The sequence below is a fragment of the Pantoea sp. DY-5 genome (genome assembly GCF_019795955.1).
Classification (GTDB): Bacteria; Pseudomonadota; Gammaproteobacteria; order Enterobacterales; family Enterobacteriaceae; genus Pantoea; species Pantoea leporis.
On record NZ_JAIMIE010000001.1, the window covers coordinates 631958 to 862643 of the forward strand.

Annotated in this window: 220 protein-coding genes, 3 tRNA genes, 1 other RNA gene and 1 other annotated feature (2 of these 225 cut by a window edge); of the genes, 97 read left to right on the plus strand and 127 right to left on the minus strand. The window is 55.6% G+C overall.

Annotated features, from left to right (window positions below; genetic code table 11):
* From K5Y30_RS02930 to K5Y30_RS02940, 3 genes are all read right to left on the minus strand, one after another.
* On the minus strand, positions 1-1167 hold the 5' portion of the coding sequence (locus K5Y30_RS02930) for a sorbosone dehydrogenase family protein (protein ID WP_222210460.1). 126 nt of this gene lie to the left of the window's left edge; 1167 of the gene's 1293 nt are visible here — the first part of the coding sequence; the start codon lies at positions 1165-1167; its stop codon lies off the left edge, out of view.
* Positions 1164-1586 carry a DUF2231 domain-containing protein gene (locus tag K5Y30_RS02935; RefSeq protein WP_101764462.1) on the minus strand — a complete coding sequence of 141 codons (423 nt, stop codon included), beginning with the start codon at positions 1584-1586 and terminating at the stop codon, positions 1164-1166. The genes K5Y30_RS02930 and K5Y30_RS02935 overlap by 4 nt, the downstream gene beginning before the upstream one ends.
* 130 nt (positions 1587-1716) lie before the next feature.
* Positions 1717-2832: an ABC transporter substrate-binding protein gene (locus tag K5Y30_RS02940; RefSeq protein ID WP_222210461.1), complete on the minus strand. Its 1116-nt coding sequence runs from the start codon at positions 2830-2832 to the stop codon at positions 1717-1719.
* Positions 2833-3155: 323 nt separating this feature from the next.
* Between K5Y30_RS02940 and K5Y30_RS02945 the strand changes: the two genes are divergently transcribed.
* Genes K5Y30_RS02945 through K5Y30_RS02970 form a run of 6 tightly spaced genes read left to right on the plus strand, consistent with a single transcriptional unit; the run spans position 3156 to position 9538 of the window.
* Entirely contained in the window at positions 3156-4310 is a 1155-nt protein-coding gene (locus tag K5Y30_RS02945; protein ID WP_222210462.1) for a mandelate racemase family protein, read from the plus strand.
* A 60-nt stretch (positions 4311-4370) separates the two neighbouring features.
* Positions 4371-6002, plus strand: coding sequence for an ABC transporter substrate-binding protein (locus K5Y30_RS02950; RefSeq protein ID WP_222210463.1), 1632 nt, complete (start codon positions 4371-4373; stop codon positions 6000-6002).
* Positions 5999-7024 (plus strand): ABC transporter permease, encoded by a 1026-nt coding sequence (locus tag K5Y30_RS02955; RefSeq protein WP_222210464.1) that lies wholly within the window; start codon positions 5999-6001, stop codon positions 7022-7024. Before K5Y30_RS02950 ends, K5Y30_RS02955 begins: the two co-directional genes overlap by 4 nt.
* The gene (locus K5Y30_RS02960; protein ID WP_176972282.1) at positions 7021-7926 is read left to right on the plus strand and encodes an ABC transporter permease; all 906 of its coding nucleotides are present in this window, start codon (positions 7021-7023) and stop codon (positions 7924-7926) included. The genes K5Y30_RS02955 and K5Y30_RS02960 overlap by 4 nt, the downstream gene beginning before the upstream one ends.
* Positions 7898-8764, plus strand: coding sequence for an ABC transporter ATP-binding protein (locus K5Y30_RS02965; protein WP_222210465.1), 867 nt, complete (start codon positions 7898-7900; stop codon positions 8762-8764). The genes K5Y30_RS02960 and K5Y30_RS02965 overlap by 29 nt, the downstream gene beginning before the upstream one ends.
* A gap of 18 nt (positions 8765-8782) precedes the next feature.
* Positions 8783-9538 (plus strand): ABC transporter ATP-binding protein, encoded by a 756-nt coding sequence (locus K5Y30_RS02970; RefSeq protein ID WP_222210904.1) that lies wholly within the window; start codon positions 8783-8785, stop codon positions 9536-9538.
* A gap of 596 nt (positions 9539-10134) precedes the next feature.
* On the opposite strand, the gene K5Y30_RS02975 is transcribed toward K5Y30_RS02970, so the two are convergent.
* Positions 10135-10773, minus strand: a complete 639-nt coding sequence (locus tag K5Y30_RS02975; protein WP_222181961.1) for an RpiB/LacA/LacB family sugar-phosphate isomerase — start codon at positions 10771-10773, stop codon at positions 10135-10137.
* 128 nt (positions 10774-10901) lie between these two features.
* Between K5Y30_RS02975 and K5Y30_RS02980 the strand changes: the two genes are divergently transcribed.
* Positions 10902-11231 carry a cupin domain-containing protein gene (locus K5Y30_RS02980; RefSeq protein WP_222181960.1) on the plus strand — a complete coding sequence of 110 codons (330 nt, stop codon included), beginning with the start codon at positions 10902-10904 and terminating at the stop codon, positions 11229-11231.
* 16 nt (positions 11232-11247) lie between these two features.
* Here the strand turns inward: K5Y30_RS02980 and K5Y30_RS02985 are convergent, their stop codons facing one another.
* The 12 genes from K5Y30_RS02985 to K5Y30_RS03040 form a co-directional block, all read right to left on the minus strand.
* Positions 11248-11745, minus strand: coding sequence for a protein disulfide oxidoreductase (locus K5Y30_RS02985; RefSeq protein ID WP_222210466.1), 498 nt, complete (start codon positions 11743-11745; stop codon positions 11248-11250).
* The gene (locus K5Y30_RS02990; RefSeq protein ID WP_222210467.1) at positions 11742-12464 is read right to left on the minus strand and encodes a DsbA family protein; all 723 of its coding nucleotides are present in this window, start codon (positions 12462-12464) and stop codon (positions 11742-11744) included. The genes K5Y30_RS02985 and K5Y30_RS02990 overlap by 4 nt, the downstream gene beginning before the upstream one ends.
* Positions 12464-14464: a protein-disulfide reductase DsbD gene (locus tag K5Y30_RS02995; protein WP_222181957.1), complete on the minus strand. Its 2001-nt coding sequence runs from the start codon at positions 14462-14464 to the stop codon at positions 12464-12466. Before K5Y30_RS02995 ends, K5Y30_RS02990 begins: the two co-directional genes overlap by 1 nt.
* Positions 14465-14513: 49 nt before the next feature.
* Positions 14514-14870, minus strand: coding sequence for a hypothetical protein (locus tag K5Y30_RS03000; RefSeq protein ID WP_222181956.1), 357 nt, complete (start codon positions 14868-14870; stop codon positions 14514-14516).
* Positions 14871-15010: 140 nt separating this feature from the next.
* Positions 15011-15805: an SDR family NAD(P)-dependent oxidoreductase gene (locus K5Y30_RS03005; RefSeq protein ID WP_222181955.1), complete on the minus strand. Its 795-nt coding sequence runs from the start codon at positions 15803-15805 to the stop codon at positions 15011-15013.
* Positions 15806-15929: 124 nt separating this feature from the next.
* Entirely contained in the window at positions 15930-16514 is a 585-nt protein-coding gene (locus K5Y30_RS03010) for a glucokinase (RefSeq protein WP_110866091.1), read from the minus strand.
* Complete coding sequence (locus K5Y30_RS03015; RefSeq protein ID WP_101764476.1) at positions 16511-16948, minus strand: PTS sugar transporter subunit IIA; 438 nt, start codon at positions 16946-16948, stop codon at positions 16511-16513. Before K5Y30_RS03015 ends, K5Y30_RS03010 begins: the two co-directional genes overlap by 4 nt.
* A gap of 9 nt (positions 16949-16957) precedes the next feature.
* Entirely contained in the window at positions 16958-17227 is a 270-nt protein-coding gene (locus K5Y30_RS03020) for a hypothetical protein (protein WP_222210468.1), read from the minus strand.
* Between the two features lie 62 nt (positions 17228-17289).
* Complete coding sequence (locus K5Y30_RS03025; protein WP_101764478.1) at positions 17290-18132, minus strand: class II fructose-bisphosphate aldolase; 843 nt, start codon at positions 18130-18132, stop codon at positions 17290-17292.
* Positions 18119-19492 (minus strand): PTS sugar transporter subunit IIC, encoded by a 1374-nt coding sequence (locus K5Y30_RS03030; protein WP_008110085.1) that lies wholly within the window; start codon positions 19490-19492, stop codon positions 18119-18121. Before K5Y30_RS03030 ends, K5Y30_RS03025 begins: the two co-directional genes overlap by 14 nt.
* Entirely contained in the window at positions 19485-19799 is a 315-nt protein-coding gene (locus tag K5Y30_RS03035) for a PTS sugar transporter subunit IIB (protein ID WP_008110086.1), read from the minus strand. Before K5Y30_RS03035 ends, K5Y30_RS03030 begins: the two co-directional genes overlap by 8 nt.
* A 10-nt stretch (positions 19800-19809) precedes the next feature.
* Positions 19810-20790 (minus strand): 6-phosphofructokinase, encoded by a 981-nt coding sequence (locus tag K5Y30_RS03040; RefSeq protein ID WP_101764479.1) that lies wholly within the window; start codon positions 20788-20790, stop codon positions 19810-19812.
* Between the two features lie 434 nt (positions 20791-21224).
* Here K5Y30_RS03040 and dld point away from each other — a divergent pair, with 434 nt between their 5' ends.
* The 3 genes from dld to K5Y30_RS03055 all read left to right on the plus strand — a co-directional run bounded on the left by dld (position 21225) and on the right by K5Y30_RS03055 (position 23759).
* Positions 21225-22925 (plus strand): D-lactate dehydrogenase, encoded by a 1701-nt coding sequence (gene dld / locus K5Y30_RS03045; protein WP_222210469.1) that lies wholly within the window; start codon positions 21225-21227, stop codon positions 22923-22925.
* Between the two features lie 182 nt (positions 22926-23107).
* Entirely contained in the window at positions 23108-23458 is a 351-nt protein-coding gene (locus tag K5Y30_RS03050; protein WP_222210470.1) for a type II toxin-antitoxin system RelE/ParE family toxin, read from the plus strand.
* Between the two features lies 1 nt (position 23459).
* The gene (locus tag K5Y30_RS03055) at positions 23460-23759 is read left to right on the plus strand and encodes a helix-turn-helix domain-containing protein (protein WP_222210471.1); all 300 of its coding nucleotides are present in this window, start codon (positions 23460-23462) and stop codon (positions 23757-23759) included.
* On the opposite strand, the gene pqqF is transcribed toward K5Y30_RS03055, so the two are convergent.
* The 8 genes from pqqF to K5Y30_RS03095 all read right to left on the minus strand — a co-directional run bounded on the left by pqqF (position 23750) and on the right by K5Y30_RS03095 (position 31467).
* Positions 23750-26068 (minus strand): pyrroloquinoline quinone biosynthesis protein PqqF, encoded by a 2319-nt coding sequence (gene pqqF / locus K5Y30_RS03060; RefSeq protein ID WP_222210472.1) that lies wholly within the window; start codon positions 26066-26068, stop codon positions 23750-23752. The genes K5Y30_RS03055 and pqqF overlap by 10 nt on opposite strands.
* On the minus strand, positions 26068-27207 hold the full coding sequence (gene pqqE / locus K5Y30_RS03065) for a pyrroloquinoline quinone biosynthesis protein PqqE (protein ID WP_222210473.1): 1140 nt from the start codon (positions 27205-27207) through the stop codon (positions 26068-26070). The genes pqqF and pqqE overlap by 1 nt, the downstream gene beginning before the upstream one ends.
* Entirely contained in the window at positions 27194-27472 is a 279-nt protein-coding gene (gene pqqD, locus K5Y30_RS03070; protein WP_061720121.1) for a pyrroloquinoline quinone biosynthesis peptide chaperone PqqD, read from the minus strand. The genes pqqE and pqqD overlap by 14 nt, the downstream gene beginning before the upstream one ends.
* A gap of 4 nt (positions 27473-27476) precedes the next feature.
* The gene (gene pqqC, locus K5Y30_RS03075; protein ID WP_222210474.1) at positions 27477-28232 is read right to left on the minus strand and encodes a pyrroloquinoline-quinone synthase PqqC; all 756 of its coding nucleotides are present in this window, start codon (positions 28230-28232) and stop codon (positions 27477-27479) included.
* The gene (gene pqqB / locus K5Y30_RS03080; protein ID WP_222210475.1) at positions 28229-29155 is read right to left on the minus strand and encodes a pyrroloquinoline quinone biosynthesis protein PqqB; all 927 of its coding nucleotides are present in this window, start codon (positions 29153-29155) and stop codon (positions 28229-28231) included. Before pqqB ends, pqqC begins: the two co-directional genes overlap by 4 nt.
* A gap of 55 nt (positions 29156-29210) precedes the next feature.
* Positions 29211-29282: a pyrroloquinoline quinone precursor peptide PqqA gene (gene pqqA / locus K5Y30_RS03085; protein ID WP_002905689.1), complete on the minus strand. Its 72-nt coding sequence runs from the start codon at positions 29280-29282 to the stop codon at positions 29211-29213.
* 148 nt (positions 29283-29430) lie between these two features.
* Complete coding sequence (locus tag K5Y30_RS03090) at positions 29431-30456, minus strand: dipeptidase (RefSeq protein WP_222210476.1); 1026 nt, start codon at positions 30454-30456, stop codon at positions 29431-29433.
* A gap of 78 nt (positions 30457-30534) precedes the next feature.
* Positions 30535-31467 (minus strand): ABC transporter substrate-binding protein, encoded by a 933-nt coding sequence (locus tag K5Y30_RS03095; protein ID WP_222210477.1) that lies wholly within the window; start codon positions 31465-31467, stop codon positions 30535-30537.
* Positions 31468-31751: 284 nt separating this feature from the next.
* Between K5Y30_RS03095 and leuA the strand changes: the two genes are divergently transcribed.
* Positions 31752-33437 (plus strand): 2-isopropylmalate synthase, encoded by a 1686-nt coding sequence (gene leuA / locus K5Y30_RS03100; protein ID WP_222210478.1) that lies wholly within the window; start codon positions 31752-31754, stop codon positions 33435-33437.
* Here leuA and K5Y30_RS03105 read toward each other — a convergent pair.
* Both K5Y30_RS03105 and K5Y30_RS03110 read right to left on the minus strand, forming a co-directional pair.
* Positions 33388-34170, minus strand: coding sequence for a helix-turn-helix transcriptional regulator (locus tag K5Y30_RS03105; RefSeq protein WP_101764486.1), 783 nt, complete (start codon positions 34168-34170; stop codon positions 33388-33390). The genes leuA and K5Y30_RS03105 overlap by 50 nt on opposite strands.
* 1 nt (position 34171) lies before the next feature.
* Positions 34172-35149: an NAD(P)-dependent oxidoreductase gene (locus K5Y30_RS03110; RefSeq protein ID WP_370634186.1), complete on the minus strand. Its 978-nt coding sequence runs from the start codon at positions 35147-35149 to the stop codon at positions 34172-34174.
* Positions 35150-35253: 104 nt separating this feature from the next.
* Between K5Y30_RS03110 and pqqU the strand changes: the two genes are divergently transcribed.
* From pqqU to K5Y30_RS03125, 3 genes are all read left to right on the plus strand, one after another.
* Positions 35254-37365 carry a TonB-dependent receptor PqqU gene (gene pqqU, locus K5Y30_RS03115; RefSeq protein ID WP_222210479.1) on the plus strand — a complete coding sequence of 704 codons (2112 nt, stop codon included), beginning with the start codon at positions 35254-35256 and terminating at the stop codon, positions 37363-37365.
* 133 nt (positions 37366-37498) lie between these two features.
* Complete coding sequence (locus K5Y30_RS03120) at positions 37499-37750, plus strand: type II toxin-antitoxin system prevent-host-death family antitoxin (RefSeq protein WP_101764487.1); 252 nt, start codon at positions 37499-37501, stop codon at positions 37748-37750.
* Entirely contained in the window at positions 37750-38175 is a 426-nt protein-coding gene (locus K5Y30_RS03125) for a type II toxin-antitoxin system VapC family toxin (RefSeq protein WP_192233729.1), read from the plus strand. The genes K5Y30_RS03120 and K5Y30_RS03125 overlap by 1 nt, the downstream gene beginning before the upstream one ends.
* A 61-nt stretch (positions 38176-38236) precedes the next feature.
* On the opposite strand, the gene K5Y30_RS03130 is transcribed toward K5Y30_RS03125, so the two are convergent.
* The 3 genes from K5Y30_RS03130 to K5Y30_RS03140 all read right to left on the minus strand — a co-directional run bounded on the left by K5Y30_RS03130 (position 38237) and on the right by K5Y30_RS03140 (position 39900).
* Positions 38237-38791: an isochorismatase family protein gene (locus tag K5Y30_RS03130; protein WP_192411905.1), complete on the minus strand. Its 555-nt coding sequence runs from the start codon at positions 38789-38791 to the stop codon at positions 38237-38239.
* A 17-nt stretch (positions 38792-38808) separates the two neighbouring features.
* Positions 38809-39234: a MarR family winged helix-turn-helix transcriptional regulator gene (locus K5Y30_RS03135; RefSeq protein ID WP_222210480.1), complete on the minus strand. Its 426-nt coding sequence runs from the start codon at positions 39232-39234 to the stop codon at positions 38809-38811.
* Between the two features lie 120 nt (positions 39235-39354).
* A complete protein-coding gene (locus K5Y30_RS03140) occupies positions 39355-39900 on the minus strand; it encodes a helix-turn-helix domain-containing protein (protein WP_222210481.1) in 546 nt (181 codons plus the stop codon).
* 96 nt (positions 39901-39996) lie between these two features.
* Here K5Y30_RS03140 and K5Y30_RS03145 point away from each other — a divergent pair, with 96 nt between their 5' ends.
* From K5Y30_RS03145 to K5Y30_RS03160, 4 genes are all read left to right on the plus strand, one after another.
* A complete protein-coding gene (locus K5Y30_RS03145; protein WP_222210482.1) occupies positions 39997-41175 on the plus strand; it encodes a benzoate/H(+) symporter BenE family transporter in 1179 nt (392 codons plus the stop codon).
* 152 nt (positions 41176-41327) lie between these two features.
* On the plus strand, positions 41328-42671 hold the full coding sequence (locus tag K5Y30_RS03150; protein ID WP_222181941.1) for an SrfA family protein: 1344 nt from the start codon (positions 41328-41330) through the stop codon (positions 42669-42671).
* A gap of 2 nt (positions 42672-42673) precedes the next feature.
* Positions 42674-45646, plus strand: a complete 2973-nt coding sequence (locus tag K5Y30_RS03155) for a virulence factor SrfB (RefSeq protein WP_222210483.1) — start codon at positions 42674-42676, stop codon at positions 45644-45646.
* A complete protein-coding gene (locus K5Y30_RS03160; protein WP_222210484.1) occupies positions 45643-48015 on the plus strand; it encodes a virulence factor SrfC family protein in 2373 nt (790 codons plus the stop codon). The genes K5Y30_RS03155 and K5Y30_RS03160 overlap by 4 nt, the downstream gene beginning before the upstream one ends.
* 1 nt (position 48016) lies before the next feature.
* Here the strand turns inward: K5Y30_RS03160 and K5Y30_RS03165 are convergent, their stop codons facing one another.
* The 3 genes from K5Y30_RS03165 to K5Y30_RS03175 all read right to left on the minus strand — a co-directional run bounded on the left by K5Y30_RS03165 (position 48017) and on the right by K5Y30_RS03175 (position 49159).
* Entirely contained in the window at positions 48017-48289 is a 273-nt protein-coding gene (locus K5Y30_RS03165; protein WP_222181938.1) for a barstar family protein, read from the minus strand.
* A 2-nt stretch (positions 48290-48291) separates the two neighbouring features.
* Positions 48292-48726, minus strand: a complete 435-nt coding sequence (locus tag K5Y30_RS03170) for a ribonuclease domain-containing protein (RefSeq protein WP_222210485.1) — start codon at positions 48724-48726, stop codon at positions 48292-48294.
* Positions 48727-48811: 85 nt separating this feature from the next.
* Positions 48812-49159 (minus strand): helix-turn-helix domain-containing protein, encoded by a 348-nt coding sequence (locus K5Y30_RS03175; RefSeq protein WP_008110158.1) that lies wholly within the window; start codon positions 49157-49159, stop codon positions 48812-48814.
* Between the two features lie 293 nt (positions 49160-49452).
* On the opposite strand from K5Y30_RS03175, the gene K5Y30_RS03180 reads away from it, so the two are divergent.
* Together K5Y30_RS03180 and oqxB are read left to right on the plus strand one after the other, a co-directional pair.
* Positions 49453-50607: an efflux RND transporter periplasmic adaptor subunit gene (locus K5Y30_RS03180; RefSeq protein WP_222210486.1), complete on the plus strand. Its 1155-nt coding sequence runs from the start codon at positions 49453-49455 to the stop codon at positions 50605-50607.
* A gap of 18 nt (positions 50608-50625) precedes the next feature.
* Positions 50626-53778, plus strand: a complete 3153-nt coding sequence (gene oqxB, locus K5Y30_RS03185; RefSeq protein ID WP_110866070.1) for a multidrug efflux RND transporter permease subunit OqxB — start codon at positions 50626-50628, stop codon at positions 53776-53778.
* A 111-nt stretch (positions 53779-53889) separates the two neighbouring features.
* Here the strand turns inward: oqxB and K5Y30_RS03190 are convergent, their stop codons facing one another.
* Positions 53890-54375 carry an Rrf2 family transcriptional regulator gene (locus tag K5Y30_RS03190; protein ID WP_008110154.1) on the minus strand — a complete coding sequence of 162 codons (486 nt, stop codon included), beginning with the start codon at positions 54373-54375 and terminating at the stop codon, positions 53890-53892.
* 158 nt (positions 54376-54533) lie between these two features.
* Positions 54534-55730 carry an MFS transporter gene (locus K5Y30_RS03195; protein ID WP_222210487.1) on the minus strand — a complete coding sequence of 399 codons (1197 nt, stop codon included), beginning with the start codon at positions 55728-55730 and terminating at the stop codon, positions 54534-54536.
* A gap of 157 nt (positions 55731-55887) precedes the next feature.
* Between K5Y30_RS03195 and tus the strand changes: the two genes are divergently transcribed.
* The 4 genes from tus (at position 55888) to K5Y30_RS03215 (ending at position 58716) form a co-directional block, all read left to right on the plus strand.
* The gene (gene tus / locus K5Y30_RS03200; RefSeq protein ID WP_222210488.1) at positions 55888-56817 is read left to right on the plus strand and encodes a DNA replication terminus site-binding protein; all 930 of its coding nucleotides are present in this window, start codon (positions 55888-55890) and stop codon (positions 56815-56817) included.
* Positions 56818-56910: 93 nt separating this feature from the next.
* The gene (locus K5Y30_RS03205; RefSeq protein WP_222210489.1) at positions 56911-57474 is read left to right on the plus strand and encodes a fasciclin domain-containing protein; all 564 of its coding nucleotides are present in this window, start codon (positions 56911-56913) and stop codon (positions 57472-57474) included.
* Between the two features lie 43 nt (positions 57475-57517).
* On the plus strand, positions 57518-58072 hold the full coding sequence (locus K5Y30_RS03210; protein ID WP_222210490.1) for a sigma-70 family RNA polymerase sigma factor: 555 nt from the start codon (positions 57518-57520) through the stop codon (positions 58070-58072).
* A complete protein-coding gene (locus tag K5Y30_RS03215; RefSeq protein ID WP_222181931.1) occupies positions 58069-58716 on the plus strand; it encodes an anti-sigma factor domain-containing protein in 648 nt (215 codons plus the stop codon). Before K5Y30_RS03210 ends, K5Y30_RS03215 begins: the two co-directional genes overlap by 4 nt.
* A 44-nt stretch (positions 58717-58760) precedes the next feature.
* On the opposite strand, the gene fumC is transcribed toward K5Y30_RS03215, so the two are convergent.
* Positions 58761-60158, minus strand: coding sequence for a class II fumarate hydratase (fumC, locus tag K5Y30_RS03220; protein WP_101764505.1), 1398 nt, complete (start codon positions 60156-60158; stop codon positions 58761-58763).
* A gap of 197 nt (positions 60159-60355) precedes the next feature.
* Here fumC and manA point away from each other — a divergent pair, with 197 nt between their 5' ends.
* Both manA and K5Y30_RS03230 read left to right on the plus strand, forming a co-directional pair.
* Entirely contained in the window at positions 60356-61531 is a 1176-nt protein-coding gene (manA, locus tag K5Y30_RS03225) for a mannose-6-phosphate isomerase (protein ID WP_222210491.1), read from the plus strand.
* A gap of 132 nt (positions 61532-61663) precedes the next feature.
* Positions 61664-63163 carry a YdgA family protein gene (locus K5Y30_RS03230; RefSeq protein WP_222210492.1) on the plus strand — a complete coding sequence of 500 codons (1500 nt, stop codon included), beginning with the start codon at positions 61664-61666 and terminating at the stop codon, positions 63161-63163.
* A 26-nt stretch (positions 63164-63189) separates the two neighbouring features.
* Here the strand turns inward: K5Y30_RS03230 and malI are convergent, their stop codons facing one another.
* Complete coding sequence (gene malI, locus K5Y30_RS03235) at positions 63190-64218, minus strand: Mal regulon transcriptional regulator MalI (protein ID WP_222210493.1); 1029 nt, start codon at positions 64216-64218, stop codon at positions 63190-63192.
* Positions 64219-64392: 174 nt separating this feature from the next.
* Here malI and malX point away from each other — a divergent pair, with 174 nt between their 5' ends.
* The 3 genes from malX to add all read left to right on the plus strand — a co-directional run bounded on the left by malX (position 64393) and on the right by add (position 68274).
* Positions 64393-65979 carry a maltose/glucose-specific PTS transporter subunit IIBC gene (malX, locus tag K5Y30_RS03240; protein ID WP_222210494.1) on the plus strand — a complete coding sequence of 529 codons (1587 nt, stop codon included), beginning with the start codon at positions 64393-64395 and terminating at the stop codon, positions 65977-65979.
* Positions 65979-67157: a MalY/PatB family protein gene (locus K5Y30_RS03245; protein ID WP_222210495.1), complete on the plus strand. Its 1179-nt coding sequence runs from the start codon at positions 65979-65981 to the stop codon at positions 67155-67157. Before malX ends, K5Y30_RS03245 begins: the two co-directional genes overlap by 1 nt.
* Positions 67158-67275: 118 nt before the next feature.
* Positions 67276-68274, plus strand: a complete 999-nt coding sequence (gene add, locus K5Y30_RS03250) for an adenosine deaminase (RefSeq protein ID WP_222210496.1) — start codon at positions 67276-67278, stop codon at positions 68272-68274.
* Between the two features lie 65 nt (positions 68275-68339).
* Here the strand turns inward: add and K5Y30_RS03255 are convergent, their stop codons facing one another.
* The 5 genes from K5Y30_RS03255 to K5Y30_RS03275 all read right to left on the minus strand — a co-directional run bounded on the left by K5Y30_RS03255 (position 68340) and on the right by K5Y30_RS03275 (position 74125).
* The gene (locus tag K5Y30_RS03255; protein WP_061720150.1) at positions 68340-69380 is read right to left on the minus strand and encodes an oxidoreductase; all 1041 of its coding nucleotides are present in this window, start codon (positions 69378-69380) and stop codon (positions 68340-68342) included.
* A 77-nt stretch (positions 69381-69457) separates the two neighbouring features.
* Positions 69458-70375, minus strand: a complete 918-nt coding sequence (araC, locus tag K5Y30_RS03260; RefSeq protein WP_008110234.1) for an arabinose operon transcriptional regulator AraC — start codon at positions 70373-70375, stop codon at positions 69458-69460.
* 67 nt (positions 70376-70442) lie between these two features.
* The gene (gene araH, locus K5Y30_RS03265) at positions 70443-71429 is read right to left on the minus strand and encodes an L-arabinose ABC transporter permease AraH (RefSeq protein ID WP_008110235.1); all 987 of its coding nucleotides are present in this window, start codon (positions 71427-71429) and stop codon (positions 70443-70445) included.
* A gap of 17 nt (positions 71430-71446) precedes the next feature.
* Positions 71447-72967, minus strand: coding sequence for an L-arabinose ABC transporter ATP-binding protein AraG (gene araG / locus K5Y30_RS03270; protein ID WP_192411919.1), 1521 nt, complete (start codon positions 72965-72967; stop codon positions 71447-71449).
* Positions 72968-73141: 174 nt separating this feature from the next.
* Complete coding sequence (locus tag K5Y30_RS03275; protein WP_101764515.1) at positions 73142-74125, minus strand: arabinose ABC transporter substrate-binding protein; 984 nt, start codon at positions 74123-74125, stop codon at positions 73142-73144.
* A gap of 365 nt (positions 74126-74490) precedes the next feature.
* On the opposite strand from K5Y30_RS03275, the gene K5Y30_RS03280 reads away from it, so the two are divergent.
* Positions 74491-76176: a ribulokinase gene (locus K5Y30_RS03280; RefSeq protein WP_222210497.1), complete on the plus strand. Its 1686-nt coding sequence runs from the start codon at positions 74491-74493 to the stop codon at positions 76174-76176.
* Between the two features lie 12 nt (positions 76177-76188).
* Positions 76189-77691 carry an L-arabinose isomerase gene (gene araA, locus K5Y30_RS03285; protein WP_176971861.1) on the plus strand — a complete coding sequence of 501 codons (1503 nt, stop codon included), beginning with the start codon at positions 76189-76191 and terminating at the stop codon, positions 77689-77691.
* 194 nt (positions 77692-77885) lie between these two features.
* On the opposite strand, the gene yjfF is transcribed toward araA, so the two are convergent.
* The 4 genes from yjfF to ytfQ are packed head-to-tail and all read right to left on the minus strand — an operon-like array spanning position 77886 to position 82411.
* Positions 77886-78872 carry a galactofuranose ABC transporter, permease protein YjfF gene (yjfF, locus tag K5Y30_RS03290; RefSeq protein WP_101764518.1) on the minus strand — a complete coding sequence of 329 codons (987 nt, stop codon included), beginning with the start codon at positions 78870-78872 and terminating at the stop codon, positions 77886-77888.
* A complete protein-coding gene (gene ytfT, locus K5Y30_RS03295; RefSeq protein ID WP_222210498.1) occupies positions 78869-79885 on the minus strand; it encodes a galactofuranose ABC transporter, ATP-binding protein YtfT in 1017 nt (338 codons plus the stop codon). The genes yjfF and ytfT overlap by 4 nt, the downstream gene beginning before the upstream one ends.
* Positions 79878-81398, minus strand: a complete 1521-nt coding sequence (locus K5Y30_RS03300) for a sugar ABC transporter ATP-binding protein (RefSeq protein WP_154194182.1) — start codon at positions 81396-81398, stop codon at positions 79878-79880. The genes ytfT and K5Y30_RS03300 overlap by 8 nt, the downstream gene beginning before the upstream one ends.
* A 56-nt stretch (positions 81399-81454) precedes the next feature.
* Entirely contained in the window at positions 81455-82411 is a 957-nt protein-coding gene (gene ytfQ, locus K5Y30_RS03305) for a galactofuranose ABC transporter, galactofuranose-binding protein YtfQ (RefSeq protein ID WP_008110249.1), read from the minus strand.
* Positions 82412-83085: 674 nt separating this feature from the next.
* On the opposite strand from ytfQ, the gene ydgT reads away from it, so the two are divergent.
* From ydgT to nth, 9 genes are all read left to right on the plus strand, one after another.
* Positions 83086-83301: a transcription modulator YdgT gene (ydgT, locus tag K5Y30_RS03310; RefSeq protein WP_167391211.1), complete on the plus strand. Its 216-nt coding sequence runs from the start codon at positions 83086-83088 to the stop codon at positions 83299-83301.
* 110 nt (positions 83302-83411) lie between these two features.
* Positions 83412-83855: a DUF2569 domain-containing protein gene (locus K5Y30_RS03315; RefSeq protein ID WP_222210499.1), complete on the plus strand. Its 444-nt coding sequence runs from the start codon at positions 83412-83414 to the stop codon at positions 83853-83855.
* A 123-nt stretch (positions 83856-83978) separates the two neighbouring features.
* Positions 83979-84560, plus strand: coding sequence for an electron transport complex subunit RsxA (gene rsxA / locus K5Y30_RS03320; protein ID WP_101764524.1), 582 nt, complete (start codon positions 83979-83981; stop codon positions 84558-84560).
* Complete coding sequence (rsxB, locus tag K5Y30_RS03325; protein WP_110866053.1) at positions 84560-85138, plus strand: electron transport complex subunit RsxB; 579 nt, start codon at positions 84560-84562, stop codon at positions 85136-85138. The genes rsxA and rsxB overlap by 1 nt, the downstream gene beginning before the upstream one ends.
* On the plus strand, positions 85131-87350 hold the full coding sequence (gene rsxC / locus K5Y30_RS03330; protein WP_222210500.1) for an electron transport complex subunit RsxC: 2220 nt from the start codon (positions 85131-85133) through the stop codon (positions 87348-87350). The genes rsxB and rsxC overlap by 8 nt, the downstream gene beginning before the upstream one ends.
* The gene (rsxD, locus tag K5Y30_RS03335; RefSeq protein WP_222210501.1) at positions 87351-88409 is read left to right on the plus strand and encodes an electron transport complex subunit RsxD; all 1059 of its coding nucleotides are present in this window, start codon (positions 87351-87353) and stop codon (positions 88407-88409) included.
* 2 nt (positions 88410-88411) lie between these two features.
* Complete coding sequence (rsxG, locus tag K5Y30_RS03340) at positions 88412-89047, plus strand: electron transport complex subunit RsxG (RefSeq protein WP_222210502.1); 636 nt, start codon at positions 88412-88414, stop codon at positions 89045-89047.
* A complete protein-coding gene (locus tag K5Y30_RS03345; RefSeq protein WP_222210503.1) occupies positions 89040-89741 on the plus strand; it encodes an electron transport complex subunit E in 702 nt (233 codons plus the stop codon). Before rsxG ends, K5Y30_RS03345 begins: the two co-directional genes overlap by 8 nt.
* The gene (nth, locus tag K5Y30_RS03350) at positions 89738-90373 is read left to right on the plus strand and encodes an endonuclease III (protein WP_008110262.1); all 636 of its coding nucleotides are present in this window, start codon (positions 89738-89740) and stop codon (positions 90371-90373) included. Before K5Y30_RS03345 ends, nth begins: the two co-directional genes overlap by 4 nt.
* 142 nt (positions 90374-90515) lie before the next feature.
* Here the strand turns inward: nth and K5Y30_RS03355 are convergent, their stop codons facing one another.
* On the minus strand, positions 90516-91205 hold the full coding sequence (locus K5Y30_RS03355) for a CTP synthase (protein ID WP_222210504.1): 690 nt from the start codon (positions 91203-91205) through the stop codon (positions 90516-90518).
* Between the two features lie 653 nt (positions 91206-91858).
* On the opposite strand from K5Y30_RS03355, the gene dtpA reads away from it, so the two are divergent.
* From dtpA to gstA, 3 genes are all read left to right on the plus strand, one after another.
* Entirely contained in the window at positions 91859-93364 is a 1506-nt protein-coding gene (gene dtpA / locus K5Y30_RS03360) for a dipeptide/tripeptide permease DtpA (RefSeq protein WP_101764531.1), read from the plus strand.
* Between the two features lie 147 nt (positions 93365-93511).
* The gene (locus tag K5Y30_RS03365; RefSeq protein ID WP_222210505.1) at positions 93512-94393 is read left to right on the plus strand and encodes a LysR family transcriptional regulator; all 882 of its coding nucleotides are present in this window, start codon (positions 93512-93514) and stop codon (positions 94391-94393) included.
* A gap of 99 nt (positions 94394-94492) precedes the next feature.
* Positions 94493-95098, plus strand: a complete 606-nt coding sequence (gene gstA, locus K5Y30_RS03370; protein ID WP_222210906.1) for a glutathione transferase GstA — start codon at positions 94493-94495, stop codon at positions 95096-95098.
* Between the two features lie 70 nt (positions 95099-95168).
* Here the strand turns inward: gstA and pdxY are convergent, their stop codons facing one another.
* The 5 genes from pdxY to anmK form a co-directional block, all read right to left on the minus strand.
* The gene (pdxY, locus tag K5Y30_RS03375; RefSeq protein ID WP_101764534.1) at positions 95169-96029 is read right to left on the minus strand and encodes a pyridoxal kinase PdxY; all 861 of its coding nucleotides are present in this window, start codon (positions 96027-96029) and stop codon (positions 95169-95171) included.
* 56 nt (positions 96030-96085) lie between these two features.
* A complete protein-coding gene (gene tyrS / locus K5Y30_RS03380) occupies positions 96086-97360 on the minus strand; it encodes a tyrosine--tRNA ligase (RefSeq protein ID WP_222210506.1) in 1275 nt (424 codons plus the stop codon).
* A gap of 138 nt (positions 97361-97498) precedes the next feature.
* Positions 97499-98155: a pyridoxamine 5'-phosphate oxidase gene (gene pdxH / locus K5Y30_RS03385; RefSeq protein ID WP_222181914.1), complete on the minus strand. Its 657-nt coding sequence runs from the start codon at positions 98153-98155 to the stop codon at positions 97499-97501.
* Between the two features lie 20 nt (positions 98156-98175).
* Positions 98176-98505, minus strand: coding sequence for an MliC family protein (locus tag K5Y30_RS03390; RefSeq protein ID WP_222210507.1), 330 nt, complete (start codon positions 98503-98505; stop codon positions 98176-98178).
* A 9-nt stretch (positions 98506-98514) separates the two neighbouring features.
* Positions 98515-99636, minus strand: a complete 1122-nt coding sequence (gene anmK / locus K5Y30_RS03395) for an anhydro-N-acetylmuramic acid kinase (RefSeq protein WP_222181912.1) — start codon at positions 99634-99636, stop codon at positions 98515-98517.
* Positions 99637-99911: 275 nt separating this feature from the next.
* Here anmK and slyB point away from each other — a divergent pair, with 275 nt between their 5' ends.
* Positions 99912-100379: an outer membrane lipoprotein SlyB gene (slyB, locus tag K5Y30_RS03400; protein ID WP_008110282.1), complete on the plus strand. Its 468-nt coding sequence runs from the start codon at positions 99912-99914 to the stop codon at positions 100377-100379.
* 39 nt (positions 100380-100418) lie between these two features.
* Here slyB and slyA read toward each other — a convergent pair whose 3' ends face one another.
* Positions 100419-100856 carry a transcriptional regulator SlyA gene (slyA, locus tag K5Y30_RS03405; protein ID WP_007892783.1) on the minus strand — a complete coding sequence of 146 codons (438 nt, stop codon included), beginning with the start codon at positions 100854-100856 and terminating at the stop codon, positions 100419-100421.
* Between the two features lie 151 nt (positions 100857-101007).
* On the opposite strand from slyA, the gene K5Y30_RS03410 reads away from it, so the two are divergent.
* The 3 genes from K5Y30_RS03410 to K5Y30_RS03420 are packed head-to-tail and all read left to right on the plus strand — an operon-like array spanning position 101008 to position 104116.
* Entirely contained in the window at positions 101008-101244 is a 237-nt protein-coding gene (locus tag K5Y30_RS03410) for a DUF1656 domain-containing protein (protein WP_008110284.1), read from the plus strand.
* Positions 101245-101250: 6 nt separating this feature from the next.
* Complete coding sequence (locus K5Y30_RS03415; protein ID WP_222210508.1) at positions 101251-102108, plus strand: HlyD family secretion protein; 858 nt, start codon at positions 101251-101253, stop codon at positions 102106-102108.
* A gap of 7 nt (positions 102109-102115) precedes the next feature.
* Positions 102116-104116, plus strand: a complete 2001-nt coding sequence (locus K5Y30_RS03420; protein WP_222210509.1) for an FUSC family protein — start codon at positions 102116-102118, stop codon at positions 104114-104116.
* On the opposite strand, the gene K5Y30_RS03425 is transcribed toward K5Y30_RS03420, so the two are convergent.
* From K5Y30_RS03425 to K5Y30_RS03440, 4 genes are all read right to left on the minus strand, one after another.
* Positions 104117-104584, minus strand: coding sequence for a hypothetical protein (locus K5Y30_RS03425; RefSeq protein ID WP_222181910.1), 468 nt, complete (start codon positions 104582-104584; stop codon positions 104117-104119).
* Between the two features lie 130 nt (positions 104585-104714).
* On the minus strand, positions 104715-105233 hold the full coding sequence (gene sodC / locus K5Y30_RS03430) for a superoxide dismutase family protein (RefSeq protein WP_101764542.1): 519 nt from the start codon (positions 105231-105233) through the stop codon (positions 104715-104717).
* 80 nt (positions 105234-105313) lie between these two features.
* Positions 105314-106210, minus strand: a complete 897-nt coding sequence (locus K5Y30_RS03435; protein WP_137385685.1) for an aldo/keto reductase family oxidoreductase — start codon at positions 106208-106210, stop codon at positions 105314-105316.
* A gap of 71 nt (positions 106211-106281) precedes the next feature.
* Positions 106282-106521 (minus strand): DUF1289 domain-containing protein, encoded by a 240-nt coding sequence (locus K5Y30_RS03440; RefSeq protein WP_008110296.1) that lies wholly within the window; start codon positions 106519-106521, stop codon positions 106282-106284.
* A 228-nt stretch (positions 106522-106749) separates the two neighbouring features.
* Here K5Y30_RS03440 and eptA point away from each other — a divergent pair, with 228 nt between their 5' ends.
* The 5 genes from eptA (at position 106750) to rnt (ending at position 111455) form a co-directional block, all read left to right on the plus strand.
* A complete protein-coding gene (eptA, locus tag K5Y30_RS03445) occupies positions 106750-108387 on the plus strand; it encodes a phosphoethanolamine transferase EptA (RefSeq protein ID WP_222210510.1) in 1638 nt (545 codons plus the stop codon).
* Between the two features lie 39 nt (positions 108388-108426).
* Entirely contained in the window at positions 108427-109023 is a 597-nt protein-coding gene (locus K5Y30_RS03450; RefSeq protein WP_222210511.1) for a TetR/AcrR family transcriptional regulator, read from the plus strand.
* Between the two features lie 50 nt (positions 109024-109073).
* Entirely contained in the window at positions 109074-110171 is a 1098-nt protein-coding gene (locus K5Y30_RS03455) for an alkene reductase (RefSeq protein ID WP_222181906.1), read from the plus strand.
* A gap of 100 nt (positions 110172-110271) precedes the next feature.
* Positions 110272-110679, plus strand: coding sequence for a lactoylglutathione lyase (gene gloA, locus K5Y30_RS03460; protein ID WP_007892766.1), 408 nt, complete (start codon positions 110272-110274; stop codon positions 110677-110679).
* A gap of 107 nt (positions 110680-110786) precedes the next feature.
* Entirely contained in the window at positions 110787-111455 is a 669-nt protein-coding gene (rnt, locus tag K5Y30_RS03465; RefSeq protein ID WP_210081606.1) for a ribonuclease T, read from the plus strand.
* 35 nt (positions 111456-111490) lie between these two features.
* Here the strand turns inward: rnt and K5Y30_RS03470 are convergent, their stop codons facing one another.
* Positions 111491-111826, minus strand: a complete 336-nt coding sequence (locus tag K5Y30_RS03470) for a Grx4 family monothiol glutaredoxin (protein ID WP_175501675.1) — start codon at positions 111824-111826, stop codon at positions 111491-111493.
* A gap of 364 nt (positions 111827-112190) precedes the next feature.
* On the opposite strand from K5Y30_RS03470, the gene K5Y30_RS03475 reads away from it, so the two are divergent.
* Positions 112191-112982, plus strand: a complete 792-nt coding sequence (locus K5Y30_RS03475) for a C40 family peptidase (protein ID WP_222210512.1) — start codon at positions 112191-112193, stop codon at positions 112980-112982.
* Between the two features lie 55 nt (positions 112983-113037).
* Here K5Y30_RS03475 and K5Y30_RS03480 read toward each other — a convergent pair whose 3' ends face one another.
* Positions 113038-113127 carry a YnhF family membrane protein gene (locus K5Y30_RS03480; protein WP_007892756.1) on the minus strand — a complete coding sequence of 30 codons (90 nt, stop codon included), beginning with the start codon at positions 113125-113127 and terminating at the stop codon, positions 113038-113040.
* Between the two features lie 274 nt (positions 113128-113401).
* Between K5Y30_RS03480 and purR the strand changes: the two genes are divergently transcribed.
* Positions 113402-114427, plus strand: a complete 1026-nt coding sequence (purR, locus tag K5Y30_RS03485) for an HTH-type transcriptional repressor PurR (protein ID WP_008110309.1) — start codon at positions 113402-113404, stop codon at positions 114425-114427.
* On the opposite strand, the gene punR is transcribed toward purR, so the two are convergent.
* Positions 114424-115335 carry a DNA-binding transcriptional activator PunR gene (gene punR, locus K5Y30_RS03490; RefSeq protein WP_222181904.1) on the minus strand — a complete coding sequence of 304 codons (912 nt, stop codon included), beginning with the start codon at positions 115333-115335 and terminating at the stop codon, positions 114424-114426. The two genes, purR and punR, sit on opposite strands and share 4 nt — an antisense overlap.
* 110 nt (positions 115336-115445) lie before the next feature.
* On the opposite strand from punR, the gene punC reads away from it, so the two are divergent.
* Together punC and cfa are read left to right on the plus strand one after the other, a co-directional pair.
* Positions 115446-116648 carry a purine nucleoside transporter PunC gene (gene punC, locus K5Y30_RS03495; RefSeq protein ID WP_222181903.1) on the plus strand — a complete coding sequence of 401 codons (1203 nt, stop codon included), beginning with the start codon at positions 115446-115448 and terminating at the stop codon, positions 116646-116648.
* Positions 116649-116950: 302 nt separating this feature from the next.
* Entirely contained in the window at positions 116951-118099 is a 1149-nt protein-coding gene (gene cfa, locus K5Y30_RS03500) for a cyclopropane fatty acyl phospholipid synthase (protein WP_222181902.1), read from the plus strand.
* A 51-nt stretch (positions 118100-118150) separates the two neighbouring features.
* On the opposite strand, the gene K5Y30_RS03505 is transcribed toward cfa, so the two are convergent.
* Complete coding sequence (locus K5Y30_RS03505; RefSeq protein WP_176971547.1) at positions 118151-118795, minus strand: riboflavin synthase subunit alpha; 645 nt, start codon at positions 118793-118795, stop codon at positions 118151-118153.
* Positions 118796-118992: 197 nt separating this feature from the next.
* Between K5Y30_RS03505 and K5Y30_RS03510 the strand changes: the two genes are divergently transcribed.
* The 6 genes from K5Y30_RS03510 to K5Y30_RS03535 all read left to right on the plus strand — a co-directional run bounded on the left by K5Y30_RS03510 (position 118993) and on the right by K5Y30_RS03535 (position 123049).
* Entirely contained in the window at positions 118993-120366 is a 1374-nt protein-coding gene (locus tag K5Y30_RS03510; RefSeq protein ID WP_222181901.1) for an MATE family efflux transporter, read from the plus strand.
* 134 nt (positions 120367-120500) lie between these two features.
* Positions 120501-120577, plus strand: a tRNA-Val gene (locus K5Y30_RS03515).
* 3 nt (positions 120578-120580) lie between these two features.
* Positions 120581-120657 (plus strand) — tRNA-Val (locus tag K5Y30_RS03520).
* A gap of 19 nt (positions 120658-120676) precedes the next feature.
* Positions 120677-120753: transfer RNA gene (locus K5Y30_RS03525), tRNA-Val, on the plus strand.
* A gap of 342 nt (positions 120754-121095) precedes the next feature.
* On the plus strand, positions 121096-122508 hold the full coding sequence (gene pykF, locus K5Y30_RS03530; RefSeq protein WP_110866028.1) for a pyruvate kinase PykF: 1413 nt from the start codon (positions 121096-121098) through the stop codon (positions 122506-122508).
* 304 nt (positions 122509-122812) lie between these two features.
* The gene (locus tag K5Y30_RS03535; RefSeq protein WP_007892735.1) at positions 122813-123049 is read left to right on the plus strand and encodes a major outer membrane lipoprotein; all 237 of its coding nucleotides are present in this window, start codon (positions 122813-122815) and stop codon (positions 123047-123049) included.
* A gap of 74 nt (positions 123050-123123) precedes the next feature.
* Here the strand turns inward: K5Y30_RS03535 and K5Y30_RS03540 are convergent, their stop codons facing one another.
* The 7 genes from K5Y30_RS03540 to sufA all read right to left on the minus strand — a co-directional run bounded on the left by K5Y30_RS03540 (position 123124) and on the right by sufA (position 129737).
* Positions 123124-124110, minus strand: coding sequence for a L,D-transpeptidase family protein (locus tag K5Y30_RS03540; RefSeq protein ID WP_176971549.1), 987 nt, complete (start codon positions 124108-124110; stop codon positions 123124-123126).
* Between the two features lie 61 nt (positions 124111-124171).
* Positions 124172-124588, minus strand: a complete 417-nt coding sequence (gene sufE, locus K5Y30_RS03545; RefSeq protein ID WP_101764556.1) for a cysteine desulfuration protein SufE — start codon at positions 124586-124588, stop codon at positions 124172-124174.
* Between the two features lie 20 nt (positions 124589-124608).
* A complete protein-coding gene (gene sufS / locus K5Y30_RS03550) occupies positions 124609-125832 on the minus strand; it encodes a cysteine desulfurase SufS (protein ID WP_222181899.1) in 1224 nt (407 codons plus the stop codon).
* The gene (gene sufD, locus K5Y30_RS03555; RefSeq protein WP_222210513.1) at positions 125829-127106 is read right to left on the minus strand and encodes a Fe-S cluster assembly protein SufD; all 1278 of its coding nucleotides are present in this window, start codon (positions 127104-127106) and stop codon (positions 125829-125831) included. The genes sufS and sufD overlap by 4 nt, the downstream gene beginning before the upstream one ends.
* Positions 127081-127827 carry a Fe-S cluster assembly ATPase SufC gene (gene sufC, locus K5Y30_RS03560; protein WP_008102973.1) on the minus strand — a complete coding sequence of 249 codons (747 nt, stop codon included), beginning with the start codon at positions 127825-127827 and terminating at the stop codon, positions 127081-127083. Before sufC ends, sufD begins: the two co-directional genes overlap by 26 nt.
* Before the next feature lie 34 nt (positions 127828-127861).
* The gene (gene sufB, locus K5Y30_RS03565) at positions 127862-129355 is read right to left on the minus strand and encodes a Fe-S cluster assembly protein SufB (protein ID WP_008102971.1); all 1494 of its coding nucleotides are present in this window, start codon (positions 129353-129355) and stop codon (positions 127862-127864) included.
* Between the two features lie 7 nt (positions 129356-129362).
* Positions 129363-129737, minus strand: a complete 375-nt coding sequence (sufA, locus tag K5Y30_RS03570; RefSeq protein ID WP_007892717.1) for a Fe-S cluster assembly scaffold SufA — start codon at positions 129735-129737, stop codon at positions 129363-129365.
* Positions 129738-130126: 389 nt separating this feature from the next.
* On the opposite strand from sufA, the gene K5Y30_RS03575 reads away from it, so the two are divergent.
* Positions 130127-130531, plus strand: coding sequence for a hypothetical protein (locus tag K5Y30_RS03575; RefSeq protein WP_222210514.1), 405 nt, complete (start codon positions 130127-130129; stop codon positions 130529-130531).
* 30 nt (positions 130532-130561) lie between these two features.
* On the opposite strand, the gene K5Y30_RS03580 is transcribed toward K5Y30_RS03575, so the two are convergent.
* Positions 130562-133615: an FAD-binding and (Fe-S)-binding domain-containing protein gene (locus tag K5Y30_RS03580; RefSeq protein WP_222181897.1), complete on the minus strand. Its 3054-nt coding sequence runs from the start codon at positions 133613-133615 to the stop codon at positions 130562-130564.
* 205 nt (positions 133616-133820) lie between these two features.
* Between K5Y30_RS03580 and ydiK the strand changes: the two genes are divergently transcribed.
* Positions 133821-134933 carry an AI-2E family transporter YdiK gene (gene ydiK / locus K5Y30_RS03585; RefSeq protein ID WP_222181896.1) on the plus strand — a complete coding sequence of 371 codons (1113 nt, stop codon included), beginning with the start codon at positions 133821-133823 and terminating at the stop codon, positions 134931-134933.
* A gap of 343 nt (positions 134934-135276) precedes the next feature.
* An RNA gene (gene rprA, locus K5Y30_RS03590) (antisense sRNA RprA) lies at positions 135277-135384 on the plus strand.
* 104 nt (positions 135385-135488) lie between these two features.
* Here the strand turns inward: rprA and ppsA are convergent.
* The gene (gene ppsA, locus K5Y30_RS03595; protein WP_222181895.1) at positions 135489-137870 is read right to left on the minus strand and encodes a phosphoenolpyruvate synthase; all 2382 of its coding nucleotides are present in this window, start codon (positions 137868-137870) and stop codon (positions 135489-135491) included.
* A 449-nt stretch (positions 137871-138319) separates the two neighbouring features.
* Between ppsA and K5Y30_RS03600 the strand changes: the two genes are divergently transcribed.
* Both K5Y30_RS03600 and K5Y30_RS03605 read left to right on the plus strand, forming a co-directional pair.
* Entirely contained in the window at positions 138320-139147 is an 828-nt protein-coding gene (locus K5Y30_RS03600; RefSeq protein WP_101764564.1) for a pyruvate, water dikinase regulatory protein, read from the plus strand.
* A 195-nt stretch (positions 139148-139342) separates the two neighbouring features.
* Positions 139343-140389: a 3-deoxy-7-phosphoheptulonate synthase gene (locus K5Y30_RS03605; RefSeq protein WP_222210515.1), complete on the plus strand. Its 1047-nt coding sequence runs from the start codon at positions 139343-139345 to the stop codon at positions 140387-140389.
* Between the two features lie 7 nt (positions 140390-140396).
* Here the strand turns inward: K5Y30_RS03605 and K5Y30_RS03610 are convergent, their stop codons facing one another.
* The 16 genes from K5Y30_RS03610 to K5Y30_RS03685 all read right to left on the minus strand — a co-directional run bounded on the left by K5Y30_RS03610 (position 140397) and on the right by K5Y30_RS03685 (position 154816).
* Positions 140397-141836 (minus strand): YdiU family protein, encoded by a 1440-nt coding sequence (locus tag K5Y30_RS03610; RefSeq protein ID WP_222181893.1) that lies wholly within the window; start codon positions 141834-141836, stop codon positions 140397-140399.
* 98 nt (positions 141837-141934) lie between these two features.
* Positions 141935-142678, minus strand: coding sequence for an EAL domain-containing protein (locus K5Y30_RS03615; RefSeq protein WP_222181892.1), 744 nt, complete (start codon positions 142676-142678; stop codon positions 141935-141937).
* Positions 142679-142992: 314 nt separating this feature from the next.
* Positions 142993-143451 (minus strand): NlpC/P60 family protein, encoded by a 459-nt coding sequence (locus K5Y30_RS03620; RefSeq protein WP_101764568.1) that lies wholly within the window; start codon positions 143449-143451, stop codon positions 142993-142995.
* Between the two features lie 69 nt (positions 143452-143520).
* Positions 143521-144267, minus strand: a complete 747-nt coding sequence (btuD, locus tag K5Y30_RS03625) for a vitamin B12 ABC transporter ATP-binding protein BtuD (RefSeq protein ID WP_222210516.1) — start codon at positions 144265-144267, stop codon at positions 143521-143523.
* Positions 144268-144813, minus strand: coding sequence for a glutathione peroxidase (locus K5Y30_RS03630; RefSeq protein WP_222210517.1), 546 nt, complete (start codon positions 144811-144813; stop codon positions 144268-144270). It lies immediately after the preceding gene.
* 39 nt (positions 144814-144852) lie between these two features.
* The gene (btuC, locus tag K5Y30_RS03635; protein WP_222181889.1) at positions 144853-145836 is read right to left on the minus strand and encodes a vitamin B12 ABC transporter permease BtuC; all 984 of its coding nucleotides are present in this window, start codon (positions 145834-145836) and stop codon (positions 144853-144855) included.
* Between the two features lie 90 nt (positions 145837-145926).
* Positions 145927-146301: a DUF2502 domain-containing protein gene (locus tag K5Y30_RS03640; RefSeq protein WP_222181888.1), complete on the minus strand. Its 375-nt coding sequence runs from the start codon at positions 146299-146301 to the stop codon at positions 145927-145929.
* A 191-nt stretch (positions 146302-146492) separates the two neighbouring features.
* A complete protein-coding gene (ihfA, locus tag K5Y30_RS03645; RefSeq protein WP_007892687.1) occupies positions 146493-146795 on the minus strand; it encodes an integration host factor subunit alpha in 303 nt (100 codons plus the stop codon).
* Between the two features lie 4 nt (positions 146796-146799).
* Positions 146800-149187: a phenylalanine--tRNA ligase subunit beta gene (gene pheT, locus K5Y30_RS03650; protein WP_222181887.1), complete on the minus strand. Its 2388-nt coding sequence runs from the start codon at positions 149185-149187 to the stop codon at positions 146800-146802.
* Positions 149188-149201: 14 nt separating this feature from the next.
* Positions 149202-150185, minus strand: a complete 984-nt coding sequence (gene pheS, locus K5Y30_RS03655; RefSeq protein ID WP_154152484.1) for a phenylalanine--tRNA ligase subunit alpha — start codon at positions 150183-150185, stop codon at positions 149202-149204.
* A gap of 71 nt (positions 150186-150256) precedes the next feature.
* Positions 150257-150382 (minus strand) — a sequence feature (Phe leader region).
* Positions 150333-150377 carry a pheST operon leader peptide PheM gene (gene pheM / locus K5Y30_RS03660; RefSeq protein WP_106120997.1) on the minus strand — a complete coding sequence of 15 codons (45 nt, stop codon included), beginning with the start codon at positions 150375-150377 and terminating at the stop codon, positions 150333-150335. (Overlaps the previous feature by 45 nt.)
* A gap of 116 nt (positions 150383-150498) precedes the next feature.
* Positions 150499-150855: a 50S ribosomal protein L20 gene (gene rplT / locus K5Y30_RS03665; RefSeq protein ID WP_007892678.1), complete on the minus strand. Its 357-nt coding sequence runs from the start codon at positions 150853-150855 to the stop codon at positions 150499-150501.
* Positions 150856-151026: 171 nt separating this feature from the next.
* Positions 151027-151224: a 50S ribosomal protein L35 gene (gene rpmI / locus K5Y30_RS03670; protein ID WP_004157374.1), complete on the minus strand. Its 198-nt coding sequence runs from the start codon at positions 151222-151224 to the stop codon at positions 151027-151029.
* A 99-nt stretch (positions 151225-151323) separates the two neighbouring features.
* Complete coding sequence (gene infC / locus K5Y30_RS03675) at positions 151324-151875, minus strand: translation initiation factor IF-3 (RefSeq protein WP_036621995.1); 552 nt, start codon at positions 151873-151875, stop codon at positions 151324-151326.
* The gene (gene thrS, locus K5Y30_RS03680) at positions 151871-153808 is read right to left on the minus strand and encodes a threonine--tRNA ligase (protein ID WP_222210518.1); all 1938 of its coding nucleotides are present in this window, start codon (positions 153806-153808) and stop codon (positions 151871-151873) included. Before thrS ends, infC begins: the two co-directional genes overlap by 5 nt.
* A 246-nt stretch (positions 153809-154054) precedes the next feature.
* The gene (locus K5Y30_RS03685; protein WP_101764576.1) at positions 154055-154816 is read right to left on the minus strand and encodes a YdiY family protein; all 762 of its coding nucleotides are present in this window, start codon (positions 154814-154816) and stop codon (positions 154055-154057) included.
* 331 nt (positions 154817-155147) lie between these two features.
* Between K5Y30_RS03685 and ghoS the strand changes: the two genes are divergently transcribed.
* Both ghoS and K5Y30_RS03695 read left to right on the plus strand, forming a co-directional pair.
* Complete coding sequence (gene ghoS / locus K5Y30_RS03690; RefSeq protein ID WP_222210519.1) at positions 155148-155438, plus strand: type V toxin-antitoxin system endoribonuclease antitoxin GhoS; 291 nt, start codon at positions 155148-155150, stop codon at positions 155436-155438.
* Positions 155439-155527: 89 nt separating this feature from the next.
* On the plus strand, positions 155528-156421 hold the full coding sequence (locus K5Y30_RS03695) for a fructosamine kinase family protein (protein ID WP_222210520.1): 894 nt from the start codon (positions 155528-155530) through the stop codon (positions 156419-156421).
* 4 nt (positions 156422-156425) lie between these two features.
* On the opposite strand, the gene K5Y30_RS03700 is transcribed toward K5Y30_RS03695, so the two are convergent.
* On the minus strand, positions 156426-156962 hold the full coding sequence (locus K5Y30_RS03700) for a YniB family protein (protein WP_222210521.1): 537 nt from the start codon (positions 156960-156962) through the stop codon (positions 156426-156428).
* A gap of 142 nt (positions 156963-157104) precedes the next feature.
* Between K5Y30_RS03700 and hxpB the strand changes: the two genes are divergently transcribed.
* The 6 genes from hxpB to K5Y30_RS03730 all read left to right on the plus strand — a co-directional run bounded on the left by hxpB (position 157105) and on the right by K5Y30_RS03730 (position 162440).
* On the plus strand, positions 157105-157773 hold the full coding sequence (gene hxpB, locus K5Y30_RS03705) for a hexitol phosphatase HxpB (protein WP_222210522.1): 669 nt from the start codon (positions 157105-157107) through the stop codon (positions 157771-157773).
* Positions 157774-157930: 157 nt separating this feature from the next.
* A complete protein-coding gene (gene kduI, locus K5Y30_RS03710; RefSeq protein WP_222210523.1) occupies positions 157931-158767 on the plus strand; it encodes a 5-dehydro-4-deoxy-D-glucuronate isomerase in 837 nt (278 codons plus the stop codon).
* A gap of 13 nt (positions 158768-158780) precedes the next feature.
* Positions 158781-159542, plus strand: a complete 762-nt coding sequence (kduD, locus tag K5Y30_RS03715; RefSeq protein ID WP_222210524.1) for a 2-dehydro-3-deoxy-D-gluconate 5-dehydrogenase KduD — start codon at positions 158781-158783, stop codon at positions 159540-159542.
* Between the two features lie 140 nt (positions 159543-159682).
* Positions 159683-160273, plus strand: coding sequence for a metal-dependent hydrolase (locus tag K5Y30_RS03720; RefSeq protein ID WP_222210525.1), 591 nt, complete (start codon positions 159683-159685; stop codon positions 160271-160273).
* Positions 160274-160423: 150 nt separating this feature from the next.
* Positions 160424-161815: an L-cystine transporter gene (locus K5Y30_RS03725; RefSeq protein WP_008102914.1), complete on the plus strand. Its 1392-nt coding sequence runs from the start codon at positions 160424-160426 to the stop codon at positions 161813-161815.
* 241 nt (positions 161816-162056) lie between these two features.
* The gene (locus K5Y30_RS03730) at positions 162057-162440 is read left to right on the plus strand and encodes a DUF6515 family protein (protein WP_064741014.1); all 384 of its coding nucleotides are present in this window, start codon (positions 162057-162059) and stop codon (positions 162438-162440) included.
* A gap of 55 nt (positions 162441-162495) precedes the next feature.
* Here the strand turns inward: K5Y30_RS03730 and osmE are convergent, their stop codons facing one another.
* Positions 162496-162831, minus strand: a complete 336-nt coding sequence (gene osmE, locus K5Y30_RS03735; protein WP_007892614.1) for an osmotically-inducible lipoprotein OsmE — start codon at positions 162829-162831, stop codon at positions 162496-162498.
* Between the two features lie 192 nt (positions 162832-163023).
* On the opposite strand from osmE, the gene K5Y30_RS03740 reads away from it, so the two are divergent.
* The 3 genes from K5Y30_RS03740 (at position 163024) to cho (ending at position 166130) form a co-directional block, all read left to right on the plus strand.
* A complete protein-coding gene (locus K5Y30_RS03740) occupies positions 163024-164214 on the plus strand; it encodes a multidrug effflux MFS transporter (RefSeq protein WP_110866007.1) in 1191 nt (396 codons plus the stop codon).
* Positions 164215-164331: 117 nt separating this feature from the next.
* Positions 164332-165159, plus strand: coding sequence for an ammonia-dependent NAD(+) synthetase (gene nadE, locus K5Y30_RS03745; RefSeq protein ID WP_101764585.1), 828 nt, complete (start codon positions 164332-164334; stop codon positions 165157-165159).
* Between the two features lie 110 nt (positions 165160-165269).
* A complete protein-coding gene (gene cho / locus K5Y30_RS03750; protein WP_222210526.1) occupies positions 165270-166130 on the plus strand; it encodes an excinuclease Cho in 861 nt (286 codons plus the stop codon).
* Between the two features lie 79 nt (positions 166131-166209).
* Here cho and spy read toward each other — a convergent pair whose 3' ends face one another.
* From spy to K5Y30_RS03780, 6 genes are all read right to left on the minus strand, one after another.
* Entirely contained in the window at positions 166210-166707 is a 498-nt protein-coding gene (spy, locus tag K5Y30_RS03755) for an ATP-independent periplasmic protein-refolding chaperone Spy (RefSeq protein WP_137385657.1), read from the minus strand.
* A gap of 343 nt (positions 166708-167050) precedes the next feature.
* The gene (gene astE / locus K5Y30_RS03760; protein WP_222210527.1) at positions 167051-168046 is read right to left on the minus strand and encodes a succinylglutamate desuccinylase; all 996 of its coding nucleotides are present in this window, start codon (positions 168044-168046) and stop codon (positions 167051-167053) included.
* Positions 168047-168091: 45 nt separating this feature from the next.
* Complete coding sequence (gene astB / locus K5Y30_RS03765; RefSeq protein ID WP_222210528.1) at positions 168092-169420, minus strand: N-succinylarginine dihydrolase; 1329 nt, start codon at positions 169418-169420, stop codon at positions 168092-168094.
* The gene (gene astD / locus K5Y30_RS03770; RefSeq protein ID WP_222210529.1) at positions 169420-170886 is read right to left on the minus strand and encodes a succinylglutamate-semialdehyde dehydrogenase; all 1467 of its coding nucleotides are present in this window, start codon (positions 170884-170886) and stop codon (positions 169420-169422) included. Before astD ends, astB begins: the two co-directional genes overlap by 1 nt.
* Complete coding sequence (gene astA / locus K5Y30_RS03775) at positions 170883-171914, minus strand: arginine N-succinyltransferase (RefSeq protein ID WP_222210530.1); 1032 nt, start codon at positions 171912-171914, stop codon at positions 170883-170885. The genes astD and astA overlap by 4 nt, the downstream gene beginning before the upstream one ends.
* Positions 171911-173131: an aspartate aminotransferase family protein gene (locus K5Y30_RS03780; protein WP_222210531.1), complete on the minus strand. Its 1221-nt coding sequence runs from the start codon at positions 173129-173131 to the stop codon at positions 171911-171913. Before K5Y30_RS03780 ends, astA begins: the two co-directional genes overlap by 4 nt.
* Positions 173132-174009: 878 nt before the next feature.
* On the opposite strand from K5Y30_RS03780, the gene K5Y30_RS03785 reads away from it, so the two are divergent.
* Positions 174010-175086, plus strand: a complete 1077-nt coding sequence (locus K5Y30_RS03785) for a porin (RefSeq protein ID WP_304623893.1) — start codon at positions 174010-174012, stop codon at positions 175084-175086.
* Between the two features lie 90 nt (positions 175087-175176).
* Here K5Y30_RS03785 and K5Y30_RS03790 read toward each other — a convergent pair whose 3' ends face one another.
* The 7 genes from K5Y30_RS03790 to K5Y30_RS03820 all read right to left on the minus strand — a co-directional run bounded on the left by K5Y30_RS03790 (position 175177) and on the right by K5Y30_RS03820 (position 182704).
* Positions 175177-176613, minus strand: a complete 1437-nt coding sequence (locus K5Y30_RS03790; protein WP_222210532.1) for a YchO/YchP family invasin — start codon at positions 176611-176613, stop codon at positions 175177-175179.
* Positions 176614-176826: 213 nt separating this feature from the next.
* Positions 176827-177624 carry a glucose 1-dehydrogenase gene (locus tag K5Y30_RS03795; protein ID WP_222210533.1) on the minus strand — a complete coding sequence of 266 codons (798 nt, stop codon included), beginning with the start codon at positions 177622-177624 and terminating at the stop codon, positions 176827-176829.
* Positions 177625-177635: 11 nt separating this feature from the next.
* Positions 177636-178703: an ABC transporter permease gene (locus K5Y30_RS03800; protein WP_101764597.1), complete on the minus strand. Its 1068-nt coding sequence runs from the start codon at positions 178701-178703 to the stop codon at positions 177636-177638.
* Between the two features lie 20 nt (positions 178704-178723).
* Positions 178724-180244, minus strand: a complete 1521-nt coding sequence (locus K5Y30_RS03805) for a sugar ABC transporter ATP-binding protein (protein WP_101764598.1) — start codon at positions 180242-180244, stop codon at positions 178724-178726.
* Positions 180245-180253: 9 nt separating this feature from the next.
* Positions 180254-180865, minus strand: coding sequence for a DUF2291 family protein (locus K5Y30_RS03810; RefSeq protein WP_222210534.1), 612 nt, complete (start codon positions 180863-180865; stop codon positions 180254-180256).
* Between the two features lie 42 nt (positions 180866-180907).
* Positions 180908-181843, minus strand: coding sequence for a D-ribose ABC transporter substrate-binding protein (locus K5Y30_RS03815; RefSeq protein ID WP_101764600.1), 936 nt, complete (start codon positions 181841-181843; stop codon positions 180908-180910).
* Between the two features lie 63 nt (positions 181844-181906).
* Positions 181907-182704, minus strand: coding sequence for a GolD/DthD family dehydrogenase (locus K5Y30_RS03820; protein WP_101764601.1), 798 nt, complete (start codon positions 182702-182704; stop codon positions 181907-181909).
* Between the two features lie 376 nt (positions 182705-183080).
* On the opposite strand from K5Y30_RS03820, the gene K5Y30_RS03825 reads away from it, so the two are divergent.
* The gene (locus tag K5Y30_RS03825; RefSeq protein ID WP_222181869.1) at positions 183081-183899 is read left to right on the plus strand and encodes a DeoR/GlpR family DNA-binding transcription regulator; all 819 of its coding nucleotides are present in this window, start codon (positions 183081-183083) and stop codon (positions 183897-183899) included.
* A gap of 73 nt (positions 183900-183972) precedes the next feature.
* On the opposite strand, the gene cheZ is transcribed toward K5Y30_RS03825, so the two are convergent.
* The 8 genes from cheZ to K5Y30_RS03865 form a co-directional block, all read right to left on the minus strand.
* A complete protein-coding gene (gene cheZ, locus K5Y30_RS03830) occupies positions 183973-184614 on the minus strand; it encodes a protein phosphatase CheZ (RefSeq protein WP_101764603.1) in 642 nt (213 codons plus the stop codon).
* Between the two features lie 9 nt (positions 184615-184623).
* Positions 184624-185013: a chemotaxis response regulator CheY gene (gene cheY / locus K5Y30_RS03835; RefSeq protein ID WP_008102871.1), complete on the minus strand. Its 390-nt coding sequence runs from the start codon at positions 185011-185013 to the stop codon at positions 184624-184626.
* 39 nt (positions 185014-185052) lie between these two features.
* Complete coding sequence (locus K5Y30_RS03840) at positions 185053-186102, minus strand: chemotaxis response regulator protein-glutamate methylesterase (protein ID WP_008102868.1); 1050 nt, start codon at positions 186100-186102, stop codon at positions 185053-185055.
* On the minus strand, positions 186099-186974 hold the full coding sequence (gene cheR, locus K5Y30_RS03845; RefSeq protein WP_008102867.1) for a protein-glutamate O-methyltransferase CheR: 876 nt from the start codon (positions 186972-186974) through the stop codon (positions 186099-186101). Before cheR ends, K5Y30_RS03840 begins: the two co-directional genes overlap by 4 nt.
* Positions 186975-187077: 103 nt before the next feature.
* Positions 187078-188754 carry a methyl-accepting chemotaxis protein gene (locus K5Y30_RS03850; protein ID WP_137385648.1) on the minus strand — a complete coding sequence of 559 codons (1677 nt, stop codon included), beginning with the start codon at positions 188752-188754 and terminating at the stop codon, positions 187078-187080.
* 225 nt (positions 188755-188979) lie between these two features.
* Positions 188980-190641, minus strand: a complete 1662-nt coding sequence (locus K5Y30_RS03855) for a methyl-accepting chemotaxis protein (protein WP_217546852.1) — start codon at positions 190639-190641, stop codon at positions 188980-188982.
* 253 nt (positions 190642-190894) lie between these two features.
* Entirely contained in the window at positions 190895-192985 is a 2091-nt protein-coding gene (locus K5Y30_RS03860) for a bifunctional diguanylate cyclase/phosphodiesterase (protein WP_222181868.1), read from the minus strand.
* A gap of 156 nt (positions 192986-193141) precedes the next feature.
* Positions 193142-195244 (minus strand): bifunctional diguanylate cyclase/phosphodiesterase, encoded by a 2103-nt coding sequence (locus tag K5Y30_RS03865; protein ID WP_222210535.1) that lies wholly within the window; start codon positions 195242-195244, stop codon positions 193142-193144.
* Positions 195245-195792: 548 nt separating this feature from the next.
* Between K5Y30_RS03865 and K5Y30_RS03870 the strand changes: the two genes are divergently transcribed.
* From K5Y30_RS03870 to K5Y30_RS03890, 5 genes are read left to right on the plus strand one after another with little or no spacing between them, the layout of a single operon-like run.
* A complete protein-coding gene (locus tag K5Y30_RS03870) occupies positions 195793-196362 on the plus strand; it encodes a spore coat protein U domain-containing protein (protein ID WP_008103338.1) in 570 nt (189 codons plus the stop codon).
* 26 nt (positions 196363-196388) lie between these two features.
* The gene (locus K5Y30_RS03875) at positions 196389-196895 is read left to right on the plus strand and encodes a spore coat U domain-containing protein (protein WP_370634170.1); all 507 of its coding nucleotides are present in this window, start codon (positions 196389-196391) and stop codon (positions 196893-196895) included.
* Between the two features lie 24 nt (positions 196896-196919).
* On the plus strand, positions 196920-197618 hold the full coding sequence (locus K5Y30_RS03880; protein ID WP_222210908.1) for a molecular chaperone: 699 nt from the start codon (positions 196920-196922) through the stop codon (positions 197616-197618).
* Entirely contained in the window at positions 197618-200053 is a 2436-nt protein-coding gene (locus K5Y30_RS03885; RefSeq protein ID WP_255606558.1) for a fimbria/pilus outer membrane usher protein, read from the plus strand. The genes K5Y30_RS03880 and K5Y30_RS03885 overlap by 1 nt, the downstream gene beginning before the upstream one ends.
* Positions 200050-201015 carry a spore coat U domain-containing protein gene (locus tag K5Y30_RS03890; protein WP_222181864.1) on the plus strand — a complete coding sequence of 322 codons (966 nt, stop codon included), beginning with the start codon at positions 200050-200052 and terminating at the stop codon, positions 201013-201015. Before K5Y30_RS03885 ends, K5Y30_RS03890 begins: the two co-directional genes overlap by 4 nt.
* A 224-nt stretch (positions 201016-201239) precedes the next feature.
* On the opposite strand, the gene K5Y30_RS03895 is transcribed toward K5Y30_RS03890, so the two are convergent.
* The 9 genes from K5Y30_RS03895 to otsB all read right to left on the minus strand — a co-directional run bounded on the left by K5Y30_RS03895 (position 201240) and on the right by otsB (position 211849).
* Entirely contained in the window at positions 201240-202919 is a 1680-nt protein-coding gene (locus tag K5Y30_RS03895; RefSeq protein WP_222210537.1) for a methyl-accepting chemotaxis protein, read from the minus strand.
* 169 nt (positions 202920-203088) lie between these two features.
* Positions 203089-203586: a chemotaxis protein CheW gene (gene cheW, locus K5Y30_RS03900; protein ID WP_008102858.1), complete on the minus strand. Its 498-nt coding sequence runs from the start codon at positions 203584-203586 to the stop codon at positions 203089-203091.
* Between the two features lie 22 nt (positions 203587-203608).
* Complete coding sequence (gene cheA / locus K5Y30_RS03905) at positions 203609-205579, minus strand: chemotaxis protein CheA (protein ID WP_222182888.1); 1971 nt, start codon at positions 205577-205579, stop codon at positions 203609-203611.
* A 10-nt stretch (positions 205580-205589) separates the two neighbouring features.
* Positions 205590-206621, minus strand: coding sequence for a flagellar motor protein MotB (motB, locus tag K5Y30_RS03910; protein WP_222210538.1), 1032 nt, complete (start codon positions 206619-206621; stop codon positions 205590-205592).
* Positions 206618-207505, minus strand: a complete 888-nt coding sequence (gene motA / locus K5Y30_RS03915; protein ID WP_007891047.1) for a flagellar motor stator protein MotA — start codon at positions 207503-207505, stop codon at positions 206618-206620. Before motA ends, motB begins: the two co-directional genes overlap by 4 nt.
* A gap of 132 nt (positions 207506-207637) precedes the next feature.
* Positions 207638-208216 (minus strand): flagellar transcriptional regulator FlhC, encoded by a 579-nt coding sequence (gene flhC, locus K5Y30_RS03920; RefSeq protein WP_110865989.1) that lies wholly within the window; start codon positions 208214-208216, stop codon positions 207638-207640.
* On the minus strand, positions 208216-208566 hold the full coding sequence (gene flhD / locus K5Y30_RS03925) for a flagellar transcriptional regulator FlhD (protein ID WP_008102850.1): 351 nt from the start codon (positions 208564-208566) through the stop codon (positions 208216-208218). Before flhD ends, flhC begins: the two co-directional genes overlap by 1 nt.
* A gap of 1058 nt (positions 208567-209624) precedes the next feature.
* Positions 209625-211064 (minus strand): alpha,alpha-trehalose-phosphate synthase, encoded by a 1440-nt coding sequence (gene otsA, locus K5Y30_RS03930; RefSeq protein WP_222210539.1) that lies wholly within the window; start codon positions 211062-211064, stop codon positions 209625-209627.
* Positions 211061-211849: a trehalose-phosphatase gene (gene otsB, locus K5Y30_RS03935; RefSeq protein WP_222210540.1), complete on the minus strand. Its 789-nt coding sequence runs from the start codon at positions 211847-211849 to the stop codon at positions 211061-211063. The genes otsA and otsB overlap by 4 nt, the downstream gene beginning before the upstream one ends.
* A gap of 539 nt (positions 211850-212388) precedes the next feature.
* On the opposite strand from otsB, the gene K5Y30_RS03940 reads away from it, so the two are divergent.
* From K5Y30_RS03940 to K5Y30_RS03965, 6 genes are all read left to right on the plus strand, one after another.
* A complete protein-coding gene (locus K5Y30_RS03940; protein WP_218168224.1) occupies positions 212389-212682 on the plus strand; it encodes a hypothetical protein in 294 nt (97 codons plus the stop codon).
* 161 nt (positions 212683-212843) lie between these two features.
* Complete coding sequence (fucO, locus tag K5Y30_RS03945) at positions 212844-213995, plus strand: lactaldehyde reductase (protein WP_110865988.1); 1152 nt, start codon at positions 212844-212846, stop codon at positions 213993-213995.
* A gap of 322 nt (positions 213996-214317) precedes the next feature.
* Positions 214318-215196 carry a manganese catalase family protein gene (locus tag K5Y30_RS03950; protein ID WP_101760741.1) on the plus strand — a complete coding sequence of 293 codons (879 nt, stop codon included), beginning with the start codon at positions 214318-214320 and terminating at the stop codon, positions 215194-215196.
* 133 nt (positions 215197-215329) lie between these two features.
* Entirely contained in the window at positions 215330-215527 is a 198-nt protein-coding gene (locus K5Y30_RS03955; RefSeq protein ID WP_222210910.1) for a hypothetical protein, read from the plus strand.
* A complete protein-coding gene (locus tag K5Y30_RS03960; protein WP_101760742.1) occupies positions 215528-216337 on the plus strand; it encodes a hypothetical protein in 810 nt (269 codons plus the stop codon).
* A gap of 95 nt (positions 216338-216432) precedes the next feature.
* Positions 216433-216693: a hypothetical protein gene (locus K5Y30_RS03965; RefSeq protein WP_101761031.1), complete on the plus strand. Its 261-nt coding sequence runs from the start codon at positions 216433-216435 to the stop codon at positions 216691-216693.
* A gap of 34 nt (positions 216694-216727) precedes the next feature.
* Here K5Y30_RS03965 and K5Y30_RS03970 read toward each other — a convergent pair whose 3' ends face one another.
* The 4 genes from K5Y30_RS03970 to K5Y30_RS03985 form a co-directional block, all read right to left on the minus strand.
* On the minus strand, positions 216728-216994 hold the full coding sequence (locus K5Y30_RS03970; protein WP_101760743.1) for a biofilm development regulator YmgB/AriR family protein: 267 nt from the start codon (positions 216992-216994) through the stop codon (positions 216728-216730).
* 62 nt (positions 216995-217056) lie between these two features.
* The gene (locus K5Y30_RS03975; RefSeq protein ID WP_101760744.1) at positions 217057-217347 is read right to left on the minus strand and encodes a hypothetical protein; all 291 of its coding nucleotides are present in this window, start codon (positions 217345-217347) and stop codon (positions 217057-217059) included.
* Between the two features lie 120 nt (positions 217348-217467).
* Complete coding sequence (ycgZ, locus tag K5Y30_RS03980) at positions 217468-217713, minus strand: regulatory protein YcgZ (protein WP_007891089.1); 246 nt, start codon at positions 217711-217713, stop codon at positions 217468-217470.
* Between the two features lie 213 nt (positions 217714-217926).
* A complete protein-coding gene (locus tag K5Y30_RS03985) occupies positions 217927-218205 on the minus strand; it encodes a hypothetical protein (RefSeq protein ID WP_101760745.1) in 279 nt (92 codons plus the stop codon).
* A 196-nt stretch (positions 218206-218401) separates the two neighbouring features.
* Here K5Y30_RS03985 and K5Y30_RS03990 point away from each other — a divergent pair, with 196 nt between their 5' ends.
* The 3 genes from K5Y30_RS03990 (at position 218402) to umuC (ending at position 220739) form a co-directional block, all read left to right on the plus strand.
* Positions 218402-218914 carry a GNAT family N-acetyltransferase gene (locus K5Y30_RS03990; RefSeq protein WP_101760746.1) on the plus strand — a complete coding sequence of 171 codons (513 nt, stop codon included), beginning with the start codon at positions 218402-218404 and terminating at the stop codon, positions 218912-218914.
* A 140-nt stretch (positions 218915-219054) separates the two neighbouring features.
* Positions 219055-219477 (plus strand): translesion error-prone DNA polymerase V autoproteolytic subunit, encoded by a 423-nt coding sequence (gene umuD, locus K5Y30_RS03995; RefSeq protein ID WP_101760747.1) that lies wholly within the window; start codon positions 219055-219057, stop codon positions 219475-219477.
* Positions 219477-220739 (plus strand): translesion error-prone DNA polymerase V subunit UmuC, encoded by a 1263-nt coding sequence (umuC, locus tag K5Y30_RS04000; protein ID WP_110865986.1) that lies wholly within the window; start codon positions 219477-219479, stop codon positions 220737-220739. Before umuD ends, umuC begins: the two co-directional genes overlap by 1 nt.
* 160 nt (positions 220740-220899) lie before the next feature.
* Here umuC and K5Y30_RS04005 read toward each other — a convergent pair whose 3' ends face one another.
* A complete protein-coding gene (locus K5Y30_RS04005; RefSeq protein WP_222181858.1) occupies positions 220900-221217 on the minus strand; it encodes a HigA family addiction module antitoxin in 318 nt (105 codons plus the stop codon).
* Entirely contained in the window at positions 221217-221498 is a 282-nt protein-coding gene (locus tag K5Y30_RS04010; protein WP_192413560.1) for a type II toxin-antitoxin system RelE/ParE family toxin, read from the minus strand. The genes K5Y30_RS04005 and K5Y30_RS04010 overlap by 1 nt, the downstream gene beginning before the upstream one ends.
* Positions 221499-221711: 213 nt before the next feature.
* Here K5Y30_RS04010 and K5Y30_RS04015 point away from each other — a divergent pair, with 213 nt between their 5' ends.
* Entirely contained in the window at positions 221712-221963 is a 252-nt protein-coding gene (locus K5Y30_RS04015) for a hypothetical protein (RefSeq protein ID WP_008102814.1), read from the plus strand.
* Between the two features lie 5 nt (positions 221964-221968).
* On the opposite strand, the gene K5Y30_RS04020 is transcribed toward K5Y30_RS04015, so the two are convergent.
* The 3 genes from K5Y30_RS04020 to K5Y30_RS04030 all read right to left on the minus strand — a co-directional run bounded on the left by K5Y30_RS04020 (position 221969) and on the right by K5Y30_RS04030 (position 227466).
* Complete coding sequence (locus K5Y30_RS04020; protein WP_222210541.1) at positions 221969-223528, minus strand: sensor domain-containing diguanylate cyclase; 1560 nt, start codon at positions 223526-223528, stop codon at positions 221969-221971.
* Between the two features lie 270 nt (positions 223529-223798).
* Positions 223799-226063: a catalase HPII gene (katE, locus tag K5Y30_RS04025; RefSeq protein WP_222210542.1), complete on the minus strand. Its 2265-nt coding sequence runs from the start codon at positions 226061-226063 to the stop codon at positions 223799-223801.
* Between the two features lie 269 nt (positions 226064-226332).
* Positions 226333-227466: a glutathione-independent formaldehyde dehydrogenase gene (locus K5Y30_RS04030; RefSeq protein WP_101760752.1), complete on the minus strand. Its 1134-nt coding sequence runs from the start codon at positions 227464-227466 to the stop codon at positions 226333-226335.
* 222 nt (positions 227467-227688) lie between these two features.
* On the opposite strand from K5Y30_RS04030, the gene K5Y30_RS04035 reads away from it, so the two are divergent.
* Together K5Y30_RS04035 and K5Y30_RS04040 are read left to right on the plus strand one after the other, a co-directional pair.
* Positions 227689-228081, plus strand: coding sequence for a YgiW/YdeI family stress tolerance OB fold protein (locus tag K5Y30_RS04035; protein ID WP_101760753.1), 393 nt, complete (start codon positions 227689-227691; stop codon positions 228079-228081).
* Positions 228082-228271: 190 nt separating this feature from the next.
* Complete coding sequence (locus tag K5Y30_RS04040) at positions 228272-228886, plus strand: response regulator transcription factor (protein ID WP_101760754.1); 615 nt, start codon at positions 228272-228274, stop codon at positions 228884-228886.
* Positions 228887-228952: 66 nt separating this feature from the next.
* Here K5Y30_RS04040 and K5Y30_RS04045 read toward each other — a convergent pair whose 3' ends face one another.
* Positions 228953-230686 carry the 3' portion of an ATP-binding sensor histidine kinase gene (locus K5Y30_RS04045; RefSeq protein ID WP_222210543.1) on the minus strand. It continues 3828 nt past the right edge of the window, so only the last 1734 of its 5562 coding nucleotides appear in the window; the start codon falls outside the window, past its right edge; its stop codon occupies positions 228953-228955.

Below are 230686 nucleotides of genomic sequence, written 5' to 3' on the forward strand. Positions count from 1 at the left end.
ACCGGTCACCACCGGCTGCGGTCGTCCCACCGGTTTTCCGTTCTCGAATTTCACCCACACCACCTGATAGCCGTTGAGCGGCGTGCGGTTCCAGCTGCCGTGTTCGCTGATAAACGCCCCGCCGCGATACTGCGGCATATTATCCGCGCCGTAGAACAACAGACCGAGCGGTGCGACGTGCGAACTCAGGGCGTAATCCGGTTTAATCGCCTTCTCTACCAGATCCGGCCTCTGCGGCTGCGCGCGCTCATCCACGTGCTGGCCATAATAGCTGTACGGCCAGCCGTAAAAGCCTTTGTCCTGCACCGACGTCATGTAATCCGGCACTAAATCAGAACCGATCTCGTCGCGTTCATTCACAATCGCCCACAGCTTGCCGCTCTGCGGCTCCCACTGCAATCCGGTGGGATTGCGCAGGCCGCTGGCATAAATCCGGCTGGCACCGCTGGCCGCATCCACTTCCAGCACCGCCGCACGGCGATACTCCTCGCCAATGCCGTTTTCCGTCACGTTACTGTTCGAACCTACGCCAACGTACAGCTTGCTGCCGTCGGGGCTGGCGAGCAGCGATTTGGTCCAGTGATGATTAATTGGCCCGCCCGGCAGCTCGGTCACTTCCACCGGCGGGGTGCGGATCTCGGTTTGCCCGGTTTCATACGGGAATTTCACCAGGCTATCGGCGTTCGCCACATACAGCGTGTTGCCCACCAGCTGCATACCAAACGGCGCCGTCAGGTTGTCGATAAAGCGATGTTGCTCCCATTTGCCGTTAACATTACGCAGCAAGGTAATGCGATTACCGCCCTCGCCGCCCTTGCCAGAGGCTTTCTGCACAATGCCCATAATCAGCTGCTTCGGTGCGGTAGTCGGTTTCGGTGTGCCATTGGATTCCGCCACCAGCACATCATTGTTCGGCAGCACCAGCACCTGACGCGGATGCTGCAGATTGTCGGCGATCTTTTCGATCTTTAACCCGTCTGCCACTTTCGGCATTTCACCGGCTTTCCACGGCGTGCCTTCCGGCACCTGCATCGGCGGCATAAAGAAGTTTTGCGCCTGCGGCAGTTCAGGATTCGCACCGATTTGCTTTTGAGGATCGATCAGCGCCCCGTCGTCACAGGCGCTGAGCAGCATCGCGATGGCTACCGCACTGAGTAAGTGTTTCATACGCGACCTCCTTGCGTGCGACGTTCGCGCAACACCAGTTGCACGTTGGCAATGAGCAGCAGCGCCACCACCAGCGTCGACAGCGTGATGCCCAGTGGCACCACCGCGTAAGCATCACGACTGTGAATAAAGGCGTTCACCACCGCCAGCACGATCGCCAGCAGCGACAGCCAGAAATGGGTTTTCTCGGTCGGCCGCGCGCCACGGAATAAATAAACCAAACTGATTAAACGTGGCAGGATGGCCAGCACCAGACCGATAGTGATCAGCCAACTGGCGGATTTGGTCCACATGATGACGAAGGTTTGCAAATAGAGGATATCGAAAAACCAGGCGGCGACAAAAAAGCCCAGCGGCAACGGTTCCAGCAGCGTATACAACGTCACACCGAACACCGATCTTCCTGAGGTATGAAACATTACTCTCTCCCTTACCGTATTATTGTCAGATGGTGCACGCGTTTCGCTTTTATAAAACAACGTGCAGCCACCTGTGAAATATTAGTAAAGATAAACAGTAACGTTTAACACTTATCTAACACACTCTAACTTAAGACTTATCTGCCGGCAGGCTTACCCAATAACCCGGTTGATACGGCAAGGGCAAGAATTTTTCGTGGAACTCACGGAACGTGGCGTCCGGATCGAGATCGGCAAACAGTTCAGGATGCAGCCACTTCGCCAGCGCCTGAATCGCGACAAACTGATACGGGCTGTCGTAGAACTGATGCCAGATGGCATGCGCGTTACCGTTGTGCGCCACCGGCAGTGTTTTGAAGGCATCACGCATCATTAGCAGGCGTAAACGCGCCGTCGCTTCTTTCACATCCGCACCGGGCCCCACGCCAACCCATTTACCCACGGTGTTGTAGTTTTTCCAGTTCGCGCCTGTCACCACCACCACATCGGGACGGCTGGCGATGATCTGCTCGGGATTGAGTGTGCCGAAGGTGCCCGGAATCAACGCTTTGGCAATGTTGCTGCCGCCCGCCAGTTCCACCATCTGACCAAAGTTCTCGTTACCAAACGACATGCAGCACTCATCGGTATAGCCGCCAGCACGATCAATCATCACTTTCGGGCGCGTGCCGTTAAAGTTTTTCAGGCGATCGGTTACCTTTTCGATTTGCGCACGGCGGAACGCCACGATCTCTTCGGCGCGCTGCGGATTGTTAACCAGCTCGCCCATGATGCGGATGCTTTGCTCAGCATGTTCCATCGGCTTCTCGCGGAAGTCGATAAACACCACCGGCACGCCCACCGCTTGTAACTTCTCGATCAGCTTGCCTTCGTCGGTCGCGGCTTTGGATTCGAGGTTCATCAGCACCAAATCGGGCTTCAGCGTCAGCGCCTGCTCGACGTTAAAGGTGCCATCTTTCGCGCCACCAAAGGTCGGCAGCTTTTTGATCTGCGGATATTTCTTTTCGTACGCCATATAGCCGTCGTAGTCGGCTTTATGGAAATCGTCACGCCAGCCCACCACGCGCTGGAACGGCGCAGCGGTGTCAAACGCCGCCAGCAAATACATCTGACGCCCTTCGCCGAGAATGATGCGTTTAGACTCCTCCTTGACCTCGACCTGTCGTCCAGCCACATCGGTAATGGTTTTCGCCGCAACGTGACCCGTCACCGCCAGTAATCCCAGTGCTATCAGCCATGATTTCATTTAATACACCTAGAATGATAATGATTATTATTTAAATTTCGCGGCGTCACTATTACCTGGCAGACAGGAAATGAAAAGCCCTGGAGACACATTTTTTTACATTCCCCGCGCTTTTTCCCACTGTGCAATCGCTCACAAAATGCCCTTCATTCGTGAAAAACCTCACAGCTTACCGGGCAAATGCCCAATTAATCGCCGCGCTATCCCGCGCTTTGGCTAATGCGTAAACAAAATGTGAACGCTAAATTACAAAATGAAACGATGTTTTATTTTTATGTTAATGCCTAATTTGGGCAAGCCACTGAGTTGAAGGAGGAGTTACCGTGAAGATCAGTGCCATTGATGTCACCCTGTTTAGCTACCCCACGCGACGCGTCTCTGACAGCGCCGGACATTCGCATCCCGGCGCAGAGACCGATGCCCAAATGGCGCTGCTAACGATCGCCAGCGAAGATGGCGATTGCGGCTACGCGTTTGCCCCCGCCGAAGTGATTCGGCCGCATGTGGTGAACGCCTTCTTCCGCAAAGTGCTGATTGGGCAAAATGCCTTTGATCGCGAGCGTCTGTGGCAGGATCTGGTGCACTGGCAGCGCGGTAGCGCCCATCAGCTCACCGAACGTGCGTTATCGGCGGTGGAACAGGCGCTGTGGGATTTGATTGGTCGCAAGCTCAAACAACCGGTCCACAAACTGCTTGGCGGTTATCGCGAGAAAATTCCCGCTTACGGCAGCACCATGTGCGGCGATGAGCTGGAAGGCGGTTTATCCACGCCCGATGAATACGCGCAGTTTGCCGAAAAACTGGTCGCGCGCGGTTATCAGGCCATCAAACTGCACACCTGGATGCCGCCGGTTTCTTTCGCGCCAAGCACCCAAATGGACATCAAAGCCTGCGCCGCTGTGCGCGAAGCGGTCGGCCCGGACATCGCCCTGATGCTCGACGGCTATCACTGGTACAGCCGCAGCGAAGCGCTCACCATCGGTAAAGCGCTGGAAAAACTCAATTTCGCCTGGTTCGAAGAGCCGATGGAAGAGGAAAGCATGGCGTCGTACGCGTGGCTGGCGGAAAACCTCAGCATTGACGTGCTCGGCCCGGAAAGTCTCGGCGGCAAACACCACAGCCGCGCCGATTGGGTGCGCGCCGGTGCCTGCGACATTCTGCGCGCCGGTGCTAACGGCGTCGGCGGCATCTCCGCCACCATGAAGGTCGCCAGCCTGGCCGAAGCCTTTGGTATGGATTGCGAAGTACACGGCAACGGCGCCGCCAGCATCGCGGTGGTCGGTGCTATCCGCAACTGCCGCTGGTACGAACGCGGTCTGCTGCATCCGTTCCTCGATTACGAACAGCCGCCGGCTTATCTCAACTCGCTGGTCGATCCCATGGACGCAGAGGGTTTTGTCCATCTGCCAACGCGTCCCGGACTTGGGGAGGACATCAATTTCGCGTGGATTGAGACGCACACGTTAAATCGCTGGTAAGCGCCCAACACAAGCAGTACGGCAAAAAACTATAAACCTCTGACCTGCTGGACTTTGCTTATGAACCTGATGAACCCCTGCAGAGCGTGGTGCGCCGCGCTGCTGCTGCTCACCTGTAGCCCGTCGCTGCTGGCGGCCACGCCAGACGACCAGCTGATTGTGGGCATGAACATGAATAACCTGCTCACACTCGATCCCGCCGCCATGACCGGCAACGAAGTGGTCGGCATTGTCGTCAATCTTTATGACGGTTTAGTCGAATTAGATCCGCAACAGCTCACCAACGTGCGTCCCGCGCTGGCGGAGCGTTGGGAGATCAGCCCCGACAATCGTCAACTCACCTTTCACCTGCGTGACAATGTCACCTTCCACTCCGGTAACCCGTTGAGCAGCGCCGATGTGATCTGGTCGATGCGTCGCGTGCTGCACCTTAATCTGGCGCAGGCCTCAGTATGGAAGTCTTACGGCTTCAGCAAAGAGAACGTGGATCAGATGATCAGCGCGCCGGATGCGCGCACGGTGGAGATTCGCCTGCCCAAGCCTAACGATCCCAAGCTGGTGCTCTACTCGCTGGCGGCGCTCGGCAGCATGGTGGTGCTCGACAGCAAAACCGTGCAGGCGCAGGCGGTGAATAACGATTGGGGCAATCGCTGGCTCACCACTCACGAAGCGGGTTCCGGGCCGTTCCGCCTGGATGTGTGGCAGGCCAAAGATGTGCTGCGCATCAGCCGCGATGCCCACTACTGGCGCGGTGCACCGAAGCTGACGCGCGTGGTGTTCCGTCATCTGCAGGAGTCGCAAACCTTGCGGCTGATGATGGAGAAAGGCGATCTCGATGTTGCCAGCAACATGGCGATCCCCGATGTAAAAGCGCTGCGCCACGATCCCGATCTCACCATCGACGCGGTACAAAAAGGCACGATTTATTACCTGGCGATGAGCATGAAGGACGATCACTTCGCCCATCCGCAGGTACGCGAAGCGCTGCGTTATCTGGTGGATTATCAGGGGATTAACAAAACTCTGATGGCCGGTTACGGCACGCTGCATCAGCGGCCAATTCAAGCCGGCATGCCGGCAACGCTGCCCGATCCTGGCTACAAGCTGGATGTGCCGCGCGCCAAAGCCTTGCTGGCCGCCGCCGGTTATCCCAACGGGTTTGATACCACGCTGCGCGTGCTGGCCGATCAGCCGTTCCTCAATGTCGCCATCGCGATTCAGTCCACGCTGATGCAGGGCGGCATTCGCGCCAAAATCATTACCGGCACCGGTAACCAGATCTACGGTGCGATGCGCGATCGTCAGTTCAATCTGCTGGTCGGGCGCGGCGGCAGCGGCGTGGAGCCGCATCCGCACTCCAGCCTGCGCGCGCTGGTGTACAACCCCAACAACGCCGACAGCGCGCGCCTCACCAATTTTCAGGGCTGGCGCACCGGTTTTTATGACGCGCAGCTGAACAGCATGATCGATAAAGCGCTGCTGCAGCGCGATGTAAAACAGCAGCAGCAGGATTATTTTGCTATCCAGCAGCGCTACGACCAGCTGATTCCGGCACTGATGCCAATCTCGCAAATGACCGATTCGGTGGTGGTGAATAATCGGGTGCAGGATTACGTGCCGCATCCATCGGCCACCACTTTCCTGCGTGACGTATGGAAAACGCCAGACAGCCTGGCGGGAGGTGCGCAATGAAGCTGACAAAAAGCCACTGGCGACGCCTGCGTAGCCGCACCGTTCAGGTGGCGATCACGCTGTTTGGCCTGCTGCTGCTGACCTTTTTTATTGGTCGTGTGATGCCGCTCGATCCGGTGCTGGCGATTGTCGGGCCGGATGCCGATCACAATACTTATCAGCAGGTTTATCACCAGCTCGGCTTCGATAAACCGCTGTGGGTGCAGTTTGGTATCTATCTGCAAGGCCTGCTGCACGGCAACCTCGGGCTGGCGCTGATGACCGGGCAGCCGGTGATCAACGATATCCTGCGCGTCTTCCCGGCCACGGTAGAACTGGCGACGCTGGCGATTGTGATTGGTACCGGCCTCGGCATCCCGCTGGGCGTGTGGGCCGCCGCACGCCGCAACAGCGTGATTGACTATCTGGTACGCATCATCAGCCTCGCCGGCTACTCCACGCCGATCTTCTGGGTGGGTATGGTCGGCCTGTTGCTGTTTTATGCCCATCTCGGCTGGGTTGGCGGCGCGGGCCGTGTTGATTTCAGTCTCGATGGCATTGTGCCGCGTCGCACCGGTTTTCTGCTGATCGACGCCTTGCTGGTGGGCAACTTTACGGTGTTCAGCAATGCACTCAATCATCTGATTCTGCCCGCATCGCTGCTCGGTTTTCACTCGCTGGCCTACATCAGCCGCATGACGCGCAGCTTTATGCTGGCGCAGCTGTCGCAGGAGTTCATTTTGACGGCGCGGGTGAAAGGTCTCAGCGAATGGCAGGTGATTTGGCAGCACGCGTTCCGCAATATTCTGGTGCAGCTGCTGACGGTGGTGGCGCTGGCGTACGGCTCGCTGCTGGAAGGCGCGGTGCTGATTGAAACCGTGTTCTCATGGCCCGGTTTTGGGTCCTATCTCACCGGCAGTTTGATGCTCGGCGATATGAATGCGGTGATGGGCTGCGTGCTGGTGGTCGGCCTGATATTCGTGCTGCTCAATCTTCTCTCTGACCTGCTCTATCAGGTGTTCGATCCGAGGACCAAAGTATGACGATTTCTCTCGATACGCCGTTAGCCAGCCAGACGCGCGAACGGCTGGCGCGCTGTCGCCGCACCGGCGCGCGCATCGGCCATTTTCTCTGGCAAATGGCGCGCAACCCGCTAACCGCGATTGGCGGCGGCATCATTTTGCTACTGCTGGTGGTGGCGCTGTTCGCACCCTGGATCGCGCCCTACCATCCGCTGATTCAGGACCTCAACAATGCGCTGACGCCGCCCAACGCGCAGCACTGGTTTGGCACCGATGAGTTTGGCCGCGACATCTTCAGCCGTCTGGTGTGGGGCGCGCGCATCACGCTGTATATCGTGCTGCTGGTGTCGATCACCGTGGGTCCGCTGGGCTTGCTGCTCGGCGTCACCGCCGGTTACTTCGGCGGCAAAGTGGATAGCGTGTTGATGCGCGTCACCGACATCTTCATCTCCTTCCCTAGCCTGGTGCTGGCGCTGGCGTTTGTCGCCGCGCTCGGTCCGGGGCTGGAGCATGTGGTGATCGCCATTACGCTCACCGCCTGGCCGCCGATTGCGCGACTGGCGCGCGCTGAAGCACTGTCGCTGCGTCAGGCCGATTTTGTCTCCGCGGTGCGCTTACAGGGCGCCTCGTCATTGCGCATTTTGTGGAAACACATTGTGCCGCTGTGCCTGCCGTCGGTGATTATCCGCATCACCATGAATATGGCGGGCATCATTCTCACCGCTGCCGGACTCGGTTTTCTCGGTTTGGGCGCGCAGCCGCCGGATCCGGAATGGGGTGCGATGATCGCCAGCGGCCGCACATACATGCTGGAGTGTTGGTGGGTGGTGACGGTGCCAGGTCTGGCGATTCTGATCAACAGCTTAGCGTTCAACTTTTTAGGAGATGGCTTACGTGACATCCTCGATCCCCGCAGCGAATAGCGCTGCACCGTTGCTCGACGTGCAGGATTTACAGGTCAATTTCGTCAATGGTCGCCTGGTGACGCCCGCCGTACGCGGCATCTCCTTCCAGTTGGGCAAGGAGAAACTGGCGATTGTGGGCGAATCCGGTTCCGGCAAATCCACCGTTGGCCGCGCGCTGTTACAGCTGCATCCGCGCAGCGCGCAGGTCACGGCGCAGCGCATGCAGTTTGGTGACGTGGACCTGCTGCGTGCCACGCCGGCACAGATGCGCGCCATTCGCGGCAAGCGCATCTCCATGATTATGCAGGACCCGAAATACTCGCTGAATCCGGTGGTGCGCGTGGGCGAGCAGATAGCTGAAGCGTGGCGCAGTCATCATCCCGGCCAGCGCGACGTTGCGCGGCAGCGCGCAATGGAGATGCTCGACGTGGTGCAGGTGCGCGATCCGGGCCGCATCTATCAATGTTATCCGCACGAGATTTCCGGTGGTCAGGGCCAGCGCGTGATGATCGCAATGATGCTGATTACCGATCCCGAACTGCTGATTGCCGACGAACCCACTTCGGCGCTGGACGTTTCGGTGCGTTTGCAGGTGCTGGCGCTGCTGGACGATTTGGTGAAACAGCGCGGTCTGGGGCTGATTTTTATCAGTCACGACATCAATCTGGTGCGGCGTTTCTGTGACCGCGTGCTGGTGATGTATGCCGGGCGCGTGGTGGAGTCGCTGGCTGCCAGCGAACTCGATCAGGCGCAGCATCCCTATACGCAGGGCCTACTCGCCGCGCTGCCCGATATGGACCAGCGTCGCGCCCGTCTGCCGGTGCTGCAACGTCAGGCCAGCTGGCTGCAACCCTAAGGAGCAATGATGAACGAGATGATCCGCGTAAGTAATCTCAACCTCAGTTTTGGTGAGGAGGAGCGGCGTAATCAGGTGCTGTTCGACGTCAATTTGTCGATTCGCGAGGGTGAAATTTTTGGCCTGGTTGGCGAATCCGGATCGGGCAAAACCACGGTATTGAAGTGCCTCGCCGGGCTGTTTACCCATTGGCACGGTGAGCTGGCGATTGATGGCGTGCCGCTGGAGCATCGTATCGCGCGCGAGCGCTGCCGCAGCGTGCAGATGGTGTTTCAGGATCCGTACGGATCGCTGCATCCGCGCCACACCATCGGCGATATTCTTGAGGAGCCGCTGCAGATTCACTGCATCGGCCAGCGCCAGCAGCGCGTCATCGCCATGCTGGAGAAGGTTGGACTCAATCGCGCCTGGCAAACCCGCTATCCGCATCAGCTGTCCGGTGGTCAGCGCCAGCGCGTAGCCATTGCTCGCGCGCTGATCCTCGAACCGCGCGTGCTGCTGCTGGATGAACCGACCTCGGCGCTGGATGTTTCGGTGCAAGCGGAGATCCTCAATCTACTCAGCGATTTGCAGCAGCAGGAGAAGCTGACCTATTTGATGGTGACGCACGATCTCGGCGTGGTGGCGCATCTGTGCCATCGCGTGGCGGTGATGCAACACGGCAAAGTGCTGGAGACGCTGGATGTCGATGCGCTGGTGCATAACCGCGCGCAGGTGGCGTATACGCAGATGCTGGTGGATGCGAGTCGGCAGGATAACGGGGTGTTGGCGTAGGGTCGCCGTTTATGGCGTAATCCTTGCTGATAAGAAAGCATTTTGCTTTAAATCTGTTGCGGGCTCTGACACATCTGCTGCGTCACGGGCCGTCCTCGCGCCGCTAGCGCGGTGCCTTCGGCTTCCACGTTGTGCCAACGGACCGTTCGCGGATCGGCCTTCCCTGGCCGACCCCGAACTGCCTCGCGCATCCATGCGCGAGGCTCCTGGCCCAACGTAAAAGCCTCAGCGCTGCGAATAGCCCTTTTGCCGCAGCAGACGCGCCAGCGCCTCTGGCAAAGGTGCCCTTTTCAATAACACGCACCGGCCTGCGTACTCGTCACTGGCTTAACTGACATGCATTACGTCATCTGTGGTGACTTGAATGAACCATTGAGACGTCTGCAACGGTTGGTCCGGCAGGATAAATACGCGTTACTGTTGAATCGAAGGGATAACAAAAACGAGTGCTTCACTGACTCTGAAGCTGCCTAACTCTTAGCGTTTTCTCCGATACTTACTCCGACATTTTTCCGACATTTTGATGCCGGAGTGCAAATGAAGAAGGACATAAACAACAAAGCCAGGTTTCCCTGGCTTTGCTCAAACCGTATTGACTACTGCGTCAGTTCACGGACAAAGCGCACAATCTCCTGATTCTGCCCATGCTCAAACAGGCAATGCTGCAGGCGCGGGCCGCTCACTGCGGTCTTCACCAGCTCAGGATCGATAGCACGCAGTGAATCGAGGTAATTCTCTTTCAGCAGCGCCGCTTTCACTTCGTTCAGAATGCCCGCATTGCGCACCTGCGGCTCTTTGCGCTCAGGCGGATAGCCGTGCCCTTTTTCACCGGTGAAGGCCTTTTCGAAGATAAAGCGCAGATTGAGTTCCGCGCCCCAACCGAAGCCTTTGGCGAACGGCAGCGACAGCGCATTCCCGTTGTTGATTTGCGCAAACAGGTAGGCATCCGCCGGATCGATGCAATAGCCACACACCACGCCGGGATGCAGGTTCAGCGACATCAGCGCGCCCTGGCCGGTACCGCAACCGGCTACCACGAAGTCCACCGCTTTGCTGTTAAGCAGTACGTTGGCCATGATGCCGAGGTGAATATAGGTAAGATGGTGATCCTGTTCGTCGCTCATACCGACGTTAAACACCTGATGCCCGAGCGGTTGCGCCACAGACTGAAGCTCTTTCAACACCGTTGCGTTCTTCGCAGCCTGGCTGTTTTCCATCATCAAAGCGATTTTCATGATCCATCCTCAGATTAAATTGAAACACCGTTTCATTTTAATCAAAGATCGTTAAAATGCAGCCTTTAATTGCCTTTTTGACTGTGAGTTAAGTCACACATTGACGATGCAACCTGCAAGGAGAAACCATGTTTATCTATAAAAGCGCAACCCAACTGGACGATTTAGGCAACGGCGTGACGCGCCGAATTCTGGCGCACGGCGGCACCATGATGGCGGTGGAAGTCACCTTTGAGCAGGATGCTGTCGGTCCGCTGCATCACCATTCGCATGAGCAGCTCACCTATGTGTTGTCTGGACGTTTCGCTTTCACCATTGATGGCGTGACGAAGGAAGTCGGCGCTGGCGATACGCTGTATAAAGCGCCGAACATTGTGCACGGCTGCGTGTGTCTGGAAGCGGGCGTATTGCTGGATACCTTTACGCCACAACGCGAAGATTTTCTGGCGGCACCGTAACGTGCCGCCAGAACGATTAACAGGAAGCCCACCAGAGTCGTAGCTTCAGCCCCCAACCGCTGGTCCAGCCGCTGCTGGTGCTAATGACTTTGCCCTGATGCAGCACGATAAAGGTCGGCGTGGCGTTGATATCCCAGCGCTGGCCGATCGCCCCGCTCTCATCATTGATCGCCACGCCTTGCAGCCCTTTCTTCTCCAGCCAGGTTGCCACGCGCGCGTCACTGCCGGAACGCAGCGCCACGCTCACCACCTTGTCACCTTCCTGACTCATCGCCGCCACGGTTGGTGTGGTGAGTTTGCACACGCCACACCAGGTTGCCCAGACGTACACCAGCAGTGGCCGATCCTGACTGAGTTCGGCCAGATTCACCTCGCCTTGCAGCGAGGTCAGCGGTTGTTGCGCCATGTCAGCAGGCAGCTGCGGTGCGCGCAGCCAATCCATGCCCCACAGCGCAGCCGCGACAATCAGCACTAGCAGCAGCGCCTCACGCAGCCAGCGCTTTAATCGACTCATTGCTTCGCCTGCAGCGCGCCTTTCACTGCCGCTTCCAGCTGCTCATACGGCACCGCGCCGCTGATCATCTGGTCGCCTACCAGCGTGGCTGGCGTGCCCTGAACGCCGAGCTGCTGCGCCAGCGTCAGGTTGCTGTTGATGGTATCGAGGCTCACTTTGCTTGGCTCTTTCAGCTTGATGCCGGTTTTCTCCAGCGCCGCGTCGATGCTGGCGGTATCGTGATTGCCCTTTTTCGCCATCAAACGCTCATGCAGCTTCAGGAAGTTTTTCGGCTGCTGCTCCCACACGGTGAGCGCCAGACGCGCCGAGGTGAGAGAGGTTTCAGCACGGTACGGCAGCGGTTTGATCACCACCGCTACCTGCGGATAAGCCTTAATCAGTTTTTCGATATCGGCTTCAAACTTCTTGCAGAACACGCAGTTGTAATCGGTGAAATAGACCAGCGTCAGCGCCGGTTTTTCAGCGCCAATGCGCGGTGAACCGGCGTCGTTGAACAGCGCATCGTGGTTTTTCTTCACCATCTGCGCCACTACGTTTTGCTGCTGTTGCGCTGCTTCTTTATCAAAGGCATCAGCGGCTTCCGCCAGAATCGACGGATTCTGCACCAGGGTTTCACGGATCAGTTCTTTGATGCGCGCTTCCTGCTCAGGCGTAAAAGGCGCGGCCGCCAGTGCAGGCATGGCAAGGAACATCAGTGGCAGTAACAGGGATTTCTTCATTATTTTTTCGCCTCAGAGAGAGTGGAGATCACCGCTTCACGACTCAGCAGCGGTGACAAAATCTGGCCTTGCGGCAGTGCCGGGCCATAAATTTGGTTGAAAGGGATCGCCACGCGGTCGCGGCGGCGCAGGAATTCACCAATGGCCGGATCGGGCTGCGTCCAGTCGCCGCGCAGCAGCACCACGTCATCGGCTTTGAGCGCAGCACGCACATCCGGCTGATTTAACACACGGGATTTATTCACTTTACAGGTGATGCACCAGTCGGCGGTGACATCGACAAACACCCGTTTATCCTGCTCGAGTGCCTGATGGATCGCCGCTTCAGTCAACGGCTGCCAGTGCAGCGTCTCCTCTTCCGGCGAGATACGCGTCATCAGGAACAGCGCTCCGGCCAGCGTCAAGGTGATAAACACCACGCCCGCCTGCTGCAGCGCGCGACGCTTCACCAGCCAGCCACACAACACCACGAGTAACACGCCCGCCAGCACCAGCGCGAAGGTGCTGCCCCTATGCGGCACCAGCAGAGTTACCAACCAGAAGGTCGCAAGCAGCATAAACAGGCCGAGCACAGTGCGCAGATGCACCATCCAGCGCCCCGGACGCGGCAGGCAGCGCGCCATGCCCGGTAACGCCGCCACCAGCAGCCACGGCAAACTCATGCCGACGCCAAGCGCGACAAACAGCAGCCATAGCTGCGGCAGCGGTGCCGTCAGCGCATAAGCCACCGCCGTACCAAGAAACGGCGCGCTGCATGGCGTGGCCAGCAAGGTGGCAAACGCGCCCTGGCCGAAGTGGCCGAGCAAGCCGTTGCCGCCCTGCGTCGCCAGTTTGGTATTCAAACCCGACGGCAAGCGGAAATGCAGCAGATCAAACAGGCTGGCGCTGAACAGGAACATCACCAGCACCATCACCAGCAGGAAGCCGCTGCTCTGGAACTGAATGCCCCAGCCCAACGCCTGACCGCTGAGCCGCAGTCCGGTCATCAGCAGCGCCAACAGCAGGAAGGAGAAAATGATACCGGCGCTTGAGGCGAGAAACTGCTGGCGCGTCTGGCGCTGCGTTTGCCCTTGCTGCTGCACCAGGCTGCTGAGCTTGATCGCCAGCACCGGCAACACGCACGGCATCAGGTTGAGGATTAAACCGCCGAGCAGCGCCAGCAGCAACACCGACCATAAGGTTTGCGCCGCATCGCCGGACACCAGCGTTTCCGCGCCGATATTTATCGCGCTTTGCTGCGCAATGCCAGCATCCGCAACCACCAGCGACAGCGTTTTACCGCGCAGATCCGGTGCCGCTTCGCCCCATTCATCGGTGACCGCTACGCGCGCGCTGAGTGTGTCGCCATTTACACGGATCGTCGGTGCCGCCAGCATGCTGCCCGGCGGATAATCGAAGAACAGTTCAGGCTGTTGCCAGCCGCCCTGGCGCTGTGCGCGGATCTGCAATTCGCCCTTAACAAAGCTGGCATTGAGTTGATCGGTTAAGCCGCTGGCCGCCGGGATGCGCCCCATCGCCTCGGCGAAATCGCGGGCAAAATGGGCGTCTGCGGGCTGCGTCAGATCGAGGCTGAACGGGAAGTCGGTAAGGATGCAGACGTCGCTGCAGGTCGAGAGCGTCAACGTTCCCGCAAGCTGCTGGCTCGACAGTTTCGCCAGCTCGATCGGCAGCGTGATATCGCCTTTATAGCCTTGCGTGGTCAAGCCGCTGACGTCAAAACGCTCGGGCGCTGGCCAGAACCATTGCGCCTTGACTTCCGGCGTTAGCCAGCGGATTTCCGGCGCAACGCCGCCTTCACCTGGCGTGCGCCAGTAGGTTTTCCAGCCGGGTTGCAGGCGAATATCCAGCAGCAGTTGCTGATTATCGTTGTGGCTGGCGCTGCGCAGGCGCACTTCGGCGTGGCTGTTTTGCGCATTGCGCAGCCAGCCGGTGTCTGCCGCCTGCGCAGTGATCGCGCAGCTCGCCAGCAGGAGCAGCAGGCTCCTGATCAATACAGTCATGTGAATTCTCCAGTGAATAACAGGGTTTACGCGATGTAACGCGCAGGTGTTATTCCCGGAAGACGCAAAAGGTCAGATGCCGCCGTCGCAGAGGCGGAAACAGCGGTGCGCGGCGATAGCCGACGCAAGTGGTGGTTTGTGTGAAAGTGGCGATCAGTGCCAGCAGCAACAGCAGGAAAGGCAATGCGGTATCAAGGATTGGCGCGGCGGCACTCAGCGATTTTGCGCTCAGCGCACAGGGCTTTTCGCTGCCGCTGGCATCATCACTGCTGTTGGTGTGCGCGGACGCGCTGACCTGCCCTAAAGGTACGGAAGGCAAATTGAAGCTGCGCTGGACGAGACAAAACGCCAGCACCAGACAAACCAGTGCCAGAATCCATTTTGCGCGTGATAGCGATATCGTCATGCCGCAGCCTCAGAGAAAAGTGCGGGCATTTTAAGCATCCGCAGCAGAAACACCAAGCTTTGCTGTGTAAACTTTTGTCTTTGTGGTGCGAGCGTCGTAGGGTCGCCATTCATGGCGACCTGGTCAATTACCACACCCGGCTAAACAATATCATCGACCACGCCGCCATCGACACGCAGCGCGGCACCGGACGTTGCCGATGCCTGTTTCGAACAAACGTACACCACCATATTCGCCACTTCTTCCACCGTGGCGGCGCGCTGAATCACCGAACTTGGCCGCTGCGCCATCACAAACTCTTTCGCCAGCTCTTCCAGCGGCTTACCGGTGCGCTTCACCTCATCTTCCATCATGGCGGCAAAGCCATCAGAGAGCGTTGGGCCGGGCAACACGCTGTTTACCGTCACGCCGCTACCCGCCACCACTTTTGCCAGACCGCGCGCCAGCGATAGCTGCGCCGTTTTACTCACGCCGTAATGCAGCATATCGGCGGGAATGTTCAAGGCTGATTCCGAGGAGATAAACACCACGCGGCCCCAACCACGCTGCACCATCTCCGGCAATAAAGCCCGCGACAGGCGCACGCCGGACATCACGTTGGTTTGCCAATAGGCGTCCCAGGTGTCGTCATCCACGTCATAAAAATCCTGCGGACCGTAAATCCCGGCGTTATTCACCAGAATATCGATTGGCGGCAAGCCATTAAGCAGCTGCATAACGCCCTGGGCATTGCCGAGATCGGCGATAAAGGTGTGAATTTTCGCCCCCGCCACTAAGCCGTTGAGCTTCTCGCGCGCACGACTCACCGATGCTTCGCTGCGGCCGTTCAGCACCACTTCCGCCCCGCTGGCAGCCAGACCTTGTGCAATGGCAAAACCGATGCCGCCGGTTGATGCAGTGACTAAGGCTGTTTTTCCGTATAAATCGATGTTCATGGCATTCTCCTGTGTGATCGTTATCACAAAAGCCTGGTTCAGACAGGAGAAGATGCCTTGACGAATCATGCGATGGCGGTGTCGGCCGCAGTGCTGATGTGCGTTCAGCCTGCTGCCGACATTTTCAGCCCGAGGCCGATAAAGCCGGTTGAGCGCTGATCGGCAGCCGCAGTTGACGCTGTAACCAGGCGCAGGCTGCCGCCTGATCCGGATTGCGTGCGTTAAGCTGCAACACCGGACCCAGCGCCATCGGTTGGGCGGTTTCTGCTAACTGGCGCAGTTCTGGCAGATACTCCGCGCCCGGATGTCCCGGCATGCGATCGGTTAAACGAGCCTGATAACGCGCTACCGCCTCATCCGGCGTGATCGCCAGCCACAGCTCCAGCACCCGCGTCACGCCCGCCTGCTGCAATCCCTGCTGCAGCACCTCTTTCGGCTGGAAGCCAAACCAGGCATCGATGACATAGATACAACGCGTCGGCGCTTGCGCCACCACTTGCCAGATCGCCTGATACGCCGCACAACCTAACTGGCGATTGCGCAGGCGATCCACCGGCGCAAAGCTGGCCATAAACGGCTCTTTCAGGCTATCCAGCGTCAGCACCGGAAAGCCGAAATGCTCGGCCAGCGCGCGCGTTAGCGTGCTTTTGCCGGAAGCCGGAATGCCATTCACCAGCACGACAATTTTCTCTTCAGTGTCGGTTGTCATAGGATTTCTATCACCTCCGCGGCACTGCTGGCCTTTCGCAATCGCACCAGCGTCTCCTCATCCTCCAGCAGCGTAACAATCGCGCGGATGCCCTCTTCAATGTGCGCGTTGCTGTCACGCGCACCGAACATAATCACGATGTCGGCTTTGTCACTGCCGTCGAATGAGATCGGCTCATCCAGCACAATCATGCTGAAACAATCTTTCAGCACGCCGGCCTCCGGCCGCGCATGGGGAATGGCGATGCCCTCCTCAAACACGTAATAGGCGCCATGCTCCAGCGTGTTAGCGATCACCGCTTCCGGGTAACTGGCTTTGATGTAACCGCCGTTCACCAGCGGCAGCGCCGCCAGCGCGATCACTTCGCGCCAATCCCTGGCGCTGATCCCCACCTGAATCGCACTTGCCTCCTGCAGCAGCTGTTTAATACTCATACTGCCTCCTTAAAACGATTTGCGAATGGTGTTACGCAGTTCATCAATTTTGACAAACAACGGATCAATTTCCTGACGATAGTGTCGACTTTTGGCAAAGATATTTAATGCACGATTATATTCCAGCATTAATTGTTTTTGCGTGTCTGTCGCCTGCGGATTATTGGCCAACTGTTTTTCCAGTTCGCTTATTTTCCCGCTGATGGTTTCAGCCTGAAGATCTATTTCCTGTGAATCCTGGCTCTTATTATCAGAGCCCTTTTTCAAGAATCCAAACATAGCATCTCCTGCCCCGAATGGCGCCGGGCACCTCAGGTTATTACGTCATGAGTAAGTCGGAATTAGCGGAACAGTTGAATCTTTTCTACCAGCACATTGGTCACGGCATCGTTGGCCGGCACAAGGAAATTACGCACGCTGTCGTTGACCTTGCCCTTTTCAAACGTCTGCTTGCAGTTCGCAACCCACTGCACATTCATCTCGGTGCCGACATTCACTTTTTCAATCCCGCTGCGCACCGCAAGACGCATATCTTCATCGCTGACGCCGGTACCGCCGTGCAGCACCAGCGGCGTTTTAGTGGCATCGGTAATTTCCGCCAGGCGCTGATGCTGAATATGGGCTTTACCGGTGTACAAGCCGTGCACCGTGCCGATGGAGATCGCCAGCATATCGACGCCGGTTTCATCGACAAAGCGTTTGGCTTCATCGACGGTGGTAAACGCCGCATCGTTCATTTCCACCTCTTTGCCATCTTCCGAACCGCCAATCGCGCCCAATTCCGCCTCAACCGAAACCGCCAGCGGGCGCGCCATATCAATAACACGGCGCGTATTGGCGATGTTCTCTTCAATCGGTAAATGTGAACCGTCATACATAATTGAACTGAAGCCCGCATCCAGCGCGGTTTGGATAGCGTCTAAATCCGAACAGTGATCGAGGTGCAAACAGGTCGGCACGTTACGGCTTTCCGACAATGAGCGAATGGCATCTACCAATAATTTATGTCCGAGATATTTGGCGGTTCCGGTTGAGATCTGAATCATTAATGGGCTATTGGTTTTCTCCGCTGCTTTAAAAAAGGCGGGCAACATTTCCAGGCAGTGCAAATTAAAGGAACCGAGCGCTTTAAATTCACGTTCTTTAGCCACCTGTAACAGATCGGTAAAGTTATAAAGTTTCATGGAGCTTTTCCTCATGGGATTTAGACTTGGTGGATTTTCCGTTAACAAACCAGGCGATGAGAGTAATAAAGGCGATAAACAGCGCGACGAACAGCCAGTTATTCTGGAATGCATGGCCGAGCACCAGGCCGGTACTGATGACATCCGAATCACTGAAGGTGACGCCGGTAAAACCGTAGCTTTCCAGCATTGGCACCAGAATCGCCGGCAGGAAGGTAATGAACAGACCGTGCACGAAACCGCCGATCATTGCGCCGCGACGCCCACCGAGCGCATTACCGAACACGCCTGCGGTGCCACCGGCAAAGAAGTTAGTCAGCAATCCTGGCAGAATCATCGCCAGACCAAACATCGGGAACACCAGCATGCCAACCACCGAACCCAGCGTGGTGGCGAGGAAGCCGACGATCACCGCGTTCGGGGCGTACGGGAACATCACCGGGCAGTCGAGCGCCGGTTTTGCATCCGGCACCAGACGCATGGCAATGCCGCGGAACGCCGGCACCAGTTCGTTCAGCAACAGACGCACGCCGCTATACAGCACGAACACACCGCACACGAACTGAATCGACTGCATAAAGGCGTACATCAGGTAGTTCATGCCGTTGCTGTACTGGCCGATAAATTCCGGACCGGCGGCGACCGCAGGGATCAGGTACATCGGCACCATCACCACCGCCATCGACAGATAGGTGTCCTGCAGGAATTTAAAGTTATCGGGCAGTTTGAGATCTTCGGTGGAGCGCGACCCTTTGCCCACCACCTTTGCCACCGCCGCCGTCAGCAGATAGCCGATGGTGCAGAAGTGCCCGAGCGCCACGTCGTCGGAATCGGTGATGCGGCGCACCACCGGTTGAGCCAGCGCAGGCATCACCACCGCCATAATGCCGCCAAAAATGCCGCCGGTAAGGATCAGAGGTAAACCTGTCAGCCCCGCTTTGTAGCCAATCACCGCACCAATCGTCGCCATCCACAGCAGCGCCTGACCGGTAAGGAAGATGTATTTGAACGGTGTCAGACGCGCAATGATGATGTTGACGATAAAGATCACCAACAGCGTCAGCGCCACTTCTGAACCCAGCTCGCGGTTTGCTAACCCGGCAATGGCGGCAACGTCGGTGATATAACCCTGCATGCCAAAGCCGTGGGTGAAAATGGTGTTCAGGAAGGTCAGCGTACCGACAATAATGTTGATACCGGCCATCATAATTAAGAAACCGAGCAGGGTTTTAAAGGTGCCTTCCACCACCTTGCCCGCCGATTTTTTTTGCAGTAGCAGACCAATCAGGGCAATAAAGGCGATCAGTATCGATGCCTGCCCCAATAAGTCTTTTACCAGGAAGTCGATGACACTATTCATGATTAGCAACCTTTAAGTTACGTTCTTTCATAAACGCCACGATTTTCTCTTCAATTTCTGCTTTGTCGGTCAGCTTATTGAGAATAATCACCCGCTTGATCTGTTCCGGGCTGGCATCGGCATTTAACACATCAGCAAAGGCTTTCTGAGTTAAAATCATGTCGGATTTAAAGGCGTTGGCTTCAGAAATGGTGGTGTGATCAATATCAGCATCAATTTCGAGTTTCTTTAATACTGACTTGGCGCTCATTTCAATCGCAAAGCTTGAACCCAAACCACATCCACAGACACATAATATTTTCAGCATGGCTATTTCCTCACAGAATTTGCAGTTGTTTAGCGAGTTTATAATGATGCCCTTCCGTATCGACCAGGCGTTTTTTCATGCTTATTAAATCAATCGGAATCGGTCGATTACTGCCATTAATAATCACCGCTTTATTGCGCATTCCCGACTGAATACAACGCGCGACTTCACTGGCCATAATGGTGCCCTGATAAATCTCTTCACAGGTAGGATCGCCATTACGCAGGCCATAACCGATAATCGTTTTACGAATACGCACACCAATTAACGGTTCAATTTGTTTAATTAAGGTATCAATAGCGCCCTGAAAGCCCGGCGAATATTCACGGGTATAGCCTTCCGAGCACAAAATTATCACGCTGTTCTGCGCCGCCAGCCGCTGCGTGATGCGTTCCGCCAGCTCCTGCGGTGCAATCTGGCATTCCGGTATCAGCGCGAAATCGGCATTGGATTTGATCGCTGACTGCAAGGTTAATTCACCGCAATAACCGCCCAGCAGCTCCACCATAAATACACGACCGGTTAAGGCGCGGCCGGTATTACGTAACTTCGCCACCTCTTTTAACACCTGCTCACAGGCGGTGGAGAAACCGATGCTGTAATCACTGCCAAAGACATCGTTATCGATGGTCATGCCGACGCCAAAACAGTTGACACCAAATTCGCTCAGCGTATGCAGGAATTGTAATGAACCATCTCCGCCCGCCATAATTAATACATCGATGCGCAGCGACTTAAGGTGTTTGGCGATCATCTCATATTCCGGGCGAATTAATTTCCTGCTGGTTCGTCCCGATTGCATCACCGGAATAGCGGCGATGGCGTAATCCACTAAATCACGTTGGGATATTTCCTGATGATTGTTTTCCAGCAAACCTGGAATACCACCATTAAATAACACCATTTCCGCTTGAGTTAAGCGCGATATTTGATACACAAAGTTATTAATCCCGGTGACATCGCCACCGCTGATCACCATGCCAATTCTCATTGTCATCATCCTTTATGCTGTGCGTCTGGAATTCATTCTTCCGATTAACCGCATTGTTATTTGCAACGAATGTCACACTTTTGCGATGAATTTCCCGAGTGAGATAATTGACAGCATCCAACAAAGGCTTATTTTTGTGATATAAATCACATGGCATTTTTCACCTTAAAACCTTAATAACAAATAAAATCATAGGTTTATATTTATTTTGCGCAGTGAAATCAGCAAACCAAATAAACGCGCCCTTGGCGATTTTTATTTCGATCTATTTTGTGATTTCCCGCGCATTTTTATCGGTTCCTGCCGGTTATTCCGTAAAGTAAAAAGGGATAATGATTCCGTGCGTTATTTACGCGTCAGGGCCAGTGAATGATTGACTCAGTGCAGCTGCGCTTGTCCAATACCGTGGCAGATAAAGAATAAAGAAGAGAAAAATGAGCATGCAAAAGGATATTTTGCTTAAGTTGGCCGCGGTGGTGGGTGACAAACAGTTATTAACCCATGCGGATGATAAAGCCTGGTACATAAAGGGGTTCCGCGTCGGGCGCGGTGACGCGCTGGCGGTGGCGTTACCGCAAACCTTGTTGCAGCTGTGGCAAACACTGCAGGTGTGCGTGGCGCACGATGTGATTGTGTTGATGCAGGCGTCAAATACCGGCGTCACCGGCGGCTCAACGCCCGACGGCAATGATTACGACCGCGATATCGTGATTATCAGCACCCGCCAGCTCAAAGGCGTGCAGGTGATCGATCAGGCGCGCCAGGTGATCGCCTTCCCCGGCACCACCTTGACTGAACTGGAACAAACCTTACAGCCGCTCGGTCGAGAGCCGCACTCGGTGATTGGATCATCCTGCATCGGCGCGTCGGTGGTCGGCGGGATCTGTAATAATTCCGGTGGCTCGCTGATTCGGCGCGGCCCCGCGTTTACCGAAAAATCCTTGTTCGCCCGTATTCATGAGGATGGTCGCTTAGAGATGGTTAATCACCTCGGCATCGAGTTGGGCGACACGCCAGAAGTGATGCTGGCAAATCTCACGCAGCAGCAGTATCAAACCGGCGAGCAAGCCGATTGGCAGGGTAAAATCTGGGCCGATGACTACGCCGACCGCTTACGAGATGTGACCGCGGATTCCCCAGCACGCTTCAATGGCGATCTGCGCTACCTGCACGACAGCTCGGGCAGCGCCGGTAAAGTGGTGGTTTTCGCTGTACGCTTGCCCACCTTCGAAGCCAGCGCCGGCAGCGACACCTTCTACATCGGCACTAACAATGAGAACGTGCTGGTGGCGCTGCGCCGTTTCCTGCTAACCGAAATGAGCGAACTGCCGCTGCAGGCGGAATATATCCATCGCAATGCCTTCGATTTAACCGTGCGCTACGCCAAGCATATGTATCTGGCGATTCGCAAACTGGGCCCGCAGGCCATTCCGCAGATGATGGCCAATAAAGCCAAATGGGATGTGCGCGTCAGCCACCTGAAATTCCTGCCGCGCAATGTTGTTGATCGGGTGCTGCAATTCTTCAACCAGCTGACGCCGAGCTTTATCGCGCCGCGCATCATGGATTACCGCAGCGAGTATCAACATCATCTGATGATCAAAGTAGAGTCGCCGCAAACCGCCGAGTTGCAGAGTTTACTGCAGCAATTCTTTGCTGAGCAGCCAGGCGGCTTTTTCCATTGCAATACGCGTGAAGCGGCAGATGCATTTTTGGTGCGTTTCGGCGTGGGCGGCTGCACCATTTCCTACTGCGACGCGCTGGGTTACAACCCCAACGAGCGGCTGGTGGCGTTTGACGTGGCGCTGCGTCGCAATGATGACGCGTGGCGTTTGACGCTGCCCGATCATCTGGCGGCGCAGGTACAGGTTGATTCGTGCTGCGGGCACTTCTTCTGCTTCGTCAATCATCAGGATTACGTGCTGAAACCCGGCTACGACGCAAAAGTGTTTAAGGAAGAGGTGAAACGGTATCTGGAACAGCGCGGCGCGAAATATCCCGCCGAGCACAATGTCGGGCACCTTTATCAGGCGTCGTGTGAGCATGTCGCGCATTGGAAACAGCTTGATCCCACCAACAGCTGTAATCCAGGGATTGGTAAAACCAGTAAGAAGAAGTTTTGGCGGGAAATGTAGCAGCGGCAACCAGGTCACTCTAAATGGCGCCCCTACGAGATTTATGGCGAATCAATTCGCGTACGCTTCGGTTGAAATCGTATTTGTGAGCGAAAGTGACTTCACACCATCAATGTCCGGATTGATTTCATAGCCCAAAAGCTATAACTTATCCCATAGCAAATAAGCTATGGGATGGCATTATGTGGGAAATATTAACAACGGATGTTTTTGAACAGTGGTTTGTGGCGCAAAGTGAAGCACTACGTGAAGACATGTTAGCGGCGATGACGATTTTAGGAGAGATGGGACCACAACTTGGCCGCCCCTATGTCGATACATTAAAGGGTGGCGAATTCCCTAATCTGAAAGAGCTGCGCGTTCAGCACGCCGGTAAGCCCATCAGAGCCTTTTTCGCTTTTGATCCGGTGCGACGCGCTATCGTGTTATGCGCTGGAAATAAGACCGGTTTTAACCAAAAACAATTTTACCGAACAATGATTCGCCTCGCTGAAGTGGAATACTGCAAGCATTTGGCGCGGATGGAGGGATAAGATGGCTACTTTAAAAGAATTAATGCAAAAACAATCACCTGAAAGCCAGCAGCGCATTGCTAAGAAAGTCGAAATATTGCGCCAGGAGATTGCTTTAAGCCAGTTACGCGAAGAGCTCAACCTCTCGCAAACCGAACTGGCACGCACTATCGGCGTCTCGCAGCCCACGCTGGCAAAGATGGAAAATCCAGGCAACGATCCGCGCCTGTCCACATTGAAACGTTACGTCGCGGCATTGGGTGGCGAACTGCGTATCGACGTGACACTGCCCAACGGCAAAACCATCGCCTTTCAGCTTTGATTGACCAAAATCAACCAGCGATGCCGTTCGCGCAGCAGACGCTGATGCAGTTGCTCGAGCTGCTGCAGTGTCAGTGCCTGAATAGCCGCGCGATTGAGAGTGGCCAGGCCGTGCTGCTGGCGCAGGGTTTCGAGTGCGGCCTCGCCATTATCTTTGCTTACGCACTGCGTCATTAAGCTCGCCTGCCATGCCGCCAGCTTTTGCGGCGAGATTGCCGCGATCTCCGCGACCATCTCACGCATAAAGCGTTTGCAGTGACCCAGCAGCGCGCGCCAGGAGATATCCGGTGATTGCAGCGCCAGCATCAAGCCATCCACATCCGCCACCCGCTGATAGCGCGCCGACACCACATAGCCAATTTGCTGATCCACGCGCAGCCGCTGGAAGAAGCGCGTTTCCAGCATCAGCGCCAGCACGCGTAAAGCGGCCAGGCTGGCATCGTCGGCCTGCGGTAACGGCATAAACAGCAGCAGCGCCTGATCGTGCCCGTCGCAGGCGATGGGCACGATGCCGCGTTGCAGTCGTGCCGGCGGCGTGTCGCGCGCCAGATCCGGCGTAAAATCGCTGAGCAGATGCGCCACGCGCTGGCTTAACGCGGTATGGGTGCCGCACCATGCCGCCAGCCATTGCGGCGAGGGCAATGGCTTGGTCAAGCGAGTGGGCAACGCGGCGAGCAATTGACGAATCACAATCGAAGGGGTATTCACTGCGGGTTGCGCCAGCACCGGCGTGTTGAGCGCCTGTAATGCCTGATGCACGCTAAACAACGCACGATCGGCGGATGCGGGCAGATTGAGCAGCAGTTGCCAGCTTGCATGCGTCTGTTGCCAGCTGCCGTTGCCACCCGCGTGGCGCAATTCCGCCAGCAACGGGCGTAACTGGCGCTGCCGCGCCTGCGCTTCTTCATCACTCAAGATCTGATAAAACGCCGGACGCAGCAGCAACGTTTCAACCTGTTTTACCGGAGCAATCAGCGGCAACGGCTGCGCCACGCGCGGAGGACAAGGGAGCTGAACGGCGGCAGACGCAGGATAGAAGTGAAACGCTGCGGGTTGGGTCGCAGCCAGCGACGGCGGCAGCCACTCGGCCAGTTGCAATGTAAAGCCCTGAGTCTGATGCGGTGCGCCATCGATCTGTTGCTGCGTGAGCAGACGCGTGCGCGGCCAATGCGGCAACGCTGCGGCAAAATTCGTGAAGTTGTCTGGTAGCGCGCAGCCGGGCGCGAATCCTAATGCCCGGCCGCGTAGCTGTTCCAGCGGCGACAAGGTCGCGAAATCCTGCTGCGCGAGCTGTGCGTAATGCTGCAGCTGAATCGCAGTACATTCAGTTAACGCAGCCAGATGCTGCCAAACGCGTTGCTCAATCTGTTGCGCCTGCGCCGGTGAAATGCGTCTGGCGCTAAAGCGCAGCGCCAGTAACGTTTGCTGCTCATCTTGCCATAACCAATGCGCGTCAAAGGTTTCGCATAACGCCTCAACGCGCAACTGCGCCAGCAAGCTGTCGGGCGCTTCGTCCTGCCAGAATGCTTTTAATAAGGTGACATTGTCACGCACAGTCTGCTCATCGCCCGCCACCAACATCGTCAGCCAGAAATTTTCTTCACCGCCTGATTGCAGTAAACGATCCCCGGGCAGCAGCGCAGGTTTAACAGCCACAGCGCGTTCTCCGCCCGCCAGCAAACTGCCGCCGAAGCGTGCCGCCAGCTGTTCGAGCTCATCCAGTGATTGCGGCCCTTGCAGCCAAAGTTCCATATTTTCAGCGCGATAGAAACGGCGATGAAAATCGCGTAGTGCGGATTGTAACTCCGTGACGTTGTCACCAAATGCAAACCTACTGCCGACTCGGAAGCGCTGGAAACGTCCCGGCAACTTATCCAGCACGGCAGCTTCACTCAGGGTGTCGGTATGGTTTTGCAGCAGTTGATACTCAGCCTCAATCACCGCCGCTTCCTGCTGAATGGCCTGCGCTGTCAGCAACGGTGCCGCTAACATATCACACAGCCGCTGCACGCCCGCCGACAACGCCGCAGCTGGGAGCTGAAAGAAATAGGCGCTGCGGCTCAACTGCGTGGTGGCGTTCACCTGGCCGCCCTGCTGCTGCAGCCACGGCATCAGGCGGTCGTCGCCGTGAAAAACTTCGCTGCCGCAAAACAGCAGATGTTCCAGCAGATGTGCCAAACCCGGCCAGCGATCCGCTTCATCCAGACTGCCGGCCTGCACGCGCATCAGCGCCGCCGCCTCACGCGCGTCGGGCTGATGATAAAGATGGCAGCGCAGGCCGTTGGCGAGCGTGAGCTGGCGCGCGTGCATCAGGTGACGCGCTGCTTAAAGATCAGTTCGGAGTTGCTGCGATTGCGGAACTGCAGCTGCTGGATTTTGATGTCGCTGCAGTTGGCTTCACGTCGTGCTTCGAGGATCTTGCCGTGATGCGGCGATTTGCTGCACACCGGATCGGTGTTATCGGCATCGCCGGTCAGCATAAAGGCCTGACAGCGACAGCCGCCAAAGTCTTTCTCTTTTTCATCGCAGGAGCGACAGGGTTCCGGCATCCAGTCAAAGCCGCGATAGCGGTTAAAACCAAACGAGTTGTACCAGATATCGTCCAGCGTGCGCTCCAGCACCGACGGGAACTCAACCGGCAGCTGACGCGCGCTGTGGCACGGCAACGCGGTGCCGTCAGGCGTGACGCTGAGGAAGATCGATCCCCATCCGCCCATGCAGGGTTTCGGCCGCTCTTCGTAGTAATCCGGCGTCACGAACAGCAGATTGGTGAGATTGCCGCTGGCGCCCATGCGCTGACGATAATCGGCCACCACCGCTTCGGCGTTGGCGATCTGCTCGCGCGTCGGCAGCAATCCTTCACGATTGAGCTGCGCCCAGCCATAGAATTGGCAAGTCGCCAGCTCGACATCGTCGGCTTCCAGTTCGATACAGAGATCGATGATTTTGTCGATCTGGTCGATATTGTGGCGATGCAGCACGAAATTCAGCACCATCGGATAGCCGTGCGCTTTCACCGCTTTCGCCATCTCCAGCTTCTGCTGGAAGGCCTTTTTTGACCCGGCCAGCGCCGCGTTCAGCGTTTCATCGCTGGCCTGGAAGCTGATCTGGATATGATCGAGTCCGGCGTCGGCAAAGGCATCGAGTTTTTTCGCCGTCAGGCCGATGCCGGAGGTGATCAGGTTGGTGTAGAAACCGAGATCGCGCGCGGCGCGAATCAGCTCCGGCAGGTCTTTACGGGTTAGCGGTTCGCCGCCGGAAAAACCGAGCTGCACGCTGCCCATGGCGCGCGCCTGACGAAACACCTCAATCCACTGTTCGGTGGTCAGCTCTTTCTCCTGCTGGGAAAAATCAAGCGGATTGGAGCAATACGGACACTGCAGCGGGCAGCGATAGGTCAGTTCTGCCAGCAGCCACAGCGGTGGCGTCACGCTTTTACTCGGGTTCACGACACTGTATCCATTTTTGTTCGATGGCGGATTGCAGGAACTCTTTGACGTCGTCGCCGACACCGCCCGCGTCCGGGAAACGCGCATCCAGCGTGGCAACGATCGCCGCCACATCCTGTTTGCCATCCACCAGTTCGAGGATCGCCACGGCGGTCTCGTTCAATTTGGCCATGCCTTCCGGATAGAGCACCACATGGCTATCCTGCGCCGCTTCCCACTGCATGCGGTAGCCGCGACGGAAAGCCGGAATCACATTATCTTTCATGTTGTTATACCAGTCTTGTGCTGTGCCAGGACACCTGATCGGTGACCGTATGATAAGGCGGACGTTGCAGCGCATACGCCATGGTCATGGCATCGAGCATGGTCCAGAGAATATCGAGCTTAAACTGCAGGATCTCCAGCATGCGGTTTTGCTGTTCGGCGCTGGTGAACACCTCAAGCGCCAGCGCCAGTCCATGCTCCACATCGCGGTTCGCCTGGCTCAAACGGCTGCGGAAGTAGAAATAGCCTTCCTCTTTGATCCACGGATAGTGCTGCGGCCAGCTGTCGAGGCGCGACTGATGAATCTGCGGCGCAAACAGCTCGGTGAGCGAGCTACAGGCCGCTTCCTGCCAGTTAGCACGGCGCGCGAAGTTCACGTAGGCGTCCACCGCAAAACGCACGCCCGGCAGCACCAGCTTCTCGGACAGCAACACGTCACGATCCAGCCCCACCGCCTCACCCAACTGCAGCCAGGCTTCAATCCCGCCTTCGTGACCGTTGCTGCCGTCGTGATCGAGGATGCGCTGTACCCATTTACGCCGCGTCGCCGCATCCGGGCAGTTAGCCATGATCGCCGCATCTTTCAGCGGAATATTGGTCTGATAATAGAAGCGGTTCGCCACCCAACCCTGAATCTGCTCGCGCGTCGCCTCGCCATTGTGCATGGCAATGTGATACGGGTGATGAATGTGGTAGAACGCGCCTTTATCGCGCAGCGCCTGCTCAAACGCGGCGGGCGATAATGCTTCAGTGATGATCACGATGCAAACTCCTGCAGATGAATCGCCATGCCATCCCAACTCACTTCAATGCCCTGCTGCGTCAAATAGGCGCGCTGCGGCGATTGCTCATTAAGGATCGGATTGGTGTTGTTAATGTGAATCAAAATCTTGCGTTTGGCCGGCAGCGCAGCCAGCAACGCCATTAAACCTTGTTCTTCGGCCAACGCTAAGTGGCCCATCGCTTTGCCGGTATTTTTGCCAACGCCGGTGGCGAGCAGCTCGTCGTCCTGCCACACCGTGCCATCAATCAACAGGCAATCGGCTTTTTGCAGCCAAGGCATGATCACGGCATCCGGCTCGCCGAGTCCCGGCGCGTAGAGCAGCGTTTGGCCGTTGGCGGTGTTTTCAATGAACAGCGCCACGTTGTGGCCCGGCAGCGGGCGATTACGATACGGCGAATACGGCGGCGCGTTGCTGAGAATCGGAATCGCGGTGAACTGCAAACTGTGGCAGACATCGACGCGGAACGGCTCCAGCGGCGTTAACGCATGATGCTGCAAGCCGCCATTCCAGTGCTGCAACATGGTGAAAATTGGGAAACCGCTGGTGAGATCGCCATGCACTTCCGGCGTGCACCACACCTGATGCGGACAGCCTTCGCGCAGGCTCAACAAGCCAGTGGTGTGATCGATTTGGCTGTCGGTGAGAATGATGCTGCCAATCGCCGTGCCGCGCAGCACACCCTTTTTGATCAGTTCTGGCGTGTGGGCAATTTGCTGGCTGATGTCCGGCGAGGCGTTGCACAGCACCCAATCTTCACCGTTGTCGCTGACAATGATCGAAGATTGGGTGCGCGCCTGCGCCTGAATGCTGCCGTTACGCAGGCCGCTGCAATTGGCGCAGTTACAGTTCCACTGCGGGAAGCCGCCGCCCGCCGCTGAACCGAGGACTTTAATAAACATGAACGTTGACCAAAGAGAGAAAACAAAATGCCCGCACGAACGGCGGGCAGAAGTCTTAGCGGTTGGAGATGTACAGAGTCACTTCCAGGCCCAGACGCAGGTCAATAAACGCAGGTTTTTTCCACATAATGGTCTTCCTCATAAAGCAAAAACGCAGAGAAATCTCTGCTGAAGAGGATTGCGGCTGTGACTTAGATCACATCGCAATCCGTACGCGCGCAGATGTTGCGCCAATGTAGCGAGCAGATCAACCCTGATTCGGTAAGGGAATGGTGCTAATCCTGCCAAATTTGTTGCAACACGCGCTGCCAGTTGCCCCATGCGAGCTGCTCAAGTGCTGTTTGATCGTAGTCGAACGAACGCAACAACGCATAAAGATGCGGTAATCCGCTCACGTCTTTCAGCGCCTCAGGCACGCTGATGCCATCAAAATCGGAGCCCAGCGCCACATGATCGCGGCCCATTATCGCGATCAGGTGCTCAACATGTTTAACAATTTCGATCAATGCGGTATCGCTGTCGCGTTTTCCGTCGCTGCGCAGAAAAGCGTTGCCAAAATTCACGCCCACCACGCCGCCGCTGTCGCGGATGGCGCGCAGCTGATCGTCGGTCAGATTGCGCGGCTGCGCGCAGAGCGCGTGCGCATTGGAGTGCGTCGCCACCAGCGGCGCGGTTGACAGGCGCGCGGTGTCCCAAAAGGCTTTCTCGTTCATGTGCGACATATCGATCAGCATGCGATGGCGATTGGCAGCGGCGATCAACTGCTCACCTTGTTCGGTCAAACCCGGCCCGCTGTCCGGTGAGTTGGGGAATGATCCGCTGACACCTTCGCCAAAGCGATTGGGCAGATTCCAGAACGGCCCGATGCTGCGTACGCCCGCCTGGTAAAACGCATCAAGCGCTTCACCCTCGCCATCAAACCCGTCTGCGCCCTCAATATGCGCCATCAGCGCCAGCACGCCGTCAGCGCGACAGGCGGCAATATCAGCGGTGTTAAGGCATAACCGCGCCCGCCCTTCAGATTGCGCCGCCAGCGTTTTCAGGATGTCGAGCTGCTGCCAGAGAATCGTCAGCGGATCGAGATTTTCCTCAGCTCGCTGCGGTGCGACCTCTTTGACATAGCGCGCTGGCGGCACGAACATCGCGAACAGCCCACCGGCAAAACCGCCCTGCTGCATGCGCGGAAAATCGAGGTGGCCCTTTTCGATGCCGTGAAAAAAGGCCTGCGCCGGATCATCGCGATGATGCAGCCACAGATTGAGAAGCAGGTCGTTATGACCGTCGAAGGTTTTTAGCAACATGAGGGGTTCTTTGACGAAACAACATGGCGCCATGCTACGCGCGCGCTGCTGTTTCGCCAAATGCGGGCGCACAAAGGGTTAGTTCTGCGCAACCTTTAAGCCGTGATAAAAAGTCGGTTTCACATCAAGATGCTGCTGGATCAAACCGTATTTCTGGTAGAAATCGGCGGTCTCCTGCTGCTGGCCGATGGTGGCATCATCAATGCTCTGCCAGTGCGATTTGCGGCGTGAGAAGGATTTCGCCGCCGCCTCTTTCGGGAAACCGATGATTTTTGCCAGCGTGGTCGAGTACTCATCGACATGGCTGTTGGCCCAGCGATCGGCGGCGGCTAAGCGATTGACGTAATCCTGCAGCGCCGCGCGTTTGGCTTCATCGTTTAGCGCGGCGTCGGTGGCGGCGAGGAAGCTGTTGCCGCTGGACAGGCCAACGCCGTTCACCAGCACGCGTCCGGTGTGGGTCACTTCTGCCAGCGCGGTATAAGGATCCCACGTTGACCAGGCATCCACCGAACCGTTTGCCAGCGCGATGCGCGCATCCGCCGGCGTTAAGAAGCGCCAGTTGACCTCTTTATCGCTGACGCCCGCTTGCTCCAGCGCTTTGAGCGCCTCAAAGTGACCAATCGATCCGCGTCCAGTCGCGATTTTTTTACCCTTCAGTTCGGCGACGGTTTTGATGGGCGAATCCGGGCTGACCAGCACCGCCAATCCTTCAGGTATCGACTTGCTCACCGCCACTGCTTTCACCTGCGAACCGGCCGCCAGCGAGAACAGCAGCGGCGCATCTCCGATAATACCGGCATCCACCGCACCGGCATTCAGCGCTTCCGCCAGCGGTGCCGCCGCCGGGAACTCGGCCCATTCGATTTTATAATTGAGGTTGTTCAACTGCTGCGCCGCTTCCATTTCGGCGTGCATATTTCCCTTTTGATCGGCAATGCGCAGCGTCACGGTTTCTGCCGCCGCCGCGCCGCTGGCTGCCACGATTAATAGTGCCAAAGCTGCTCTTTTCATTGTGTTTTATCCCATCGCGCAAAACCCCAGCCTAACCCGTGCGCGCCAAATGACCGATGCCGATTTCGCATGAGATATGCCGACAATGGCATATAGCGGTGTGATGCGGTCGCCATAAATGGCGACCCTACGACCTAACCCCACGCATTTGTAGGGTCGTCATTTATGGCGACCGACAGCATGGCTGCGCAATTGTCACTTTTGCGCGAATGATTGTCAGCAATGCGCGAGCCGCGCCGCGCGATGCCAGGCGAGACTGAACGCCACATTACAAGGAGATCGTTATGCTCACGCAACCCGCTACAAAATACCGCCCGTTTCCGGTTATCGACTTACCCGATCGTCAGTGGCCCTCGCGCCAACTGACGCAGGCACCGCGCTGGCTCTCTACCGACTTACGCGACGGCAATCAGGCGCTGGCGACACCAATGGACAGCGCGCGCAAGCTGGAGTTCTGGCAACTGCTGCTGCGCTGTGGCTTTAAGGAGATTGAGGTGGCCTTTCCGGCAGCATCGCAGACCGATTTTGATTTTGTCCGTTTGCTGATTGAGCAGAAGCACATTCCAGACGATGTGGCGATTCAGGTGTTGACCCAGGCGCGCAGCGATCTGATTGATCGCACCTTCGACGCGCTGCGTGGCGCGCCGAACGCCATTATTCATCTCTACAACGCCACCGCGCCGCTGTTCCGCGAGCGCGTGTTCCGCCAGAGCAAAGCCGAGATTATCGAACTGGCCTGCGCCGGTGCGCGTCAAATTCGCGCCCGTTGCGAAGCGCAAAAGGATACTGCGTGGACCTTCGAGTATTCGCCAGAAACCTTCTGCTTTACCGAACCGGAGTTTGCGCTGGAGATTTGCGAAGCGGTGGCGGCGATTTGGCAACCGGGCCCGGCGCGTCCAATGATCATCAACCTGCCCGCGACCGTCGAAGTGAACACGCCGAACGTCTATGCCGATCAGATTGAGGTTTTCTGTCGCCACTTCAGCCAGCGATCGCAGGTTGCGATCAGCGTGCATCCGCATAACGATCGCGGTACCGGCATCGCCTGCGCCGAGCTGGCGCTGCTGGCGGGGGCCGATCGCGTGGAAGGCTGTTTGTTTGGTAACGGCGAGCGCACCGGCAATGTCGATATCGTCACGCTGGCGCTCAATCTCTACACTCAGGGCATCGCGCCGCAGCTCGATTTCAGCGATATCCAGCAGGTGCTGGAAGTGGTGACGCGCTGCAACCAGCTGCCAGTGCATCCGCGTCATCCGTATGCCGGTGAACTGGTGTTTACCGCCTTCTCCGGTTCGCATCAGGATGCGATACGCAAAGGCTTTGCCGCCCGTGCTGAGCGTGAAGAAGCAATCTGGCAGATGCCGTATCTGCCGCTCGATCCGCTGGATATCGGCTGCAGCTACGAAGCGGTGATCCGCGTTAACAGTCAATCGGGTAAAGGCGGCGCCGCCTGGCTGCTGGAGCAGAATCACGGTCTGCAACTGCCGCGCGGCTTGCAGCAGGATTTCAGCCGTCTGGTGCAGCAGCAAACCGACCAGCACGGTCAGGAGATGACCCATCACGCGCTGTGGCAGCTGTTTTGTCAGCATTACGGCTTAACACAGCCCGCGCGTTGTTTGCTGGAAGCGGAAAGTCACAGCGACGATAAAGGCGAAACGCGCCTTAGGGCGCGGCTGCAACAGGGCGCGCAGCAGTTGATGCTGGAAGGTAAAGGCAACGGCTTGCTCTCAGCCGCCGTTGCCGCGCTGCGTCAGCGCTATGACGTAATCATCACCATTGAGGATTATCACGAACACACGCTGGGCAAACGCAGCGACAGTCGTTCGGTGACCTACATCAGCTGCATTAATGCACGCGGTGAACGCGCGTGGGGCGTGGGCATTGATAATGATGTGGCGCGCGCTTCACTGCAGGCGCTGCTCAACGCAGCGCACGCTTTTCTGCCGCAGGAAAGTAGTTCGCTGGCGTGACGCCGAGCACGCGGCGAAACATCGCGCTGAAGGCGCTCGGGCTGTCATAACCGAGATCGAGCGCCACCGTCAGCACGCTATCGCCCTGCGCTAAGCGGGTTAACGCCACGCTCAGTCGCGCGCGGCGCACCCAGTCGCTGAATTGTAACCCGGTTTCGCGACTGAAATGGCGCGCCAGCGTGCGTTCGGCCACGCAGAGTTGCGTAGCCGCGCGGGCCAGCGTCCAGTTTTCCCCGGGCGCTTGCTGGATCTGCTGGCACAAACTCAGCAGCCGCTCGCTCTCCGGCAGCGGCAGACCAAACGGCAGCACATCCATCACGCGGATCTCATCGAGGATCAGCTCGTAAATCCGCTCGGCGCGGCTACCCGGAACGTACTGCTCCGGCAGCGCCAGCGCGCTGACAATCAACTCACGCAGCAGCGGCGAAATCTGCACCACCTGACAACTGGCGGGCAGATCGGCGCGCGCCAGCGGATCCACAAACAGCGTGCGCGCGGCCACCGCGCCAACAATGTGCAGTGCGTGACGCGTCCCCGCCGGCAGCCAGACGCCGCGACTCGGCGGCACAATCCAGCTGCCGTGCTGCGTTTCCACTTTCACCACGCCGCTCAGCGTGTGGATCAGCTGGGCGCAGGCGTGGTGATGCCACGGCTCCGCGTCGCCATGCGCATAATCGTGCGCATAGGGCACCAGCGGACGATAGGCGAAGTCGAAGTTGAGCCGCGCACTCATGTTAGCGTTTCAGATATTGATAAACCGCCGCCAGATCCTGCTCGCCGTAACCGGCATCTACCGCTTGCTGCCAGACATCCACAATGTTTTCCAGCGCCGGCAGTTTGCTATCGCCCGCCGCATCCAGCGCCAGTTTGGCGTCTTTCAGCGCCCACACCAGATGCATCTGCGGCGTGAAATCACCGCTGGCAATCATGCCAAGTTTCATTTTGGCGTACGGTGCCGCCAGCGGACCGCCATCCAGCACTTTCCACAGATCGTCGGTGCTGAAACCAAACTCTTCCGCCAGACGCGTACTTTCCGCCAGGCTCTGCATCAGACCAATCAGCCAGCTATTCACCACCAGCTTCATGCGCGAACTGGCGCCCGCCTCGCCCAGCCATTGCGTGCCTTTACCGATCGCGGCGAACACCTGCTCGGCGGCCTGCGCGTTGCTCTGATCGCCGCTGGCCATCACCAGGATTTGCGCATTCTCTGCTGGCGCTTTGGTGCCAGAAACCGGTGCATCGATAAACACCACGTCCGGACGCGTGCTTTTGAATTCCGCAATCAGTTGATCGGTGGCGGCCACGCCGATGGTGCCCATCTGGCAAATTGTCGCGCCCTGCTTGAGCGCGGTGCTGGCGTCGTTCAGTGCCTGACGCGTGGTATCGCCGTCGGCCAGCATGGCGATCACCACATCCGCGTCTTCAACCGCTTGCGCGGCGCTGTCGGCCAGCGTGATGCCTGCATCCAGCAGATCTTCGCCTTTGGCACGCGTGCGGTTCCAGCCGCGCACCGTGAAGCCTTTTTTCAACAGGTTAGCGGCAAACGCATGCCCCATCGCGCCCAATCCCAATACCGCGACCACAGGTTGTTGACTCATCATTCCCTCTCTTTTGTGCCTTAAGACAAAACCGCCAGACTGACAGAATTTCCCTGTCGCAGCCAGCCAGAGATGCCATGAAAAAACATTTTCAACGCCGCAATGATGAATAATCCGTCATACTATTTACGCTTTTCAAACAAATGATAAAACGATTAACATACGCGCCATTAATGTTCCATTCGGTACATTCCACGCCCTTTTTACGGTCTTTCATAATGAAAATAGCTTTACTGCGACAGGCTTCGCTGCTGATGCTGCCTGCGATGTTACCGGTCTCGGCGCTGGCGGCAAACGCGGCCAGCAACACCATGGTGGTGAGCGCGGCGCCGTCCGCATCTGGACTGTCTGAACTGGATACGCCAGCGGCAGTTAGTGTGGTGTCCGGCGACGATATGCGCCACGCGGCACCGCGCGTCAATTTGTCAGAAAACCTCAGCAGCGTGCCCGGTTTGCAAATTCAAAACCGCCAGAACTATGCGCAGGACCTGCAGATTTCGGTGCGCGGTTTTGGTTCGCGTTCCACCTTTGGCCTGCGCGGCATTCGTATGTACGTCGACGGGATCCCCGCCACCATGCCCGATGGCCAGGGACAAACTTCCAACATCGATATCGGCTCCATCGATCACATCGACGTGCTGCGCGGCCCCTTCTCGGCGCTGTACGGCAACTCGTCGGGCGGCGTGATTAACGTTGAAACCGAAACCGGACAGCAACCCACCACGCTGGAAGCCAGCAGCTGGTACGGCAGTTACGGCAGCTGGCGCAACAGCGTTAAAGCCAGCGGTGCAACCGGCGACGGTACGCAAGCCGGCGACGTCAACTACACGGTTTCCGCCTCGCGTTTTACCACGCACGGCTTCCGCGATCACAGCTCGGCGCAGAAAAACCTCGGCAACGCCAAACTCGGCGTGCGCATCGATGATGTCAGCACCCTGACGCTGCTGTTCAACAGCGTGCACGTTGAAGCGCAGGACCCGGGCGGTTTGACCGCTGAGCAGTGGAAAAATAATCCACGCCAGGTCGCCAGCAACGTGAGCTTGTACGACGCGCGTAAAACCGTCGATCAGACGCAAGCAGGCCTGCACTATCAGCGCCAGATGAGTGAGAACGATGACCTGAGCGTGATGATGTACGCGGGTGAACGTGAAACAACGCAGTATCAATCCATTCCTAAAGCCACTCAGCTGCGCGCAGGTTATCCCGGCGGCGTGATTGCTTTGTCGCGTCATTATCAGGGCATTGATACCCGCTGGACGCACCGCGACGCGCTGTTCACCATTCCGGTAACCTTCACTGGCGGGCTCGACTATGAAACCATGACTGAGAAGCGTAAAGGTTATCAAAACTTTAACGGCGACGGGTTGGGCGTACAGGGCGAGATGCGTCGTAATGAACGCAACCTGATGTGGAACCTCGATCCCTATCTGCAAACCGCGTGGCAGCTAACCGATAAACTGTCACTGGATGCTGGCGTGCGTTTCAGCACGGTGAATTTCGACTCCAATGACTATTACGTCACCGACAGCGATCCCGATGACAGCGGCAATCGTCGCTATCACCGCTGGTTGCCTGCCGCTGCGCTGAATTACGCCATTGATAACAGCTGGAACGCCTACGTTTCTGCTGGTCGCGGCTTCGAAACGCCGACGCTGAATGAGTTGTCCTATCGCGCCGCCGATCAGGCCGGGCTGAATCTCAACCTGCAGCCTGCCACCAGCGAAACGGTCGAACTGGGCAGTAAAAAACGCATCGGCAACGGACTGTTAACGGCGGCGATTTTCCAGACTGACACCAAAAACGAGATCGTTTCTGACAGCAGCTTTGAAGGCCGCACCAGCTACAAAAACGCCGGGGAAACCCGCCGTCGTGGATTGGAGCTGGGCCTCGACCAGCAATTCGGCGAGAGCTGGCGCTTCAAAGCCGCATGGACCTTGCTGGATGCCCGCTACCGCTCTAACGCCTGCGGCACCGAAAGCTGCGACGGCAACCGCATTCCCGGCATTGCCCGTAACATGGCTTACGCCGGACTGGCTTACGCGCCCGATCAAGGCTGGTATGCCGGAACCGATGTGCGCTACCTGAGCGATATCGCGGCGGATGATGAGAATGACGTGAAAGCGCCGTCTTATACCGTGGTCGGCGTGAACAGCGGTTATAAGTGGCTGGTGCAGAACTGGACGCTGGATCTGTTTGGCCGCGTCGATAACCTGTTTGATCGCAACTACATCGGTTCAGTGATCGTGAATGAAAGCAACGGTCGCTACTACGAACCGGCGCCGGGTCGCAATTATAGCGTGGGCCTGACAGTGAGTTACGCGTTTCAGTAAATAAACGCGGGGGATAGATGATATCAAAGCCCTGCAAGTCGCTTGTGGGGCTTTTTATTGGTTAAATATTGTCCAGCATGGCATATTGCTTTATAGTTATGTAGCAACATCACTACATATCATGGAGGTCGTGATGACAGTGACGAGAATCAGCAGTCGAGCTTTTAATCAGGAGGTATCCCGGGCCAAGAAAGCCGCCGAGGAAGGCCCGGTTTATATTACTGACCGTGGCAATCCTGCACATGTTTTACTGACATTTGAAGCGTATAAAAAACTCACGGGTTCAAACCGAAGCATCGTAGATTCACTCGCCATGCCGGACGGCGTAGATATCGATTTTGAGCCAGAACGTGCGACCATAATCAACAGGGATGTGGAGTTCTAATGCGCTATTTGCTGGATACCAATGTTATTTCAGAATTACGTAAGGCAGGGACGCCTAAAGCCAATCCTCAGGTGATTGCCTGGGCTAAAAGCATTGATGCTGAAGAGATGTTTATTTCAGCATTGACGCTGATGGAAATTGAAAAAGGTATTCTTAAGTTCGCCCGTAAAGACCCTCAGCAAGCCCATCATTTACAGCGCTGGTATCAAGAGCAGGTTCTGACAGAATTTGCCTGGCGCACACTTTCAATTGATAGCAGCGTGGCCCGCCTTTGCGCTCAGCTGCATATTCCTGATGAACGCCCACATACCGACGCGCTGATCGCGGCGACAGCGATTCATCACGAGCTGATTCTGGTCACGCGTAACGTACGGGATTTTGATACCACTGGCGTGATGTTGCTGAATCCGTGGCAGGAACTGTAGGCTCGCCATTCATGGCGACCTAAAAGCCAGGTGCGCATGAATGCGCACCCTATGATGATCCTTACTTCAACAACGCCAGCACATCATCGGTGGTGCCGGTTTCGCCCAGGCGCGGGAAAATGCGCTCGACGCTGTTTTTATGCGTTTCGGCATTCAGGCAGGTCATGGCGTCAGTTGCCAACGTGACGTTGTAACCCAGCTCATACGCCTGACGCGCCGTGGATTCCACGCCGATGCTGGTGGCGATGCCGCAAATCACCACTTGTGTGATGCCGCGCTGCTGCAGCTGCTCGTGCAGATCCGTGTTATGGAAAGCGCCCCAGGTTTTTTTGGTAATGATGATGTCACCGCGCTGCTGCGCCAGGTCCGGCACCAACGTCGCCCAATCGGCTGGCAAATCGCCAGCGTGTTTCGGCTGCTCATTACGGCCAGGCGCGCCGCCCGCAACGTTGACCAGCACCACCGGGCGCTTTTGCCCGCGGAATGCATCGGCCAGACGCGCTGAGCGCTCAATCACTTCATGCGCCTCTAACGGTGCGACCGGCAGCGCAACAATGCCGTTTTGCAGGTCAATCACAATCAGCGCGGTGTTGTCGTCAAGGGTAGTTAAAGCCATGTTGAGTCCTCTCAGGATTATTGGTCGGCAAGTCGTTGCAGTAAGGGAATCGCGGCCAGCAGCGTGTGTTGTTCCTGCGCATTCAACTGCGTCGCAATGCTGTTGAGCAGCCAGTCATCACGTTGTGCGCGGTTGGCGGCGATCAGTTTCAGGCAGGCATCGGTGGGTTGATAGCGGGTTTTCCGGCCATCCAGCGGATCGGCGGCGCCCTGCACCATACCCTGCGTCTGCAAGCTCGCCACGGTGGCGCCCATCGACTGCGTGCGCACCCCTTCCAGCGTAGCCAATTCTGTTACCGTCATGGCGCCATCGCGTACCAGATAACCGAGTACCGATACCTGCGGCCAGGTGAGATCGCCCGGCGGCGCCGATTCCCGCAGGCGACGCGCCAGTTTGCCATTGATGCTGCGCAGTAACGCCGCCGCGCTGTTAAGGTCGCTCATGGCACCTTCTCCTTACTGATGAGCCGCGAGTATATAAATACGAAGGCAAACTGTGTAGTTTACCTTCGTATCAATTTGTAATTGTGCCAGATTGTTTGGTGGTCGCCATGCATGGCGATCCTAGGCGCGCTGCAGATAATGAATCAAACTGTGGAAACGCAGCGGCGTGTTGAGGGGATTGCGGTAGCTGTGCGGCGTATCGGCGGCGAACTGGCTGGCTTCGCCCGAAAGCAAGCGGCGCCATGTGCCTTCCACGCCCAGCAACAATTCGCCTTCCAGCACCACAACCTGCTCAATCACCCCGCTTTCATGCGCCGAGGAATCGCTCTGCGCGCCACCCGCCAGTGTCACTTCCAGCAAATCAAAACGCAGTCTGGCATCGTACGGCAGCAGCGGCTTGACCTGCATCTGCGCGTTGGGCTGGCTGAAGGTCGCCACGCTGCCCGGCGGTTGATCGCTGCCCTGCACAAAGAAGGAAAACGGCACGTTAAAGCCGGTGGCGATTTTCCACAGCGTCGCCACCGTGGGGCTCGATTCACCGCGCTCGATTTGGCCGAGCATCGCTTTGCTCACGCCGGTGCGATCCGCTGCCAGCGTCAGGCTCCAGCCGTTGGCCTGACGCAGCTGTTTCAGCGCCAGACTCAAATGTTGATGCAAATTTTCCATGTGTTCTCCCGAAAAGCTCGCGCGCAGTGTAGCACTTGTGCGTTATAACGCTCCATGCCACAATGTGCGTTATAACGCACAACCGGATATGACCTGATGACCACCGCCAGCACACGCAGTGCCTTCTCTTTCCCGATGCTGATTTCGGGTTTTATCGCCGTGCTGGTGGGCTACAGCAGCACGGCGGCGCTGATCTTCCAGGCGGCGCAGGCGGCGGGCGCTTCGCCGGCGCAGATTGGCGGCTGGCTGTCGATGCTCGGCGTAGGTATGGGGTTGGCCTCGCTCGGCTTATCGCTATGGACACGCATGCCGATCCTCGCCGCCTGGTCGACGCCTGGCGCGGCGCTGCTCGCCACCAGCGTGCAGGGTTTGACGCTGAATGAAGTGGTGGGCGTGTTTGTCGCCACCAACCTGTTAATTGTGTTGTGCGGCGTCACCGGTCTGTTCGCCCGCCTGATGAATCACATTCCGCAGTCGCTGGCGGCCGCGATGTTGGCCGGGATTTTGCTGAAATTTGGCATCGGCACCTTTAGCGGTTTGCAGAGCAATTTCGCGCTGTGCGGCAGCATGTGTCTGGTGTGGTTGTTGAGCCGCCGCTGGCTGCCGCGCTACGCCATCATTCTGGCGTTGATCGCGGGCGTGCTGGTGGCGCTCGGCCAGCAATCGATCCACTTTCCGCCGCATGCGCTGGCGATCAGTCGGCCGGAATTCATCATGCCGCAGTTTACTCTGGCGGCGCTGATTGGCGTGGGTTTGCCCTATTTTCTCGTCACCATGGCGTCGCAAAATGCGCCCGGCATCGCCACCTTGCAGGCGCACGGCTATCAGCCGCCGGTATCTGCGCTCACCGGCTGGACCGGCTTTATCGCTTTAGTGCTGTCGCCGTTTGGCGGGTTTTCGGTGTGTATCGCTGCGATTACCGCTGCTATCTGTATGGGCGACGATGTCGATCCGAATCCGGCGCGCCGCTGGATGGCATCGGCATTGGCGGGCGTGTTCTATCTGCTGACCGGATTTACCGGCGGATTGATCGCCATCATGCTGAGCGCCTTGCCGCCGGTGTTAATTGCCACGCTGGCGGGCCTCGCGCTGCTGGCTACGCTGTCCGGCAGTTTGCAGCGCGCCTTAGCCGAACCGGATCAGCGCGACAGCGCCATCGTGGCGTTTCTGATCACCGCCAGCGGTGTTTCGCTGCTCGGCATCGGCTCCGCCTTTTGGGGTTTGCTCGGCGGCATGCTGACCTATGTGATCCTTTCCCCGCGCAGCCGCGCTTAAAATTTCAGCAATCTTCTCCGCACGCGGGAAAAACGCCCTGTTTTTCCCCCTTTATCAGCCGTTTGATTTCGCTGCATTTGGCTTAAGATCACTATCATCGCCAAAAACACACACTGTTCTGCCTCAGACAACCACCGATAAGGGCCCAACGAGTGGCAAAAACTTTTCTGCGCAGCGGCAATCTGGACACGGTACTGGCACTGGGTGAAAACGGCCAGCCGGTCTGGACGTCCGCGCTGCAAATCCGTGAAACCCTGCGCCTGCGCCGCCAAACCACGCTGGCCAATTGCCTCGCGATCCCGCAGGTCAACGAGCGCGGTGACCGCCTCGATTGGTACGCCCCGTTTACTGGCAAAGTAAAATCCTGGCTGGGTGCCAGCGATCACGAGCGCCGTCAGGCGCTGGAACTGCTGACGCTAAACCAGCAGGATCTGCAGGCGCTGAGCCTGCGTGCACGCGATGCGGAGAATCCGGCGATGCGCTTGTTTGGTGCGTTGCTGAGCAAAACGTTGCAGTTCCCGGATCAGCAGTACGTTTATCTGGTGGATGGCAAACCGGTGATCACCTTCTGGGGCTTTGTTGATCCGCAGGCGCGTTCGCGTGATGACGCGCTGGCCTGCCTGCGCGATTCGCTGGAAGATGCGCTGCCGCCGCTACTGCCAGAACCGCCAGCACCTGCTCCGCTGGTGGTTGCGCCGGTAATTGCGCCGCTGATCGAGGTGCCGCCTGCCGCTGCTCAACCGGTGATTGAGCCGGAACCTGAAGCCGAAGAACCGGCGGTTGAAGTCATTGCTGAGGCCGCGCCTGAACCGCTACCCGAACCTGTCTCGCCGCCACGTCGCGCCTTTGCCGTGCGTCCGCTGATGCTGCTGTTGCCGGTTGCGGCGCTGGTGGCTGCGGGCGTCGCCTACTGGCTGCACAGCGCGCCGCAGCCTGCTGCGATTAGCGTTGCGGATGTGCCGGTGCCGGTGAGTAAGCCGCCTGCCGTGATGGTTAAAGCGGAAAAACTCGCCGCCACGCTGCCACAAACCGCCGCCACCGTCGTTGCCGCCGCGCCGGTTGCCACACCTGTCGCGCCGCCTGAGGTGGTCGCTGAACACACCGAACCGGCCAAAGCGGATGATTTGGTGATGACCACCGAAGATGCGCGCGTTGGATCGGTGAAATTTATTAACGGCACCTGGCGCGTCACATTGCGTCAAACCAATCTGCCGACCGGCAAACCGCCAAGCCTGCGTTATCAAATCCGCAACGGCAAAGGCACCGCTACCATTACCCAGGGCGACAACATCCGCTGTAAAGCCGATGTCACCGCCGCGATGACCACCGCCGGCAGCATGGAAGTGCGCAGCCGCTATACTGCGACCTGCAGCGATAAATCGCGTTACCGCATGCCGGAACTGGTGTGTAAAGCCGGTGATGGCATCGCCAGCTGTACTGCGCAATATGGCGCAGATCAGGTCTTCCCGTTGACGATTAAGCGTGAGAGTAAGTAAACATGTTGGCTCCCCTCATCGATGACAAACAGAAAATCACGCTGATTGAAGATAGCGGTGTGCAGTTTCTTGATTTTGGTTTGCGTTTACCTGCGTTGCAGGCACGCCGCCAGTTCGTGCGGCAAACCGCCAACGGCCCGCTGCTGCGCCTCAACGTCGACGGCAACAGCGGCAAGTTCCTGCTCTATCCGGAAGACGGCGGCGCAGCGGAAGTGGTGCGACCGGAAACGGATATCGCGCTGGCCGATTCCCTGAAACTGCTGGCCCATCAATGGCTGCCGCTGCCGGTGCTGCGCTGCACCAGCGGACGTCGTTTTATCGGCGGCCCGGACAACTGGGCGCGTCTGCATCTGGCGCCGCTGGCGCAACCTGACGCGGCAGGCAACACCCATCGCATCACCCTCGCCTTTGATACGCGTATTGTGTCTGAGCAGGATGGCGGCGAGCAGCACGGTTTAAGCAAAGCCGATGCGCAGAACGGCGTCAGTTTCGCCCTCGCCTGGCACAACTACGAGCTGGGTGAATTTCTCGACCATACGTGGGTTGATGGCTGGCTGCGTGAAACCTTTAGCCAGCAGGTGCATGCGCTGGAATCACGCCGTGAGCAGGAGCTGAATCAGGCGCTGCGTGAATTCGAATATCAGGCGCACTATCTCAACTTACTGGAACTGCTGGGCGAACAACTCGATCTGGCGGAAATCTACATTCAGGCAACGTCGCTGCAAACGCCGGCGGTCAACGTCGATATCATTCTCGACGTCGGCAACTCGCACACCTGCGGCATTCTGGTGGAAGATCACGCCGAAGAGAGCAGCGGCCTGCGTCAAACCTATGAGCTGCAGCTGCGCGATCTCTCCGAGCCACATCAGGTTTACAACGAGCTGTTCGACAGCCGTCTGGAGTTTGCTGAAACCCGTTTCGGCAAGGCCAACTTCTCGCTGGAGAGCGGCCGCGAAAACGCCTTTATGTGGCCGTCACTGACGCGCGTAGGCCGTGAAGCCAGCCGTCTGGCGCTGCTGCGTGCCGGCACCGAAGGCAGCACCGGGTTGTCCAGCCCGCGCCGCTATTTGTGGGATGAAGCGCGCTATCAGCCAGGCTGGCGCTTCAACGCCAACGGCAGCAGCGATGAGCCGCAGGCCACCGCGCTGCCGTTCACCTTACTGATCAACGACGAAGGCCAGCCGCTGCACGCGCTGGCGGAAGACGATCGTCTACCGGTGTTCTCCGCCAGCTACAGCCGCAGTTCGCTGATGACCTTTATGCTGTGCGAACTGCTGGCGCAGGCGATGATGCAGATGAACAGCGTGGCGCAGCGCCAGCGCATGCCGCAAAGCCAGGCCCCGCGCCAGCTGCGTCATGTGATTCTGACGCTGCCGTCAGCGATGCCAAAGCCTGAGCGTGAGATTTTCCGTCGCCGCATGCAGGAAGCCATCGCGCTGGTATGGAAAGCCGAGGGCTGGCATCCGGCCGAAGAAGCGTTTACCGCCGCCAGCCAGGCAAACAGCCTGCGTCCGGTACCGGATGTGCAGATGGAGTGGGACGAAGCCACCTGTGGTCAAATGGTGTGGCTATTCAACGAAACCCAGGTCAACTTTGCCGGCCGCGCAGAAGATTTCTTCAGCAGCATGGCGCGCCCGGATCGTCCGCGTGAAGTTGACGAGCTGCCGGGTAAAAGTCTGCGCATCGCTTCGATTGATATCGGCGGCGGCACCACCGATTTAGCCATTACCCAATATCGCCTCGATGACGGCCAGGGCAACAATGTCAAAATCACCCCGCGCTTACTGTTCCGCGAAGGCTTCAAAGTCGCCGGTGACGATATTCTGCTGGACGTGATTCAGCTGTGGATTCTGCCAGCGTTACAACAGAGCTTGCAGAAAGCCGGTTTGCAGCTGGCCGAACCGTTGATGAACAAGCTATTTGGTCACGACAGCCGTATGGACGGACAAGCCACGCTGCGTCAGCAAGTGACGCTACAGCTGTTTATTCCGCTGGCGCAGGCGGTGCTGGAGCAGTATGAAAATTGGGATCCGCTCGACAGCCACAGTGAAATCAACGCGCTGTTCGGCGAGCTGGTGCCGCAAAAACCGGCCAGCAGCGTGCTGGCGTTTGTGAATGGCGAAATTCAGCGCACGCTCGGCGGCGACAGCCGATTCGATCTGCTCGAAGTGCCGCTGGTGGTCAGCATGGCGCAGTTGCACGGCGAGTTCCTGCAACACCGTATGGCGATCATTCCGGCGCTGCGCGCGATGTGTGAAGTGGTGTCACTATATCAGTGCGATGTGCTGCTGCTCACCGGTCGTCCGTCACGCTTTCCTGGCATTCAGGCGCTGGTGCGACATCTGCAACCGCTGCCGGGCAGCCGTATTTTGTCGCTGGAAGGCTATCACACCAGCGACTGGTATCCGTTCAACAAGCAAGGCCGCATTGATAACCCGAAATCCACCGCCGCAGTCGGCGCGATGCTGTGCCTGCTGGCGCTCGATCTGCGCCTCAGCAGCTTCTGGTTCCGTGCCGGTGATTTCGAACCGTACTCCACCATTCGCTATCTCGGCGTGCTGGATGAGACCTCGGCGCTCAGCGACGATAATCTGTGCTATAGCGAGATCGATCTCGACAGCAGCAGTTTCGCGCTGGATCGCAAAAGCAGCTTCCGCATTCGCGGCAACGTTTGCCTCGGCTTCCGCCAGCTGGAGAACGATCGCTGGCCGGCCTCGCCGCTGTATAGCCTGAGCATTGTGGACCCGACGCTGGCGCGTCAGGTTGCCGGCGAAAGCGTACTGCGCATTAAGCTGGCGGTGCAGCCCGGCCCGGATAATCTCGGCCCGGAGCGTTTGGTGCTGAGCGATGCGCGTATGGATGACGGCACGCGTGTGCCGCTGGAGCAACTGAGTCTGAAACTGAACACGCTTTCTGCCACCGGCAACGCGAATGCGCAATATTGGATCGACAGCGGGAGCGTCTGCAAACGATGAGAACTGCAAAAAAAGCCTCGCCGGTTACGCCCGCGAAACGTCTGAGCCTGATGCAGGAAACGCTGGATGGCGCGCTGAACTGGGTGGAAACCCATCAGGCGCACGCCCCACGTCTGGCGCTGGAAGCCGAAACCCTGACGCTGCAGCTGCGCCGCGCGCGCGTGGAAAGCCATGCATTGGCGCGCCAGCTGGCGCGTCCGGTGACGCTGGCGCTGTTTGGTCAGTCGCAGGCGGGCAAAGCCTGGCTGCTGAGTGAGATGGTTGGCGATGCGCAGGGCCAGTTGATCGCGCGTCTCGGCGATAAAACCCTGAATTATTTTCAGAACATCAATCCCGGCAATCTCGATTTCGCCATCGCTACCCGCTTCAGCCACCAGCGCGAAACCCAATCCAACGCCTGGCCGCTGGAGATGACGCTGCTGAGCGAAGTGGAACTGATTCGTTTGATGCTGGCCTGCGCCAACAGCGAACTTCAGCCGGACACGGCGCAGATCGATGCCGCTTTGCAGCGTTTGCAGCGCCATCGTCAGGATGAACCGCAGCCTGGCCTCGACAGCGATGCGCTGATCACGCTGTGGGCGTGGAGCCGTCGTCACCATCGTCATGCCGAGATTCTCGATCGTCACTTCTGGCCGCAGGCGGTTTCGCTGGCGCCGTGGCTCAACGTGGATGACCGCGTGCAGCTGTTTGCCCTGCTGTGGCCGGGCCAAAACGCGCTGAATGAAAGTCTGCGCAGCCTGATGCATTTGCGCCACCAGCTGCGCCACGCGCCGCGCGTGTTAGCGCCGCTCAGCGTGCTGGTGGATGATGCCGCGCTGCCAGCAGAAAAACTGATTGGTAACGATGCCGACTGGCAGGAGATGATCGAAGTGTGTCCTATCGTCGCCAATCGCGTGGGGAAAGCGCAGCATGTGCCGCTGGGATTGCTGTCGCTGCTGACGCTGGAGATCACCTTGCCGCTCAGCTCCACGCCGCGTCAGGCGCTGTACGATGATGCAGATATGCTGGAGCTGCCCGCGCCGGGCACGCCAGCCGATCGCGCGCAACAGGATGAACTGGCGCAGCTGCGCAAACGCGATCCGCTGCGCGCCACGCTGCTGGAACAGAAACGCGCGCTGCTGCCGGGGCTTTACGCCGCGCGTCAGGGCATTGATTTGATGCTGATCTGTACCGCCGCCAGCCAGCGTCAGGATACCGATGTGGCCGCCAGCGCGCTGCGCGAGTGGCACATACATCAAACCATCGCCGCCAGCGGTGAGAAGCCGCGTCTGATTTGGGCGATCACGCCGTATGACGCGCGCTATCAGCAGCAGCAGATTAACGTTGATGAAGCGGTACAACGCCAGATTGGTCAGCCGGGACAGAGTTGGGGTTCAATGCTGGCGCTCGATCGCGCGGGCGTCGATCGCATGGGCAGCTGGTTGCAGGATGAGATGCAGCCGGAAGCGCGCCGCGATCGTCTTGCGCTGCAGCTCAGCGCGCTGCAGCACAAGCTGGTGGAACGTTTGCAGCCGTGGACCGAATCCAGCGCCACGCCAGAACAGGCAGCTCGCAAGCAGGCGATCTCCGATACGCTGCTGAAATGTTTGCAACATCGCACCGGTTTGCACGGCGAACTGCTGGAGCGTTTGCAGCCGTCGCGTGAAGCGGTGCGCCAGCTGTGGCTGAGCCAGAGCAGCAGCAATCACATTCAGCACAGCGCCAAAACCGCGGCCGCTGAGCAGAGCTATTTTGGCATCGGCTTCGAGTTCGATCTGTTTAAAGATGAGCCGGTAGCTGCCGCTGAGCCGCGCAGTTCGGGCGGTGAGCGCGATCAGCAGTTCCCGCAACAGGTGTTTGCGCTGTGGCTGGAGCATTTGCGTCAGTTGCCGGAGAGCCGCAGCCTGCTGGCGCTACTCAACGTCGATAAGCCGACGCTGGAGATGCTGGTGGAAGAGTTAATTACCGCCAGCTTCCGTCTCAAGGTGCTGAGCAAACTGCAAAGCGCGCTTAACGAGCCGGATGCGCAGGCCAGCGCCCATGAAGCGCGTACCGATCGTCAGGTTTCACGCGCCATGACGGTGCTGGGGGATTTTGTGGCGTGGCTGGGCTTTTTACAGCGCCCGGAGAGCGAACGTCCTGAAAGTCGCGTCAATCGCGGTCAGACGATTTTTGCCCGTCCGCCTGCGCCGAGCGTCAGCTTCTCGCCGGGACAGCGTTTGACGCGTCTTTCGGCCGCGCCCGCTAATCATACCGCTTACTACATCTATGACTGGTTGGTGGGTTTGAATTCGGTGATCGTTGAGAACAATGGCTACACCGGCGGCGGCGATCTGCCAGCGAATGCGCGACAGATGCTGGCGATTTTGCTGTTACCACTGCACGCGTAGTTTATTCCCCACGCACCAGGCGCAGCTCGCCTTGCAACTGCTGCTGCGCCTCCTCCAGTAACGCCAGCACCGGCGCAAATTCGGCACTCTCGCTGACGTCATCGGCATGCGCTAAATAGAAGGTGGCCGGCAGCGCCATGCCGCCGGTCAGCCAATCCCATAACGCATCAAGATTGTTACCGAAATCCACTGGGCAGGCACTCTGCTGCACCAGCGCGCGGTAAAACGCCTGGCGATCTGACAAGCTTTCAAAGTCAAAATGGAGCGTCAACATGGTTAAGGCACCTGTTTGAAGCTGCGATAGTGATCGGTGGTGAGGAAAATCAAGCCATCAGAAGAGTAAAGCAGACGATCGGCGTCGCGGTGGCCGCAATCGTAATTCACGTCAGCTTCATACCATTGTCGACCCGCCTGCATCGGCAGCCTTCTTTCGCGGTTGCTAAAGCGATCGCCACCAATCGCGCGGCCCGGCAACACTTCACACAAGTTGCCCTTGCTGGGATTCCAGCCCTGACGACGCGCTTCATTTTTGGTGAGATAGAGATCGGGTAATTTGTGATGCTGCTGCAGCCAACGCGCCACGGTGTTGGCATCGGTGAGCTGTGAAATATCGGGGTGGCTGGTGGCCCATTTATCGGACAAACGCGGTTTTAGCCCGAGCCACAACGCGGCCAGGATCAGAATTAAGGCAATCCAGAGTTTTTTTGACATGGTGGCATCCTGAAAAACAGGACGACGATAATAACAGATCTGGGCAGGGAAAAACGCGGGCCAGCAAAGCTGGCCCTGGCGGGGTTTACTGCATCGCGCTGGCGGATGGCGCGGCGTGACGACGCCATGCTCCCGGCGCTACGCCATACTGGCGTTTAAAGCTGCGGTTAAACGACTGCTGCGAGTCGAAACCGAGTGAAATCGCCACGTTAAGAATCGGTTCATTGCTGGTGGTCAAGCGATCCGCTGACTTCTTCAGCTTCTTCTCACGAATGTATTCGCCCAGAGGCAAACCCGTGTGCTCTTTGAACATACGCTGCAGGTGCCATTTCGAATAACCGGCGCGCCCCGCTACGGTATCCAGATCCAGACGCGTTTCAATATTGTTGTCAATCCAGTCGATCAAATCGTGAATAAATGCGGTGGTCATCATCTCGTTTTCTCCGGTCGCCGTTGCGAACAGTATCAGTATCAGTTGCAATTACACTTTAAGGTTGAACGACTATGCCAGTTAATGCAAGTTTTATTATTGCATTAAATGCCGCACTGCGCGTAGGGGCTTTGATCTTTCTGCAACGTAATGATCAAAACCGCACATAAAGTGTATCAGATATTCTTGCAGATGCAGTTTGAGCAAGCCTACACTCGTGGCGTTTTAATGCAATCATAAAAGTTGCAGATTTTTCGTACGTCTCCTTTCTTTTTCACCAATGCGGAATAACAACAATGCATCTGCAAACATATAGGGTTCAATGGGCGGTAAGCCTGTCAGGAGTGATGTTGCTGGGAAGCCTGCTGGCCGGTTGCGATCGCGGGGTAGAGCAAAACGCCCCACCGCCGCCGCCCGAAGTAAGTGTCGCGCAGGTGGTAGAGCAGAAAGTCAGCCAATGGGATAGCTTCAATGGCCGTTTCGAAGCGGTGCAGAGCGTGCAGCTGCGGCCGCGCGTTTCGGGCTATATCGATCAGGTTAATTATCGCGAAGGCGATGAGGTGAAAAAAGGTCAGGTGCTGTTCACCATTGACGATCGCACCTATCGCGCCACGCTCGAGCAGGCGCAGGCCGAACTCGCCAACGCGCGCAGCCAGGCCACGCTGGCCCGCAGTGAATCGGCGCGTACCGATAAATTGATCGGCACCAATGTCGTGTCACGCGAAGAGTGGGAACAGCGTCGTTCGGCGGCTAATCAGGCGCAGGCCAGCGTGCTGTCGGCGCAGGCGGCGGTGGATATGGCGCAGCTGAATCTCGATTTCACCCGCGTTATCGCGCCGATTGAAGGTCGCGCCAGCCGCGCGATGATCACCACCGGCAACTTAGTTACCGCCGGTGACAGCGCCAGCGTGCTGACCACGTTGGTGTCGCAGGATCGCATGTACGTCTACTTCGACGTCGACGAAGCCACCTATCTGCATTATCAGGCGATGGCGCGTAAAGGCGAAAATCGCGGATCGCTGCCGGTGGAAGTGGCGTTGACCGGCGAAGAGGGTTTTCCGCATCGCGGCACCGTGGATTTTCTTGATAACCAGCTGACCGCCAGCACCGGCACCATCCGCATGCGCGCTTCGCTGGATAATCAGCAGCGTCAGTTCACGCCGGGCCTGTTTGCGCGCGTGCGCCTGCCGGGCCGCGCCGACTTCACCGCGCTGTTAATCGACGATAAAGCCGTGCTCACCGATCAGGATCGTAAGTACGTTTACGTGGTCGATGCGCAAGGTAAAGCCCAGCGCCGCGATATTCAGGCCGGTGATTTAGCCGATGGTCTGCGCATTGTGCAGCAAGGCCTGAAGCCTGGCGACAAGGTGATCGTTAACGGCTTGCAGAAAGTCTTTATGCCTGGCATGCCGGTGACCGCCCAACCGGTGGCGATGCGCTCCGCTCAATAACCTTCGAGACTGCCTTTTATGGATTTCTCCCGCTTTTTTATCGACCGACCGATTTTCGCCGCGGTGCTGTCGATTTTGATCTTTACCACCGGATTGATCGCCATTCCGCTGCTGCCGATCAGTGAATATCCCAACGTGGTGCCACCGAGCGTGCAGGTGCGCGCGGAATATCCCGGCGCCAACCCCAAAGTGATTGCAGATTCCGTGGCGACGCCGCTGGAAGAAGCCATCAACGGGGTGGAAAACATGATGTACATGAAATCCGTGGCGGGTTCCGATGGCGTGCTGGTCACCACCGTGACCTTCCGTCCGGGCACCGATCCGGATCAGGCGCAGGTTCAGGTGCAGAACCGCGTGGCGCAGGCAGAAGCGCGTCTGCCGGAAGAGGTGCGACAACTTGGCCTCACCACGCAGAAGATGTCGCCGACGCTGACGCTGGTGGTGCACATGTTCTCGCCGCACGGCAAGTACGATTCCCTCTATCTGCGTAACTACGCCACCCTGAAGGTGAAGGATGAACTGGCGCGCCTGCCAGGCGTCGGTCAAATTCAGATCTTCGGTGCCGGTGAATACGCGATGCGCGTCTGGCTCGATCCCAATAAGGTGGCGGCACGTGGTTTGACCGCCTCCGATGTGGTCAGCGCGATGCAGGAGCAGAACGTGCAGGTGTCTGCCGGCCAGCTTGGCGCGGAGCCGCTGAAGAAACAGAGCGATTTTCTGCTGTCGATCAACACCCAGGGTCGTCTTGAGAGCGAAGAGCAGTTCGGCAATATCATCCTGAAAACCGCCGACGACGGCACGCTGGTGCGCCTGCGTGACGTGGCGCGCATCGAGATGGGTTCTGGCAGCTACGCGCTGCGTTCACAGCTCAACAACAAAGATGCGGTCGGCATCGGTATCTTCCAGGCGCCGGGCGCCAACGCCATCGATCTGTCAAATGCGGTGCGCGACAAAATGGCCGAACTGGCCACCCGTTTCCCGGACGATGTGCAGTGGGCCGCGCCGTACGACCCAACGGTATTCGTGCGTGACTCGATCCGTGCCGTGGTGCAAACGCTGTTCGAAGCGATTGTGCTGGTGGTGCTGGTGGTGATTCTGTTCCTGCAAACCTGGCGCGCCTCGATTATCCCGCTACTGGCGGTGCCGGTTTCGGTGGTCGGTACCTTCAGCATCCTTTATCTGCTCGGCTTCTCGCTCAATACCTTAAGTTTGTTTGGGCTGGTGTTGGCGATCGGTATCGTGGTGGATGACGCCATTGTCGTGGTGGAGAACGTCGAACGTAATATCGAGCAAGGTTTGTCGCCGACGGCGGCGGCGCATCAGGCGATGCGGGAAGTGTCCGGGCCGATTATCGCCATCGCGCTGGTGCTGTGTGCGGTGTTCGTGCCGATGGCGTTCCTGTCCGGCGTGACCGGTCAATTCTATAAGCAGTTTGCGGTGACGATTGCCATTTCAACGGTGATCTCCGCCATCAACTCGCTGACGCTGTCACCGGCGCTGGCGGCGCTGCTGCTGAAGCCACATGATGCCGCAAAGGATATGCCGACGCGCATTATCGATCGCCTGCTCGGCTGGCTGTTCCGTCCGTTCAACCGCTTCTTCCAGCGCAGTTCGGATGGCTATGAATCGCTGGTGGGTAAAACCTTGCGTCGTCGTGGCGCGGTGTTCGGCGTCTACGTGCTGCTGCTGGCCGGTGCGGGCTTTATGTTCCATACCGTGCCGGGCGGCTTTATTCCGACGCAGGACAAGCTCTACCTGATTGGCGGCGTGAAGATGCCGGAAGGTTCGTCGCTGGCGCGTACCGATGAAGTGATTCGCAAGATGAGCGAGATCGGCATGAACACCGAAGGCGTGGCTTATTCGGTCGCCTTCCCCGGTTTGAACGCGTTGCAGTTCACCAACACGCCGAATACCGGCACGGTGTTCTTCGGTTTGAAGCCGTTCAGTGAACGTACGCGCACCGCCGCGGAAATTAATGCTGAGATCAACGCTAAGATCTCGAAAATCCAGCAAGGTTTTGGCTTCTCGATTATGCCCCCGCCGATTTTAGGTCTGGGACAAGGTTCGGGTTATTCGCTGTATGTGCAGGATCGCGCGGGGCTCGGTTACGGTGCGCTGCAAACCGCCATCAACACCATGACCGGTGCGGTGTTGCAGACGCCGGGCATGATGTTCCCGATTTCATCCTACCAGGCCAACGTGCCGCAGCTGGATGTGCAGGTGGATCGGGATAAAGCCAAAGCGCAAGGCGTGTCGCTGACCGAACTGTTCAGCACGCTGCAAACCTATCTGGGATCGTCGTACGTCAACGATTTCAATAAGTTTGGTCGCACCTGGCGCGTGATGGCGCAGGCGGACGGCGATTTCCGCGATAGCGTGCAGGATATCGGTAACCTGCGTACCCGCAACGATCGCGGCGAAATGGTGCCGATTGGCAGCATGGTGAATATCACCACCACGTACGGCCCGGATCCGGTGATTCGCTATAACGGCTATCCGGCGGCGGACCTGATTGGTGATGCCGATCCGCGCGTGCTCTCTTCGGCGCAGGCGATGCAGAAGCTGGAGGAGATGTCGACGCAGGTGCTGCCGAACGGCATGAACATTGAATGGACCGACCTGAGCTATCAGCAATCAACGCAGGGCAATACCGCGCTGATCGTCTTCCCGGTCGCGGTCCTACTCGCATTCCTGGTGCTGGCGGCGCTGTATGAAAGCTGGACGCTACCGCTGGCGGTGATCCTGATTGTGCCGGTAACCATGCTCTCGGCCCTGGTCGGCGTGTGGCTGACCGGTGGCGATAACAACGTGTTTGTGCAGGTTGGGCTGGTAGTGCTGATGGGACTGGCGTGTAAGAACGCGATTCTTATCGTCGAGTTTGCGCGCGAGCTGGAGATGCAAGGCAAGAGCATTGTCGATGCAGCGCTGGAAGCCTGTCGTCTGCGTCTGCGTCCGATCGTTATGACCTCGATTGCCTTTATCGCCGGTACCATCCCGCTGATTCTTGGCGAAGGTGCGGGCGCAGAAGTGCGCGGCGTAACCGGGATTACCGTGTTCTCCGGCATGTTGGGCGTGACGCTGTTTGGCCTGTTCCTGACGCCGGTGTTCTATGTGACGCTGCGTAAGCTGGTGACGCGCAAGCAACCACAGGCTGAAGTGCAAACGGTGTAAGGGTTTTAGGTGAAATGAACAATCCGGGCCAAGTGCCCGGATTTTTTTGCGTGCAGATTGAGGCAATAAAAAAGGGCGTCATGAATGACGCCCTTACGGATGAGAGTGGTTTTAGCGGCCTTTTTTACACAGGTCGGCGAGTTCGAGATCGGGCAACTCTTCGCAGTTGCTGGTGTCGTTATGCTTCAGTTCGGCCAGCGCGTCCGCTACGGTGCGGGTTTCCAGCACTTTCAGCGACGCTTCTTCAGCCTCTTCAGCAATCGATTTGAAATACCAACACAGGTTGGCACTGACCAGACAACGCGGTGCCACGTCGGGACGTGACGCCCAGAGTTTTTTATCTTCAATCACAGAAGTATAAATGTCGCGCAGTGTGATTTCGGCGGCCGGGCGACCCAGATGAATGGAACCGGTGCGGCCAAGCGTTGAGACGATGATGCCGTCACGCGTGAGCGGTACCATAAGTTTCCGAATGAAACTGGGGTTCGCTTCAAGACCATACGCCAATATGGCACTGGTCGAGCGTTTGCCCAGTTGCTCCGCCATCGCTACGCTCAAAACCATCTGCAAAGCTGTCGGGAAGCGGTAATCAAGCATTTCAATATCCTGAGTTGCGGTTATCTTGTTGTTTTTATGCCGCGACAGTGAGTAATCAATGAGCAATAAATATAACAAACACTGTTGCTTTTTAGAAGTCAACGTCCGTGATCCAGGCACGTATTCCCCATTAAATCGGGCAGAAGCGCACAGGCTGCTTAGTTTATCACTCCCCTTTCCGACTGTGGGCTGGCCTGCGGCAATTTCTGCTGCAAAAGCATCACCAACAGCACGTTTATCAACGCCAGAACGGATAACAACCACAGCGTGGCGCTGGCACCGAGGTGCTGAAATACATAGCCGCCAACCAATGGCGTCAAGGCCTGACCGATTAAGGCGGGACGCGCCATGCGCCCCACCACAATCGCGTAGGCCTCTGGTTTGACCATCACCAGCGGTAAAGTTCCCCGCACAATAGCACGCAAACCATTTCCGGCACCGTACAGCACCATGCTGAGCACCGCAAACTGCGGATAACACGCCAGCAGTAGCAAGCCAAGCGCCACCAATCCCACCGAGAAAAAGGTGGTCCAGATCGGGTGGCCGCGCTTAAAGGCGATATCCACGATGCGCGAACCCACCTGACACGGACCGAGAATCGCGCTGATAGCCAGCGCCGACGCCAGCGTGTGGCCGCTGGCCTGCAGCAAGGTGATCAGCTGCACCGAAATCGCCGTCATGATCACCGATGCGAGGGTGAAAATGCTGCACAGCAGCCAAAACAGCGTGGGTGCCAGTTCGTTGCCCTGCGCGGTTGGTTTTGCTTTGGCGGCGATTTTGCCTTCTGGCGCGGGCAGCGCATAGAGATAGGCGGGCAACACGGAAACACATAACAGTCCGGCGATGGCAAAACAGGCGCTGCGCCAATCCAGCCAGTGAATCAGCAGCGCGGTGCCCGGCCACACGATGGTGGTACAGAAACCGGAGATCAGCGTGATGCAGGTAATCGCGCCGCGCGCCTGGCCGCCATAGAGCGTGCCGAGCGTGGCAAACAGCGCATCGTACAGGCCCATCGCCATACCCACGCCGATAATCAGCCAGGCAAACAGAAACAGCGGCAGATTATGGCTCAATCCCATGATCACCAGACCGAGCGCCATCACCACTCCGCTCGCCGCCAGCAATGCACGGCCATAGGAGCGGGAAATCAGTCGCCCACTCAGCGGCGCCAGCAAACCGGAAATCAGCATGCCAAGCGATAGCGCGCCATACACCCATTGTTGCGACCAGCCGGTTTCCGCCACGATCGGATTGGCCATCACCGCCATCAAATAGAAGGATCCGCCCCACGACAGGATTTGTACTACGCCAAGCGTAACTATGGCGGCGGCAGGTGGCTTTGGCTGAGGCTTCACAACATTATTCCGTTAGCAGGCAAAGCATTGTTATAACACGTTCAACCCGCTGGAAAAATCTCGTCTTTCCCTGCTTAACAAAATCCCAGCGCTACGCTGGCAGACCGGCGCCCAAGTCAGTACACTGAAAAGTATGTTGTAACTATGGAGGCGTTATATGGCTCGTTATGATTTGGTTGCCGATCTGCACGACTGCGTTAACGCGCTGGAGGCGGGTTTGGGCGCGTTACGTCAACACATTGAGCAGCAACCACTACTGATTGCGCGCGTGTTCAGCCTGCCGGAAATTGAGAAAGGCCGCGAACATGATGAAATTGAACGCATCGCGGTGACACAGCATCTTGGCAAAACGGCACGCGACATGGCGCTGACGCATTACTGCCGCCTGTTTATGCAGCATCAATCGGAAAAGCTCAGCACCAAAGCCGCCGTGCGCTTGCCGGGCGCGATTTGCATTGAAGCCGATGACGATGTGCATGCGCAGATTACACAGCAAGTTGCCGAGATTAATACGCTGAAGCAGCGGCTGGAACAGCTGATTACTGTGGAATCGGGCTTGCCGAGCGAGGCGCGCTTTGAGTTCGTCCACCAGCATCTACGCGGGTTAATTACGCTTAACGCCTACCGCAGCGTGACCATGCTCAACGCGCCGGACAGTTTGCGCTTTGGCTGGGCGAATAAAAACATCATTAAAAATGTCACGCGTGATGCGGTGGTAGAACAGCTGGAGCGCAGCCTGAAAGCCAATCGCGCGCAGGCACCGTGGACGCGTGAACAGTGGGCGGAGAAAGTTCAGCAAGAGCTGGAAGCGATCCTCGCGTTGCCAGCCGGTGCGAAGCTGAAAATCAAGCGTCCGGTGAAGGTGCAGCCGATTGCCCGCGTATGGCGCGCCAGCGAGAAGAAACAGGTGCAGCTTGCCTGCCCTTCTCCGCTGCTGGTGCTGTGCCGCGATCGCACGCAGGTGCCGATTCTGGGAGAACTGTTGAACTACGATGCCGATAACGTTGCCTGGCGTCATAAACCGCTGGCCGAGCCGCTGCATCTGATCATTCCGCGCCTGCATTTGTGGAGCGATCGGCTGGCGTAAAATTTATTTTTAAATCGCTGCATCCAATTCGCAGTCTGCTCTCGTATATCAGAGTGTGAGCAACTTCTTCGCTCCCTACTACGAGGATTTATGATGAAAAAGCTAATGGGCATTGCAGTCGTATCCAGCACTTTACTGTTCACCGCAGGCGCATTCGCCGCGATGGATAATGGCTCCGTGATGGTAGGCGGAGCGGCGATGTATCCTCAAAAAAACATCGTTGAAAACGCGCTGAACTCCAAAGATCACACCACGCTGGTTGCTGCCGTCAAAGCGGCGGGCTTGGTGGAAACCCTCGAAGGTAAAGGTCCGTTTACCGTCTTCGCGCCAACCAATGCGGCCTTCGCCAAGTTGCCAGCGGGCACCGTTGAAAGCCTGGTGAAACCGGAGAACAAAGCGAAGTTGACCAGCATCCTGACTTATCATGTGGTGGCGGGCAAATACGACATGAAAGCGCTGGAGATGAAAATCAAGCAAGGTGGCGGTCATGCCGAGCTGAAAACCGTCAACGGCCAACCGTTGTGGATTATGAATAATGGCCCGCACAATATTCAGCTGAAAGATGGTCAGGGTAACGTGGCGAATATCAGCACCTATGACGTCAATCAGAAAAATGGTGTGATTGATGTGATTGATACCGTCTTGATGCCTAAGTAATTGCCTATACTCGGATTGGGCATTTTAGCCAACCGGGAAGATGATGGATAACAGGCTTGCAGAACGGTTAGATAACTTATTGCCGGCGATCGCGAAAGGCGATCGCCGCGCGTTTGAGCAACTGTATCGACTCACTTCGCCGCATCTTTTCGCCCTTGCCCTGCGCATGCTGCGTCAGCAAGGTTGGGCGGAAGAGGTGCTGCACGATTGCTACCTCACCATCTGGAACCGCGCCGCTTCATACGATGCCGCCCTGAGCGCGCCGATGACGTGGATGACGCACATTGTGCGCAATCGCTGCATTGACGGGTTACGCAGCGGACAAGCGCGCCTGACGCTGGAGGCAGAAGAGTTTAGCGACCTGCTACAAATCACCAGCGAAGACGAACAGAATAACTGGCACGATCCTGCACAAGCCGATCGCCTGCGACACTGCATTGGTCATCTGAGCAGCGAACAGCAGCAAAGCATCACGCTCGCCTATTATCAGGGGATGTCACATAGTGATATTGCCGCCTGGCTGCAGCAGCCGGTTGGCTCGGTAAAAAGCTGGATTCGCCGCGCGCTGGAGCATCTGCGGGAGTGTGTGGGCCTATGAACGATAAATTACAACGCGATGATGCCTTAGCGGCCGAGTATGCGCTGGGCACCTTAAGCGGGCTGGCGCGTTTGCGCTTTGCACGCAGGTTACGTAACGAGCCTGCCCTTGCGGCCAACGTTGCGCGCTGGCAAACCATGCTGGCGGGCCTGGATAATCAACTTGCGCCGGTCACGCCGCCGGAAAAGGTGTGGAAGAAAATCACGCTGAGCTTACCGGAGAAAAGCGTGCCGCCGCCGCAACGCCGCTACGTGGGCTGGATGATGGCGGCCAGTATTGCGGCTATCGCGCTGGTGGCCTCAATCTTCCTGCAGCAACCGACGCTGACGCCGTTAACGGTATTAAGCGATGCGCAGCACCGCGAACAGTGGGTGCTCAGCGCCGATAGCAAGCTGGCGCAGCTGAGCCTGACGCCGTTACATCCGGCGGCGCTGACGGCCAGTAACAGCCTTGAACTCTGGGTGATTCCGGCGGGAAAAGCGCCGATTTCGCTCGGTTTAGTGGATAGTGAAAATGCCACGGAGATCGCGCTAAAAGATCCTGAGCTGGCGCGTTCCGGCATGATTGCCATCAGCCTTGAACCGCGCGGCGGCTCGCCAACCGGCCAGCCAACCGGTCCGGTGCTGTATAGCGGGCAGCTGTAAACGAAAAAGGCCGTTCATCTGAACGGCCTTAGTTTATTCAACAGCTATTGCTTCATGCTGCCAACCATTTCTTCCGGACGCACCCACTCATCGAACTGCTCTTCGGTCAGATAGCCCAGCTTCAGCGCTGAGCCTTTCAGCGTCAGGCCTTCTTTATGGGCTTTCTTGGCAATTTCCGCCGCTTTGTCGTAGCCGATATGGGTATTCAGCGCGGTCACCAGCATCAGCGATTCGTTCAGCAGCTGATCGATGCGCTCGCGTACCGGTTCAATGCCGATCGCGCAGTGGTGATTGAAGCTGTCCATGCCGTCGGCCAGCAGACGCACCGATTGCAGGAAGTTGTGGATCACCATCGGACGGAACACGTTGAGCTCAAAGTTGCCGGACGCGCCGCCAATGTTCACCGCCACGTCGTTGCCCATCACCTGACAACACAGCATGGTTAGCGCTTCGCACTGCGTGGGGTTCACTTTGCCTGGCATGATCGAGCTGCCTGGCTCATTTTCCGGGATCGCCAGTTCGCCAATGCCGCAACGCGGGCCAGAGGCCAGCCAGCGCACGTCGTTGGCAATTTTCATTAGCGAAGCTGCCAGGCCTTTCAGCGCACCGTGCGCGTGCACCAGCGCATCGCAGGTCGCCAGCGCCTCGAACTTGTTCGGCGCGGTGACAAACGGCTGTTTGGTCAAATCGGCCAGCGCTTTAGCGACGCGAACCGCGTATTCCGGATGGGTATTCAGGCCGGTCCCGACCGCGGTGCCGCCCAGCGCCAGCTCCGCTACGTGCGGAATACTGTTCTCAATGTGTTTGAGATTGTGCTCAAGCATCGCTACCCAGCCGGAGATCTCCTGACCCAGCGTCAGCGGTGTCGCATCCTGCAAGTGGGTACGACCAATCTTGACGATATCTTTGAAGGCGTCGGATTTTTCACTCAGCGTCTTTTTCAACACGTGAATCTGCGGAATCAGCTGCTCCCGCACGGCGATGACCGCGGCCACGTGCATGGCGGTGGGGAACACATCGTTGGAGCTTTGGCTTTTATTCACGTCGTCATTTGGGTGCACCAGACGCGACATGCCACGCTCGCCGCCAAGAATTTCACTGGCGCGGTTGGCCAGCACTTCATTCATGTTCATGTTGGTCTGGGTGCCGGAGCCGGTCTGCCAAATTGCCAGCGGAAACTCCTCGCTGTGCTTATCGGCCAGCACTTCGTCGGCGGCTTTGAGAATCGCCTGGGCACGATCGGCCGGAAGCAAGCCGAGATCCTGGTTCACCTGCGCCGCCGCGCGCTTGGTCAGCGCCAGCGCATGCACCAATGCCACGGGCATTTTCTCGGTTGAGATTTTGAAATGTTCCAGCGAACGCTGGGTTTGTGCGCCCCACAACTTATCTGCCGGTACTTCGATCGGTCCCATTGAGTCTTTTTCAATGCGATTGGCTGCCATGACTACGTCTCCTTAGCTCAGATTTTGAGGTTTCCGCTCTAAACGCCTTCCCGCGACGCCGTTGAGCGAGCAAGATTGTCACATACAAGAATTTAACATTATGCGAGCCTATCGCCTTTATTGCACTTGTTCGTGTATTTTCTATGGCACTTTCTGCTTTAATAAGCCTATTTACTTACGGTTATTAAGGGTAAACGATGCAAAAATTGAACAATTCGCTGCAAAATTACGCCTGGGGCAGCAAAACTGCGCTGACCGAACTCTATGGCATCGAAAATCCACAAGGCTTGCCGATGGCAGAACTGTGGATGGGCGCGCACCCGAAAAGCCCGTCTAACGTTGAGGTCAACGGCGAAGTGCGTTCGCTGCGTGAGGTAATTGACGCCGACAAAGTCGCCATGCTCGGCAAAGCGGTAGCTGAACGTTTCGGCGAGCTGCCGTTCCTGTTTAAAGTGCTGTGCGCCGATCAGCCGCTGTCGATTCAGGTACATCCCAGCAAAGCTGCTGCCGAACAAGGTTTTGCGCGTGAAAATGCCGCTGGCATTCCACTCAGCGCTGCCGAACGTAACTATAAAGACGCCAATCACAAGCCCGAGCTGGTGTATGCGCTGACGCCGTTCCAGGCGATGAACGGTTTCCGTGAGCTGCATGAAATTGTCTCGATGCTGGAACCGGTGGCCGGTGCGCATCCGCAAATCGCTCACTTCCTCGAAAACGCTAACGAAGGCAATCTGGCCAAACTGTTCGCCACGCTGCTTTCGTTGCAAGACGATGCCAAATCGCGCGCCATCGGCGTACTGAAATCGGCGCTCAACGCGCGTGAAGGCGAGCCGTGGCAGACGATCAAATCCATCGCCACGGATTATCCGGACGACAGCGGGCTGTTTTCGCCGCTGCTGCTCAATGTTATTACCCTGCAGCCGGGCGAAGCGATGTTCCTGTTTGCCGAAACGCCGCACGCCTACCTGAAAGGCGTGGCGCTGGAAGTTATGGCGAACTCCGATAACGTGCTGCGCGCCGGCCTGACGCCGAAGTTTATCGATATCCCGGAACTGCTGGCTAACCTGAAGTTCCAGGCAAAACCGGCCGCGACGCTGCTGACGCAGCCGCAGCGCGACGGCGAAACCCTGAACTTCCCGATTCCGGTTGAAGACTTTGCCTTTGCCATTCATGGGCTTTCCGCTGCGCCGCAAGCGCTGGCACAAAACAGCGCGGCCCTGCTGTTCTGCATTGAAGGTCAGGCGGTGATTGAGAAGTCCGGGCAACAGCTGGTGCTGAAGCCGGGTGAATCCTGCTTTGTGGCTGCCAATGAGTCGCCGGTGAACGCGGCAGGCACCGGACGTCTGGCGCGCGTGTTTAATACGCTCAACTGAGATCCGGCTGACGCTGCCAGCATTAACTGCTATTCTTTCAAACTATTAATTTAAAACGCCTGCGGGCGTTTTTCTTCACCCGTCGCGCACCGACCAGCGGCGTGCGGACGCAAGGATAAGGACGACACAGCGATGAAAAAGACCCAGGTTGCCGTAGGTGTAATTGTGGCGCTCGGCGTGATTTGGACTGGTGCTGCATGGTTTACCGGTAAACAACTGGAAAGCCACATGGATCAGATGTTGCAGAATGCCAATGCGCAGCTGAATGCTTACGCGCCGAACAGCCGACTGACGCTTAGCTATCAGGATTATCAGCGCGGTGTGTTCAGCAGCAAAACCAAGTTGGTGGTGCAAGCCAGCTCGCAAACCAATGACAACCCGCTGTTGAAGCCTGGTCAAAGCATCGTGCTGAACGAGACGATCGATCACGGTCCGTTCCCGTTCGCCCAGTTGAAGCGCGGCAGCCTGATCCCAAGTATGGCGTCCGTGCATACCGAGCTGGAAAACACCGATGCGGTGAAGAAACTGTTTGAACTGACCAACGGCAAATCGCTGGTTAACGCTGATACCCGCGTCGGCTACAGCGGTGCGACCAATACCGATCTCAACCTGCTGGCGGTGGATTACAACAATCCGCAGACCGGCGATCGTCTGGCCACTAATGGCGGTACGCTGAACATCAGCGCCGACAGCAAAGGTGACAAAGTCAGCCTCGACGGCGACTTCTCCAGCATCGCGGTAACCAGCAAAAACCAGGTTGAACTGCCGGTGCTGTTTACGCTGAATGGCCTGAAGCTGAGCGGCGATACTCACCTCAGCCCGGAAGGCGTGCGCGTTGGCGATCAATCGATCTCTCTGGATAAACTGGATGCCAGCATCAACGGCCAGGAAGGTTTGTCGCTGGAGAAGCTGAAAACCACCTCGTCCTTTGACAATAAAGAAGGCAAGATTGGTGGGCAGCTGGATGTCGATGTTGACAAGATTACCCTGCAGAAGCAGCCGTTTGGTGAAGCTAAGCTGGCGATGAAGTTTGCGCAGTTTGATGCGCAGGCGGTGAAAGCCTTCTCCGATACTTACAACGCGCAGATGCAGGATCTGCTTAACCAGCCGGGCGTGGCGGAAGATCCGATTCGCTATCAGGCCAGCGTGCAAACCATTCTGCGTAATAACCTGCCAACGCTGTTGAAAGGCTCGCCAACGCTGAGCATCGCGCCGCTGAGCTGGAAAAATGATAAAGGTGAAAGCACCTTTAACCTGAACGTGGGCTTTAACGATCCGGCCACCGTGAGCGGCGAGGCGCAGAGTTTGGGTGCCGCAGTGGATCGCGTACTAAAAACCCTTGACGGCAAACTGGCGATCAATATGCCAATGGCGACCGAAACCATGCGTCATGTCGGTTTAGCGGAAGGTTATCAGGGCGACGATGCGCAGAAACTGGCGGATCAGCAGGTGAAAGGTTTAGCGGCAATGGGCCAGATGTTCCGCCTGACGCAGCAGCAGGATGATAACATCGTCACCAGCCTGCAGTACGGCAACGGCCAGGTCACCATGAATGGCGACAAGATGACGCTGGAGCAGTTCCTGTCACGCTATATGCTGGGCGCACCAACCAGCGAAGGTATGCCAGAGTAATTCATGGGGCGGCCAACTGGCCGCCCTTACACTTCGCCGCGCATTAGCTGCGGCGGCACAATCAAACTCTGAATCTCCGCTTCCGGCTGCGCCAGCCGTTGCAACATCCGCTCCGCCGCCCTTCTCCCCACATCACGCGCTTCACTACTGACAAAGGTCATGGTGGGATCGTGCAGCTCCCGCTGCGGATCGTCGTTAAAGCCCACCAGCGCCAGCTGCTGCGTGTAGTAGCTATCCACCGCGCCTTCACCAAAGGTTCGCCCACAGCGTAACGCGCCAAAATAGCAGCCGAGCGCGGTGCTGCCGTTATGCGCCAGAATCGCGGTGATGCCGGGATGTTGACGCAACAACTGCAGCGTTAACGCTGACACGCTTTGCTGGCGATCGTCGCACTCGATAATCCAGTCGGACCGGAACGATAAGCCGTATTGCAGCAAGGTGGCGCAATAGCCGCCAATCCGCTCGGCGCGCGTCAGTGACGATCCCAAACCGCCCATCCAGGCGATGCGCTGATGTCCCTGTCGAATCAGATACTCCGTTGCCATGCGCGCCGCCTGGCTGTTATCGGGCCGCAGTGAGTCGACATTGTCGAGGCTGCTGGCGCGCGAAGCGCAAACCAACGCGATGTTTTGCTCCTGCGCCTGCGGCACTAGCGTTTCTGCTTGCGCCGCCGCGCCGCCAAGCACAATGCCTTCTGCGCCCTGCGCCACCAGCGTGTCAAAACAGCGTTTAAGGTGTCGTCCGTGCTGACCGCTTTGTGTCAGCACCAGCACTTTGCCCTGCTGCTCCAGCACTTCACTGAGTCCGGCCGTCATCGCGGCATAAAAGGGCTGGCTGAGATCGCGCACGATCAGGCCGATCACGCCGCTTTCGCCGCCGCGCAAAATCGAGGCTGAGCGATTACGCACGTAGCCAAGCTGCTCAATCGCCTGATTGACGCGTGTGGCCGTAGCGGGCGAGATGCGCCCTTTGCCGGAGAGCACCAACGACACGGTAGAGACCGACACCCCGGCGACCAACGCCACATCATGAATAGTGGTTTTCTGCTGGGACATAGCGTTCCGTTACCAACGTCCAGATACAAAGAGATAAAACGTTACACTGATTGCACCAAAAATAAAGCCTGCAATTAGTCACTCTTTGTGATTATAGCCACAAAAATAAGCGGTAAAACGTTTTATCATCCTTGACCACATTGAAGCCTTTTACTTTTATTGCCAGGAGAATCTATGTCCGCCAGCCGCCCCAAAATGTCACTTTGGGAGTTTTTCCAAAGTCTGGGCAAAACCTTTATGTTGCCCGTCGCGCTGCTCTCTTTCTGCGGCATCCTGCTCGGCATCGGCAGTTCGTTAAGCAGTCGTGATGTCCTTACGCTTATCCCCGCGCTTAATCAGCCTTTCCTGCAATATCTGTTTATCTGGCTGGCGAAAATCGGCTCTTTTGCCTTTAGCTATCTGCCGGTGATGTTTGCCATTGCCATTCCGCTCGGTATGGCGCGCGAGAACAAAGGCGTCGCCGCCTTTGCCGGTTTTGTTGGCTACGCGGTGCTGAACCTGAGTATCAACTTCTGGCTCAACATCAATGGCATTCTGCCAACCACTGATGCGGCGGTGCTGAAAGCCAATAACGTACAAAACATCCTCGGCATTCAGTCCATCGACACCGGTATTCTCGGCGCGGTGATCGTCGGTATCGTGGTGTTCTGGTTACATGAGCGCTTCCACAACATTCGCCTGCCAGATGCGCTGGCGTTTTTCGGTGGGACGCGTTTTGTGCCGATCGTTACGGCGATGGCGATGGGCGTGCTGGGCCTGGTGGTTCCGCTGATTTGGCCATTCTTTGCACGCGCGATTACCGGCCTCGGCTGGGTGATTAACAGCGCCGGAGAATTTGGTCCGATGATCTTCGGTACTGGCGAACGTCTGCTTTTACCTTTCGGCTTGCAGCACATTCTGGTGGCAATCATCCGCTTTACCGATGCGGGCGGCACCATGGATGTGTGCGGCAAAAGTGTTAGCGGTGCGTTAACTATCTTCCAGGCGCAATTGGCCTGTGCAGATACCCACGGCTTCGCCGAGAGCGCCACGCGCTTCCTGTCGCAGGGTAAAATGCCAGCCTTCCTCGGGGGTTTGCCGGGTGCGGCATTGGCGATGTATCACTGCGCCCGTCCGGAAAACCGTCATAAAATTAAAGGCCTGCTGATTTCCGGCGTGGTGGCTTGCGTGGTGGGCGGTACCACTGAACCGCTGGAGTTCCTGTTCCTGTTCGTCGCGCCGGTGCTGTATTTGATCCACGCGCTGTTGACCGGCTTGGGCTTCACCGTGATGGCGATGCTGGGCGTCACCATCGGTAACACCGACGGCAACGTGATCGACTTCTTCGTCTTCGGCGTGCTGCACGGCCTCTCCACCAAATGGTATTGGGTGCCGGTGATTGCTGCGGTGTGGTTCGTGGGTTATTACGCCATCTTCCGCTTTGCTATCAGTCACTTCAACATCAAAACGCCAGGCCGCGAAGTGGAAACCAACAGCGTAGCGCAGCAGGTTAATCGCGCGGCTGTGGGCAAATCCGGCTTTAATACGCCAGCGATTCTGTCGGCGCTGGGCGGCGTGGAAAACATCGCCTCACTGGATAACTGCCTGACGCGTCTGCGCATTACCGTGGTCGATATGAGCAAGGTGGATGATGCAACACTGAAAGCCAACGGTGCGATTGGCGTGGTGCATGTTAATGCGACCAATCTGCAAGTGGTGATGGGCCCGCAGGTGCAGTCGGTCAAAGATGAGATGGCACACTTGATGAGCGCGACGGTGTAATGATGCAGGATTTCGCTTTCAATCAGGTGGTGGATCGCCGCGGTAGCTGGTGTACGCAGTGGGATTTCGTGGCCGATCGTTTCGGCGTGGCGGACTTGCTGCCCTTCACTATCTCCGATATGGATTTCGCCACCGCGCCATGCATCCTCGAGGCGCTGCAACAGCGCCTCGCACACGGTGTGTTTGGCTACAGCCGCTGGCAGCATGATGATTTTCTTTCTGCCATTCAACATTGGATGCGCAGCCGTTTCGCTACCGAAGTGGCGGCAGAATCGCTGGTTTATGGCCCGTCGGTGATTTATATGGTGGCACAGCTGTTGCGCCACTGGACGCAGCCGGATGATGAAGTGCTGATTCACACCCCCGCTTACGATGCGTTTTATAACACCATCAAAGGCAATCAGCGTCGCGTGCTGGAGCTGCCGCTGCAGCGCCACGCTAACGAATGGCTGTGTGACATGACGCAGCTGGAAAGTTTGCTGGCGCGTCCGTGCTGTAAAGTGATGCTGCTGTGCAGTCCGCACAATCCTAGCGGCAAAGTGTGGCGCGAAGATGAGCTGCGCCAGATGGCGGCGCTGTGTGAAAAGCATGGCGTGAAGGTGATCAGCGATGAAATTCATATGGATATGGTGCTGAGTGATGCGCAGCATACACCCTGGAGCCAGGTCGCGCAGTCCGCCTGGGCGCTGTTCACCTCGGCCTCCAAGAGCTTCAACATTCCGGCGCTGACCGGCGCGTGGGGCATCATCCCTGATGAGCACGATCGTCAGGCGTGGTTCCATGCGTTGAAGCAGAAGGATGGCTTATCCTCGCCAGCGGTAATGGCGCTTGCCGCTACCATCGCCGCTTATCGCGCGGGCGCGCCGTGGCTGGATGCGCTGCGCGCCCATTTGCGTGGCAACATGCAGCACATCGCGCAGCGCCTGAACACGGCGTTTCCGCAGCTTAACTGGCAACCGCCCGCCGCGACTTACCTGGCGTGGATCGATCTCAATCCGCTTGGCATTGACGAACAGGCGCTGCAACAGCGTCTGATTCATCAACACAAAGTGGCGATCATGCCGGGTTCGACCTACGGCGCGGCGAGTCGCGGTTATCTGCGTCTCAACGCCGGTTGCCCGCGCAGCAAACTGGATGATGGGCTGGATCGCCTGATTGCCGGGCTAAAATCGTTCTAAAATGCCACGGATGCTGATTAATTCAGCATCCGTTTTGCTGTTTGCGCAAATCGCTGGCGCTGTTGCGCAAGATGTTTTTATAATCCTCTGCACTTTATGAAACTTAAGCGAGTGCGCCATGATTGATCCAAAACTCCCCCTTACCGACATTCACCGCCACCTTGATGGCAATATCCGCGCACAAACCATTCTCGACTTAGGTCGTCAGCATAATCTTGCGCTGCCCGCTGAAACGCTTGATGCATTGCGTCCGCATGTGCAGGTCACGGCTAATGAACCGGATCTGGTGAGTTTCCTGCAGAAACTCGACTGGGGCGTGAAAGTGCTGGGCGATCTTGATGCCTGTCGTCGTATCGCGCTGGAAAACGTTGAAGATGCGGCGCGCGCTGGCATTCACTATGCGGAACTGCGCTTCTCACCGGGCTACATGGCGATGACGCATCAACTGCCGATTGCCGGCGTGGTTGAGGCGGTGATTGATGGTGTGCGCGCCGGCATTCAGCAATACGGCGTTGATGTGCGTCTAACCGGCATTATGAGCCGCACCTTTGGTGAAGAAGCTTGCCTGCGCGAGCTGGAAGCTTTGCTGGCACATCGCGAGGGCATCACCGCCGTCGATTTGGCTGGTGACGAGCTAGGCTTCCCAGGCAGCGAATTCCTCAGCCACTTTAATCGTGCGCGTGACGCCGGTTTCCGCATTACCGTTCACGCCGGTGAAGCTGCGGGCCCGGAAAGCATCTGGCAAGCGATTCGCGAGCTGGGCGCGGAGCGAATTGGTCACGGCGTGAAGGCGATTGAAGATCGCGCACTGATGGATTTCCTTGCTGAGCAGCGCATTGGTATTGAGTCGTGCCTGACCTCAAATATTCAGACCAGCACCGTATCGTCGCTGAGCAGCCATCCGCTGAAAACCTTCCTGCAGCATGGCATTCTCGCCACCATCAACACCGACGATCCGGCGGTTCAGGGTGTTGAGCTGGGACATGAGTATGAAGTGGCAGCACCACAAGCGGGATTGACGGCAGAAGAGATACGTCAGGCGCAGAATAATGGCGTGACCATCGCGTTCCTGAGTGATGCAGAGAAAGCCGCGCTGCGCGCGCGCGTAGCGGGATAAAAAAAGGTGCGCACATGCGCACCTTACATCGTAGGGTCGCCATTCATGGCGACCGCTTTACCCAATTAACGCAACGACAGGGTCTGGCGCTTCTCGGCGGACTGCAAGCCCAGCTCGATCAACTCCATCACCTGAATCGCCTCTTCTGCCTGCACCGGATTCGCACCTGTGCCTGCAATCGCATCACGAATGCCTGCATAGTACGCGGGATAGTTGCCTGGCAAGGTCAGCAGCTCTTTCTCCACCATCACGTCGCCTTCCGCCAGCGTCAGCGTGCCGTTGCGCATGTCGTAGCCCCAATCTTCCTGCGGCGGACGTTCACCCGCTTTTAGACGATCTTCCTGCGGATCCAGCCCATATTTCACGTAGCTGCCGCGCGTGCCGTGCACCACAAAACGTGCTGATTCCGCCGCCACCAGCATGCTGGCATGCAACACAACGCGACGCGTTGGATAGGTCAACACCGCATGGAAGTAATCGGTGGTTTGTGCGCCCGGACGCAGTTCAGCCATATCGACATTAATCGCGACCGGCGTGCCAAACAGCTGCAAAGCCTGATCCAGCACATGCGGTCCGAGATCGAACCAAATGCCGCTGCCTGCGCCTTTCATTTCACGCCAGCGCTGACGCACTTCCGGACGGAAACGGTCGAAGTGGGATTCGAAATAGCGTACTTCGCCCAGCGTGCCGTCGTTCAGCAGGGATTTCAGCGTCAGGAAATCGCTGTCCCAGCGACGGTTATGGAACACCGACAGCAGCAGACCTTTGGCTTTGGCCAGCGCATCCAGCTCACGTGCTTGTGACAACGTCACGGTAAACGGCTTATCCACCACAACGTGTTTACCGGCGTTGAGTGCCGCTTTGGCTAATGGGAAGTGGGTGTCATTCGGGGTTGGAATAACAATCAGTTGCAGTGTCGGGTCATCCAGCAGCGCTTGTGGATCGGAAACCACCTGCACTGACGGCCAGTCAGCATGCACTTTGCTGGCATCGCTGCTTGAGATCGCCGCCAGCTCAACATCCGGCGTACCGGCGATCAAGGGTGCATGAAAGGTTTTGCTGGCAAAACCGTAGCCGATAAGGCCGACACGTAATTTATCGCTCATTCTCATTCCTCTTGTTCGTTACCAGACTGATTTAAGACGAATCGGTCTATAAGAACAAGGCGGAATCACCTGAAAACTCAGGAAATAGCACTCCGTGCGGATTGCCAGCTCTCATGCGCCACCAAAGCATCCTGAGCATCCTGACTGCGGCGGCGGAAGTCGCTGGGGCTGACGCCAACGCGTTTGCGGAACACGCGCGAGAAGTAAAGTTGGTCATCGTAGCCCACTTCGCGCCCGACGGAAGCGATCGGTTCCTGGGTGGTTTGCAGCAGCAGTTTGGCGCGGATCACCCGCTGATCTTCGCGCCAGCGCAGCAGATTAATGCCCATTTGCTCGCGGAACAGATGCGCCAGCCGTGACGGCGACAGGCAAACATGGCGCGCCACTTCTTCAATTTTCACTTCACCCGCCAGATGATTGGTGACGTACTGACAAGCTTCAATCACGCGCGGATCGCGGATCTGTTGATGGCTGCGCGGATCCTCTTCCACCGCGCGCAGCAGCAAGCGCTCCAGCAGGTTCATCGCCAACTCTTCGGCGAAACGACGTCCGGAGTTATGTGTTTGCTCGATGCTGGCGAACAGGCGATCAAACTCGGCACGCTGCGCTTCTGACAGACGCAAGCGCCCCACGCCCTGACTTTCATCCTGCCACTGCAACCAATCGGTCCAGTAAGCGCGCGGGCGGAAATAGACCCAGCGATGGAACCAGCACGGACTGTCTGGCGCGCGGCCGTAATAGTGCGGCGTTTTCGGTTGAAACAGCAGCAGATCGCCCGGCTCGCAGTCGAAAGCGGATTCGCCATCAAACACGCGGCCCTGACCTTTGATGGTCAGATTAAGGATGTAACCTTTCATGCCGTGCGGACGATCGATAAAGAAATCGAGCGCGTCATTGGCATTGATCGGCGTTAAGCCTGCCACCAGCCAGGCATTGAACGCATAGCCCGGCAATAAGGGATTCTGCTGCTCACTCGGGGGTTCGCGATGATACATAATGCCCTCACTCTTCCGTTTCGCGGCGCTGAGCGCGCCCACTTACTGGCACGCTCAGCCTGGGTTATCAGGCGGCTTTACTTTTCTGTTTGTAGCGGTCAAAAATCACCGCCGCTAACAGTATCAAACCGCGCACTACATACTGTGAGAATGGCGAGATATTCAATAAATTCATCGCATTCTCAACCGTGCCCAGAATCAGCACGCCCGCCACCACATAAGAAATTTTGCCGATGCCGCCTTTCAGCGAGACGCCGCCCAGCACGCAAGCTGAAATCACAATCAGCTCGTATCCGAGCGAGGTCATGGGCTGGCCGCTGGTCATGCGCGACGCCAGAATGATGCCCGCCGCCGCCGACACTAAACCGGACAGAATGAAGATGATGATACGCGTGCGTACCACCGGCACGCCGGCCAGACGCGCTGCTTCTTCATTGCCGCCAATCGCCAGCGTGTTGCGACCAAAGGTGGTTTTGTTCAGCAGGAAACCGAACAGCACCATGGTAGCGATGGTGAGCCAAATCGGTGCCGGCACGCCGAGCCAGTTGGCGTAACCGAGGGTAAAGAAGCGCTCGTCTTCAATCCCCACCGCTTTACCGTCAGAAAAGATGTAAGCCAGGCCGCGCACAATCTGCATGGTGGCCAGCGTGGTGATCAGGGCGTTGATTTTCAGCCGCGCAATGACGAAGCCGTTGATAAAACCGGTGGCCATGCCGAGCAGCAAACCCGCCGCCACGCCAATCCACAGGCTTTCGGTCATGTTGATCACCACCGCGGTGACCACACCGGCGCAGGCAATCACCGACGCCACGGACAGATCAAAGTCGCCGGAAGCCAGGCAGAACAGCATGCCGCACGCCACCATGCCGGACATCGACATCGCCAGCCCGAGCCCTTTCATGTTGATGATAGAACCAAAGTTCGGCACGAAAATGGCACAAACGATAAACAGCAGTGCGAACACCACCAGCATGCCGAAGTTGTCCCAAATCCGCCCCAGTTGTAGCCCGTTGCGCTGCACCGGTGGCGTGTTGGAAGTGGTAGATGAAGCCATTATTGCTCTCCTTTACATCAGGCCACGGCGGCCGCTTGAGTGGTTTTCGGCATCGCCAGGCTCAGCGTCAGCTGCTCTGTGGCCGTGTCATGGGACAGTTCACCGGCAATGGAACCTTCACGCATCACCAGAATGCGGTCGGCTAATCCCATCACTTCCGGCAGATCGCTGGAGGCAAACAGCACCGCAATCCCCTTTTTCGCCAGTTGATAAATCAGGTTGTAGATTTCGTGTTTAGCACCGACGTCAATGCCGCGCGTCGGCTCATCGAGCAGGATTACGTTCATCTCTTCCGACAGCCAGCGGCCCAGAATCGCCTTCTGCTGGTTGCCACCGGAGAGGTTCATGATCAGCTGCTGCGGGCCTGGCGTTTTGATGTTGAGTGAACGAATGTGGATATCGGCGTTTTTCGCTTCCCAGCTCGGTTTGATCAGGCAACCAGCGGTGAGATTGTGGCGACGCGCGCTGATGTTGATGTTATCGCGCACCGAATGCACCGGAATGATGCCTTCAGATTTGCGATCTTCCGGGCACAGCATGATGCCGGCGCGGATGGCGTCGATCGGCTGGCGAATGTTGAGTTTTTTACCATCCAGCGTCACGCTGCCGCCGCGCAGTTTGGTGGCACCGAACAGCCCTTTCATCAGTTCACTGCGTCCCGCGCCCACTAAACCAAACAGGCCAACGATTTCACCGGCACGCACCGTCAACGAAATCGGCGTGCGCACGCCCTTTGCCTCCACCGCGTCCAGCTGCAGACGCACCGGGCCCAGTTCACGCGGCGCGTAACCATAAATATCCCCCAGATTGCGCCCCACCATCGCCTGCACCAAATCATCGTGATGGGTGTTTTTCATGTCGGTGAAGGTGCGCACGTAGCGGCCATCTTTAAACACGGTGATGGCATCGCTCAGGGCAAAAATCTCCTCCATGCGATGCGACACGTACAACACGGTGCGGCCCTGCTCGCGTAGCTGACGGATGACGCGGAACAAGTGATCAATTTCGCGCGCCGACAGCGAGCTGGTCGGTTCGTCAAAAGCGATGATGCGTGCGTTACGCGCCAGCGCTTTGGCGATCTCCACCATCTGCCATTGGCCGAGCGACAGATATTTCAGCGGCATGTCCGGATCGATATCCATGCCAAGATTTTGCAGCTGCAAACCGGCTTCATAGCGCAGCAGTTTGCGATTCACCAGGCCGCGCTTGTGCGGCAGCTGGCCGAGATAGATATTTTCCGCCACGCTCATTTCCGGCACCAGATGCAGTTCCTGGTAAATGATCGCCACGCCGGCATCCAGCGCATCCACGGTGGTGTTGAAACTCTTCGGCTGGCCTTTAATGCGGATCTCGCCGCCGCTGGGCTGGTAGCTACCGCTGAGGATCTTCAACAGCGTCGATTTACCGGCACCGTTCTCCCCCATCAGCGCGTGCACTTCGCCGGCACGGCAGCTGAATGAGATGTCCTGCAGCGCTTTCACGCCGGGAAAGGTTTTGCTGATGCCATGAAACGACAGAAAGGCTTGATCTATGTTCATGGTGACTCCTCTAAGCCTTCATGCTTCGCACTGTAACTGCGTTGGCTGCGTGAACTTACCCCGGTCACTTACAAAAGTAAGCTCCTGGGGATAAGTGCACTTGCCGCCTTGTTACAGCACGAATCATTTTGGCTAAACATTTAGATGGTGCTGCTCAAACAACGAACAACGTGATTACTTCAGCCCTTTCTTATCCAGCTCGGCTTTGAAGTTATCGCGGGTAATCAGCACCACATCGGTGACCTCGGTGAACTTCGGCGGCTCCTGATCTTTGGTCACCCAGTTGTAGAGCATCTCGCTGCTCTTATAACCGTGCACGTCCGGGCTTGGCAGCAGCGAACCGTAGAAGCCGGTGGCGGAACCTTTCGACAGCTCACTCACCGCATCAACACCGTTAATGCCGATACCGATCACATCGGGCGCCTTAAAGCCCTGGCCTTCGGTGGCGCGAACGCCGCCCAGCACGGTGTTATCGTTCATGCCGAGAATCAGCCAGTGTTTCACTTCCGGATGCTGCACCAGCAGCGAGTTACCGGCGTCAAAGGCGCCTGGGATATCATTGGATTTGGTTGGCACCTGATAGATCTGCTTCTCCGGGAAACCGGCGGCTTTCAGCGCGTCCATCGAACCGCTGGTGCGACGGCGTGCGGTGTCGAGTTCGTTAGCGGTGATAGCCATCACGCCGGTCTCTTTCACATCCCAGCCGCGTTTCTGCATCTCTTTATACAGTTCCTGCCCCTGACGCTCGCCGATTTTGGTTGCCGCCATCATCACCAATGGCACGGTATCCATTGGCTTGCCTTTGGCGGTCACGAACTGGTCATCGACGGCAATCACTTTCAGACCGTAACCGCGCGCTTTGGCGACAATCGCGGAGCCGAGTTTCGGATCTGGCGTACAGATGACGAAGCCTTTCGCGCCGCTGGCGGCCAGGCTGTCGATGGCGTTGAGGGTTTTCTCACCGTCGGGCACGGCAATTTTGATCACTTCAAAGCCGAGATCCTTGCCGGCTTTATCCGCGAATTTCCATTCGGTCTGGAACCAGGGTTCCTCCGGTTGTTTAACGAGGAAACCGAGTTTCATGGTCTCGGCGATAGCGGATTGTGACATAACCGCAGCGAGACCTAGCGCCGCCAGCGTTTTAGTGAATTTATGCATGATGCTCTCCGGCATAATGTTGTTTTAGGCTGTTATTAACCAATCGGTGTAAACGCTACCAATCAAATCATTCTGTGGGGTACAGCTAAAAATCAGCGCGTTAGCGCAAAGGTTGTACAAAGGCTGCGCAAACGCTGGGCTAGTTGTAGCGGGAATGGAAAGGAAAAATGTAGAGCGGTATCACATCCCAAAACGATGACAAAATTCTCCATATATTCAGCAAATTTAACCGGTCATTAACTTTTGCAGTCGATCACACATCCTCGGCGATGACAGAAAAGTGCATATTCTCAGCGACTGATGACTAACCGCTTCTGCCGCCCCATTCCAGGATAGAGCCAGATAACTCACACAGGAGAATCCCAATGGGTGCTGGCACCATAACAATTGGGCTGGATTTCGGCAGTGACTCGGTGCGTGCGCTGGCCGTGGACTGTCACAGTGGAAAAGAGCTGGAAAAAGCGGTGGTCAACTATGCACGCTGGGCCAACGGCGAATTTTGCGATGCGCACGCCAACCGCTTTCGTCACCATCCGCAGGACTATATCGATGCGTTAGAACAGGCGATCGTCACCGTGGTTAACGCCTTAACGCCCGAACAGCGCGCCGCCGTAGTCGGGATTGGCGTGGATTCCACCGGCTCGACGCCCGCGCCCATCGATCGTGATGGCAACGTGCTGGCGCTGCGCCCGGAATTCGCCACCAACCCCAACGCGATGTTCGTGCTGTGGAAAGATCACACCGCGATTGAAGAAGCCGAGGAGATCAATCAGCTTTGTCGTAGCGGTCGTTTCAACGATTACACCCGCTATATTGGCGGCGTTTATTCGTCGGAGTGGTTCTGGGCCAAGATACTGCACGTGTCACGCGCAGATGCTGCGGTACGTGACGCGGCAGTGTCTTGGGTGGAACTGTGCGATTGGGTGCCCGCGCTCCTCAGCGGCACCACTGCACCCGCGCAACTGCGTCGTGGACGCTGTGCCGCTGGGCACAAATCACTGTGGCATCCGGAGTGGCAAGGCTTGCCGCCGGCTGACTTCTTCCGCACGCTCGATCCTCTGCTGGTCGAGCAGCTCGATTCTCCCCTGTTCACAGAAACCTGGACCGCCGATGTGCCGGTTGGCACGCTCAGCAGCGAATGGGCGCAGCGCCTCGGCTTATCGCAACAGGTGATTCTTTCGGGCGGCGCGTTTGACTGCCACATGGGCGCGGTTGGTGCCGGTGCGCAGCCTTACACGCTGGTGAAAGTGATTGGTACCTCAACCTGCGACATTCTGATTGCCGACAGCGACACCGTTGGCGACCGCGCGATCAAAGGCATCTGCGGTCAGGTGGATGGCAGCGTGGTGCCGGGCGCGATTGGCTGCGAAGCCGGTCAGTCAGCGTTTGGCGATATTTATGCCTGGTTCAGCCGCCTGCTCGGTTGGCCACTGCAGCAGGCGGCGCAGCAACATCCGGAGCTGCAACCGCAGTTGGCCGCGCTGCAAAAAGATCTGATCCGCAACCTCACCGAAGCCTGGGCGGCTAATCCGCAACTCGATCATCTGCCGGTGGTGCTCGACTGGTTCAACGGCCGCCGCACGCCGGACGCCAATCAGCGCTTAAAAGGCGTGATCACCGATCTCAATCTCGGCACCGATGCGCCGGCGCTGTTTGGTGGCCTGATCGCCGCCACCGCGTTTGGCGCGCGCGCCATTATGGAGTGTTTCGAACAGCAGCAGATTCCGGTGCAGAGCATCCTGACGCTCGGCGGCATCGCGCGCAAATCCCCCGCCATCATGCAGGCGTGCTGCGACGTGATGAACCGTCCGCTGGATATCGTCGCCTCTGACGAATGCTGTGCGCTCGGCGCCGCCATTTTTGCCGCCGTTGCTGCGGGCGTGTATGCCGATGTGCCTGCCGCCCAGCAGGTGATGGCCAGTCCGATTGATGTGACGCTGCAACCCAACGCCGAGCGCGTGGTGGTTTATCAGCAACTTTATCAACGTTATCAAAACTGGTGCCAGGCCGCTGAACCGCAGTACGCCGCGCGCACCGTATCCGCTCAGTAAAGGAGAGATTTAATGGAACAGCACAACGCACAACAGGTGTGGTTTGTTATTGGTACGCAGCACCTTTACGGCGCGGAAACCTTGCGTCAGGTAGAACAGCACGCTCGCCAGGTGATGGACGGATTGAATCAGGCCGGCACCTTGCCGGTATCGCTGGTGCTGAAGCCGCTGGTGAAATCACCAGACGAAGCGCTGGCATTGTGCCGCGACGCCAACCACGATAATCAGTGCGTCGGCATCATTACCTGGCTGCACACCTTCTCGCCAGCCAAGATGTGGATTGGTGGCCTGAGCATCCTGAATAAGCCGCTGCTGCAATTCCATACCCAGTTCAACGCGGAGATTCCGTGGGACAGCATGGATATGGACTTTATGAATCTTAACCAAACCGCGCACGGCGGCCGCGAGTTCGGCTTTATCGGCGCGCGTATGGGCTTGCAACACAGCGTGGTGACCGGTCACTGGCAGGATAAAGCCAGCCAGCAGCGCATCGGACGCTGGATCAATGCCGCGCTGGCAAAACAGGCCAGCCAGCAGCTGAAAGTGGCGCGCTTCGGCGACAACATGCGCGAAGTGGCAGTGACCGAAGGCGATAAAGTCGCAGCACAGATTCAATTTGGTTACTCCGTGAATGGCTGGGGCGTGGGCGATTTGGTCGAGGTGGTGAACAGCGTCAGCGATGGCGACGTCAACGCGCTGATCGATGAATACGAAAGCCAATATCGCTTTACCGATGCCGCCGCCGTCAACGGCGACAAACGTCAAAACGTACTGGATGCGGCACGCATTGAGCTCGGTCTGAAACGTTTCCTCGAAGCTGAAGGCTGCAAAGCCTTCACCACCAACTTCCAAACCTTGCATGGCATGACGCAGCTGCCCGGTTTGGCGGTGCAGCGCTTGATGGGCCAGGGCTACGGCTTTGCCGGTGAAGGCGACTGGAAAACCGCCGCGCTGCTGCACATCCTCAAAATTCAGGCGGGCGCACGCGCTGGCGGCACATCCTTTATGGAGGATTACACCTATCACTTCTCACCGGGCAATGATTTGGTGCTGGGCTCACATATGCTGGAAGTGTGCCCGTCCATCGCCAAAGAGGAGAAGCCGCTGATTGATGTGCAGTTCCTCGGCATTGGCGACAAAGCCGATCCGGCGCGCATGATCTTCTCCACGCCAGCAGGACGCGCGGTGAATGCCAGCGTGATCGATCTTGGCGATCGTTTCCGTTTGCTGGTGAATGTGGTGGATGCTATCGAACAGCCAAAACCGCTGCCAAAATTGCCGGTGGCCCGTGCGCTGTGGCGTGCCCAGCCGTCGCTGGCCACCGCATCAGAGGCCTGGATTCTGGCCGGCGGCGCGCACCACACGGTGTTCAGCCAGGCGCTGGATCTGGATGATATGTATCTGTACGGCGAGCTGAATGGCATTGAAGTGCTGGTGATTGATGAGGAGACGCGCTTACCGGCATTTAAAGATGCGCTGCGCTGGAATGAGGCGTATTACCGCCTGGCACGTTGATTTCGTCCTCTGCGATATTCCCCTCATCCTAACCTTCTCCCGCAAGCGGGGGAAGGAACCGTTTTATAAACGCTGTCACTCCGAACTCAACGTGTGTTTTTGCTTCAGGGAAGAGTGCTGCTTATCGCTGCACCGGCGGCTCCCTCTCCCGCGCGCGGGAGAGGGTTGGGGTGAGGGAAAGGCGGGTGAAGAAGTTAAGAGGTCAAACGCTTAACAGGTGCGTTCTGCTGGCGATCCCACATCACGGTGAGCAGGCGTTGCAGCGCGATAAACGCAAACAGCAGAATGCCGATGGCGATCTTGGTCCACCATGAACTCAAGGTGCCGTCGAAGTTAATCCAGGTCTGAATCAATCCCTGAATCAACACGCCGAACAGCGTGCCCAACACCGTGCCCACGCCGCCAGACAACAAGGTGCCGCCAATCACCACCGAGGCAATCGCGTCCAGTTCCACACCCAATCCCGCTAGCGCATAGCCTGCCGAGGTATAAATGGAGAACACAATGCCCGCTAATGTCGCCAGCGTGGTCGACAACATATAAATCCTGATGGTGGTCGCGCGCGTTGACACGCCCATCAACTGCGCCGAAGTCAGGCTGCCGCCAATCGCATACACCTGATTACCAAAGCGCGTACGGTGCGCCAGAATAATCCCGCCGAGTACCACCACCAGCATAATCAGCGCCAGCAAACTCAGGCGTCCGCCGCCAGGGATCTTCCACGCCAGACTCGACAGCGTGGTATAGAGCGGATGATCGATAGGAATCGAATTCTCCGACACCAGATAGCTGCAGCCGCGCAGGAAAAACATCCCCGCCAGCGTAATGATAAACGCCGGGATTTTCAGCGCATCGATCAGCCAGCCCATCATCGCGCCAAACAGCGCGCCCATCGCCAGCACCAGCGCAAACGCCAGAAGCGGATCGAGATGATAATCACCAATCACCCGTGCCAGGAACACGCCGCTAAAGGCAATCACCGCGCCCACCGACAGATCAATCCCGCCGGACAAAATCACGAACGTCATCCCCACGGCGATGATGCCGAGGAAAGCGTTATCGGTGAGGATATTGCAGATCACGCGCGTTGAAGCGAAGCCGGGAAATTGGCTCAGGCAAAACAGATAACCCGCCACAAACACCAGCAGCGTGATCATCAAGGGCAGATGACGTTTCATCATTTCGGGCGTCTCCGTTTCAACATGGCAATAAAGCGTGGCGACTGCAGCAGCAATACGCACATCACCACCACCGCTTTCACCACCTGATTGAGTTCAGGCTGGAAGCCGGACAGCAAAATACCGGTATTCATCGACTGAATAATCAACGCGCCAATCAGTGACAGCACCAGATTGAAGCGCCCGCCCATCAACGAAGCACCGCCAATCACCACCGCCAGAATGGCATCCAGCTCCAGCCACAAACCGGCATTATTGGCATCGGCACCGCGAATATCCGCAGCGACGATCATGCCCGCCACCGCCGCGCACATGCCGCTAATCACATAGGTCGACATCACCACCAGCCAGCCATTCACACCGGCATTGCGCGCCGCGCGCAGGTTAATACCGACCGCTTCGATAAACAGTCCGAGCGCGGTTTTGCGCGTCAGCAGCCACACCATGAGCGCCACCAGCAGCGTAATCCATACCGGCACCGGCAGCAGCCACAGCGAACCGCTACCAAACCACGCCAGGCTATCGCTATTGAAGGTAACGATTTGGCCCTGTGTAATCAGCTGCGCCACGCCGCGTCCCGCCACCATTAAAATCAAAGTGGCGACAAACGGCTGAATTTTTAGCAGCGCCACCAAAATGCCATTCCATAAACCGCAGGCCAGGCCGGTACCGAGCGTCGCCAGAATGATGAACGGCAAACTGTGCCCCGCCACCGTCAAGGTCGCCGCCGTTGCCCCGGCAATCGCCATCACCGCGCCCACCGACAGATCGATGCCGCCGGTGGCAATCACCAGCGTCATGCCAATTGCCAGCAACGCCACCGGCGCGGCGCGATTGAGAATATCAATTGGGCTGCCGAACAAACGGCCATCCTGAATGTGAATGGCAAAAAAGTTATTCGCTACCAGGCTATCCACCAGCAGCACCAGAATCAGCGCCACAATCTGCGGCATGCCAGGCGGCAGCTTCGGCTTACGTCGTTCGGGTTTGTCATGTGTCATAGGGGATTCAAGCATGTTGTGCTCCTCCATCGGCGATGGCGTTGACGATCGCGGCCACCGACAGCTGCTCCAGCGGGATTTCGGCCACCTGCTTCAAATCGCGCATGATCAACACGCGATCGGCATAGCCCACCAGTTCTTCGAGTTCAGAGGAGATAACCAGCAGCGCCAATCCGTCGGCGCACAAGGTTTCAATTAAGCGAATGATCTCGGCGTGCGCGCCCACATCAATACCGCGCGTTGGCTCGTCGAGGATCAGGAATTGCGGTTTGGTCACCAGCCAGCGCGATAACAGCACCTTCTGCTGGTTGCCGCCGGACAACAGCTCAACCGGTTGATCCGCATGCGGCGTGCGAATGCCGAGACTCTTGATAAAGCGCTCGGCGATCTCCTGCTGCTCACGACGCTTGATCGGTCGCAGCCAGCCGCGCTGCGCCTGCAGCGCCAGAATGATATTTTCGCGTACCGACGCGCCACCAATGATGCCGTCGGTTTTACGATCTTCCGGACAGAAACCCATACCGAGGCGCGAAGCCTTCGCGGGCGTGCGGATGTTCTGCACTTTGCCCTTGATGGTCGCGGTGCCGCGATCCGCCCGGCGAATGCCGAACAGCACTTCGGCGGTTTCGGTTCGGCCTGAACCGAGCAATCCCGCCAGTCCCACCACTTCACCCGGACGCACCTGCAGGTTGAAGGGTTCAATGGTGCCCTTCTTGCCGTAATCTTCAAACGACACCACCGGCTGATTGCTGCGCAGCGTGCTGCCCTGACGCTGCAAAGCAGTTTCCAGCAGCTCGCGTCCCAGCATCAGCTTGATCAGTTCAATCTGCGGCAGCGTGGCGGTATCGCGCGTGGCAATAAACTGGCCGTTACGCAGCACGGTGATGCGATCGGTAATGCGGTAAACCTGGTCGAGAAAATGGGTAACAAAAATCAGGCTCATCCCTTTGGCTTTTAGCTGCGCCATCAGGGTAAACAGCATTTCGACTTCATTGGCATCGAGGCTGGCGGTCGGTTCATCAAGGATCAGCACCTGCGCGGAGAGATCGACCGCGCGGCAAATCGCAATGATCTGCTGCATCGCCACCGAGTAATGCCCCAGCGGACGCGTTACGTCGAGTACAAAGCCGTAGTTGCGCATCAGCGCATCGGCGTCGCGCACCATGCGCTTGCGATCAATCATGCCGAAGCGACGCGGCTCGCGGCCAATGTACAAATTATCCGCCACCGACATATTCGGCAGCAGATTCACTTCCTGATAAACCGTGCCAATGCCCATCTCCTGTGCATCAGCGGTGTTATGCGGCGTAATCGCCTTGCCGTTCAGGGTTACCGTGCCGGCATCGCGGGTATACACGCCGGTCAGGACTTTAATCAGCGTGGATTTGCCCGCGCCGTTTTCGCCCAGCAACGCCATGATCTCGCCCTTGCGGATGCTGAACGAGACATTATCCAGCGCCTTCACGCCGGGAAAGCCTTTGCTGACGCCGCTAATGGTCAGCAGTGCGGTTTCATCGGAGGTGCTCATCAGGTTCTACCTCGCCTTACGTCATCAAAAACCGCCCCGAAGGGCGGTTGCGGGGATCAGTAACCCATGCCTTTTTTGGTATCGAGCTGCGCCTGTGCGGAGTCCGGCAGATACAGTTTCGATTCTGTTTTGATGATTTTCGGCGGCATCGTGCCGTCCTTCTTAAATTTCTCCAGCGCGTCGAATGCTGGACCGGCCATATTAGGCGTCAGCTCCACGTTGGCATTGGCTTCACCGGCCAGCATCGCTTTGTAGATATCGGGCACGCCATCAATCGAACCGGTCAGGATATCTTTGCCTGGCTTGAGGCCAGCTTCTTTAATCGCCTGAATCGCACCGATCGCCATATCATCGTTATGCGCGTAAACCATGCAGATGTTCTTACCGTTGTTTTCCGCCTTGATAAAGCTCTCCATCACCTCTTTACCTTTACTGCGGGTAAAGTCACCGGACTGCGAGCGAATCACTTTGATATTGTCGTGGCCGGCGATGGCTTCGGCGAAGCCTTTCTTACGGTCAATCGCCACGCTGGCGCCGACGGTGCCTTGCAGCTCGACGACGTTACATTTTTTGTCCGCGACCGTTTTCACCAGCCAGTCGCCAATCAACTTGCCTTCCAGCACGTTGTCCGCAGTGACCACCGCCATGTACAGCGATTTGTCTTTCACCACGATGGCGCGATCGAGTAAGAACACCGGGATTTTGGCGTCTTTGGCTTCTTCCAGCACGGGTTCCCATCCCGTTTGCACCACCGGCGCAATAAAGATGGCATCAACGCCCTGCGCGATGAACGAGCGCACCGCTTTGATTTGGTTCTCTTGTTTCTGCTGGCCATCGGCGATTTTCAGCGTGATACCGCGCTTTTGCGCTTCACTTTTTGCCACATTGGTTTCTGCTGAACGCCAGCCAGATTCCGAGCCAACCTGTGAGAAGCCCACCGTCATATCAGCAGCCAACACCGACGTACTCAGTGCCGAGCTCACCATGGCGGTCAAGAGTAAACGTTTCCACATAATTTCATTCCTCTGAAGGGAGTGTGTTGTAGGGGTACAAAACGCGAATTAAGCCTGGCTGAAAAGCGCGTAAACAAGCGCGACATACTTCACAAATCAGAGTGAATTAAAGGAGTTACGCGAACAGGCAATGCTTTATGGATCGTGGCATTATGGACAAAATGCCTGCTAATTATTACGGAGGGGGTTAAATAAATGTAATAAACAGAATCGGTTATGCTTCTCACTACTGGAAACGATTACAGCGGGCGCGTAAAGAATGGTTATTGTCTGCAGCGACAATCAATTATTGGTTTTGTGACTACTCGCACAGAATGTGAGTGCCGGTTTCATGGCGTGTGCATAAATTTGCTGGCCAGAGCGGAATAAACAGCGGATTCATTCGCAGCACGATCGCAAATACCTATTATAGAGACGGAGAAATAACGGCTTTCCAATCATGCGTTAATAGCGTGATATTTTCTCACAAGCCCGCTAAATACCGGCCTGAATTTGCCTTAAATCGTACTTTATATGCGCTTTTAAAACGCGTAAAAGCCAAAAAAGTGTCGTTTCATGAGCGAATTAGCGCATGTTGTCTGAATTTTGTATTTTTTTATGAGTCGCATATGGACTCTCGCTGCGTGCTCCCTATACTTGGGCACTTCCAAGTACTTTATATTTAAATGGCAATCATGACTGCATTAGATTACCTGCTGAAATTCCGCAAAGTGAATAATCTCGATAGTCTGGAAAAACTCTACGACCATCTGAATTATTCGCTGACTGATGATAAAGAGATCATCAATATGTATCGTGCCGCCGACCATCGACGTGCTGAACTGGTCTCTGGCGGACGTCTGTTCGATATGGGCCGCGTGCCGAAAACCGTCTGGCGTTACGTGATCTAATTGATTTATCCCCTCTTTATCTGCGCTCTTGCGTTGTCCAGGTCGGGCGTGCCCCGTTTGGACATGATAAGCTCTGCATCGCCCTCTTCTCTGCAAACAGGATCTTGTCAATGACCCAACCGGTGAACCCGCCACGTATTGCTGGCTGGCTACTGTTGCCACTGGCGTGGCTGATTATGACCATGCTGACCAGTGCGCTGGTGGTGGCGATGTATCTGAGCCCGCTGTTTAATCCCGAATTACGCACGACGCTGTTCTCACACGGCGGCACTTTGCTGACGCAATGGTCGATCTCGCTGCTGACTGCTGCGGTGGTATGGGCGTATAGCATTTGGGTGTGCTGGATTTTCTGTAAACGTTCGCGTCGCTTACCGCGCCATTACATTCTGTGGCTGCTGATGACCATCTTGCTGGCGTTAAAAACCTTTGCCTTCACGCCGGTGGCCGATGGCAAAGCGATTCAGACTTTACTGCTGTCGCTGCTGGCAGCTGCGGTGTTTGTGCCCTATTTCAAACGCTCTCAGCGCGTAAAACAGACGTTTATCCAGCCATAATGACGTGAGTTTCGTCAGCAATTTAATTCTGAGTGCTCTCAATGCTCACACAAACCCGTTGAAGGTTGAGATGCACCTCTCAATTCCGGATAATAGACGCCTTTCGGCTTCCCAGGTTAAAAAATGACCGATTACTTACTTCTCTTTGTTGGCACAGTGCTGGTGAACAACTTTGTGTTGGTCAAATTCCTCGGCCTTTGCCCATTTATGGGCGTGTCAAAAAAACTGGAAACGGCCATTGGCATGGGACTTGCCACCACTTTCGTGATCACGCTGGCGGCGATCTGCGCCTGGCTGGTGAATCACCTGATTCTGGTGCCGCTCGATCTGGTCTATCTGCGCACCCTCGCCTATATCCTGGTGATTGCTGTTGTGGTGCAGTTCACCGAAATGGTGGTGCGTAAAACCAGTCCGTCACTCTATCGCCTGCTCGGCATTTTTCTGCCGCTGATCACCACCAACTGTGCGGTGTTGGGCGTGCCATTACTGAGCGTTAACCTCAATCACACCTTCCTGCAGGCGGCGCTGTATGGCTTCAGTGCGTCACTCGGCTTCTCGCTGGTGATGGTGCTGTTCGCCGGCATGCGCGAGCGTCTGGTACTGGCGAATGTTCCCGCGCCGTTTAAAGGTAACTCGATTGCGCTGATCACCGCAGGTCTGATGGCGCTGGCCTTTATGGGCTTTACCGGGCTGGTGAAATTCTAATGACCGCGATTTGGATTGCGATTATCGCGCTGGCTGCATTGGGCCTGGTGTTTGGTGCCCTGCTGGGTTACGCCTCACGTCGCTTCGAGGTGGAAGAAGATCCGATTGTTGAGCAGATCGATGAGATTTTGCCGCAGAGCCAGTGTGGTCAGTGCGGCTATCCCGGCTGCCGCCCGTATGCCGATGCGGTGGGTAACAACGGTGAAGCGATCAATAAGTGCGCGCCCGGCGGCGAGCAGACCATGCTCAAGCTGGCCGCGCTGCTCAACGTTGAACCGCAACCGCTCGACGGCGGCGCAGACGTGCTGGAGCCGATACGTACCGTGGCATGGATCGATGAAGAGAACTGCATCGGCTGCACCAAATGTATTCAGGCTTGCCCGGTGGACGCCATCGTGGGTGCCACGCGCGCCATGCACACCGTGCTGAGCGATGTCTGCACCGGCTGCGATCTCTGCGTTGCGCCTTGCCCGACCGACTGCATTGAGATGCGCCCGGTTGCAACCACCACGGCCAACTGGAAGTGGAATCTCGACACCATTCCTGTACGGGTGATCCCGGTAGAAACCCATGCTTAATTTGTTAAACCTGTTCCGCAAAGAGAAGTTGTGGGATTTTCAGGGCGGCATCCATCCGCCTGAGATGAAAACACAGTCCAACGGTACGCCGCTGAGCCAGTTACCCCTGCCTGAGCGCTTTATCATTCCGTTAAAACAGCATATCGGCCATGAAGGCGAGATTTGCGTGGCGCCCGGCGACAAAGTGCTGCGCGGCCAGCCGCTGACCTTTGGCGGCGGACGCATGCTGCCGGTGCACGCGCCAACGTCCGGCACCATCGAAGAGATTGCGCCACACATGACGGCGCACCCTTCTGGCCTCTCCGAGCTGTGCATTTTCCTGCGTGCCGACGGCGAAGATCGCTGGACCACGCTCGATCCGCAGCCCGATTACCGCGCCCTGTCGCGTGAAGAAGCGGTAAAACGCATTCACAATGCCGGCATCGCCGGATTAGGCGGCGCGGGCTTCCCGACCGCCACCAAACTGCGCGGCGGCCTGCGCGGCGTAAAAACCCTGATCATCAACGCCGCCGAGTGCGAGCCGTACATCACTGCCGATGACCGTTTAATGCAGGATTGTGCCGCCGAAGTGTTGGAAGGCTGCCGCATTCTGGCGTGGGTGTTGCAGGCGGAACGCGTGCTGATCGGCATAGAAGATAACAAACCGCAAGCCATTGCCGCGCTGAAACAGGCATTGGGCGGCGATCGTGAATTACAGATTCGCGTGATTCCTACCAAGTATCCGTCTGGCGGCGCGAAACAGCTGACGCAGATTCTCACCGGCCTTGAAGTGCCACACGGCGGACGTTCCACCGATATCGGTGTGCTGATGCAAAACGTCGGCACCGCGTGGGCGGTAAAACGCGCCATCGTAGACGGCGAACCGATCACCGAACGCGTGGTGACGCTGACCGGCGCAGCGCTGGCGCGCCCGCGCAACGTCTGGGGACGGCTCGGTACGCCGATCAGCCACCTGCTGCAGCATGCCGGTTTTACGCCGGGATCGCGCCAGATGGTGATCATGGGCGGTCCGCTAATGGGCTTTACCCTGCCGTCGCTGAACGTGCCGCTGGTGAAAATATCCAACTGTATTCTGGCGCCGTCGGCCAGCGAAATGGGCAACGATCAGCAAGAGCAATCCTGTATCCGCTGCAGCGCCTGCGCGGATGCCTGCCCAGCGAAACTGCTGCCGCAGCAGCTGTTCTGGTACAGCCAGGGCGGCGATCACGAAAAAGCACGCGCGCACAATATTGATGACTGCATTGAGTGCGGCGCCTGCGCTTACGTCTGCCCGAGTAACATTCCGCTGGTGCAATATTATCGTCAGGAAAAAGCCGAACTGCGCGCCATCGATCTCGAAGCGAAACGTACCGCCGAAGCGAAAGCGCGTTTTGAAGCGCGTCTGGCACGTCTCGAACGCGAAAAACAGGCGCGTGAAGCGCGTCATGAACAGGCTAAACAGCGCGTGGCGCGTAGCGATCAGGGTGAACGAGACGCTGCGGTGGCACGTGTGAAAGCGCGTCAGGAAAAAACGCCGGAGCAGGATGCTGCAGAGCGCGAAGCGCGTCACGCGCAAGCCTTAGCGCAGCAGGCCGAGAAGCAGGCAGAAACGCAGGCGCTGAGTCGTCAGTCCGGCGATCCGCGTAAAGCGGCGGTGGAAGCGGCAATTGCGCGTGCGAAGGCGAAGAAAGCGGGCGCACCGCCGGCTGAGGTAGCGCCTGCCGCTGAACCGGCACCAGCCGAGCAGCCAGCCGTCGCGCCTGCTGCTGAAGTCGATCCGCGTAAAGCGGCGGTTGAAGCCGCGATTGCGCGTGCTAAGGCGAAAAAAGCCGCCGCACAACCTGCTGCATCGACAACAGCTGAGCCGCCAGCCGACGCGCCTGCTGCTGAAGTCGATCCGCGCAAAGCCGCCGTTGAAGCGGCGATTGCGCGTGCTAAAGCCAAAAAGGCCGCCGCTGCCGCACAACCCGCTGCACCGGCACCCGCCGAGCCGCCAGCTGATGCACCTGCTGCTGAAGTTGATCAGCGCAAAGCCGCCGTTGAAGCGGCGATTGCGCGTGCCAAAGCGAAGAAAGCCGCCGCTGCCGCGCAGCAGGCTGAAGCCACATCTCCTGAAGTGGAGGCTGCTGCCTCTCCTGACTCCGCCGACCCACGCAAAGCGGCGATTGCCGCTGCGGTCGCCCGTGCCAAAGCGCGTAAAGCGCAGCAGCAGCCTTCGACGACTGAGGATTAAATGGCTTTTCGTATTGCAAGTTCTCCCTATACCCACAACCGCCGCAGCACCGGCAATATCATGCTGCTGGTGGTATTTGCCGCGCTGCCGGGCATGGCCGCACAATGGTATTTCTTTGGCGTGGGTTTCTTAATTCAGGTTTTGCTGGCAACCGCCACCGCGTGGGCCACCGAAGGGGCGATTCTGCGCCTGCGCAAAACGCCGGTGGTGCCGACGTTATCCGATAACTCCGCCCTGCTTACCGCGTTGCTGCTGGGCATCAGCCTGCCGCCGCTCGCGCCATGGTGGTTGGTGGTGTTAGGGACCATTTTTGCCATCGTCATCGCCAAACAGCTGTACGGAGGTTTGGGGCAAAACCCGTTTAACCCGGCGATGGTGGGTTACGTGGTGCTGCTGATCTCCTTCCCGGTGCAGATGACCAGCTGGCTGCCGCCCGATAGCCTGCAGGCGATCAAACCCGGCCTGCTGGATTCGCTCAGCATGATCTTCACCCACCACACGCTGGCCGGTGAAACCATGCAGCAGCTGCAGCTCGGCGTTGATGGCGTTAGCCAGGCGACACCGCTCGATACCTTTAAAACCGGTCTGCGCGCCGGACACAGCGCGGAACAGCTGCTGGCGGAGCCGATCTACAGCGGCGTGTTAGCCGGTGTTGGCTGGCAGTGGGTTAACCTCGGTTATCTGCTCGGCGGCGCGCTGCTGCTGGCGAAGAACGCCATCCGCTGGCACATTCCGGTCAGTTTCCTCGTCTCGCTGGCGTTCTGCGCCACGCTGGGTTGGTTGTTCTCGCCGGAGTCCCTTAACTCACCGCTGATTCACCTGTTCTCCGGTGCCACCATGCTCGGCGCGTTCTTTATTGCCACCGATCCGGTGACCGCATCAACCACTAATCGCGGCCGCCTGGTTTACGGCGCGCTGATTGGTTTGCTGGTGTGGCTGATTCGCAGCTTTGGCGGCTATCCGGACGGCGTCGCCTTCGCGGTATTGCTGGCCAATATTTGTGTGCCGCTGATTGATTACTACACCCAGCCGCGCGTTTACGGCCATCGCAAGGATTGAAGATGATCGAAGCTATTCGTAAAAATGCGGTGACGCTGGCGACCTTTGCGGTGATCACCACCGGCGTGACGGCGGTGGTTAACTATGTCACCAAGCCGACGGTGGAGCATCAAACTGCGCTGCAACAGAAAAATCTCTTAGATCAGGTGGTACCGACCGATCTGTACGACAATCACATCCAGCAAGAGTGTTATCTGGTGACCGATGCGCTGGCGCTGGGCAATGATCGCCCGCACCATCTCTATTTAGCGCGCAAAGGCGATCAGCCGGTGGCGGCCGCGCTTGAGACCACCGCGCCAGACGGCTATTCTGGGGCGATTCAGATGTTGGTTGGCGCCGATTTCCACGGCAAAGTGCTGGGCGTGCGCGTGGTTGAGCACCATGAAACGCCGGGCCTCGGCGATAAAATCGAACTGCGTATTTCAGACTGGATTAACAGCTTCAATGGCAAAGTGATCCACGGCGCTGATGACAAAAATTTTGCGGTGAAAAAAGACGGCGGTGAATTCGACCAATTTACCGGCGCAACCATTACGCCACGCGCGGTGGTCAACGCCACCAGGCGCACCGCGCTGCTGATTGAAACACTGCCAGCGAAGCTTGCTTCGCTGCCTGAATGTGGAGATGCAAATGAGTGAAGCCAAGAATTTACTGGTCGGCGGCCTGTGGAAAAATAACTCCGCGCTGGTGCAGCTGCTCGGTCTCTGTCCGCTGCTGGCGGTGACCTCAACCGCGACCAACGCCCTCGGTTTAGGCCTGGCGACCACGCTAGTGCTGACCATCACCAACAGCGCAATTTCCGCCTCGCGTCGCTGGGTGCCGGCCGAAATCCGTATTCCGATTTACGTGATGATCATCGCTTCGGTGGTGAGCTGCGTGCAGATGCTGATTAACGCCTACGCGTACGGTTTGTATCAGTCGCTCGGCATCTTTATCCCGCTGATCGTCACCAACTGCATCGTGGTCGGTCGCGCTGAAGCGGTCGCCTCGAAGAGCAGCATTCCGCTCTCCGCGCTGGACGGTTTTGCCATCGGCATGGGCGCAACCTGCGCGATGGTGACGCTGGGATCGATTCGTGAACTGATTGGCAGCGGCACGCTGTTCAACGGTGCGGATCAGCTGCTGGGACCGTGGGCCAAAGCGCTGCGTATTGAAGTGGTGCACTTTGATTCCCCGATGCTGCTGGCGATGCTGCCACCGGGCGCCTTTATCGGCTTGGGCATGCTGCTGGCGGCGAAATACCTGATCGATCAGAAGATGAAACAGCGCGCGGCCACTCTTGCAGCAGCGCCTGAAGCGGAGCCGCAAGGCGCAACCGGGAAAGCGGTGTGAATAAAGAGAAACGCGCGCAGATCCTTACGCGCCTGCGTGATGAGAATCCGCATCCGACCACAGAACTGAACTTCAGCTCGCCGTTTGAGTTGTTGATTGCGGTGTTACTCTCCGCGCAAGCCACCGACGTCAGCGTCAACAAAGCTACCGCGAAGCTCTATCCGGTGGCGAATACGCCGGCAACCATTCTGGCGCTCGGCGTGGATGGCGTGAAGGAGTACATCAAAACCATCGGCCTGTTTAACAGCAAGGCGGAGAACGTCATCAAGACTTGCCGCATTCTGCTGGAACAGCACGGCGGCGAAGTGCCGGAAGATCGTGCGGCGCTGGAAGCGCTGCCGGGCGTCGGGCGTAAAACCGCCAACGTGGTACTGAATACCGCTTTTGGCTGGCCGACGATTGCTGTCGATACGCATATATTCCGCGTCAGCAATCGCACCCGCTTTGCGCCGGGCAAGAATGTGGAAGAAGTGGAAGATAAGCTGCTGAAAGTGGTGCCGGCGGCGTTTAAAGTCGATTGCCATCACTGGCTGATTCTGCACGGTCGCTATACCTGCGTGGCGCGCAAACCGCGTTGCGGATCCTGTCTGATCGAAGATTTGTGTGAATTCGACGCCAAAACCGAACTCTGAATCGCGGGCTCTGACACATTTGCTGCGTCACGGCAAATGTGCCCTTTTCAACTGCGCGCACTAAAGCTTCATAGCGGGCCCCGGCCAGCGCACTCGCTGCTGGCTTAACTGACACGCATTACGCCATAGACAAGCTGCGTATTTAACCTGCGGCGGCCTGCAGCCAGGCGACCACCAGCGGCGACAGTCGGTTTTGTAACGCCGCCCTTTCGGACTGGAACAAGGTGGCGACAAAGAACGGGTGATCGGTCAATTCAATGCCGCGCACGTCGCCTTCCAAATCCCATGACGTGATCTGCAGATTCTGCGTCGCCAGCGCTGCGCTGAACTCTGCGTTGACGCCAAAGTTGCAGTGGTAGCCCTCATCGCTCTGTAACGCACCGTAAGCCTGAGCAATACGTGAACCCGGCTGGAAGGTCACGCTGCCACGCTGTTCCATCAGCGAACACGCCAGCGGCGCAATCACCCAGCGACCGCTGGGATCGGTTTCCGCATGCGCCGCATCTTCCCAGCCCAGCACATTGCGCGCGTACTCAACGATGGCGTACTGAAATCCGCCGCACGAGCCCAAAAATGGCTTACCGCTTTCCCGCGCCCAGCGAAGGGTGGCAAACACGCCCGCATCATTGAGATAAGGACTGCCCGGAACCAGCCAAATCGCCTGGTAATCATTCAGGTTGTGCTGATTGAGTTCCGGCGTGGCGATCCAGTCGGCGCTGACGTTGAGTGAAAGGGTTTTTGCAGCGAGTTGTACAGCGGGAGGAATGGCCTGATGCGCAACGGCATTAGCACGGTAATCGCCAATCAGGGCGACACGAATCGACTTCATCATGACTACGTCCTTTCAGGGAAAAAAGGATGTTACAGCAAAGTTAACCCGCTGTCTAAACGCCTTTAAACGTCGATTTATGCGGCTTTCGTTTCCACGCATTGCGCTTATGGCCGCCTGTTTATCTGCCAAATAAGGTGTCAGACCGCGCTAATCTTCGCCAGATGTCAGCTACGCAAACGTTTTCTTCTTTTACCCTGATAATTAATTCGCGGTTTTGTGCGCAGGATCAACTAATTAGCGTTTTGGAATCTTTTGACTGCTTATTACGCTCATCAATCAAGCTGTTGTGCTTATATTGCGCACAACGGCAATAATAATCTCTGTATAAATTATGAACTTTAGCGTTATGTTCTGATAAAGCCTCTTTGAGCAGTTTATATCAGGAAAATGATCTTCCCGATCTGCATTTCACCTGTTTATCCTGATATAATGCCACCCAGCGAGATTTAACACTGATTTAAAACTTTGTATAGCGGCATTAACCCTATCTATTGCAAGTATTACAGCGTGCAGAAAATGCTTGCCCTGTTGGACTGATTCAGCCAAATTAGTCGCCGTTTTTCCTTTCTAATAACAATGTTGCGCGGGATTACCCAGCCCGACGCAGACTTAATTCCTGTCGCAAAACAGGCTATGTTAAAACTGAGGTACAAGTGTCAACTGCAAACAAACACACTGACGGGGCGCCAAGCCTCAACGCTTTTAAGCAACCGAAAGCGTTTTATCTGATCTTCTCCATCGAGCTGTGGGAACGTTTTGGTTACTACGGCCTGCAAGCCATCATGGCGGTTTACCTGGTTAAACAGCTGGGCATGTCCGAAGCGGACTCCATTACGCTGTTCACCTCGTTTAGCGCGCTGGTATATGGTTTAGTCGCCATCGGCGGCTGGCTCGGCGATAAAGTACTGGGTACCAAACGCGTCATCGTGCTCGGCGTAATGGTGCTGGCGCTGGGTTATGCGCTGATTGCTTTCTCCGGCCATGACACCTCAATGGTGTATATCGGTATGGCGACCATCGCCGTTGGTAGCGGTTTGTTTAAAGCTAACCCGTCTTCCCTGCTGTCGACCTGCTATGAGAAAGATGACGCGCGCCTCGACGGTGCCTTCACCATGTTCTATATGTCGATCAACATCGGTTCCCTGTTCTCGATGATGCTGACCCCGTGGCTGGCGGCGAAATATGGCTGGGGCGCGGCGTTCTCGCTGTCGGTTGTCGGTCTGGTGATCACGCTGCTGAACTTCCTGTTCTTCCAGCGTGTAGTGAAAAACTACGGATCCAAGCCGGATTTTGCCCCGCTGCAGATGGGTAAACTGCTGATGACGCTGATTGGCGTAGTAGCACTGATTGCGCTGGCGGCCTGGCTGCTGCATCACCAGAGCATCGCACGTATGACGCTGGGCGTCATCGCCGCAGGTATCGTGGTGATCTTCGCTAAAGAAGCCTTCGCGCTGAAGGGGGCCGCACGTCGTAAGATGATCGTGGCCTTCCTGCTGATGGTTGAAGCGATTGTGTTCTTCGTGCTCTACATGCAGATGCCGACCTCACTTAACTTCTTCGCTATCCGCAACGTTGAGCACGCGATTCTCGGCATCACCTTTGAGCCGGAGCAATTCCAGGCGCTGAACCCGTTCTGGATTATGCTGGCAAGCCCGATTCTGGCCGCGGTGTACAACAAACTCGGCGATAAAATGCCGATGCCACACAAATTCGCCTTCGGTATGGTGCTGTGTTCAGCGGCCTTCCTGGTGCTGCCGTTTGGTGCCAAATTTGCCAACGAAGCCGGTATCGTCTCAGTGAACTGGCTGATCCTTAGCTATGCGCTGCAGAGCATTGGTGAGCTGATGATTTCCGGTCTGGGCCTGGCAATGGTGGCACAACTGGTACCACAACGTTTAATGGGCTTCATCATGGGTTCGTGGTTCCTGACCACCGCGGGTGCGGCAATGATTGCCGGTAAAGTCGCGAACCTGATGGCGGTGCCGAATGATGTGACCGATCCACACACGTCACTGGCGGTCTACAGCCATGTGTTCCAGCAGATTGGTATCGCCACCGGCGTGATCGCCCTGCTGATGTTAATCACCGCGCCACTGCTGAACCGCATGACGCAGGATGATAGTCAAACTGAACTGAAACGCGCCAGCGCCAATCAGTAAGCAGAAAGCCGGGCATGTCCCGGCTTTTTTCTACCGACTATTTCGCCGCCATTCACATTTCCTTTAACGATTTCTGCTACCCACACTTCGCTTTTTGCTCGCTTAACTTCATGATGTCGGCTCACTGTTAATCTGAGTGGAATAAGCATGGACAGGTTTGATGAGCTTGAGGTATTTGTCGCGGTTATCCAGCAAGGCAGTTTGGCCGGTGCCGCACGTTTGTTACAGCGATCGCCACCGGTGATCACGCGCACCCTCAACACCCTTGAAGCCCGCCTCGCCACCACTTTGATTGAACGCACCACGCGCCAGCTGGCACCCACCGAAGCTGGCTGGCAGCTGTTTGAGCAGGCACAGCGCGTGCTGAGCGATTATCAGCGCGCCATCGACAGCGCTCACCACAGCGGCCTGCATGGCTTGCTGCGTTTAACCGCGCCGGTGCAGTTTGGTCGTCGCCACGTCATGCCTTTAGTGAATGCCTTCCTGCAACAGCATGCGGAGATGCAGATTGAAGTGGTGCTCAGCGACACCTATCAGGATCTGATTGAAAACGGCCTCGATATCGCATTACGCATTGGTGAACTGCAGGACTCTTCGATGGTGGCGCGTCAGGTTGGCACGGTGCGTTCAACGCTGATTGCCAGCCCCGACTATCTGCATCAGGCTGGCACGCCTCTTCATCCCGCTGAACTGACTCAACATGCGTTAGTGACGAGCCTGCGCCATACGCGTGAGTGGCGCTTCGCTCACGACCTGCGCGTGCGCATTACGCCGCGTCTGCGGGTTAATGATGTGGAGAGCCAGCTGGAAGCGCTGCGCAGCGCACACGGCATTGGACGGCTGCTGTCGTATCAGGTTCTCGACGATATCCACAGCGGGAAACTGCTGCGTTTACTGCCTGAATGGGAACCGGCGCCGCTGCCGGTGCAGTTAGTCACCCAGCGCGTGAAGAATATGACGCCTAAAGTGCGGCAATTTTGGGATTTTGCGCTCGAAAAGCTGCCGTTACTGCCATGCTTTGCTGAATAAACCTGAATGGTGACCGCAATTCCTGATCGCAGTCACGGGTAAATATCCCTGGCAGACTTATGCTGCTTTGATCACCACAACATTCAAGGAGAAGCCATGATGAAACTCTATTGTAAGCCCGGTGCCTGTTCGCTATCACCGCATATTGTCGCGCTGGAATGCGGACTCGACTTCACCCAAGTGAACGTGGACCTGCAGAAGAAAGTGACCGAGCAGGGAGAAGATTACTGGCAGATTAACCCGAAAGGACAAGTGCCGGCGCTGCAGTTTGACGATGGCAGCATCCTGACCGAAGGTGTGGCGATTGTGCAGTATCTGGCGGATCTCAAGCCGGATCGCAACCTGCTGGCACCAACCGGTAGCCTGACGCGCTATCACACGCTGGAGTGGCTGAGTTTTGTCAGCAGCGAACTGCACAAGGGTTTCAGCCCGCTGTTCCGTCCTGATACGCCGGAAGAGTACAAAACCATTGCGCGTGCGCAACTGGAGAAAAAGTATCATCATGTGAATGAGGCGTTGCAGGATAAACAGTGGTTGCTGGGATTGCGCTTTACCGTTGCCGATGTCTATCTGTTCGTGGTGACGCGCTGGGCTAAAGCCATCAAGCTGGATTTATCGGGACTGGATGCGCTGGACGCCTGGTTTAATCGGGTTGCGGAGCGCCCAGCGGTGCAAGCGGCTTTGAAGGCGGAAGGTTTGGTTTAATCCTGTCGTAGGGTCGCCATTAATGGCGACCTCAATTACAGGTGCGCATTAATGCGCACCCTACGGGAATTTACAGCTTTTCTGCCGCGAAATGCTGCGTCGGCTTGGCAATCGCATCCTGCGCGGCCACCAACTGCAATTCGTACTCGCCCATTTCGTGGGTTTTCAGCATCACCTCATACACCGCCGCGGTAATGTGCTCGAGCGCATCCTGCAGCGACTTGCCGTGCAGCAGATCGACCAGCAGCAGGCCGCTGGTGAGATCGCCCACGCCAACCGGCTGACGCACGCCAAAGTCCACCAGCGGACGGCTGATGTGCCAGCACTCATCGGCGGTCACCAGCAGCATCTCAAAACGATCGCTACGACGTCCGGCACGCGCCAGATGTTTCACCAGCACCACTTTCGGGCCTTTGCTAATCAGTTCTCGTGCCGCAACCACCGCTTGCTCGACGTTGGCCACTTCATGGCCGCTGAGCATCTCCAGCTCCAGCAGGTTCGGGGCGATGATGTCACTGGCGGGCAACGCCATTTTACAGTGAAACTCCGCCACGCCCGGCGCCACGATGCAGCCTTTCTCCGGATGGCCCATCACCGGATCGCAGAAGAACCACGCATGCGGATTGGCTTCTTTCACCAGACGCACGATCTCCAGAATCTGTTCGCCCTGCTCCGCCGATCCCAAATAGCCACTCAACACCGCATCACAGGTCTTCAGGCGGTCAACCGCCGCAATGCCTTTAACGATGTCGGTCAAATGCGTGGCGGGCATCACGGTGCCTGTCCAGTGACCATACTGGGTGTGATTAGAAAATTGCACGGTATTCAGCGGCCAAACGTTTGCGCCCATGCGGCGCATCGGGAATTCGGCAGCGCTGTTACCGGCGTGTCCGTAAACAACGTGAGATTGAATTGCGAGAATATTTTTCATTTTGCCCTGTACTGCTGTCTTGCCATAAAAAAGGGCCGGAAGCCGGCCCTGAACGCTTACTGCCAGTTAATCAGGCAGTAATGTTTTTTACCGCGACGCAACAACGTGAAACGTCCAAACAGTTTATCGCTGTCGCTGAAACGGTACTCCGCATCTGACTGTTTTTCGCCATTCAGCGATACCGCGTTAGAACCGATCATGGTGCGCGCCTGGCCGCGTGACGGCACCAGCTCAGCCGCCACCAGCGCCTGCTGCAGATCGTCTTCTGCTGTCAGCGAGATAGTTGGCATGCCGTCCTGCGCCAGCTGCTCGAAGTCCGCTTCGGTCATCGCGCTCAGGCTGCCGGAGAACAGGCTCTCGGTGATGCGTTTTGCCGCAGTTAAGCCGCTTTCGCCGTGCACCAGACGCGTCACCTGCTCAGCCAGCACGTATTGCGCGCGTGGCGCTGTGCCGCTGTTTTTGTCTTCTTCTTCCAGCGCATTGATCTCTTCAATGCTCATGAAGGTGAAGAACTTCAGGAAGCGATATACGTCGGCATCCGCAGTGTTGATCCAGAACTGGTAGAACTTGTATGGACTGGTTTTCTTCGCATCCAGCCACACTGCGCCACCTTCGGTTTTACCGAACTTGGTGCCGTCAGACTTGGTGATCAGCGGTACGGTCAAGCCCCACGCCTGCTGCTGATGCAGACGACGCGTCAGATCGATACCGGAGGTGATGTTGCCCCACTGATCGGAACCGCCAATCTGTAGCACCACATCGTGACGCTTGTTCAGCTCCGCAAAGTCATAACCCTGCAGCAGGTTGTAGGAGAACTCGGTGTAAGAGATGCCCTGATCTTCGCGGTTCAGACGCTGTTTCACCGCTTCGCGGTTGATCATCTGATTCACAGAGAAGTGCTTACCGATGTCGCGCAGGAAGGTCAGCACGTTCATGCCGCCAAACCAATCGTAGTTGTTCGCGGCAATCGCGCTGTTGTCGCCGCAATCGAAGCTGAGGAAAGGCGCAACCTGGTTGCGGATCTTATCCACCCACTCGCCAACGGTTTCAGCGGTGTTAAGTTTACGTTCTGCTGCTTTAAAGCTGGGATCGCCAATCAGACCGGTGGCACCACCCACCAGCGCGACCGGCTTGTGTCCGGCATCCTGAAAACGTTTCAGGCAGAGCAGCGGCACCAGATGGCCCAAATGCAAGCTATCAGCGGTAGGATCGAAGCCGCAATAGAGTGCAATTGGCCCTTGCGCCAGTCGCTCTGCTAACGCTTCTTCATCCGTTACCTGGGCGACTAAGCCCCTTTCTTGCAATTGTTGTATCAGGTTACTGCTGGTCATCACTGACTCCAAATTGATCAGACTGCACCTAGGCTGGTACACAGCTTTCCGCTGACGTGCGGAGACGAAAAAAAGAGGGCTATAGCATAAAGCGCTGACGCCAACTGCGCCAGCATTGAAAGGGGATAAAACGCAGTTTTACGGGGCTAATCGGTCAATCGACCAGCCATTGTCATTACGCTGGTAGAGGAAGCGATCGTGCAGGCGATGTTCGCCGCCCTGCCAGAACTCCACGGTGTGAAATTTAACGCGGTAGCCGCCCCAGAAACTCGGCAGCGGCACGTCGCCCTGCTGGAATTTCTGTTTGAGTTCGAGGAATTTGCCTTCCAGCACGCCGCGCGCCGAGATGCGGCTTGATTGCTTCGACACCCATGCGCCAATCTGGCTATCACGCGGGCGGCTGCTGAAGTACTTCAGCACCTCCAGCGGCGACAGTTTTTCCACTTCGCCCAGCACCATCACCTGACGCTCAAGGAAGTGCCACGGAAAGTGCAGCGAGATACGCGGATTCTCTGCCAGCTGCAGCGCCTTGCGGCTGCCGAGGTTGGTATAGAACACCATGCCTTGCTCGTCGTAATGCTTCAGCAGCACGATGCGCTGATAAGGTTGGCCGCTGCTGTCAACGGTGGCGACCGTCATTGCCGTCGGATCCGGCAACTGCGCGGTGCAGGCCTGCTGCAGCCACTGCTCAAACAGCGCCAAAGGGTTATCGGGCAGATCTTTACGTCGCAGCCCGCCGCGGGTGTATTCACGACGCAGATGGGCAATATGTTGCAAGCTGTCACTGTCGCTCATGCTGTTTCTCTTTCTCACGTTTACTGAACGGAGGTATCCGCGTTCTGCAATTCACAATCATTAATCACGATTTTGTTATTACGTTCAACAAAAGCGCCATTGCCTTTTGACCAGAAGACGTAAGTGCCGTCGCTGTAGCGCGCGCCAGAGGCCGACACCGTTTGTGCCAACGTAAGTGGCTTACCGTCCAGAATAAAGCTCACCTGCTGCTTCACGTTATCCTGAGTGACCGTCAGCGGCAAAGTCCCGCACTGATAGCGCAGCTGTTGCGGCGTCTCTTCCTGCTTATGCATCATGCCGCAGCCACTTAATAGCGCCACGCTGCTCAGTATCATCATTATTTTTTTCATCTTTACCTCTTAACGACCAGGTCGGGGGTTGGCCGGATAAATTGCGCCCAATACGCTCATGTCCCGCGCGCCCGTTACCGCTGGCAGGTTGCCCGGTAATCCATTTACTGTGCGAAACGCCAGCCAGGCAAAGGCCAGCGCTTCCATATCATCACCGCTAATGCCCGCTTCGTCGGTGGTACCAACTTCAGTTCCCGACAAATGCGTGGCTAGCCGCGCCATCAGCAGCGGATTTCGGCTGCCTCCCCCGCAAACCAACAGACGATCGCAACCGTCGTTGAGCTGCACCTGCTGCGCGATGGTTAACGCCGTCAGCTCGGTCAGCGTGGCCTGCACATCCTGTGGTGGCAGCGCCGGGAAACGCTGCAACTGCTGCTCGATCCAGCTGAGATTGAAATATTCGCGCCCGGTGCTTTTTGGCGGCGGCAGGGCAAACCACGGATCGCTCAGCATCAACTCCAGCAGCGCTGGAACCACCTGACCGCTGCGCGCCCAGGCGGCATCTTTGTCGTACGGCAAACCTTTATTACGCCAAATCCACGCATCGATCAGCATATTGCCCGGCCCGGTATCAAAACCGCGTACCGGCTGGCCGGGGATCAGCAGTGAAAGATTGGCGATGCCGCCGATGTTCAGCACCATGCGGCGCTCGACGCTGTCCATCAACAGCGCCTGATGGAAGGCTGGCACCAGCGGCGCGCCCTGCCCGCCGAGCGCCATATCGCGGCGACGAAAATCTCCAATCACTGTGACGCCGGTTGCCGCCGCGATCTGGTTGTTATCGCCAATTTGCAGCGTATTCGGCGCATCACTTTGCGGCTCATGCCACACTGTTTGTCCGTGGCAGCCAATCGCCATAATGTCGCTGGCCTCCAGCGACTGCTGGTGCATCAGGGTTAAAACCGCCTCGGCGAACAGCTTGCCCAGCAGCGTGTCCAGTTGCCCGAGCTGCGACAGCGTCAAGGTTTGTCCCTGACAAATGGCCAGCACCTGCTGGCGTAATTCCTGCGGGATGGGGTGACAATAGCTGGCCTGCTGCGCCACCATTTGCCCATCAATGGCCGCCAGTACCACGTCCACGCCATCAAGGCTGGTGCCGGACATCACGCCAATATAGCGTCCTGATTTCATAGCGGTTCACTCCCTTAACATCGTCTGGCTTAAGCCTGGCAAATTACCGGGTCTAATTCTATGATAAAATTCCGCTTTTCAGCGTCACTGCACAGTGCATTGCAGCTCAGAAATATTTTCGTTGGGTAATTGAATTTTTGTTGAGGGACGATGGTCTATGCTTCGCCCCAGCCGCGTTTTATACGGACTTAGCGTCATTTGCCAGTTTTCTGTCTTATACTCTGTGCAGTACAGGATGAGAAACATGGCGTTATTTTGCATTAAGGAGCGTTCTGATGATTAAGCGTTTTGTAGCCGTGGCGTTGACCGGCTTAACTCTGGCAGGTTGTGCCAACGACAGCACCCTTTCCGGTGACGTTTACAGCGCCAGCGAAGCTAAACAAGTACAAAGTGTTTCCTATGGCACGCTGGTTTCTGTTCGTCCGGTGAAAATCCAGGGCGGCGATGAAAACAACGTGATTGGCGCAATTGGTGGTGCGGTACTGGGCGGTTTCCTCGGTAACACCATTGGCGGCGGCAGCGGTCGCAGTCTGGCAACCGCTGGCGGTGCGGTACTCGGTGGCGTAGCCGGTCAGGGCGTTCAGGGTGCGGTCAACAAATCTGACGGTGTCGAGCTGGAAATCCGCAAGGATGATGGCAACACCATCATGGTGGTGCAGAAGCAAGCGGCCACTCGTTACTCGGTTGGCCAGCGCGTCGTGATGGCGTCAAACGGCAGCCAGGTTACCGTTTCGCCACGTTAAGCGAACAGATAAAAAAACCGACGCCTGGCGTCGGTTTTTTTATTTCTCGCGGTTATGAAACTCGAGAATGTTTTTTTCCAGCCGCGCAATCAGCGTCACCATCTGATTGATTTCTTCCAGGCTGATGCCGGAAAGGATGTCATCGCGCGTGGCATCAATCACATTCTCAACCTGCTCAATAATCGGCTCGGCCTGCTTAGTCAGCTTGATGCGCTTAGCGCGGCGATCGTTGGCGCAGGTGGCGCGGGTGATCAATCCCTTCTCTTCCAGCTGATCCAGGGTGCGCACCAGCGAAGGCTGCTCAATGCCGATCGCTTTTGCCAGCTGAATCTGTGACTGCTCTGGCGGGAGTTGATGAATATTGTGTAACGTCACCCAGTGTGTTTGTGTCAACTCAAGCGGTTTCAAGCGCTGATCGATTAACGCGCGCCAAATGCGCACCAGACGAGACAGATCGGTTCCCAAGGGCGTATCCATTGCATCTCCTTATAATTAGCTTGCTAGCTATTAAGCCAGATTTTACACTATTCTGCGAGTTTACCTGGCAAATTACAAATACCAGGCCTGCATATACGCTTGCCGTCTACGCTCTATTTAGATGATTCCCGGTCAAAAAGGATGATGACACGTGTCCCTAACCGCTTTTTCCCCCAGCGCCCCGCTTACCGACCTGGTGTTCGGTGCGTCGCTGTTTTTCCCGCCGCTGTTTAAAGCGGTGTTACTCGGTTTCTTTTTCTGGTTGTTGATTCACCCGCTGATACGCGGCTGGATCTACTCCGGCGATGTCTGGCATCCCACCTTAATGGACCTTTCCCTGTTTGTACTGTGCGTCGCTGGCGCATTGTGGTTACTGAGCCTCGGATAAATCACTATGAAATTCAACCCTTTTAAGTATTTTTCAACCCTGGTGATTTTTGCGCTGGCCCTGCTTGCCGGATGGTGGATGTGGAATTACTACATGCAATCGCCATGGACGCGTGACGGCAAAGTGCGCGCCGAGCTGGTGGATATCACGCCCGAAGTGTCCGGTCGCATCATCGCTCTGCAAGTGCGCGACAATCAGTTCGTGCATAAAGGCGACGTGCTGCTGAAGCTCGATCCAGTTCCGTGGCAAATTGCGCAGGCCAACGCCGAAGCCCAACTGGCCAAAGCGCAGGCCGATCTGGCGAAAGCGCAACATGAAGCCAATCGCCGCGCCAGCCTGCCGCGCAACGTTATTTCAGCGGAAGATATGGACGCAGCGCGCTTAACCGCCAATGCCGCGGCATCAACGGCGAAAGCGGCGCAGGCCAGCCTTGATCAGGCACGCTGGAATCTCGAGCAAACCACCATCACCGCGCCCACCGATGGCTGGATCAGCAACCTGACGCTGCGCACCGGCAACTACGCCAGCGCCGGTACGCCGCTGTTTGCGCTGGTCGACAGCCACTCTTATTACGTGATGGGCTATTTCGAAGAGACCAAGCTGCGCCATATTCAGCCCGGCGCGGCCGCGCAAATTGTGTTGTACAGCAACGGCGCGCATTTGCAGGGCACGGTGGAGAGTATCGGACGCGCCATTTATGACCAAAGTGTCGCCAGCGATGGCGGGCTGGTGCCGGATATCAAGCCTAATGTGCCGTGGGTGCGCCTTGCGCAGCGCGTGCCGGTGCGTATTCGCTTAGATGCGTTGCCGGAAGGCGTGCCGCTGGTGGCGGGCACCACCTGCACCATCTCCATCGCTCACTGAGGTTGTGATGAATTTTCAGTGGCTGGCGTGGCAAAATCTGCCGTGGATAAAAGCAAGTTGGGGCGAGTGGCGCTACGCGCTGCGTAATGGCATCGCGATGTGTCTCGCCTTGACCATCGCCTATGCACTGCAACTCGATCAACCTTACTGGGCCATGACCTCGGCGGCGGTGGTGAGTTTTCCCACCGTCGGCGGTGCCATCAGTAAAAGTTTGGGGCGCATCGTCGGCAGTTTGCTCGGTGCCAGCGCCGCGCTGCTGATCGCCGGACACACGCTGAACGAACCCTGGCTGTTTGCCTTTTTCATGGCCGGGTGGCTGGCGTTCTGTACCTGGATCGCCAATCACTACCAAAATAACGTGGCCTACGCGTTTTCGCTGGCGGGATATACCGCCGCTATCATCGCCTTTAGCAGCGTCAACATCACCGATGTCACTCAGCTGTGGGATATCGCCCAGGCGCGCGTGTGCGAAGTGATCTCCGGCATCCTGTGTGCCGGATTGATGATGATGATTCTGCCCAGCACCTCAGATGGCAACGCGCTGATGAGTTCACTGCGTCAGATGCACGCGCGTTTGCTGGATCATGCGGTGTTATTACTGCAGCAAGGCAGCACTGATAACGTGCGCACCGCCCATGAGAATGTCATTAGCCAGATTCTCACCATGAATCTGCTGCGCATTCAGGCGTTCTGGAGCCACTATCGCTTCCGCCGCCAGAACAACGTGCTGAACTATGTACTGCACCAGCAGCTGCGTCTCACCAGCGTACTCTCCAGCCTGCGCCGCATGTTGCTGAACTGGCCCGACGCGCCACACGAACTTTACGACGCCGTGGCCAAACTGCTGCAGGAGCTGGCGCAGCCGCAGTGCGACAAATACCGTTTGGCGCTAATTCTGCGTGGCATCACGCCATCAGCAACCGGTGATTACCGCCAACGCGCCTTCGTCCAGAGACTGCGCTATTTCTGTTGGGTGTATCTCAACGTCAATCGCTGGATTCGCCTGATTGAACGCGCCGATGCCGATACCCGTTTTCAGCCGCCGTATGCGCCCTCGCTGGCGCGCGAAAGCGACAGTGCTGAAGCCGGCTGGAGCGCGCTGCGCACCTTTAGCGTCATCATGCTGGGCTGCGCCTTTTGGATCACCACGCAATGGGATTCCGGTGCCGCCGCCCTGACGCTTACCGCCATCGCCTGCGTGCTTTACTCCTCCGCTCCCTCGCCCAGTGGCAGCGTCTCGCTGTTGCTGAAAACCTTGCTGTGGCTGTCACTGTTTAGTTTTGTGCTGCAGTTCGGTTTGATGGTGCAAATCAGCGCGCTGTGGCAGTTTTTACTGGTGCTGTTCCCGCTGCTGCTCACCTTGCAGTTGTTCAAACTGCAGCAGAAGAAACGTGCCGGGATGTGGGGGCAATTCATTGTTTTTATGGGATCCTTTATCGCCGTCACCAATCCGCCGGACTGGGATTATCAAAGCTTCCTCAATGACAATATCGCCAAGGTGTGCGGCGTACTGCTGGCGTGGCTGGCGTTTCAGGTGCTGCGTCCCAGTTCCGATGCGCGTCGCAGTCGTCGGCATATTCGTGCCCTGCGCCATGCGTTTCTCGACCAGCTCCGCCGTCATCCGCGCCTGAGTGAAAGCCACTTTGAATCGCAAATTTATCATCACATCAGTCAGCTCAGTAACAGTCGTGACGAGCGAGCGCGCGTCTGGCTGCTGCGCTGGGGCGTGGTGTTGCTGAACTGTTCCCACATTGTCTGGCAGCTGCGCGAATGGCAGCCGACGTCGGCTACGCTCGGGCAAATGCGTGATAGCAGCCTGCAGGATCTGCAACGGATTGTGAGTCTGCGCGGCGTGCATCACACGGCGCTGCAGGCCGCGCTGGATGAGCTGGAAACCCTGATTGAGCAACTGCAGCAGCAACAGGAGAGCGAAGCCAATACGCTGGCGGGCATTTTGTGGCGCCTGCGCTGCTCACTCGCCCAGTTAGCGCAGGCGGTGCCGGATTGATTACTGACAATATTGCGTGGTTTGCCGATTAAAATCGTCCTGCAACTGATGCAGTGATTTCTGTCCTTCAAAGCGGGTTTTATCCTGATCGGACATCGGTTCAATCACCAGCGCCTTCTCCTCTGAAGAGTAGATAAAGCGGCGATACAAAGTGGTGCCGGTGAAACTTTTGCCCTGAATGCCGCCGCACACCACCGTCATCGCATGACGATAAGTTTCGCTGTGGGTGAAGTTGGTTTCGGTGGCGCTGCGCAGGACATTTTCGCAGCCGTTAGCTTCGAGCCGATGAAGTGTGTGCTGTGTCAGCCATTCACGGCCGCGCGCAATCTTCTCACAGCCGATGCGCAGCGGATTGGTATCGATGGTGCGTTGCAGTTGTCGACTGGCATCTAAACGCAGCTGTGTGTCGTTGGGTTGATCGCATCCCACCAGCAATAAACATAACAACATCATCCCACGCGCTTTCATTCCTGCCCCTGAAGGTTTTATTCCTGAATCAATATCATAGGACGGAAAAAGCGCTGAGAGTAGCAAGAAAATGGGTCAACTTTTTTCAGCGTGAGGAAATTGGGGCGACAAGCTGCTGCCGCCCAAAGCATTAGATTACGCCGCAGGCAAAACGCGCCCCGCCGCCGCCAAGCGGTTGCGGATGGTCGGCATGATTATCGCCGCCCACATGCACCATTAAGGCTTTACCTTTGATTTCACTCAGGGATTTGATGCGTGGCGCAACCACCGGATAGGTCGCCTTGCCATCTTCGGTTACAAACAGCGCGGGTAAGTCGCCAAGGTGACCATCGGCATACGGACCAAGATGCTTGCCGGTTTTTTGCGGATCGAGATGTCCGCCCGCCGCACCGGCCGCCACCGTTTTACCGTCCGACTCGCCCGGTTCACAGCTGCCTTTAGCATGGACGTGGAAACCATGAATGCCGGGTTTCAGGCCGCTTAACGCTGGGGTAAATTGCACACCGTATGGCGTTTCGCTAAGCGTGACGGTGCCAATCGCTGCCCCGATGCCTTGCGCCGTGGTTTCATGCAGCGTGACTTCTTCTGACGCCGCCTGCGCACCCGCGGCGCAGGCCAGAGCCAGCATAACAATGAGGGTTTTCTTCATAACGTCTCCTTACGGTTAGATTCCCTCTAAGCCTGGACTGCTTTCATCCAGGCTGCCGTAATTTGACGCAGCTTTACGCTTTAGGGCACATCGTAGCCGATGGCGGCTTTACGGATGCGGAACCATTGCTGGCGATCCAGCGTCAATTGGCACGCGCCAACCGCCTCTTTAACACGTTCGATTTTACCTGATCCAATAATCGGCAGCGGACGGCTTGGCAGTTTCATCACCCATGCATACACCACTTGCTCGATATTGCTGGCGCCGATCTCCTGCTTCACCTGCTCCAGCTCATCGCGCAGCGGCTGATAATGCGGATCGTTAAACAGGCGACCGCCGCCGAGGCATGACCACGCCATCGGGCGAATGCGATTTTGCTGGCACTGGTCAAGCGAGCCATCCAGCAGCGACGTTTGTTCCAGCGGAGAGATCTCCAGTTGATTGGTGACCAGACTGAACGGCAAACGCGATTGCAGCAGCGTGAACTGCGAGGCGGTGAAGTTGGAGACGCCAAAATGGCGTACTTTGCCGCTCTGATGCAGCGCCGTAAAGGCTTCGGCAATCTCATCCGCGTCCATCAACGGATCCGGGCGATGAATCAATAGCAAATCGAGGTAATCGGTATGGAAATGGCGCAGCGAATTTTCGGCGCTGTGCAGAATGTGGCTGGCTTCGGTGATGTAGTGACCAATACGGTGTTCAGGCTTTGCGCGCGTCGCAATGCCGCATTTGGTGACGATTTGCAGCTTCTCACGTAACCCTGGCGCGAGGCGCAGCGCGGCACCAAAGGCGGCTTCACATTGGTAATCGCCGTAGATGTCGGCGTGATCGACGGTGGTGATGCCCAGCGCTAAATGGTGCTCAATAAACTGCACCACTTGCTGCGGCGTCATGCCCCACTCCATTAAACGCCAGTAACCGGCGATCAGCGGTGAAAATGAGGGTCCCTGCGGTGCAATAGCCTGCGCTTGTAACATGGTTAAACTCCCTAAACACGGTTCCAGATGACGAAAGCGGGAGTATAACGGAAAGGCAAATCATCGTTTTCTTAAAACAGTTCCGGTTGTTGTGGATCATGATCTTCATCCACTTTTTGCTGCCGCTGCAGGCGCAAAAAGCGTTGCCGGCACAAGCGCAGCACATCGCGCTTTTGCGCATCGCTGAATTTCATCCAGTTAAAGCGCTCTTCCCGGCTGCGTAAACAGCCACGACAATAGCCACGCGCGTCACTCTGGCAAATGCCACGACACGGGCTGGGAACGGGGAAGAACTCAAGTTGCTCGGCCACATCCACTCCGCAATTAACATCTCATATCACATTGATAACAGCTTAATGACATTGTGCAAAGCGTAGACGCCGATTGCGCATAATCAAGCCATTACGGCGTCTGGTTACGCCTGTTTACCAAATAGCCAGCATTTACAGAATTTGGATGGTTTATGTTTACTCTTGGTTAAGGTTTTCCTCAGCTTGTCTTCATACGATTGTCACACACCTTCTTACCGTTGAGTTTTCATGAGATTCCCGACCACCCTGCAGTGCGGCACCAGCGGATTTAACCTTATTGCTGCGCTGTTCTTCGCATTAGTCCTGAATGCCCTTTTCTTGCTGCGCGCCTGGGAAATGATCCCTTACGATCATCCCCACGATTATCTGTTCGCCGCCAGTATTCCACTGGTGCTGGCCTCGGCTTTCTATTTTATTTTCTCGCTGGCTGCCTGGCCTTATCTGCGCAAGCCGTTGCTGATCGTGCTGGTGTTCGTCAGCGCCGCCGCCAATTACTTCATGCACAGTTTTGGCACGGTGATCGACACCAATATGATGCAAAACGTCTTTGAATCTGACCCGCAGGAAGCCTCAGCGTTGTTCAGCAGCCGCTATCTACTCTGGATGCTGTTGATGGGGATGGTGCCGGTGGCGCTGATTTGCGGCGTGCGTATTCGTCGTGGACCGCGCTGGTGGTGGAATCTGCTGCAACGCCTGACGGGCGCGCTGGGCGCAATATTAATAATATTGCTGATGGCGGCGCTGTTTTACAAAGATTACGCCTCGCTGATTCGCAATAATAAAAATCTGATCAAGATGATTACCCCGGCCAATATCGTCAGCGGCACCGGCCATTATGTCGACCAACGCTATCTGCAAGGTAGCCAGGCGCTGGTGAAAATCGGTGAAGATGCTCATAAAGGTCCGTTAATCTCCACAGCGACTAAAAAAACGCTGGTGGTGTTAGTGGTAGGTGAAACGGCGCGCGCCGAGAACTTTTCGTTGGGTGGTTACGCGCGAGAGACCAGTCCAGAACTGAAAAAACAGCAGGTGATTTACTATCCCAACGCCAGTTCCTGTGGTACAGAAACCGCCATTTCGGTGCCCTGCATGTTCTCGAATATGCCTCGCGTGCATTACGACGCCAATCTGGCGCACCATCAGGAAGGCGTACTCGACATCCTTGCCCACGCAGGCGTAAGCGTACTGTGGCGCGAAAATGATGGTGGCTGCAAAGGCGCCTGTGACCGCGTGCCGCACACCGATATGACGCAGTGGAAACTGCCGCAATATTGTCATGATGGTTTTTGCCAGGATGATGTGTTGCTGCATCGTCTTGATAACTATATAGCTAGCCTGCACAACGACGGCATTATCGTGCTGCATCAGATGGGCAGCCACGGTCCAGCCTATTATCAGCGCTATCCGGCTGGGTTCCGCCGTTTCACGCCCACTTGTGACAGCAAGCAGATCCAGGATTGCGATCATCAGGCGCTGGTGAATACCTACGATAATTCGCTGCTGTATACCGACGACATGCTGAGTCGCACCATCGATAAGCTTAAAGGCCTGAGTGATCGCTTTAATGTGGCGCTGGTTTATCTCTCCGATCACGGCGAATCGCTTGGCGAGAGCGGGATGTATCTGCACGGCGCGCCTTACCTGTTTGCGCCTGCGCAGCAAACACACATTCCTCTGCTGATGTGGATGTCACCGGGATACGCGGCGGCGTACCACATCAATGATACCTGTTTACGCCAGCAAGCGGCTGACGCCAAGGTTTCGCAAGATAATCTTTTCCATACGGTTTTAGGCATGTTCAATATCCAGACGCAGCAGTATCAGCCGCAGCTGGACATGATCAGATCGTGCCAAACTGCCGCCTGAGGGTTGCGTTAGACTGACTGGTCTAATAACCTGCCCCCCATGAATAAGACTCTGCAACGCAACGATACCCGTGAACACCTGCTCGCTATTGGCGAGCAGGTTTGCTTACAGCGCGGCTTTACCGGCATGGGATTGATCGAGATGCTGGCGCTGGCGGAAGTCACTAAAGGCTCGTTCTACCACTATTTTGGTTCAAAAGAGGCCTTTGGTGTGGCGCTGATTGAGCGCTACTTCAGCCATTTCCAGCAGCAGATTGATCAGCAGTTGAGTCTGCCCGATTTAACGCCGACCGAGCGCCTGTTAGCGCATTTCCGCTATGGCGAACGGCTGTTTATCGAGCAAGGTCATATTGTTGGCTGTCTTGGCGTGAAGTTGTCAGCCGAAGTGTGCGATCTCTCTGAACCGATGCGCGATGCACTGCAACAGGGTGCCAACGCCATCATCGCTGCCTATACGCGCTGTTTGACTGAGGTGGCGGCTGAGCAGCCACTGCCGTTTGCGCAAACGCCGCAGCAGCTGGCGCAGCGCTGCTACTTGCTGTGGCTCGGAGCCAGTTTGCAGAGCAAGATTTCCCGAGAGCCAGGCCCGATTAGCCTGGCGCTCAACACCATCGAACAGTGGCTGATAAGTCACTGATTTTTAAAAAGCGTCGTGACTAGACGACCGGTCTTCCTGGAGCAATCAATATGGCGAGTAAGCAGCTGTTCTCCCCACTCAAAGTGGGCGCGATTACCGTACCGAACCGCATTTTCATGGCCCCGTTGACGCGTTTGCGCAGCATTGAGCCGGGCGATATCCCTACGCCGCTGATGGCAGAATATTATCAACAGCGCGCCAGTGCCGGTTTGATCATCACCGAAGCCACTCAGATCTCTTTCCAGGCGAAAGGCTATGCCGGTGCGCCGGGTCTGCACACACAGCAGCAAATTGCCGCGTGGAAAGTGATTAACGAAGGCATTCATGCCGCCAACGGTCACAGCGCCGTGCAGCTGTGGCACACCGGACGCATTTCTCATCACAGCGTGCAGCCCGAAGGCAAAGCGCCGGTCGCGCCAACCGCGCTGGCGGCGGGTACGCGCACCTCCCTGCGCGCCGCGGATGGTTCTGTTTATCGTGAAGACACTTCCGTGCCGCGCGAGTTGTCAGTGGCTGAAATTCAGCAAATCGTAAAAGATTTTGGTCAGGCCGCTGCCAATGCGCGCGAAGCCGATTTCGACCTGCTGGAGTTACACTCCGCGCACGGCTATCTGATGCATCAGTTCCTCGCACCGGGCTCAAACCAGCGTACCGATGAGTACGGCGGTTCGATTGAGAAACGTGGTCGTTTCGCGCTGGAAGTGGTGGATGCGGCGATTGCTAACTGGTCTGCCGATCGTATCGGTATCCGCGTTTCGCCAATCGGTGCCTTCCAGAATCTGGAAAATGGCCCGGAAGAAGAAAAAGCGGCGTTGTGGTACATCGCCGAGTTGGGCAAGCGCGGCATCGCCTATCTGCACCTTTCTGAGCCAGACTGGGCGGGCGGACAGCCTTACAGCGACGCATTCCGTGAAAAAGTGCGCGCCCTGTTCCCAGGCGTGATCATCGGTGCCGGTGCTTACACTGTTGAGAAAGCCGACGATCTGATTGCGCGTGGTCTGATTGATGCGGTGGCGTTTGGTCGCGACTTTATCGCCAACCCGGATCTGGTTGCCCGTCTGCAGCAGGATGCGCCACTCAATCCGCAGCGTCCTGAGAGCTTCTACGGCGGCGGCGCGGAAGGTTATACCGATTATCCAACCCTGTAAGAAAATAGCTGCCGCGGCGGATAGGCGGCAGCGTTGTTTCATCAGTGTGTATACTAAGTTGCTTGTCATGCACTGATGACGTTTTAAAAAAGAGGATGTTATGCGTTTACTTCACACCATGTTACGCGTTGGCGATTTGCAACGTTCTATCGATTTCTATACCCGCGTGCTCGGCATGCGCGTGCTGCGTCAAAGCGAAAACACCGAGTATAAATACACTCTGGCATTCGTTGGCTACACCGAAGAGAGCGAAGGCGCGGTGATTGAGCTGACTTACAACTGGGGCGTGGATAAATACGATCTCGGCAACGCTTACGGCCATATCGCGCTGGGCGTGGACAACGTAGCTGATACCTGCGAACGCATTCGCAGCGCAGGCGGCAACGTGACGCGTGAAGCGGGCCCGGTAAAAGGCGGTTCGACTATTATTGCATTTGTTGAAGATCCGGACGGCTACAAAATCGAGCTGATTGAAAACAAACATGCCGGTCACGGCTTAGGCAACTAAGGTTGCTCGTCAGCCTGCTATTTGCAGGCTGACTTCCCTCTCCTGCTGCACCCTCCTGCGATTTTTGCCATAATGCGCGCTGCCCTATTTATTGCCATGAGATCCTGATGTCTGAATCGAACGCTTTAAACGCTCTCCACCAACGCTTCCGCGGTTTTTATCCTGTTGTGATCGACGTTGAAACCGCGGGTTTCAATGCACAAACCGATGCACTACTGGAAATTGCAGCCACCACGCTGAAAATGGATGAAGACGGCTGGTTGCACCGCGATGAAACGCTGCACTTCCATGTGGAACCGTTTGAAGGCGCCATTCTGAATCCTGCGGCGCTGGCGTTTACCGGCATCGATCCTACCAATCCGCTGCGCGGTGCGGTAAGTGAATATGAAGCCCTGCATGCGATTTTTAAAATGGTGCGCAAAGGCACCAAAGATAGCGGCTGCAATCGCGCCATTATCGTGGCGCACAATGCCACTTTCGATCTCAACTTCGTGATGGCGGCCGCCGAGCGCGCCAGCCTGAAGCGCAATCCGTTCCACCCGTTTGCCACTTTTGATACCGCGGCACTGAGCGGTTTGGTGCTGGGGCAAACCGTGTTGGCGAAAGCCTGTAAAGCGGCGGGAATGGAGTTTGATAGCACGCAAGCGCATTCGGCGCTGTATGACACAGAGCAAACCGCGACGCTGTTCTGTGAATTGGTGAACCGCTGGAAACGCCTGGGCGGCTGGCCGCTGGCTTTCAGTGAAGAATCCGCAGACGATGCGTCTGCCGGGTAATCAAAGAAAAGGCCGACATTTGTCGGCCTTCTGCATTATTCCGCTTCTTTATACTTCTCAGCGGTCTCTTTCAGCAGTGGCTGAAGTTCACCGCGCTGGAACATCTCAACGATGATGTCGCAGCCGCCGACCAGTTCACCATCGACCCACAGCTGCGGGAAGGTTGGCCAGTTAGCATATTTTGGCATTTCAGCACGAATATCCGGGTTCTGCAGAATGTCCACGTAAGCGAAACGCTCGCCACACGCGGAAAGCGCCTGCACGGCTTGCGCCGAGAAACCGCAGCTTGGCAGCTTTGGAGAACCTTTCATGTACAGCAGAATCGGGTTTTCTGCGATCTGACGCTGAATTTTTTCAACAGTACTCATTATTGCCTTCCTTAATCTTCTACTTCGTGTTTGTTTATTGTAGCGATTTCGCTCCCGGACTGAAAACGGGATTTTGCGTTTGCACGGGCTAATCGCCATGTTTGTTAAGTTAACGTATGACAAATAACATTTTCATATCATTAATTGGCATTAATAAATTAATAATTAGCAATAGTTTCGCTGTGTTAACCAGCTGAAATCGCTCATTTTTGCTACAGAATCAATCTGGTAACATATTAATGGAAAAAGGCCTTACCTTTTGCAAAAAAAGTGGATTAGAATTGCCTCGGCGCTGGTCACTTGATCAGATTTCTCTCACTTTTACGCAGTCTGCTTTGATTCAGCCTGCTTAACCTGTAACCGGATTATGCGTCTACTAATTACGCTTTTCATACTGGCTTTAGCCCAACTGTTCTTTAATGTGGCCGCTGCATCTCCGCATGCGCCCGTTAACGCCAGTTCGCTTAAAGCAGAGAAAAAGAGTGCACGTGAAGACGAGCGCCGCAAACGACGTCCGGTGAAAACCACTACTAAAAAATCGCGCCTGACTGCTGTTCAAAAATTCAAACTCAAAAAACAGACCAAAACAGAAACCGCGCTGCACAAAACCACCAGCAAAAAATCCCCGCTGAAACTCTCTGCTAAGAAATACGGTCATCAACGTTTAGCGAAGAAAACGCCTGAGATCGCCGTCGATGATGAAGCGTTAGCGCTGACCGGCATCAAAATGAGTAAAGCGCACCGCCAGCGTTATCAAAAAGCGCGTGAAACGGCGATGACCAAATTAATGGGTCAACTCGGCAAACCTTATCAGTGGGGCGGCGCTTCACCACATACCGGTTTCGACTGCAGCGGCCTGGTGTGGTACGCCTATAAAGATCTGGTGAAATTCAAACTGCCACGCACCGCCAATGAGATGTATCACCTGCGTGATGCGGCACCGATTAAGCGTGAAATGCTGGAGAAAGGCGATCTGGTGTTCTTCCGCATCAACAATCGCGGTACCGCCGACCATGTGGGCGTTTATCTTGGTAATGGTAAATTCATTCAGTCGCCGCGTACCGGCAAAGATATTCAGATTAGCGCATTGGGTGAGGATTACTGGCAGAAACACTATGTGGGCGCGCGTCGTATGATGACGCCAAAAACCATTCGCTAGTTGTTGCGCAACAGACATAAAAAGCCGGATGCTGTTCTCAGCTCCGGCTTTTTTGTTAATGCATGATCGCGGTAAAGCTGAAGGCGATAATCATCAACAGTGCGCCAACAGTGGTCATTAGCGCCAGCTTCAGGTCGGTATTCATCACAACTCCTTAGTCACACAATTATTAGGGTTAAGACGATTTTCGCATAGCAATAGGCAAAAATCTCGTGTTATCCGCGCCAGCTTGCTAGAATCCCCGCCTTTCGTTGCGCAACAGATTTTGCGCAGGCTGTATTTACAGCGTGATGAAGTGATTTCGCCTGCTAGAACATACCGTTTTGCCCGCTTTTTTGGGCTGTAAAAGCATTAGCAGACGCAAACGTTTAACAATATACTTATCAGTAAGTTGCGATAAGCCCAGGAGCACCATTTTCATGGCAACAATTAAAGATGTCGCAAAACGCGCGGGTGTCTCAACCACCACGGTTTCGCATGTCATCAACAAAACGCGTTTCGTTGCGGAAGAGACGCGTAACGCCGTATGGGAAGCGATCAAAGAATTACATTACTCGCCAAGTGCCGTGGCGCGTAGTCTTAAAGTCAATCACACCAAAACCTTGGGTCTGCTGGCGACCTCCAGCGAAGCGCCCTACTTCGCTGAAATTATCGAAGCGGTGGAGAACCGCTGCTTCGAACGCGGCTATACGCTGATTCTCGGCAATGCGCACAACGATCTGCAAAAGCAGCGCGCTTACCTGTCAATGATGGCGCAAAAGCGCGTCGATGGCTTGCTAGTGATGTGTTCGGAATATCCAGACGATTTGCTGCAGATGCTGGAAGAGAACCGCAATATCCCCATGGTGGTAATGGATTGGGGCGCGTCACGCGGTGATTTCACCGATACCGTGCAGGACAATGCATTTCAGGGCGGCTATCTCGCCGGGCGTTATCTGATTGAACGTGGCCATCGCGATATCGGTGCTATTCCTGGCCAAATGGAGCGCAACACCGGCGGTGGACGTCATGCGGGCTTCCTGCAGGCAATGAACGAAGCGGGCATCACGGTGCGTCCGGAATGGGTGGTTCAGGGCGACTTTGAACCTGAATCGGGCTATCAGGCGATGCAGCAGATTTTAAATCAGAAACAGCGTCCAACTGCGGTGTTCTGCGGTGGCGATATCATGGCGATGGGCGCGATTTGCGCCGCTGATGAGATGGGTTTACGCGTACCGCAGGATATCTCGGTGATTGGTTACGATAACGTGCGCAACGCGCGCTATTTCACCCCAGCGCTGACTACCGTGCACCAGCCAAAAGCTGAACTGGGTGAAAAAGCGCTGGAAATGCTGCTGGATCGCATCACCAGCAAGCGTGAAGATCCGCAAACCATCGAGGTTCAGCCAACGCTGATTGAACGCCGTTCGGTGGCGTACGGTCCGTTCCGCGACTATCGCCGCTAAGCCGACACTTCGCTGAGCCATTCGTGGTTCAGCGTTTCGGCATCCCCGAGATAAGCCAGTAACCACGCCAGCGCCGGTGACGCGCGCTGTTCGGACCAGCTAACGCAGCACGGACTGTCTGGAAACGCCTGCGGCAGCGCCAGTTCAACCAGTTTTTGGCTGTCCAGCAGCGGACGCGCCAAATGGCCCGGTACCATTCCGACGCACAATCCTGCCAGCAAACAATCCATCCCGGTTTCCCACTCTGGCACCACCAACCGCCGCTGATTATCCAGCGTCCATGTCATACGGCGCGGCAACGCACGCGAGGTATCTTCCAGCACCAGCGATGGCCACGCCCGCAAGGTTTCATCATCCAGCTCCGTGCTGTTAACCAGCGGATGATCGGGACTTACCACACAGCGCCAGTTCAGCGCGCCCATATCCTGAAAGGCAAAACGTCCGCCCACCGGGATGGCCTGAGTTGCGCCAATCGCCACATCCACCCGACCATCAGCCAACGCATCCCACACGCCGTTGAACACTTCGTAGCTGATAATCAGCTCCATGTCGGGAAAATGGCGGTAGAAGTCTTTCACTAACTGTCGCGTACGCTGCGGTTTTACAATGCAGTCGACCGCGATGCTCAACTCGCCGCGCCAGCCATTTGCCAGTTGCTGACACTGTCGGCGAGTTGCCAGCATTTTTTTGATAACAGATCGGCCTTCTCGCACAAAATGCTCGCCCGCCGGTGTCATCACCACTTCGCGATGCTGGCGTTCAAACAGCGGCACCGCCAGCCAGGTTTCCAGCTGGCGCACGGTATAGCTGACGGCAGAAGGCACGCGATGCAGCTCCTGCGCTGCCGCGCTAAAACTGCCGGTGCGCGCCACCGCATCCACTACTTCAAGCGCATATTCTGACCACATGATTTTGCCTTCAAAAAATTTAACAGCACTATGCAAATATTAGCGTTTCACAAAGCGCGCTGCATCCTTTTACACTCCCCGGCGTTCAACCTGCCCAAAAGAGAATCAACATGTTGTCGTCTAAAGCATTTATGCCTTATCTCGCCGTGCTCAGCATGCTCGGCTTTCTTGCCACGGATATGTATTTACCCGCCTTTGGCGATATGCAGCGTGATTTTGCTACCGCACCCGGCACCATCAGCGCCAGCCTGAGTCTGTTTCTTGGCGGTTTTGCCTGTGCCCAGGTTTTTTGGGGACCGCTGTCGGATCGTTACGGACGTAAGCCGATTTTGCTGGCGGGCTTAGCCATCTTCGCCCTCGGCTGTCTGGGGATGCTGTGGGTGACCGATGTCCGCCTGATGCTGGCGCTGCGTTTTGTGCAGGCGATTGGCGTGTGTGCCGCTGCCGTGAGCTGGCAGGCGCTGGTGGTGGATCACTATCCAAAAGCCAAAGCCAATAAAGTGTTTGCGACGATTATGCCGCTGGTTGCGCTGTCGCCGGCGCTGGCACCGCTGCTCGGCGCCTGGCTTATCGGCCACTTCCACTGGCGCAGCATCTTTATCACGCTGACGCTGGTTGCCGTGGTGTTACTGATCGGTACGCTGCAGTTAACCTCGCCTCAGCGCGAGAAAGTTGCCACAGGCAAACAGCCCGGCTGGTTCACCTTGCTGGGCACCCGCGTTTACAGCGGTAACGTCTTGATCTATTCGGCATGTTCGGCGAGCTTTTTTGCCTGGCTGACGGGCTCACCTTTCATTCTCTTCGCTGCTGGCCTGACGCCGGGCGACATTGGCCTGAGTTATATTCCGCAGACCATTGCGTTTCTGATTGGCGGCTTTGGCTGTCGCACGCTGTTAAATCGTTATCAGGGCGCGCAACTATTGCCGTGGTTGCTGGTGCTGTACAGCCTGAGTATTTTGAGTCTGTTTGTCATCGCCCTGATGCCTTCAGCGCCGCTGTTTGTGCTGCTGATGCCCTTCTGCGGCATGGCGCTGGCCAATGGCGCGATCTATCCGATTGTGGTTGCCAGCGCATTAGCGCCCTTCCCGCACGCCACCGGTAAAGCGGCAGGATTACAGAACTTATTCCAGTTGGGATTGTGCTTTGTCGCCAGCCTGCTGGTCTCCGCCGGCCTTGAGCAGGCGCTGTTCAACACCACGTTAGTGATGGTCGCCACCGTGGTACTGGCGTGGGCGGGCTTTGTCTGCCAGCGATTGGCAAACGCACAAAGTGATATTGCCCACACTCCCCGTCCCTGCGAAGATAATCTCTAACCCAACGCTTTTCGTTAGCAAACTAACGATAACCCGTTGAATATTGACCCGCGTGAGCATATACTCTGTGGGTCAGTAATTCTGTATTAAATCAATAATATAAATGTAAGACCTTTAGCGACTCTGTCGCGGGATGGCGTCTGCACGATACTCCAGTGTTGCCTCCAACTTTTCTATTCAAATTCATGCCTCTGTAAAACGTCGGATTTCTGGCGGACGGATTTTCCGTGAGTTCTCTCACAGGCCTTGGGAAATTGGCTATTCTTTTTCTCAGGTTCAGATCGGAAGGTGATGGAGAAGCTATGAGTTCATCTGTTATAGAAGAAGTGAGCCTTGAAGAAAACCACTGGTTTCGGATCGTCAATGAACTGCTAGAACGTGCTGATATTGCAGTTAATGGCACTCGTCCCTGGGATATTCAGGTAAAGCATCCAGATTTTTTTAAACGCGTGCTCGAGGAAGGATCGCTTGGATTAGGTGAAAGTTACATGGATGGTTGGTGGGAGTGCGAACAGCTCGATATGTTCTTCCATCGCGTTTTAAAACACCATCTGGATAAACAATTACCGCGACATTTTAAAGATACGTTGCGCATCGCCGCCGCGCGTCTTACTAATTTGCAATCCAAAAAACGCGCCTGGATTGTGGGTAAAGAGCATTACGATTTGGGTAATGATCTCTTCTCACTGATGCTTGACCCTTATATGCAATATTCCTGCGGCTACTGGAAAGATGCTGATACGTTAGAAAACGCGCAGCAGGCAAAACTTGATATGATTTGCCGCAAGTTACAACTTGAACCAGGCATGACGCTGTTGGATATCGGTTGTGGCTGGGGCGGACTGGCGGAATATGCCGCGCGCCATTATGGCGTCACGGTGCATGGCGTTACTATTTCTGCTGAGCAACAAAAACTGGCACAACAACGCTGTGAAGGACTGGATGTCACTATATTACTGCAGGACTATCGCGACCTGAATAATCAATATGATCGCATTGTTTCTGTCGGAATGTTTGAACATGTCGGGCCGAAAAACTATGCCACTTATTTTGATGTTGTAGACCGCAACCTCAAACCAGACGGCATATTTTTACTGCACACCATTGGTGCTCTCACAACGGATATGAATGTCGATCCGTGGATTGATAAATATATCTTCCCGAACGGTTGTCTGCCGTCGGTACGTCAAATCGCTGATGCCAGTGAGCCACATTTCGTCATGGAAGATTGGCATAACTTTGGCGCAGATTACGATACGACGTTAATGGCCTGGTATGATCGTTTTCAGGCGGCGTGGCCACAGCTGGCTGAGAAATATGGCGAACGTTTTAAACGGATGTTCGACTATTATCTCAACGCCTGCGCCGGTGCGTTTCGTGCCCGTGATATTCAGCTGTGGCAGGTGGTATTCAGTCGCGGCAAGGATGGCGGATTACGCGTGGCGCGTTAATGAGCTTTTGGAAATAAATCAAGGCGCCGCAGGGCGCCTTTTTTAACGCCATCATTCAGCGCTAGCAATCTGCGCCAGTGCGGCGGCTTCACGCTGCGCTAATACGCGTTCAACGGTTTCCACAATGGCCTGCGTATGAGGATCAATCTCGATATTGACCTTCTGACCAAACTTCTTCGCGCCTAACGTGGTGCGCTCCAGCGTTTCCGGAATCAGATGCACACAGAATTTGCTTTTGGTTACGTCGCCAACGGTCAAACTAATTCCGTCGATACCCACAAAACCTTTATGCAGAATATATTTGATCTGTGTGGCGTCCTGTAATTTAAACCAGATTTCGCGGTTGTTTTCTGACTGGATGATTTTGCAGATTTCCGCCGTGGTCATAATATGGCCGGACATTAAATGGCCGCCAATTTCATCGCTGAACTTCGCTGCACGCTCAATATTCACCACATCACCCACCTGTAATTCACCCAGGTTGGTAATGCGCAATGTTTCTTTAATCAAATCGAAGCTGACCAAGTCGCCGTTAATCTCGGTCACGGTCAGGCAACAGCCGTTGTGTGCTACCGATGCGCCCAGCGCCAGTCCCGGTAACAGATCGTCCGGTAAGCGCACAATATGGGTACGAAACAGATCTTTCTCTTCAATGCCGACAATTTCTGCCGTGCCTTGCACAATTCCAGTAAACATAATCTCAGCCTCTGCAAAGTTTGCGTCAGTTTATCACAGCTTGTCGGCGGCAGCTTAATTTGGCGGAGTTCAAACTTTACACAAATTGCTAAACAAAATGCGATCAACGTTTGGCGGAAGCCAGCGCTGCCGCTACACTGTGCGCGCATTCTTTGGGGATTTCGCCCCGCTCTCTTCATTAATTAAGCAGGTGTAACGTGCAGAAGTATTTTACCGAAGCGCGTCAATTGCTGGCCCTCGCGATCCCGGTCATCCTTGCTCAGGTGGCCCAGACTGCGATGGGATTTGTAGATACTGTTATGGCCGGTGCGGTAAGCGCCACGGATATGGCCGCCGTCGCTGTCGGCACCTCTATCTGGCTTCCCGCCATTCTGTTTGGTCATGGTCTTCTACTGGCTTTGACGCCTACCGTTGCGCAACTCAACGGTTCAGGACGACGCGAACGTATCGCGGAACAAGTGCGCCAGGGATACTGGATGGCAATCGGCGTTGCGCTACTGATTATGGTGGTGCTGTGGAACGCCGGTTATCTGATTAACACCATGCATGACATTGATCCTGAATTGGCCGCCAAAGCCGAAGGATACCTGCATGCGTTGCTGTGGGGGGCGCCGGGTTACCTGCTGTTCCAGGTGATGCGCAACCAATGTGAAGGTTTGTCGAAAACCAAACCGGCGATGCTGCTCGGTTTTCTCGGTCTCATGGTGAACATTCCACTCAACTATGTGTTCATTTACGGCCATTTTGGTATGCCGGCCTTAGGCGGTGTCGGCTGCGGCGTGGCGACGGCATCGGTCTATTGGGTGATGTTCCTGGTGATGCGCTTCTGGGTGAAACGCATGGCAAGCATGCGCGATATCCGTATGAAAACGCGCTGGTCCGCACCGTCACGCGGGATTTTGTCACGCCTGTTCACGCTGGGTTTGCCGGTGGCATTGGCGCTGTTCTTTGAGGTGACGCTGTTTGCCGTGGTGGCGCTGTTGGTATCACCGCTCGGCATTGTCAAAGTGGCCGGACACCAGATTGCACTCAACTTTAGTTCGCTGATGTTCGTGTTGCCGCTGTCGCTCGGCGTTGCCACCACTATTCGCGTTGGCTATCGACTCGGGCAAGGTTCAGCCGAACAGGCGTGCGTTGCCGCGTGGACCGGGCAAGGCGTCGGCATCAGCATGGCAGCAATCACCGCGCTGTTTACCGTGATTTTCCGCCATGATATCGCAGGTCTGTACACGGCAAATCCGGAAGTCATTACCCTTGCGGCGCAGCTGATGCTGCTGGCGGCGATCTATCAATTCTCAGATTCGATTCAGGTGATCGGCAGCGGTATCTTGCGCGGTTATAAAGACACACGCTCGATCTTCTTCATTACCTTTATCGCCTATTGGGTGTTGGGCTTGCCGGTGGGTTATGTACTGGCGATGACCGATTGGGTATTGCCGAAATTGGGTCCCGCCGGTTTCTGGTGTGGCTTCATTATCGGCCTGACCTCCGCAGCAGTGATGATGATTTGGCGCATCCGTCGTTTGCAGCGCCTGCCTGCGCAGGTCATCCTGGCGCGCGCCGCGCGCTAAGTGGCTGGTAACGGCGAAAAAAACGACGCATAGCACAGTTGCTGGTCAGTCGTAGGGGAAAAACACTTTTTCCCCTTGCCAGCATCACGGCCTGCCGTTAATATTCGTCCCCGCTGTCGCCCTGACAGCGTGTTGCGCTCTTAGCTCAGTTGGTTAGAGCACCACCTTGACATGGTGGGGGTCGATGGTTCGAGTCCATTAGAGCGCACCAAGTGCGTCCGTAGCTCAGTTGGTTAGAGCACCACCTTGACATGGTGGGGGTCGGTGGTTCGAGTCCACTCGGACGCACCAATTAGTGAATTTCCTCAATGCGCTCTTAGCTCAGTTGGTTAGAGCACCACCTTGACATGGTGGGGGTCGATGGTTCGAGTCCATTAGAGCGCACCACTCTGGTTTTATCTCCTTGCGCAACACCCTTTTCTTGATCTGCATCGTCTTTATCACGCCGATTTTATATTGGTTTTCGCATACTTAGCGACTATACTATGCCGCGTTGTTCCACCTGAAAGGTTTCAGCGCTAACGTGCCTATGCAAACAACTCCAATGATTTGCGCAACACTGATCACTCAGTTCCCTCGCGTACTGCATAACTTCTCTGCACGCTTTGCTTTCGTCTCCTATTCTTATTTCTGTGAAATCCGATCCAACACCATAAATATTCTCACTTCGGTGCCGTGCGCATCGAATCCCGACCTTTATCATCCATCACAACTTATAGAAAACCTGACATGAAAAAGACCAAAATCGTTTGTACTATCGGTCCAAAAACCGAGTCCGAAGAGATGCTGACCCAACTGCTGGAAGCGGGCATGAACGTGATGCGCCTTAACTTCTCGCACGGGGATTACGCTGAACATGGCCAACGCATCACCAACATGCGTGCCGTTATGGAAAAAACCGGTCGTCAGGCCGCTATTCTGCTGGACACCAAAGGTCCGGAAATTCGTACCATGAAACTGGAAGGCGGTAACGATGTGTCGTTGAAAGCCGGCCAGACCTTCACCTTCACCACCGATCAGTCAGTCATTGGTAACAGCGAACGTGTTGCCGTGACCTACGCCGGTTTCACTGAAGACCTGAAAATTGGTAACACCGTTCTGGTCGACGATGGTTTGATCGGTATGCAGGTCACAGAAGTGACTGAGAACTCAGTTATTTGTAATGTCCTGAACAATGGCGATCTGGGTGAGAACAAAGGCGTTAACCTGCCAGGTGTCTCCATTCAGCTGCCTGCACTGGCGGAAAAAGATAAGCGCGACCTGATCTTTGGTTGCGAGCAGAACGTTGATTTCGTCGCCGCTTCGTTTATCCGTAAGCGTTCAGACGTGCTGGAAATCCGTGAGCACCTGAAAGCGCACGGCGGCGAGCACATTCAGATCATCTCAAAAATCGAGAACCAGGAAGGCCTGAACAACTTCGACGAGATCCTCGAAGCGTCAGACGGCATCATGGTGGCTCGTGGCGACCTCGGCGTTGAGATCCCGGTTGAAGAAGTGATCTTCGCGCAGAAGATGATGATCAAGAAGTGTAATAAAGCACGCAAAGTGGTCATCACCGCGACGCAGATGCTGGATTCCATGATCAAAAACCCGCGCCCTACCCGCGCAGAAGCCGGCGACGTGGCGAACGCCATCCTCGATGGTACCGATGCGGTCATGCTGTCGGGCGAGAGTGCTAAAGGTCGTTATCCGCTGGAGTCGGTTACCATCATGGCGACCATCTGTGAGCGTACCGATCGCGTGATGAAATCCCGCATCGATTCACTACAGGACTCACGCAAGCTGCGCATCACCGAAGCGGTATGCCGCGGTGCCGTTGAGACTGCAGAGAAGCTGGAAGCACCACTGATTGTTGTAGCCACCGAAGGTGGTAAATCTGCTAAAGCTATCCGTAAGTATTTCCCGGATGCCACCATTCTGGCGCTCACCACCAACGAAACCACCGCTCGTCAGCTGATTCTGAGCAAAGGTATCGAAACTCATCTGGTGAGAGAAATTGCCTCGACTGATGATTTCTACCGCATTGGTAAAGAAATGGCGCTGGAAAGCGGATATGCGCAGAAAGGCGATGTGGTGGTAATGGTTTCAGGTGCATTAGTACCAAGCGGAACGACAAACACCGCGTCTGTACATGTAATCTGATTAGCAACTGAATTTTTATTTAAAAGCGCCTTTTAAAGGCGCTTTTTTTATTGCAGAGGTAATACAAAAGCCAGAAATTTCCAATCGAAATTAACTATTCAAAATCTCGTATGATTAAGGTTAGTCCGATTAAATCTCTCTGTTTTAGCTAATTATTTTCATCATCTTCTGTTAAATGCTGTTTCTTTGAGCGAACGATCAAATTTAAGCATGTTCTCATCAAAAATTTATTCTCAACTCAAAAAGCTTTGTGTAATACTTGTAACGCTACATGGAGATTAACTCAATCTAGAGGGTATAAAGAATGAATCGCACTAAACTGGTACTGGGCGCTGTAATCCTGGCTTCAACTATGCTGGCTGGTTGCTCAAGCAACGCTAAAATCGACCAACTGTCTTCAGACGTTCAGACTCTGAACGCTAAAGTTGATCAGCTGAGCAACGACGTGAACGCAATCCGTTCTGACGTTCAGGCTGCTAAAGATGACGCAGCTCGCGCTAACCAGCGTCTGGACAACCAGGCTCACTCTTACCGTAAGTAAGAGTACTGGTTGAAAAATGGTGCCCATGTGGCACCATTTTTTTTGTCCTGATTCTGCGTTTCTCTGGTCCGAATTCAGGGCTGCGCTACGGCTTCACCACTCTGCTCCGTTGTTACTGCGCTTTCATCCGTCACCGGCTCACCGCTGCTTACCAATACCGGCATCCCGGAACGTCGGGCTATCGCTTCCTTAATCAGCGCCGTATCACTCTTCTCACTCTTCGAGAAGGCTTTCAGCTGCGCTGACTGCGCAATCGGCATGGTTTGCGGATCGTCCTTATCGTTACGCGATAACGGCTGATGCACCTCGACGTAGCGCTTCCCATCGGGCTCAATCGCATACTTGATGGGCTGATTGATCACCTGCACGCGCGTCCCTTTCGGCACGCTGTTGAACAGCGCTTCAATATCATCCGGTCGCAAACGAATGCAGCCAGAACTTACGCGCATGCCAATACCAAAGTCGGCATTGGTACCGTGAATCAGATATTGACCGGTTCCGCGCGCCAGACGCATCGCAAACAGCCCCATCGGGTTGTCTGGCCCGGCAGGCACCACGCCCGGCAAGGTGATGCCCTCTTTGGCATAGCGCTTGCGGATATTGGTGGTTGGCGTCCAGGTAGGATTCGGTATTTTCTGGCTGATGCTGGTGACCATGGTTGGCGTCATGGCGCCTAACTGACCAATCCCGATCGGATAGACGACCACACGATCTTCATCTTTCGGATAGTAGTAAAGCCGCAGCTCCGCGAGGTTAATCACAATACCTTCACGTGGCGCATCGGGTAGCAGCATCTGCAGCGGCACGGTTAATTGCGTGCCGGCCTTGGGCAGCCAGGGATCAACGCCTGGATTCGCTTCCAGCATGCCAAGCATGCCTATCTTATAACGTGCTGCAATGCTCTCCAGCGGCCGCTTATCATCCGGCACGGTGGTCAGGGTGTTTTCGCCAATCAAACGGCTGTTATCGGCTGGTAGGGGATATTCCGTAGCAAATGCAGGTGCAGAGAGTCCGCAACAGGACAACAGCAATGCACCGGCTAAACGTAAGGCTGGTTTCATGCAATTTTCTCTTTGTCGGATAGAACAGACCCCGGTCAAGCCGGGGTCTGGAGAGTGTAACTTAGCTGAGGGTCTGAGCGTTATGCCGGATCGCGCGGATCATGGCTTCCAGCCCCTGCGAACGCGAGGGAGTGAGATGTGAGGTCAGCGCCAATTCGCCGAACCAGTGGCGCACATCGAGATCGAGAATCTCTGACGCCTTAAGCCCTTGATACAGGCTAAATACCACTGCAATCAACCCTTTAACGATGGCGGCATCGCTGTCGCCTTCGAGGGCGATGGTGCCATCGGCCTGCGGGGTCATGCGTATCCACACCTGGCTCTGACAACCTGAAATCACGTGTTCCGGCTGCTGTAAGCTTTCGGAGGATTCTGGTAATTTCCCACCGAGTTCAATGATGTAGAGGTACTTCTCTTCCCAGTTTGCGCAACGATTGAAGTTACGCACTAATCTCTCTTTATCTGGCAAATTCGCCATGAATCACTCCTGAAGTCTGCTCAACCGCCCAGCAGACGATGAATACGGGTCAAACCTGCGGCCAGACGATCGGCTTCTTCTTCGGTGTTGTACAGCGCGAAGGAGGCACGACACATGGCCGGCACCGCATAATGACGCATCAGCGGCATCGCACAGTGATGGCCGGTGCGGATTGCAATACCGTATTGATCAAGGAAACTGCCGACATCAAAGGCGTGATGGTTGCCGAGGTTGAAGGCCACCACGCCGCTGCGACTTTCCGGACCGTAAATCACCAGATCCGGCACCGAAGCCAGTTTATCCAGCGCATAACGCATCAGCATCGATTCGCGCTGATGAATCACGTCCAGGCCCAGTTCGCTGATCCACGTTAACGCCGCACCCAAACCAATGATGCCGCCGGTATTCGGCGTGCCCGCTTCGAAACGCCATGGTGTAGTGTTAAAGGTGGTGCCGGTTGGCAGCACAACCTCCGAAATCATCGAACCGCCGCCTTCCCACGGTGGCATGATCTCCTGCAACGCTTTACGCGCATACAACACACCAATGCCGGTCGGACCATAAATCTTATGGCCGGAGAAAGCGTAGAAGTCGCAGTCAATATCCTGCACATCCACCTTGTGATGCATCACCGCCTGCGCGCCATCCACCAACGTAATCACACCAGCGGCTTTCGCTTGTGCCACGATAGCTTTTACGGGATTGACGGTGCCGAGCACGTTAGAAACGTGGGTGACCGCCAGCAAACGGGTGCGGCTATCCATCAAACCGCTCAGCTGTTCCAGCGCCAGCTCGCCCTGCGCATTCAGCGGCAGAACGCGAATTTCTGCGCCGGTACGCTGCGCCACCATCTGCCACGGCACGATGTTAGCGTGATGCTCCATCTCGGTGACGATGATGTTGTCGCCCGGTTGCAGCTGACTGCCGCCCCAACTGTTAGCCACCAGATTGATGGCTTCCGTGGTGCCTTTGACGAAAATGATCTCTTCAGGCGAAGCAGCGTTAAGAAAACGCGCGGCCTGATGACGCACGTTCTCCATATCGGTGGTCGCCTGCGCGCTCAACGAATGGATACCGCGGTGCACGGCCGCATAGCCGTGCTGATAGAAATAACTTTCCGCATTGATGACCGCGAGCGGGCGCTGTGCGCTGGCCGCGCTATCAAGATAGGCCAGCGGATGTCCGTTGACCTCACGTTTCAGAATCGGAAATTCCGCTCTGATGCGTTCGAGATCGAAACTCATGACTCAACTCCCGGGATACGCGCGGCAATGCGCTGCAGCACCACCTGACGCAGTACCGGATTCTCCAGCGTTTCGGTAAGTTCAGCGGCAAAGGCATGGATGATCATACGCTGTGCGGCGGTCTCATCGATACCGCGCGAGCGCAGGTAGAACATCTGCTCTTCATCAATACGACCAATGGTCGCACCGTGGCTGCACTTCACGTCATCAGCATAGATTTCCAGCTGCGGCTTGGTGTCCACTTCAGCCAGACGGCCCAGCAACAAGTTGTTGTTGGTCATCTGTCCATCGGTTTTCAGCGCATGCTGCGCCACTTTGATCATGCCGTTGAACACCGCACGGCCTTTATCGCGCGCGATAACTTTGTGCATCTGACGGCTGGTGCAGTAGCCTTTGTTGTGCTCCAGATAGCTGCGGGTATCGCACACTTCCTGATTCACCGGCAACGACAAGCTGTTGATCGCAAGATTGGTATTTTCGCCATTCAGCTGCGCGCTGGTGTTGTGACGCGATAAGCCCGCACCCAGCAGGAAGCTGGTGGTAGCCACATTTGCATCACGGCCCATCACAACATCATTGTGCGCGAAGTGGTAAGCCTTCTCGCTCTCGAATGACAGTTTGATGTGCTGCAGTTTGGCATTGTCAGCCACGTCGAAGGTGAAACGCGCGCCGGTAAAGTGCGCCACGTCATTCAGCGTGACATAGTGCTCAATCACTTCCGCTTCTGCGCTGGCTTCCAGCTGCAGATGGTGGCGATGGTGCACGGTGTTGGTGCCCGCATTCTGACCGCTGGTGATGTGCAACAGATAAAGCGGTTTAGCCGCTGATTTGCCACGCGCCAGACGAATTGTCGTGGCTTCTTCTGCCAGACTTTCAGTCAGATGCAGGAACACTTCCGGCTGAATCGGTGCCGGCAGCGGACGACGATCAGAAGCCTGCGCATGCTGAATTTCAAACAGGCCGGTATCACGGCTGCTCAATTCAGCCTGAAAACGGCCGTCAACAAACACCAGACGCACCGCATCAACCGGCAGCGCCAGCGCTTCAACTTGTTCCGCGCTCACTTCCTGCGGCTGCGGCAACATAAACTGCTGCGCCAACAGGCCATCAAGCGGCGTGTATTTCCAGTTTTCATGCTTACGCGTCGGCAGGCCGACACGCATCAGTTGCTGCCAGTGCTGCTGCGCCTGCAAAGAACGTTCGTCACCGCGCGATTCAAACAGATGATGCCACTGCTGCAGGGCGTTATCACTCTTGGTCGGTAAGCCAGCCATAGCCTTGCTCCTCCAACTGTTTCACCAGCGAGAAGTCGCCAGATTTAACGATCTTGCCCTGATACAGCACATGTACGTGGTCTGGCTTGATGTAATCCAGAATACGCTGGTAGTGCGTCACGATGATGAATGAACGCTTACCGTCGCGCAGGCTGTTTACGCCTTCTGCCACGATTTTCAGCGCATCGATATCCAGACCGGAGTCGGTTTCATCAAGGATGCACAGCTCAGGTTCCAGTGCCGCCATCTGCAGGATGTCGTTACGCTTCTTCTCACCACCGGAGAAGCCCACGTTAACTGAACGGGTCAGCAAATCTTCTGGCATCTTCAGCAGCTGGATTTTATCTTCGATGAAATCCTGGAAGTCGAAACGGTCCAGCGGCTCCTGTTCACGGTATTTACGTACCGCGTTGACCGAGGTCTGTAGGAAAAACTGGTTGCTGACGCCCGGAATTTCTACCGGATACTGGAACGCCATGAAGATGCCTTCACCGGCACGCTCTTCTGGCTCAAGTTCCAGCAGGTCTTTGCCCTTGAAGGTGACAGAACCGCCAGTGACTTCGTAATCTTCACGGCCAGCCAGCGTTGCAGACAGGGTACTTTTACCTGAACCGTTCGGTCCCATGATGGCGTGGACTTCGCCCGGTTTCACTTCGAGGTTCAGACCGCGCAAAATCTCTTTGTCTTCAACGCTAACCTGCAAATCTTTAATGCTTAACATACTCTTTCCTTCACATTGCTTCCGGCAACGGGCATCAGCCCACACTGTGCTCAAGGCTGATAGCTAACAATTTTTGCGCTTCCACGGCGAATTCCAGTGGCAGCTCGGAGAAAACGTCTTTGCAGAAGCCGTTGACAATCATTGAGATCGCATCTTCTTCGCTGATGCCACGCTGCAGGCAGTAGAACATCTGATCTTCACCGATGCGCGAGGTGGTGGCTTCGTGCTCCAGATGGGCGGTGTTGTTGCGCGTTTCCACATATGGGAAGGTGTGCGCACCGCACTCGGCACCAATCAGCATCGAGTCACACTGGGTGAAGTTACGCGCGTTGGTCGCGGTTGGCATGATTTTCACCAGGCCACGATAGGTGTTCTGACTCTTACCGGCAGAGATACCTTTGGAGATGATGGTCGACTTGGTGTTTTTACCGATGTGAATCATCTTGGTACCGGTATCCGCCTGCTGGCGGCCTGCGGTCAGTGCGACCGAGTAGAACTCACCGATCGAGTAATCACCGCGCAGAATGCAGCTTGGATATTTCCAGGTGATCGCCGAACCGGTCTCAGACTGCGTCCAGGACATCTTGCTGTGATCGCCTTCGCACAGGGCACGTTTGGTCACGAAGTTGAGGATACCGCCCTCGCCTTCGCCGCCTGGGAACCAGTTCTGTACGGTGGAGTATTTCACTTCAGCGTTTTTATGGATGATCACTTCTACCACTGCGGCGTGCAGCTGATAGGTGTCACGAACCGGCGCAGAGCAACCTTCGATGTAGCTGACGTAGCTGTCTTCATCGGCGATCAAAATGGTGCGCTCGAACTGACCGGTTTTTGCCGCATTGATGCGGAAATAGGTCGACAGCTCCATCGGGCAACGTACGCCTTTCGGGATGTACACGAAGGTACCGTCTGAGGCCACAGCCGAGTTCAGCGCGGCAAAGAAGTTATCGTTTGGCGGCACGACAGTACCGAGATACTTCTGCACCAGTTCTGGATGATCGTGAATCGCTTCGCCGAACGAGCAGAAGATAATGCCCTGCTCCGCCAGCTTGCCGCGATAGGTGGTTGAAACGGAGACGGAGTCGAAAATCGCATCCACCGCCACTTCACGACCCTCACGCACCGGAACGCCTAATTGGTTGAACGCGTCTTCCACTTCCTTCGTCAGGTAGTCGCTGGACGCGACGCTGCCAGAAGTTTGGGTCGCGCCCGGTTCAGAAGCACAGCTGTCATCGCAGTTGCCGCAGGACGGCGCGGAATAGTAGCTGTAATCCTGATAATCCAGTTTTTCGTAGTGCGCTTTCAGCCAGTGCGGCTCTTCCATTTGCTCCCAGGCGCGGAACGCCTTGAGACGGAATTCAAGCATCCATTCAGGTTCGTTACGTTTAGCCGAAATCGCACGCACCACATCTTCATTGATGCCGTGGGCAAATTCTTCGGTTTGTAACTGGGTAAAGAAGCCCTCTTTATAATTGAGCTTGCCTTCCCACATTTGTACATCATCAGATGCTTCGGTGTGTCGTGACATGTTTTACTTACTCGACGCCAAAGCTTTCACCGCACCCGCAGGCGTGTTGAGCTTTAGGGTTGTTGAATTTAAAAATCTGGTTAAGGCCTTCGCGGACATAATCCAGCTCGGTACCGTCAACAAACGGCATCGCCTGAAGTGGCACAAACAGTTTTGCGCCGAATTGCTCAAACTGCAGGTCGTCATCGGCAGGATCCTTTACCAAATCCATAACGTACCCAAAGCCGGCACAGCCGGACGTTTTCACACCCAGTTTCAAGCCCTTGACTTCAGGGTCTTGTTCTACCAGGTTAAGAATCTGTTTCGCTGCCGATTCGGTCAGCGTGAGCCCTTTCCAGACGAAATCTTCGGGTGAAAAGGAGTCGGCATTTACTGATGACATTGTGCTACCTCGTATGTCTGGGCCTTTTCAGGCTATCCCTCTATGGTAGTGATATCAGGTATCACTTCAACCTCTTGTTTTGCAGGGATAATCATCTCGTGCTATTTTTCATTGCTGCTTTATTAAGCATAGTCGCTTCAAAGCAGATTGACGGCGGCATTCCCGTGCGTGCCTGACCTGCGTAACCCGTTAAATTGACGCAATTTTTTTAAAATCAATTTTACGATTTAATCCTGATTGATAGGTTACGCCTTTCCACTATGTAAAGAAATTGTTATTGCCGATTTTAGTAACAGGCAGAAGAAATCAATAAAATTTCACAGCGGGAATTGCATTCCTGACGCGGTTTAATATGATAATGATTATCATTAACCTAAATAGGTGGCGATATGACGCTTACCGTCTCAGCCTGGTTACAACATAAAATCGACGAATATAAGTTTTCGGTGCGCGATATCACCGTTGACTTCTACATGGCTCAGGCAAAGCTCAACCGCACCGATTGCAGTCTCGACCAACTGCGTCGCTTCAACGACACCTGCCTCGATATGGCAGAAATCTGCGAACTCAACGGCGACGATCACAGCTTTCTACATGCCATGGGCAAACTCCATCACCGCTTAGTGCAGGAGATGGGCAATGCCGATCGTGACCGTTTGTTTCGGATTCAGGCCTATCAACTGGCGCGCCTGTCATTAACACGTTTGTGTCATCAACTGGCGCTCAGCGGCGAGTGGGATCAAGCTACCCGCCTACAGAGTGATTTTGTTCGCCACGCAGGCTGGATATTCTAATCCAGCTTTGTGACGACTCCTACAATTTGTTTACATCATTTCCAGTAACGCTTGCAGTGGATGACGCATGCCATTGCCCTCTGCGCGTTTTACCTGGCTACGACAGGAAAAGCCGGTTGCCAGACAGCGCTGACGCGGCAGCTTTTGCAGTTGTGGATGCCAGGACAGCTCATAAATCCCCAGCGAATTCTCCAGGTTTACGCTTTCGTGGCCATAGGTTCCCGCCATTCCGCAGCAGCCCACATTGACGTTTTCCAGCTTCGCACCAAAGCGCGCAAAAATGCTCTGCCACTGATTCGGCGTGGACGGTAGCGCGGTCACTTCGGTGCAATGCGCAAACAGATACCAGGCTTCGCCGCTGGCGGTTTGTTCCGCGCGTGGAGACAAGGCGGTTTGCAGCCACTCATGCACCAGCTGCACGTTAAACTCGCCGCGCTGCTCGCCCAGCACCTGATTATACTCATCGCGATAACAGAGTACGGTCGCCGGATCGACGCCGACCATCGGCATGCCCAGTTTCGCTACGCGGTTGAGAAAATCGGCTGTTTTGCTGGCGGTACGTGCAAAGCGCTGCAGGAAGCCTTTCACATGCTGCGCCTTGCCGTTCGGTGAGAACGGCAGCAGCACCGGACGATAACCGAGTTTCTCAATCAGCTTGACGAAATCGGTAACCAGCTGCGCCTCGTAATAGCTGGTGAAAGGATCTTGTACCACCAGCACGCAATTTTCGCGTTGCGCTGCATCCAGCGCCTCTAACTGCTCCAGCGTCAGGTTCATCGCCGGATGGCCGCTCAGCTGCTGCTTGAGGCTTGGCGACGACAGCAACGGCAAATCCACCATGCCGATATGCGTTTTGCTCAGCTCGCGCATCCACGGTTGCTTAAGGAAGAAGTTGAACACCTTGGGCGCTTTGGCCATCAACGGCGCGTAACTCTCCACGGTGGCCACCAGATGATCGCTCATCGGGCGCAGATAGCGGGTGTGATACAGCTGCAGGAAGCGTGAACGGAAGTTCGGCACATCAATCTTGATCGGGCACTGCGTCGAGCAGGCTTTACACGCCAGGCAACCCGACATCGCCTCTTTCACTTCGTGCGAGAAGTCATATTCGCCCTGATTCGCGTGCCAGGTATTGCGCGTGCGCTGAATCAGCGTACGCAAGCTGGCGCCCTGTTTCGGCAGCGCCTGCTCAAGTTGGGTTGGATCTACGCCCAGCTCGGAGAGCAAACGCAGCCATTCACGCGTGAGTGTGGCGCGCCCTTTCGGCGAGTGAATACGGTTGCGGGTGATTTTCATCGACGGGCACATTGGGCTACGTGCATCAAAGTTGAAGCACAAACCGTTGCCATTACACTCCATCGCACCGCGCCACTCGTTGCGCACCGTAACCGGAATCTGCCGATCGTAGGTGCCGCGTTTCACCGCATCAACCTGCATCATCGGTTCATTACTGCCAAGCGGCGTACAGATTTTGCCGGGATTCATGCGGTTGTCAGGATCGAACGCGGCTTTGATGCGGCGCAGCTCATTGAATAACGTTTCGCCAAAGAATTCCGGGCTGTACTGCGCGCGAAAACCTTTGCCGTGCTCGCCCCACAATAAACCGCCGTAGCGCGCGGTCAGCGCCACTACTTCATCGGAGATCTGCTTCATCAGCAGCTCCTGTTGCGGATCGCACATATCTAGCGCCGGACGCACATGCAGCACGCCAGCATCCACGTGACCAAACATGCCGTAGCTCAGGCCGTGGCTGTCGAGCAGCGCGCGAAAATCGACGATGTAATCCGCCAGCTGTTCTGGCGGCACCGCGGTATCTTCCACAAACGGAATCGGCTTGGCGCGCCCTTTGGCGTTCCCCAACAGGCCAACCGCTTTTTTGCGCATATTATAGATGCGCTCAATGCCGCCTAAATCGTCACACAGTTGATAGCCAATCACGCCGCCCATCTGCTGGGTCATCAGCTCATCCAGGCGCTGGCACAGCGTGCTGATCTGCTGCTCAATCAGTTCGCCATCATCACCGGCAAACTCCACGATGTTGAGGCCCAGCATCTCTTTATTTGGCACATCGGTAATCAATTCATTAACCGAATGCCAGACGATATCTTCGCGCGCCAGATTCAGTACTTTCGAGTCAACGGTTTCTACCGACAGCGCTTTGGCTTCCACCATAAAAGGGGCGTTACGCAGGGCCGAGTCGAAGGAATCGTATTTGATGTTTACCAGACGACGCACTTTAGGGATGGGTGTGATGTCGAGGCGCGCTTCGGTAATAAAGGCCAATGTGCCTTCCGCGCCGCACAGCAGGCGCGTCAAATCAAACGTCTGCAAATCGTCGCTGAACACATGGCGCAGATCGTAGCCGGTCAGGAAGCGATTGAGCTTGGGGAATTTCTCCAGAATCAAATCGCGCTGTTCGCGGCAGCGACTCAACACCTGCTGGTAAATGCGCCCTTCCGCGGTCGGCGTGCTGGCCAGCTGTTCCGCCAGTTCGGTCGGCATGGCGCGCGTATCGAGGATATCGCCGCCCAGTAGCACCGCGCGCAGGCCTTCAACGTGATCGGAGGTTTTGCCATACACCAGCGAACCCTGGCCCGAAGCATCGGTGTTGATCATACCGCCGAGCGTGGCGCGGTTGCTGGTGGAGAGCTCCGGCGAGAAGAAGAAGCCATACGGCTTGAGCCACGCATTGAGCTGATCTTTCACCACGCCGGCTTCAACACGCACCCATCCTTGCTCGGTGTTGATTTCCAGGATGCGGTTCATGTAGCGCGACATATCCACCACGATGCCCTGATTCAGCGACTGCCCGTTGGTGCCGGTGCCGCCACCGCGTGGCGTAAACACCAGGCTGGTAAAGCGGGTTTCACCGGCAAGGCGCGCAATCAACGCCACATCCGCCGTCGAGCGTGGAAACAGCGCCGCATCAGGCAGCAGCTGATAAATACTATTGTCGGTGGCAAGCGAGAGGCGATCGGCATAGCTGGTGGCGGTATCGCCGGTAAAGCCTTGCTCTTTTAAGGACTGCAGGAATGTCAGCACCAGTTGAACGAGGCCCGGTGCCTGAGAAATCTGTGGGATCATTATTGAGTGACCGAGATGTTGTAAACGTTTGCGTCGTAATTTTTTTCAGCCCTTGGTTTTATCATACTTTTCTGCTGGCTGCTGTTTTTTCAGGAAAGCGCACCGCCGTCGCTGCTTTTCCTGTTTAATTTTCAGGAAATAGATCATCATTAATCAGGGCTGTTCAGCCCCACTCTGAAGGACTCAATCGAGGTTAACCGTTGTGATGAAAGACCTGCAACGCGGTATGGATTTACCGCAAATGCTGTTTTCGCTGATGTTCATTCTGATCATGATCATCGCCAGTCTGTGGGTGGTGCAGCCCTTTATTCTCGGCTTCGCCTGGGCCAGCATGGTGGTGATCGCCACCTGGCCGTTGATGATTCGTCTGCAGCACATGTTATGGGGACGGCGCTCTCTGGCGGTGATCGCCATGACCATTTTGCTCTTACTATTGTTTATTATTCCTATCGCCCTGCTGGTCAGCAGCCTGATTGATAACAGTGCGCCGGTGATCGCCTGGGCAACGCAGCGCCATCTGGTGATGCCTGACTTCGATTGGTTGCGACAGATTCCCTATATCGGCAGGAAACTCTACTCGAGCTACCACAAATTAGTGGATGGCGGCGGCGCGGCGATACTGAATCAGGTGCAGCCTTATATTGGTCGCACCACCGGCTTCTTCGTGGCACAGGCCGGCCACTTTGGTCGCTTTATGATGCATCTCATCGTGATGCTGCTGTTCAGCGTGCTGCTGTACTGGCGCGGAGAGCAGGTGGGTCACGGGATTCGTCATTTTGCCTATCGCATGAGTGGACGCCGTGGCGATGCTGCGGTGCTGCTGGCCGGTCAGGCGATTCGTGCTGTGGCGCTGGGCGTGGTGGTCACCGCGTTGGTTCAGGGCGTGCTCGGCGGCATCGGTTTAGCCATTTCCGGCATTCCTTACGCCACGCTGTTAACCGTGTTGATGATTCTGACCTGTCTGGTGCAGCTCGGACCGCTGGTAGTGTTAGTGCCAGCGATTATCTGGCTGTACTGGAGCGGCGATACCACGTGGGGCACGGTGCTGCTGATATGGAGTTGCGTGGTGGGTACGCTGGACAGCGTGTTGCGTCCGGTGTTGATTCGCATGGGTGCCGATTTACCGATGATCCTTATTCTTTCCGGCGTTATTGGCGGATTGATTGCTTTCGGTATGATTGGGCTGTTTATCGGTCCGGTGGTCTTAGCGGTTTCTTATCGTCTGGTTTCAGTGTGGATGCATGAAGCGCCCGAACCGGATGACGATGTGCAGACCGCCATCGAAGCGTTGGCCGATCACGAAGAAGAACTTCATTAAGCGTTCCCCGCCGGGTCGCCGTTCATGGCGACCTCATTCACATTAACGCCCACTCAGCGAAGATACACGTTCTCTCAGTTTTACACTGGCCTTACTTTAACCCGCCTAATGCCCCAACATCGCCCCCGCGCATTTCTTACTGATAATAATTTTTTTTCATAAGCGGTTTTTAAGAAAAAACGCAGTTTTAGGCGCTTTAGGCGGAATTCTCTTACGGAATGATTATTTTTACAGCTGAATTGCCGCTTAGTAGGGAAGAAAAAGGCCACGAAAGGTTATCAGCTTTAAACTAATAAGAGGATTCTTAAAGACGCCAGCGAGCCTGATCAATAACATGTTTCCTATGTTTTGAATCAAGCTACTGATTTCTAAACAACCTTATTCCCCTGAGTAAAGTGAAGAATTGCTGTGTGTAGTCTTTGCCCATCCCCTGTGATGGGCTTTTTTTTGGCTTTTTTTAGATAAAAAAATAAGGCCAGCGGCGCTGACCTTGATAATTACACTAATGACACATCAGATTCTCATCTGATGCATCAAATTACCGCCTGGTTAATGTTAGGATGCGTTCAGCTCTGCCAAACTCAACCAGGTTTCAACCACGGTATCCGGATTAAGCGACAGGCTATCAATGCCCTGCTCCATTAACCATGCCGCGAAGTCCTGATGATCCGACGGTCCCTGACCACAAATACCGACGTATTTGCCCTGTTTTTTTGCCGCTTTGATCGACATCGATAACAGCGCTTTCACGGCATCATTACGTTCATCAAACAGCGCGGAAACCACGCCAGAGTCACGATCGAGGCCCAGAGCCAGCTGTGTCATGTCGTTAGAGCCGATGGAGAAGCCATCGAAGTGCTCGAGGAACTGCTCAGCCAGCAAGGCGTTGGACGGGATCTCACACATCATGATCACTTTCAGGCCATTCTCGCCGCGCTTCAGACCGTTTTTCGCCAGCTCGGCGATCACCGCTTCGGCTTGATCGACGGTACGCACGAACGGAATCATGATTTCAACGTTGGTCAGCCCCATTTCGTTACGCACGCGCTTCACCGCTTCGCACTCCAGCTTGAAGCAGTCGCGGAAGTTGTCAGCAACGTAGCGACCGGCGCCACGGAAACCGAGCATCGGGTTCTCTTCTTCCGGCTCATAACGCTCGCCACCCACCAGGTTGGCGTATTCGTTGGTTTTAAAATCGGAAAGACGAACAATCACCCGTTTCGGCGCAAATGCCGCACCCAGCGTCGCAATCCCTTCGGTTAGACGGCCGATGTAGAACTCAATCGGGTCATCAAAGCCTTTCATCATCTGACGAATCTGCTGCTGCAATTCCGGCGTTTGCTGATCAAACTCCAGCAACGCTTTGGGATGCACGCCAATCATACGGTTGATAATGAACTCCAGACGCGCCAGGCCAACACCTTCGTTCGGCAAGCAGGCGAAATCGAAAGCACGATCCGGATTACCGATGTTCATCATGATCTTCAGCGGCAGTTCCGGCATGGTATCGACCTGCGAGCTGGTCACTTCGAAGTCCAGCAGTTCGTCATAGACATAACCGGTATCACCTTCGGCGCAGGAAACCGTGACTTTGTGGCCATCTTTCAGGTGATCGGTGGCATCGCCACAGCCCACCACCGCCGGAATGCCCAGCTCACGCGCGATGATCGCCGCGTGGCAAGTACGACCGCCGCGATTGGTGACGATGGCTGAGGCTTTCTTCATGATCGGTTCCCAATCGGGATCGGTCATATCAGTTACCAGCACATCGCCTTTTTCAATGCGATGCATCTCGCTGATGTCGTGGATGACTTTGACTTCACCCGCACCGATGCGATGACCAATGGCGCGGCCTTCGACCACCACGTTGCCTTTGCCCTGCAGCGTATAACGTTCCATCACCTGACCGTTGGAGCGCACCGTTTCCGGACGCGCCTGCACGATGAACAGTTTGCCGGTGTGGCCATCTTTCGCCCATTCAATGTCCATTGGGCGTTTGTAGTGCTGCTCAATCAGCACCGCCTGACGCGCCAGCGCCTGCACTTCGTCATCGGTTAAGCTGAAGCGATCGCGCTGTTCCTGCTCGACATCTTCAATCCGCACCTGCTCGCCATGCTCCTGCGAATCCGCATACACCATGCGCAGCTTTTTTGAGCCCATGGTGCGGCGCACAATCGCCGGACGATTGGCGGCCAGCGTGGGTTTATGCACGTAGAACTCGTCGGGGTTCACCGCGCCCTGCACCACCATTTCGCCCAAACCAAAGGCGGAGGTGATAAACACCACTTGATCAAAGCCCGATTCGGTATCAATGGTGAACATCACGCCCGACGAGGCGAGGTCCGATCGCACCATGCGCTGAATACCGGCCGAGAGCGCCACGCCGCGATGGTCGTAGCCCTGATGCACACGGTAGGAGATGGCACGATCGTTAAATAAGGAGGCATAAACGTGCTTCACCGCGATGATGACCGCGTCATAACCCTGCACGTTAAGGAAAGTCTCCTGCTGGCCGGCAAACGAGGCGTCGGGCATATCCTCGGCGGTGGCTGACGAGCGCACCGCAAAGGAGGCGTCGGCATCATCAGCAGAGAGTTGTTCGTAGGCGCTACGAATTGCCGCTTCCAGTTCAGGCTGGAATGGCGTATCGATCACCCATTGACGAATCTGTTTACCCGCTTGCGCGAGCTCAGCAACATCATCAACATCCGTTTTATCCAGCAAATCATAGATCCGCTGGTTCAGTCCGCTTTGATCGAGGAACAGATTAAACGCGTAAGATGTGGTCGCATAACCGTTTGGTACGGAAACACCCAGCGACGACAAATTCGTAATCATTTCTCCAAGGGAAGCATTCTTGCCTCCCACCCGATCAACATCATGCATGCCAAGCTGGTTGTACCAGAGCACTAGCGACTGTTGGTCTTGATTGGACATTGAGATTATCCTTTTAAATGATGTGAATACACATGGAACATTTTGCTATTCGCCAAAACAGCCTGGCACAACCGATTAATAAAGACTAAGTGTTGAATCGTTAAAGCAGGAAAAGAAAGGCAAAATCGGATTAGTACTTAGAATTAATTGAGTTGCGCAACTTGGCTATTTCACGCTAATGGATTGCTGTAGCGATATTTTTCCCCTTTTCAGAGGGTTAGCGATTGATTTTTGTTGCGCAACGCCGTCACACTTTATTTCATGCGCGAAAAGGAAAATGCGCGAAAATAACGCTTTCCGAAACAGCATTTCATCTAATATTGATTATTCGCTGATTCATCTTTGTGAGCGCAATAGCGGACAATATGGATATTTCATTTTACTATTAATTAAAATGAAATATTGTCATCGATAATTTGGGCATTGCTAAGCAAGAGGATATTTGCACTATGAACACTGAACGCAGCGTATTCTACATTTCTGATGGCACCGCCATTACCGCCGAAGTGCTGGGCCATGCGGTGTTATCCCAGTTTCCGGTGATGACCCACAGCGTGACGCTGCCGTTTGTCGAGAATGTGCAGCGCGCTCAGGCGGTTAAAGCACAGATCAACGCGCTCTACCAGCAGAGCGGCGTGCGCCCGCTGGTGTTCTTCTCCATCGTCACGCCCGACGTCCGCGAAATTATCCTGGAGAGCGAAGGCTTTTGTCAGGACATCGTGCAGGCGCTGGTGGCGCCGCTGCAGAGCGAGCTCGGCGTGGCGTCAATGCCGGTGGCGCACCGCACGCACGGTTTGACCGCCAGCAACCTCGGCAAATATGACGCGCGCATCGCGGCCATTGATTACACCCTTGCGCATGATGACGGTATTTCCCTGCGCGGTCTCGAAGATGCGCAGGTGATTCTGCTCGGCGTATCTCGCTGCGGGAAAACGCCCACCAGCTTGTATCTGGCGATGCAGTTTGGCGTTCGTGCCGCTAACTATCCATTTATCGCCGATGATATGGATAACCTGAAGCTGCCGCCGGCGCTGCGTGCACATCAGCACAAGCTGTTTGGTTTGACCATCGACCCGGAACGCCTGGCGGCGATTCGCCAGGAGCGCGCGGAAAATACGCGCTACGCTTCATTGCGCCAGTGCCGTCTCGAAGTAGGCGAAGTGGAAGCGCTGTTCCGCACCAACCAGATTCGTTATCTCAACAGCACCAACTATTCGGTGGAAGAGATCGCCACCAAAATCCTCGATATCATGGGTCTGAGCCGCAGCATGTATTAGGTTTCTCTGCCGGTCGCCATAAGTGGCGACCTCCCGCCACATACCGGGCCTGTATTGCAATCGTAAAGTCTGGCTTCCGTCTGGTTTTAAGACCTTTGTTTTTAGCAGGTTGAATTCGCAGGCTATTAGTTTATTGTGATCACCATCACTTCCCGGTATTTCACCGCTGCGAAGAACAAATTTTTGAGAATCTCAATGAACAAGACTGATGAACTGCGTACCGCGCGCATCGGTAGCCTACTGACTCCGGCTGCGCTCGCGCATGAACACCCTATTTCGGCAGAGATTGCCGCCAACGTCACCGCTTCCCGCCAGCGCATCGCACGCATTCTGACCGGTGAAGATCCGCGTCTGCTGGTGATTATTGGCCCTTGCTCGCTGCACGATCCTAAAGCGGCGATTGAGTATGCTGAACGTCTGAACGTGCTGCGTGAGCGCCATAAAGATCGTCTGGAAATCGTGATGCGTGCCTATTTCGAAAAACCGCGCACCGTGATTGGCTGGAAAGGCCTGATCTCCGATCCCGATCTGGATGGCAGCTACGATGTAAACCGCGGCATCGCCATTGCGCGCAAACTGCTGCTGGATATCAACGCGCTGGGCATGCCAACCGCCACTGAATTCCTCGATATGGTGATCGGCCAGTTTATTGCCGACCTGATCAGCTGGGGCGCGATTGGCGCGCGTACCACCGAAAGCCAGATTCATCGTGAAATGGCGTCAGCGCTCTCCTGTCCGGTCGGTTTCAAAAACGGCACCGACGGCAACGTGCAAATTGCGGTCGATGCGATTCGCGCCGCGCGTGCCAGCCACATGTTCCTGTCACCGGATAAAAACGGTCAGATGACCATCTATCAAACCAGCGGCAATCCGCATGGTCACGTGATCCTGCGCGGCGGTCGTCAGCCGAACTATCACCCCGAAGATGTGGCGGCGGCAGCGGCCAATCTGCGCGACTTCAATCTGCCGGAGCAATTGGTGATCGACTTCAGCCACGGCAACTGCCTGAAGCAGCACGGTCGTCAGCGTGACGTTGCCGATGATGTGGCGGCGCAAATACGTGCCGGATCGCGCGCGGTTGCGGGCGTGATGATCGAGAGTTTCCTGCAGGAAGGGAATCAGAAAGTGGTGAGCGGTGCGGCGCTGACCTATGGTCAGTCAATCACCGATCCGTGCCTCGGCTGGGAAGACAGCGCCGAGGTGCTGGCAAAACTGGCTGCCGCGGTCGACAGCCGTTTTTAATGCTGATCTAGCTGGAACAGCTCACTTCCAGCGTTTTGCCCCACTCTGGTGGCCGTTGGCGCAACTCTGCGCTGACGGCTACATCGCTAAACGGTTGCTGTAACGCGCTATGCAGCTTCGCTAACGCCGTGGTCTCGCCGTTCTCGACCTCTTCAATCACCTGCTGTGCCAGATAGTTGCGTAACACCAGCGCCGGATTAGCCGCTTTCATCACCGCCTGACGCTGCGCATCGCTGGCGTGGTCTTGCAACAAACGCTGGCGATAATCGCTGTACCAGCGATCAAAGGCCTCACGATCGATAAACTCATCACGCAACGGCGAACGGCTTTCATCTTGCTGCGTGTCGCTCAGCATGCGGAAGGTCAGCGTGTAATCACTGTGTTCCGCCGTCATCATCGACAGCAAGCCGGTCAGAAGCATGTTGTCATTGGCATCCGCCGTCAGCAAGCCGAGTTTGGCACGCATTTTCTCGCCCCAGACGCGCATCAGCTCACCTTCATAATGACCCAGCGCCTGCTTGATTTGCTCGGTGGTCATCAAGCCTGACAAGGCATGCGCCAGGCGATTGAGGTTCCACAAGCCTATCATCGGCTGATTTTCGAAAGCGTAGCGGCCCTGATAATCACTGTGATTGCAGATGTAATCCGGCTGATAGTCGTCGAGGAAACCGTAAGGGCCGTAGTCCAGCGTTAAGCCCAGAATCGACATGTTATCGGTGTTCATCACGCCGTGCGCAAAGCCAACGCTCTGCCAATGGGCGATCAGGCTCGCCGTGCGTTTAACGATATCGGTGAACCACAGCAGGTAACGATCCGCTTCATCCTTGAGCTGCGGCCAGTGATGGCGAATGGCGTAATCCGCCAGCTGGCGCACTTTGTCTTGTTCACCGCCGTAATAGAAATGCTCAAAATGACCGAAACGCAGATGGCTGTCGGCAATGCGCATCAGCATCGCACCGCGTTCCTGGGTTTCGCGTAGCACCGGCTCATCGCCAATGGCTAACGCCAACGCTCGCGTGGTGGGAATGCCAAGATGGTGCAGCGCTTCAGACGCGAGGAATTCGCGTACGCTGGAGCGGATCACCGCGCGTCCGTCGCCCATGCGCGAATAGGGCGTTAATCCGGCCCCTTTTAAGTGCCAGTCGAGCTTGCGGCCGTTGGCCAGCTGCTGTTCACCCAACAGAATGCCGCGCCCATCGCCCAACTGTCCGGCCCAGACGCCAAACTGATGGCCACTATAAACCTGCGCCAGCGGCGACATGCCGGGCAGCATTTCGCGTCCTGACCACACGCCATGCCCGCTGCCGGCGAACAGCGCATTGTCTAAACCCATCTCTTGTGCCAGCGGGGCATTGTGATAAAACAGCCGTCCGCCCGCTAATGGCGTTGGATCCAGCGCGGTGTAGAATCCGGGTAATTCTTGCTGCCAGCTATTGATAAATTGCATCGACACTCCGGAAGGTGCGCTTAAATCAGGCACCCGCAATGAGTTATAAGATAACAGAGAGTGTAACGCCGACGCGGCGCGGAAGACAGGCGAAAGGGTTACTGCTGCGAAGGCGTGTGTAAATTCAGGTCGGAATAGATGAGATCGTTAAGACGTTCAGCTTTCACCACCGGGAACAGGCTGCCTTGTAGCTGCGCACCACTCAACGTGGTCATCTTTTCCATCATGTGGTTATCGTCAATACCACAAATAATGATCTGGTCCGCAAAATCGGAAAAATTATTGATAACCGTCTGAATAAAAGGCGTAAACGAGGCGCGCTTGGCCAGGTTGTGAATAAAGGCTTTATCCAGTTTTAACACGCTAAACAGATTATCGTACACCGCGGTTGCCGGTGCTTTTCCTGCGCCAAATTGTGAAAGCGATAAACGAAATTCACTTTGTAATGCTGCGAGCAATGGATGGGATTTACCCAAAGATAATTGCGGAAACGTTTCGCTGATATCTAAAACAATAAAAGGGATTTGTCGGAATTTCCTTAACAGAAATTCGCTGGCTAAAAGTGTATTGGCCATAGAATCATCAATACGTACCAACGCGGTAATTTGATTAATCTCAAAAAAATCGCGGTACTTTTCCAGCAATGAAAGCTGGCTCTGCAGCAAACGTAATTGCTGCGCATCGTCCAATTGCGGCAACAGCAAATCCTGCGGCAGCGTAATAGGTGCGCTGTCGTGGACAAATTGCGTCACCAGCTCGACCGCAGTCAGCTGGCCCGCCAGAGAGTAAACTGGATAAAACCAGGTTTCCGACTGATAGTCGGCAGACAAATGGACTTTCATTTTTCAAGCCAGAAGCAATGGCAATTGGCGCATCGTATATCAACGAATTCTACCAGGCAATAGGACCAAACGTTTGAAGAGGTGCCGTTTTAGGTCTTATTACGCTGATTTAAGCCGCAAATAATACTTAAGCCAAATAAGCCGGGGTTAATGTCCATACCAATTAAATAAATTTAGCTTTATTATTAGTATTAAATCGATGGCAGGTAAAGTGCCATTTTAAATGATAGTTAAATATCGGCAGAATTCAGATTTAATTCAGGGTGAGATACACTTTCTTTTTTCGCGTCTTTATTAAGCGATAACAACGCTATTTAGATGCGACGCGCCTGCCAAAATACTTTACGCCAGTAAACATTATCCAGCGACGAGCGAATCACACCCTGGCTGGTCGAGGCGTGAATAAAGGTGTTGTCGGTATCGTAAATACCGACGTGCAAACCGTTTTCTCCGCTGCCGGTTTTGAAGAACACCAGATCGCCAGGCAGCAGATCGCCTTTGTCGATGCGCGTACCAATGTCGGTTTGATCAATGGTCGAGCGTGGCAGTTGCATATCGAATTTATCGCGGAAGGTGAGATAGACGAAGCCGGAACAATCCACGCCACCGCGGCTTAATCCGCCATAGCGATACGGCGTTCCCCGCCAGCGGCTCAGCTGATCGTTGAGTTGGGCAATCACGGTGATAGAGTCAGACAAACGGCCATTCGGCGGCGGTGCATGATGGCTACAGCCCGCCAGCAACAGTGCCAAAATCAAAATTGTCAGCCGCATCCGCCTTTTCCTCTCTCCCTCGTCCGGCAGACACTGTAGCGGCAAAGCGCCACGGCACGCAATCCTCTGTCAGGGAATAAACAGCAGCGGACCTTGTGCGGTATCAATTTGTTCAAACGGGGTTTGGTAAAGCGGCGCTAAATGCGCAGCGGTCAGCACCTCGCTGGCCCTGCCCTGACGGACAACCGCGCCTTGATGCATTAGCCACACGCGATCGGCATGGCGCAGGCTGTGGTTGAGATCGTGCCCGCTGGCAACAATCGCCAGACCGCTGCGACACAGTTCGGCTAACAACTTATCAACCGCGCGCTGCTGCGCCACGTCGAGTGCGCTCATCGGCTCATCCAGCAGCAGCAGTTTGCCGCGTGGATTGAACGCCGGATGAACCTGTAACACCACGGCAGCCAACCGCACCCGTTGCCATTCGCCACCAGAAAGCTGCGTAAGACTGCGCGTCAGTTTGTCTTTCAGCGCTAACTGCGCGATCACCTCTTGTAACACGCAGTCTGTTTCCGCCGTTTGTGTGGTGACATGCATGCGTAAGTAATGCCACACCGGCATTTGTCCCGGCGCCATCTGCTGTTGCGGCAGCCAGGCGCGCAGCTGGGCCAATGCCGCACCGTTTAACGTGGACAGCGGCGCGCCATCCAGCAGAATGCTGCCCTGACTCGGCAGCAAACCGGACAGCGCGTTGAGCAAGGTACTTTTACCGGCACCGTTCGGCCCCACCAGATGTACTAACTCACCGGCGTTAACGCTAAGTTCAACGGAAGCCAAACGCCCTGCGACGCTGGCTCCCTGACACTGCAATAGCATTTACTCGGCCAGCGCCTGCTCAACGCTTTTCAGGATGATCGGATCGTCTGGCGTCATATCCGGTGAGAAGCGCGCAATCACTTTGCCCTGCTTATTAATAAGGAACTTCTCGAAGTTCCACAGGATATCGCCTGGCGCTTTCGGCGCACGGCCTTTGCTCTCCATACGCTCGAGGAAACCGCTGCCTTCCGGGCGTTGCGCCACTGGCTGTGCCGCCGTCAGCTGCGCATAGAGAGGATGACGATGCTCGCCGTTGACGTCGGTTTTATCAAACATTGGGAAAGTGACGCCGTAGGTGGTGCTGCAGAAGGTTTTGATCTCTTCGTTGCTGCCCGGCTCTTGCTCGAGGAACTGATTACACGGGAAGCCAAGCACGCTGAAATTCTTATCCTGCCAGGCTTTCTGCAGCGATTCTAACTGCTCGTACTGCGCCGTCAGGCCACATTTGGATGCCACGTTTACTACCAGCAGCACCTTGCCTTCATAGGCCGCCAGCGTGTTTTTTTCACCGTCCAGCGTAACCAGTTCTGTTTGATAAATGCTCATAGTCGATTCCTGTTGTTGATAACACGTTGCCAGCCGAAGCTAGCGCGAAGACTTCACTAATAACACGATAAACAGCGGCGCGCCGAGCGTGGCCGTTACCACGCCAATCGGCAGTTCGGCGGAGGTTAACACCAGCCGCGCAATAATATCCGCGCCAAGCAGCACTGCGGCACCGGCTAACGCCGCCGCAGGCAACAAATAACGATGATCGCTGAAACCGCTGAGACGCAACAAATGCGGGATCACCAAACCGACAAAGCCGATTGCCCCCGCCATCGCCACGCTCACGCCCACCAGCCAGCCCATCGCCAGCACCAGCAGGTTGCGCCACAGCAGCAGCGGTAATCCGAGCTGACGCGCCGAGGTTTCGCCCAGCGCCAGCAAATTCAGCGTGCGCGCGGTGGCGATCAGCAGCAGCGTAACCGGCAGCAGCGCCAGCATCATCCAGCCATAGCGCCAGTCGATGCCGCTAAAACCGCCCATCATCCAGTACATCAACTGGCGCAGATCGAGGCTGGTGCTAAAGTACACCGCCCACGTCATGATGGCGCTACAGATAATGCCGAGCGCCACGCCGGTCAACAGCAAGCGGCTTACCGACAGTTGTTTGTGGGCGAAGTGCAGCAGAATCAGCGTGATCAGCAGCGCACCGGCCATGGCCGCCAGCGCTAAGCTCCATAGCGAGCCGTTACCGAGCATCACGCCTAATACCAGACCAATCCCCGCCCCGTTAGACACGCCAAGTAAGCCGGGTTCCGCCAGCGGATTGTTGAACAGCGCCTGCATCACTACGCCGCACACCGCCAGCGCTGCACCCACCAGCAGCACCGCCAGCGTGCGCGGCATGCGCAGCTGCCAGACGAACAGATCGCCTTCCGCCGAAAACCATTGTGTGGGGGAGATCCAGCTGTCGCCGGCACACAGGCTAAGCCCGATGAGCAGCAATAGCAGCGCAATGAGTGCGATGAGCCAGCGCTGGCTGCGGCGATTTGCCTGGGAAGCAAGCTGATCCAGCAGAGTCATAGATAAGATTGGCTGAGAAAACAGAGATTTGATTGTAGTGGGATTACAGCAAAAAGAAAGCGGCGCTGTGGAGGCGCCGCTGGAGAAGCCTTACTGATGCGGAGGGAGCGGCTGACCGTGATTATCACGCTTCTGCTGATTGTCACGCTGGTCGTGATGCTGCGGTTGCGGCTGACGCTGTGGCTGACGTTTGTCGTCGCGGTGCGGTCCATTGCCCGGATGCTGCGCCTGCCAGCCGTTACCGTTCCAGTAACCGTGCGGACCTTTGGTGCCGATGCGCTGGTTATGGTGCTGTTTCCACCACGTTGGCGCGCGCCAGTCGTAGCCATCCCAATAGTAGCCACGTTTATCCTGATCGCCGATATGAATCGAAACGCCCGGTGTATTGATGTTGACGGAAACATTGGCGCTAGCCAGCAGCGGCATGCCTAACAAGACACTTAATAAAATTGCTGTCTTTTTCATTATTCGAACCTTTTGCTCTGTGATGGCGCTGTTATAACAAAAGTGTTAATGCCGTCACTATCGGTGAGGACCGATTTTCGCCCTATTTTCCTGATACTTACTAAATCCTTACATCGTGAATAAATCGTGAGGAGCGGCCAGATTTAAGACAAAAAAAAAGGCCGCTAAGCGGCCTTTTTGTCGTACTGAAATTAGTCAGCATCCTTGGGTGTCGCGTTCTCGACGCGACTTTTCAACTTCTGTCCCGGACGGAATGTCACCACTCGGCGCGCGGTGATAGGAATATCTTCCCCCGTCTTCGGGTTACGGCCCGGACGCTGGTTTTTGTCACGCAGATCAAAATTACCAAATCCGGACAGTTTTACCTGTTCTCCGTTTTCCAACGCGCGGCGAACCTCTTCAAAAAAAAGTTCTACCAACTCTTTGGCATCGCGTTTGCTCAACCCGAGTTTTTCAAACAGGTACTCTGACATTTCAGCTTTTGTAAGCGCCATAGGTTCAATCCCTCAAGGTTGCCTGGAATCGCTCTTTTAATGCCGCAACGCATTTGGCAACGGTCGCGGCAATCTCCTCTTCTTCGAGTGTCCGGCTGGTATCCTGCAAAATCAGGCTAATCGCTAGGCTCTTTTCACCTTCGTTTACGCCCTTACCACGGTACACGTCAAACAAGTTTACGCCAACTACCTGATTTACGCCAACTTTCTTACACTCCGCAATGATATCTGCTGCAGGCACATTTTCAGCCACCACAACGGCGATATCACGACGGTTTGCCGGGAAGCGAGAAATCTCGCGCGCATCAGGCAGGACGCGGTCTGCGACCTTATTCCAAAGCAGTTCAAACACTAAGGTGCGACCATTCAGATCCAGCTTACGTTCCAGCTCTGGATGAACCACCCCGATAAATCCGATTCGTTCGCCGCATAAATAAATTGCGGCGCTTTGTCCTGGATGCAGCGCCGGATTGGCTTCCGCACGGAAGGAAATCTCATCAAGTTTACCAGTCAAATCCAGCAGCGATTCTAAATCGCCTTTCAAATCATAGAAGTCAACCGTCTGACGCGCCAGATCCCAATGCTCTTCAAAGCGATTACCGCTTAAAACGCCGGCCAGCATAAGATCCTGGCGGATACCCAGATCGGCCTGTGTATCAGGAACAAAGCGTAAACCGCTTTCAAACAGGCGTACGCGGCCCTGCTGACGGTTTTGGTTATACACCACCGCGCCCAGCAAACCGGTCCACAGCGACAGGCGCATTGCCGACATATCGCTGGATATTGGGCTGGGCAGGATCAGCGCCTCTTCGCCCGGATGCAGCAACTGTTGCAGTTTTGGATCAACGAAGCTGTAAGTAATCGCTTCCTGATAACCTTTATCTACCAACAGATTTTTCGCACGCTTCAGCGACAGGTCGGCTTCACGATGCTGCGTCATGATCAGGTTGGCTTTCACCGGCACATCAGGGATGTTGTTATAGCCGTAAACGCGCGCCACTTCTTCGACCAGATCTTCTTCGATAGCCATATCGAAACGCCAGCTTGGCGCAACGGCTTGCCACTCACCTGCACCAACTTTAACTTCGCAACCGAGACTCGTCAGGATGTCAGTAACCTGTTCGTCAGCAATGACATGGCCAATCAGGCGATCGAGCTTTTCACGGCGCAGCGTGATAGTGGCGCGTGGCGGCAGCGCGCTCGCGTCAGTTTGGTCGATAACCGGGCCCGCTTCGCCGCCACAGATGTCGAGCAACAGCTGCGTCGCGCGTTCAATCGCTTTGTGCTGCAGTGCCGGATCGACACCACGCTCGTAACGATGTGATGCATCGGTATGCAGGCCTTGACGGCGAGCGCGGCCGGTAATCGCCAGCGGATCAAAGTAGGCGCATTCGAACAGCACATTTTGCGTCTCTTCATTGACACCCGAATGCTCGCCACCAAAGATGCCGCCCATCGCCAGCGCTTTGTGGTGATCGGCAATCACCAGCGTGTCGCTGCTGAGTTTAGCTTCGGTACCATCCAGCAGCGTCAGCACTTCGCCCTCTTCTGCCATACGCACCACGATGCCGCCGTCGATGCGGTCGAGATCGAAGGCATGCATCGGCTGGCCAAGCTCCAGCAGTACAAAGTTGGTGATATCGACCACCGGATCGATTGAGCGAATACCGCAACGACGCAGCTTCTCACGCATCCACAATGGCGTAGCGGCTTTGACGTTGACACCTTTCACCACGCGGCCAAGGTAGCGCGGGCACGCGGCGGTGGCATCAACGCGAATCGGGATGGTATCGTTGATGGTGGCTTTTACCGGCTCAATCGCGGGCGCCGTCAGCGGCAAACCGTTCAAAACTGCTACATCACGCGCAATCCCAATGATGCCCAGGCAATCGGCGCGGTTTGGCGTGACGCTGATTTCAATGGTGTTGTCATCCAGTTGCAGATAGCTGCGGATGTCGGTGCCAATTGGCGCATCGGCTGGCAGCTCAATGATGCCATTGTGATCGTCGGAAATACCCAGCTCAGAGAAGGAGCACAGCATGCCTTCAGACGGTTCGCCACGCAGTTTTGCTGCTTTGATTTTGAAATCGCCCGGCAGCACAGCGCCAACGGTCGCCACCGCCACTTTCAGGCCCTGACGGCAGTTTGGCGCGCCGCAGACGATATCCAACAGGCGATCGCCACCGACGTTGATTTTAGTGACGCGCAGTTTGTCGGCGTTCGGATGCTGGCCGCACTCAACCACTTCACCCACCACAACACCGTTGAAAGCGCCGGCAACCGGATCCACGCCGTCCACTTCAAGGCCGGCCATGGTGATTTGCTCAGACAGCGCAGCGCTGTCCAGGGCTGGATTTACCCATTCGCGTAACCAGAGTTCACTGAATTTCATTGGATAACCTGCCCTTATTTAAATTGTTTGAGGAAACGTAAATCATTTTCGAAGAAGGCGCGCAGATCGGTCACACCGTAGCGCAGCATGGTGAGACGCTCCATGCCCATGCCAAACGCAAAGCCTGAATAAATTTCCGGATCGATGCCAACATTGCGTAATACGTTCGGATGCACCATGCCGCATCCCAGCACCTCCAGCCACTTGCCGTTTTTACCCATCACATCCACTTCAGCGGATGGTTCGGTGAACGGGAAGTAAGAAGGACGGAAGCGAATTTGCAAATTCTCCTCGAAGAAGTTGTTCAGGAAATCGTGCAGCGTGCCTTTCAGGTTGGTAAAGCTGATGTCTTTATCGACAATCAAACCTTCCATCTGATGGAACATCGGCGTGTGCGTCTGATCGTAATCGTTACGATAAACACGGCCTGGCGCGATAATGCGGATCGGCGGCTGCTGGTTTTTCATGGTGCGAATCTGCACGCCTGAGGTTTGGGTGCGCAGCAAACGCGTGGCATCGAACCAGAAGGTGTCGTGATCGGCACGTGCCGGGTGATGGCCCGGAATGTTTAGCGCATCAAAGTTGTGGTAATCGTCTTCAATTTCCGGACCTGTCACTACCGCGAAACCCAGTTCGCCGAAGAAGGTTTCGATACGGTCGATAGTGCGGGTCACCGGATGCAAGCCGCCATTCTCAACGCGGCGGCCAGGCAGCGACACGTCGATGGTTTCCGCAGCCAGACGCGCATTCAGCTCGGCGCTTTCCAGCGTATCTTTGCGCGCGGTAAGGCGATCCTGCACTTGCTGTTTAGCATCGTTGATGACCGCACCCGCTGCCGGACGCTCTTCTGCTGGCAGTTCACGCAGGGTGGTCATTTGCAGCGTCAGATGCCCTTTCTTACCCAGAAATTCGACGCGCACGGCGTCCAGAGCAGCGATATCCGCCGCCTCGTCGATGGCGGCCGTGGCACGAGCCACCAGGTCTGCGAGTTGGGACATGATTTCCTCTTCTTCCAGCCGGGCTGGTCAGTTCTCGTTGGGATCAGCTGATCCGATTAAGTGTCGCCAGAAACAAAAAAGCCTCCACGAGGGAGGCTTTCAGCGCGATTTTTCGTTTCTTTTCTTATGCGCAAAAGCCCCTGATGTTCAGGCGCTAAAGTAAAAAAAGAAACGGAAAATAGCAGCATTCATGCTTGCGTTACCTTGTCATATTTAGAAACCGCACTATTGAAATGCGCAGCGGCCAAAATGTCAATCTTTTGCGTGAGTTGCGGGTAATAAAAAAGGGAGCAAGCTCCCTTTTTCAACCGACTTACGCCAGAGCTGATTTTGCTTTTTCAACAAGTGCAGTAAATGTCACTTTGTCGAATACAGCGATGTCAGCCAGAATCTTACGGTCGATTTCAATAGAGGCTTTTTTCAGGCCATTGATGAAACGGCTGTAAGAGATACCGTTCTGACGAGCCGCAGCGTTGATACGCGCGATCCACAGTTGACGGAACTGACGCTTACGTTGACGACGGTCACGGTAAGCATACTGACCAGCTTTGATAACAGCCTGGAAGGCAACGCGGTATACACGTGAACGTGCACCATAGTAGCCTTTAGCTTGTTTTAAGATTTTCTTGTGACGTGCGCGAGCAATTACACCACGTTTAACGCGAGCCATGTGAGCTCTCCTATATCATATTCTGTGATTTCCCTTCATCTTTCGTGCCGCAGCGGCGTTGGCTGTCTTCATTCATCCCAGTCACTTACTGATGTAAGTTCAGGGATTCATTCAGTTGCCGCCTTGCTGCAACCCGAAATCTTTCGGGGAATTAAACTAAAAAAAATTTACTTATGCGTACGGCAGGCAGGCAATAACCAGACCCAGATCGCCTTTAGACACCATGCCTTTCGGACGCAGGTGACGTTTACGCTTAGTAGACTTTTTAGTCAGAATATGACGCAGGTTCGCGTGCTTACGCTTGAAGCCGCCAGAAGCGGTCTTCTTGAAGCGCTTAGCGGCGCCACGTACAGTTTTAATCTTTGGCATTTTTACAAATATCCACTTCGCATTGTTAATAAAATGAATCAGACAGGCGAATAAAAATCCGCACAACGCAAGCGCTGCGCGGCATTATTACTTGAAGGCCTACTGTTTCTTCTTAGGAGCGAGCACCATGATCATCTGACGACCTTCGATCTTCGAAGGGAAGGATTCGACAATCGCCAGATCCATGTCTTCACACAGATCTTTACGGACGCGGTTAAGCACTTCCATACCGATCTGCTGGTGCGCCATCTCACGACCGCGGAAACGCAGCGTGATTTTGGCTTTATCACCCTCTTCCAGAAAGCGAATCAGGTTGCGTAGTTTGACCTGATAGTCGCCATCATCGGTACCAGGACGGAATTTGATTTCCTTGACCTGGATAACTTTCTGCTTCTTCTTCTGTTCCTTAGAAGACTTGCTTTTTTCATAAAGGAACTTGCCGTAATCCATGATACGGCAAACCGGCGGTTCGGCGTTCGGGCTGATTTCAACTAAATCTACGCCGGCTTCTTCAGCTTTCTCAATGGCTTCACGCAGGGTGACAATGCCAAGTTGCTCGCCGTCTACGCCAGTTAAGCGCACTTCGGTGGCACGGATTTCGCCGTTGATACGGTTCGGACGTGTTGGTTGTACTCGTTTTCCGCCTTTAATAACCTGTTTCCTCTAATTGGTGAAGATGTCGGCTGCGAATCTCTTGTTGCAGCTTCTCAACAAACACATCTACGTCCATGCTCCCAAGGTCTTTACCACGGCGGGTGCGCACGGCAACTTTGCCTGCTTCCACCTCTTTGTCACCGCAAACCAGCATATAAGGGACGCGACGTAATGTGTGCTCGCGGATTTTAAAGCCTATCTTCTCGTTTCTCAAGTCTGCTTTGACACGAATGCCAGCATTCTGCAATTTCTTCGTCAATTCACTGACGTATTCTGACTGACTGTCGGTGATATTCATCACCACAGCCTGCACCGGCGCCAGCCAACTCGGGAAGAATCCAGCGAATTCTTCGGTCAGGATGCCGATAAAGCGCTCCATTGAACCGAGAATTGCGCGATGGATCATTACCGGTGTCTGGCGGTCGTTGTTTTCGCCGACAAAAGTCGCGTCCAGACGCTTCGGCAGGGAGAAGTCTAGCTGAACGGTACCACACTGCCAGGCGCGGTCGAGACAATCGTACAGGGTAAACTCAATTTTAGGGCCGTAGAAGGCACCTTCTCCCGGCTGATATTCGAATGGAATATCATTCTCTTTCAGCGCTTCTGCCAAATCCACTTCCGCACGATCCCACATTTCGTCGGTACCGATACGTTTTTCCGGACGGGTCGACAGCTTCACCACGATTTTTTCAAAACCGAAGGTGCTGTACATGTCGTATACCATGCGGATACAGCTGTTCACCTCATCACGTACCTGATCTTCGGTACAGAAGACGTGAGCATCATCCTGGGTAAAGCCGCGCACGCGCATCAGACCATGCAAGGCACCTGATGGCTCGTTACGATGGCAGCTACCAAACTCCGCCATACGCAGCGGCAGGTCGCGGTAGGATTTCAGACCCTGATTAAAGATCTGAACGTGGCCTGGGCAGTTCATCGGCTTGATGCAATATTCACGGTTCTCTGAAGAGGTGGTGAACATGGCTTCTTTATAGTTCTCCCAGTGCCCGGTTTTCTCCCACAGCACGCGGTCCATCATGAACGGACCTTTCACTTCCTGATAGTCGTACTCTTTCAGCTTGGTACGCACAAACACTTCCAGCTCGCGGAAGATGGTCCAGCCGTCATTGTGCCAGAACACCATGCCCGGTGCTTCTTCCTGCATGTGGTAGAGATCGAGCTGCTTACCGATTTTACGGTGATCGCGCTTCGCCGCTTCTTCCAGACGCTGCAGATAGGCAGCCAGCTGCTTTTTATCCGCCCAGGCCGTACCGTAAATACGCTGCAGCATTTTGTTGTCGCTGTTGCCGCGCCAGTAAGCCCCGGAGATTTTCTGCAGTTTGAAGTGATGGCAGAAACGCATGTTCGGCACGTGCGGACCGCGGCACATGTCGATGTATTCTTCATGTTGATACAGGCCAGGACGATCGTCGTGGCTGATGTTCTCGTCAAGAATGGTGGTTTTGTAGCTTTCGCCACGCTCAGCAAACACGTCACGTGCTTCCTGCCAACTCACCTTTTTCTTCACCACATCGTAATTGCTTTCAGCCAGCTGGTGCATACGCTTTTCCAGCAGCTCAAGATCTTCCTGGGTTAAGGTATGTTCCAGGTCAACGTCATAATAGAAACCGTTATCAATCACCGGGCCGATAGCCATCTTGGTGTTTGGCCACAGCTGCTTGATCGCATGCCCTAGCAGGTGCGCACAAGAGTGACGAATGATTTCTAAACCGGCGTCGTCTTTAGCGGTAATAATCGCGACCTGAGCATCTTCGGTGATCGGATCAACCGCATCAACCAACTCGCCATTCACGCGACCCGCGATACAGGCTTTCGCCAAACCCGGTCCAATATCCAACGCAATATCCATCACGCTGACCGGACGGTCAAAGCTGCGCTGGCTGCCATCAGGAAGAGTAATTACTGGCATTTCATATCCTTAATTGCAGTGGTAAGCCACACGAAAGCCTACATGCAAAAATGAGTTTCGTAGTATGTAACCCGGCGTGATGTCAGACCCACGTTGTCGGAATGACGCCAGGAATGTAAAGCGGCGATGATAATAGCAGCTTTCGCCGCCGATCAAAACCCGTGCAGAGATTCGCTAAGCTAAAGAGAAATAAAAAAAACCGCCGCGAGGCACAGGCCTGGCAGCGGTGATTCACATCCGTCTCGCTTACATTGAGTATGAGAGCTGAATCGTGGTTTTGGTATCGGTACGATCCGGCGCAGATTCTGGCGGATTATTGTTCCAGGTCACGTTGTAGCCCAGCTTCAGCGCGAAATGGGCATTGATGGCCACCTGCAGCGCGGTTTCTGAGTTCAGTGTGGTGTCTTCACCGAAGCTGCTCAGCACAGAAACACCCTGGATAAATTTGGTGGTATCTGTCAGCTGCCATTGATAGCTCACTGCACCATAACCCAATGCTTTGGTTTCATGGCCGCCATCATGGAAATCGTCGTAACGCACACCCGGACCAAATTCAGCACGCAGTGAGTGAACCGGGCCGCTGAGGATCTGGCGACCGTAACCGGCGGTCAGCACATCGCGTGAGTCATAACCGTTGAAACGGTCGCTTAGCCAGCTTGCCTGGCCAAACAGGTAATCAGCGCTATTGAGGTTATAGCGGCTACGGCCACCGATGTTGTAAGTCTCAGATGAACGCTCATCGTTTGAGGAGTTGTTTGCGGCGTTGCCCCACAGACTCAATGCGGTATTGGTTTGATACCACGTCATATTGGTAGACGCACTCAGCGAAGAACTGGTGGTGTTTCCGGTTTGAGCAAGGTAACCCGCTGACGCGCTGCCTTCAAACGGCTTTTTCGCCGTTGCAGGGTCATCCATGGAGGTGAAAACGGCGTTATCTGCAAAGGCCTGGTGACAAAATGCTCCAGCAGAGAGCAATAAAACAGCGGACAGCTTGTTAAAGGCTTTCATTAAAAGTAACCCGTACGACAGTTTAAAAAACGAAGAGTCTGAAGCGTTTCTCCGGCCAATCAATGCAATTTACCGTAAGTTTTGTAAAAAAGTATGTATCCGCATAAAAAACCAGGAAAGCCGCTGGACCGCTCTTTTAATGGGACTTTTCCCATTTTCGCTGCGCATTATAGGGGGCAAATACTTAAATAGCAGCCTTAAGGCCACAAGATTTTTCTGAACTCTTTTGACAAAGCTTTACCTGCTATTTTCACTAATGAATTGGCTAAAATTCGCTCTATACAGCGCGCTGGTCTACGCTGAAATCTGTTCGATAACAATGAGGTGAATAATGAGTGACCATGATGTCAAACGTTACATTGTCACGTTAAAGTATCAGGAAAACGGACTCGGCGACTTGCAGTCAGTGAATAGCGCGATGATCAATGGCGGATACAGCACCACGTTAAGCGATGATGAAGGTCATCCCCATGAGTTGGGTACCAATAGCTTCGGCATTGTCAGCGCGTTAGAGGAGCATGAAATAGCAGAGCAAGCCGCGGGATATGCCCAAATCGCGCTCGATCATAAACCTGAGGTCACCGTCATCACGTTAGAGGCGTTTCTGAAACAACAATCCTGACGCAGTGCAAAAAACGGCATCGACGCCAGGTTTGCTCAGGTTTTGCGCGTTACAATCGAACTCACGCAGCGAACAAAGAGGATTACCCGATGTGGTCAGCCATTAGTCGTCTGTTAAGCGAGTACGCCGGTGATGCTGAAATCACCGACCGTCAGGAACTTCCCGGTGGCGATGTCCATCCCGCCTGGCGTATCCGCTATGGCGAGTTAGATGTGTTCGTCAAATGTAACACTCGCGACATGCTCACCTTGTTTAGTTGGGAAGCCGATCAACTCGACCTGCTGGCGCGCACGCAAACCGTTCGCGTACCGAAGGTGTATGGCGTCGGTAACGATCGTGATACTAGCTTCCTGCTGCTGGAATATATTCCGCCTCAACCCTTTACCGATCAGAGTGCCTTCCAGCTCGGCCAGCAGTTAGCGCATCTACACCAATGGAGCGAGCAACCGCAATTTGGTCTTGATTACGACAACAACATCACCACCTCACCTCAACCGAATAGCTGGTTACGCCGCTGGTCGGTGTTCTTCGCTGAACAGCGCATCGGCTGGCAGCTGCAACTGGCTGCGGAAAAAGGCGTGCATTATGGTGATACCGAGCTGATTGTCGATTGTGTGCAGCGCACGTTAGCCAATCATCATCCGCAACCCTCTTTATTACACGGCGATTTGTGGCCCGCCAACTGCGCTGGCAGCGCAACCGGTCCGTGGCTGTTCGATCCCGCCTGCTATTGGGGCGACCGCGAATGCGATCTGGCGATGCTAAGTTACTACGCCGATTTACCGCGCCAGATCTATGATGGCTACCACGCGGTTTGGCCACTGGAAGACGGATTTTCGCAGCGTCAGCCGGTGTATCAGCTCTATTACCTGCTGAATCGCGCCAATGTTTTCGGTGGCAACTGGGCGGGCGAAGCGCAGTTCGCCATCGGCCAGTTGTTAGATGAAGATGTGTTGGGCGGACGTCAGGCCAGACCGGCCTGACGTGTTACAGCATGCCGAGCAGTTTCAGCACAAAGTAGCCCGCGATAGCGATAATGATCGGCAGGATATAGAGCGGGAAAATCTGCAAGAAAATGGTGTGACGCGGGATGTGGATTTTCTCTTCCAGCTGCGCTCGCGTGCGCCCTTCACTGCCTTTGGCCTGTTCCATGATCAGCTGATCTTCAATTCCCTCTTTAATATGGCGCGACTGACGCCACATGCGCGCACCTGAAGCCTGCAGCGCAATGCCGATAAAGATCAGGATGTAGATCAGCCAAAACCCGATATTCGCGCCACCGTTAAATTCCGGCACCGGAGAGTTCTGCCAAAACACATTAAGAAACGGCGTATTGAACTTCACCATGTCAACCATGACATGCACAAAATCGAGCATCACGGCATCAATGCCCGGCTGCTTTTCACTGTGCTTAAACATAAAGCCCAGCAGCGAAATAATCGTGGATAACAATGCGGGTATAAAAATCACCCAGCCAGCCACTCGCTTAAGGATGGCGATGCGGCCAGCCTGTTGGTAAGTCATGGTGTCTCCCTGAACCAAAAATAGTTTTGCCTAAGTCTACCTGCACTACTGCAATTTTTCCTGAAAAATGCGTGGCCTGCCGCAAGTCGGCTTTATCCGGCTCTCGTGCTATGGTAAGCCAAATTTCTAAGGGAGCAGTTATATGTCATATCGTCGTCCTGTATTGGCCGCCATCTTTGATATGGATGGATTGTTGATCGACTCAGAACCGCTGTGGGATCGCGCGGAACTGGATATTTTCGCCAGCCTTGGCGTGGATATCACCCGCCGCCACGAGTTGCCCGATACGCTGGGTCTGCGCATCGATCAAACCGTGCGCATGTGGTTTGAAGCGCTGCCCTGGAGCGGCCCGGATCAACAGGAAGTGACGCAACGCATCATCGCCCGCGCGCTGGCGCTGGTGGAAGAGACGCGTCCGCTGCTGCCTGGCGTGGAGCAGGCGCTGCAACTGTGCCAGCAGCAAGGTTTGAAAATCGGCCTCGCCTCCGCCTCGCCGCTGCACATGCTGGAGCGCGTGCTGGAGATGTTTGACCTGCGCAAATACTTTGATGTGCTGGCGTCTGCGGAATCGCTGCCGTACAGCAAACCGCACCCGCAGGTCTATCTCGACGCCGCAGCCAAACTGGGCGTCGATCCGCTTAACTGCGTCACGCTGGAAGACTCATTCAACGGCATGATTGCCACTAAAGCCGCACGCATGCGCTCGATTGTGGTGCCGGCGGCCGACCATCGTGATGATGCGCGTTGGGCGCTAGCCAATGTGATTCTTGATGATTTAACCCAGCTCAAACCCGAACATCTGCACGGTTAACCGCAGCCCGCTTATCGCGGGCTTTTTTATGCAACTTGATCGCGCACGCAAATAAATAAAACATCGTTTCATTTTTATTGAATTCACATCCCATCCTGCCTAAGATGCCCAAAGACCCGCATCGGGACCACTTCCTTTGACTCTTGAGAGGCCTGAGATGGACATTCGTCAAAGCATTCATAGCGAGCATGCCAAAACCCTGGACACTGACGGCTTACGCCGTGAGTTTCTGATCGACAAGATTTTCGACGCCGACAATTACACCCTCACTTACAGCCATATCGATCGCATCATTATCGGTGGCGTGATGCCGGTGCAGAAATCGGTGACCATCGGCCATGAAGTGGGTAAGCAGCTGGGCGTCAGTTACTTCCTCGAACGCCGCGAACTTGGCGTAATCAACATCGGTGGACCGGGACTGATTGAAGTGGATGGCAAAACCTGGGAAATCGGTAATCAGGAAGCGTTGTATGTCGGACAAGGCGCGCAGAGCGTGATTTTCCGCAGCAGCGATGCTAATTATCCGGCGAAGTTTTACTACAACAGCGCGCCGGCACACACCCATTATCCGGACAAAAAAATCACCCTCGCCGAGGCAGTGAAAGCCACGCTCGGCGATGCCGCTACCTCGAACCGTCGCACCATCAACAAATTCATCGTGCCCGACGTGTTACCAACCTGCCAGTTAACCATGGGATTAACCCGCCTCGATGATGGCAACTTGTGGAACACCATGCCGTGTCACACCCACGAACGCCGCATGGAAGTCTATTTCTACTTCGATATGGCCGACGACAGCGCCGTGTTCCACATGATGGGCCAGCCGCAGGAGACGCGTCATCTATTAGTACATAACGAGCAGGCGGTGATTTCACCGAGCTGGTCGATTCACGCGGGCGTCGGAACGCAGCGCTATACCTTTATCTGGGGCATGGTGGGCGAAAACCAGGTTTTCGATGACATGGACCACGTCACCATCAGCGCGCTGCGCTAACAAGGAGCGAATCATGATTCTCAACGCATTTAATCTTGAAGGCAAAATCGCGCTGGTCACTGGCTGCAATACCGGTTTAGGACAAGGCATGGCGCTGGGTCTGGCGCAGGCAGGTTGTGACATTATTGGCGTCAATCGCGCTGGGCCAGATGATACGCAGGCCAAAGTCGAGGCGTTAGGCCGCCGTTTTTGGTCGATTCAGGCCGATCTGACCAAACCGTCCATCGTGCCGCAAATTGTTGAACAAGCTGTGACGCAAGCCGGTCGCATCGACATTCTGGTGAATAACGCCGGCATCATTCGCCGCGAGGATGCGCTCAACTTCAGCGAACAGGATTGGGATGATGTGATGAACATCAACAGCAAAAGCCTGTTCTTCCTGTCACAGCAGGTCGCGCGGCAGTTTATCGCGCAAGGCAACGGCGGCAAGATCATCAATATCGCCTCGATGCTGTCGTTCCAGGGCGGCATTCGCGTGCCTTCTTATACCGCATCAAAAAGCGCAGTGATGGGTTTAACCCGTTTGATGGCCAACGAATGGGCGAAGCACGGCATCAACGTTAACGCCATTGCGCCGGGCTACATGGCCACCAATAACACGGAACAGCTGCGCAGCGATGAGTCACGCAACGAGGAGATTTTAGGCCGCATTCCATCAGGTCGCTGGGGAATCCCGGACGACATGATGGGCCCAATTGTGTTCCTCGCCTCCAGCGCCTCCGACTATGTGCAAGGTTATACGTTGGCCGTCGACGGCGGATGGTTAGCGCGCTAGGCTAACCCGTTCTTTTCCCGCGTCATTGTGACGCGGGAAAGTGAAAAATATTAACGCTTCGTTACAGCGTCACCATTCTCATTCACTGGATAAATCCCTATACTGGATGCATCGACAGTTTTATGCAGCCAGGTTTCATCATGACGGCCGAAGGCCATATCATTTTTGCCATTGCCAGCGCCATTTTTGCCAAGCGCGCGGAGCTGACGCCAGTATTGGCCAGCGCCGACTGGTGGCATTTAGTGCCTGCTGCGCTGTTAACCTGTCTGCTGCCCGATATCGATCACCCTAAATCCGTGCTAGGCCAGCGCTTAAGGTGGCTATCGCATCCCATCGCCCGCATCTTTGGTCATCGCGGTTTTACCCACAGTTTGCTGGCGGTGGCGGTGAGTTTGTGGCTATTCCAGATCAATGTGCCCGCCGACTGGTTTCTTCCCGCCGACGTGCTGCAAGGCATGACGCTCGGCTATCTCAGCCATATTGTCGCCGATATGCTCACGCCCGCCGGCGTGCCGTTGCTGTGGCCTTGCCGCTGGCGCTTCCGTTTGCCAATCCTCAATAGCCAAAAAGGTAACCAACTGGAGCGAGCACTTTGTCTGGCGCTGGTCGGTTATGCGTTGTGGTTCCCGCCCGGTATGCCCTCTTTTGGTGCCAACGGCTGGCCGGAGCAACTGTTCAATACGCTACAAAATGGCGTCGGTCGGTTGGTTAATAGTCAAAGCGGTCAATAAGCAGTCGAATCAAGCGATAAAGTTATAAAGCATTCTTTTTGGGTATAAGCCCGCCCCACGCTGAACTGATAACATTCCAAATATTCCCTAACGGGGACTTACTGTTTTTCGTGCCATCCCAGGATGGCGCGTCACACTCTGGAGTTGAGCATGGATTTTCCCCTCATTATTAATATCGTGGCGTTTATCGCACTCCTGATTCTGCTGAATCGGATTGGCAACCAAAGCTGGAGCCTGTCCAAACGCGTGCTGACCGGTTTGGTTTTCGGTGTGGCCTTTGGTCTGGCGCTGCAAACCATCTATGGCGAAAACAGCCCAACCGTGAAAGCGTCGATTGGCTGGTTCAATATCGTCGGTAACGGCTACGTGCAATTGTTGCAGATGATCGTGATGCCGCTGGTGTTCGCCTCGATCCTGAGCGCGGTCGCACGTCTGCACAATGCCTCATCGCTGGGTAAAATCAGCGTGCTGACCATTGGCGTACTGCTGTTTACCACCGCGATTTCCGCGCTGGTCGGCGTGCTGGTGACCGGCCTGTTTGGCCTTAGCGCTGAAGGTCTGGTGCAAGGTGCGCAGGAAACCGCGCGTCTGAGCGCGATTCAGAGCAACTACGTGGGCAAAGTGGCTGATCTCAGCACGCCACAGCTGCTGCTCTCCTTCATTCCGAAAAACCCGTTTGCCGATCTGGCGGGCGCCAATCCCACCTCGATCATCAGCGTAGTGATTTTCGCCGCCTTCCTCGGTGTGGCGGCGCTGCAACTGCTGAAAGATGACAAGGTAAAAGGCGAGCGCGTACTGGTGGCGATCGATACCCTGCAATCCTGGGTCATGAAGCTGGTGCGTTTGATCATGAAGCTGACGCCGTACGGTGTGCTGGCACTGATGACCAAAGTAGTAGCCGGTTCCAACCTGCAGGACATCATTAAGCTGGGTGGCTTTGTGGTGGCCTCTTATCTCGGTCTGGCGATCATGTTTGCCGTACACGCGCTGCTGCTGTCGGTTAACGGCATCAATCCAATGCGCTTCTTCCGTAAAGTATGGCCGGTGATCACCTTCGCCTTCACCAGCCGTTCCAGCGCCGCCAGTATTCCACTGAATGTGGAGACTCAAACGCGTCGCCTGGGCGTGCCAGAATCGATCGCCAGCTTCTCGGCGTCATTCGGTGCCACCATCGGCCAGAACGGCTGTGCCGGTCTCTATCCCACCATGCTGGCGGTGATGGTTGCGCCAACCGTGGGCATCAACCCGTTTGATCCGATGTGGATTGCAACGCTGGTAGGTATCGTGACGCTGAGTTCTGCCGGTGTGGCTGGCGTCGGCGGCGGTGCCACCTTCGCCGCGCTGATCGTGCTGCCAGCGATGGGCCTGCCGGTCACGCTGGTCGCGCTGCTGATCTCCATCGAACCGCTGATCGATATGGGGCGTACCGCGCTCAACGTTAATGGTTCAATGACCGCCGGTTCACTCACCAGCCGCTGGCTCGGATTGACCGACAAGAAAGTGCTGGAGAGCGACGAACACGCCGAACTGGCACACCGCTAAATTGATGAGTTGCAACAACGGCAGATCGCAAGGTCTGCCGTTTTTTTATGCCTGCGATATGCTCCATAAGGTCGCCGTTTATGACGACCTTACCCGCTTTCCTCCCCAATTCAACCCAATCATGGCGCTAGCGTCAGGAAAGCGTTAAGCATGGTAAACAGAGGAAAAATCAGCCGCTTTTCGCTTGAGTTTTCCCTCAGGAAGGCCAATTCTGCTGTTAATCACAGCAGGAGAATCACCGATGAAAACAGTTATCGCCTCGGTGCTGGCGTTAACCTTATTAACACCAGCCATCAGTTTTGCCCATCCCGGCGGTTGGGGCCCCGGCCCAGGCCCGCATTGGGGTGGCGGTCCACATTGGGGCGGTCCCGGCCCGCTGCGTTTCTTACCGGAAGCGGCAACCGCCGTTTTGCTGGGCGGTCTGACCTATTACATGCTGAACGGTAACTACTATCAGCGTCAGGGCGACACCTATGTGGTGGTGCAGCCGCCTGAAGCCCCGCCGGGCGGCGGTATGCGCGTGCTGGATTTCAACGGCAAGCGTTATTACGTGCAGGAAGGTCATTACTACCAGCGCGAGATCGGCGGCGAGTATATCGAAGTGCCGCGTCCTTACGGTTTATAAGCGCCACAACGAAAAACGGCCCGTCAATGACGGGCCGTTTCTTATTCTGCTGCGATTACTGAGCCGCTTGCGGATCGGTATCGTAGTCTTTACAGCTCTGGAAACCGTAGTTCATGACACGACCGGTATCGTTATAGCTCACGAAGTAGGTCTGCGGTTTGCCGTCGCGCTCGCCAATCACGTAAGTCTGGCAAGTACCGCGGGCGTGAACCATGGTGATTTCAGTAGACGCTGGGCCGGCAATCTGGCGAACCTGATCGCGCGTCATGCCTTTCTTAACATCCTTCACTACCGGCTTGGTTACGTAGCTTTCGGCTTTGTCATAAGTCGTACAACCAGACAGGGCTGCCAGCGTCATAGCGGCAGCGATACATCCCATCACTTTATTCATGTTGTTGTTCCTCGTTTTTTTGTCCGTGTGAAATTAGCCTGGAACATAAATCCAGATTTATCAACTTTATGGGATAAATTTAGCTAAATTCCGAAGCGTTAGGATTTGGTAAAAATGCTGTGTTGATGCGCTACGGTTCGTATAATCACCCGCGAAAAAATACCTATAGCAATGAATAAAGACAGAGGATTAATGACACCTGCACCTTCTCATCGGCTGGTTTATGCCATCACGTTGGGCCTGCTCGCTGCGCTCGGGCCACTTTGTATCGACCTTTACCTGCCGGCGCTGCCGGAGCTGGCGCGCGATCTGCACACCGAAACCGCCACGGCGCAGCTGAGCCTCACCGCTGGCTTGCTGGGTTTAGGTGCGGGTCAATTGCTGTTTGGGCCAATGAGCGACAAGTTTGGTCGCCTCCGTCCGCTACTGTTATCGCTGGTGCTGCTGTTTATTGCCTCGATTGGCTGTGCGCTGGCAAAAGACATCCACTCGCTGCTGGTAGCGCGTCTGTTTGAAGGTTTGGCAGGCGCCGGCGGCGCGGTGCTGTCGCGTGCCATTGCCCGAGATATGTACAGCGGCCATGAGCTGACGCGTTTCTTTGCACTGCTGATGCTGGTCAACGGTTTAGCGCCGATTGGTGCGCCGGTGCTGGGCGGCGCCTTGATGACGGTGCTTAACTGGCGCGGCATTTTCGTGGTGCTCGGCTGCATCGCCGTCGTGCTGATCTTCCTTGCCCGCTGGAAATTGCACGAAACTTTACCGCCAGCGCGCCGCAGTCAGGGCTCGATCTTTTCCGCCTGGGCGGCGCTCGGCCAGGTCGTCACGCATCGGCAGTTTATGGGCTTCTGCCTGACGCAAGGTTTTATGATGTCCGGCATGTTTGCCTATATCGGCGCCTCGCCGTTTGTACTGCAACAGCTGTATGGCCTGACGCCGCAAGCCTTTAGCTTCTGCTTCGCTGCCAACGGCTTCGGCCTGATTATTGCATCACAAACCAGTGCGCGCCTCTGTCCGCTATGGGGTGAATACCGCGTACTGAAAGGTGGTCTGACACTGGCGTTTGTTGCGTCGAGCTGCTTGCTGCTGGCGGGACTTACCGGCGCGGCGCTGCCAGTTCTGCTGGTTGCGCTGTTCTTTACCATTGCCAGTAACGGCGTGATCGCCACCACCGCCTCTTCGCTGGCGATGCAGAGCCAGGGCCAGCGCGCGGGCAGCGCCTCGGCGGTGATTGGCGTCGGCATGTTCACCTTTGGTGCCATCAGCGTGCCGATCACCGGCCTGGGTGGCACCTCGGTGGCGAGCATGACCGGCACCATCTTTGGCTGCTTTATGCTGGCGATTGTGTCGTTCAATTTGCTGGTGCAGAAGGCAAAAAACGTCTGATTTGCCAGCAAATAACCTGAACAACCAGCCGTGCGGCTTGTTGTTTGTGGGGAGAGGCGTTAGCTTTAGCAGATGATTCGCATTGTGCCGTCAGGCTACTGACTTGAGGAGAGGTTCATGTCACTGCAACAGGAAATCATTGAAGCCCTTGGTGTAAAACCGGTTATCGACCCGCAGCAGGAGATCCGCGTCAGCGTTGATTTTCTGAAGTCTTACCTGAAAGCCCATCCCTTTTTGAAAACGCTGGTACTCGGCATCAGCGGCGGCCAGGATTCGACACTGACCGGCATTTTGTCGCAAACCGCGATTCGCGAACTGCGTGAAGAGAGCGGAGATAACGATTACACCTTTATTGCCGTGCGTTTGCCGTATGGCGTGCAGGCCGATGAGCAGGATTGTCAGGATGCGCTGGCATTTATCCAACCCGATCGCACGCTGGTGGTGAACATCAAAGAAGCGATCCTGGCCAGCGAACGTGCGTTGAAAGATGCGGGTATTACGGTGTCGGATTTCGTGCGCGGCAATGAAAAAGCGCGTGAGCGCATGAAAGCGCAGTACAGCATCGCCGGCATGACCAAAGGCGTGGTGGTCGGTACTGACCATGCGGCAGAGGCAATCACTGGTTTCTTCACCAAGTACGGTGACGGCGGCAGCGACATCAACCCGATCTTCCGCCTGCATAAAGGCCAGGGCAAACAGCTGCTGAAAACGCTGGGCTGCCCGGAACACCTCTATCTCAAGCATCCCACCGCCGATTTGGAAGATGATCGTCCCGGCTTGCAGGATGAAGTGGCGCTCGGCGTGACTTATCAGCAAATCGATGCCTACCTGGAAGGCAAGACCATCGATGCCGCCGCAGCAAAAACCATCGAAGGCTGGTATCTGAAAACTGAGCACAAACGTCGTCCACCGATCACCGTGTTCGACGACTTCTGGAAGAAGTAAGTGCATGGCGTTTCCCGCCGTCCGGGCGGGAAACTTTCTCATCGCCGCTGACTGGCGAGAAAAAGCACAGTTTGATACACTGGATGAACAACCAGTAATCGGAGTGTGCTTTGGTCAGACGTGCAGCCAGCCACCGCCTCGATTTCGATGCGGCAGCCATCTATCAATATCCCGAACATCTACGTCAGTGGCTGGAAGGTTTACCCAACCAGCCGGGCGTCTATACCTTTCACGGTGAAAGCGAAAATCTGCCGCTGTATATCGGCAAAAGCGTCAACCTGCGCAGTCGGGTGATGGCGCATTTCCGGGCGCCGGATGAAGCCAAAATGCTGCGTCAGGCGCGGCGCGTCACCTGGATCCCGACCGCTGGCGACGTCGGCGCTCAGCTGCTGGAAGCGCAGATGATCAAAACGCAACAGCCGCTGTTTAATAAGCGCCTGCGTAAGAACCGCCAGCTCTGTTCGCTGCAGCTGGGCGACGGTGCGCCGCAGGTGGTGTATGCAAAGGATCTCGACTTCTCCCGCTCGCCCAATCTTTATGGCCTGTTTCGCAGTCGCTTTGCCGCGCTGGAGAAGCTAAAAGCCATCGCCGATGAGCAGCGCTTGTGCCACGGCTTGCTGGGGCTGGAGTCGTTGCGTCCGGGACGCGGCTGTTTTCGTGCTGCACTAAAACGCTGCGCCGGTGCCTGCTGTGGTAACGAGTCGGTTGCTGAGCATCAGCAGCGGTTGCATGTGGCATTAGAGCAGATGCGCATTCAATGCTGGCCGTGGCAAGGCCCGGTTGGCATGGTGGAAACGGGGACAAACATTACGCAAATCCATGTGATCGATCACTGGTTCTGGCTGGGATCGGTCAACAGCGAAGCCGAAGCGCGCCAGCTGCAGCGCGCCTCGCACGGCTTCGATCATGACGGCTATAAAATTCTCTGCCGCCCGCTGCTTTCTGGCGTGTTCCCGCTGATCGAGCTGTAAAAACAAAACCGCCGAGGTTGCCCAAAGCATCAGATGCGATGGACAACCCCGGCGGTCTCTATTCCGTTAGCGAAAGAACTTATTCAGCATCAGCCGGCGGTGGTGGCGTTTTACCATCGTGCGGGCCTTTCTCAGTTAAGCGCTTCTCAAAGTTCGCGTTGTACTGTTTCTTCTGCTCTGGTGTCAGCACGTTGTAGATCTTGTTCTGAGTTTCCATCATCTGCAGCGCACGATCTTTGGCATTCGCCGTCATCTTCTCAGCCTGCGCTTCGGCTTTCGCACGGTCAAAGGTATCGGAAGCGATGATGGCATGGTCGGCACGACGCTCTTCCAGCGACGGGCGTTTCATCTCTTTGTGGCCATCACGAAGAATCGTTTTTATCTGCGCTTTCTGCGCATCGGTCAGGTTCAGACCTTTAAACATCATCTCCATACCGTGATGGCGCATCGGCGGCTTGTGCATCGGTTTTTCGCTGCCTGCTGGCGGCGGAGTCAGGTTGTCTGCCGCTGCATGGACGATATTTGCAGCACCAAAAGCCATTGCGGTAGCCAGGAACACAGAAGTTAATTTACGCATAATATTGTCCTTACTTATCAGTTTAATGACGACAGCCTGTGTCGCGTCTTCGGAAACAAGCATACGACGCTGAACGTCAACTACTCAGAGGCTGAGTAAAGCCCTGAAAGCATAAAAGACAGAGATCAGGCAATCATGGAGAGAAAGAGAAGAAATGCGTGAGGAATTGAAAAAGTTTATGACAATCAAGGGAAAAACGCAGGAATTAAGGAGGAGTGTAACGGTATTGTCGGTTTTCAGGAAGGGAAATGTCGGCGCTTAATCCCGTTGCAAGCTGGTGCGCACCATTGCGCACCGCGTCCGTCGTAGGGTCGCCATTCATGGCGACCAGCTACGCAGAAAATCACAACGCCAGCGCCTGCGTCTGTTCATTCTCCTCCACCAGCATCAGCCCCGCGCGCAATCCTGGCGCGACATTCGGATTGGGAAACAGCACATACTCGCGCGCCTGCTGCACGTAGTAACGCCGGTCACCCTCCTCCGCCAGCAGCGTGCCCTGCGGGAAAGCGGTGAAGTTCAGCGTCTCCGGCCCCATGTGCAACACAAACTTATCGCCGTGCCGGGTCAGCTGTTGCGCCACGCGATAATGGCGCGGCTGCTCACGCACCTCCGGCAAGGCATCGCCATACAGCAACGCCGCCAGCGCCCGCTGTACGCCAGCAAACTGGCTTAAATCGTTCTCACCAAACGGCAAAGCATTGCCCAGCTCCAGCGTGCAGCTCGCCGCATTATGGTGCTCGCAGCTGTAATGGGTGAAGGTGCCGCCCGGTGAACGATGGAACACCAGCGCCTCCATTTCTGCCGCCGCCAGCCAGTGCATAAACGCCTCGGGCCACGGATTGGGATTCAGCGGCATTACGCCAAAACGCGCATGATACGAGCCGCGAATCGCGGTATGCAGATCGAGGTGCCAGCGCACTTCATGATCGAGACAGGCGCGCCAGAAACTCTCCAGCTCCTGCTCAAGCTGCAGCACGCGCTGCGCTTCGGGTACATCGGCCACCTGCTGCCAGCGTCCACCAAACAGGCGATTGATATCATGTTGCTGATAGCGCTTGCCGCTGCGCAACGCGGCGGGATTACCCAAAATCACCAGTAAGCGCACCGCCAGCGGCTTTTCGCCTTTTAACAGTGGCGTCAGCAACAGATTGAGAATCTCAACCGGCGCGGTTTCATTGCCGTGAATGCCCGCAGAGAGCACCAGCGCCTGCTGTGTGGGCGTATGCGGCGTGAGGGACATCAGTCCCTCGTTGTGCCATTGCCAACTGAGATGATCGTTGCTGCCCTCTCTTTGCTGTGGCGGCTCACCAGACAAGGTCTGCTGTAAAAAATCCTGCATGTTCACTCCTTTTTAACGACGTGGGGCGAACCTCTCACCCCGGCGTTAACGCTGAAACGCGTAGACACTGCCTAAGTCTAGCAGCTTCGTCAGCTCATCCAGCGCGGTGCGCCCTTCACGCAGCAGTTGCGGGTCGGCTAAATCGGCCTGAGTTAAGCGATCGCGGTAGTGGCGATCCACCCAATCGTTGAGCGTGGCAAACAGGCGATCGTTCATCAATACCGCCGGATTCAGCGCCTGACGCTCGGTTTCGGTTAACACCACGCGCAGACGCAAACAGGCCGGACCGCCACCGTTAAACATGCTTTCACGCAGATCGAAAACTTTCAGTTCACGGATCGGCCCGCCGCTCTCCACCAGCTCGGTAAGATAACGCCACACGCCTGTATGCTGGCGTGACTCTTCTGGCAGCACCAGCAGCATACCGCCGTCGGCGCGCTGCAACAGCTGGCTGTTAAACAGATAGGTGTTGACCGCATCGGTTACCGATACTTTATCGCGCGGCACTTCAATCGGCTGGAAACCGCTAACGCGGGCGGCGATGTCACTCAGCAACTGCGGCTGGTTCACAAAGGCATCCTGATGGCAGAACAGCACCTGCTGATTGCTCACCGCAATCACATCGTTATGAAACACGCCCTGATCAATCACCGCTGGATTTTGCTGGGCAAACAGCGTGCGTTGCGCATCGAGCTGATGCAACCGCGCCACCGCTTCGCTGGCTTCCCGCGTTTGACGCGCTGGATAACGTGCTGGCGTTGCGCCCTGCTGTTGCCCATCACGGCCATAAATAAACAGCTGCACGCCCGCATCACCGTAATCACTGCCGAAACGATTGTGATTGGCCGCGCCCTCATCACCGAACTGCGCCACCTGCGGCAGCGCATCGTGCACGCAGAAGTGCTGCGGATGACGGAAAATCGCGCGCAGCAGATCGGCAGTTTCCGGTGCCTCAATGGCGCGATGGAATTTGTTATTCAGATTGGCGACGGTGAAATGCACGCGACCATCGGCGCTATCCGCCGACGGCGACACCGTGGCGGCATTCGCCACCCACATCGCTGAGGCTGAGCTGGCCGCCGACAGCAGCTGCGGCGCGTGCTTAGCCGCCTGCGCCAGCACCTGCTCATCGCTGCCGCCAAAGCCGAGCTGGCGCAGCAGCGGCAGATTAGGACGTTCGTGCGGCGGGATTACACCCTGCACGTAGCCCATATCCGCCAGCGCTTTCATCTTCAGCAAACCCTGCTTCGCCGCCAGACACGGATTCGAGGGCTGCAGCTGATTGCGCGTCGAGGCTTCGTTACCAAACGACAATCCCGCGTAGTGATGTGTCAGGCCGACCAGCCCATCAAAGTTCGCTTCAAATGCTTGCATTATTTCGCTCCCTGCGCGGAGAAATCGAGGCCCGGCGCTAAGCTGCCCGGCAGCGCCAGGCTTGGGCTCTCCAGCGACGCCATTGGCCATGCACAGTAATCGGCGGCGTACCATGCGCTGGCACGATGATTCCCGGATGCGCCAATGCCACCAAAGGGTGCGGTGCTGGCCGCGCCGGTCAGCGGTTTGTTCCAGTTAACGATACCGGCGCGCGCCTCCAGCAATAGCTGATCAAACTGCGCGCGCTGCGGCGAAATCAGACCGCACGACAAGCCATAGCGGGTATTATTGGCGATAGCAATCGCCTGCTCGAAACTGTCGTAACGAATCACCTGCAGCAACGGACCAAAGACTTCTTCATCCGCTAAATCTTTCACTTCGGTCACATCAATGATGCCCGGCGTGATGATGGCGCTGTCGCGATCCGGCCAGTGCATGCCGAGCAACACTTTCCCGCCCTTTTCCACCTGCTGCTGCCAGGCGGCAAAAATATGTCCGGCGGCGGTGGGTGAAATCACGCTGCCCATAAACGGCTGCGGCTCGGCATTCCACGCGCCAGGCTGCAAGCGCGCACTGACCTCAACCAAACGCTGCAGGAAGGCATCGCCCGCCGCGCCGCGCTTCACCAGCAGACGACGCGCGCAGGTGCAGCGCTGTCCGGCGGTAATAAAGGCCGACTGAATAGCGATATGTACCGCACCATCAAGATCCGCAGGATCTTCAACAATCAACGCATTGTTGCCGCCCATCTCCAGCGCCAGCATTTTTTCTGGTTGTCCGGCGAACTGACGATGCAGGTGATAGCCGGTGGCGGCGCTGCCGGTAAACAGCAGACCATCAATTTGTGCCGCATTGGCCAGCGCCTGGCCGGTTTCACGACCGCCCTGCAGCAGCGCCATTACGCCCGCCGGTAAACCCGCTTGCTGCCACAGCTGCACGGTTTTCTCCGCCGTCAGCGGCGTCAGCTCGCTCGGCTTAAACACTACGCAGTTACCCGCCAGCAAAGCTGGCACAATATGGCCGTTCGGCAGATGGCCAGGAAAATTATACGGACCAAACACCGCCAGCACGCCGTGCGGACGATGGCGCAGCGAGCTCTCGCCATCGGCCTGTTCGCCGGTGCGGCTGTGATAGGCCTTAATCGAGATGGCGATTTTGTTGATCATCGCCTGCACTTCGGTCAGCGTTTCCCAGCGCGGCTTGCCCGTTTCCTGGGCGATGGTTTCCGCCAGCGCGGTTTTATGGCTTTCAAGCAGACGGGCAAACCCTTCCACCAGCGCCTGACGCTCCGCAAACGGTTTTCTCGCCCACTGCGGGAACGCCGCGCGCGCCGCTTCGCAGGCCGCAGCCACTTGTGCTGCCGATGCCGCTTTGCCCTGCCACAGCGTTTCGCCGCTAACCGGATTGAGTTTGTTCAGGGCGTCAGCGCCGCCGGTCACCCATTGACCTTGAATAAAATGCGTCATGCTTTTTTCTCCTCGCGACACAGCGTGACCACACGCAGTTGATCGCCAATGTTGCAATGCAGCGCCGCGCGCTGGCTTTCATTCAGTTTTACCGTGCCGGATGCCATATCCACCGGCAGCAGCGCCACGCGGAAATGCTGAAAATCCGCGTTGGCCACCAGACACAGCGGCCAGCTCTCATCGGCTACACCGCTCTCAGCGGTTAACTGGCGGCTCTTGCGAATGGCACGGATACGATCGATTTCGCACTCCAGCGTCGGGCCGCCGTCGAAGATGTCGACATAGTTGAGATAGCGGAAACCCTCCGCCTCCAGCACCGCACGCGCGGGCGCAGTTTTCGGATGGACTTCGCCAATCACTTTTTGCGCCGCTTCAGACAGGTAATGAATGTAGAGCGGATGTTTGGGCATCAGCTCGGCGATAAAGGCTTTTTGCCCGGTGCCGCTCAGAAAGTCGGCTTTGCTGAACTCCATCGAGAAGAAGCGGCTGCCAACGCTGTCCCAGAATGGCGAGTGGCCATTGTCATCACTGACGCCACGCATCTCCGCCACCACATGTTGCATAAAGCGGTCGCGGAAGTTGGCCATAAACAGAAAGCGCGATTTCGACAGCAGATGGCCATTTTTTCCATCGCGGTAATCGGGATCGAGGAACAGCGTGCAGAGTTCGCTGCTGCCGGTGTGATCGTTGCTCAGCGACAGCGTCGGCAAACTGGCGTAAACATTCAGCTCTTTCGAGGCGTGCACCTGCGTGCCAACGCGGAAGTTGTACCAGGGATCCTGCAAACCCACCGCCGCTTCGATGGCACAAATGCCGACGGCACGATTATCCTCGCTGTCGGCCAGCACAAACACATAGCCTTGTTCGGCAGGCGGCAAAGCGCCTTGCCAGGTGAGCAGCGAACGCTCAATACGGGCTTTGAGCGTATCGCTATCCGCAGGTAGCGAAGTTAAGCCGCCTCCGGTTTTGCCCGCCAGCGACAACAATTGCGAGAGATCGTCACGTTCGACGGGGCGAATCACCATCATGATGTGGCTCCTTTGAGCACGCGTTCACAGGCACGTTCGAAGCGCGCCAGGCCTTCTTTTACTTCGCGCTCGCTGATGTTCAGCGCTGGCGCGAAACGTACCACGTTAGCGCCGGCAATCAGCACCATCACGCCCTCTTCGGCCGCAGTGAGGTTGAACTGTTTGGCTTTACCGGCGAAATCGTCGTTCAGCACCGCGCCAATCAGCAGCCCCAATCCGCGCACTTCATTAAACACCGGCAGACGCTGGTTCAGTTCCTGCAGCGCCGTAACAAACCATTGATGACGCTCGGCCACGCCGGCCATAAATTCCGGCTGATTAATCAGCTCCATCACTTTGCCCGCCACTGCGCCCGCCAGCGGGTTGCCGCCGTAGGTGGTGCCGTGCGTGCCCACACCCATCACCTGCGCCAGATCTTCACGCGTCAGCATCGCACCAATCGGGAAGCCGCCACCCAGCGCTTTGGCGGTGGTTAAGACATCCGGCGTCACGCCGTAATGCATATAGGCATACAGCGAACCGGTGCGACCCACGCCGCTCTGTACTTCATCAAAAATCAGCACCGCATGATGTTTATCGCAGAGTTCACGCAGTCCGCGCAGGAAAGCGGGATCGGCTGGCAGCACGCCGCCTTCACCCTGAATCGGCTCGACGATCACCGCGCAGGTTTGGTCGTTGATAAGCGCGGCCGCCGAGGCCAGATCGTTGAAATTAGCATGCTCAATCGCTGGCGGCAGTGGCGCGAAATCCCGGGAATAGGCAGGTTGTCCGCCTGCTGTCACGGTAAACAGCGTGCGACCGTGGAAAGCATTATTAAAAGCAACGATGCCATTTTTCTCAGCACCGAAACGGTCGTGTGCGGTTTTACGTGCCAGTTTCAGCGCCGCTTCATTCGCTTCAGCGCCGGAGTTACAGAAAAATACGCGATCGGCAAAGGTGGCATCAATCAGCTGTTTGGCGAGACGCAGGATCGGTTCATTGGTGTAGCCATTTCCGGTATGCCATAGTTTGCCGGCCTGTTCGATCAGCGCCTGCTGCAACGCCGGATGCGCATGTCCCAATGCGTTAACCGCAATGCCACCGGCAAAATCGATATACTCTTTGCCTTGCTGATCCCACAGCGTTGAACCTTCCGCGCGGACCGGAACAAAAGCCGCGGGTGCATAAACTGGCATCATCCATTGATCGAAATTCTGACGTGAAACCTGCAGTGACATAGCCCTTTCTCCTGCTCCACACCCGGTGAAGCCTTTTGTTTTGAAATTGTTAAAAATGTTAAGTGGCAGCTCTACTGTATATTGCAGATAGCGTGCCAGCCAGCCGCAAAAATGCATAACCGTCTTATCACTACGTAATATCAATAACTTAACAAGTGCTGATATTCACTTTAATTGCATAAAAAGTGAATATCAGTCTGATGCAGGCTGAATAGCAGTAATTTATTTAGCGGATTTATGCATCGGCAAAATGAAATATTGCTTTTGTGATCGGGCAGGAAATATTTCGCCAAATTAATGCGATAAACGCACTTTTTTGGGGCGCAATGTGCCTGATTGGTGCAGGAAAGTGTTAGCGCGGTGCAAATTTAGCATGGAGTGAATTAATCAGGTTTTAACATTTTCCTCGCGGGATTGAATATTATTTCACCAGTTCATTGTTAAGCTAAGAGGTAAATAACATTTTGTGACCAAGGTTATTATCAGAACAGAAATAAAAGGACACAAAGCCATGAAGCCGATAATTACCCTGCTAATGATTAGTTGGATTCAGATATTTGCTATTGAACAATAATGCATAGGCTTGTGCTATTTCACGAACAAGCTACTTACTTTATTTACGCATCTTTAATTTTAAAATTATTCAATAAAATCATATTTATAACTATTAAATTTAGCATCTCCCCTTATGTTTTATGGATAAGTTTAACCAATACAAAATTCCACATAATGGAATTTAAGATTAAAAATCACACAAAAAGTTAACGAGAAATATTTGGTTACATATATTGCACTGTCGATCTTGAACCTTTTGTGTCATTTTCTTTTCACCCCGCAGATGGGGACAAAATTAAAAAATATCACAGGGTAAAAATTAAATGATGAAGCGCTCCTTACTGGCAGCAGTGATGCCTTTACTGCTGGGACTTTCTTCGGCTCAGGCCGCCGAAATCTATAACAAAGATGGCAACAAGCTGGACCTGACTGGCAAAATTAACGTCTCGCATCTGTTCTCCGATAACGAAGGGTCAAATGGTGATACCTCGTCTTATACCCGTATTGGTTTTAAAGGCGAAACCAAGATCAACGATCAACTGACCGGCTACGGTCAATGGCAATATCAGTACAGCCTGAGCAACTCTGAAGGCAGTAGCGATGCAAACAACGGTAACAGAACCCGTCTGGGCTTTGCCGGTTTGAAGTTTGGTCAATTTGGCTCGATCGATTACGGTCGTAACTACGGTCTGATTTATGATGTGCTGGGTTACACCGATATGCTGCCCTTCTTCGGTGGCGATCAAGGTTACTCTGATGGGTTCCTGTCCAGCCGCTCTGGTGGCGTGCTGACCTGGCGCAACAAAGATTTCTTCGGTCTGGTGAAAGGCTGGAACGTTGCCGCTCAGTACGAAGGTAAAAACGATCGTAACAATGCAGACATTGCGGTTCGTCGTTCAAACGGTGATGGTTTCGCGCTCTCCACTTCTTATGACTTCGATTTCGGTCTGAGCCTGGTTGGCGCTTACGCTAGCCTGGATCGTACCAATACGCAGAACCAGGCCTTACATGGCGAAGGCGAGAAAGCACAGCACTGGACTGCGGGCCTGAAATACGATGCGAACCAGATTTACCTGGCAACCATGTACGGCGAAACGCTCAACGCAACCCCAATCACTGGTGGCTTTGCTAACAAAGCCGTTAACTTTGAAGCCGTTGCGCAGTATCAGTTCATTAACGGACTGCGTCCTTCAATCGGCTATGTTTCATCGAAAGGCAAAGAGATTGAAAATATTGGTGATGTCGATCTCACCAAATACGTCGCTGTAGGTGGAACCTACTACTTCAACAAAAACATGTCTGTGTATGCTGAATACAAGATCAACCTGTTGAAAGATAACAATGCGTTGGGCATCGCTTCTGATGATGTCACTGCTGTGGGTCTGATTTACCAGTTCTAAGTGGCAATACCCTCATGGCTATTCGGCTAGTGTCGGCTGAATATGCGCAAAGGGCAGCGAAAGCTGCCCTTTTTTATTGGTACGCGGTAATTACGGCGCCATCAAATCAAAGCGATTATCATCGCCCTGATCCAGTGAGAACGGCGGTTGCAATTGCAGGACAATTTCGTTCGAAGTGACGCGATTCTGTTTGCTGTCTTCTAACACCACCGATAAGCGATAACTGTTGCGCGCGCCCGGCGAGCTATCCCACGCGGGCAGGATCACGCTCCAACCCTGTGGATCGTTGGGATTGGCACCCGGCGTCAGGCTCAGCGCCTGCGTATCGCCCTGCCACATCACTTTAGTGATTGGGTTGGTGCTACGGATCTGCAATTTCAGCGGCAAGCTTTCTCCGCCATTCAGCTGCCACGGTGGCGTGGCAAGAAACACCGACAGCGTTTTACGCTGGCGATATTCCAGCACCGGCGTATAGCTGCGCGTCACGTTATCGTAGCGACTGCCGCGCAGCGAGTGCGCCGCCGCTACGTTATCCGGACTCAACTGCTGGCTGAGCGCCACGCCAAAACGATAGTTGAGGCGCAATCCGAGCTGATCCTGGCTCTCACCGCTGTCGCTGGTTTTGTGGCTGGCGGATAAGGTCACCAGCGGTACCGGCGTGTAAGTGACACCAAAGGTCAACGCCGACGGATTGTGGTAGCGATTGCCGGAGCTAAACAGATCGACGTTATCGCCAAGATATTGCTGCCAGCTCACCGACGCACCGAGCTGACGATACTGCGGCAAATAGCCTTGGGTGGTGAAATCGTAGCCGCGCGCCATACGCTGCTGCTGGAAAGGATTGCGATCCTGCCAACCTGAGAGCGGCGTATAGTAGTTGGCGGAGAAGCGCAGATAATCGCCCCATGCTTCGGTCCCCAGCGAAGCGCGCTGTAGGCCACTGCTAAACATGCGATCGACAAAGCCGTTATAGCCCAACTGCCATTTGCCCGCCATCCAGCGCTGGCCGAGACCCACATTGCCCACCAAACCATCATCGGTTTGATGAAAGCCAACCTGACTGAAGGTGAGATAGCGATAGTTATCCGCCCACGGCGTCAGCAACGAGGCGCCGCTGCCGGTAAAGTTGCCGTCGAGATCCACGTTGAAGTCGATCTGTGCGTTGCCATACGGCGATAGCAAGGACTGCCCTTCATTAACCAGTCGATTTCCCACTTCATCGCGGAAATGATTAAAGGCCCACAGTCCGGCTTGCTGACTTAATGAATTGTCTTCAGTGCTGTTCTGACTGGCTTCGCCAATGCTTTTGGCAATGGTCGCCAGTTTTTTGTTGAACGCTTCCGTTTCATCCTGGTAACCCAAAGCAGGCAACTGATCGGCCATTTTCTGAAAACGTGTGGGATCGCTAAACGGCGCATCGGCGAGTTTAGTGTCAGAGATCAACGCCAGCGCAGGCGCGGATGCGGCAAGTAGTGAAAAACCAGAGAGATAACGCACGCTTTTAGGTGATAACAAAGTAAATAACATAGCTAAAAATAGGGTTCGACCCGGTTCAGAATTAGAGGTGGCTCACAAAACTGCATAAGTCTACCCTAGCATATTCTGATGCAAGTGCCGGAAATGTCTGGTTTCGATTAAGACAATGATGCGTACTTTCGGATTTGTGGAATGCGTATAAGTGCATATCTGGAAAGGAGGTCGCCATCAATGGCGACCTTAAAAACGGTCAGGAATAAAATATCAGGAGAAGATTAACCCGCCATCCACATTGATGGTCTGCCCGGTGATATAGCGCGCATCGTCAGAGGCGAGGAAAGCTACCAAGCCAGCGACATCTTCCGGCTGCCCTGCGCGTTTAAGCGGGATGTTTTCCACCCATTCGGCCATCAGTTCACCTTTGCCATACTGCTTTTTATCGCTGCTGAGGATCTCGCCCCACACGCGATCGTTGTAGTCCCACATTTCACTCTCGATGATGCCCGGACAGAAGGCATTCACCGTGATATGCCACGGCGCCAGCTCAAGTGCCAGGCTCTGGGTGATACCGATCACGCCCATCTTGCTGGCGGCATAGTGCGGCGTATAAATGAAACCCTGCCGTCCCTGACCGGACGAGGTGTTGATCAGGCTGCCGCTGCCCTGTTTCACCATATATTTCGCCGCTTCCCGGCAGCACAGCCACACGCCCGTGGTGTTCACCGCAAGGATCTTCTCGAAGTCACTTTTGGGCATCGCATCGAAACGATCGATGGTAATCACCCCCGCATTCTGAATCGACACATCAATGCTGCCAAAGCGCTCAGCCGCCTGCTGATAAACCTGCTGCACCTCCGTTTCATCGGTAACATCGACCTGCAGCGCCAGAACCTCACTGCCAAACTGCTGTTCGATGGCCTGCGCGGTACTGAAAACGCGTTCCGAATTCGACACCATCACCAAACGCGCCCCGTCGCGGGCAAAGCGCGCGGCAATGCCCGCGCCAATGCCGCGGCAGGCGCCGGTAATCACCACCGTCTTTCCACTAAAATCGCGTGTCATATTGCCTCCTGTTATCCATGTGTCGCTTCAGGCAGGGCGGCCGATTGCTGCTTTTTTTCATGTCTGCGCAGCAGCACCACCTTACTTTGTAATTTTTGCTGGAACTGATCGATCACCACCGCAGTGACAATCACCAGGCCTTTGATCACCATTTGCCAGAAATCGCTGACGCCCATCATCACCATGCCATCGGCGAGGAACACGATGACAAAAGCACCGATAATCGAGCCTGAAACGCGACCGCGTCCACCCGCCAGCGCCGTGCCGCCCAGCACCGTGGCACCGATGGCGTCCATCTCGAACATGTTGCCGGTCATCGGGTGCGCGGTTTGCAGCTGCGACGCCACAATCAAACCGACCAGCGCGGCGCACAAGCCGGAAAAGGCGTAGACAAACACTTTGACCTTGATAATCGGCACACCCGCCAGGCGCGCCGCCGATTCGTTGCCGCCGGTGGCGTAGATGTAACGACCCAGCGGTGTTTTACGCGTCAGATACAAACCCAGTAGCAGGAAGCCGAGCATCATCCATATCGGGATATACACGCCCAATATCGAACCCGAACCGAGCAAGGCGAAGCCGGTGTTGCCGAGTGCTGGCGTGCCGACGAGGTTGGCGTAAGTGCTGCCGTCGTTGAACAGCAGCGCGGCGCCGCGTGCCACGTACATCATGCCGAGCGTACAGATAAACGGCGCTACGCCGAGTCGCGTCACCACCGCGCCATTAATCAATCCCAGCGCCACGCCGAACAGCGCCACCACCAGAATTACCTCGGGCACGTTGAAGAACAGCACATTGCCGCCCCACAGCGGTACGCCGTTGGTGAGCAGCGCACCCGCCACCATGCCGCATATTCCTGCCACCGCCCCGACCGAAAGATCGATGCCGCCAGTCAAAATCACCAGCGTCATGCCAATCGCCAGCAAGCCGGTGATCGCCACATGCTGCGTCATAATCAGCAGGTTTGAGGTGGTGAGAAAGTTAGGCACCATAAAGCTGAAGAAACTCACCACGATCAGCAAGGCAATAAAGGTACGCGCCTTAAGCAGGTACATGTAGATCAGGTATTTTTGATTCATCGTTTTACTCTCCAGCGGGCTCAATCATGTGGCGTTGAGGCGCTAATCAGGGCTTCGCGCGTGGCCGCCGCGCGCGGTAAATCGGCGGTGATGCGGCCATCCGCCATCACCAGAATGCGGTCAGCCAGCGCCATCACTTCATCCAGTTCGGACGAGGAGAACATCACCGCCAATCCCTGCTGCGCCAGGTTGCCAATCAGGTGATAAACATCGGTTTTTGCCCCCACATCAATGCCGCGCGTTGGCTCATCCAGCAGCACCACCTGTGGCCCGGTCATCAGGGCTTTGCCCAGCACCACTTTTTGCTGATTGCCGCCGCTTAAGGAGGTGATCGGCAGTTCGGGATCGCTGACCTTAATGGCGAGATGGCCAATCATTTCATCCACGCGACGCTGCTCGTTGTGCGGATTGAGCTTGCGCCAGCAGCGGCGGAAACCCCGCAGGCTGAGATCGCTGAGCGTCATGTTGGCGGTGATCGACATCAGCTGTACCACGCCTTCGGTTTGACGATCTTCCGGCACCAGCGCGATGCCTTTTTTCAGTCGCTGCTGGAAACTGCGCTTCTCCAGCGCTTCGCCGTTCAGACTGACGCTGCCCGACTGACAGTGCATCATGCCAATCAACCCTTTGAACAACTCGGTGCGCCCGGCGCCCAGCAAACCGTAGATGCCAATCACTTCGCCTTTTCGCAGCGAGAAAGAGACATCATTGAGCTTGTAACCGCCGTTTTGATGCAGCGCGGTCAGCCCGTTGACGCTGAGTACCGTTTCACCCTGCGTCGCCGGTTGATAATCGAAGTGTTTCTTCTTGTCGCCCACCATCTGCTCAATGATCCACGGAATCGAGGCGTCGCGGACTTCGCGTTCGCTGATGAAGCGTCCGTCGCGGAAGATGGTGATGTGATCGCCAATCTCCATCAGCTCTTCCAGCCGATGTGAGATATAGATAATGGTGACGCCGCGCCGTTTAAGCTGGTCGATGACGTTGAACAGCACTTTCACTTCTGACTGGCTGAGCGCGCTGGTCGGTTCATCCATGATCAGCACGCGCGTGTCCTTGGACAGCGCGCGGGCGATCTCCACCAGCTGCTGATGGCCGATACCGAGTTCAGCCAGCGGCGCGTAGGGATCGACATCCAGCTCCAGCCGTTCCAGCAATGCTTTGGCGAGCGAATACTGATACTTCTCGTTGATCACGCCGCGCTGGAAAAACTCATTGGCCATGAAGATGTTGTCCATCACGTTCATATTGGGAAACAGGTTCAGCTCCTGAAAAATAATGCTGATGCCCTGTTTTTCCGCCTGATGCGTGGAGCTCAGCGACACTGCTGCGCCGTCCAGCAGAATCTCGCCGGATGACGGGATCTCCACGCCCGCCAGCATTTTCATCATGGTGGATTTGCCCGCGCCGTTTTCGCCAATCAGCACGTTAACTTTGTTGCGATAAACGCGATAATTGACCTGATCCAGCGCGGTGACGCCGGGATAGATGCGCGACACGTTGCGGGTTTCAATGATCACGTCATGTTGAGGCTGTTGCATATCCGCTCCTTACTGACGTGTAATCGCCGCAGGTGTCACATTCGGCACCTGCTCCGGCGTATCGAAGCTGCTAAACACGCCAGCCAGCTGCACTTTGTCACCCACTTTGGGCTTGAAAGCACTCATCATGTTCGCCGCCTGCTGATTGATGGCACGACTGTAGTCGCCAAACAGCACCTGGTCGTTAAAGTCTTGATAGCTGGCACCTTTATAGGCATCGCGCAACACCGTGCCGGGGAAAATCGGGCCAACCTGCACCGTGATGTTGTCACCGGATACATCTTTCACTATCATCCGTCCGTTACGCGACGTGGTGTTAACCGCCGTGACTTCACCGCTCACGTTGACACTGAACACACACGGATTCTCTTCCTGACTGCGATAGCCGTAGGTTTGACAGGCGCTATCAAAATCTTTGGCGGACTTCAGCGCACTCAACAACTCAGCTACCGGCTTCGCATCATGCTGAATCTGCGGCACCAGCTTTTGTTGCCAGGTTTGAGCAATATTGCCCATTTTGGGATTGGGAGGATTTTTCAGGTCGGCCAGCTCCTGCTGCGACACAATGCGGCAACCGCTAAGGATCACGACAGGAAGCAGTAACCAGAGTCGTCTGTGCATCACATTCTCCTGGGCGCCCGATAAACGGGCGCACCGCATTGATTACGACTTGAAGTTAAAGTCCTGCACGCCTTTGGCGTTGTCTGGCGTGATGAGAATGCCGCGAAACATTACGCGCTGCTTCTCAGGCTTGGTGCCTTTCTGAATAAAATTGTCGAGGTCGGTCACGCCCTGTGCGGCGATGGCTTGTGCCTGCAGCATCACCGTGGCTTTCAGATCCCCTTTTTCCACCGCGTCACGTTCATCATTGCTGCCGTCAATGCCGACCACGATGACGTCGTTACGGCCTGCCGCTTTCAGAGCTGCAATCGCGCCCAGCGCCACGGGACCGTTACCGCAGATCACGCCTTTCACATCCGGATGCGCCTGCAGAATGCTGTCCATAATGCGTTTGCCGTCAATCAGCGTGCCTTTGGCATCCTGACGCGCCACGCTTTTCATGTCGGAATATTGATCGAGCACCTGGTGGAAGGATTTGGAGCGCGTGACGCAGTTGTTGTCGGCGAGGTTACAGGTGAGTTCCGCGTAGCTGCCTTTTTCCCCCATTTTCTCTACAAACACGTTTGCCACATCGGAACCGGCCTGGAAGTTGTTGTGGGTGATCTGCGCCAGCGCCACGTCGTCCACCGGGATTTCGCGGTTGATTAGCACCACCGGAATGCCGGCATCTTTGGCTTTTTTAATCGCGGCGACGCTGGCGGTGGAGTCGGCGTTATCCAGCACGATGCCCTGCACTTTTTTGCCGATGGCGGCATCAATCAGTTCACTTTGCTTTTTCACATCTTCGCCATGCGACAGCACGCTGGTTTTATAGCCCAGCTCCTGCGCTTTAAGGTTGGCACCTTTGGCTTCGGAGGCGTAATACGGATTATCCAGCGAGTTCACCAGAATCATGATGGTGCCTTTATCGGCAGCGAAACTGGCTTGGGAGATCAGGCAACTGGCAATGGCAGTTAACAGCAGGGTACGTTTTTTCATGGTGAGGTTCTCTCATTGTTATAGTGGGTCACGCAGGGTCAGCCGTTCTGGTGTTGGCGCGGCTTACCAGATGGTAAAGCCACCGTCGATCATCAAATCTGCGCCGGTGATCATGTCGCTGCCGTTGCTGGCGAAGAACAGCACCGCGGCGGCGATTTCGTCGGTATAGGCAAAGCGTCCCAGCGGGATCAGCTTTTTCATCTGCTCGCCCTTCTCGCCGCGCCAGGCTTTTTCACCCATCGGCGTCAGCACAACGGTGGGCGATAAGGTATTGACGTTGATGCGATAGGGAGCGAACTCTTTGGCCATCACTTTGGTCATGCCGAGCAGACCGGCTTTGGCGGAGGTGTAGGCAACGTGGTTATCAATAGCAATGGAAGCGGCCTGCGATGCGATGTTGATGATTTTGCCGCCGTTACCGGCGCGCACCATGCGTTTACCGGCCGCCTGCGAGCAGAGGAAAGGCCCGGTGAGATTGACGTCGATCTGCTTTTGCCACTCGGCAAAATCGGTTTCTAACACCGGTTGCAACATCACGTAGCCCGCGCAGTTCACCAGGATATCAATCTGACCGTAATGCTGTTCGACGCGATCAAATGCCGCTTCAACCGACGCCGGGTCGGTCACGTCGCAGCACACCAGCAGCACGCGATCGGCAGCAAATTGATCCTGCACGCCCGCCACTTTGTCGCTTTCGAATGGCGGATAGAGCAGCGCCAGCCGTGCGCCCTTCTCCAGCAGCATGGCGTTACTGGCCATCGCAATCCCGCCCAGCCCGCCGGTGACCACCGCCACTTTGCCAGTTAAATCCTGCTCAATGTTCACGCCGTAGCGCAGGTTAACGTCATATTCCCCACTCATCGTCTCTCTCCATAATGGTGTACGGCGGCGCTGGTTACTGCTGGCCGGGTTATCGTTTTGGCAAATGTCATTTTCGAACAAAAATATAAGCTATCGATTAATAATGGTTTGTGGAGGAGATCAAATTTCATACAAATCGCAGCAAGAAAAATTATCCCCATGATTTTATTAACTTTGCGTAAATTACTGAATTTATGACATGGAGAGAGCTGCTGATGGCTTTCTGTGAAATCAATCGCATAGCAGACAATGATTTTCGTTCGAAAACGAATGATTCTGGAAGCTGCCTCGCAAATGCCCAAAACGCAGAGTAAAATCAGCTCGGGTTTCCTTATTGGCGAAACCAGACCGTGATTGGAAAGAGGGAGCATTTCGATTGAAAAGCAAAACTGAGCAGCTGGCAGATATGCAGCAGCGCCGTGAGAAGATTCTGGAGATGATCCGCGAAGACGGCACCGTCACGGTTAAAGCGCTGACCGACACCTTCGGCTTGACCGAAGCCACCATTCGCACCGACCTGCGCATGTTGCAGCAAGAGGGCCACGTACAGCGTTATCACGGCGGCGCCACGCTGATGACCGGCAAGCAGAATACCGGCGCGATGTTGCTGGAGCGTCAAACACATCTTGAAGAAAAACAGGCGATTGGCCGCCTTGCCGCGCAGCATGTGGAAAATGGCGACACGGTGATTTTCGATTCCGGTACCACCACCACGGCGATTGCCGAGGCGATCAGCCATATTCGTCGTTTATCGGTGATTACCACGGCGGTGAATATCGCGCTGAAGCTGGGTGGCGAGCCAGGCATCAATATTTTGCTGACCGGCGGCACTTTTAAGTTCCCGACGCTTTCAACTTCGGGTGAGAAAGCCGCCTCGTTTTTCGAAAACGTGCTGGCGGAGAAGCTGTTTCTTGCCACGGCCTGTATTTCGCCGCGTCTCGGTTTGAGCTTTCCCAGCGAGACCGATATCAAGGTGAAAATGGCGATGATCAAGTCAGCCAGCAGCGTGTATGTGGTGGCGGATTCCAGCAAGATCGATAAGGTGTCGATGTTCGCGCTGCCGTGCGACTGGAGCCATATTCACTATCTGATTACCGATAGCGGCATTTCTCCGGCGCAGGTCGCGGCGTTTGAGGCGTTAGGTGTGCAGGTGTTGGTGGCGCAGTTGGCGTTGGCGCAGAAGCGCGCGGTGTAAAACCAGGTGGGCATAAATGCCCACCCTACGCGGTTTTGTAGGGTCGGCATTCATGCCGACCGCTCGCAAACCGTTAAAACCCTAAGCTATCCAGCAGGTCATCAACCTGATCCTGGTTCGCCACCACGCCGGGTGCATTGGCGTGGATCTGCGGACCGTTCAGCAGGCTGTTGCCCTCTTTACGCGCCGCGGCGTTAGCTTCTGGCATATTCTCCAGCAGCACCATCAACAGCTGACGCTCGATCTCCTGGATCACATCCATCATGCGCTTGATCACCTGACCGGTCAGGTCCTGGAAATCCTGCGCCATCATGATTTCGAGCAACTGCTTATTGGTGTACGACGTGTGTCCCGGAACGTCAGTCAGGAACTGGCGCGTATCCGAAACCAACTCGCGCGCATCTGTCAGTTCAATCGGATTTTCAAACCACGCATCCCAACGGCCTTTCAGCTGGTTGGCGCCGGCTTCCATTTGGTCCTGGTGTGGCTGCGCTGCTTCAACGCAGTTCAACGCACGTTCTGCCGCTTGCGCCGTCATTTGCACAACATAATCCAGACGATCGCGCGCATCAGGAATCGCTTCCGCCGCTTCAGCAATTGCCTGGTCTAACCCCAGCTCACGCAAACTGTCACGTAACATGCGCGTCAGTGAGCCGATGCGGGTAATAATGTCGTGTGCCGAGGCTTCTTCGGTTGATTTCGGAAGGTCGCTCATCACATCTCCTTACATACCCAGTTTTTCGAATATTTTGCCTAACTTCTCTTCCAGCGTGGCCGCCGTGAACGGCTTCACCACGTAGCCGCTGGCGCCCGCCTGCGCGGCCGCGATGATATTCTCTTTCTTCGCTTCCGCGGTCACCATCAGCACCGGCAGTTTGTTCAGCGTGGCGTCAGCACGGATGGTTTGCAGCAGCTCCAGACCGTCCATGTTCGGCATGTTCCAGTCGGAAACCACGAAATCAAAGCCACCGGCACGCAGTTTGGTCAGCGCATCGACGCCATCTTCTGCTTCTTCAACGTTATTGAATCCAAGCTCTTTCAGCAGGTTACGGACAATACGACGCATCGTATTGAAGTCATCCACCACCAAAAAGCGCATATTTTTATCAGCCATATCTACTCCCGTGTTGTCTCGTCCAGCAGGACGGGCTCGTTAAATTCGCAATGCCTGTCCGGCGCTAATTTTCGCCAGCATGTGCTGACTGATGTGGCCTAAATCGACCACTTCACTGGTGCCGCCCATCGCAATCGCTTCGCGCGGCATACCAAATACCACACAGCTGGCTTCATCCTGCGCGATGGTCCAGGCGCCCGCGCGATGCATTTCCAGCATCCCGGCCGCGCCGTCGTTACCCATCCCGGTCAGGATCACACCCACCGCATTTCGTCCTGCGTGCACCGCCACCGAACGGAACAGCACATCCACCGATGGCTTGTGTCGGTTCACTGGCGGACCGTCATTCAGTTTCACCACATAGTTAGCCCCGCTACGGCCCAGCTCCATATGCATGGCGCCCGGCGCGATATAGGCGTGACCTGGCAAAATACGCTCGCCGTCTTCCGCTTCTTTCACGGTGATCTGGCACAGCTTGTTCAGGCGCTCGGCAAACGAACGCGTAAAGCCTGGCGGCATATGCTGGGTAATCAGCAGCGCCGGGCTGGTCGCCGGCAGCGGCTGCAGCACATGGCGAATCGCCTCGGTGCCGCCGGTGGAAGAGCCGATGGCGATCAGCTTTTCACTGCTCAGCAGCGGACCCGCTTTCAGCGTGACCGGCATCGGCGTGGAGGCACGCACATGCAGCTTGGCGCGCGCGGCGGCGCGGATCTTGTCGGCAATCATCTGGCTATAGGCCAGCATGCCTTCGCGAATACCGAGCTGCGGCTTGGTGACAAAATCCACCGCACCCAACTCCAGCGCGCGCAGCGTCACTTCTGAACCTTTACCGGTCAGCGAGGAGACCATCACCACCGGCATCGGACGCAGGCGCATTAGCTTCTCGAGGAAATCGAGGCCATCCATGCGCGGCATCTCCACATCCAGCGTCAATACCTGCGGGTTGTACTGTTTGATTAAATCCCGCGCCACCAACGGATCCGGCGCACTCGCGACCATCTCCATATCGGGATGGCTATTGATGATTTCGGTCATCAACTGTCGCATTAGCGCAGAGTCATCCACGCACATAACGGTGATTTTGCTCATCGTCTTTCCTTGCTCAGTCCATAGACTGTCTGTCCACGTAGCCAGAACTCTTTGCTGATCTGACTAAAGTTCTCTGAATGCCCGGCAAACAGCAGACCGCCGGGTTTCAGCAGGGGCACGAAACGGCGCAGAATCTGTTCCTGCGTCTCTTTATCGAAATAGATCATCACGTTGCGACAGAAAATCGCGTCGAACGGACCCGGCAACGCCCAGTCGTTAGCCAGTAAATTCAGTTGCGTGTAGTTCACCATGTTGGCGAGGTCGGAACGCACGCGCACCATGCCTTCGTGCGGACCGGTGCCGCGCAGGAAAAAGCGCTGCAGCTGTGACTGCGACAAGGTACGTAGCTCTTCCTGGCGATACACGCCGGCCACGGCTTTCTCTAGCACCTGCGTATCGATATCGCTGGCGTGGACCTGGAATTTACCCGGACCGGTGCCCAGCGTTTCCGCCAGCGTCATGGCGATGGAGTACGGCTCTTCGCCGGTTGAGGCGGCGGTGCTCCACACGCTGTAATTACCCGTGCGCTTACGCGCATGATCCGCGAGGATCGGGAAGTGATGCGCCTCGCGGAAGAAAGAGGTCAGGTTGGTGGTCAGCGCGTTAATAAACGCCTGCCATTCCGCACTGTTTTGGTCTTGCTCCAGCAGCGCCAGATAGCGGCCAAAGTCATCAATATTCAGCATGCGCAGACGACGCACTAAACGGTTGTAAACCATCTCGCGTTTGTGGTCGGCCAGCACAATGCCCGCGCGCTGATAGATCAGCTGGCTAATGCGACGAAAATGCGTATCTGAGAGCGGTAACCGCTGCACCATTTGCGAGAGCAGCGTGGTCGCTTCACTTTGATCCAATAACGTCGATTTCTTCATTTCAGGTCACCCGGCAACAAACTGTTTAAATTGTGATACTGCGGTTGCTACTGTGCTGCCAGTCGCGCCATTCTCATGGGCCGCCTTGCGGCGGCCACAAGGATTAAAAGGTTTCCCAGTTATCGTCAGTGCTACGTGCGCCTGCCGGTGCCAGTGCTTTTGGCGTGCCGGAACGCAAATTTTTTGCCGCTGTAGATACGTTAACGGCCTGAACGACAAATTCTTTACCGATATTGAACACCGCAACCGACTGTTTCAGTCGGCTCGCCTGATCTTCCAGCGCGGCCGCCGCAGTCGCCGACTCTTCGACCAGCGCGGCGTTCTGCTGCGTTACGCGATCCATCTCGTTCACCGCCAGACCGACCTGATCGATACCACGGCTCTGCTCGTCCGACGCCGAGGCGATTTCGCCCATGATGTCGGTGACGCGCGTGACCGCATTCACGATGTTGGTCATGGTTTCCCCGGCGCTCTCCACCAGCACGGAACCGGTGTTGACGCGGCTGACCGAATCTTCGATCAATCCTTTAATCTCTTTCGCCGCTTGCGCGCTGCGCTGTGCCAGACTGCGCACCTCGCCCGCTACCACCGCAAATCCACGTCCCTGCTCACCGGCGCGCGCCGCTTCTACCGCGGCGTTCAGTGCGAGGATATTGGTCTGGAAGGCAATGCCATCGATCACGCTGATGATGTCAGCGATTTTCTTCGAACTGCCGGTGATCTCTTTCATGGTAGTGACCACGCCATCCACCACTTTGCCGCCCTGCTGCGCGGTTTCCGAGGCGGTGAGCGCCAGCTGCGACGCCTGACGGGCGTTTTCGGCGTTCTGCTTCACGGTGGCGGTTAACTGCTCCATGCTGGCAGCGGTCTCTTCCAGCGAAGCCGCTTGCTGCTCGGTACGCGAGGAGAGATCGTTGTTGCCCATGGCGATTTCACTCGCACCGGTGTAGATCGCATCGGAACCGTCACGCACGGTACGCACCGTCCGCGCCAGCTCTTGCTGCATCTCTTGCACCGAGGTGAGCAGCTCGCCCATCTCGTTGCGCACCGTGATCTCCACCTGCTGCGTCAAATCGCCACGCGCGATGTGACGAATGTGCTCGATGCTGTGCTTTAGCGGACGGATCAGCACCGTACGCATGCCGCTCCACACCAGCGCAATCACCAGCAAGGTCACCAGCAGCGTGCCGACCACCAGCATGATGGATTGGTTATACGCCGCCTCATTGGCTGCAATGCCCTGATTGGCGAGCACAATGTTGTAGCTCAACCATTCGTTGTAATCCTTAGCAAACTTGTCCTGGAATCCCTGCGTCGGCTGATCGACAAATCCTTTGAAATTTCCACTACTGAGGAAATCGATCAACTCACCCAATGCTCCGCGATAGGCGTTGTAGTTGGCCTGTAGCGTCAGCACGTTCTCGGCCTTTTTGCCCTTTTCAGACAGGTTGGCGTTAAATTCGGCAAAACCCTCATCAGCGTGCTTCAACTCCTCACTCGCCAGCGCCACCAGATCTTTCACGGTTGCGCCTGAGCCAGCCTGCTGACTGTCCAGCAGGTAACGGATCCCCGCACGGTTCAGCGTGTTACGCGCCTGAACCAGCGATACCCATGAGGTGCCCATTGCCCGCTGCAGCGTGCTAAGACGCTGGTTATAGGCAAAATTTTCTTTATCGGCTTTGACCGTGGAGTAGAACACTCCACCGGAGAACAGCTGCAGTAAGGCAAACAGCGCCAGCACGCACAGCAGGCCGGATACAACACGAATACGACTAAACATAAACACCTCATTGGTTGGCGGATCGCCTCTGTTATCGGCTTTTCTGAGGGGATCTTTATGTGTGTTCGCAGGGGTTGGACCAGCGGGGGGTTGATGGGTGCTCGCTGTCCCTCACCCTAACCCTCTCCCGCAGGCGGGAGAGGGAATTGATCGAGCTAACATATGGCAGCGTCTCCCTCTCCCGTTTACGGGAGAGGGCCGGGGTGAGGGGAAGCAACTCAGAACTTAAAACGTCTCCCAGTTACCCTCACTCACCGGCGCGGCAGCCGCTTTGCGCGGTGCGCTGGCGATCTGGCGCACCGTGCTCGCCTTCGGTTGCGCCTGTGCGGCGCGCGGAATGCGGAACACCGATACCGACTGGCTCAGGCGGCTCGCCTGCTCTTCCAGTGATGCGGCGGCGGCGGCGGACTCTTCCACCAGCGAGGCGTTCTGCTGGGTGACGCGGTCCATCTCGGTCACCGCTTGTCCCACCTGATCGATACCACGGCTCTGCTCATCCGATGCCGAGGCGATTTCGCCCATAATATCGGTGACGCGCGTGACGGCGCCGACGATATCATTCATGGTTTCTCCGGCAGTACCGACCAGCTGCGAGCCGTTGTTGACGCGGTTCACCGAGTCTTCGATCAAGCCTTTAATCTCTTTCGCCGCCTGCGCACTGCGCTGCGCCAGGTTACGCACTTCACCGGCCACCACAGCAAATCCACGGCCCTGTTCACCGGCACGCGCCGCTTCTACCGCCGCGTTCAGCGCCAGGATATTGGTCTGGAAGGCGATGCCATCGATCACGCTGATAATGTCGGCGATCTTCTTCGAGCTGCCGGCGATATCCTGCATGGTACGCACCACGCCATCGACCACCTCGCCGCCTTTGCGCGCGGTATCCGACGCGCTCAGCGCCAGCTGCGACGCCTGACGCGCATTCTCGGCATTCTGTTTCACCGTCGCGGTGAGCTGCTCCATGCTGGCCGCCGTCTGCTCCAGCGAGGCGGCCTGCTCTTCAGTGCGCGCCGACAGATCGTTATTCCCGGCGGCGATTTCGCTGGCGCCGGTGAAAATCGCATCGGAACCGTCACGTACATTGCCCACGGTGCTGACCAGCGACTGCTGCATCTCATGCAGGCTTCCCGCCAGCTGGCTCATTTCATTGCGCCCTTCCACCACGATATTTTGTGTGAGATCGCCCGCGGCAATATGGCGAATATGCGCCAGCAGCTGATGCAGCGGCTGAATCAGCACGCTACGCAGGCCGAACCAGCAGCCCACGATCACCGCAATCACCACCAGCGCCACCGACGCCAGCAGCCACATCATGGTGTGGAAGGCGCGCTGATTCTGCGCCACGCCTTCTGCCGCCAATATGCTTTGCTCCGTCCGCCACTCTTCGTAAGTGGCTTTCATCGCTACCTGTTTAGCTTCAATGTTCTGCGCAAACATGCCTTGCAGATCGTTGGCTTTCAGGCGATCCAGCATCGCTTTCAACCCGTCGTTGAAAGCGGCGTAGTTCGCTTCCAGCTTATCGCGCAACGCGTCTGGCAAGCCCGGCGTGGCCGGCAAGTCGTAGTAGCGTTGATAGTGGCCGGCAGCCACATTGAGCTGTTTTTCGGTCTGGGCGATTAAGGCACTCAGCTGACCGCCATTCGACTGCGCGGCCATGGTGCCCTGCATACGCAACATGGCGCGGTTGAGTACGGTGCGGGTTTGGTTCAGTTCAATCCAGGCGTCTGACATCGCGCCAACGTTGTTAGAAGAGATCTGCGCTACCGCAAACGCCTCTTTATCTTTTTGTAAGGCGGACCAGAACAGGCCACCCGACAGTAATTGTAAAGCGCCAAACACCAGTAATACGGCGATTAAACTGGTCACTACATTGATTCGTTTTAACATGGGATCTCCAGGGATGCGTTTCGGCTCCCCCAGTTATCGACCGGCAATCTGAATTTTTCAGGGTGCTTAAGCTACTTTACGAATTAAAACTCTGCGTTTGCGCATGATTGCAGTGTTTTATAACTAAAGAAATTAACAGTAAAAAAATGCGCCTTTACCTGAAGAGCGTTAAAGGCGCATTAAATGCGGGGGCGGGAGCAGGTTGTTACCTCTCTATAGCCTTATCCCGTTAGCGGGAGAAGGAATGAAGAGATTAAGACATGCGCTCCAGCTCCTGCTCTTCTGCATAAAAATTAGGCAGTTCGTCAATGCGCTCCGGCGGGACCGGTTTGCCCAACAAATAGCCCTGCAAGGTATCGCAGCCCAAACCGGTGAGGAACGCCTGCTGATCCTGAGTTTCTACTCCTTCAGCGACCACTTTCAGATGCAGCGACTGCGCCAGCGCGACAATGGCGGAGACGATGGTGGCATCTTCCGAATGCGCTTGCAGTTCATTAACAAAGGCGCGATCGATTTTCAGCTCGCTGGCCGGTAAACGCTTGAGATACAACAAGCTGGAATAGCCGGTACCAAAATCATCAATCGACGCCTTCACGCCCATGTTGGTGAGTTCGGTAAGAATACGCACGCTCTCTTCCGGATCGCGCATCGCCGTGGTTTCGGTCACTTCCAGCGTCAATAGCTCAGCCGGAATCTGGTGCTGCGCCAGCGCCTCGGTAACGGTTTCTACCAGGTTACTCTGCTCAAACTGAAGCGCCGACAGGTTGACCGCCACCGACCAGTGCGGATGGCCCTGCAGATGCCACGAACGCAGCTGGCGACAGGCTTCGTTGATCACCCAGTTACCGATGTTAATGATCATGCCGGTCTTTTCCGCCATCGGCAGGAAGGCGTCCGGTGCCAGCAGACCGCGTGAAGGATGCTGCCAGCGCAGCAGCGCTTCAAAGCCGAGGATCGGGCCGCTCGGCGCGCAGTATTTTGGCTGATAGAACAGGCGTAACTCTTCATTATCCAGCGCTTGCCACAGATCGTTATTCAGCTGTAATTGCGACTGCGCCAGCGTGTTCATCGACGGCTGGAAGAAGGTGTAACCGTTGCGGCCGTTGTTTTTGGTGTGATACATGGCGGCATCGGCGTTGAACATCAGCTCGCGCTCATCTTTGCCATCGCCGGGATAGACCGCAATACCGATACTCAGCGACACCACCAGCTCATAGCGCGAGATGTCGAACGGACGATCCACCGCTTTCACCAGCGTATCGGCGACCGCTGCGGCATCGTTGGGATCATCAATTTCCAGCAGCAGCACAAATTCATCGCCGCCCATGCGCGCCAGCGTGTAGTGCCCTTTCATCTGGTCGGTCATACGCTCGGTCACGCCAATCAGCAGGTTGTCGCCAACGTGGTGACCAAAAGCATCGTTCACCGCTTTAAAGCCGTCGAGATCCATAAACATCAGCGCAAACTGCGACTTCTCGCGGTTGGCTTTATTGATCGCTTGTTCGAGGCGATCTTCTAACAAAATGCGGTTAGGTAAGCGCGTCAGGTTATCGTGCAGCGCCAGCTGGGCCAGTTCGCGGTTGGCTTCCGCCAGCGAGTGGGCGAGGATCGACGTGCGCGCCTGCAAACGTGCATCCAACATCGAGACCAGCAAAGTAATGCCGAGGATCGCCAGCGTCACCACCGTCACCACCACCGCCAACCAGTTGCTGTTCACGCCCATGTGCGTCGCATGGCTGTGCATCGGGAAGTCGGCCGCCGCCATACCGGTGTAGTGCATACCGGCAATCGCACAGCCCATTACCACCGATGCGCCTAAACGTAAGACGGTAACGCGGCCGTGGCCTTCGCGCAGGTTAAACGCCAGCCAGAGCGCGGCGCCTGAGGCCACCAGCGCAATCGCCACCGATGCCGCCACCCAACCCCAATTCCAGGTGATGCCGGGCGTAAACATCAGCGCCGCCATGCCAGTGTAATGCATGGCTACCACGCCGGACCCTAGCACCAAGGCACCGCCACACAGTCGCAGCCACGGCAAGGTTGGCGTGGCACACACCAGCCACAGCGCAAAAACCGAAGCTAAAACTGCCACCACCATGGAGGTGACGGTGAGCGTGGGATCGTAGCTCATTACCATATCGAGGCTCATCGACAACATACCAATGAAGTGCATCGCCCAGATGCCCACGCCCATAGCGAATCCACCGCCGAATAACCAAACCAGCGCTACCTTGCCAGTTGAGGAAGCCACGCGTCCTGCCATATCCAGCGCAGTAAATGAAGCCAGCATCGCCACCAGAATCGAGACGATGACGGTAAACGAGTCGTACGAAGTCACTAACATAGTGATTTCCCAAGTTAAAGCCGGTGTAAGTCAGCTGTGGTGTTATTGTTAAAAGTGAGATCTATTGGTTTTATTGTAGGAATTATCGGCAGAGTGCCTGCCGATCTGAGTTTTTGAACGATGAAACCTTCCGATGCGGAAGAAACTAAAAATTGTTTATTGCGCACCCGCCAGTGGCACCACGTTACCGCTAAACGCCAGCGGCACCGTAAGCGCAGCGGTAAACTCACCGATGCGATCGGCTGGCGTGGGCTTGCCGAGTAGATAACCTTGCAGCGTGTCGAAGCCTAAACCGGTGAGTAAACGCTGCTGCTCCTCGGTTTCGACCCCTTCCGCCACCATGCGCAGGTTAAGCGTTTGTGCCAGCGTCAACATCGCAGTGACCACCGTGGCGTCTTCACTGCCAGCGCGCAAGCTGTTGATAAAGGCGCGGTCGATTTTCAGCTCGCTGGCTTCGAGATGTTTCAAATGCAGCAAGTTGGCGTAGCCGATGCCGAAGTTATCGATCGCCACTTTCACCCCGAGACGATGCAGTTCGGCAATGCGCTGCTGGCTGAACTGCGGATCGCGCATGGCGATGTTCTCGGTAATTTCCAGCATCAACGCTCCGTCAGGAATCTGATGGCGCTGCAACGCCTGACGTACGCTCTCAATCAAATCGCGCTGCTGGAACTGCAGAGCGGAGAGATTGACCGACACTGTCCAGTCGCCATTGCCTTCATCGTGCCACTGCTTGAGCTGGCGACAGGCTTCATTAATCACCCAGTTGCCCAGCGCGACAATTTGCCCGGTTTTCTCGGCGCGCGCCAGGAACGCATCTGGCATTAGCAGCCCGCGACGCGGATGTTGCCAGCGCAGCAGCGCCTCAAAGCCCATCAATACGGTGCCGCCCGCACGGAATTTTGGCTGATAGAATAGGCGCATCTCCTGATACTCCAGCGCGTTCCACAGATCGTTGGCCAGCTCCAGCTGATGCTGCGCCACCGCGCTCATCGCCGGTTCAAACAGGCACCAGCCGTTACGACCGCTGTGTTTGGTGTGATACATGGCGGAGTCGGCGTTGAACATCAGCTCCTGCTGGCTACGGCCGTGCAGCGGGAAGATGACAATGCCGACGCTTAAGGAGACGCGGAGCGAATAGCGATCGAGATCGAAAGGCGCATCAATGACCTGCACCAGCTGCTGCGCCAATTTGGTGGCCTGATGGAGATGAAATTGCGGGCACAGCAGTACAAATTCATCACCGCCCAGACGCGCCAGCAGAATCTCTTCACCGAGTTCATCCCGCAAGCGATCGGCGACGGCAATCAATAAGCGGTCGCCGACGTGATGGCCCCATGTGTCGTTAATGGCTTTGAAACCATCGAGATCCATAAACATCAGCGCGAAGTTCTCATCCTGCAGCGTCGCCTGCTTAATCTCCGTGGTGAGTTGCTGCTCCAGCATCACGCGATTCGGCAGCGCGGTGAGGTTGTCGTGCAGCGCCAGCTGGCGCAGCTCGCTGTTGGCGCGCTTGAGCTTGGCGGCAAGACGCGCGGCGCGCAGTTGCGCATCCAGCATCGAGATCAGCAACATCAGCCCCAGAATACTCAGCGTGATAATCGTGACCCACACCGCCATTCCCTCTTCGCTGGCACCGTGATGTTGCATGTTCACCGGCATAACGAATTCTGCTGCCGCCATGCCGGTGTAATGCATGCCGGCAATCGCAATGCCCATCACCAGCGCCGCGCAGGCGCGCAGTAACAGCAGGCTTTCGCCCTGGCGCAGATGAAACGCCAGCCACAACGCCGCGCCCGATGCTGCGTAGGCAATCAGCACCGAGAGCGCCACCAGCAGCAGATTCCAGTTAATCGGGGTGGCGATCATCAGCGCGTTCATGCCGAGGTAGTGCATGACAATAATGCCGCTGCCCATAATCAGCGTGCCGCGCACTAAGCGGCGTCGGGTGAGATGGCTGCCTTGTACGCCCTGCGCGAAAGCGAAGATGGCGGTGACAATCGCCACCAGCAATGAGATGGCGGTGAGCTCGACGTCGTAGCGCATGGTCATCGGCATCATCATCGCCAGCATGCCAATAAAGTGCATCGCCCACACGCCGATGCCCATCGCGGTACCTCCGCCGATTAACCACAGTTTTGCCAGACAGCCGCGTGAAACGGCCACGCGCCCGGCAGTATCCAGCGCGGTAAAGGCGGCAATGAAGGCCACGATCAGTGAAACGGTAACCAGAACGCTATCCCAGGTAACCAGCAGCATGTGCGCTCCTAAACTCCACCCGCTGCGCAGCAGGTGCGGTGTCGTCAAATTAATACAAGGATGATAAAGCGCCGTTCATGGGCGATTAATGACCGCCTGCGGCGAAGTTCAACAAAAAGTCGTTCCAGACAAATCTGGAGTCATCGTGCGGATTTTTTTTATTTTCATCGTCAGTCTTTAAGAGAAAAATTAATAATATCTGATTAATGCACGAACATAACATTGAACCGAAGCGCGCGGTAGAGGGAGAAATCATCGGCTGTTTAGTTTTTTTAACTACCCGCTACCCCTTGTGAATACTGAGTTATCGGCGAAAAGTGTGAATTGATTAGGGAAAAATTGAACCCTCGGCGTACAAGTGCCGATTTGCTGATCTATAGTAAAGAAAACTGATATAAATCATTAATCCACCATCTAGGAATTTTCTTAGATGGCAGGCGCTTACGCTATCGGGCCGAATGCGGCTCTTGTTTGATTTCGGATGTATTTCCATAAATGTATGACCAGGTGAAAAAGCACTGACCTTGGATAATCAGTAAGGAATGATTATGAAACTCAAGCTTTTTCTTGTGGCTACTAGCCTAAGCGCCGCGCTTGCACCCACTGCTGTTTTTGCCGCCACCACAACGGGAACCATCAATGCTACGTTGACGCTGACCACGGGGTGTCTGGTGAACGGTCAATCTGCTACGACGGGGGTGAACTTCGGTACCCTGAACTTTGGTAGCAGCGCAGCCACCTTTGATACCCTCAACGCCACGCTGGTCGGCGCGTCGGGTAACGGTATTTTTGTCCGCTGCACCACCGGCCAAACCTTCAACGTGCAGGTCACCAGCAGTAATGCCGCTCCAGCGACCATTTACGGTACGGTCAGCGGCCAGCCGCGCTACCTGATCCTCGGATCCAACAATACGCAGGGCATCGCCTATACGCTGTATAGCGACGCCGCGTTTACGACTGCTATCGCCAACAACACGAATATTGCCGCCAGTGGCACCACGGATCCAACGCTCGGGACCAACTACGCCATATATGGTCGCGTGGTCGGCGGCGGCTTTAACCCGTTGATTCCGGCAGGAACATACACTGACACCATCAACGTGGCGGTGAATTACTGAGGGAAAGGATAATCAGGGAGGCCGTGGTGCAGCGGTTGGTGCACAGTGCAGGCGGCCTTGCCCTGCTGATAGGGAGCGTCTCCGCCTGGGGCTTGCCGACCGCAACGTTTCAGGTTTCAGCATCAGTAGTGGCAGGCTGTGTTGTCTCCGGTACCAATACCGGGGTATTTGGCACGCTTAATTTTGGTACCCAATCTGGCGTGGCCGCGAGCAGCGTCAGCGCCAGCTATGTGCAAAGCACCACCATCACGCTCGCCTGCACGCCGGGCACCGCCGTAAGTATGAGCATCAACGGCGGCAGTAATTACACCTCCACGCGCAATCTCAAACACACCACCAACACCAATACCGTGGCGTACAGCCTGTATACCAATGCGGCACACACCACGGCCATTCCGGTGAACAGCCCGATGGCGCTGAGCTACAGCAATGCCAACAACATCACTTTGCCGATTTACGGCTTATTAACGCTGCCTGGCCCCACGCGCGCCGGGACGTATACCGACACCTTAACCGTCACGCTGAGTTGGTGACGGCGTCAATAAGAAGGATGAATGATGATGAACCTGCGCGCCTTGATTCTGTTGTTATGTGTGGCACTAACGCCTGTGGTACAGGCCGCCAATTCACTGATGGTGTGGCCGATCGATCCGGCGATTGATCCGCAAGATAAAGCCAGCGAGCTGTGGCTGGAAAATCGTGGTAACGCCACCACCATGATGCAGGTGCGCATCTTCAGCTGGCAGCAGGTCAACGGTCAGGAGCAGTATCAAACCCAGCAGCAAGTGGTGGCGAGCCCGCCAATGGTGCGACTTGAGCCAGGGCAAAAGCAGCTGGTGCGTTTAATTAAGCAAACGCCACCTGAAGCCGGACGTGAAATGTCCTATCGCGTGGTATTGGATGAGATTCCTACGCCGCGCACGCCGGGTGAGAATCAGGCCGGACTGACTTTCCAGATGCGCTATTCGGTACCGCTGTTCATCTACGGCAACGGCGTCACGCGTGACACGGCAAAACCGCAGCTGAGCTGGCAGGAAGTAAACAGCGGCGGCAAACGCTGGCTGGAGCTGACCAATCGCGGTAACGGTCACGCGCGTTTGAGTAACGTCACCATTGGCGGACGCAAAATGGGCAATGGTTTATTTGGCTATGTGCTGGCCAACAGCAGTAATCGCTGGCCGTTAACCCGCAGCGTGAGCGGTGAGCTGTCTGCAGACATGAATAAAGGTCACTGGAGCAGCGCTGCCGCGCGTTGATGACGTTAACGCCGCATCCCTGCGCGCTGGCCGTTGCCAGCGTGCTTTGTATCAGTCCGATGAGTAGCAGTGCGGAAACCTTCTCCGAACTGCCACCGCCGCCTGCGCTGCAGAATAACGCCAGCGGTCAACAATACATGCTGGAACTGGTGGTGAATCAGGGCGAACGGGGCGACATCGTACCGGTTGAACGTAAGAATGGCGATTTCTGGCTGCGACGCGGCGATCTGCAACGCGCCGGTATTCCGGCCGAGAAACTGCAAGGCCAGCAGATCGATGTCAATCAACTCAGCGGAGCGAAAGTGGAGTATGACGAACGACGCCAGCGCCTGTTATTGACGGTGCCACCCGCCTGGCTGCCGGGTCAAACCATTGGTCAGTTGCAAAACGCGCCCCGCTTTCCTGGCCGTGCCAGCAACGGCGCCCTGCTCAACTATGACTTCTACGCTACGCGTACCGATAACGCCGGTTCGCGTCTCTCCAGCTGGAACGAACTGCGCTTGTTTGGCCCGGCTGGTCAGTTTTCCACCAACGGCGTCTACGTGCAGCAACTGGAAGGTGGCGTTGCCGGTCAGCAGGAAGGCTATATCCGCTACGATACCTGGTTCAGTAACGAAAATGAGAACGCGGCGATCAGCTGGCGCGCCGGGGATTTGGTCACCGATGCGCTGAGCTGGAGCAACAGCGTGCGGCTGGGTGGCGTGCAGATTGGCCGCGACTTCAGCGTACGGCCGGATCTGGTGACCTATCCGCTGCCCGCCTTTTCCGGCCAGGCGGCAGTGCCCTCTTCGGTCGATCTGTTCATCAACGGTTATCGCAGCACACAGGCCGACGTGCAACCCGGTCCGTGGTCGCTGACTAACGTTCCTTTCGTCAACGGCGCAGGCGATGCGGTGATCACCACCACCGATGCGGTGGGCCGACAAGTCACCACCACGCTGCCGTTTTACGTCTCCAGCAGTTTGCTGAAAACCGGGTTATCCGATTACTCAGTTTCCGCCGGTGCAATTCGCGAAAATTACGGCATAAACAATTTTGATTACGGCGCGGCGGCGGCCAGCGTCTCTTATCGCTACGGGCTAAACGACTGGCTGACGCTGGAGAGCCATGCGGAAGGCAGCGACAGCGTGGCGATGGGCGGCGCGGGTGGATTGGTGAAGCTCGGCAGTTTTGGCGTGGTGAATGGCGCGCTGGCGCAGAGCCAGATGGACGGTAATCCCGGCACGCAATACAGCTGGGGCTATCAGTACAACAATAGTTGGTTCAGCCTGGGAACCCAGCACATCATTCGCAGCGTCGATTTCGGTAATCTCGCGCTGGTCGGCAGCCGTGGCGACAGCGCGAACACCAGTTACTCGCTGGCGCGACGCAGCGCGCAATACACCGCCAGCGTGTCGCTAAGTGACTACGGCAGCCTTGGCCTGGCTTATTTTGATATCTCCGGCGGCAACGGTGACCGCACCCGTTTATTAAATCTGTCGTGGAGTAAAAATCTGTGGGGCAACAGCAGCCTGTATATCTCCGCCAGCCGCGTTCAGGATCAGGGCAACTGGAGCGGCGCCATTTCGCTGATCATCCCTTTCGGCGAACAGAGCAGCGCCTCGGTAAGCACGGAACGCGATCAGGAGGGCAATAACAGCCAGCGTCTGTATGTGTCGCGCGCGATGCCAACCGACGGTGGCTTCTCCTGGGATGCGGCCTGGGCTAATCAGGGCAGCGACAGTGGCGATTATCGTCAGGCCAGTCTGCGTTATCGCAATAACAAAATTGATACCTCAGCCGGTTTCTACGGCGATAACGACAACACCACGCAATGGGCCGATTTTACCGGCTCGGTGGTATTGATGGATAACCGCGTGTTCGCTGCCAACGACATTAACGATGCCTTCGTGGTAGTGAAAACCGATTATCCGGATGTCACGGTGCGTTATGAGAACCAGACGATGGGCCGCACCGATAAACAAGGCTATCTGCTGGTGCCATCGATCAGCAGCTATTACGGCGCCAAATACGACATCAATACGCTGGACCTGCCCGCCGATCGCACCGCGCCGAAGGTTGAACAACGCTTTGCGGTGAAGCGTAAGAGCGGCTATCTGCTCAACTTCCCGGTGGAGCGTCTGCGCGCCGCCAGCGTGGTACTGCATGACAGCAATCATCAGCCGCTGCCGATTTCCAGCCAGGTGCTACGCCCGAATCAGGCCACCGAATATGTCGGCTGGGACGGCATTGTGTGGATGGAAGATCTCGGGGCTAATAACCCGATTCATGTGGTGACGCCAGATGGTCGCAGCTGCGATACGCAACTGGACATCGCCGACGGCCAGCCAAAAGCACTGGAAACCTACGGACCGCTTACCTGCCCGCTGCCACCGCCGCCGCAAGGCTCTGCGGTGAGCAGCGCGGATAATTCACCATCAGGGATTTCACCATGAGAAAGCTTCTGCTCCTGCTGGCGCTGTTTTTACTGCCGGGAACCAGCTATGCGTTGTGTAGCTTATCGGCCCCCGCCGCCACGTTCGGATCGGTTACCACGTTTTCCGTCGCTTCAACGGTGAATAACACCTCAAGCACCACTAACGTCAACTGCGGCTCGGGGACGCTTTCGCTGTTGGGCTCCGATAACATCACCTACGCTTTTAGCACCGCCTCAAACCTCAGCGGTACGCGCGCCGTGTTGAAAACCGCCAGCGGCGGCACCGATAACATTCCGATTCAGCTGTGTATCGACAGCGCCTGCGCCACCGAATTACAGCAGGGCGGCAGCTATCGCTGGAGTTCCGCCTCGCTGCTGGCACTGGGAAACACCCTCAATTTCAACATTCCGCTCTACTTCCGCACCGTACCCGGCCAGGTGATCGCCGCCGGCACCTATACCACCACCATTACCATTACCGTGAGTTATACGGTGTGCGCCGGGTTGAACGTGGCAGGATTGTGTGTGGGAACGGTGCAGTCCAGCACCGGTACGGCGATGCCGATGACCGTGAATCTGGTGGTTACCAATGATTGCACCACCATCACCGCGCCGAACGTCAGTTTCGGCAGTGCGCCGCTGGTAGGGACGTTCTCAACCGTGCAGCAGACGATTAACGTGGTGTGTTCAAAAGGCAGCACTTACACCGTGGGACTAAGCAACGGCAGCTACTACAGCGGAACCACGCGGCAGATGGCGAGCGGAACTAACCGTTTGGCGTATGATATTTACAAAGGCACTACCACGACTTCGCGCTGGGGGCCGACCGGCACCGATCGCTGGAGCAGCAACACCTCGACATCGCTGAATGTGGATACCGTGACGCGCAACTTTACCTATACGGCGCAGATTTTGACGACGCAGAATACGCCCGCGGCGGGGAATTATACTGATAGCGTGGTGGTGGATGTGTCGTTTTAAATGAATTCGCGCGCGCGGTTCCTCATCTCAGGCATCTGCCATCAGCGGGAGAGATGAAGCGCAGTATTCACTGTAAATGCGGCGGACGGTAGCCCCTACGCGAAAGGCTGGGGCAACAACGACATATCGACATGCGGTAAGCCTGTAAACGTAGCGGCCTTCCAGTAAATATTGGATGGCCGCAAATCAGATGCCGCAACTCTATTTTATACGAACGCCGAAACTTAAAACGTCTCCCAGTTACCCTCTCCCGCCGCAGCGGTCAGCGCTTTACGCGGTGCGCCGAGCGTGGGTGGGGCGATCTGTGGATGACGCACGCCGCTTCTGGTCTGCGGCTGCGCGTGTGTCGCGCGCGGTACGCGGAACACCGCCACCGACTGGCTCAGGCGACTCGCCTGCTCTTCCAGTGAAGCCGCCGCCGCCGCAGACTCTTCCACCAGCGAGGCGTTCTGCTGCGTCACGCGATCCATCTCCGTCACCGCCTGGCCAACCTGATCAATTCCACGGCTCTGCTCATCCGACGCCGAGGCAATTTCGCCCATGATGTCGGTGACGCGCGTGACCGCATTAACGATATCGCTCATGGTCTCGCCAGCGGTGCCGACCAGTTCAGATCCGCTGTTGACGCGGCTGACGGAATCTTCAATCAGCCCTTTAATCTCTTTCGCCGCCTGCGCACTGCGCTGGGCCAGATTACGGACTTCACCCGCGACCACCGCAAATCCACGGCCCTGTTCACCGGCGCGCGCCGCTTCTACCGCCGCATTCAGTGCCAGAATATTGGTCTGGAAAGCAATGCCGTCGATCACGCTGGTGATGTCGGCGATCTTCTTCGAACTGCCGGCGATGTCGCTCATAGTGCGCACCACGCCTTGCACCACGTCACCGCCCTTCTGCGCGGTTTCGGAAGCACTCAACGCCAGCTGCGACGCCTGACGCGCGTTTTCGGCGTTCTGCTTCACGGTGGCGGTCAGCTGTTCCATGCTGGCGGCGGTCTGCTCCAGTGAAGCCGCCTGCTCTTCGGTACGTGCCGAGAGATCGTTGTTGCCCGCAGAGATTTCGCTCGCTCCGGTAAAAATGGCGTCCGAACCGTCACGCACATCACTTACCGTGCGCACCAGCGACTGCTGCATCTCATGCAGGCTTTCCGCCAGCTGACTCATTTCATTGCGTCCCTCGACCGCGATGCTCTGCGTCAAATCGCCCTGCGCAATGTGCTGAATATGCTGAATGTTGTCGTTCAGCGGCTTGATGAGGATTTTGCGCATGCCGAACCAGCACAGCACAATCACCGCCACCACAATCGCCAATACCGCCGTCAACAGCCAGATCATGTGATCGTAGGCTGAGCTGTTGGCTTCGACGCCCGCCGCGGTCAGGCGATCCTGATCGGCACGCCATTGGCGATACTCTTTCAGGAAGGCATTTTGACTCGGCGCAACCGGCACTTTAGCCGCCTGATCGAGATCTTTTGCCACCAGCGCATCCTGCATCTGGCCCAGCGCGCTGGCATAGGCGGTATAGGTTTGATCGAGACGTTTGTTGAGCGCGGCATCCTGTCCCGGCGTGTCCGGCGTAGCTTTAAACAGCTGGTAGTTATCGGCGGCCTCTTTCTGGAAGGCTTTGCTGTCGCCATACAAACCGGCGATATCCGCTTCGGTACCGGTCAGTTTGCTGGTTGCCATGCGCAGCTGAATGCGGGTTAACACCACACGGCTCTGATTGAGGCTCATATAGGCGTCGTTGATGGCGGCGGTGTTTTTGCTCGCCAGTTGTGAAACGTTAAAACTGTTTTTGTCATCGCTCAGCGCTTTGAAAAACAGTGAGCCGGATGCCAGCTGTAAAAAGCCAAACACCAACAACACCAGCAATAAGCTGGTGACAACGCGGATTCTCGTAAACATAGTTTGCCCTGGAAAATGAAGAAAATATCGTACCGATCAGTTATCGACCAAAGGCGGAGAAGATTGAGGGATATTACAACGATTTTTCGCGGCTTTATTGTTGATTTGTAAGGAATTAATTAACGCAGGTGATGATAACGGGCCGCAGCAGCGCGGCCCGTTGCGGGAATTATGCGGTACGCAGGTTGTCCACCAGCGCCATCTCTTCGCTGCTCAGCAGCTTTTCGATGTCGACCAGAATCAGCATGCGTTCACCCAGCGCGCCGAGACCGGTCAGGTACTCGGTGGACATGGTGACCGCGAACTCCGGTGAAGGACGAATCTGCTCTTGCGTCAGCGACAGCACGTCAGAAACGCCATCAACGACGATGCCCACCACGCGATGCTCAAGATTCAGCACGATCACCACGGTGTTCTCGTTGTACACCACATCCGGCTGCGAGAACTTCACGCGCAGGTCGATGATCGGCACGATCACGCCACGCAGGTTGGTGACGCCTTTGATGAATTCCGGCGTGTTGGCGATGCGGGTTACCTGATCGTAACCGCGAATCTCCTGCACTTTCAGAATGTCGATGCCGTACTCTTCGTCACCCAGTGTGAAAACTAAGAATTCCTGGCCCACGGTTTCGCCAGCGATTTTGGTCACGGTTGCCATGTCAGTCATTTTTTTACCCTTTCGTTATCTATTACGCTGCGGCACCGGCCACACGCTTTTCACGGTTCAACGATTGCAGTGCTGAGACATCCACAATCAGCGCCACGCTACCATCGCCCAAAATGGTGGCGGCAGAGATGCCCGGCACTTTGCGATAGTTGCTTTCAAGGTTTTTCACTACCACCTGATGCTGACCAATCAGCTGATCGACCAGCAGCGCATAGCGACGGCCTGCGCTTTGCAGAATCACCACAATGCCTTGCGTGGCGTCGGTTTTGGCGTTCTGCACCTCAAACACATTCCACAGTTCTACCAGCGGCAGATATTCGCCACGCACTTCCAGCACGCGCTCGCCACCGGCCAGCGGTTTCAGCTCTTCTGCGGTTGGCTGCAGCGATTCCATTACCGCGTTGAGCGGCAGAATGAACACTTCGTTAGCGACGCGTACTGACATGCCGTCGAGGATCGCCAGCGTCAGCGGCAGCAGGATGCGAATGGTGGTGCCCTTGCCCTGCTTCGAGGAGATTTCGACGTGACCGCCCATCTCCTGAATATTCCGTTTCACCACGTCCATGCCCACGCCACGTCCCGACACGTCGGTGACCTGCTCAGCGGTGGAGAAGCCCGGCGCGAAGATCAGCATGCCGACTTCTTCATCGCTCATGCTGTCGCTGACCGGCAGGCCGGACGACAGCGCTTTAGCCAGAATACGTTCGCGGTTCAGACCGGCACCGTCATCGATCACTTCGATGCAGATGTTGCCGCCCTGATGTTCCGCCGACAGCGTCAGGTTGCCGACGGCGGTTTTATTCGCGGCCAGACGTTTTTCCGGGGTTTCGATGCCGTGATCGAGGCTGTTACGCACCAGATGCGTTAACGGATCGATGATGCGTTCAATCAGGCTCTTATCCAGTTCGGTTGAGCTGCCGAGTAGCGTCAGTTCCACTTCTTTGCCCAGCTTGCTGGCCAGATCGCGTACCAGACGCGGGAAGCGGCTGAAGACATACTCCATCGGCATCATACGAATCGACATCACCGATTCCTGCAGATCGCGGGCGTTACGCTCCAGCTGACCCATGCTGTTAAGCAGGTCGCCGTGCGCTACCGGATCCAGCGCGCCGGAGCGCTGCGCCAGCATCGATTGGGTGATCACCAGCTCGCCAACCAGGTTAATCAGCTGGTCAACTTTCTCAACGGCAACACGGATGCTGCTGGATTCGCTGCCTTTGGCCGGTGCGGCGGCACGTTTAGGTTCGCGCTTCACCGCTGGCGTGATATCGGTGACGGTGGCGGTTTGCACCGGTTCAGCAGCTACTTCAGCAATCGGGGCGTCGGCAACGGCCGCCGTGCCTGTCGGGAAGTGAATCTGTGCTTCATCCAGCACAAAACAGAGCACCGCGACGATGTCATCTTTGCCGACGCCATCAATGGTAACTTCCAGCGAATTGGCGCCTTTCACCACGTTGCTGACGGTACCGAGATTGCCGAGCTCCTCCAGCATCAGCTCCGGCTCTTTCTCTTTCAGGTCAACCAGTTGCAGGCGCAGACCTGCGGCTGCCGCCGGTGCTGCGATCTCAACCACTTCGGCGACTTTGGGCGCTTCAGGCGCAATGCCTTTCGCTTCCAGTGCCAGCTGACGCAGCGCTTCGCAGATGTATTTAAAGCTTTCTGCATTCGGCTCCTGCGCCGTTTTATAGGCATCGAGCTGTTCTTGCATAATATCTTTGGTTTCCAAAAACAGGTTGATGATATCGGTGCTGAGCTGCATCTCGCCGCGGCGCGCACCATCCAGAATGTTTTCCAGGATGTGGGTGGTTTCCTGTAAAACCGTAAAGCCAAACGTACCGGCTCCGCCCTTGATGGAGTGGGCGGCGCGGAAGATGGCATTCAACTGCTCGGAATCGGGCTCCTGGGGATCAAGTCCCAACAGGTGTTGCTCCATATCCGCTAACAGCTCATCGGCTTCATCGAAAAACGTCTGGTAAAAATCGCTGATGTCCATGCTCACGGGATCACCTCGGCTGTGAGGGTTGGTCTGGTGTCACCACGCTCGCCGCGGGCGTCGCCGCTGCCGCAGGGGCCGTTGCAGCAGCCGGCGCAGCCGGTGTTGCAGTGGAACCTGTTGGAGCAGTCGACGCAGCCGGTACAGCGGGTGCGGTAATGTTGGGAATCATTTGCGCCGGGTCGCTCACCTGAACGGCATCGCTCTCGGCATTCTCTTTTTCAATCGCCGCTTCGGTGTCGTGATTCAACACCAGCAGGCTAATGCGGCGGTTGACTGCATCATTAGCACCACGGTTTTTCAGCTTCATGGTGTCGGCCATACCGACCACACGCAGCATTTTGGCGCCGTCGAGGCCACCAATCACCAGCTCGCGCCGTGAGGCATTGGCACGATCCGCCGACAGTTCCCAGTTGCTGTAGCCACGATCGCCGTTGGCATACTGGAAATCATCGGTGTGACCCGCGAGGCTGATTTTGTTCGGAATATCATTCAGCACCGGCGCGATAGTGCGCAGGATGTCGCGCATGTAAGGCTCCACGTCCGCGCTGCCGGTTTTAAACATCGGGCGGTTCTGGCTATCGATAATCTGAATGCGCAGTCCCTCTTCGACCATGTTGATGATCAGATGCGGACGCAGCGCTTTCAGACGCGGGTCGGCTTCAATCAGCTGGTCGAGCTTTTCACGCAGGCGATTCAGGCGGATCTCCTCCAGCTTCTTCTTCTGCGCATCCATATCGACAATCTTCTTCACTTCACCTTTCTGCTGCGTCGGATCATCGCCGCCGCCGGGGATCGGACTTTCGCTGTCGCTGCTGCGCTGACCGCCGGTCAACGCCACTTTCAGCGGCGTTTTAAAGTATTCCGCAATCTGGACCAACTCTTTGGGGCTGGAGATGGAGAGCAACCACATCACCATAAAGAACGCCATCATCGCCGTCATAAAGTCGGCATAGGCAATCTTCCACGAACCGTGGCTCCCATGGTGACCTTTATGTTTGCGCTTTTTAACCAGCACAATGGGGCGATTGCCTGCTTTCATGAATTCTCATCCGAAGTTTGTTTCGCCGGGTTCTTGGCGTTACGCACGTGCTCTTCCAGCTCCGAGAACGACGGACGTTCAGCGGAGTAAAGCGTTTTACGACCAAATTCCACCGCGATTTGCGGGGCGTAACCGTTGAGGCTGGAGAGCAACGTCACCTTCACGCACTGCATCATCTTGGTGGTTTCGGCACATTTCTGACGCAGCACCGACGCCAGCGGAGAGATAAAGCCGTAGGCCAGTAAAATTCCGAGGAAGGTACCGACCATCGCATGGGCCACTAACGCACCCAGTTCGGCCGCCGGACGGTCGGCTGACGCCAGTGCGTGCACCACGCCCATTACCGCCGCGACAATACCGAAAGCCGGTAAGCCATCACCCACCGCCGAGATACTTTGCGCGGGGACTTCACACTCGTGCTCGTAGGTCTCAATCTCTTCATCCATCAACGCTTCAATTTCGAAGGCGTTCATATTTCCGCTGACCATCAAACGCAAATAATCGGTAATAAAATCGACTAACTGTTTATCGGACAAAATACGCGGATAGTTAGCGAAAATTTCACTCTGGCTGGGATCTTCAATGTCACGTTCTAATGACAACATGCCTTGCTGACGGGATTTCGCCATCAGGCGATAAAGCAGCGCCATTAAATCCATGTATACGGCTTTGTTATATTTCGAGCCGCGCATTAACAATGGCAGCGCTTTTAATGTTTTCTTAATCGATTTGCCATTATTGCCGACTAAAAAGGCACCAATACCGGCACCGCCGATAATGATCAGCTCCGCCGGTTGATAAAGCGCGCCTAAATGTCCGCCGACCATCGCGTAGCCGCCCAACACGGAGCCGACGACCACGATATAACCCAGAATTATCAGCACAAAAAATCCTTACGTCCGTAACGTGTTGATGGAAGTTAAGCCAGAGAGCCGCAGGTGTTATTCGTTTATCGCAGGCAAAAAAAAAGCAGCGGTATTAACCGCTGCTGGATGTTTTCCACGATGCGAACAAACTTAAACGGCGCGTTTAACCTGTTCATCCAGCAGTTGTGGAAAGGTATCGGCAGAATCTGCAGAAAGTTTACGTCTTTTTACGGCACGTGATGGCGGCTGGCACAGGCTGCAGACAAAGCTGCCGATGGGCTGATGAGCGTGGTTAATAAAGCTTCCACCACAGCACTTACAGTCAGACAGTTCCAGCATGCCACTTTCAACGAATCGCACCAGGGTCCATGCACGCGTTAGCGCCAACAGCGGGCCCTCGTCCGATTGCGGACACTGCTCAAGATACAAGCGATAAGCTTTGATTACCGCTTCAACGCCACTGTTCAAGCCGGTTTTCAGCAAGAACTGCCAGGCGTTACAGAACATAGAAGAGTGGATATTTTGTTCCCAGGTCATGAACCAATCGGTAGAGAATGGCAGCATACCTTTCGGTGGTGGCGCACCACGCAACTCTTTATAGAGTTTAATCAGGCGACCACGGCTCAGCTGAGTTTCACTCTCCAGCATTTGCAGTCGTGCGCCCAATGTAATCAGCTCCATGGCCAGCTGAATATCACGCGCTTCCTGAACAATACTTTTTTCGGTCATTAAACGGCCCTCTTCTTCGCAGAGACGTCATCTTTAGACGCATTTCGCAGGAGACGGCTGGATAATAAAATACCGGTGTGGATTTGCTGTAAGTCATCCACACGTGACTCTTGAGTCAGGCGATTAATATGGTTGTGATCGGTAAATCGGAACTGGCAAACCAGTTGGTTGGTTTCCGCTAATTTTACCATCTCAGGTAAAGTTAATTGCGACAATGCATCCGCCATCGATTCATCGATGCCTAAACGAAACATTGCTGAAGCTTTTTCCTGGTTAATTAAACGCTGAGCAAGAAGCAAATATGACAGATTGATGTCATATATATGTTTTAGTAATTCTGATGTACCCATTTTTTTCCATCCTGATAGACGCGACACATATACGGCCACAGAATTAAATTGTTCTATGGTTCGGGCTGCTGGTTGGTAAATCTAAAGATGGCAAAAAATAATCAGGCTTGAGCCAACGTGCTCCTGACTGTTGCACTTTTCGTCAGGACACTGATCTGTAGTAATCAAAACTCCAGGCCATTCTTTGCTTGAGTTGTAACCATCTTCCGTGACGTCTGCTTACAGTTTTTTAAGACTAATCTGAAAACAAGGCAAATCTATATTGTCTGATTTCGACATACAACGTGAGTGGCGCGAAATTTTAGATAAAGTGTGATCTACGTCACACTTTTAAGGCAAATTTTTTCTCTAAACCTTCAGCATCGCTTTTCTGTTGTCCATTTTTTGCGCGATTTATGATTATTTCCTTAATATTTTGCTGAAGTAAGGCGGATTTTAGGCTGTGCGGAAGATTGTCATTACAACGCGATCAGTTATCTGTTCTATGGCAATTAGGGTGCTATAACACGCCATATAAAGGATTATATGCAGCATAATACTCTGAATTAGCACGAAACTATTCGCTTCTAAATTAATCACTTACAGGGAATATTGCCCATGTGCCGTAAAGCGAGACGCTAGCGAAGCGTGAAGTCTGGGCGCAGAGCGCCAGGGAACTGTTAGTGGATTGTAGGGAGTGTTTAGCGCATGGCAGGGGATGTAACAGGGCGTTACATTAGAGAAATGAATGAATAGGCATTTTTCGGTTTGCTCCACGATGACTATCGGCGCACCACCTGGGATCTTTAGGGTTGCGAGGAAAAAAAGCTCTTTTTGCCTTTCGCTTGTGTGCTTTTTAACCAAATCGTGCGCTTTTTGCTGATGAGTCAGCGCATTAGCGCTTTAAGAAATGAAATCGATTTCGTGAAGTTACAGTGGCGCGTGAAAACGCTGTGCAGTGCGGTAGCGATAGGTCGCCTAATAGCGGGGAATTTTGGCTGATGAGGTTGTCATGAATGGCCGGGAGTTTTTGAAAAATAAGGTCGCCATAAATGGCGACCCTACTGGTATGGTGCGCGTTACGCTAATTTTGGAAAGGTGGCGACTTTATTTACCGTACCGTGATCGTCACTGCGTACCGGCAAAGTATTTAAATCTTTCAGGAAGCTTTCACGCCAGTGTGAAATATCCTGTTTGCGCAACACCGCCATCATGTCGTTATAACGCGAGATACGTTCGGTACGCGGCATGGTCAACGCGCGATCGAGCGCCGCCGCCACGTCATCACGATCGTACGGATTGACGATCAGCGCGGAAGTCAGCTCATTGGCCGCACCAGCAAAGCGGGACAACACCAACACGCCAGGGTTATCCGGGTCCTGTGCTGCTACATACTCTTTCGCCACCAGATTCATGCCGTCACGCAGCGGCGTAATCAAGCCGACGTTGGTGAGACGGAAGATCTTCATTAACAGACGACGATCAAAGTGCTGATTGAGGTAATAGAGCGGCGTCCAGCCCAGCGTGCCGTATTTACCGTTGATGCGCCCCGCTTCCGTTTCCAGCTGGTGACGGATGTCCTGATAAGCCTGCACATCGCCGCGCGAGGTGGGCGCAATTTGCGAGTAGCGAATTTTGCCGCGGTGCTGCGGGAAATTCTCCAGCAGGGCTTCGAAGGCCAGGAAACGCTCCGGCAATCCTTTAGAGTAATCCAGGCGCTCACAGGCAATGATATTCTGCAGATCGCCCAAATCGCGTTTCATCGCCGCCATTTTCGGTGGCAGCGGTCCTTCCGCCATCTCTTTAATGGTGTCCGGCTCAATACCAATCGGATAGACCTCAGTCATAAAGGTGTTACCGAAGGCACGATGCTTCTTCTCTCCTTTATTCTGCAGCTGCGTCAGCTGGCTCAGGCTATCAAGGAAAGCTACGCGGTCAGATTCTGTCTGGAAGCCCAGCAGATCGTAGTCGCACAGCATCTCCAGCAGCTCCTGATGCGGCGGCAGAGCATTGAAGATCTCTGGCGTCGGGAACGGGATATGCAGGAAGAATCCGATGCGGTTATTAATGCCCTGTTTGCGCAGCTCGGCGGCAAACGGCAGCAGATGATAATCGTGGATCCACAGAATATCGTCGGGCTTCAGCAGCGGTTTAAGGCGCTGCGCCAGCAAAGTATTGACGCGGCAGTAGCCATCCCAGGCTTCGCGCTGATACTGCACCAGATCGAGGCGATAGTGGAACGCCGGCCAAATCACGGTATTGGAGAACTGGAGATAATATTGATCATAATCGTTTTGATTAAGCGGCAGTGACGCATAGGTGATGCCGTCTTTTTCGATCTGCGTAAGTTCTTCATCCTCTTCTTCACCCGAGAATTCGCTGATCTCTCCGTTCCAGCCAAACCATAATCCACCGGTATCTCGCAGTGCATCTAAAATACCGACAGCAAGCCCGCCTGCGCTGGCCTTGCTACCATCGGGGATCGCGATACGGTTAGATACGATGACTAAACGACTCATAACCTAAACTCCTTACCAACATTGTCATGTTCTAGTTGTAATAATAGTTGTTCAAGCCAGTGCCATACGGCCTCAACGCTGTTGAGGCGATAGCGTGCATGGCTGGCCCCTTCACCGACTTTGACAGAGATCCCCTGCATGGCATTTACCACGAGGAATCCTTTTTCATCTGTCAGGTCGTCTCCCACAAATACCGGAATGCGTCCGGCAAAGGGTGCTTCCTGCATGAACTCACGTACGGCAGCGCCTTTATCGATGCCTTGCGGCTTCAGTTCCACCACGCATTTACCTGGCTGAAGCGCCAGCTCGGGAAAGCGTGCAACGGCGTCTTCGGCCAGCTGCATAATGGCGTTTTCGTACTGCGGCGCATTGCGATAGTGCAGCGCAAATGCCATGCCTTTCACTTCTAATAGCGTATCGGGCCACTGATCCAGCGTCTGCTGCAGTTCAGTTTGCAGCGTTTGCGCAATATCACCCGGCAAGCTGTGGCGATGCACGCGGCCCGCCGCATCGCGGCGTTCTGCACCGTGCACACCTGCGGCCGGGGCTTCAAGTGGTGCCACTAAGGCATCGAGTTGCGCAATCGGACGGCCGGAAACCAGCGCTAATGCGCCGTGGCTGAGATTGGAAATTTGTTGCAGGAGCTGGCGTACCGAGGCGGGAATGGAGACCGACTCGGGCTGCGACTGAATCGCTGCCAGCGTGCCGTCGACATCAAAAAAGAAGGCATAGAGTCCGCCACTTAACGACGGCAAGGTGCTGTTCTGATTAACCGCGGGGGTCACGACTCTTCTCCTGTCTGGTGGAATTTGTCATTACAGGATGTTCGGGGGCTGGCTGGGCGATCGAGGCGGTTACTACCGCCGAAGTGTGTGCGAGGAGGTTTTGCAGATAACACGGAATTTCGATAGATAACTCTCCACAAACAAACATCATTTAAACTCACTCGCCAGGCTGACTGCGAACATCGTCAGAATTAAGTGTAGACGCAGATCACGATATTGCCAGATACGCGCGGCCTGGCTATAGGATAAGTGGCCGTTTTAGGCCTTATGCCGCAAAAGAATTGCCTCAGCGCTTTTTCAGCCGCTTCGCTTATTTTTTTAGCGTTGATGACGCCCTTCTCCCGCCTCAATTCCCGGATTATGCCGACTTGCATCCGCCGCGAGGATTATCATATGGTGCGTTTACCGTGCGGCTACAGCGCGGAAATAGCGCCCTGATCGGCATTGATCACGGCTGTTAGACCCATTCAGGCAGGAATCCGGATAATGGAAAACCGATCGACATCACATTTTTCACTTGTCGCGGCAGGTGAGCGAAGATGATCCCGCAAAGCTACAGCCAACGCGTTCACTTCTATTACTGCATTCTGGTCGCCCTGAAAATCAACGCCAAAACGAAGAAATCTGGCGGCGTGCGCGGCAAGAATAACTTCCTGCTGAAATGGCTGCGTAATGCGCAGAATAACACCATTTTCCCGCCGGATATCACCAGCGAGATTGAGTGGCTGCGCGCCAAGATCATCAGCTCCGGGCCCGACACCGATCTGGAACCGATGCTGCAATATGTCTACGACACGGCGAAGCGTGCCGAGACTATGCGTTTAGGATCATGATTCCTTCCATTTATTTCACTCAATGGAAACCGCGATTTTATTGAGGCAACGCAATATCTATATCGTCATTACCACGTAAATCTGGATACGGTTAAATCTTCTTATCTTGATGAATTTAATCGAAAAAAATTAAATCTGGCATCTACGTGAAGGTAATTAATATGATTAACAGAATGATCCTCAATGAGACCGCCTATTTCGGTGCGGGCGCGATTAATTCTATTGTCGATGAGATTCACAAACGCGGTTTTAACAAAGCGTTGGTGGTGACCGACAAGGATTTGATCAAGTTTTCTGTCGCCACCCGCATCACCGATCTGCTGGCGCAACACGACCTCAGTTTCGCCATCTATGATGAGGTGATCCCCAATCCTACCGTTGAGGTGGTGCATGCGGGCGTCGAGGCTTTTCGTCGTTCGGGTGCCGATTATCTGATCGCGGTGGGCGGCGGCTCGCCGCAGGATACCTGTAAAGCCATCGGCATGATGATTGCCAATCCCGAGTTCAGTGACGTGCGCATGCTGGAAGGCGGCGCCGCCACGCGCAATCCCTCCGTACCGATCATTGCGGTGCCGACCACTTCCGGCACCGCAGCGGAAGTGACCATCAATTACGTCATCACCGATGAAGAGAAGAAGCGCAAGTTCGTCTGCTACGACCCGCACGATATCCCGGCGATTGCCATTATCGATCCCGACATGATGGCCAGCATGCCTGCCAGCCTGAAAGCGGCGACCGGCGTCGATGCGCTGACGCACGCCATTGAAGGCTACATCACGCGCGGCGCGTGGGAACTTACCGACATGTTCCATCTCAAAGCGATTGAAATTATTGGCCGCTCGCTGCGTGATTCGGTTAAAGGCGTGCCTGCGGGCGTGGCGGATATGGCGCTCGGTCAGTACATCGCCGGAATGGGCTTCTCGAATGTTGGCTTGGGTCTGGTGCACGGTATGGCGCATCCGCTGGGCGCGTTTTATGGCACGCCGCACGGCATCGCCAATGCGGTTCTGCTGCCGCATATCATGGCGTTCAATGCCGAGCATACCGGCGAGAAGTACCGCGATATCGCCCATGCGCTGGGCATGGAAGGTGCCTATAGCTGTTCATTAGCCGATGCCCGTGCGCTGGCCATTGATGCGGTGATCACCCTAAACCACGATATCGGTATTCCGCTCAGACTACGTGATATCGGCATGCAGGAGCAGGATGTGGATGCGCTTGCCACCGCAGCTTTCGCCGATGTGTGTACGCCGGGCAATCCGCGGGAGTGCAGCGTGACGATGATCGCTGCGCTGTATCGTGAGTTGTTCTGATTAGGCGTTAACAAGGTCACCATTAATGGCGACCGACGTGTTTTGTAGGTGCGCATTTATGCGCACCAGAACGACGCGCTTATTTAATTCATGCCAACATTCACCCTTTAAAATAATATTTATCTCGCGGCTTAAAATAAAATTAATTTAACCCGGTGCGCTTGCAGCAATGGGATGCCCGCTTAGTATTAATGAGGCGGCATGCAGTTGATGAGTACAAGGCTAAATTCACTCCTTCCCTCCTCCATTTCTTATCGTTATTTATTTTTAAACATCAGAATTAATTCCCTTTCTCCGTTTATTTTATTTTTTGAGGTGAGCTATGTTTCGACACGTAAAGCAGTTGCAATATACCGTGCGCGTTAATGCGCCCAATCCCGGTCTGGCCAATTTATTACTCGAGCAGTTTGGTGGTCCGCAGGGCGAATTAGCCGCTGCGATGCGCTATTTCATGCAGGGCTTAAGTGATGAAGATGCGGGTCGTCGCGAGATGCTGATGGATATCGCGACTGAAGAGTTGAGCCATCTGGAAATTATCGGTTCGCTGGTTGGCATGCTGAATAAAGGTGCCAAAGGCGAACTGGCGGAAGGCAGCGAAGAGCAAGGCGATCTTTATCGCTCCATTACCGGCGCGGGCAATGACAGCCATCTGACATCGATTCTGTACGGCGGCGGCCCGGCATTAACCAACTCCGCGGGCGTGCCCTGGACAGCGGCTTACATTGATACCATTGGCGAAGTGACAGCGGATCTGCGCTCCAACATCGCGGCCGAAGCGCGCGCCAAAATCCTCTACGAACGCCTGATCAACCTCACCGATGACGTGGGCGTGAAAGATGCGCTAGGCTTCCTGATGACGCGCGAAGTGGCGCATCAGCTGTCGTTTGAAAAAGCGCTCTACTCCATCCACAACAACTTCCCACCGGGCAAACTGCCGCCGATCGAGAAGTATGCGCACACCTACTACAACATGTCTCAGGGTGACGATATTCGCGGTAGCTGGAATTCGGATGAGAACTTCGACTATGTCGCCGACCCGCAGCCCGCAGTGGATGGCGGTGATGGCTCCGCCAGCGTGACGCTGCCGTCAAAACAGCTGAGCGATCTGGATACGCTGGCAACACGCACCGCTTCACAGCCCGATACCAATCCGATTACCGGCGCGGAACCCGGCAGTAAAACGCCGCTTACCAATCAGTAATTATCACAGGTCGCCCTAAACGGCGACCTGGCAGATTAATCCGGAAAACGCCCTTTCATTTCAGTTACGCGGCTGGGTTGTTGAGGGATGTGCCATAGTTGACGCTGGCATAAATAATAAGGATGGCTTGATGATGTTTGGTTTTTTAACTTCCCTGTTCGGTAGCCCGGAGTCATTAGTGCAAGTCATGACGCGCCAGGACATTCAGGAATCGATTGAGGAAGGCGACAGAATTATTATTGATGAAGATGGTAACGCTTCGGTTAATGCGTTGAGTCCTGAAGTGCAGCGCGATTTTGCCCATCATGTCAGCATATTAAAGGATATTTAAATGGGCACGGCGATATTTATGGTGATGATGGTTTGCGGCTATTGGTATACCAGCCGCGACATGTCGAGCCGTTTAAAAATTAAGCGTTCCTTTGGCTGGGATGTCTATTTTCTCATTGCGCTGTATGGCTGCATATTTGTGCTGCAAGGCGTGCTGGCCACCGCGATTATCTGGCTGATTCTGCTGGCCGCATCGGGCGTGAACAATGCGTTTGCGCTGACCTCGGCGGAGAATGTGCACTGGAACGTCGATTTCATGACGTGGAGCTTTTTAGGCATTCAGGCCCCGGTGGTGCTGATGCTGGCCTTTGCCATCCTGTTCTGTATGTATCGCTCCAACTGGGCGGTCAGCGCCCGGCTCAACGCCGGTGGACGCAAGGAGTTGTATCAACGCCTTTCCCGCTCCAACGGCATTGAACAGTTGCTATTGCAATGTATGGAAGAAGGCGAGCTGGCGTGGGTCACACTGAAATCGCGCCGTATCTATATCGGCATGATTCACGCGGCGACCTTTGAATATCCAAACACTGCCAACATTGTGTTGATCCCGATGCTGAGCGGCTATCGTGATTCACGCACGCTCAATCTGGCGATCGAGCATAATTACAGTCTGTGGTACCACAATCACAACATTGATTTCTCGTCCGCACCTAAAAGTGCCCTTGAGTTTCGTAAAGTGATTATGGTGCATCAAATAGAGAGTTTGTCGCTGTTTGATCCGGCCAGCGCCAGCGCATTAGCGATGGATAAGCAAAGCGGTAATAAACGCAAGTGGATGCGAAAATCCGCGCCCAAACGCGACTATCCCTAAATTTACTATTCAAAGATGCTGGCTTAATCGTGCAATTGCTTTATGTTGCACGGAGCCAGCAACATTCCATAATAAGTCAAAATAATAAGGGCATCATGATGGACTTTAAAAAGTTCGAGGACACTTTACAGCTGTGGGGGAATTTACACTTCACGGGAATTGAACTGCAACAGCGTGATAATAAAAGCGAAATTTACGCGACCGGCACTAATAATCATACCCAAAGCCAGCTGTATATTTGCACGCTTTCAACTGATGTCGCTTCACACGTCCAGTTAAAACAGTTTCGCACCTGGTTGCACAGAATTAATATTGGCAAAGCGAAGCGCCGATTAGCTCTCGCCAGAAAGGATTAATTCATTGTCCCCGCGCGGGGGACAGAGAGGAATATCAGGCGTCGTCAGGCGTGTAACCCACCACAATTTCCAGTGTTTTGCGCAGCACATCAGCTTCAGCATCACCTTCTGCGGTTTCCAGCGCCATAATCAAACAGAGAATAATCGATTTATTACTGACGCGCCCTTCGGTGGCCAGCACGTGGCGGATAACCCTATCCAATACGGCAGCTTCGTTTCTTAACGTACTGTCTGCATTGCGAAAATGCTCTGCCAGTTCGGTGTCAGGCAGTGCAGCGTAGAGGTTGTGATTTTCCGACATGATTCCAGTCCCGTGATTGTATCTACGCTCGAATTTACAGTGCCTAAATGCGAGCCAATCAGTCAATGTTTACGATTGTTACCAGACTGTTGGTTGTTACCAAACAGCTGAAGAACGTTGTCGCTTTGCGGCTGCTCTTCGCGCAGCTTTTTTCCCGCCGAAATACTGTTGCGTACATCGGTGATGGCGGCAGTAATCGCTGCACGCTGCTCTTCGTCATTGCTCTGCTGCTTCATCAGCATCAGCTGATTCAACAGCGCTTGCGTATTGACCGGGCCCGTACGTTGCAACAGCGCCAGCGCCGCTTCGCCAATAATTTCATCGATTATTTTCTGGTGTTCACTTCTATTCATAACGAATTTTCATAACGAATCTCTGACCGCCGCTTCGCCCCGGTGCGGGGCGAAACCAGTGTGGGAGCGTATTCAGAGTAAAATTTTAATACTTGTACAAGTTTGACGTCTGACTGGCTCTCAGCTTTCACGTTCAAATAACAAGCCAATCAGCTGATGATAGTGATGCTCTTCTTCAGCATTGGCGGCCAGTTCCAGTCTGCGCAGCAGCTTGGTGCATAGCGATTTGCGGTTGAGGTTACGGCCTTCGCGTAAGATTTCAACCACGATCTGACCCAAGGTTTCCTGCTGCGATGGCAGCGACGCTTTGCTGAAATAGTTGGCAATGGCCTCGACTGAACTCGGCGTGTATCCGTTCTGACGCATAATTGACCCCAATAAATGAAAAAGTTAGATCATTTGACCTAAGTAAAGTTGTACAGATAGCAAAAAGCTGTACAAGGAGCTTACTCAAGATATCAGGCAGGTTTTGTTGCAAAAAGTGCTAAGAAGTGTGAATTAGGACAATTAGAAAGCTTTTATTTCCAAATCTGTGCGCTCCGCGCCGAAAGTCATCGACGCGTGAGCCGGTTGGGATGGTCAATTGTCGTCGGCATCGGCCGAAGGCATTCTGACACTGCCTTCCTGGCGACTCAATCCGCGCAATGCTGAATGGACGCGATTATCGCTGCCCGCCGGTTGACGGTGCGTGAGCAACCATTGCTGCGCCTGGGCAATACGCTGCTGCTGTTGACTGTTTTGCTCTTTTCTCGCCATGCGCGCGAGCTCTGCCAGCAGTGAGGAAACGCTGACTTCCTCACGGCGCACCAGTAATGCATAGGCCGCTTCGCCGATAATTTTAGGTTGCGAATCTGACATCTTCTACCTCCTGAGAATATGGGCTTACGCTTGCTTCTCACTCTTCATTATAGATCATCGGCCTGGCGCCTTGTTAACAGACAGCTCTGGTTATCTTGGGTTTTTGTTACTAACACGTTATGGTAACTGCCCTTCGGTGGCCTCTGCTCGCACCGACGACGTGATTAATAACAAGCATTAAGCAAGGAAATCTGGCATGGAGTTCACCATACGCAAAGCCACGGCAGAGGATGCAGAGCTGCTGCACCTGCTGGGCCGCATGACCTACAGTGCGCATTTCAAACATATGTGGGTTTCCGCAGACGAACTGGATGCCTTTATCGACAAGGAATACGGTCTGGCAGAGCTGAATAGCAGCCTCGCGGCGCCCAATGAGAGCTGGCTGATCGCCGAGACCGACAAGCCGATTGGCTTCGCCAAAGTCACCTGGAACACGCCAGTGCCGGATTCCGGCATGAGCGGCGCGTTGCTCAACAAGCTCTACCTCAATCCAGAAGAAACCGGCAAAAACTACGGCCGCTGGATGTTCGAGAGCATCATCAATGAGGCGCGCGACAAGCGTGAAGGCTACCTGTGGCTGGAAGTGTTAGGCGATAACGTGCGTGCACGTAAGTTCTACGAAGCCTTTGGTATGCAGCACATCAAAGACATTCCGTTTATCACCGCTTCACAGCAGAGCACCCTGCAGATCATGGGGATGATGATTTAAGCGCAGCGGTAAGCCCTTTGGCACAAAATAAATTTCCTTTGTTGCCAACTGTTTTGCAAATCATTACGGGTTCTGGCTTGATCAAACTGCCTATTCGACATTACTGTATACATATACAGTGACGATTTGAGATCGCAGCCATGCAGTTTTATCAGCCCGCGGAAATCCGCGCTATTCTCGCCTTACCTTTGTTCATCAGCCGCGTGCCCTGCGGCTTTCCGTCCCCGGCGCAGGACTACGTTGAACAACGTATCGACCTCAACGACTTTTTAGTCGATCACCCCAGTTCAACCTATTTCATTAGAGTCAGCGGTGACTCGATGATCGACATCGGTATCAATGAGGGTGACATGCTGGTGGTGGACAGCTCGCTCAAACCCAAACACGGTGACATTGTGGTGGCTTCGCTTTCCGGCGAGTTCACCGTGAAACAGCTGATGTTACAGCCTTACCTGCATCTCAAACCGATGAATACCGCGCATGCGGTGATCGCCATTCCTGACGCCGATGAGTTCGAAGTCTTCGGCATCGTTAAACACGTGATTAAAACCATAGGCCGCTGATGTTTGCCCTGGTAGATGTGAATTCGTTTTACGCCAGCTGTGAAACGGTGTTTCGCCCGGATCTGCGCGGCAAGCCGATTGTGGTGCTGTCGAACAACGACGGCTGCATTATTTCGCTAAGCAGAGAAGCCAAGGCGCTGGGCATTAAGATGGGCGCGCCCTACTTCAAACATCGCGAAGAGTTGATGCGCCACAAAGTGGTGGTGTTCTCGTCTAACTATGCGTTGTATGGCGATATGTCGCGCCGCGTGATGGAGACGCTGGCGCTGATCTCCACGCGCGTGGATGAGTATTCCATTGACGAAGCCTTCGTTGACGTCACCGGCATCAACGCCTGCATGACATTCGAACAGTTAGGCCGCGACATTCGCGACCGTATTTATCAGGACACCCATTTGCGCGTGGGTGTCGGCATTGCGCCGACCAAAACCCTCGCCAAGCTCGCCAACTGGGCCGCCAAACGCTGGACCAAAGCTGAGAACGTGATGGATCTCTCTTTGCCCCACCGTCAGCGCGAGTTGATGAAACTGGTCAAGGTTGAAGAGGTGTGGGGCGTGGGCCGGCGCTTATCGAAAAAGCTCAACCTGATGGGCATTACCACCGCACTGCAATTGGCTGAAACCCCGACCGCGCTGATCCGTAAACACTTTGGCGTGGTGCTGGAGCGTACGGTGCGTGAATTATGTGGCGAGTCTTGTCTGGCGTTTGAGGAGGTGATTCCCAACCGGCAAAATATCCTCTGCTCGCGCTCGTTTGGCGATCGCATTACCGAATATCAGGATATGCGCGAAGCCATTGCCAATTACGCGGCGCGTGCCGCAGAGAAGTTACGCAGTGAGCGGCAATATTGCCGTCATATCGGGACGTTTATTCGTACCAGTCCGCACGATCCGCATCATCCTTATTATGCCAATGCGGCCAGCCAAACCTTGATTACGCCCACCGCTGACAGCCGCGATATTATTCAGGCCACGCTCAACTGTTTAGATCGCATCTGGGTGCCCGGTAAGCGTTATATGAAAGGCGGCGTCATGCTGGGCGATTTCTTTAGCGATGGCGTGGCGCAGTTTGATCTGTTTGCGGAATATCAGCCGCGTCACAATAGTGACCAATTAATGGCCCTGATCGACAAGATGAATGCCCACCAGCGCGGTGCGTTATGGTTTGCCGGGCAAGGCATTCAGAAACCCTGGTCGATGAAGCGCGAGATGCTGTCCCCGGCCTACACCACCCGGCTGGCGGATCTGCCGGTAGCGAAGTAAGCGCTTCACGCTTGAATTACACCCATATCAATACACTCTTCAGTCCCTGACACAGCGTCATCACAACCGTAGAACCGGGTTCGTCTAAAGGTGTCTGAACCGACCAAAGAAAAACCGCGCCAGCTAGCGCGGTTTTGTACAGGTATCTGGCGTGGGTGCGTTACTTCGCTGCCCTGTGCGCCTCAGAAGCGGCTTTCATACCCGGATGCAGATTGACACCGGAAACGTCCGTGGTTTCTCGTGCCTTGTGCAGGTCGCATGCCGCCTGCATTGATAACCACAGGCGCGCCGCAATACCCAGCCCCGCCTCAAGCCGCACCGCCATTTCAGGGCTGACCGATGCTTTACCGCTGGCGACTTTACTCAGCGCTGAAGCAGAAACACCAAGCTCTTTCGCCAGTACGCGCAAGCCAATATTGTTATCTTCGATGTATTCGGTGATCAGACCGCCCGGATGCGGGGGATTGAACATTGCCATCAGTGGTAGTCCTCCAGGTTAAGAATATAGGCATCGCCGTCGGTGAATTCGAAGGTGATACGCCAGTTAGCCCTGACCGTTAATGAAAACAGGTTTTTCCTGTCCCCTTTCAGGGGATGAAAACGAAACCCCGGATAGTTTCTGAATTCATCCGTGGAGAGCGCTTCATCAATGACCAGAAGGCGAAGCCGAATGCGTTCCGCGTCCTGCGCCTGGACACCGCTGATATCACCTTTCTCAAACAACTTTTGTAATCCCTTATGCTTCCAGCTTTTAATCACGTCACGCCTCCGCGTTTCCTGTTGAGAAACATCATATCATATGTTTCTCAACAGGAAACAGGTCTGGCTTTTTATTTTCGCAGCGCGTCACAGACTCAAGCCCTGAGCGGATCTACCGGTGGCGAAGTAACCGCTTCACGCTTGAATTACACGCATGTGAATGCGATATTCAGCCCCTGATACAGCGACAGCTTAATAACATCCGGAGAACCTATGTCGAATGAAGAACGCGTAAACGAGCTGGAAGAAACAGTAAACCAGCTGCAGATTGAAGTCGCTGCCTTGCGCGAGTTAATGATTAAGCAGGTGGCGGTAAATAACATCACCTTTAAAGGGAAATATGACGAGGTGATTATTCAGCTGGCGAAAGAATATGAAGAGCGCGGCTTAGAGGACGAAAGGAATAGCCAGATGCACGAGGCGCTGCGTCAATATATCAAGTATCAGCTACCCGCCGTGGAATAAGCCGATTACGCTTGCGGTTCATCGATATTGACCCCTTTCGCCCCATCACGCCCTTCACGCTTTGCCCGGTACAAGGCGTGATCGGCGTACTCCAGCAGTTTTACCGCACTAAGGGTGGCGGACGTTGCGGTAGTGGCGCAGCCGGCACTGATCGTCACCTGGCCTTTGGGCGAAGAAATATGCGCAAGCTGCCTGATCCGCACCGCCTCAACCACCCGATGCGCAATCGTCATGCCCTCATCGAATGGGGTATCAGGCAGGATCAGCGCAAACTCCTCGCCGCCATAGCGCGCGGCGATATCGGAGCGCCGCACAACCACGGCAGCTAATACTTCACCGATCGCTTTCAGGCACTTATCCCCGGCAATATGGCCGTAAGTGTCGTTGTAGTGCTTGAAGAAATCGATATCCATCATGATCAGCGTGAGCGGTTTACCGCTGGCGGCGGCGTGGGCCAGCGCCTGATGCAGGAAACGATCAAACTCCCTTCGATTCGCCAGACCGGTTAAACCATCAACGTGCGCGAGTTGATTCAGGGCGAGGTTGGCGCTGTGCAGTTCGTCGCGCAGCTGAGTCAATTCCTGCTGATAGCGCAACACGCTACGCGCCTGACGCAGCTGGAAGACGCCGAGCAGCAAGATGGTCAGCAGCAGGATAATGCTGAGCAGAATATCCTGCGCCCGACGGTTAACCCACACATGGAACAGATCGTCACTGTTGTAACCGGCGGCGACGATAATCGGATAGCGATCGGAACGCGCAAAACCAAAGATCCGCGCCTGGCCATCCAGCACCGATTTCCACTGCCCGCTGCCACGATCCATTTTCGCCAGCATCTCCTGAAACAGCGGGCTGGCTGAGAGATTTTTGCCGATGTAACTGTCAGGCATCGGACGCGCATACAGCACCGTGCTGTCAGCCAGCATCAACACCAGCACATCGCGCGCACCGAGTTCGTAATAGCTGTAGAAGCGACGGAAAAAATCGACCTTGATGGTGGCCAGAAGCACGCCCTTAAAGCCACCGCTGGCATCACTGACACGCAGGGAAACGGGGATCACCAAATCACCGGTGCTGCGGCTGTTGATCACCGGGCCGATATGCACGCTGTTGCGCCGGTTATGGCGCTGAAAAGTGAAGTATTCACGATCGGAATTATTGATATTGTTGGGTGCGCGTTGGGCGGAGGTGGCGATCCACTTGCCATCTTGATCGTAGTAGAACAAGCCGTGTAACTGCGGTAAGCGGCGCTGTAATTCGCGCATGGTATTACTCAGGTCAGCGCCCTGAATGCGCGTTGCCAGCTGTAGCTGCAGATCACGCTGTACCTGGCGTAGCGAAAGCTCGGTCTGCAGGAAGGTGTCTTCCGCCTGACGCGATTGTGATAACGCCAGATTCATCGCGGATTCCTGGGTCTGACGCACGGTCGCCAGCCAGTCTTCACGCAAGGTCCAGATACTCATACTGGCTACGGTGATCAACAGCAGCAGTCCAGAGAGCACAATGCTTTTCAGTAAACCGCCGTCAGAAGAAACCGGCTTATCCATTTTTCTTTTAAACTGCATGTTGTCCTCTGTCTTCCCCACCAACAGAGTTAAGCAGGTAAACCACGCATCAGTGGACGAATGCGGTTATTTTTCGGGCCATCGATAACTCCTATGACCAGTTGCGAAATATTACTGTAGTCTGGTTCCACCACATTGAGTGGCAGCAACACACAGTACGCGTTTACACGATCACTTCGGTATGCATCTCGACCAGCCCGCTACGAGCGGGCTTTTTTTTGCCTAAGATGCAGGGAAAACGGGGCGGAGCAATCAACTCCGCCCCGCGCATTAGGCTGCGACGGTCAGCGCTTTTTTGCTGCGCGACCAGACGCGATGGGATGCCATGACAGAAAGGAAGTCCGCCATAAAGGTGCCCTCGGCTTTCACATCTTCCACCAGCCCTTCCTCGACCTCATTGTCCTGCACGTTGAACTGCGCCTTAAACCGGCGTGCATCACCGCTCAGACCGATGGCTTTGAGATGCTTGTAGGCTTCCAGCAGGAAGTAGCGCGCATCACCGCTCAGCAGCAACGCATCGATATTGCCATCCGGCACAATCACCGCATCAAAGGTCAGCGAAGGAAGACCGGTAAAGGTGGCATCAACCGGCAGCACCGAGCCATCATCCGCCAGCACTTGTCCCATGTGCGCTGCCAGAATTTTGGCATGCACGCCCTGCGCTTTCAGCGCCTGCAGAATCGCCAGCACGTCGGCGGCTTTCACACCGTCGCTCAGCAGTAACGCTACCTGACGGCCTTTGATATCGCCGCTCGGTTGTGCATACAGACTCAGGCTGTCATCTTTTTTCAGGCCGTTGACATCTTTCGGCGGAACGGTGTTGAGCTGCTCATCACTCAGCTTCAGCCCCAGATTGGTGGCCACAGCCTGCGCCAGCGTGACGTCAATCTGCAGCAGATGATCGACCACGCGTTCGCGGATGTAAGGACGCGCTACCTTGCTGAGCTCAAACGAATAAGCGCCGATGATATGCTGCTGCTCTTCCGCGGTCTGGCTCAGCCAAAACAGCCGTGGCTGCGAGTAATATTCGCCAAACGATGGGCTACGCTCGCGCACCTTGCTGCCTTCCACCCGCTCCTGATAGCTCTCGAATCCGCCCTCTTTTGCCGCTGGCGGCACTTCACGTGGCCAGTTGTTGTTGATGGAGTTCGGTTCGTAGTTGGCCGGATTGGTATCGATTTCCGTGCGATGCATGCCCTGACGCTGGAAATTGTGGTACGGGCAAACCGGACGGTTGATCGGGATCTCATGGAAGTTCGGCCCACCCAAACGGCTGATTTGCGTATCGGTGTAGGAGAACAAACGGCCCTGCAACAGCGGATCGTTGGTGAAGTCCAGCCCTGGCACAATGTGGCCCGGATGGAACGCCACCTGTTCGGTCTCGGCAAAGAAGTTGTCCGGATTACGGTTGAGCACCATTTTGCCGACCAGTTCGACCGGCACCAGCTCTTCAGGGATCAGTTTGGTGGCATCGAGAATGTCGAAATCGAATTTGAACTCGTCCTCTTCCGGGATCAGCTGCAGGCCGAGCTCATATTCCGGGAAGTCCCCAGCTTCAATCGCTTCCCACAGATCGCGACGGTGGAAATCGGGATCGCGGCCGGTCAGCTTCTGTGCTTCATCCCACAGCAGCGAGGCTTTGCCCGCCACCGGTTTCCAGTGGAAACGCACGAAGGTGGCTTTACCCTCGGCGTTAATCAGGCGGAAAGTATGGATGCCAAAGCCTTCCATGGTGCGATAGCTGCGCGGAATACCGCGATCCGACATCGCCCAGATGACGTTATGCAGCGTTTCAGGTTGCAGCGACACATAATCCCAGAAGGTGTCGTGCGCACTCTGCCCCTGCGGAATTTCGTTGTGCGGCTCGGGTTTCACCGCATGCACGAAGTCCGGGAATTTGTGCGCATCCTGGATGAAAAATACTGGCGTGTTGTTGCCGACTAAATCAAAAACGCCCTCATCGGTATAGAACTTGGTGGCGAATCCACGGATATCGCGCACGGTGTCAGCCGATCCTGCGCCACCCTGCACGGTGGAGAAACGCACGAAGACGGGTGTGATTTTTTCGGCATCGCTGAGGAAACCTGCTTTGGTCAGTTTTTCCAGCGAGCGGTAAGGCTGGAAATAGCCATGCGCCGCCGAACCGCGCGCATGCACGATACGCTCAGGAATGCGTTCGTGGTCAAAATGCGTGATTTTTTCACGCATGATGAAGTCTTCAAGCAGCGTAGGCCCGCGCGAACCGGCACGCAGCGAGTTCTGATCGTTGGCGATGCGCGTGCCCTGATTGGTGGTCAGGTCGGCGTTTTCGCCATTTTTGCGGTACTCATCAAGCTGCTCAAGCTTGCTATTTTGCGTCTCGGGCGCTTTCAGGCTACCGGGCGCGGTGGGTTGTTTGCCCGGCGGCGTCGGTTCGGCGGCAGGTTTATGTCCACCGCCTTGCGGTGCTAAATCACCTAATCCTGGCTCAGAGGTTTCTGGCCCTTTGTGCGGCGCGGTGTGGGTTAAATTCTGTTCTTTTTTATCTTTCGACATGTGACATGCTCCTCCAGTTAAGACCCTATTAACTGTAGAGCATAAAAACGTTTATATTTCGTCTGGTTTAGAAATGATGTTTAAAGAGATTAATGAGGAGAATGTAAAGAGAGGATATTTTAACCAAAGGGTAGCTTTAACGTTTTATTAATAAGATTAATCCTGATAAATACCGTTGCGCTTTATTTTAATTATTTTCGCACCCTCCTCAGGGTCGCCATTAATGGCGACCAAAAATATCATGCGGCGAAACAGGCGCTATGAATGCGTTAAGGTTTCAAAATCACCTTGGTCCAGCCCGCATCACGATCGTCGAAATGGCGGTACGCTTCGGGTCCTTCGGCCAGCGACAGTCGATGAGAAATAATGCTCGCCGGATGCGCTTTGTCGGTGGCAATCAATCGCGCTAGCTGGCGGTTATAGGCTTTGACGTTGGCCTGGCCGGTACGGATCGACTGCCCTTTAAACCAGAAGCTGCCGAAATCGAACGGCATTTTACCCACTTTGGCTAACTCGCTGGCCGCGCCGGGATCCTGCGGGATAAACACGCCCACCACGCCAATGCCGCCGGTGGCTTTGGTGGAGGCGACCAGGCTGTTCATGGTGGCGCTGTTATCTTCGTGTCCATGCTGATTACAACATTGATAACCCACGCATTCACAACCGCAATCCGTGCCGCGTCCATCCGTCAGATCAAGGATTTGCTGCACCGCTGCGTCGCCCACGGCATTGATGCCCGTTGCGCCCATCTGCTCCGCCAGCGCCAGGCGATCGGGGTGCGTATCCACCACAAACACCTGCGACGCGCCTTTGATGATTGCCGAATGCGCGGCCATCAAGCCTACCGGGCCCGCACCGTAAATGGCGACGCTATCGCCCGGTCGCAGGCCTGCCAACTCGGTTGCATGCCAGCCGGTGGGGAAAATGTCTGACAGCATCACATAATCTTCCTCTTTCTCCACCGCATCCGGTGGCAGCAGTAAACAGTTAAAATCGGCAAACGGCACGCGCAGCAGCTCGGCCTGACCGCCTTCCCACTCACCCATTTCAGCAAAGCCGTAGGCCGCACCTGCGGTGCCGGGGTTGGCGGTCAGACAGAAACCGGTTAACCCTCTCTCACAATTTTCACAGAAACCACAGCCGACGTTGAACGGCATACATACGTAATCGCCAACCTTAAGTCGCTCGACGCCACTCCCCACCTCCACCACTTCGCCAAGGTTTTCATGACCAAAGATGCGCCCCTGTTCAAAGCTGGTGCGCCCCTCGTACATATGTAAATCGGAACCGCAAATATTGGTGGTGGTAATACGAATAAGCGCATCGGTAGGACGCACAATTTTTGCATCAGGAACATTTTTAACCGAGACATCAAAAGGCCCGTTATAGACGATAGCTTTCATGATTTATTTTCCTGAGTGGCTAGCACTCTTAATTCGAATGAGCAGATAAGCACGGCGCTAATTTAACGTCGCGCTTAGCCAAAGAAATAAAAACCGCGTCTACATACCCTGGCATAAATAAGTCAGTTGTGCTTTTTTCAATTACCGCTGCGTTTGTCGTGCAGTCGCGCATATTTGTGCCAGACTTAACACCGTGTCAGCAGGAAAATCTATGGAGAGCGTATGAAACAGGTTGTTTTAGCTTCAGTAATCATGATGTTCAGCGTTGGCGTGAGCGCAGCGGAAGGCGGATACCAATCAGGTGAAACAGCACCGCCGCAGAAGAATCAGGATGCCGGTTATAAAGGATCGGAAGACACCGCACAAACCCCGATTTCACGTATTCGTGATTTCCGTCAGGGCGGCTATGTCACGCTCGAAGGCCATATTATTGAAAAGCTGAAAGGTGATAGCTACAAATTCCGCGATGATACCGGCACGATTATCATTAATGCTGAGAAACCGGCCTTCAAAGAGAAAACCTATTCAGCCAGTGATAAAGTTCGCGTCAGTGGAAAAGTGTATGGGCGTGGCGAACAAACCACCTTGAGGGTATCGCGAATTGAAGAACCTTAAGGTTACGCATTTATTACCTTAAGAATAGCGGGTGAGTGCATGGCTTTTCATCCTCACCCTTTTTAAGCCTGACAGCGCAGTAGATAATCACATTCACATATACGTTTTTCGCCATTCCTACAGCACTATTTTGCGGGTATATTAGCGCGCATGTAGTGAATAGAACTCGTAAGAGTCTGAATGAGTTTTTATGGATAGAACGATTTATATTGTTGACGATGACCACGCTGTCATCAACGCGCTGCAAAATCTTCTGAGCTCAGAAGGCTACCTGATTTCGACCTTTACCTCCCCCGCTGAATTTTTACATCAGCCGCATTACCGCACCCCGAGCTGTTTAATTGTCGATATGAATATGCCGGGCCGCGACGGCTTTGATGTCTCGCAGGATCTCACCGCACGCGGATACACCATTCCCACCATTTTCCTCACCGGCTTTGGCACCATTCCTCTGACGGTCCGCGCGATGAAGGCCGGTGCCTTTGAGTTTCTCACCAAGCCGGTGATGCCGGATGACCTGATACAAGTGGTATCCGCTGCCATGGCGCTGGCCGAAAAAAGCGCAGCACTCGCACAGGAAAGAGTTGTACTCACCGGGCGTTATCACTCTTTAACGCCACGGGAAATGGAATTGATGCTGCTTGTCATTCGCGGTTTATTAAATAAGCAGATTGCCGCCGAAATGGGCATCAGTGAAATTACGGCAAAAGTGCATAAACGCCGCGTAATGGAAAAAATGGCGGTGCGTTCAGTATCAGAATTAGTCAGAGCCGCTGAGAAACTTCATTTACTGCAAGATGAATAACGCGCGCGTTAAAGTGATAACGGTCCGATTTTACTCCCGCGAAATAGCGCGGGTGGATCAGATAAACTATTTCCCCAGATTTAATGGCAGGGTAAAGCTAAATACGCTGCCACCCTGTGGGCGGTTTTCCGCACTCAGCACACCACCATGACGTTTGATGATTTCATTACTGATGGTCAGGCCCATTCCCATTCCTTCCGCTTTGGTGGTGTAGAAAGAGTCGAATATCTTGCCGATAACCTCTGCCGATAATCCGCTGCCGTTGTCGGCCACCGCTATACGAATATGATTCGCGTCAGGATTGCAGGATGAGAGCCGCAGAATACGCGCTCCGCCATTATCCGCCATCGCCTCAATGGCATTAATCACCAGATTCAGCAGCACCTGCTGAATCTGTACGCGCTCGCAAAACACCTCATCCCATGGCGCTTTAATATCCAGTTCAAGTGCCACCGAGCGGCGCTCAAGTTCCAGACGCGACAAGGTTAAAATATCGCGCGCCAGCAGATGCAGCCTGGCCGATGCATACTCCGCGACATTATTGCGCGTTAGTGACTGCAGGCCGCGAATAATTTCGCCAGCGCGCCGCCCTTCGTTAATGATCTCCTCAATGCTTTCACTGGCTTTCTCCAGCTGAGCCGGATCGCGTTTCAACCAGCGCAGGCTGGCGCCAGCATTGGCCACAATCGACATCAGCGGCTGATTGATTTCATGGGCGATAGATGAGGTCAGCTGTCCTACCGTGGTGGCGCGCGCCACGCGAGCCAGCTCGGCCTGGGCAATTCTGGCGGCATCTTCGGACTGACGCTGCGCGGTGATATCCGTCAGCGTGCCGAAATATTCGGCGACATCCGGCCAGTTCTCCACCGGCTCACCGATGCCTTTGATATAACGGCATTCGCCGTCATCACGGATGATACGAAATTCAGCCTGCATGCTCACGCCATGCGCCACGCTGGATTCAATCAGCGCTTTCAGGCACTGAAGATCGTCTGGATGCACCCGCCGCTGAAACTCGGCCATCGAGGTGCTCACCTGCCCGGCGGGCAGCCCCATGATGCGTTTATATTCGTCCGATATCAGCTGGATATCCGGCTCAAGATGCCAGTGCCAGGTACCGGTATTACTGATTTTTTCACCCAGCATCAGGGATGTCTGGCTGGCACGCAGCTGTTTTTCAATTTTCCGCCGCTGGATGTTCTCCTCCACCAGCTCGGCATACAGCCGCGCCGTTTCCAGAGAAACCGCAGCCTGCGCGCCTAACATCGAGACAATGCGCGAGTGCTCCGCAGTGAAAACATCCGGCATCAGCCGGTTTTCCAGATAGAGTACGCCCACCATTTGCGCCTGGCGGAACATCGGCACACACATCACTGCCGCGCCAGAGGCAACCAGATAGTTATCCTGACTAAACGGGCTAAACACTTCCGGCCGACCGGTACGGATTTCCTGTCCGGTGCGGATCACCGCCGAGAGAATCGACAGCGGCAAATCGGTCGCCACCGGCAGTTCATTAACGATTTTGACTCTGACGCCTTCCACCGTGGAGGAGGCGCGCGCCTGAATTTCCGGCACATTGCCGTCGATGAGGCGGATCAAAATACAGTGCTGCGCCCCGGCGCGCTCCACCAACATCATCATCAAAATATGGATCAGCCGATCAAGATTGATCTCTTCGGTCAATGCGCGCATCGCCGTGACCAGGCTTTGCAGGTCGCTGATCACCGCGCTCTGCTCAAAGGTCACGGTGTTTAACGCGCTCTGCGGCGGGTGCGCCGCCAGATGCGGATAGTGCATTTC

Bases quoted from the DNA above. Each gene is read 5' to 3' on its own strand.
- K5Y30_RS02935 (WP_101764462.1), bottom strand. From the start codon at position 1,586: ATGTTTCATACCTCAGGAAGATCGGTGTTCGGTGTGACGTTGTATACG.
- K5Y30_RS02940 (WP_222210461.1), bottom strand. From the start codon at position 2,832: ATGAAATCATGGCTGATAGCACTGGGATTACTGGCGGTGACGGGTCAC.
- K5Y30_RS02950 (WP_222210463.1), top strand. From the start codon at position 4,371: ATGAACCTGATGAACCCCTGCAGAGCGTGGTGCGCCGCGCTGCTGCTG.
- K5Y30_RS02955 (WP_222210464.1), top strand. From the start codon at position 5,999: ATGAAGCTGACAAAAAGCCACTGGCGACGCCTGCGTAGCCGCACCGTT.
- K5Y30_RS02960 (WP_176972282.1), top strand. From the start codon at position 7,021: ATGACGATTTCTCTCGATACGCCGTTAGCCAGCCAGACGCGCGAACGG.
- K5Y30_RS02970 (WP_222210904.1), top strand. From the start codon at position 8,783: ATGATCCGCGTAAGTAATCTCAACCTCAGTTTTGGTGAGGAGGAGCGG.
- K5Y30_RS02975 (WP_222181961.1), bottom strand. From the start codon at position 10,773: ATGAAAATCGCTTTGATGATGGAAAACAGCCAGGCTGCGAAGAACGCA.
- K5Y30_RS02980 (WP_222181960.1), top strand. From the start codon at position 10,902: ATGTTTATCTATAAAAGCGCAACCCAACTGGACGATTTAGGCAACGGC.
- K5Y30_RS02985 (WP_222210466.1), bottom strand. From the start codon at position 11,745: ATGAGTCGATTAAAGCGCTGGCTGCGTGAGGCGCTGCTGCTAGTGCTG.
- K5Y30_RS02990 (WP_222210467.1), bottom strand. From the start codon at position 12,464: ATGAAGAAATCCCTGTTACTGCCACTGATGTTCCTTGCCATGCCTGCA.
- K5Y30_RS02995 (WP_222181957.1), bottom strand. From the start codon at position 14,464: ATGACTGTATTGATCAGGAGCCTGCTGCTCCTGCTGGCGAGCTGCGCG.
- K5Y30_RS03000 (WP_222181956.1), bottom strand. From the start codon at position 14,870: ATGACGATATCGCTATCACGCGCAAAATGGATTCTGGCACTGGTTTGT.
- K5Y30_RS03005 (WP_222181955.1), bottom strand. From the start codon at position 15,805: ATGAACATCGATTTATACGGAAAAACAGCCTTAGTCACTGCATCAACC.
- K5Y30_RS03010 (WP_110866091.1), bottom strand. From the start codon at position 16,514: ATGACAACCGACACTGAAGAGAAAATTGTCGTGCTGGTGAATGGCATT.
- K5Y30_RS03015 (WP_101764476.1), bottom strand. From the start codon at position 16,948: ATGAGTATTAAACAGCTGCTGCAGGAGGCAAGTGCGATTCAGGTGGGG.
- K5Y30_RS03020 (WP_222210468.1), bottom strand. From the start codon at position 17,227: ATGTTTGGATTCTTGAAAAAGGGCTCTGATAATAAGAGCCAGGATTCA.
- K5Y30_RS03025 (WP_101764478.1), bottom strand. From the start codon at position 18,132: ATGAAACTTTATAACTTTACCGATCTGTTACAGGTGGCTAAAGAACGT.
- K5Y30_RS03030 (WP_008110085.1), bottom strand. From the start codon at position 19,492: ATGAATAGTGTCATCGACTTCCTGGTAAAAGACTTATTGGGGCAGGCA.
- K5Y30_RS03035 (WP_008110086.1), bottom strand. From the start codon at position 19,799: ATGCTGAAAATATTATGTGTCTGTGGATGTGGTTTGGGTTCAAGCTTT.
- K5Y30_RS03040 (WP_101764479.1), bottom strand. From the start codon at position 20,790: ATGAGAATTGGCATGGTGATCAGCGGTGGCGATGTCACCGGGATTAAT.
- dld (WP_222210469.1), top strand. From the start codon at position 21,225: ATGAGCATGCAAAAGGATATTTTGCTTAAGTTGGCCGCGGTGGTGGGT.
- K5Y30_RS03050 (WP_222210470.1), top strand. From the start codon at position 23,108: ATGTGGGAAATATTAACAACGGATGTTTTTGAACAGTGGTTTGTGGCG.
- K5Y30_RS03055 (WP_222210471.1), top strand. From the start codon at position 23,460: ATGGCTACTTTAAAAGAATTAATGCAAAAACAATCACCTGAAAGCCAG.
- pqqF (WP_222210472.1), bottom strand. From the start codon at position 26,068: ATGCACGCGCGCCAGCTCACGCTCGCCAACGGCCTGCGCTGCCATCTT.
- pqqD (WP_061720121.1), bottom strand. From the start codon at position 27,472: ATGAAAGATAATGTGATTCCGGCTTTCCGTCGCGGCTACCGCATGCAG.
- pqqB (WP_222210475.1), bottom strand. From the start codon at position 29,155: ATGTTTATTAAAGTCCTCGGTTCAGCGGCGGGCGGCGGCTTCCCGCAG.
- K5Y30_RS03090 (WP_222210476.1), bottom strand. From the start codon at position 30,456: ATGTTGCTAAAAACCTTCGACGGTCATAACGACCTGCTTCTCAATCTG.
- K5Y30_RS03095 (WP_222210477.1), bottom strand. From the start codon at position 31,467: ATGAAAAGAGCAGCTTTGGCACTATTAATCGTGGCAGCCAGCGGCGCG.
- leuA (WP_222210478.1), top strand. From the start codon at position 31,752: ATGCTCACGCAACCCGCTACAAAATACCGCCCGTTTCCGGTTATCGAC.
- K5Y30_RS03105 (WP_101764486.1), bottom strand. From the start codon at position 34,170: ATGAGTGCGCGGCTCAACTTCGACTTCGCCTATCGTCCGCTGGTGCCC.
- pqqU (WP_222210479.1), top strand. From the start codon at position 35,254: ATGAAAATAGCTTTACTGCGACAGGCTTCGCTGCTGATGCTGCCTGCG.
- K5Y30_RS03120 (WP_101764487.1), top strand. From the start codon at position 37,499: ATGACAGTGACGAGAATCAGCAGTCGAGCTTTTAATCAGGAGGTATCC.
- K5Y30_RS03125 (WP_192233729.1), top strand. From the start codon at position 37,750: ATGCGCTATTTGCTGGATACCAATGTTATTTCAGAATTACGTAAGGCA.
- K5Y30_RS03130 (WP_192411905.1), bottom strand. From the start codon at position 38,791: ATGGCTTTAACTACCCTTGACGACAACACCGCGCTGATTGTGATTGAC.
- K5Y30_RS03135 (WP_222210480.1), bottom strand. From the start codon at position 39,234: ATGAGCGACCTTAACAGCGCGGCGGCGTTACTGCGCAGCATCAATGGC.
- K5Y30_RS03140 (WP_222210481.1), bottom strand. From the start codon at position 39,900: ATGGAAAATTTGCATCAACATTTGAGTCTGGCGCTGAAACAGCTGCGT.
- K5Y30_RS03145 (WP_222210482.1), top strand. From the start codon at position 39,997: ATGACCACCGCCAGCACACGCAGTGCCTTCTCTTTCCCGATGCTGATT.
- K5Y30_RS03155 (WP_222210483.1), top strand. From the start codon at position 42,674: ATGTTGGCTCCCCTCATCGATGACAAACAGAAAATCACGCTGATTGAA.
- K5Y30_RS03160 (WP_222210484.1), top strand. From the start codon at position 45,643: ATGAGAACTGCAAAAAAAGCCTCGCCGGTTACGCCCGCGAAACGTCTG.
- K5Y30_RS03165 (WP_222181938.1), bottom strand. From the start codon at position 48,289: ATGTTGACGCTCCATTTTGACTTTGAAAGCTTGTCAGATCGCCAGGCG.
- K5Y30_RS03170 (WP_222210485.1), bottom strand. From the start codon at position 48,726: ATGTCAAAAAAACTCTGGATTGCCTTAATTCTGATCCTGGCCGCGTTG.
- K5Y30_RS03175 (WP_008110158.1), bottom strand. From the start codon at position 49,159: ATGATGACCACCGCATTTATTCACGATTTGATCGACTGGATTGACAAC.
- K5Y30_RS03180 (WP_222210486.1), top strand. From the start codon at position 49,453: ATGCATCTGCAAACATATAGGGTTCAATGGGCGGTAAGCCTGTCAGGA.
- oqxB (WP_110866070.1), top strand. From the start codon at position 50,626: ATGGATTTCTCCCGCTTTTTTATCGACCGACCGATTTTCGCCGCGGTG.
- K5Y30_RS03190 (WP_008110154.1), bottom strand. From the start codon at position 54,375: ATGCTTGATTACCGCTTCCCGACAGCTTTGCAGATGGTTTTGAGCGTA.
- tus (WP_222210488.1), top strand. From the start codon at position 55,888: ATGGCTCGTTATGATTTGGTTGCCGATCTGCACGACTGCGTTAACGCG.
- K5Y30_RS03205 (WP_222210489.1), top strand. From the start codon at position 56,911: ATGAAAAAGCTAATGGGCATTGCAGTCGTATCCAGCACTTTACTGTTC.
- K5Y30_RS03210 (WP_222210490.1), top strand. From the start codon at position 57,518: ATGGATAACAGGCTTGCAGAACGGTTAGATAACTTATTGCCGGCGATC.
- K5Y30_RS03215 (WP_222181931.1), top strand. From the start codon at position 58,069: ATGAACGATAAATTACAACGCGATGATGCCTTAGCGGCCGAGTATGCG.
- fumC (WP_101764505.1), bottom strand. From the start codon at position 60,158: ATGGCAGCCAATCGCATTGAAAAAGACTCAATGGGACCGATCGAAGTA.
- manA (WP_222210491.1), top strand. From the start codon at position 60,356: ATGCAAAAATTGAACAATTCGCTGCAAAATTACGCCTGGGGCAGCAAA.
- K5Y30_RS03230 (WP_222210492.1), top strand. From the start codon at position 61,664: ATGAAAAAGACCCAGGTTGCCGTAGGTGTAATTGTGGCGCTCGGCGTG.
- malI (WP_222210493.1), bottom strand. From the start codon at position 64,218: ATGTCCCAGCAGAAAACCACTATTCATGATGTGGCGTTGGTCGCCGGG.
- malX (WP_222210494.1), top strand. From the start codon at position 64,393: ATGTCCGCCAGCCGCCCCAAAATGTCACTTTGGGAGTTTTTCCAAAGT.
- K5Y30_RS03245 (WP_222210495.1), top strand. From the start codon at position 65,979: ATGATGCAGGATTTCGCTTTCAATCAGGTGGTGGATCGCCGCGGTAGC.
- add (WP_222210496.1), top strand. From the start codon at position 67,276: ATGATTGATCCAAAACTCCCCCTTACCGACATTCACCGCCACCTTGAT.
- K5Y30_RS03255 (WP_061720150.1), bottom strand. From the start codon at position 69,380: ATGAGCGATAAATTACGTGTCGGCCTTATCGGCTACGGTTTTGCCAGC.
- araC (WP_008110234.1), bottom strand. From the start codon at position 70,375: ATGTATCATCGCGAACCCCCGAGTGAGCAGCAGAATCCCTTATTGCCG.
- araH (WP_008110235.1), bottom strand. From the start codon at position 71,429: ATGGCTTCATCTACCACTTCCAACACGCCACCGGTGCAGCGCAACGGG.
- araG (WP_192411919.1), bottom strand. From the start codon at position 72,967: ATGAACATAGATCAAGCCTTTCTGTCGTTTCATGGCATCAGCAAAACC.
- K5Y30_RS03275 (WP_101764515.1), bottom strand. From the start codon at position 74,125: ATGCATAAATTCACTAAAACGCTGGCGGCGCTAGGTCTCGCTGCGGTT.
- K5Y30_RS03280 (WP_222210497.1), top strand. From the start codon at position 74,491: ATGGGTGCTGGCACCATAACAATTGGGCTGGATTTCGGCAGTGACTCG.
- araA (WP_176971861.1), top strand. From the start codon at position 76,189: ATGGAACAGCACAACGCACAACAGGTGTGGTTTGTTATTGGTACGCAG.
- yjfF (WP_101764518.1), bottom strand. From the start codon at position 78,872: ATGATGAAACGTCATCTGCCCTTGATGATCACGCTGCTGGTGTTTGTG.
- ytfT (WP_222210498.1), bottom strand. From the start codon at position 79,885: ATGCTTGAATCCCCTATGACACATGACAAACCCGAACGACGTAAGCCG.
- K5Y30_RS03300 (WP_154194182.1), bottom strand. From the start codon at position 81,398: ATGAGCACCTCCGATGAAACCGCACTGCTGACCATTAGCGGCGTCAGC.
- ytfQ (WP_008110249.1), bottom strand. From the start codon at position 82,411: ATGTGGAAACGTTTACTCTTGACCGCCATGGTGAGCTCGGCACTGAGT.
- ydgT (WP_167391211.1), top strand. From the start codon at position 83,086: ATGACTGCATTAGATTACCTGCTGAAATTCCGCAAAGTGAATAATCTC.
- K5Y30_RS03315 (WP_222210499.1), top strand. From the start codon at position 83,412: ATGACCCAACCGGTGAACCCGCCACGTATTGCTGGCTGGCTACTGTTG.
- rsxA (WP_101764524.1), top strand. From the start codon at position 83,979: ATGACCGATTACTTACTTCTCTTTGTTGGCACAGTGCTGGTGAACAAC.
- rsxB (WP_110866053.1), top strand. From the start codon at position 84,560: ATGACCGCGATTTGGATTGCGATTATCGCGCTGGCTGCATTGGGCCTG.
- rsxC (WP_222210500.1), top strand. From the start codon at position 85,131: ATGCTTAATTTGTTAAACCTGTTCCGCAAAGAGAAGTTGTGGGATTTT.
- rsxD (WP_222210501.1), top strand. From the start codon at position 87,351: ATGGCTTTTCGTATTGCAAGTTCTCCCTATACCCACAACCGCCGCAGC.
- rsxG (WP_222210502.1), top strand. From the start codon at position 88,412: ATGATCGAAGCTATTCGTAAAAATGCGGTGACGCTGGCGACCTTTGCG.
- K5Y30_RS03345 (WP_222210503.1), top strand. From the start codon at position 89,040: ATGAGTGAAGCCAAGAATTTACTGGTCGGCGGCCTGTGGAAAAATAAC.
- K5Y30_RS03355 (WP_222210504.1), bottom strand. From the start codon at position 91,205: ATGATGAAGTCGATTCGTGTCGCCCTGATTGGCGATTACCGTGCTAAT.
- K5Y30_RS03365 (WP_222210505.1), top strand. From the start codon at position 93,512: ATGGACAGGTTTGATGAGCTTGAGGTATTTGTCGCGGTTATCCAGCAA.
- gstA (WP_222210906.1), top strand. From the start codon at position 94,493: ATGAAACTCTATTGTAAGCCCGGTGCCTGTTCGCTATCACCGCATATT.
- pdxY (WP_101764534.1), bottom strand. From the start codon at position 96,029: ATGAAAAATATTCTCGCAATTCAATCTCACGTTGTTTACGGACACGCC.
- tyrS (WP_222210506.1), bottom strand. From the start codon at position 97,360: ATGACCAGCAGTAACCTGATACAACAATTGCAAGAAAGGGGCTTAGTC.
- pdxH (WP_222181914.1), bottom strand. From the start codon at position 98,155: ATGAGCGACAGTGACAGCTTGCAACATATTGCCCATCTGCGTCGTGAA.
- K5Y30_RS03390 (WP_222210507.1), bottom strand. From the start codon at position 98,505: ATGAAAAAAATAATGATGATACTGAGCAGCGTGGCGCTATTAAGTGGC.
- anmK (WP_222181912.1), bottom strand. From the start codon at position 99,636: ATGAAATCAGGACGCTATATTGGCGTGATGTCCGGCACCAGCCTTGAT.
- slyB (WP_008110282.1), top strand. From the start codon at position 99,912: ATGATTAAGCGTTTTGTAGCCGTGGCGTTGACCGGCTTAACTCTGGCA.
- slyA (WP_007892783.1), bottom strand. From the start codon at position 100,856: ATGGATACGCCCTTGGGAACCGATCTGTCTCGTCTGGTGCGCATTTGG.
- K5Y30_RS03415 (WP_222210508.1), top strand. From the start codon at position 101,251: ATGAAATTCAACCCTTTTAAGTATTTTTCAACCCTGGTGATTTTTGCG.
- K5Y30_RS03420 (WP_222210509.1), top strand. From the start codon at position 102,116: ATGAATTTTCAGTGGCTGGCGTGGCAAAATCTGCCGTGGATAAAAGCA.
- K5Y30_RS03425 (WP_222181910.1), bottom strand. From the start codon at position 104,584: ATGAAAGCGCGTGGGATGATGTTGTTATGTTTATTGCTGGTGGGATGC.
- sodC (WP_101764542.1), bottom strand. From the start codon at position 105,233: ATGAAGAAAACCCTCATTGTTATGCTGGCTCTGGCCTGCGCCGCGGGT.
- K5Y30_RS03435 (WP_137385685.1), bottom strand. From the start codon at position 106,210: ATGTTACAAGCGCAGGCTATTGCACCGCAGGGACCCTCATTTTCACCG.
- eptA (WP_222210510.1), top strand. From the start codon at position 106,750: ATGAGATTCCCGACCACCCTGCAGTGCGGCACCAGCGGATTTAACCTT.
- K5Y30_RS03450 (WP_222210511.1), top strand. From the start codon at position 108,427: ATGAATAAGACTCTGCAACGCAACGATACCCGTGAACACCTGCTCGCT.
- K5Y30_RS03455 (WP_222181906.1), top strand. From the start codon at position 109,074: ATGGCGAGTAAGCAGCTGTTCTCCCCACTCAAAGTGGGCGCGATTACC.
- gloA (WP_007892766.1), top strand. From the start codon at position 110,272: ATGCGTTTACTTCACACCATGTTACGCGTTGGCGATTTGCAACGTTCT.
- rnt (WP_210081606.1), top strand. From the start codon at position 110,787: ATGTCTGAATCGAACGCTTTAAACGCTCTCCACCAACGCTTCCGCGGT.
- K5Y30_RS03475 (WP_222210512.1), top strand. From the start codon at position 112,191: ATGCGTCTACTAATTACGCTTTTCATACTGGCTTTAGCCCAACTGTTC.
- K5Y30_RS03480 (WP_007892756.1), bottom strand. From the start codon at position 113,127: ATGAATACCGACCTGAAGCTGGCGCTAATGACCACTGTTGGCGCACTG.
- purR (WP_008110309.1), top strand. From the start codon at position 113,402: ATGGCAACAATTAAAGATGTCGCAAAACGCGCGGGTGTCTCAACCACC.
- punR (WP_222181904.1), bottom strand. From the start codon at position 115,335: ATGTGGTCAGAATATGCGCTTGAAGTAGTGGATGCGGTGGCGCGCACC.
- punC (WP_222181903.1), top strand. From the start codon at position 115,446: ATGTTGTCGTCTAAAGCATTTATGCCTTATCTCGCCGTGCTCAGCATG.
- cfa (WP_222181902.1), top strand. From the start codon at position 116,951: ATGAGTTCATCTGTTATAGAAGAAGTGAGCCTTGAAGAAAACCACTGG.
- K5Y30_RS03505 (WP_176971547.1), bottom strand. From the start codon at position 118,795: ATGTTTACTGGAATTGTGCAAGGCACGGCAGAAATTGTCGGCATTGAA.
- pykF (WP_110866028.1), top strand. From the start codon at position 121,096: ATGAAAAAGACCAAAATCGTTTGTACTATCGGTCCAAAAACCGAGTCC.
- K5Y30_RS03535 (WP_007892735.1), top strand. From the start codon at position 122,813: ATGAATCGCACTAAACTGGTACTGGGCGCTGTAATCCTGGCTTCAACT.
- K5Y30_RS03540 (WP_176971549.1), bottom strand. From the start codon at position 124,110: ATGAAACCAGCCTTACGTTTAGCCGGTGCATTGCTGTTGTCCTGTTGC.
- sufE (WP_101764556.1), bottom strand. From the start codon at position 124,588: ATGGCGAATTTGCCAGATAAAGAGAGATTAGTGCGTAACTTCAATCGT.
- sufS (WP_222181899.1), bottom strand. From the start codon at position 125,832: ATGAGTTTCGATCTCGAACGCATCAGAGCGGAATTTCCGATTCTGAAA.
- sufD (WP_222210513.1), bottom strand. From the start codon at position 127,106: ATGGCTGGCTTACCGACCAAGAGTGATAACGCCCTGCAGCAGTGGCAT.
- sufC (WP_008102973.1), bottom strand. From the start codon at position 127,827: ATGTTAAGCATTAAAGATTTGCAGGTTAGCGTTGAAGACAAAGAGATT.
- sufB (WP_008102971.1), bottom strand. From the start codon at position 129,355: ATGTCACGACACACCGAAGCATCTGATGATGTACAAATGTGGGAAGGC.
- sufA (WP_007892717.1), bottom strand. From the start codon at position 129,737: ATGTCATCAGTAAATGCCGACTCCTTTTCACCCGAAGATTTCGTCTGG.
- K5Y30_RS03575 (WP_222210514.1), top strand. From the start codon at position 130,127: ATGACGCTTACCGTCTCAGCCTGGTTACAACATAAAATCGACGAATAT.
- K5Y30_RS03580 (WP_222181897.1), bottom strand. From the start codon at position 133,615: ATGATCCCACAGATTTCTCAGGCACCGGGCCTCGTTCAACTGGTGCTG.
- ydiK (WP_222181896.1), top strand. From the start codon at position 133,821: ATGAAAGACCTGCAACGCGGTATGGATTTACCGCAAATGCTGTTTTCG.
- ppsA (WP_222181895.1), bottom strand. From the start codon at position 137,870: ATGTCCAATCAAGACCAACAGTCGCTAGTGCTCTGGTACAACCAGCTT.
- K5Y30_RS03600 (WP_101764564.1), top strand. From the start codon at position 138,320: ATGAACACTGAACGCAGCGTATTCTACATTTCTGATGGCACCGCCATT.
- K5Y30_RS03605 (WP_222210515.1), top strand. From the start codon at position 139,343: ATGAACAAGACTGATGAACTGCGTACCGCGCGCATCGGTAGCCTACTG.
- K5Y30_RS03610 (WP_222181893.1), bottom strand. From the start codon at position 141,836: ATGCAATTTATCAATAGCTGGCAGCAAGAATTACCCGGATTCTACACC.
- K5Y30_RS03615 (WP_222181892.1), bottom strand. From the start codon at position 142,678: ATGAAAGTCCATTTGTCTGCCGACTATCAGTCGGAAACCTGGTTTTAT.
- K5Y30_RS03620 (WP_101764568.1), bottom strand. From the start codon at position 143,451: ATGCGGCTGACAATTTTGATTTTGGCACTGTTGCTGGCGGGCTGTAGC.
- btuD (WP_222210516.1), bottom strand. From the start codon at position 144,267: ATGCTATTGCAGTGTCAGGGAGCCAGCGTCGCAGGGCGTTTGGCTTCC.
- K5Y30_RS03630 (WP_222210517.1), bottom strand. From the start codon at position 144,813: ATGAGCATTTATCAAACAGAACTGGTTACGCTGGACGGTGAAAAAAAC.
- btuC (WP_222181889.1), bottom strand. From the start codon at position 145,836: ATGACTCTGCTGGATCAGCTTGCTTCCCAGGCAAATCGCCGCAGCCAG.
- K5Y30_RS03640 (WP_222181888.1), bottom strand. From the start codon at position 146,301: ATGAAAAAGACAGCAATTTTATTAAGTGTCTTGTTAGGCATGCCGCTG.
- ihfA (WP_007892687.1), bottom strand. From the start codon at position 146,795: ATGGCGCTTACAAAAGCTGAAATGTCAGAGTACCTGTTTGAAAAACTC.
- pheT (WP_222181887.1), bottom strand. From the start codon at position 149,187: ATGAAATTCAGTGAACTCTGGTTACGCGAATGGGTAAATCCAGCCCTG.
- pheS (WP_154152484.1), bottom strand. From the start codon at position 150,185: ATGTCCCAACTCGCAGACCTGGTGGCTCGTGCCACGGCCGCCATCGAC.
- rplT (WP_007892678.1), bottom strand. From the start codon at position 150,855: ATGGCTCGCGTTAAACGTGGTGTAATTGCTCGCGCACGTCACAAGAAA.
- rpmI (WP_004157374.1), bottom strand. From the start codon at position 151,224: ATGCCAAAGATTAAAACTGTACGTGGCGCCGCTAAGCGCTTCAAGAAG.
- thrS (WP_222210518.1), bottom strand. From the start codon at position 153,808: ATGCCAGTAATTACTCTTCCTGATGGCAGCCAGCGCAGCTTTGACCGT.
- K5Y30_RS03685 (WP_101764576.1), bottom strand. From the start codon at position 154,816: ATGAAAGCCTTTAACAAGCTGTCCGCTGTTTTATTGCTCTCTGCTGGA.
- ghoS (WP_222210519.1), top strand. From the start codon at position 155,148: ATGAGTGACCATGATGTCAAACGTTACATTGTCACGTTAAAGTATCAG.
- K5Y30_RS03695 (WP_222210520.1), top strand. From the start codon at position 155,528: ATGTGGTCAGCCATTAGTCGTCTGTTAAGCGAGTACGCCGGTGATGCT.
- K5Y30_RS03700 (WP_222210521.1), bottom strand. From the start codon at position 156,962: ATGACTTACCAACAGGCTGGCCGCATCGCCATCCTTAAGCGAGTGGCT.
- hxpB (WP_222210522.1), top strand. From the start codon at position 157,105: ATGTCATATCGTCGTCCTGTATTGGCCGCCATCTTTGATATGGATGGA.
- kduI (WP_222210523.1), top strand. From the start codon at position 157,931: ATGGACATTCGTCAAAGCATTCATAGCGAGCATGCCAAAACCCTGGAC.
- kduD (WP_222210524.1), top strand. From the start codon at position 158,781: ATGATTCTCAACGCATTTAATCTTGAAGGCAAAATCGCGCTGGTCACT.
- K5Y30_RS03720 (WP_222210525.1), top strand. From the start codon at position 159,683: ATGACGGCCGAAGGCCATATCATTTTTGCCATTGCCAGCGCCATTTTT.
- K5Y30_RS03725 (WP_008102914.1), top strand. From the start codon at position 160,424: ATGGATTTTCCCCTCATTATTAATATCGTGGCGTTTATCGCACTCCTG.
- K5Y30_RS03730 (WP_064741014.1), top strand. From the start codon at position 162,057: ATGAAAACAGTTATCGCCTCGGTGCTGGCGTTAACCTTATTAACACCA.
- osmE (WP_007892614.1), bottom strand. From the start codon at position 162,831: ATGAATAAAGTGATGGGATGTATCGCTGCCGCTATGACGCTGGCAGCC.
- K5Y30_RS03740 (WP_110866007.1), top strand. From the start codon at position 163,024: ATGACACCTGCACCTTCTCATCGGCTGGTTTATGCCATCACGTTGGGC.
- nadE (WP_101764585.1), top strand. From the start codon at position 164,332: ATGTCACTGCAACAGGAAATCATTGAAGCCCTTGGTGTAAAACCGGTT.
- spy (WP_137385657.1), bottom strand. From the start codon at position 166,707: ATGCGTAAATTAACTTCTGTGTTCCTGGCTACCGCAATGGCTTTTGGT.
- astE (WP_222210527.1), bottom strand. From the start codon at position 168,046: ATGCAGGATTTTTTACAGCAGACCTTGTCTGGTGAGCCGCCACAGCAA.
- astB (WP_222210528.1), bottom strand. From the start codon at position 169,420: ATGCAAGCATTTGAAGCGAACTTTGATGGGCTGGTCGGCCTGACACAT.
- astD (WP_222210529.1), bottom strand. From the start codon at position 170,886: ATGACGCATTTTATTCAAGGTCAATGGGTGACCGGCGGCGCTGACGCC.
- astA (WP_222210530.1), bottom strand. From the start codon at position 171,914: ATGATGGTGATTCGCCCCGTCGAACGTGACGATCTCTCGCAATTGTTG.
- K5Y30_RS03780 (WP_222210531.1), bottom strand. From the start codon at position 173,131: ATGTCACTGCAGGTTTCACGTCAGAATTTCGATCAATGGATGATGCCA.
- K5Y30_RS03785 (WP_304623893.1), top strand. From the start codon at position 174,010: ATGATGAAGCGCTCCTTACTGGCAGCAGTGATGCCTTTACTGCTGGGA.
- K5Y30_RS03790 (WP_222210532.1), bottom strand. From the start codon at position 176,613: ATGTTATTTACTTTGTTATCACCTAAAAGCGTGCGTTATCTCTCTGGT.
- K5Y30_RS03795 (WP_222210533.1), bottom strand. From the start codon at position 177,624: ATGACACGCGATTTTAGTGGAAAGACGGTGGTGATTACCGGCGCCTGC.
- K5Y30_RS03800 (WP_101764597.1), bottom strand. From the start codon at position 178,703: ATGAATCAAAAATACCTGATCTACATGTACCTGCTTAAGGCGCGTACC.
- K5Y30_RS03805 (WP_101764598.1), bottom strand. From the start codon at position 180,244: ATGCAACAGCCTCAACATGACGTGATCATTGAAACCCGCAACGTGTCG.
- K5Y30_RS03810 (WP_222210534.1), bottom strand. From the start codon at position 180,865: ATGCACAGACGACTCTGGTTACTGCTTCCTGTCGTGATCCTTAGCGGT.
- K5Y30_RS03815 (WP_101764600.1), bottom strand. From the start codon at position 181,843: ATGAAAAAACGTACCCTGCTGTTAACTGCCATTGCCAGTTGCCTGATC.
- K5Y30_RS03820 (WP_101764601.1), bottom strand. From the start codon at position 182,704: ATGAGTGGGGAATATGACGTTAACCTGCGCTACGGCGTGAACATTGAG.
- cheZ (WP_101764603.1), bottom strand. From the start codon at position 184,614: ATGAGCGACCTTCCGAAATCAACCGAAGAAGCCTCGGCACACGACATT.
- cheY (WP_008102871.1), bottom strand. From the start codon at position 185,013: ATGGCTGATAAAAATATGCGCTTTTTGGTGGTGGATGACTTCAATACG.
- K5Y30_RS03840 (WP_008102868.1), bottom strand. From the start codon at position 186,102: ATGAGCAAAATCACCGTTATGTGCGTGGATGACTCTGCGCTAATGCGA.
- cheR (WP_008102867.1), bottom strand. From the start codon at position 186,974: ATGAAGAAATCGACGTTATTGGATCAAAGTGAAGCGACCACGCTGCTC.
- K5Y30_RS03850 (WP_137385648.1), bottom strand. From the start codon at position 188,754: ATGTTTAGTCGTATTCGTGTTGTATCCGGCCTGCTGTGCGTGCTGGCG.
- K5Y30_RS03855 (WP_217546852.1), bottom strand. From the start codon at position 190,641: ATGTTAAAACGAATCAATGTAGTGACCAGTTTAATCGCCGTATTACTG.
- K5Y30_RS03860 (WP_222181868.1), bottom strand. From the start codon at position 192,985: ATGTTAGTGACTTCGTACGACTCGTTTACCGTCATCGTCTCGATTCTG.
- K5Y30_RS03865 (WP_222210535.1), bottom strand. From the start codon at position 195,244: ATGCTGCTGGTTACCTGGGATAGCGTTCTGGTTACCGTTTCACTGATC.
- K5Y30_RS03870 (WP_008103338.1), top strand. From the start codon at position 195,793: ATGAAACTCAAGCTTTTTCTTGTGGCTACTAGCCTAAGCGCCGCGCTT.
- K5Y30_RS03880 (WP_222210908.1), top strand. From the start codon at position 196,920: ATGATGAACCTGCGCGCCTTGATTCTGTTGTTATGTGTGGCACTAACG.
- K5Y30_RS03885 (WP_255606558.1), top strand. From the start codon at position 197,618: ATGACGTTAACGCCGCATCCCTGCGCGCTGGCCGTTGCCAGCGTGCTT.
- K5Y30_RS03890 (WP_222181864.1), top strand. From the start codon at position 200,050: ATGAGAAAGCTTCTGCTCCTGCTGGCGCTGTTTTTACTGCCGGGAACC.
- K5Y30_RS03895 (WP_222210537.1), bottom strand. From the start codon at position 202,919: ATGTTTACGAGAATCCGCGTTGTCACCAGCTTATTGCTGGTGTTGTTG.
- cheW (WP_008102858.1), bottom strand. From the start codon at position 203,586: ATGACTGACATGGCAACCGTGACCAAAATCGCTGGCGAAACCGTGGGC.
- cheA (WP_222182888.1), bottom strand. From the start codon at position 205,579: ATGGACATCAGCGATTTTTACCAGACGTTTTTCGATGAAGCCGATGAG.
- motB (WP_222210538.1), bottom strand. From the start codon at position 206,621: ATGAAAGCAGGCAATCGCCCCATTGTGCTGGTTAAAAAGCGCAAACAT.
- flhC (WP_110865989.1), bottom strand. From the start codon at position 208,216: ATGACCGAAAAAAGTATTGTTCAGGAAGCGCGTGATATTCAGCTGGCC.
- flhD (WP_008102850.1), bottom strand. From the start codon at position 208,566: ATGGGTACATCAGAATTACTAAAACATATATATGACATCAATCTGTCA.
- otsA (WP_222210539.1), bottom strand. From the start codon at position 211,064: ATGAGTCGTTTAGTCATCGTATCTAACCGTATCGCGATCCCCGATGGT.
- K5Y30_RS03940 (WP_218168224.1), top strand. From the start codon at position 212,389: ATGATCCCGCAAAGCTACAGCCAACGCGTTCACTTCTATTACTGCATT.
- fucO (WP_110865988.1), top strand. From the start codon at position 212,844: ATGATTAACAGAATGATCCTCAATGAGACCGCCTATTTCGGTGCGGGC.
- K5Y30_RS03950 (WP_101760741.1), top strand. From the start codon at position 214,318: ATGTTTCGACACGTAAAGCAGTTGCAATATACCGTGCGCGTTAATGCG.
- K5Y30_RS03955 (WP_222210910.1), top strand. From the start codon at position 215,330: ATGTTTGGTTTTTTAACTTCCCTGTTCGGTAGCCCGGAGTCATTAGTG.
- K5Y30_RS03960 (WP_101760742.1), top strand. From the start codon at position 215,528: ATGGGCACGGCGATATTTATGGTGATGATGGTTTGCGGCTATTGGTAT.
- K5Y30_RS03965 (WP_101761031.1), top strand. From the start codon at position 216,433: ATGATGGACTTTAAAAAGTTCGAGGACACTTTACAGCTGTGGGGGAAT.
- K5Y30_RS03970 (WP_101760743.1), bottom strand. From the start codon at position 216,994: ATGTCGGAAAATCACAACCTCTACGCTGCACTGCCTGACACCGAACTG.
- K5Y30_RS03975 (WP_101760744.1), bottom strand. From the start codon at position 217,347: ATGAATAGAAGTGAACACCAGAAAATAATCGATGAAATTATTGGCGAA.
- ycgZ (WP_007891089.1), bottom strand. From the start codon at position 217,713: ATGCGTCAGAACGGATACACGCCGAGTTCAGTCGAGGCCATTGCCAAC.
- K5Y30_RS03985 (WP_101760745.1), bottom strand. From the start codon at position 218,205: ATGTCAGATTCGCAACCTAAAATTATCGGCGAAGCGGCCTATGCATTA.
- K5Y30_RS03990 (WP_101760746.1), top strand. From the start codon at position 218,402: ATGGAGTTCACCATACGCAAAGCCACGGCAGAGGATGCAGAGCTGCTG.
- umuD (WP_101760747.1), top strand. From the start codon at position 219,055: ATGCAGTTTTATCAGCCCGCGGAAATCCGCGCTATTCTCGCCTTACCT.
- umuC (WP_110865986.1), top strand. From the start codon at position 219,477: ATGTTTGCCCTGGTAGATGTGAATTCGTTTTACGCCAGCTGTGAAACG.
- K5Y30_RS04005 (WP_222181858.1), bottom strand. From the start codon at position 221,217: ATGGCAATGTTCAATCCCCCGCATCCGGGCGGTCTGATCACCGAATAC.
- K5Y30_RS04015 (WP_008102814.1), top strand. From the start codon at position 221,712: ATGTCGAATGAAGAACGCGTAAACGAGCTGGAAGAAACAGTAAACCAG.
- K5Y30_RS04020 (WP_222210541.1), bottom strand. From the start codon at position 223,528: ATGCAGTTTAAAAGAAAAATGGATAAGCCGGTTTCTTCTGACGGCGGT.
- katE (WP_222210542.1), bottom strand. From the start codon at position 226,063: ATGTCGAAAGATAAAAAAGAACAGAATTTAACCCACACCGCGCCGCAC.
- K5Y30_RS04030 (WP_101760752.1), bottom strand. From the start codon at position 227,466: ATGAAAGCTATCGTCTATAACGGGCCTTTTGATGTCTCGGTTAAAAAT.
- K5Y30_RS04035 (WP_101760753.1), top strand. From the start codon at position 227,689: ATGAAACAGGTTGTTTTAGCTTCAGTAATCATGATGTTCAGCGTTGGC.
- K5Y30_RS04040 (WP_101760754.1), top strand. From the start codon at position 228,272: ATGGATAGAACGATTTATATTGTTGACGATGACCACGCTGTCATCAAC.